The organism is Pseudomonas sp. MPB23, assembly GCF_046605395.1.
In the GTDB taxonomy this organism is placed as follows: domain Bacteria; phylum Pseudomonadota; class Gammaproteobacteria; order Pseudomonadales; family Pseudomonadaceae; genus Aquipseudomonas.
Genome location: NZ_CP176771.1, coordinates 403,052 through 629,381, shown reverse-complemented (window position 1 = coordinate 629,381; position 226,330 = coordinate 403,052). Strand labels below are relative to the sequence as shown.

Below are 226,330 nucleotides of genomic sequence, written 5' to 3'. Positions count from 1 at the left end.
GACACTGGAGGATTTTCCTGATAACCCGGTTCGGTCCCGAGGTGCGAAACAACCACTGGCACTGGCCCTGAAAGACCAGTGGTCCCGACGCGGGAAAAGGGCGAGTTGTTTCAGTGGGTTCATCGCGGATTGATAAAACGCCCTTTTGCAAACTCATATCCAGATCACGTTTTCCCCATTGCCCTTTGATATTCAGCACAACGCTTTTCAACACCCTGGAACACCCCTTCACCCTTTCCGTGAGTGGCAACTTGAGTTCAATCAGTTGTGTGCCCTTGGGTTGTTCGCTTTTGACCACTTTATGCCCCGGACACGACTCGCCCGAGGCGGCGTCATAATAGGTAGTGGCACTTATCGTGAAGTTTTCCGGCAACTCGGCCTGGAAGTTAAAACTCTCGGTTGGCAGCAGTGAGCAGCCTGAAACGGCCCAGGCCATTACGCTTATATAGACGGCCCGCCGATAGGGATGAGTAAGGTGTCGTATATGCCTCATAGCGATCCTTCTCCAGACCAGAACTTCATTTCATTGAACAGGCGTTCGTAATGAGCCTGTGGCGTTTCCCCTTCATGGGGCGCCCAGTTGTTGATGAGCGGCGGCTCGGTTTCAGTGAGTTTGCTGGTGATCAAAAAGTGCACCTGCTCAGGGGCCGTCCATCCCCATTGCTGAGCGTGTGAAAGTTGTTCTGTGAGCCAAGTGCCTGGGTCTTGGCGCTGACTGAGTCGTATCAGGTCTTCACCGTGTTTTGCCCACAGATACCGGTAGACAGTGGAATGAAGTATTTCCATCGCCCGATCAGCTGGCAACGGCACGCTCAGCCATGCCGGGTCGGCAGGCAGCGGGTATTCACCGGGCGCAGGATTGTGGGTGACGTTCCACTGGGCGCCGTGCCAATAACACACACTGATCGCCGGCCCCAGGTACTCAGGACGGGCTTCTTCAGGGATATGCGCCAAGGCACGGCCGAGTACGCGATTGTCGTGGAAACGGTACAGCGCCCGGTGGGGGCGCGTGCCGATAATCAGGCGCTCGCGCCAGTGCCGGGCCAGCGCCGGCAGGTCGCCGTTGCCAATGCTCGCCAGCCAGCCCCAACTGCGCTCAGGCTCGTCGAGAAGGGGTTTGAGGCGTGCATCGCCAGGATTGTCGATCAGGAAGATGAAGGGCCCAGCATTGGCTAATTCGCTGATCGGGGTCTGGCTGTAGACGCAGCAGTACTGCTCAGGGTCAGGGGTGTTCAACAAGGCTTGGCGGGCGACGAGTTCGCCTTCCGAGTCCAGGATCAGGCACAGGGTGTGGCCGAGTCTTAGCTGGTCGTTCATCCATTGGCGGGGGCAGGTCGTTGTCATGGCGTCATTCCTTCAGGCAGGCAAAGGCCGTTTTTGCAGGCCTCGCACACTGGGCAAAAATCCGCGGCCTTGGCTTTGATCGTCGCCATCAGCGCGTGTTGGGTCGGCGCCATCACCGGCAGTTCAGGCAGGGTCGCCAGGCTCGCGGGTACGCCCGGCAACAAGGGGTTGGCGGGCGTACCTCTTACGGGCGCACCGCCGAGTCGAATGTCGGTGCTGCTGAAAATGCCGCCGGGTCCGATCACGATGTGCTGACCCCCGACTTTCAGGGTGATGCTCGCGCCTGCGTCCAGGATCAGATTGGCCCCGGCCTTGAGGTGCACGTCCTGGCCCGCCTCGATCACCAGGGTCTGGCCGACGCGGGTGTGGCTGCTGCTGGCCACCTGCAAATGGTCATTGGCCTTGAGCTGGACTTTGCGGTCGGCGGCGACGGTGCGCTGGTCTTCGGCTTCCAGCAGCACAATGCTGTTGCCCTTGATGGTTTCCCGGCGCTCGTTACCGACTTCCAGCCGGCTGTCGTTTTTGACCTGCTGCTCCATGTCGCGCTGGGCCCGCAGGTAGATCAGCTCCTGGCCGCTGCGGTCTTCGATCGACAGCTCGTTGTAGCCGCCACTGGCGGGCGAGCTGTGGCTGCGCAACACCGTTTTGGTTTTGTTCGCTGGCAAGGGATAGGGCGCCGGCGTGAGTATGTTCGGCACGCAGCCGGTGATCAGCGGTTGGTCGGGATCGCCTTCCAGGTAGGTCACCACCACTTCCATGCCGACACGCGGGATGGTCACCGCACCGAAACGGTCCCCCGCCCAGCTGGAGGACACCCTCAGCCAGCAACTGCTCTTGTCGCTGTCCAGTTCGGTGCGGTCCCAATGGAACTCGACTTTGACCCGCCCATACTCGTCGCAGAAGATCTCTTCCCCCTCGGGGCCGGTCACGCGGGCGGTCTGGCTGACCAGCACGGTTTTTCGCGTGATCAGCGGTGGGCGGTAGAACACGTCCCAGGGAAGCGCACTGAAGGTATTGCGGTAACCCTGGTCGGGCTCCGCGTCATGGGTGAGCGACTCCTCCAGCGCCTGAGGTTGTTTGCCCGAGTGCGTGACACTGAGCAGCAACCACAGAGCGTTGTAGCGCTGGCGCGGGTGTTCGGTCAGTTTGAAGAGGTGCCCGCTGCGCAGGAACGGCTGGTCGCTTTCACCCTCTGCCAACTGGCAGTCGTGACGGTGCCGCTCCAGCGCCTGGAGGGCCTTGCGTTTGGCGAGCTCTTGGTTTTCGTACACCACCGGGTATCGGTAGTCTTCGAGCTTGGGGCTGGACTCGGCGCTAGCGTGGCTTTCCAGCAACCGGTTCGGACGGTTCAGCTCGTAGCCCCGGCGCGTGGTGGCGCTGGTACGGGTGTTGAAACGCAGGGAGAACTGGCGGACCACCGGATGATCGACTGTCAGGCCTGTGTCGTGTTGGTAAGGCGTGTCCCCCAGGATGGGGAAATAGGCCTGATCCTCGGTGAAGACCAGCCGGTGGCCATCCTGGCTGTGTTGGTGGTGCCAGGAAATCCCTTCTTCACTGCACAAGCGCTGGATGAACTCGAAGTCGCTTTCACCGTATTGGGTGCAGTATTCGCGCTCCGGGGTGGTGCGCAGATGAAAGCTATACGCATCGGCCAGGATGCCGTGTCCTTCGAGGACCTGGGCCACGATCTGCGGCACCGTCAGTTGCTGGAAAATCCGCTGGTTGTGGCTGAACTGCAGATAGTGCAGGACGGGCACCAATTTCAGTTGGTAACGGGTCAGGCGTTTGCCCACTTCACCCACGCGCGCATCTTCGATATGGCCGTGAATACCTTTGCCCTTCGGGCCGAACTGCAGGAACGCCGGCTGGTTGAGCAGGCGCTTGAGATCGACATCAGGGTATTCGCTGACGAGCTCGACCTCGATGGCGTACAAGCAACTGATGGCTTCGGTGCCATGAAACGCCAACACCTTGAAGTCGTTGCGAACGGAAGGAATCTGCAGCGTGAAGTGCTCAGCGTGGGCAGGCGCGAACATAGGCTCATCCTTAAGACGAAAGAGTAAACTAAACGCGCGGCCCAGGCAGTGTTTGGCTTAAGCGCGCTTAAACATGCGGGCACGCTAGCAAATGGGAAAAATGGATTGATGCAGGAAAGGCCTCGGAAATGCGTATGAAACTTCCGCAATCCACGGTGTTACCTGGGTGGGCGTTTGTGGGAGGGTTTCGCGGGCAGGTCAGTGCCTGCAGAGTATGCATTTTGGTTATTAATAAATAGCTTCTTATTCCTTAACGAATATATATGGCGTCCCTATACTGTCCAGCAACGCTAAACGCTGCAGGAGGGCACCCCATGCACAGCGAGTCGATTCGTTACCTGATCGTGCCGGGCTGGCAAGGATCGCCAGAAGATCATTGGCAAAGTCATTGGCAGAACAGCCTGCCCAACAGCGCGCGTGTAGAGCAGGCCGATTGGCTGACCCCACGCCGCGCAGACTGGGTGGCCGCGTTGGCCGAGGCCATCGCCGCCGACAGCACACCGGTGATCCTGATCGCCCATAGCCTGGGCTGCATCACCGTGGCCCATTGGGCGGCCACCGCACCGCTGCAGTTTCTGCGACAGGTGCGCGGCGCCCTGCTGGTGGCGCCGGCCGATGTCGAACGTCCGGCGTGCTCGCCGGCCCTGCGCAACTTCGCGCCGATTCCCACCGACCTGTTGCCGTTTCCCAGCCAGGTGGTCAGCTCCGACAACGACAGTGCCGTCAGCGCCCCTCGGGCCATGGAGCTGGCACGCAACTGGGGCGCCGAAGCCGGGATCCTGTCCGGCGCCGGCCATATCAATGTGAAGTCCGGTCACCAGCGCTGGGAGCAGGGCTTCGCTTACCTCTATCGCCTGCAAAGCCGTCTCGAGCATCACGCCCGGCGCACGGCCTGATTTTTTTCAACGCCCCGTCCCTGAGTGGATTGGGGGCGGGAGCCTGCCATGAGTCTGCATGAAACCTTCGGTCAGCCGCTGCTGACCTTCCCCGACGCCGAAAAAAGCCCGCTGAGCATCCGCGCCAAGGCCCTGGTGTTCGTCGACCCGCGTTCGCGGCAACTGCGCGAAGAACTCGAACACCTCGCGCCGCGCAGCTTGCCCGTGTTGATTCGCGGCGAGACCGGCAGCGGTAAAGAACTGCTGGCGCGGCATATCCACCGGGGCAGCGATCGCAGCGGTTTGTTTGTCTCGGTCAATTGCGGTGCGATCAGCCCGACCTACGCCGACGCCGAGCTGTTCGGCTACGCGGCCGGCGCCCACAGTGGCGCGGCCAGCAGCCGTGCCGGGTGGTTTGGCTCCGCCAATGGTGGCACCTTGTACCTGGATGAGATCGGCGACTTGCCGCTGCCGATCCAGGTCAAATTGCTGGCGGCCCTGGAAAACCATGAAGTCACCCGCGTCGGCGCCCATCAGCCCAGCCCGGTGGACGTGCGCCTGGTGGCCGCCACCAGCATCGACCTGGCCCAGGCGGTGGCGGCGGGCAAGTTTCACGAGCGCCTGCTCCATTACCTGAGCGAAGGCCAGTTGGATTTGCCGGCGTTGCGCGAGCGGGTCGGCGATATCTTGTCCCTGGCCGAATACTTCCTGGGCATCTACAGCCAACGCCTGGACCTGCCGGTGCCGCTGATCAGCGACGCGGCCCAGCGGGTGTTGGAGCACCACAGTTGGCCGGGCAATACCCGCGAGCTGGAAAACGTCATTCACTTTGCGTTGCTGGTGAGCAGCGGCGACGAGATTCTGCCCGAGCATCTGAACCTGCCCGTGGCGGGTTCGCCGTTGGAGCAGGTGCAGCGTATTTTCGCCGCGGCCAGCCCTGACGAGCAGGAAACCTTGCGCAGCTTTCTACATCAACAGCCGCTACATGAACAAAATGGAATATCAACGTGAATAAAAGATATTGTTCGGGAATAAAAAATCTAGGTATTGTCGCTTCCACGCTGCGACAGCACATCGCTGGCACTCCATAGAGCAACGGTCGTCACAGACGTCCCGCCATTCCGATAAGGACACTGCATGAAAAAGGTTCTGTTGTTTACCGCACTGGCGGCTGCCCTGACTGCAAGCTTCGCCCAGGCCGCCGAGAAACTGGTGGTGGCCGCCACCCCGATCCCGCACGCCGAGATCCTCGAACTGATCAAGCCGACCCTGGCCAAAGAAGGCGTGGACCTGCAAATCAAAGTCTTCACCGACTACGTTCAACCCAACACCCAGGTGGCCGAGAAGCGCCTCGACGCCAACTACTTCCAGACCCTGCCGTACCTGGAAAACTTCAACAAGGGCAAGGGCACCCACCTGGTCACTGTGATCGGTGTCCACGTTGAACCCATCGGCGGTTACTCGAAGAAAATCCAGAAAATCGAAGACCTGAAAGATGGCGCCATCGTCGCTATCCCGAACGAAGGCTCCAACAGCGGCCGCGCCCTGTTGTTGCTGCAAAAGAACGGTCTGATTACCCTCAAAGACCCGACCAACGCCTTGTCCACGCCCAAAGACATCAAGGACAACCCCAAGCACCTGAAATTCAAGGAGCTGGAATCGGCCTTGCTGCCACGTGTGCTCGATCAGGTCGACCTGGATGTGATCAACACCAACTACGCCCTGGAAGCGGGCCTCAACCCCGCGAAAGATGCGCTGATCATCGAAGACGCCAAGTCGCCGTACGTGAACTTCCTGGTGGCCCGTCCGGACAACAAGGACAGCGACGCGATCCAGAAGCTGGCCAAGGCCCTGACCAGCCCGGAAGTCAAAGCCTTCATCGAGAAGAAGTACAACGGCGCAGTCGTGCCAGCGTTCTGATGTAACTCAAAACCCCTTCAAGGTTTCAGCGCCGACGGCTCATACAGCGTCGGCGCTTTTTATTGTCCCCCACCCTCCTACTGTTAACGGGCATTGATCGCCCGGCGCAGCGCCGCGAGCCACTTCACCAGCTCCTGCGGGTCAATCGGTTTGGCTTTGCTCATCGTTCATTCCCTCGACACACAGACCCACCAACCATAGACGCCTTGCGGCTGACCCGCGAATTCGGGGGTTATCTTTTTGGGTTGTCGTCTTGAAAAATGGACTTCCCCCCCCCGCTTTGCCTGATCGCTCCTTCTCTGCATGCAGATAAGGAACCCTGATCTACGCTCACAGTCGCATACCTCATTGGCACATCGCGTCACGCAAGAGGAGCCTGTATGGGCGCTCGTATTTCCACCTGTCTGTTCGCGCTGGGCCTGCTGGCGCTGTTGAGCGGCTGTGGCCAGGATAAAACCGAGCCCAAGCAGCATTCCCGGGTGTTTGTGCAGACCGTGCAGCCGGCCGACTTCGCGGCGGCGGTCACGCTGACCGGCGATATCCAGGCGCGGGTGCAGACTGATTTGTCCTTTCGCGTCGGCGGCAAGATCATCCAGCGCATGGTCGATGTGGGCGACCGCGTCAACGCCAGGCAAGTGCTGGCCAGACTCGATCCCAAGGATTTGCAGACCAACGTCGATTCGGCTCAGGCCCAGGTGGTGGCCGAGCAGGCGCGGGTCAAGCAGACCGCCGCGGCTTTCGTGCGCCAGGAAAAACTCTTGCCCAAGGGCTACACCAGCCGCAGTGAATACGACACTGCCCAGGCCGCGTTGCGCAGCAGCCAAAGCGCCCTGGCCGCCGCCCAGGCCCAGTTGGCCAATGCTCGCGAGCAATTGGGCTACACCGCCCTGATCGCCGAAGCGCCCGGGGTGATTACCGCGCGCCAGGCGGAGGTCGGCCAGGTGGTACAGGCCACCGTGCCGATCTTCAGCCTGGCCCGCGATGGTGAACGCGACGCGGTGTTCGATGTGTATGAATCGTTGCTGGTGGAGCCGGCCAACGATGACGTGATGACGGTCAAGTTGCTGGATAAACCTCAGGTGCAGGCCCACGGCAAAATCCGCGAGACCACCCCGGCGGTGAACGCCGCCAGCGGTACGTTGCAGGTGAAGATCGCCTTGAACACCTTGCCCGCCGGCATGGACCTGGGCGCGGTGGTCAGCACCACCCTGCATGCTCCGGCCAAGGCCAGTTTCGAGCTGCCGTGGTCGGCGCTGACCAAAGACCTCAGCGACCCTGCCGTCTGGCTGGTGGACGGCGACGGCAAGGTGCAACTGCACAAGGTCGGTGTGGCACGTTACCTCACCGGCAAGGTGATCGTCAGCGACGGTCTCCGGGGCGGCGAAACCGTGGTGGTGGCCGGCGGGCAATTGCTGCACCCCGGCATGCAGGTCGAGATCGCCCAGCCGCCGGACGCTGCCCAGGCCCGAGGCCTGCAACCATGAAGCGCCTGACGGTTGTCCTCGGCGCCGGCCTGTTGCTCGCCGCCTGCTCCGAACAGGATCCGCCGCCCGAGCCGGTGCGCCCGGTGCTGTCCATGGAGGTCAAATCCGAAGACCAGCAAACCCTCGGCCGTTTCGCCGGGACCATCCAGGCCCGCTATGAAAGCAACCTAGGCTTTCGCGTGCCCGGCCGCATCGCCCATCGCGCCGTGGACGTCGGCGCCGAGGTGGAGAAGGGCGCCGTGCTCGCCGTCCTCGACCCCACCGACCAACAGAACCAACTGCGCGCCGCCCAGGGCGATCTGGCCCGGGTGCAAGCGCAGTTCATCAACGCCCAGGCCAACGCCCGTCGCCAGCAGGAGTTGTTCAACCGTGGCGTCGGCGCCCAGGCCCAACTCGACGTGGCCCGGACCGACCTGACAACCACCCAGGCCTCCCTCGACCAGGCCCAGGCGGCGGTCAACCAGGCCAAGGACCAGCTCCACTACGCCGAACTGCACACCGACCATGGCGGCATCGTCACCGCCTGGAACGCCGAGGCCGGCCAGGTGGTCAGTGCCGGCCAGCAGGTGGTGACCCTGGCGCGCCCGGACGTCAAGGAAGCGGTGATCGACCTGCCCGCCGGCCTGGCCGAGCGCCTGCCAGCCGATGGGGTGTTCCTGGTCGCCGGCCAACTCGACCCCAGCGTCAACACCACCGCCACCGTGCGTGAGATCGAACCCCAGGCCCAAAGCGCCACGCGCACCCGTCGCGCGCGCCTGACCCTGGCGGACACGCCGGCGGCCTTTCGCCTGGGCACGGCCATCAGCGTCACCCTGAGCTCGGCGATCACACCGCGCATCGAACTGCCCTTGAGTGCCCTGCAGCACATCGACGGCAAAACCCGCATCTGGCTGCTCGACACCCAGAGCCGGACCGTGCAGCCGCGCGAGGTGACGGTATTGAGCCGCGACGCTGACAGCGCCTTGCTCAACGGCGGCGTGCAGCCGGGCGAGCGTGTGGTCATCGCCGGGGTGAACAGCCTCAAACCTGGGCAAACAGTCAAACTCGACGAGGACAGCCCGCGATGAAGGGGAGCTTCAACTTATCCGACTGGGCCCTCAAGCATCAGTCCTTCGTCTGGTACCTGATGTTCGTCGCGCTGCTGATGGGCGTGTTCTCTTACCTGAACCTGGGCCGCGAGGAAGACCCTTCGTTCACGATCAAAACCATGGTGATCCAGACCCGCTGGCCGGGCGCGACCCAGGAAGAAACCCTCAAGCAAGTCACCGACCGCATCGAGAAAAAACTCGAAGAAATCGACTCCCTCGACTACGTGAAAAGCTACACCCGGCCGGGCGAATCCACGGTCTTCGTGTTCCTCAAGGACACCACCAGCGCCAAGGCGATCCCCGAGATCTGGTACCAGGTGCGCAAGAAGCTCGACGACATTCGCGGTAGCTTCCCCCAGGGCTTGCAGGGGCCGTCGTTCAACGATGAGTTCGGTGACGTGTTCGGCTCGGTGTACGCCTTTACCGGCGACGGCCTGTCGATGCGCCAACTGCGCGACTACGTCGAACAGGTGCGCGCCGAGATCCGTGCGGTGCCGGGCCTGGGCAAGGTCGAGATGATCGGCCAGCAGGACGAAGTGATTTACCTGAATTTCTCCACACGCAAACTCGCGGCCCTGGGGATTGACCAGCGCCAGGTGGTGCAGAGCCTGCAATCGCAGAACGCGGTGACACCGGCCGGGGTGATCGAGGCCGGGCCGGAGCGGATTTCCGTGCGCACCTCGGGGCAGTTCGCTTCGGAGAAAGACCTGGCCAACGTCAACCTGCGGCTCAACGACCGCTTCTATCGCCTGGCGGACATCGCCGACATCAGCCGTGGCTACGTTGACCCGGCGACGCCAATGTTCCGTTTCAACGGCAAGCCGGCGATTGGTTTGGCCATTGCGATGCAGAAGGGCGGCAATATCCAGTCGTTCGGCGAGGCCCTGCACACGCGCATGGACGAACTCACCGCCGACCTGCCGGTGGGCGTCGGCGTGCACAAGGTGTCGGACCAGGCCGAAGTGGTGCAGGAGGCGGTTGGCGGCTTCACCAGCGCGCTGTTTGAAGCGGTGATCATCGTGCTGGTGGTGAGTTTCATCAGCCTTGGTCTGCGCGCCGGGCTGGTGGTGGCGTGCTCGATTCCGCTGGTGCTGGCGCTGGTGTTCGTGTTCATGGAATACAGCGGCATCACCATGCAGCGTGTGTCCCTGGGCGCGCTGATCATCGCTCTCGGCCTGCTGGTGGATGACGCGATGATCACCGTGGAAATGATGATCACGCGCCTGGAAAAAGGCGAAACCAAGCAACAGGCGGCGACCTACGCCTACACCTCCACCGCGTTCCCGATGCTCACCGGCACCCTGGTGACCGTGGCCGGTTTTGTGCCGATCGGCCTCAATGCCAGTTCGGCGGGGGAATACACCTTCACCCTGTTCGCGGTGATCGCCGTGGCGATGCTGGTGTCGTGGGTGGTGGCGGTGCTGTTCGCGCCGGTGATCGGCGTGCATATCCTCAGTGCCAACGTGAAACCCCACAGCGCCGAACCGGGGCGCGTCGGTCGCGCGTTCAATGGCGGCATGCTGTGGGCCATGCGCAACCGCTGGTGGGCGATCGGCATCACCGTGGCGCTGTTCGCCGCGTCGGTGTTTTCCATGCAGTTCGTGCAGAACCAGTTCTTCCCGTCGTCGGACCGCCCGGAAATCCTCGTCGACCTCAACCTGCCGCAAAACGCCTCGATCAACGAAACCCGCAAGGCCGTCGACCGCCTCGAAGCGATCATCAAGGACGATCCGGACATCGCGCGCTGGAGCACCTACATCGGCCAGGGCGCGATCCGTTTCTACCTGCCCCTCGACCAGCAACTGGAAAACCCCTATTACGCGCAGTTGGTGATCGTCAGCAAGGACCTGGACGCGCGCGGCGAGTTGATCGCGCGTCTGCAAAAACGTCTGCGCGATGATTTCGTCGGTGTCGGCAGCTTTGTGCAGCCGCTGGAAATGGGCCCGCCGGTGGGGCGGCCGATCCAGTACCGCGTGTCCGGCAAAGACACCGACCAGGTACGCAAACACGCGATTGAACTGGCGACCTTGCTGGATAAAAACAGCCACGTGGGCGAGATCATTTACGACTGGAACGAGCCGGGCAAAGTGCTGCGCATCGACATCGCCCAGGACAAGGCGCGGCAATTGGGCTTGTCCTCCGAAGACGTGGCGCAGTTGATGAACAGCGTGGTCAGCGGCGCCTCGGTGACCCAGGTGCATGACGACATCTACCTGATCAACGTGGTCGGCCGCGCCGAAGATGCCGAACGCGGCACCCCGGAAACCTTGCAGAACCTGCAGATCGTCACGCCCGGCGGCACCTCGATTCCGCTGCTGGCCTTCGCCACCGTGGGCTATGAGTTGGAGCAGCCGCTGGTGTGGCGCCGCGACCGCAAGCCGACCATCACCCTCAAGGCGGCGGTGCGCGACGCGATGCAACCGACCGACCTGGTCAAGCAGCTCAAGCCCGAGATCGACAAGTTCAGCGCCGGCCTGCCGGTGGGCTACACGGTCGAAACCGGCGGCACCGTGGAAGAAAGCGGCAAGGCCCAAGGCCCGATTGCCAGCGTGGTGCCGTTGATGCTGTTCTTGATGGCGACCTTCCTGATGATCCAACTGCACAGCGTGCAGAAGATGTTCCTGGTGGCCAGCGTCGCGCCGCTGGGGCTGATCGGCGTGGTACTGGCGTTGATCCCCACGGGCACGCCCATGGGTTTCGTGGCGATCCTCGGCATCCTCGCGCTGATCGGCATCATCATCCGCAACTCGGTGATCCTGGTGACGCAGATCGACGAATACGAAGGCGCCGGCTACTCGCCATGGGACGCGGTGGTGCAGGCCACCGAACACCGGCGTCGGCCGATCCTGCTGACGGCGGCGGCGGCGAGCCTGGGCATGATCCCGATTGCCCGCGAAGTGTTCTGGGGGCCGATGGCCTACGCGATGATCGGCGGGATCATCATCGCCACGCTGCTGACGCTGCTGTTTTTGCCGGCGCTGTACGTGGCCTGGTACAAGATCCGCGAGCCGAAGCAGGATTAAAAATGTGGGGGGAGCAAGCCCCCTCCCACATTTGGTGTGTTGCGCCAGACGCTGGCCAGCCAGGGCTGCTGTTCGCGCGGCAAGCCGGCGGGGCGGTAGTAATGCTCCAGCTCTACAAACCCGGCGGCGGTCAGCAGGGCTTGCCAGGCCGTGAGGTCGTGATAGGAACCATACCGCGGCCCATTCCAGCCTTCCCGGTTGTCACCGCGTGGGTTGGAACTGAACAACACACCCCCCGGTTTCAGCGCGCCATGCAACTGCCTGAGCACGCGCGGCAGTTCCTGCTTGGGGATATGAAACAGCACCGCATTGGCAAAGATCCCGTCGAAGCGTTCGGCGGGTAAATCCAGCTTGAGAAAATCCTGCTGCAACACCTCGCAGCCGCTGTCTTCGCGGGCCATCTGCGCAAAGCGCTCGGAGCCGTCGAGCCCCACGGCGATATGCCCCATGCGGGTAAAGGTCTGCAAATCCCGTCCCGGCCCGCAGCCGAAATCCAGCAGGGTAAACGGCGGCGTGCCGTGGAGATGCCGCAGCAGCGCGTCGATGTTCTGGCTCACATCGTGGTCGCGGGTGCCTTCGCGAAAGTCCTCGGCCACGCTGTTGTAGTGGCCGAGGGTGGTGGCGGTGATCTGGTCGAGGTCGTCGGACTTGAGGGGCATGGTGATGAATACCGGCGCTGAGATCGCCCGACTATACCTCACCTCTTGTTCAGCACTCGTGCCAGGCGGTCACCGCCGAGTTGAATCACCGCCACCAGAATCACCAACAACACAATCACCGTCAGCATTATCTGCGTATCGAAACGCTGATAGCCGTACCGGTACGCAATGTCGCCCAAGCCACCGGCACCAATCGCCCCGGCCATGGCTGAGGAGTTGATCATGGTCACCAGGGTGATGGTGAAGCCGCCGACAATCCCCGGCAGCGCTTCCGGCAGCAGCACGTGCCAGATGATGTGCCAGCGTCGGCAGCCCATGGCCTGCGCGGCTTCGATCAGGCCGTGGTCGACTTCACGCAGGCTCACCTCGGCGATGCGCGCGAAGAACGGTGTGGCGGCGATGGTCAGCGGTACCACCGCCGCCCACACGCCGTAGGTGGTGCCGACGATCAGCCGGGTAAACGGGATCAGCGCCACCATCAGGATCAGAAACGGAATCGAGCGGAACAGATTGACGAACGCCCCCAGCACGCGGTTCAGCGCCGGTGCCTGGTAGATGCCGCCCTTGTCGCTGGTCACCAAAAACACGGCCAGCGGAATGCCCACCAGCAGCGCGATCAGCGACGACACACCGACCATCAACAAGGTGTCGATGGCGCCCTGTACTAAACGATCAAACCACATAGCCCAGCACCTCCACCTGTTGTGCCCAGTTCCCGGCGCGGCCGCGCAGGGTGTCGGCGTTGTGCGTCGAGCCCTGCACCGCCAGCAGCAATTGCCCCAGGGCGTGGCCCTGGATGCGTTCCACCCCGCCGTGCAGCAAGCGCACGCGCCCGCCCAGGGCGGCGAACAGCGCGGCCAGGTCCGGCTCGTCGGTTGCGCTGCCGGTGAACCGCAGGCGCAGCACCACGGCGGCATCGGCCGATGGTGCCTCGGATTGCAGACGGTTTTGCACGTCTTCCGGCAGGCCATGTTGCAGCGGCGCCAGCAGGGTCTTGCTCACCTCATGTTGCGGGTTGCCGAACACTTCCCACACCGGGCCCTGCTCGACGATGCGCCCGTGTTCGAGCACCACCACGCGGTCGCAGATCTCGCGGATCACCGCCATCTCGTGGGTGATCAGCACGATGGTCAGGCCCAGGCGTTGGTTGATCTCGTGCAGCAGGCCGAGGATCGACTGGGTGGTCTCCGGGTCCAGCGCCGAGGTGGCCTCGTCGCACAGCAGAATCTCGGGGTCGTGCACCAGCGCGCGGGCGATGCCCACGCGTTGTTTCTGCCCACCGGAGAGTTGCGCCGGGTAGGCCTTGTGCTTGTCCTTGAGGCCGACCAGTTCCAGCAGTTCCCGCACCTTCTGTTCGCGCTGCAACTTGGGCACGCCGGCGACCTTGAGCGGCAACTCGACGTTCTGCCACACGGTCTTGGCCGACATCAGGTTGAAGTGCTGGAAGATCATGCCGACGCGTCGGCGCAGTGCCACCAGGTGGTCTTCGTCAAAATCGCCGATGTCCACCTGGTCGATCAGCACCCGCCCGCTGCTCGGTTGCTCCAGGCGGTTGATGGTGCGGATCAGCGAGGATTTGCCGGCGCCGCTGCGGCCGATAATGCCGAACACTTCGCCGCGCTGGATCGCCAGGTCGATGCCTTGCAAGGCATGCAGCGTGCCGTCGTAGGTCTTGCCCAGGTTGATGAAGCGCACATGGGCGCGGTTGAGGTCCGGGTGCAGTTCGGTCTGCGTGGCGTGCCTGGGCGTCGGGCCCGGGTCGCGCAGTTGGGCATTGGCGGCCGTCATGTTCAGCCTTCCCAGCCGACTTGGTAGAGCTTGCCGAGGGATTTATCCAGGGCCGCGCGCACCACCGGCGAGTGCTGGTAGATGTCGACGAACTTGATCACGCGCGGGTCGGTTTTGCTCTTGGGCTGGATCACGAACTGGATCACGTATTCCGGGTGGTCGAGGCCGTCGAACAGCAGCGCCGACTCGGCATCGAAGGTCTTGGACAGGCGGATATACGCCGGGTAGCCCTGCACCAGATCGGCGTCGTCATAGGCACGCACCAGTTGCACGGCTTCGACTTGCAGGATCTTGATCTTTTTCGGGTTGGCGACGATGTCTTCTTCGGTGGCCTTGTAGCCCACGCCCGGCTTGAGGGTGATCAAGCCGGCCTTGGCCAGCAGTTGCAGGCCGCGCCCGCTGTTGATCGGGTCGTTGGCAATCGCCACGCTGGCGCCTTGGGGCAGGTCGTTGATGCTTTTGAATTTTTTCGAGTACAGCCCGACGTTGTTGATGATGCCCGGCGCGTACGGCACCAGGTCAAACCCGGCGGCGGCCTTGGCGTTTTCCAGGAACGGGATGTGCTGGAAGTAGTTCACGTCGATATCGCCGGCAGCCAGGCTGACGTTGGGCGCGATCCAGTCGGTGAACTCCACCAGCTCGACCTTCAAGCCTTGCTTGCCAGCTTCGGCCACGGCGGCTTCCAGGGGGATCGCGAAGGCGGCGGTGGTGCCGATTTTCAGCGGTGCCTCGGCGGCGAACAGCGACGAACTGAACAAACCGAAGGCCAGGGCCAGTGCTTTGACTGGGTGGGAGAGCAGGGTCTTTTTCATAATCGAATTCCAGTCATAAGTTATTGGTGCAAACAATGGAGGTCCGATGTGGGAGGGGGCTTGCTCCCGATAGCGATTGTTCAGTTGGCTGATTCGGCGACTGATTCACCGCTATCGGGAGCAAGTCCCCTCCCACATATCGCCTCAGTGGCGGTAGGTGGAGCCGGTGTGTTGTTCGGGCAGGCGGGCGCTGGCGTGGAAGACTTTTTCCCGCAGCGTTCCGCTCTCGTAAGCGGTCTTGTACGACCCGCGCTTCTGCAATTCCGGCACCACCAGGTCGATGAAATCCACGTAGCTTTCCGGGGTGACGATGCGCGTGAGGTTGAAGCCATCCAGACCGGTTTCGCTGATCCAGGATTCCAGCTCATCGGCGACCTGTTCGGGCGAACCGACCAGGGTGATATAGCGACCGCCGAGGGCGTGCTGCTCGAGCAATTTGCGTCGCGTCCAGTCGTTGTTCTGCAGGTGTTTGGTGGCCGACTGGATCGCATTGCTCTTCACGTACTGGATCGGTTCGTCGAGTTCGTACTGGGAAAAATCAATCGCCGTCGACGCCGAGAAATGCGCCACGCCGGCCTCCGCACTGGCGTAGCTCAGGTACTCGGCGTGCTTGGCCCAGGCCAGCGCCTCGGTGGCGCCCACGATCACGTTGAGGCCCATGAATACCTTGATGTCGTCCGGGTTGCGCCCGGCCTCGACCGCACTGGCGCGTACCTTGTCCACCTGGACTTTGGTGGCGGCCTTGTTCTGCCCGCTGATGAACACGCACTCGGCATGCCGCCCGGCGAACACCAGGCCGCGCTCCGAACTGCCGGCCTGGAACAGCACTGGCGTACGCTGCGGCGACGGCTCGCACAGGTGATAACCCTCGACCTGGTAGAACTCGCCGTGGTGCTCGACCTTGTGCACCTTGCCCGGCTGCGCATACACCCGCGCCTGCGGATCGTTGAGCACCGCGTCGTCTTCCCAACTGCCTTCCCAGAGTTTGTAGAGCACCTCCAGGTACTCATCGGCCTGGTCGTAGCGTCGGTCATGTTCGACCTGCTCGGTCAGGCCCATGGCCTTGGCGGCGCTGTCGAGGTAGCCAGTGACGATGTTCCAGCCCACGCGCCCACGGCTCAGGTGGTCGAGGGTGGACATGCGCCGGGCGAACAGATATGGCGCTTCGTAGGTGAGGTTGGCGGTGATGCCGAAGCCGAGGTGGCGGGTCACGGCGGCCATGGCCGATACCAGCAGCAATGGGTCGTTGACCGGTAGCTGGATCGACTCCTTGAGCGGTACGTCGATGGACGCCTGGTACACGTCATACACGCCGACGATATCGGCGATGAACAGGCCGTCGAACAACCCGCGTTCGAGGGTTTGTGCCAGGTCGGTCCAATACTCGAGGGTTTTGTACTGGGTCGACGTGTCCCGTGGATGGGTCCACAGGCCATGGTTGATATGCCCGATGCAGTTCATGTTGAAGGCATTGAGCAGGATCTTTTTCTTCGCCATCAGAGGGTCCCCCGCAGTGGCGGGTTTTCATCGTTGAGGTAGTAATTGCCCACCGCGTGGTACTTCCAGCGCACGGGGTCGTGCAGGGTGTGCACGCGGGCGTTGCGCCAGTGACGGTCGAGGCCGTGCTCGGCCAGGGTCGCCTGGCTGCCGGCCAGTTCGAACAGGGTACTGCCGGCGGCCAGGGAAATTTCGGTGCTCAGGGCACGCGCTTCGGCCACGGCGATCGACGCGGCGGCGACGCTCTCGGCGCTGCTGTCGGCCTGGGCGCGGTCGAGAAACTCACCGGCGCGCTCCAGCAGGGCTTCGGCGGCGTGCAGGCGGATGCTCAGGTGGCCGAAGCTTTTGAGGGCCAGTGGGTCTTCGGTGGCTTTGTCGTTGCCCGAGTCGATCCACGGGCGCGTCTTGGTGCGCACAAAGTGCAACGCATCTTCAAAGGCGGCGCGGGCGATGCCGGTGTCGATGGCGGCGTGAAGGATCTGCGCCAGCGGGCCGACCGGGGTCGGGCGCTCGAAAGCGCTCTGGAACGGGATCACGTCCTGCGCTGCGACCCACACGTTATCGAACACCACCGAACCGCTGCCGGTGGTGCGCTGGCCGAAGCCGCTCCAGTCGTCGATGATCGTCAGGCCCTCGCTGTCGCGGGGCACGAAGGCCAGGTGCTGGATGCCGTTTTCGTCGCCTACCGAAGTGGGAATGCGCTGGGCGTAGATCGCGCCGGTGGCGTAGAACTTGCGGCCGCTGATGCGAAAACCGTCGCCGTCGCGGGTGATTCGGGTCACGCGGTCATGGGCGGTTTTGGTCCCCAGTTCCGCCAGTGCATTGCCGAAGCGCTGGCCGGCCAGCACTTCGGCGTACAGGCGTTGTTGCTGCGCCGGGCTGCCGTTCACACGCAACACTTCCAGGGCATAGAAATGGTTTTGCGGAATCTGGCCCAGGGACGAGTCCGCCTGGGCGATCAAGGCGATGACTTTGGCCAGGGTGACGTTGGACACGCCGGCACCGCCGTAGGCCTTGGGCACGCTGATGCCCCACAGCCCGGAGCGCGAGAACGCATCCAGCTCGGGCAACGGCAGGCGGCGTTCGCGGTCGCGCTGGGCGCTGTCGCGGCGAAAGTCTTCGGCCAGGTCGCTGGCGACAATGAGGGCGTGTTCGTCGCTGGTGATCACCGCGACGTGAGTAGAGACAGTCATGTTGTTCTCCAGAGGTCTGGTCGGTTAAATCCAGGAATGCCGAGCCGGCAGGGCGCCGTTCAAGCGATAAGCGCCGACGGCGTGATACTTCCAGCGCACCGGGTCGTGCAGGGTGTGCACGCGGGCGTTGCGCCAGTGGCGGTCGAGGTTGAATTCGGCCAGGGTGGCGCGGCTGCCGGCCAGTTCGAAGAGCTTTTCGCCAACCAGCAGCGACACTTCGGTGCTCAACACTTTGGCCTCGGCCACGGCAATCGACGCGCGGGCGGCGGACTGCGCGGTGATCGGCGCGGCGGCGACCTGGTCCAGCACCTGACCGGCCTTGCGCAGCAGCGCTTGGGCGGCGTGCAGTTCGATCTTCAGCTTGCCGATATCGGCGATCACGTACAGGTCATCGCTGGCGCGTTCGACCTTGGCGTCAATCCATGGGCGCGAGCGTTCGCGCACGAAGGCGATGGTGTCCTCCAGCGCGCCACGGGCGATGCCGGCGTCGATGGCGGCCTGGAGCAGTTGCGAGACGGCGCCCTGGATGGTCGGGGTTGTGCCGAGGCGCCAGTTTTCGACCACCAGTTCGGCGTCTACCGGCACTTGGTCCAGCAGCACGGTGCCGCTGGCGGTGGTGCGTTGGCCAAAGCCGGACCAGTCGTCGACGATGCGCAGCCCTTCGGTGCCACGGCGCACGAACGCCATGACCTGCTGGCCGTCATCGTTCAGCGCTTTGACGGCCACCCAGTGCGCGAACAGCGCGCCGGTGGAGTAGAACTTCTGGCCGCTGATCACGTAGCCGTCGCCCCGGGCGGTGATGCGCGCCTTGAGCTCCAGGGTGTTCTTGGTGCCGCGTTCGGGGCCGCCATTGCCGATGCGCCAGCCGTCGAGGACGCTCTGGAATAGCTGCTTTTTCTGGCGCTCGGTGGCGGCGCCCTGCAACACGTGCAGGATGCCGAAATGGTTCTGCGGAATTTGCCCCAGGGCCGGGTCTGCCGCGCTGATGATGGCGAACACGTCGGCCAGGGTCACGAACGAAACCTGCGGGCCGCCGTACTCGCGGGGGATGGAAATACTGCCCAGCCCGCTGCGGGTGAACTGTTCGATCAATGTCCACGGCAGTTGGCGCTGCTGGTCGCGCTTGGCGGCTTGCAGGCGTGCGGCCCGGGCCAGCTCATGGGCGGCGTCCAGCGCCTCTGCGTCGTTGCGCAGCACGGCGGCCGGCAACAGCAGGGGAGCGACGTCCAGATCATTCTGGGGGGGTGTTAGAGCCAAGTTAGGCATCAGCGCTGCTCCTTGGCTGCACGTAATGCCCTGGCGTTATGCACCGGGGTAATGCTGACCATACCGACCTCGCATTCAATGAAGTGAAAACACAAAAATCAAAGATGTCCGGTGGTCCGGTTGATATACCCTAAGCGTGTTAAATATTTAAATAAACTAACTTTTTGGAATATGAATAGAAGGTCTGTCACCCAGGCTCGCAGGGTGAGCCGAGTGGGCGGGGTCGATAGATCGGCGTGGCCCCGGTCGGGCCGGCGGCAATGCGTACAATCCGCGATGGCGCCCAGCGTGAATTGTTGCCGACGCGGTCCAGAATGCAGTACGTCACCTCCAGCCGGCAGTCGTCGCCGGCTTCGACAATCAGCGCCGACGGCACCCACACCTGCACGGCCTGGCCGACGCCCTTGGCCTGGATTTTCGGCAAGTCCAGACGCCCATCGCCCCAGCGCAGCGTGATGGCATCGCCCGTGGCCATGTTCAGGTAGGGCTCGATGGTCAGGGGAATGCCGCGCCGTACCTGGCGGCTGTTGATGCCATAACGGCGGATCGTCTCGGGCAGGCTGACGGGGGCGAGGTTCTGGTTTTCATCGGTGTACAGATTCGAAGGCCGCCCGCCGGGGTAGTCGGTCTTGACGCGCACCTGTGTCGAGGCCGAACGCGCAGGGCCATGGCCGATTTGCATGACCTGGTAGTGAACCCGCGCGGGGCCGTCCTGCACAAAGCTTTCCGGCACGCGCAGGCGTGTGGGCGTGCCGATTTTGGCGGCCGTGACCCGCCGTGAGGCGGCAAAGCAGTTGTTCCAGAACAGTTCGATCAGGTCGCCTTCATCCATGCCGGGATAGGGCGCGATGTCGACCTGCAGGTGGGCGGCCGCCACGGCATTGATGCCGTGGCGAAGGGCTTGGGGCAACGTCGGGGCAGTGAGCAGGGCCGGGGTTGCGGTGCGCGTCATAAGTCATCTCCTTGATGCAGCCAGCAGCAATCGTTCCGATCCCTGGGCGCGGGTGTGCGCAAGGGGTCGAAAAGCACGATTCAGTGAGTAGCCGGGATAGGATCCAATCCTCTGGGTGCTAGATAAGAGGGTTGGCCCAGGGGCGTCAATGGCGGCAAAGGGCTAAACGGCGGGTTGGAGCATATTCAGATGGGTCTGACTGGCAGGGGGATTTTCAGAGCAGTCTGGCAGGCAGTTTTACCCGTGGGCGGGCCACGTTCCTGTAGGAGCTGGCTTGCCAGCGAAAATCGTCAACGATAACGCGGTCTCTCAGGTTGACCGCGTTGCCTGATGGTTTTCCGCTGGCAAGCCGGCTCCTACAGGGGTGGGTTTCGGGTGGGTCAGTGGGCGAGGAATTTGCTCAGGAATTGCCGGGTCCGTTCCTCCCTGGGGTTGGCGAACAACGCCTTGGCTTCGCCTTGCTCCACGATCACGCCCTTGTCGAAGAAGATCACCCGGTTGGCCACATCGCGGGCAAAGCTCATTTCGTGGGTGACGATCACCATGGTGCGGTTTTCTTCGGCGAGGCTGCGGATGGTCGCCAGCACTTCGCCCACCAGCTCCGGGTCGAGGGCCGAGGTGGGTTCGTCGAACAGAATCACCTCTGGCTCCATGGCCAGCGCTCGGGCGATCGCCACGCGCTGTTGCTGGCCACCGGACAAGCGCCGTGGGTAGGCGTCTTCCTTGCCCGCCAGGCCGACCTTGGCCAGCAGCTTGCGGCCCAGGGCCTCGGCGGCTTCGCGCGGCATTTTCTTGACCACGGTGGGGCCTTCGATGACGTTTTCCAGCGCGGTGCGATGGGGGAACAGGTTGAAGCTCTGGAACACAAAACCCACGTGCTGGCGCAAGCGCCGCACCAGGCCTTGCTGCTGGTTGAGCGGCTTGCTGCTGTCGATCTCGATATCACCGACCTTGATGCGGCCGCTGGTGGGGGTTTCGAGGAAGTTCAGGCAGCGCAGGAAGGTGGTCTTGCCGGAACCGCTGGGGCCGATGATGGCAACGACTTCGCCTTCCTTGACCTCCAGGTCGATGCCGTTGAGCACCACCTGGCCGTTGAATTGTTTGGTCAGTTGTTCAACCACGATCATGCTTCAGGACTCCAGGTCATGCCGGTTGACCCGGGCTTCCAGACGATTTTGAAAATGCGCCAGGATACTGGCCAGGATCCAGTAGATCAGGGCAGCGGAGAGATACATGGTGAAGATTTCAAAGGTGCGTGCCGACACCAGTTGTGCCTGGCGGAACAGTTCGGGCACCTGGATGGTGGCGGCCAGCGCCGTGTCCTTGACCAGCGAAATAAAGCTGTTACCCAGCGGCGGCAAGGCCGTGCGCATGGCTTGCGGCAGGATGGCCCGGCGCAGGGTCTGCGCACGGGTCATACCGATACTGGCGGCGGCTTCCCACTGGCCACGCTCGATGGAACCGATGGCGGCGCGCAGGATTTCACAGGCATAGGCGGCCATGTTCAGCGAAAAGCCGATCATGGCGGCCGGGATCGGGTCCAGCTCGATGCCCACTTGCGGCAAGCCGTAGTAGATCAGGAACAACTGGACCAGCAACGGCGTGCCGCGAAAGAACGACACGTAGACGCGGGCGAGCCAGTTCACCAGCTTGAAGCGCGACAAGCGCATCAAGGCCAGGCCGAAGCCCAGCAGCAAACCGAAAAACATCCCGCCAAGGCTGAGGATCACCGTGTAATACGCGCCCTGGAGCAGAAAGGGCGCGGAGTCCAGCGCGAGTTGGAAACCTGCTTCCATTATTGAGTGACGTCAGCGTTGAAGTACTTCTCGGACAGCTTCTTCAAGGTACCGTCGGCGCGCAGCTTGTCGAGGGCCTTGTTCACCGCGTCGAGCAGTTCAGGCTCGCCTTTGCGCAGGGCAATACCGGCTTCCTGGCGCGAGAACGCATCGCCGGCGGCGGCGGTGTCCGGGGCTTTTTTGGCATATTCGAGCGCCGCCAGACGGTCGATCAGAATGGCGTCGATGCGCCCGATGCGCAGGTCCTGGAACTTGGTGGGGTCATCGTTATAGGTCTTGATGATGGCTTTCGGCTGATTGTCCTTGAGCCATTGTTCGTAGTTGGTGCCCAGGCCTACGCCGACTTTCTTGCCGGCCAGGTCGTTGGCGGTCTTGATGGCGTTGAGGTTCTTTTTCAGCACCAGTGCCTGGATACCGGAAACGGTATACGGCGTGGAGAAGTCGTATTTCTTCTTGCGTTCTTCCGAGATGGTGACCTGGTTGACCACGGCGTCCAGTCGCTTGGACTCCAGGGCCGCGAGGATGCCGTCCCATGGCGTGGCTTGCAGCTTGACCTTGACGCCCAGCTCCTTGGCCAGCGCTTTGGACAGCTCGACCTCGAAGCCGCTGAGCTTGCCGCTTTCGTCGACAAAGCTGAACGGAGGGTAGGTGCCTTCCAGGCCGATCTTGATCTCGCCGGCCTTTTTGATCGTACTCAATTGCTCGCCAGCAACCGCCTGGCCCAACCAACCGGCTCCCAGAGCCAGCCCCAATGTGCCCACCAGCAAGGTGCGACGGAATACAGAAATAGTCATGAAGAGCCCCTGTGTTTTTATGTTGAGCGAAGCAGGTGACGCGGTAGTCGTATCCTGCCTTAAAGCGCTGAGCGCGTCTTCGCCTACGGCGCGATGATAAAGCCGGCCTTTAAGACTTGAAAATAATATAAATTAATTCTTTTATGTCTTTTTGGAATATATGATCGCCTCTGTAGGCGCCGGCAGCCGGCTCCTACAGTGCGTGGTGGGTCAGAACACGGAGTCATAGGCGAACAACGCCGGCGCCCCGCCGGTGTGCAGGAAAATGATCGGTCCGTCCTCGACACGCTGGCGCCCGATGCCGTCCAGCAAACCGGCCATGGCCTTGCCAGTGTAGACCGGGTCCAGCAGCAGGCCTTCCTGGCTGGCCAACAGTTTGATCGCGGCCAGCGTGCCCGCATTCGGCTCGCCATAACGGGGCCCGAAGTATTCATCCCACAGGATCACCTTGAAGGCCTCGGGCACCTCCATCCCCAGCAACGCGGCGGTGCGTTCGGCCAGGCCCTGCACTTTCGGGAACTGCGCGTCTTCCGTGCGCGACACGGTGACGCCGATCACTGGCAGATTCGGCAGCACTTCGCTCAAGGCCAAGGCCAGGCCGCTGTGGGTGCCCGCACTGCCGGATGCCAGCACTACGGCGGCGAATTCGAGGCCGCTGTCTTCGATCTGCGCGGCCAGCTCCAGGCCGGCGCGCACATAACCGAGGGCGCCGAGGGCGTTGGAGCCGCCGATGGGCACCAGGTATGGCTTCCTGCCGTTGCTGCGCAGGCGATCGGCGAGGGCGTTGAGCTGGTCGTCGGCGTTGTCGAGGTTTTCCACCAATTCCACCTTGGCGTCGAACAACTCCAGCAACAGGCGGTTGCCGTTGCCCAGGTAGTTGGGGTCGTCGGTGCCGGTGGGATTTTCCAGCAGGGCCACGCAGCCCAGGCCGAGCTTGGCGGCCAGCGCGGCGGTCTGGCGCACGTGGTTGGATTGGATGGCGCCGGCGGTTATCAGCGTGTCGGCGCCCTGGGCGAGAGCATCGGCGGCCAGGTATTCGAGTTTGCGTAGCTTGTTGCCGCCCATGGCCAGCGGCGTGGTGTCGTCGCGCTTGACGTAAATGTCCCGGCCCAACCAGGTCGACAACCGCTCGAGTTTTTCCAGGGCAGTGGCGCCGCCCAGCAGTTCCAGGCGGTTAAAGCGGTCGAGCTGTTGTTTGATCATGGCTGCGCACGGTTGCTAAGTGATGGGGCGACTATAGGCAGGCACTTTTCATCGGGCAACCGCCAATCGCTTATGCCGGGCAGTTCTTAGCATTGCACCATTGGTTCTTAAGGGCGCCCAGGGTGCATACCGTAAAGTGATGGCCATTTCGTCAGGAGTGAAGACCGTGAGTGAGCGTTCCAGTCATTGGCAACTACAAACCATCGTCAGCCAGTTGCGCGGCGCCCGGGACCAGTGGCGAACCCGTAACGGCCGCTTGAGCGGCGAACATGGCGGCCGCGAATTGCCGTCGCGCGAAGCGGTGGCGCAGATCCTCGAAGCGTTGTGCGGCGCGCTGTTTCCCATGCGCCTGGGGCCGGCGGATTTGCGTGAGGAAAGTGAAGATTTCTACGTCGGCCACACCCTCGACGTCGCCTTGAATGCCTTGCTCGCCCAGGCGTGCCTGGAGTTGCGCTATGCCGCGCGCCAGGGCGGCCAGGATGACCGCGAGATCGACGCGCATGCGATCCGGCTGATCCAGGACTTTGCCCTGGCGTTGCCGGCGCTGCGCATCCTGCTGGACACCGACGTGCTCGCCGCCTATCACGGCGACCCCGCCGCCCGCAGCGTGGACGAGGTGCTGCTGTGCTACCCGGGGATCCTGGCGGTGATTCACCATCGCCTGGCTCACCACCTGTATCGCGCCGGGTTACCGCTGTTGGCGCGGATCATTGCGGAAATCGCCCACTCGGCCACCGGTATTGATATCCATCCCGGTGCGCAGATCGGTTCAAGCTTCTTCATCGACCACGGCACCGGTGTGGTGATCGGCGAAACCGCGATCATCGGCGAGCGGGTACGCATCTACCAGGCCGTGACCCTGGGCGCCAAGCGCTTCCCGGCGGACGAAGACGGGCAGTTGCAGAAAGGCCATCCGCGCCATCCGATCGTCGAGGACGACGTGGTGATCTATGCCGGGGCGACGATCCTCGGGCGCATCACCATCGGCCAGGGCTCGACCATCGGCGGCAATGTGTGGCTGACCCGCAACGTGCCGGCGGGGGCGAATATCACCCAGGCGAATCTGCAGCATGACGATGGGGCGCAAAAGTAAGACGCCCCTCCCACTTTTTTGTGCGCCTTCCCAATCCAAATCGCTGAACGATTTGCCTCGCTCACCCGTCATATCAATCCTTGAGCGAGTGTAGGAATTACCTACCACTCGGCCTTGCGATTAGTCCCAGACCGCCTATCCATGTTTAACTTGAACGCTCGTTCAAGTTAAACCGGTGGTTCGCTGCCCGCTCACAACAGGAGGCTTACCTTTGCTGAGTCCGTTTTACACAGCCACATTCCACACCTTCGGGGTGCATCGCTCATGAGTGCATCGTCCACCCCCTCCAGCGGCCTGGTGCGCATGAATGCGCCCGTCTTCTACTTTGCCGCGACCTTCATCCTGCTGTTCGGCATCACTGTCATCGTGATCCCGCAACAGGCCGGTGCCTGGCTGCTGGCCGCACAAAACTGGGCGGCCAATACGGTCGGCTGGTACTACATGCTGGCGATGACCCTGTATCTGGTCTTCGTGGTGGTCACCGCGCTATCGGGCTACGGCAAGATAAAACTCGGTGCCGACCACGACGAGCCCGAATTCAGTTACCTGTCCTGGGCCGGCATGCTGTTCGCCGCCGGGATCAGCATCACGCTGTTTTTCTTCTGCGTCTCCGAGCCGCTGACCCACCTGGTGCAACCGCCCCAGGGCGCGGCGTTGAACGCCGATGCCGCGCGCCAGGCCATGCAGATACTGTTTCTGCACTGGGGCCTGCACGGTTGGGGCGTGTTCGCCTTTGTCGGCATGGCCCTGGCGTATTTCGCCTACCGGCATAACCTGCCGCTGGCGTTGCGTTCGGCGCTGTACCCGCTGATCGGCAAGCGCATCAACGGCCCCATCGGTTACGCGGTGGATGGCTTCGGCATCATCGCCACGGTGTTCGGCCTGGGCGCCGACATGGGCTTCGGCGTGCTGCACCTCAACGCCGGTCTGGATTACCTGTTCGGCATTGCCCACACCCAGTGGATTCAGGTCGGCCTGATCACCCTGATGATGGGCGCGGCGATCCTGGTGGCGGTGGCCGGGGTGGACAAGGGCGTGCGCGTGATGTCCGACATCAACATGCTGCTGGCCTGTACGCTGCTGCTGTTCGTGTTGTTCGCCGGGCCTACCCAGCACTTGCTCAACACCCTGATCCAGAACATCGGCGACTACCTCGGCGCGTTGCCGACCAAGAGCTTCGACGTCTACGCCTACGACAAACCCAGCGACTGGCTGGGCGGTTGGACGGTGTTCTATTGGGCCTGGTGGATTGCCTGGTCGCCGTTCGTGGGCCTTTTCATCGCGCGGATTTCCCGTGGCCGCACCATCCGTGAATTCGTGTTCGGCGTGCTGCTGATCCCGCTGGGGTTCACCCTGGCGTGGATGTCGATCTTCGGCAACAGCGCCATCGACCAGGTGCTCAACCATGGGATGAGCGCCCTCGGCCAGTCGGCCATTGATGACCCGTCGATGAGCCTGTACCTGTTGCTGGAAACCTACCCATGGAGCAAGACGGTGATCGCCGTCACCGTGTTTATCAGCTTCGTGTTCTTCGTCACCTCGGCCGACTCCGGCACCGTGGTGCTCTCGACCCTGTCGTCCAAGGGCGGCAACCCCGATGAAGACGGGCCGAAGTGGCTGCGGGTGTTCTGGGGCGCGATGACGGCGCTGGTCACCAGTGCGCTGCTGTTTGCCGGCAGTATCGACTCGCTCAAGTCGGCGGTGGTGCTGACCTCGTTACCGTTCTCGTTGATCCTGCTGCTGATGATGTGGGGGCTGCACAAGGCTTTCTACCTGGAGTCGCAAAAGCAGATCGCGCAGTTGCATTCGCTCGCACCGGTGTCGGGTTCACGCAAGGGCACGGGGGGCTGGCGCCAGCGCTTGAGCCAGGCTGTGCATTTCCCGTCGCGGGACGAGGTGTACCGTTTCCTCGAGACCACGGTGCGTCCGGCGATCGAAGAAGTGACGGCCGTGTTTGTCGAAAAAGGCCTCAACGTCGTCACCCAGCCCGACCCGTCCACCGACAGTGTCAGCCTGGAAATCGGTCACGGCGAAGAGCATCCGTTCGTTTACCAGGTGCAGATGCGCGGTTATTTCACGCCCTCGTTTGCACGCGCAGGCATGGGTTCCAAGCAGCTCAATAACCGTCGCTACTACCGCGCGGAAGTGCACTTGAGCGAGGGCAGCCAGGACTACGATCTGGTGGGCTACACCAAGGAGCAGATCATCAACGACATCCTCGACCAGTACGAGCGTCACCTGCAGTTCCTGCACCTGGTGCGCTGACCGTTCGTTCGCCAAAGCCCCGTCCCACGGGGCTTTCTTAAATTTAATTTCATCCGCCCGCGCGCCGTTTTGACGCGCAACTGTCATCTGGCACCTGCGTAATTGTGTGAAGCGTTTGACGCTTTCATTTCAGAACAATGACGGAGACCGGTACAGATGAAGACGTTTTTAAGCCCCGTGGTGGGAGCCGCCATGGCGAGCTTTATGCTGTCCGCCCATGCCGATTTTATCGATGACAGCCACGCCGACGTGACCCTGCTCAATCGCTATCTCAACCAGCAGGGACGTGACGTGGTGGGCAGCAACGCCAAGGCCCACAGCATTCGGGATTGGGGCCAGGGCTTCGAGTTCAACTTCAAGTCCGGCTACACCGAGGGGCCGGTTGGCTTTGGCTTGGATCTGCAGGCGTTCTACGGTTTGAAACTCGATTCGGGCGGCGACCTCAACGACAAGGATCACCAGAGCCGCTACCCCGGCAGCATGTTCCCGTTGGATAACGGCAAATCCGCCGACCAGTTCGGCGTCCTCAGTCCGACGTTCAAGATGCGCTTTGCCAAGGACGAGTTGCGCCTCGGTACGCTGTACGGCAACAACCCGGTGCTGGCCAACACGGACGGTCGCCTGTACCAGCAGACCAACACCGGTGTGCAACTGGTGTCCAAGGACGTCAGTGATTTCACCTTCACCGGCGGCGATATCTTCAAGACCAAAATCCGCAACGAAACCAGCGACCAGGGCATGATCACCGCCGGCGGCACCAAAGAGAGCGATCGTTTCCTGTTTGGCGGTGCGGACTACAGCGGCATCCAGAACACCACGGTCAGCCTGTGGTACTCCAACCTCGAGGATTACTACCAGCAATTCTTCCTCGGCGCCAAGCGCCACGACGCGTTGTCGGTCGGTGCGATCGACACCGATGTGCGCATGTTCCGCAGCCTGGGCGTGGGCGGCAACGCCGATGGCGACAAGAACTATGCGGCAACCGGCGTCTATGGCGACGGCGTGAACAAGGGGCGCATCAACCAGTCCACCATCAGCCTGCTGGAAAGCTACAGCCTGGACGGTCACACCGTCGGCCTCGGGATCCAGAAAAACAGCGGCGAGAGTGACTTTCCGTACCTCGATTCCGGCCTGAACAGCGGTGATGCCCGCCAAGGTCCGGGGTCGGGCGCCGACACCCCGGCGCTGACCAATATGCAACTGAACAAATTCCAGCATGCCGGCGAACGCACCTGGCTGGCGCAGTACAAATATGACTTCGGCAAACTCGGCCTCAATGGCCTGACGTTCTCCGCCGCCTACGCCCATGGCGATGACATCCGCACCGCCCAGGGCACCACCAGCGAATGGGAACGCAACGTGGCTGTGGCCTATCAAGTCCCTACCGGCACCCTCAAAGGCCTCGGCGTGACCTGGAAAAACGCCCACGCCAGCCCGGACATTACCGGGGCTACCGTGCAGGATGAAAACCGCCTTTATGTCAGCTACGTCGTTCCACTCTGGTAGGAAATTGCTGTAAAACGGACGGGCAGACTTAAGCGATTCAGCTGGTTAAAAGGCCTGGGAATAAGGTTATTCCCAGGCCTTATTTGCCTACGTCCAAGAGAGGATTCGATGACTTACATTGCTGCCGAAAACCGCTATGAATCTATCCCGTATCGCCGCGTAGGCCGCAGTGGGCTGGTGCTGCCGGCACTGTCCCTGGGGCTGTGGCACAACTTTGGCGACAGCACCCCGATCGACACCCAACGCGCCCTGCTGCGCACGGCGTTCGACCTGGGAATCAACCACTTCGACCTGGCCAACAACTACGGCCCGCCCTACGGCAGCGCCGAGATCAACTTCGGTCGTTTGCTGCGCGAAGACTTCAAGCACTACCGCGACGAATTGATCATCTCCAGCAAGGCCGGTTGGGACATGTGGCCCGGCCCTTACGGCCAGGGCGGCGGTTCGCGCAAATACGTGCTGGCGAGCCTGGACCAGAGCCTGCAACGCCTGGGCGTCGACTACGTGGATATTTTCTACTCGCACCGCTTCGATGCCGACACACCCCTGGAAGAAACCGCCAGCGCCCTCGCCACCGCCGTGCAACAGGGCAAGGCGCTGTACATCGGTATCTCGTCGTATTCCGGGGTGAAGACCCGCGAAATCGCGGCCTTGCTCAGCGAGTGGAAAGTGCCGCTGCTGATCCACCAACCGGCCTACAACCTGCTCAACCGTTGGGTGGAAAAAGACCTGTTGGACACCACCGAAGCCCTCGGCGCCGGGGTGATCGCCTTCACACCGCTGGCCCAGGGACTGCTCACCGACAAGTACCTCAATGGCGTGCCGGCCGATGCACGGGTCAACCGTCCAGGCGGTGGTTCGTTGCAGGCCAAGCACCTGTCCGAAGCCAACATCGCCCACGTACGTGCCTTGAATGAAATCGCCAAGCGTCGCGGCCAGAGCCTGGCACAACTGGCCCTGGCCTGGACCCTGCGCGATCCACGGGTGACCAGTGCGCTGATCGGCGCCAGCCGGCCGGAGCAGATCATCGAGAACGTCGGGGCGTTGCAGAACTTGAGCTTCACCGCCGAGGAACTGGCGGAGATCGATCGGTTCGCGCTGGAAGGCGGGATCAACCTGTGGGAAAAGCCATCCACGGCTGAATAACCCGAGCGCACTGAGTCAATGTGGGAGGGAGCAAGCCCCCTCCCACATTAGAACGGCACATCGCCCAGAATCGTCGCCCGATGCATTGCCTGTTCGATGGCGTCGCGCTGGGCGAGGTTCAGCGGTTGGGTGATATCGACGCCACTGATCTGGGCGCCCAGGGCGGTGCTTAATGGCGTAACGGTCAGGCTGCTCATGGGGTTCTCACTTAATGTGCCTGGCCATGCCAGGGCACCCATTTACGCTGCAGGGCACGCAGGCCCATTTCCATGGCGAAGGCGATCAACGCGATCACCAGAATCCCCAGCACCACCACATCGGTCACCAGGAACTGCGCCGCCGACTGCACCATGAAACCCAGGCCGCTGGTGGCGGCGATCAGCTCGGCGGCGACCAGGGTCGACCAGCCCACGCCCAGGCCGATGCGCACACCGGTGAGGATGTCGGGCAGGGCGCTGGGCAGGATTACATGGCGAATCAACTGGGCGCGACTGGCGCCCAACGACTGCGCCGCGCGCAGTTTGGCCGGGTCGACGGTGCGTACGCCGGTCGCCGTCGCGATGGCAATCGGGGCAAAGATCGCCAGGTAAATCAGCAGCACTTTGGACAGCTCACCAATGCCGCACCAGATCACGATCAACGGCAGATACGCCAGGGGCGGAATCGGCCGGTAGAACTCGATCAGCGGGTCGAGAATGCCGCGGGCGATGCGGTTGGCACCGATGGCGATGCCCACCGGCACGGCGGTCAGGACCGCAAAGCCCAGGCCCAGGCCAATCCGGCTGAGGCTTGCGCCCAAGTGCTGCCACAAGGTGGAGTCCATATAACCGCTGGTCGCCAGCAACCAGCCTTTTTGCAGCACGGCGTAGGGCGGTGGCAGGAACAGCGGTTCGATCACGCCGCTGGCGGTCACCGCCCACCAGATCGCCAGCAAGGCGACCAGGGTCAGCAGGCTGATCCAGCGCGTGCTCAGGCTGCGCCGCAGCGGTATCACCGCGTGCGCCACCGGCTTGGCGGCCGTGGCGGGGAGTTCGTAGCTGCTCATGCGCACACCTGCCGTTGCGAGAACACTTTGCCCAGCACGTGTTCGCGGGTTTCGATAAAGCGCGGGTCGGACTTGATTGCCCGCGCCGATTCGCCGGCGGCATAGCGCTGGCCGAAATCCAGGTGCAGGCGCTCGACGATCTGGCCCGGGTTGGGCGCCAGCAGGATCAGATCGGTGGCGAGGAATACCGCTTCTTCGATGTCATGGGTAATCAGGAATACCGGCTTGGCCGTGCGCCGCCAGACTTGCAGCAACAGCTCCTGCATCTGTTCGCGGGTGAAGGCATCGAGGGCGCCGAAAGGCTCGTCCATCAACAGCACGCGCGGGTCGGCGGCCAGCGCACGGGCCAGGCCGACGCGTTGTTTCTGACCGCCGGAGAGTTGCCAGATGCGCCGGCTGTCGAAACCGGCCAGGTCCACCAGCGCGAGCATTTCCCGGGCGCGTACTTCGCGTTGCGCCTTGGGCACGCCGGCCAGTTCCAGACCGAAGCCGACGTTGGCCAGCACGTCCTGCCAGGGCAGCAGGGCGTCGTCCTGGAACACCACGCCGCGTTCGGCGCTGGGACCTTTGACCGGCACACCATCCAGGGTGATGCGTCCGGCCGAAGGTTCGACAAAGCCGGCGATCAGGTTCAACAGCGAAGTCTTGCCACTGCCGGACGGGCCGAGGGCCACCAGCAATTGCTGGGGTCCAAGGTTCAGTGAAATATCAGACAGTACCGGTTCTGTGGCGCCTGGGTACTGTGCGCTGATGCGCTCCAGTTGTAGCAAGGCCATCGCGATGAACTCCTGAATCAGTGGGGGATGAACGTGGCGCTGATGTAAGGGGCGTAGTCCGGCAGCACCGCGTCGACCTTGCCTTGTTCCTTGAGGAACGCAGCGGTGTCGGTCACGGCCTTGATGGTCGGTGCGCCCAGCAGCGTTACCTGGTCAGCGGCCAGTGGGTAAACGTTGCCTTGCAGCAGCAGCGGGATGTCACTGGCTTTGGCGCCGGAGAGCTTCACCAGCTTGTCGACGTTGCCTTTATCGGCGAGCCAGGCTTGTGGGTCCTTGCGGTACGCGGCGTAGGCATCCAGGGTGACTTTGGCGAACGTGCTGACGATTTCCGGGTGCTTCTCGGCAAAATCCTTACGCACGATCCACGCATCGAAGGTCGGCGCGCCGAACTTGGCCAGTTCGCCGGACGTGATCAGCACCTTGCCGTTTTCCTTGGCCACGCCCAGGGCCGGGTCCCACACGTAGGTGGCGTCGATATCGCCGCGCTTCCAGGCGGCGATGATCGCCGGCGGGGCGAGGTTGAGGATGGTCACTTTCGACGGCTCGATGTTCCAGTGCTTCAGCGCGGCCAGCAGGCTGTAGTGGCCGGTGGACACGAACGGTACGGCGACTTTCTTGCCGATCAGATCCTGCGGGCCGTTGATCCCCGAACCGTCGCGCACCACCAGGGCTTCGGCACCGCCGATTTGGGTGGCGACGAGGAAGGTTTGCACCGGTACTTTACGGGTGATGGCGGCGGTCAGCGGGCTGGAACCGAGGTAGCCGATCTGCACGTCGCCGGAGGCGATGGCGGCGATGATATCGGCGCCATTGTCGAATTTGCGCCAGTCGATCTTGGCGTTAGTGGCTTTTTCATACGCACCGTCGGCCTGGGCGACTTTGGCCGGGTCTACGGTGGTCTGGTAGGCGATGGTCACATCCGCCGCCTGGGCAAACAGGCTGGCACCGGCCAGCGACAACGCGGCCAAGAGGCGCAGGGTCAGCAGTTTCAAGGGGAAGCTCCTCAATCAAGCGGCCGAGGGTCGGCATGTGAGGAGACTAAATGATCTAAAAATCAGAAAATAAATAACATTTTCGCATTAGCTTATGAGGAGAAAGGTTGAATTCACTCTTGAACTGGATGAAGGCAAATGTGGGAGGGAGCAAGCCCCCTCCCACATAAAGCTCATTCCCCTGAGGTGGTGAGTTCGGTCCTTAGTTGCTGATGGCGAGGATGCTGGCCTGGTACGAGCCGACAAATACGTCGAAATCGCCCACTTCGTTCTGCTCCAGCTCCGCCTGTTGCGCCAGTGATGTGCGCGCCAGCTCTTCAAAGCGTGCCTGCTCTGCGGCCGGCAACGGTTCGCGGCGGAAATGCTCGGCATGCACCTCGCTCTGATGCAGGGAGAACTGCGCAAAACTCTCTTTGCGCTCGGCCATCGCCGCCAGCACCTGGGCCGATGGCGTCAGGGACGGGTCGTTGACCTTGGCCATCTGAGCGTCCAGCGCCTGGCTGTGTTCGCTGATGCCATGGCTCTGGTCGAGCAGGGCGGCCAACGGGGCGATTTTTTCCAGCAGCTCGGTGGCCCATGCCTTCATGTCCACGGCCTGGCCCTTGCGCTGCAGTTGCAGGCCTGGGCGTCGGCCTTCCTTGACCACGCTGAGGAAGTTGGACGTGGCGTTGCGGCACTCGTTGTCGGCGAACTGCGGGCTGTCGTTCAGCGCGCAGTAGAGCAGGAAGACGTCGAGGAAGCGCGACTCCTGCAGGTCGATACCCATCGGCAGGAACGGGTTGATGTCCAGGCAACGCACTTCGATGTACTGGATGCCACGGGCCATCAGCGCCTGGATCGGCCGCTCGCCGGTGTAGGTCACGCGCTTGGGGCGGATGTTGGAGTAGTACTCGTTTTCGATCTGCAGGATGTTGGTGTTGAGCTGCACCCACTCACCATCCTTGTGGGTGCCGATTTCGACATACGGCGCGTAGGGCGTCGCCACCGCTTCGCGCAGGCTGTCGGTGTAGCTGGTCAGGTCGTTGTAGCACGGCGTGAGCCCGGCCTGGGCGTTGCTCTGGTAACCCAGGTCGCTCATGCGCAGGCTGGTGGCGTACGGCAGGTACAGGGTGTCGGCGTCGAGCACTTCCAACTGGTGCGAGCGACCGCGCAGGAAGCCCGCGTCCAGGGCCGGCGAGGCACCGAACAAGTACATCAGCAGCCAGCTGTTGCGGCGGAAATTACGGATCAGCGCGATATAGGCGTCGGACTGATAGTCGCGGTCGGTACCGACGAACCCTTCGGCCTCCTTGAGCAGCGGCCATAGCTGTTCCGGCAGGGAAAAGTTGTAGTGGATACCGGCGATGCACTGCATGGTCTTGCCGTAACGCAGGGCCAGGCCCTTGCGATACACGTACTTGAGCTGTCCGATATTGGAGGTGCCGTAGTAGGCAATCGGGATGTCTTCCTCGGCCGGCAACGGGCACGGCATCGAGGGGCTCCACAGGTATTCGCTGCCGAGCTTGGAATAGGCGAAGCGATGGATTTTGTCCAGGCTGCTCAGGGTATCGGCCGGGTTGGGCAAGGCTGGGGTGATGAACTCCAGCAGCGATTCGGAGTAGTCGGTGGTGATCTGTTCATGGGTCAGCGCAGCACCCAGGGCTTCGGGGTGCGGCGTTTGCGCCAACCGACCTTCACTGGTGACACGTAGGCATTCACGCTCGATGCCATGCAAGCAGTGCTCTAGCAGGGAGAGGTGTTCGCGCTTGCCGAGCAGGGCCAGGCGGCGGTTGAGAAGTTCGCTCAAGTTGGATTCCTTCACGCGTCAGTCGCCCCAATATGGGGGTGGTCAAGACGGTCTACAAGGGTGAAGTTAAAACTGGCGTGATCGCCTGGTTTTGAGTCGATTTGACCCGCTTTGAAAAAACCGCCTTCGCTCCATGAATTGGGCTACAGCGCAGCAGGAAAATTCCGACGCCGTTATCGCAGCGCCGAAATTAACTCAAATCGAGGGCAGGGAGCTATAGGACAGCGAAGGTGCCTTGTGCTTTTGCGACAAGTCTTTCACCTTGGTACACGTCGGCTTCGACCACCAACGTGCGCCGCCCGGGGTGAATCACCCGCGCGGTACACAGCACGTCGCCGTTTTCCACTGCGCGGATGTAGTTGATCTTGCATTCGATGGTCGCGCTTTGCCGGTCGAAGCCATGGGCGCTGGAACATGCCAGCCCCATGGTGATGTCCACCAGGCTGAAAATCGCCCCGCCGTGGAGCTTGCCTGCGCGGTTGCGCAGCTGCGGCTCAAGGGTCAGGGCTACTTCGGCCACGCCTTCTTCAAGGCGTTGCACGCGGCAACCGATCAGTTCGCTGAACGCGCTCTGGGTCAAGCCGGCCGGGATTTCCATCAGCGTTTCTTCAACTGTTTGGCGTTGGCGAACAGCGAGGCCATCGCGTTGTTGGTCGGTGCCGCGGTGGCGGTTTCCTTGCGCGGGGCGTTGTTCTGCGACTGGCGCGGCGCGGAGCCTGGGCGTGCGCCACGGGCGCCGTCGATTTTCTCGCCAGGGGTGTCGCTCATGCGCATCGACAGGCCGACGCGTTTGCGCGGGATGTCGACTTCCATGACCTTGACCTTGACCACGTCACCGGCCTTCACCGCTTCGCGCGGGTCCTTGATGAACTTCTCCGAAAGCGCGGAGATATGCACCAAACCGTCCTGATGCACGCCGATGTCCACAAAGGCACCGAAGTTGGTCACGTTGGTGACCACGCCTTCGAGGATCATGCCCAACTGCAGGTCCTTGAGGTCTTCGACGCCGTCCTGGAACTCGGCGGTCTTGAACTCGGGACGCGGGTCGCGGCCGGGTTTTTCCAGTTCTTGCAGGATGTCTGTGATGGTCGGCACGCCGAAGGTTTCATCGGTGTACTTCTTCGGGTCCAGGCGCTTGAGGAACGCAGCGTCGCCGATCAGCGAGCGGATGTCGCGGTCGGTCTCGGCCGCGATACGTTGCACCAGCGGGTAGGCTTCCGGGTGGACCGCCGAGGCGTCCAGCGGGTTGTCGCCGTTCATGACACGCAGGAAACCGGCGGCCTGTTCGAAGGTTTTTTCACCCAGGCGTGCGACTTTTTTCAGCGCGGCACGGGTTTTGAACGCGCCGTTTTCGTCGCGGTGGCTGACGATGTTCTGCGCCAGGGTCGCGTTGAGGCCGGAGATCCGCGCCAACAGCGCGACCGAGGCGGTGTTCACGTCCACGCCCACGGCGTTCACGCAGTCTTCCACCACCGCATCCAGGCCGCGTGCCAGTTTCAGTTGCGACACGTCGTGCTGGTATTGGCCGACGCCGATGGATTTCGGGTCGATCTTCACCAATTCGGCGAGTGGATCCTGCAGGCGACGGGCAATGGACACTGCGCCACGGATCGACACGTCGAGGTCCGGGAACTCCTTGGAAGCCAGCTCCGACGCGGAGTACACCGAAGCGCCGGCCTCGGAGACCATGACTTTGGTCATCTTCATGGCCGGGTATTTTTTGATCAGTTCGGCGGCCAGCTTATCGGTCTCACGGCTGGCGGTACCGTTGCCGATGGCGATCAGGTCCACGGCGTGCTTGGCGCACAGGGCGGCCAGGATCGCGAGGGTCTGGTCCCACTTGTTGTGCGGCACGTGTGGGTACACGGTGGCGTGGTCCAGCAGCTTGCCGGTCGAGTCGACCACGGCGACCTTGCAGCCGGTGCGCAGGCCCGGATCGAGGCCCAGGGTGGCGCGCGGACCGGCCGGGGCGGCCAGCAACAGGTCGTGCAGGTTGTGGGCGAAGACGTTGATCGCCTCGGTCTCGGCGCCGTCGCGCAACTCGCCGAGCAGGTCGGTTTCCAGGTGGGTGTAGAGCTTGACCTTCCAGGTCCAGCGCACCACTTCACCGAGCCACTTGTCCGCAGGACGGTTCTGATTCTGGATGCCGAATTGTTGACCGATCATGCCTTCGCACGGGTGCATGGTGCCCGGCAGTTCGTCGCCGACTTTCAGCGACGAGCTGAGAATGCCTTCGTTGCGACCGCGGAAAATCGCCAGGGCGCGGTGGGACGGCATGCTCTTGAGCGGTTCGTCGTGTTCGAAGTAGTCGCGGAACTTGGCGCCTTCTTCCTCTTTGCCGGCGATCACGCGGGCGCTGAGGATGGCTTCCTGCTTGAGGTAGGTGCGCAGTTTTTCCAGGAGGCTGGCGTTTTCGGCGAAGCGCTCCATCAGGATGTACTTGGCGCCTTCCAGGGCAGCCTTGACGTCAGCGACGCCTTTTTCGGCGTCGATGAAACGGGCGGCTTCGGTTTCGGGCGTCAACGACGGGTCGTTGAACAGGCCGTCGGCCAGATCGCCCAGGCCGGCTTCCAGGGCGATCTGGCCCTTGGTGCGGCGTTTCTGTTTGTAGGGCAGGTAAAGGTCTTCGAGGCGGGTCTTGGTGTCGGCGAGCTTGATGTCGCGTTCCAGCTGCGGGGTCAACTTGCCCTGTTCCTCGATGCTGGCGAGGATGCTGATGCGCCGTTCGTCGAGTTCTCGCAGGTAGCGCAGGCGCTCTTCCAGGTGCCGCAGTTGGGTGTCATCGAGGCTGCCGGTCACTTCTTTACGGTAACGGGCGATGAAGGGCACCGTGGAGCCTTCATCCAGTAGAGCGACGGCCGCTTCGACCTGTTGTGGGCGTACACCGAGTTCCTCGGCAATGCGGCTGTTGATGCTGTCCATAAAACCACCTGAAATTCTTAGAAGCAGTTCACAGGCCCGGAAAACAAGGCCTTGCGAGGCTGGTTGAGCGGCCCGACTGGCGCCGCTGCCTGGGTCAAGAGGCAGCCTATTGACCCTCGAAATCGAAAAAATCGCGACAAGCGGGTGAAAAAAGCCCGGCAGTAAACGGTAACGATCTGACGTTGCCCTGCACGAAGGCGCCGCATTATAACCAGCGTTCTGCCCTTGGGGGGTACTGCGCCAGTGGTTGTAGGGCGCGGGTTCGCTGGCAGTAGAGGAAAAATCTGCTAACAATGCACTCGGTGCGTATAACGGCAGCTAGGCCATAATGCGCGCCGAGATAAGAGGAGCATCCAATGAGCGGCACTGCACACACTGCTGAAGGCGAAAAAATTCTCATCGTTGATGACGATCCAGGGCTGAGCAGCCTGCTGGAGCGCTTTTTCAACTCCAAGGGCTATCGTGCCCGCGCGGTGCCGAACACCGAACAGATGGACCGTCTGTTGGGGCGCGAAGTGTTCAACCTGGTCGTGCTCGACCTGATGCTGCCCGGCGAAGACGGCCTGACCGCCTGCAAACGCCTGCGTGGCGCGAACAACCAGATTCCAATCATCATGCTCACCGCCAAGGGCGATGAGCTGAGCCGCATCAAGGGTCTTGAACTGGGCGCTGACGATTATCTGGCCAAGCCATTCAACCCGGATGAACTGATGGCGCGGGTCAAGGCCGTACTGCGTCGCCAGGCGCCCACGGTACCGGGCGCACCGGGCAGCGAAGACGAAAGCGTGACCTTTGGCGACTACGAACTGTCGCTGGCCACCCGCGAGCTCAAGCGCGGTGACGAAGTGCACATGCTCACCACGGGTGAGTTCGCGGTGCTCAAGGCCCTGGTGATGAACGCACGCCAGCCGCTGACCCGCGACAAGCTGATGAACCTGGCCCGTGGTCGGGAATGGGATGCTCTGGAGCGCTCCATCGACGTGCAGATTTCCCGTCTGCGCCGGATGATCGAGCCGGACCCGTCCAAGCCGCGATATATCCAGACGGTATGGGGCGTGGGTTATGTGTTTGTGCCGGATGGCACCGCAACCAAGTGACCGATGATTTGCAGGGCGGGCATCCTGGCGTTTGACTCCATGAGGGTCGACGGGATGTCCGGCGTCTGCAATTCTGCGAGCGCCGCTCGTTCCAGCAAGGTGTCCAGCTGTCTTCTATGAAAACCCCCCTGTGGTTCCCGCAAAGTTTCTTCTCCCGCACCCTTTGGCTGGTGCTGATCGTCGTTCTGTTCTCCAAGGCCCTGACGCTGGTTTATCTGTTGATGAACGAGGACGTGCTGGTGGATCGGCAGTACAGCCACGGCGTCGCCCTGACGTTGCGCGCCTATTGGGCCGTAGACCCTGAAAACCGCGAGAAGGTAGCCAAGGCGTCGACGTTGATTCGGGTTGATGGCGCCGGTGTGCCGGAAGGCGAGCAGCATTGGCCGTACAGCGAGATCTACCAGCGCCAGATGCAGGCCGAGCTGGGCGAGGACACCGAGGTTCGGTTGCGCATGCATGTTTCGCCTGCGCTGTGGGTCAGGGCACCGAGTCTGGGAGATGCCTGGATCAAGGTGCCGCTCTACCCCCATCCGTTGCGCGGGCAAAAAATCTGGAACGTGCTGGGCTGGTTCCTGGCCATCGGGTTGCTTTCAACAGCGTCCGCGTGGATTTTCGTACGTCAGCTCAACCAACCGCTCAAACGCCTGGTATTTGCCGCCCGCCAACTGGGGCAAGGGCGCAGTGTGCGCCTGCCGGTCAGCGACACGCCCAGCGAGATGACCGAAGTGTATGGCGCGTTCAACCAGATGGCGGAGGACGTCGAACAGGCCGGGCGCGAACGCGAGCTGATGCTGGCAGGGGTGTCCCACGACTTGCGCACACCGTTGACGCGGTTGCGCCTGTCCCTGGAGTTGATGGGCAACCACACCGACCTGACCGACGACATGGTTCGCGATATCGAGGACATGGACGCCATTCTCGACCAGTTCCTGGCGTTCATTCGCGATGGCCGTGATGAGGTGGTGGAAGAAGTCGACCTCACGGAACTGGTGCGCGAAGTGGTGGCGCCCTACAACCAGAACGGCGAGCAGGTGCGCATGCGCTTGGAACCGATCCAGCCGTTTGCGTTGCGCAGGGTGTCGATGAAGCGCCTGTTGAACAACCTGATCGGCAATGCCTTGCACCACGCCGGTTCGGATGTGGAAGTGGCGGCGTACGTGTCCGGTGACAGCGCTGCGCCGTATGTGGTGCTGAGTGTGCTGGACCGTGGCACCGGTATCGATCCGGCCGAGCTGGAAGGTATTTTCAACCCGTTCACCCGTGGCGACCGAGCCCGGGGGGGCAAGGGGACCGGTCTGGGGTTGGCGATCGTGCGGCGGATCGCTTCGATGCATGGCGGTAATGTTGAGCTGCGCAACCGTGAGGGCGGAGGCCTGGAAGCCCGGGTGCGCTTGCCACTGGGGTTGATGTTGCCCAGAGACGCGGTCTAGTCCACAACAAACCCCGATGGAGCTGGCTTGCCAGCTCCTTGTCATTTTCGGCGTGTGGTCTGCCGAGTTTCATCAGCCCTTGCCCTTGGTCCTGGTCATATTCGGGCCACTATTTTTTTCCAGATGCTGAATGATGATCCCCGCCACGTCCTTGCTGGTGGTGGTCTCGATCCCTTCCAGGCCCGGCGATGAATTCACTTCCATCACCAGCGGCCCATGGTTGGAGCGCAGGATATCCACACCCGCTACGCTCAACCCCATCACCTTGGCTGCCCGCAATGCGGTCATGCGCTCTTCCGGGGTGATCTTGATCAGGCTGGCGCTGCCGCCACGGTGCAGGTTGGAGCGGAACTCACCTGGCTTGGCCTGGCGCTTCATCGCTGCAATCACCTTGTCGCCCACCACGAAGCAGCGGATATCCGCACCACCGGCTTCTTTGATGTATTCCTGCACCATGATGTTCTGCTTGAGGCCCATGAACGCCTCAATGACAGATTCCGCAGCCGTCGCGGTTTCACACATCACCACGCCGATGCCCTGGGTACCTTCGAGTACCTTGATCACCAGTGGCGCGCCGTTGACCATCTCGATCAGGTCCGGAATGTCATCGGGTGAATGGGCAAAGCCGGTCACCGGGAGGCCGATGCCCCGGCGCGACAGCAGTTGCAGCGAACGCAGCTTGTCCCGCGAACGGGCAATGGCCACCGATTCATTGAGAGGGAACACCCCCATCATTTCAAATTGGCGCAGCACCGCACAGCCATAGAAGGTCACGGATGCGCCGATGCGCGGGATCACGGCATCGAACCCCTCCAGCGGTTTGCCCCGATAGTGGATCTGCGGCTTGTGACTGGCAATGTTCATATAGGCCCGCAACGTGTCGATCACGACCATTTCGTGACCACGTTCGGTGCCGGCCTCGACCAAGCGGCGGGTGGAATACAGACGCGGGTTTCGCGACAGCACAGCAATCTTCATGCAGCACCTGGGGCAGAAAGAGTAGAGACCGGGAACACCGGCTTGTCTTGAACGTACTTGGCGCCGGGATTGACCACCAGATGGCCGTCAATCAGCGCCTTGGAGCCCAGCAACAGGCGGTAACGCATGGCTTTGCGGCAGGCCAGGGTGAACTCCACCCACCAGACCCTATCCCCCAGCGCCAGGGTGGTGCTGATGACGTAGCGCACCTGTGCATGGCCGTTGGAGCTCTTGATGGTTTTCATCGTCACCAGCGGCGCTTCGCAGCGGCGATGACGCAGTTGCACCACGCTGCCCAAGTGTGCGGTAAAACGCACCCACTTCTCACCGTCGCGCTCAAAAGGCTCGATATCGGTGGCGTGCAAGCTGGAGGTGCTGGCGCCGGTGTCGATCTTTGCACGCAGGCCGGCCACTCCCAGGTCGGGAAGTGCCACCCACTCACGCAGACCCACAACGGTCAAATGGTCAAATGTTTTCAATATGGGTAACCGGTCAATTCGCCCAGGCCTGAGGGGGAAACCTCGGCCTGTGCGTTGAATGCGGGCCTGGCGAACCAGTTGCCCTGCATCAGAAATATTCCACAATCGGACAGGAAGTCACACTCACCGGCACTTTCAATGCCTTCAGCGATGACAGTAACGTCCAACTGCTCACAGATTGTGACAATCCCGAACAGCCCACGCCGAAATCGTCGATGGCTGTTTTGACGCCGAATTCGCGGTATTCACGCAGAATATTCGTCAAATGGCGATTGTTATCTACAGGCTCGCTTTCCAGCGTCTCGAAAATCAGCCGGTCAAGGGGAAAGTCGGAAAGTCGGTCACGGCATGTCCTCGCGAAAACGGGGGGCTACCTGGCGTATCTTAGGTGAGCCTTGGGGTTTATGCGTCGACGGGTTTCAACAGTAAAGTTGCGACATTTTTCAGAGCGAGGAATTCAAGTGGCTCAGAAGCAGGCAGAGGAAGAAAAGATCCGTCTGGACAAGTGGCTATGGGCAGCGCGTTTCTATAAGACCCGCGCGTTGGCCAAGGCCGCTATCGAGAGTGGCAAGGTGCACCATCGTGGCGAGCGCTGCAAGCCGGGTAAGGAGCCACGTGTCGGTGATGAGTTGCAGATTCGTATGGGCTTTGATGAAAAGACTGTCGTGGTCCAGGCGCTTTCCAGTGTGCGTCGTGGCGCCCCCGAAGCGCAGGCGCTGTACGCCGAAACCGAAGTCAGTATTGCCAAGCGCGAAAACGCGGCGGCCATGCGCAAAGCGGGTGCTACCGGCATGACCACCGATGGAAAACCGAGCAAGAAGCAGCGCCGCGACCTATTCAAGTTTCGCGGCAGTGGCAATGACGATTAGTCCCACAGGCTTATTGCGGTGCTCTTACGACACTGAGCCGCCCAATCAACGGCACTCGCTGGAACACCCCGAACACGGGCGCCGTCACGCGCAGCAACACATCCGTCACCTTCGCCGCAAACGGCGTGTAGTAGCCCCACGCCAGCGCAAGCAGTGCCAGCAGCACGCCGCCGATATAGTCGTCCTGCCCCCAATGCGCACCCGCGACCAGCCGCGGCATCATGAACAACAGTGCCAGGCTCCAGATCACCAGCACTTGGCCGGTGCGGCGGGCAAACACCGTCATGAACATGCCCCAGATCAGCAACACCGATGCATGATCCCCTGGGAAGCTCTGGCTCGAACGGTCCTTCAACTCCCAGGCCTTCTCCAGCCCTGGGAAATAGTCACTCATCTGGACCGCTCCGCTGAGCGTCATCGACGGGCTGCTGTGTTGCCAGCCCATCTGCGCCGCGAGTTTGGAAAACAGCGTCCGAATAATCAGCAACATCAGCAAAATACCGACAAAACCTAACGCCGCCTGACGTACCTGCACGGCCTTGAACACCCAGTCGCCACGAATCAGCAGCATCAACAGAATCACGCCGACCACGGCATCAAACGGTCGCAAACTGGCCACGGCCCATATGTTTAGCCATGTAGAGTGGCTCGCCAGCGGTTTATTGAGCAGGTGAAACAGCCACTCGTCGAAAATTACACACAGCGTTTGCCCCGTGGGCCACAGCCAAAAACACAGCAGCCCGATAGCGAGTAGATTGCACAGAGCCCATCGCCGGAGGTTCCACTTAGCTTGGAACAAACCCGGATTGTTCATAAACTGTCCCTCTTCGCTCAATTGAGCTCTCTGTTTCCAGCAGAAAGCCGCACCCAATATGGCGCTAGAGCGATAAATTCTATAAATCTTGTAACAATTTTGTCATCAACTCAGAACTTAGACCTATGACTGATTTACCGGATACCGACTTCACCCAACGCTTCATCTTTGACGAGAACGACGCCCGTGGCGAACTGGTCTCACTGGAGCGCAGCTACGCCGAAGTCCTTGCCAAGCACCCCTATCCGGAGCCGGTCGCGCAACTGCTCGGTGAGTTGATGGCAGCGGCTTCGCTGCTGGTAGGCACCATGAAGTTCGACGGTTTGCTGATTCTGCAGGCCCGCTCCGAAGGTCCGGTCCCCATGCTGATGATCGAGTGCTCCAGCGAGCGCGAAATCCGTGGTCTGGCCCGGTATGACGCTGAGCGCATCGCCCCTGACGCCACCCTGGCCGACCTGATGCCCAACGGCGTACTGGCGCTCACGGTCGACCCGACCGAAGGCCAGCGTTACCAGGGCATCGTCGACCTCGATGGTGAAAATTTGTCGGACTGCTTCACCAACTATTTCGTCATGTCCCAGCAGATTGGCACGCGCTTCTGGCTCAACGCCGACGGCAAGCGCGCCCGTGGCCTGTTGCTGCAGCAACTGCCTGCCGACCGCATCAAGGACGACGACGACCGCGCTGAAAGCTGGCGCAACCTCACCGCCCTGGCGGGTACCCTGACCGCTGAAGAATTGCTGGCCCTGGACAACGAAACCATCCTGCATCGCCTGTACCACGAAGAGGCTGTGCGCCTGTTCGACGCGCAGGGCCTGCGCTTCCATTGCAGTTGCTCACGCGAGCGTTCGGCGAACGCGTTGGTCAGCCTTGGTCTGGAAGATGCGCAAAACCTGGTGGTGGAACACGGTGGCCATATCGAGATCGACTGCCAGTTCTGCAACCAGCGCTACCTGTTTGACGCCGCCGACATCGCCCAATTGTTCGCCGGCGCCGGTATCGACACACCCTCCGATACCCGCCACTAAAACGTTTAATCACAGGTAAATCACCTGTCTTATGCCGGATTACAGCTGTTCTGACGGGAGGGCCCTACTTTTTTTGGGCTTTTCTGGCATAATCCGGCCCACTTTTTTCGCGGTAGTAGTGCGCAACTTTCTACTACAAAACGTTTGGAGCACTCGGCCATAGGCCGACGGGGAACCTCATGACGCAAGCCAATAACGCCGTATACACCGATCTGAGTGTTGACGATCTGGTCAAAGAAGCCCTGCAGCGCGGTGAAGGCGTGCTTGCCGATACTGGCGCGCTGGTCGTAGAAACCGGTCACCGTACCGGTCGTTCGCCAGTCGACCGTTTCATCGTTGAAGAGCCTTCCACCCAGGACGCCATTGCCTGGGGCCCGATCAACCGCAAGTTCCCGGCCGACAAGTTCGATGCCCTGTGGGCTCGCGTCGAGGCGTTCAACAACGCGCAAGAGCATTTCGTTTCCCATGTCCATGTAGGTGCGTCCGAAGACCACTACCTGGCCGTGAAGATGACCACCCAGACTGCCTGGCAGAACCTGTTCGGTCTTTGCCTGTTCATCAACCCGGCCCAGTACAACCCGGCCGGCCGTGAAGAGTGGCAAGTGCTCAACGTGGCCAACTTCGAGTGCGTGCCTGAACGTGACGGCACCAACTCCGACGGTTGCGTGATCCTCAATTTCGCCGAGAAAAAAGTGCTGATCGCCGGCATGCTGTACGCCGGTGAAATGAAGAAAGCCATGTTCTCGGTGCAGAACTTCCTGCTGCCGGCCGAGGACGTACTGCCGATGCACTGCGCCGCCAATATCGGCGAAGCAGGCGACGTGACCCTGTTCTTCGGTCTGTCCGGCACTGGTAAAACCACCCTGTCCGCCGACGAAAGCCGTTACCTGATCGGTGACGACGAACACGGCTGGGGCAAGGGCGTGGTGTTCAACATCGAAGGCGGTTGCTATGCCAAGTGCATCGACCTGTCCGAGAAGAACGAGCCCGTCATCTGGAAAGCCATCAAGCACGGCGCGGTCCTGGAAAACGTCGTGATCGACGAGGCCGGGCACGCTGACTATTCCGACGTCAGCCTGACCCAGAACAGCCGCGCCGCCTACCCGCTGGAGCACGTTGCCAAGCGTTCCGAGAAGAACCTGGGCGGCGAGCCAAACGCGGTGATCTTCCTGACCTGCGACCTGACCGGCGTACTGCCGCCCGTGTCGATCCTCAGCGAAGAACAAGCGGCCTACCACTTCCTGTCCGGCTACACCGCATTGGTGGGCTCGACCGAAATGGGTTCTGGCAGCGGTATCAAGTCGACCTTCTCCACCTGCTTCGGCGCGCCGTTCTTCCCGCGCCCGGCCGGTGAATACGCCGAACTGCTGATCAAGCGCATTCGCGGCTTCGGCTCCAAGGTCTACCTGGTCAACACCGGCTGGACCGGCGGCGGCTACGGCGTCGGCAAACGCTTCAACATCCCGACCACCCGTGGCGTGATCGCAGCGATCCAGAGCGGCGCGTTGATCGGTGCTGAAACTGAACACCTCGACACCATCAACCTGGACGTGCCATTGGCGGTGCCAGGCGTTGAGACCGGCCTGTTGAACCCACGTAACACCTGGGTTGACAAGGCTGCCTACGACGAAGCGGCGAAAGCGCTGGCCGGTCTGTTCATCGAGAACTTCAAGAAGTTTGAAGTGAGCGATGCGATCAAGGCTGCGGGCCCGAAGTTGTAAGATTCGCTAGCTGTTAAAGAGCCGCCCCTTATGGGCGGCTTTTTTACGGGTGCGCCAGGCATGGCGCGTTGCGCGCAAGCGCAACCAGCTTGGCTGTGGTGGCCTCGCTGGTGGCTTGGAGGTGAAAGTCCTCTACACACCCGGCAAGGGGAAGTGTTAGCCAGAGGCAAGGGTGTCGTGGGTGACTGCGAATCTGAAGGAAGCCCGAGGCAAAATGCTGGCCTGACGAACAGGAAGCGGATGAGGCGGCGCAGCGGGGTAAGGTAGCCCAAACTGCCAAAGCCCAATACTTGCACGGAATGCTGCGACGTATATCTGACAGGCATAAGCAGGAAGGTCGCGCGAATTACCCTGGGAGATCTGCACGTTTGCCATTGTGCTACCGAGCGTCGTGAGGCGACGGGATGAGCGTGCAGAAGTCAGCCGAGGCCGTAGTAAGTGACGAATAACCCCGTCACCCTGAGTCAGCGTCTGAAGCTGAAGTTGAATCGGGAAAAGAGCCGCGTGGCAAGGCCCTGGGGCTGCGATTACTTGGGTTACGGGATGAGTTGGCATCAACAGCCGAGGCTTCGAATCGCCACTTTGAGCTTGCGGCGCTTGCGCGACCGGCTCAAGGAACTGCTGCGTGGTGCGCGGGGCCGCAAGATGGCATACGTCATCGAGCGGATAAACCCGGTGCTACGTGGCTGGGCGGGCTACTTCAAGCTCACCCAAGGCAAAAGAGCCTTGGAGACGGTTGATGGGTGGGTGCGTCATAAGCTTCGCTGCACCCTGTGGAGGCAATGGAAGCGTCCCTCAACGAGGGCTCGTAACCTTATGCGTCTTGGGCTAGATGAAGAACGTGCGTGGAGATCAGCCGTCAGTGGCCGAGGCCCATGGTGGAACTCGGGAGCGCCACATATGAATCAGGCACTGCCGAAGAAGCTGTGGGATGGCCTTGGGCTGGTCTCAATACTGGATACGGTCAACCGGCTTAGCCGCATAACCTGAACCGCCGTATACGGAACCGTACGTGCGGTGGTAATGGAATGGACGCCCCCTGTCCTAACGGCATCGATGTGCCAAAGTGAAAGTGTTAATAGCACTTAACGGAAGGGAGCGTCCTCATGAAGCTTACGACTGTTGGTGTCGACTTGGCAAAGAACGTGTTTCAAGTGCACGGAGTTGACGACCGAGGTAAACCAGTACTGAAGAGGCAGCTCAAACGTGACCAGCTTGCCAGCTTCTTTGCGGTATTGGCGCCGTGCTTGATCGGCATGGAAGCTTGCGGCAGTGCTCATCACTGGGCAAGAAAGCTGCAAGAGTTTGGGCATACGGTCAAATTGATGGCTCCACAATTTGTTAAGCCCTATGTGAAAACGAACAAGAACGACGTAGCCGATGCAGAAGCCATCTGTGAAGCGGTAGCTCGACCCAATATGCGTTTCGTGCCGATCAAGACGACAGAGCAACAAGCGGTCTTGGCCATGCATCGTGCGCGACAGGGTTTTGTGAAGGCACGTACCGCGCAAGCGAACTCGATTCGAGGGCTGCTCGGTGAGTTTGGCATTGTCATCGCGCAAGGGATCGGTCATATCGCCGAGCGCTTGCCGGGCATCCTGGAAGATGGCGAGAACGGTCTGCCCGGTCCCTTTCGGCAATTGATACAGCGCCTGGGCGATCATCTGAAGGAGCTAGATCGGCAGGTAGGTCAGCTAGAACGGGAAATTCAACAATGGCATCGCGGGAACGAGGCCAGTTGCAAGCTCGCAGAAATACCGGGCATTGGACCGATCACTGCAAGTGCCCTGGTCGCTTCGGTAGGTGATGCTAAGAGCTTTGCCAACGGTCGGCAGATGGCGGCATGGCTGGGGTTGGTGCCGCGACAGCATTCGAGCGGAGGCAAGTCCATGCTGTTAGGTATCAGCAAGCGAGGCGATAGCTATTTGCGCACATTGCTGGTTCACGGTGCGCGAGCGGTGGTTCGTTACGCCGAAGGTAAAGCCGACCCCTCATCGGATTGGCTGAAGGGTTTATTGACGCGTCGTAACACGAATGTGGCAGTCATTGCACAGGCCAACAAGAATGCCCGGATTGCTTGGGCGCTGCTGGCCCACGACCGCAGATTCCGGTCTGGTTACACCCCTGCTGTCGCAGGCGCGTAACCAGACCGGTGGAGTCAAGCGATGATGCGTTAGAAAGGAGTACTTCCAAGGTTGCCCAGGCAATCATGACGTGATGGCAAGACAGGTCGGACCGGGATCGGGTAACTCTGCCCTCTCACAGGCGCTTCGAGCGCGTGGTGGTGATAAGAGCCCGATCAGCGAATTCCATCAGGGACAGAGGCAGAGCCTCATTCAAAGTCCGGATGTATGGCTGCAATCTCAACCCAGTCTGTGTTGTCACGAATTGAAAGCTCGGCAAACGGGGGGCGTCCATGTATGTGAGAGGACGGCGGATGTGAATCCGCCTCCTACTCGATGCGAAGGATGACGGGTGTCATCAATCTGGGGCTCAGCTCAGGTTTTCCAGTGTCTGCGTGTCCCAGCTGTTCGTTTTGATCGCCAGGTAGAGCATGCCGATGGTCAGTGGGAACTTCTCGCCATGCCCCTTGGCTCGACGCTTGAGGAACACATCAAAGAGCGGCGGATTGAAGTAGCGATAAGTGTCGTAGTCACCCAGGTCGAGGGCAAATTCCTGTTCCAGCATTTCCATGAATTGCTTGGCCTCGCTGCCGTCGCAGCCCAGGTCGAAATTGAGCGAGGTTTGCAGGCGAATGGTCTTGTGTTTCGGCAGGCCGATTTCTTCGTGCAGCAGTTGCAGGAGCTGCTGCATGACGGGGTCTTCGGGGAAGTTGGGGGCGAGGTTCATGGTAGGAGCACGCAGGAGTGGGTGAGGGGGACAGTTGCGTTGGAGGTGGTATTTGTTTCGGGTGATCAGCAAGCGGATGCCATAGCTGAAAGCAAGAACCGCAACGCTGTTCGATTGTAGCTCCGTTATCCAGCGCGTGGAGCCAAACACAAGTATTGGGCCTACAACGATGAGGGTGAGCCCAACCCCTGTTCTGAAGGCGGGATGCTGCATCTTTTTGTCGAGCCAGACGGCAAGCGCGACGAGGAGGATGAGCGTGATCCAAGGGGCATATTCGGTCATCGTTTCACCCTCCCGGTGCTAACCGGCATAGACCGGCCAAAGCATATCGGTTGCCAGGTCGTGCGCTGATATGAATCGCCTTGGAGGTGCCGCAGTAGCGGCTGAGGTGTTGAGTCCTTTCGATGTTCAAGGGGTTCTGCCGAAAAAGTTGAGACCGCGCTATTTTCATTCAGCTACGGGTAACTTCTGTAGAGGGTTGAGTGGGTGTTTGCAGCAGTTTGGGAAGGGGATGGCGCGATATTTGGAGGTTTCTTACAGCGGTTTCCGGCATTTGGGGCTTGGCAGTGATTTTTGGCTGTTCACGCACTCAATTGTAGGCGCGAACAAGCTCGCTCCTACCTGTTATGCCGTTGGACGGGGTGCAGAGCTTCCAGCAAATGCAGCAGGCCGGCTGATACAGCGTCCGAAAATCGCCTCCAACCCCCGATAATCACACGCCACCGCATCAATGTTCGCCGGTATCCACGCCGCGTGTTTCACCAGCCACCAGTTCACCGAAAACCCGGCATTCACGATGATCTGTTCAAACAAAATCCGCTGCGCCCGGCCATTGCCTTCGCGAAAGGGGTGAATGACGTTGAGGTCGCCGTAGGCTTCGGCAATTTTGCTCACCAGTTCGGCCTGGCTCGTACCGACAAACCAGTGCGCTTCTTCCATCTGCCGGATGATCTTTGCGGCTTCCGGTGGGATGCGTTCCGGGGTGCAGAACAGGGTGTCGCCCTTCTGGATATTCACGCTGCGCAACTCCCCAGCCCAGTCATAGATATCGCTGAACAGTGTGCGGTGGATGTGTTGCAGGCGTTCCAGGTTGTAGGGCGGAGAGAAGAGAGGGAGGTTGCCTACGGCGATTTCGGACAATTCACGCTCAGCTTGGTGCAGGCGGTCTTCATCGAGCAAATCGAGGCGGTTGCGCAGGACGCGGCTCCCGGGATAGCAGTACGGATCCTGGCCCACCCCGTATTTGTCGAGCATCAGCGTGGAGTGTTGCGGTACTTGGCAAGGACGGCTTCGCGGGTCGGCAGGGGTTTGTCGACGTCGGCCGGTTGGGTGTCGAACCCTTCCAGGCGCAAGCTGGCCAAGTAATTGGAACGGCGGATCTTATGGTAATGATCCTGTTTTTGCTCAAACGTCAGTTCGCTCATCGCCGCGTACTCCTGGGTCGCAAGGCTTGATTGTAGCTCAATGCTTCAGCAGGCAGGCGGGATAAAAACCACTTCACTGCAGTCCAAGTTGCTGCATTTGGCCCAAGGCCATGGCGGCACCCTGTGTATCATCCTGTCTTTTTTTTCCTTGCGACCTTTCTCGATTCGCTGAGATTCCCAGGCTATGTTTTTGAGCCAACTCAGCGGTCAATGGAGTGACAGCCGATGCACGACACCCTCCAGCAGGTCTTTGGTTATCCACAGTTTCGCTTGGGCCAGGAAGAAACGGTCAGCGCCGTATTGGCTGGTCGTTCGGCCGCGGCGATTTTCCCTACGGGGTCGGGCAAGTCCTTGTGTTACCAGTTGTCGGCAGTGCTGCTACCGCACCTGACGCTGGTGGTGTCGCCCCTGTTGGCGTTGATGCAGGACCAACTGGGCTTCCTGCAACGCCATGGCATTGCGGCCGGCAGTATCGATTCGGCCCAAAGCCGCGATGAGGCCAATGCGGTAATGGCCCGTGCGCGTTCGGGCGAGCTGAAGATCCTGATGATTTCCGTGGAGCGCCTCAAGAACGAGCGCTTTCGCAACTTCCTGCAAAGCGTGCAGATCTCGCTGCTGGTGGTGGACGAGGCGCACTGTATCTCCGAGTGGGGCCACAACTTCCGTCCGGACTATTTGAAGCTGCCGGACTACCAGCGTCAGTTCCATATCCCACAAGCACTGCTGCTGACCGCCACGGCCACGCCCAAGGTGATTGCCGATATGCAGGCCAAGTTCGCCATTGCGCCGGATGATGTGGTCACCACGGGCTTCTACCGGCCCAACCTCAACCTGTTGGTGGAGCCGGTAAGCGGTACGGACAAGCGGCGGCGCCTGGTGCAATGGATGAGCGAGCGCGCCGGGCAGCCGAGTATCGTCTACGTCACCTTGCAGAAAACCGCCGAGCAGATTGCCGAGCACCTGAACCGCAACGGCATCCAGGCCGAGGCGTATCACGCCGGTTTGCCCCACGATAAACGCGAGGGTATCCAGCAGCGCTTCATGGGTGGCCGCTCCAATTGCATCGTCGCCACTATCGCGTTTGGCATGGGCATCGACAAAAGTGACATCCGCAATGTGGTGCACTTCGACTTGCCCAAATCCATCGAGAACTACAGCCAGGAGATCGGTCGCGCAGGGCGTGACGGGCAGCCGTCCGACTGCCTGGTATTGGCCAATCGCGACAGCCTCAACGTGCTGGAAAATTTTGTCTACGGCGATACGCCCGAGCAGGATGGCATCCGGCGTGTGCTCGATGAGTTGCAGGCAGCGCGCAGTGAGGGGCAGTGGGAGTTCCTGCTGCGCTCGCTGTCGGATCACAGCAATATCCGCGAACTGCCACTGAAGACGCTGCTGGTTCAGCTGGAGCTCAAGGGCGTGATCGCACCGCGCTACGCGTTTTATGCCGAGTACCGTTTCAAATACCTGATCGAGCCTGAGGCCTTGCTCGCGCGGTTTTCCGGCGAGCGGCAGCAGTTCGTCGCGGCGATCATCCAGGTGTGCAAGCGTGCCAAGACCTGGGCGACGGTGGATTTCGATGGGCTTTATCAACAGCACAATGCCGCGCGCAATCGGGTGGTGAAGGCCTTGGATTACTTCCAGGAACAGGGCCTGATCGAGCTGGAAAGCAAGCAGATGACCGAGGTCTACAGCCTGCTGGATACCGAGTTTGATCCGCAGGTGTTGAGCGAAGCGTTATACACAGGCTTCAAGCAGCACGAAGTGACGGAGGTGGCGCGCATACACGCCATGCTTGACCTGTTCGCCACCGAGCATTGCCTGGGGCAGCGCCTGGCGCAGTATTTTGGTGATGAAAATGCCCCCCAGCGTTGCGGGCATTGCTCGGTCTGCCACGGCCATGTGGCGCATCTGCCGCCACCGCCGGGCTTGCCGCCGCTTGTGGATAAACACTTCATGGGGCTGTGCGGTGATTTTATCCACAGGCATCATGAGCACACCGGCCATCTGCCGGGCGCCGAACGCCTGACACGCTTTCTCGGCGGTATCAGCGTGCCGTTGTTCACCAAGCTGAAGGCGCGGGGGATTCCGGGTTTTGCTGCGCTGGAGGATTACCCCTACGCCGAGGTGCGCGAGTGGGCCCAAGCCCACTTGAATGACCTGTAAACCCACTTTCACCGAGACGTGCCCATGCCTGACTCAATGCCGCAACGCGCCGATTACCGTCACTTCCAACCCATCATCACGCGCTGGCACGACAACGATGTGTATGGCCATGTGAATAACGTGACCTACTACAGTTTCTTCGACACGGCGGTGAATACTTACCTGATCGAACAGGGCGGGTTGGATATTCATGACGGTGACGTGGTGGGGTTTGTGGTGAGCTCGGCGTGCGATTACTTTGCGTCGATCGCCTTTCCAGACCGAATAGACATTGGCCTGCGCGTGGGCAAGTTGGGTAACAGCTCAGTGCAATACGAATTGGCGGTGTTCAAGGCCGGCGAAGACGAAGCCTGTGCGGCGGGGCGCTTTGTGCATGTGTTCGTGGATCGGGGGACGAACCAACCGGTGACGATTCCGGCGATGTTGCGCGAGGCGTTGCAGCGGTTGGTGGCCTGACTTCTTACAGAAACCCATGTGGGACGGGCGGTGCGACGATTCGACTTGCTCCCACAGTGTTTCTTCAGTGCTCTCTCAATCTGATCAATGACGGTAGTGATGCCTGTTCTTGCGATGCCCATAGGCATGGCCACGGCCACGGTGATCATCCCGGTCATAACGACGGTTATCCCGCCCACGGGAACGACGGTCGTCGTTATCGCTCGAGTTGCCCATGTAGTTGCCCAGTGCGCCACCTGCGCCACCACCGGCTGCTGCGCCGATCAGGCTGCCGGTGTTGCCGCCCATGCTGCGGCCTACCACGTTGCCGCCGGCTGCGCCGAGCGCGCCGCCAATGGCTGCTTCGCCGCGACTGCGTTTGTCGGCACCGACCGCACTGCCGCCCGCGCCACCCAAGGCGGCGCCAATGGCCGAACCGGTGTTACCGCCGATCTGCTGGCCGACAACCGAACCGAGTACCCCGCCCAATGCGCCGCCCACACCGGCTTCGGTGGTGCCGCCGGCCATGGCTGCGCCACTGACCAGGCCAAGGGACAACAAGAGAATCGAGGAGAACTTCATAGAGAGACCTCAAGAGGATGACGGCGCGATCCTGAGGCTGTGTCGACATTGTGACAATAGAAATCCGACCAGTAACACGACTTGTACACAATTCGCTAAGTTATTGTTTTAGATGGGGAACTTAAGTGATTCTGATGGGTCTCTAGCTACTTCGGAAAGGCCACTTTTATGCAAAAGTGGCCTTTTTTTTGTGGCCGGGATTTATGCCGAGCGCGCCATGATCAGCCCCTTGTCACTCGCCGCTTCCAGGCGAATCGCCACGAACTTCGACGTTGGCGTATGGCTGCCATCCCCAGTGCTTTCCAACGGCACCAGCGGGTTCACTTCCGGGTAGTAAGCCGCTGCCTGCCCCGCCGGAATATCGAACGCCAGCAAGGTGAAGCCCTTCACACGACGCTCACGGCCGTCTTCCCACAGCGACACGATGTCAGCCTTCTGTCCCGGCTTGAAGCCCAGGCGGATGATGTCGGCTTCGTTGACGAACAACACGTCGCGCTGGCCTTTCACCCCGCGATAGCGATCGTCCAGGCCATAAATGGTGGTGTTGTACTGATCGTGGGAGCGCATCGACTGCATGATCAGGTCCGGTACGCGGCCTGTGGCGTGGGTGCGTTCGTGGATCAGGTCTTTGGGCAGGATATTCGGGCGGAAGTTGGCCCGGCCCGACGGCGTGTTCCAGCGCCGAGCACCGGCAGCGTTGCCCAGGTAGAAACCGCCGGGGTGTTTGAGGCGCTCGTTGAAATCCTTGAAGCCCGGGATGGTGTCGGCGATCAGGTCGCGGATGCGGCTGTAATCGCCCACCAGCCAGTTCCAGTCCACCGGCTGGCTGCCCAGCGTCGCGGCGGCGATGCCGGCAAGAATGGCGGGCTCCGACTTCATCAGCGTCGACAGCGGCTGCAACTGGCCGTTGGAGGCGTGGACCATGCTGAACGAGTCTTCCACGGTCACGGCCTGCGGGCCTTCGGCCTGGATGTCGATGTCGGTGCGCCCCAGGCACGGCAGGATCAGGGCGTCTTTGCCGTGCATCAGGTGACTGCGGTTGAGCTTGGTGCTGATCTGCACCGTCAGGTCGCAATTGCGCAGCGCTTCGAAAGTGCGCGGGCTGTCCGGCGTGGCTTGGGCGAAGTTGCCGCCCAGGCCGATAAACACTTTGGCGCGGCCTTCGAGCATGGCGTGAATCGCTTCGACCACGTTGTGCCCGTTGGTGCGCGGCACCTGGAACTGGAAACGCCGCTCCAGGGCATCGAGGAACACCACCGGTGGGCGTTCGTTGATGCCCATGGTGCGGTCGCCCTGCACGTTGCTGTGGCCCCGCACCGGGCAGAGGCCGGCGCCCGGGCGGCCAATGTTGCCGCGTAGCAGCATCAGGTTGGCGATTTCCTGGATGGTCGGCACCGAGTGGCGATGTTGGGTGATGCCCATCGCCCAGCACATGATCACGTTCTTGCCCTTGGCGTACATGCGTGCCGCTTGCTCAATCTCGACGAGGGGCAAACCGGACTGCGCGACGATTTCATCCCAGGAGGTGTCGTCGATCTGGGCCAGGTAATCGAGCACGTTGATCGTGTGTTCGTTGAGGAAGTCGTGGTCGAACACCGCGTCATTGCCTTCGGCCTGGGCCTGGCGTTCCCACAGCAGCAGGAACTTGGCCATGCCGCGCAGGATAGCCATGTCGCCACCCAACGCCGGACGGAAGTACGCGGTGTTGGTCGGCTTGTCGCCGTTGGTGAGCATTTCCAGCGGGTGCTGCGGATGCTGGAAACGTTCCAGGCCGCGTTCTTTCAAGGGGTTGATACACACCACCTGGGCGCCGCGTTTCACCGCTTCGCGCAGTGGTTCCAACATGCGCGGGTGGTTGGTGCCGGGGTTCTGGCCCCAGACGAAAATCGCGTCGGCATGCTCGAAGTCGTCAAAGGTCACGGTGCCTTTGCCGACACCGACGCTTTGCGCCAGGGCCACGCCGCTGGCTTCGTGACACATGTTCGAGCAATCCGGGAAGTTGTTGGTGCCGTAGGCGCGTACGAACAGTTGGTACAGGTACGCGGCTTCGTTGCTGGCACGGCCCGAGGTGTAGAACTCTGCCATGTCCGGGCTGGGCAGGGCGTTGAGGTGCTGGCCGATCAGGGCGAACGCCGCGTCCCAACTGATGGGCTGGTAGCGGTCAGTTGCGGCGTCATAGCGCATCGGCTCGGTCAGGCGGCCCTGGTATTCCAGCCAATAGTCGCTCTGCTCCAGCAGCGCGGTTACGCTGTGCTTGGCGAAGAAGGCGCCATCGACGCGACGCTTGGTGGCTTCCCAGTTGACCGCCTTGGCGCCGTTCTCGCAGAACTTGACCATGCCGCTTTCCGGCGAGTCGCCCCAGGCGCAGCCCGGGCAGTCGAAACCGCCGTTCTGGTTGGTCTTGAGCATCATGCGGATGTTTTTCAGCGCGTTGTCGCTGGTCAGCCACGCCTGCGCCACGCTGATCAGCGCGCCCCAGCCGCCGGCCGCGCCCTTGTAGGGCTTGTAGCGCGGGGTCGGGGTTTGGTCGGCTTGGTGATGATTGCTCATGGCTGGTACTCCATCGCAGGGCTGTAGACCCGCGGCGCACTTTTTTGCGGCAGGTGGATGAGATTGAGGTTGTGCCGACGCGCCCATTGCAGGGCCAGGCCGGTGGGCGACGACAGGCTGACCAGGGTCTGGATGCCGGCGCGCAGGACTTTCTGGATCAGTTCGAGGCTGCAGCGGCTGGTGACAATGGCCAGGCCGCCAGCGGTACTGATCTTTTGGCGGATCAAGGCACCGATCAGTTTGTCGAGTGCGTTGTGTCGGCCGATGTCCTCGCGCCCCAGCAGCAACTCGCCTTGGTTATTCATGAACACCGCCGCATGCACCGCGCCGCTGTACTGGCCCAGCGGCTGAAATGCGCTGATGCGCTGGCGCAGGCCTTCAAGCCACTCGGCAGGTGGCAAGGGCGCGCCGGGCAGCACTTGAAGGTCCGGCAAGGCTTGCTCGACTGCTTCGACCCCGCACAGGCCGCAGCCGCTGGTGCCCGCCAACTGGCGACGCTGCTGCTTGAGGTTCCAGAAGGCGCGGCTGGAAATCTGCACCTGGGCGTACTGGGTAGAGCCCGATCCGCTGAGTTTCAGGTCATAAATGTCGCTAACGTCGGTGATAATTCCACTGCCGATGCTGAAACCGACGATGAAGTCTTCGAGATCGGTCGGCGTCACCAGCATCACCGCCTGGCTGATGTCGTTATAGGCAATCGCCAGCGCCACTTCTTCCGCCAATGCAGTGCTCGCCACGGTTGTGTGTTCGAGGTTGCAGAACTGGTAGCTCTGGCTGGCGGCGGGCGCGGGCGTTTGAAGAGCGGGCGCCGCGCAGACTGGATGCTTGGCGTTCATGGGGCTGTACCACCGGCGGACTGATCAGTGTTCAGACTAGGCGCGACAAAGCGTCGCGTCTAATTGCCAGTACTGATCTACCGATAGATGACGTCGATCAAGACTCTGCCAGCGATTTCTGATAAAGCGCGAAACAGGCTTCCGCCAGCGCCGAGCGCGGTGCACTGCGGCGCATGATCAGGCCCAGGCGCGCCAGGGTGTGGGCATCTTCGATGGGTTGCAGGCGCAAATGCTCGGTGAGCGCATCCAGGCCGCCTTCCAGTGGCATCACCGCGCAACACAATCCGCCGTGCACAGCTTGTAACAACTGATGAACGGCATCGGTTTGTAACAGCGGTTGCGGGTGCAGGCCTCGGCTATGGAAGTTGTGGTCGATGGACTGGCGAAAGTGCATGCCGCTGGTGAGCATGCCCAGCGGCAATTCGATCAACGCTTCCCAGCTCAACGGCTTGTCGCCGAAACTGAAATAGCGCTGGTCGTAGAGCAACCCCATGCGGGTTTCGCCGAGTGCCAGGGAGTCGAAGCGTTCGTTATCCAGGCGATCCAGGTAGGACACGCCCAGGTCCAGGCGATTGCTGGCCAGTTGTTCGAGGATTTGCTCGGAGCTCAAGGCGGACAGCTCAAAGCGCAGGTTCGGGTGTTCTTTGTGCAGTTGCTGCATCAAGGCCAAGGGATCGAAGCTCGACAGTGGCACCACCCCCAGGCGCAACGTGCCGACGAGATTGCCGCGACAGGCGGCCGCTTCGGCCTGCAAGCCGTCATAGGCCGCCAGCACCGTGCGCGCCCACGCCAGCACGCGCTCGCCGGGGGCGGTAAAGCCTTCGAAGCGCTGGCCGCGATTGACCAGTGGCAGGTCCAGCTCTTCTTCCAGGCTGCGCAGACGCATCGACAGGGTCGGTTGGGTGATATGGCAACGCGCCGCCGCCTGGCCGAAGTGACGGGTCTCGTCGAGGGCGATGAGGAATTTCAGCTGTTTGATGTCCATCTTCGCTCCGGGGCATATTCCAATGGCGGGGGGATTCTAGCGCGTTTGGATCTTTGGTCGGGCTGGAACCCAAGTCGGCTGGGCTGGTCTAGTCTTGAGCATCTGGATATCAACCACCAAAGGAGAGCGCACGATGAGTTTTATCAGTTTTGTAAAAGAAGCCGGCGAGAAGTTGGTCAAGCTGTTGACGCCGGGTAATGCCAACGCCAGTGGTGATCTGAAAAAGCATATTGAAGACATCGGCTTGGGTAATCCGGATGTCCACGCCACTGTCGAGGGGGACAAAGTCACGCTGACTGGGACCGTCGCCACTCAAGAAGAGAAAGAAAAAATCATCCTCGCGACGGGCAATATTGCCGGGGTTGCCGGCGTAGAAGACCAGATCGTGGTTTCGGGGCCAGTTGTGGCCATTTCCCGTTTCGTCGTGGTGAAAAAAGGCGACACCCTCAGCGCGATTTCCCTGGAGGTTTACGGCAACGCCAATCAGTACAACAAGATCTTCGAGGCCAACAAGCCGATGTTGTCGCACCCGGACAAAATCTATCCAGGCCAGAAACTGCGTATTCCCGAGTAATACACGCGGTAAACATGTGGGAGGGGGCAAGCCCACTCCCACATGAGTTCAGAGTCCGACAATAAGATCCCGGTAATCCTCGACTGCCGCAAATTCCCCGGTGTCCTTCGGCCCCTTCCGGCTGTCCGGTTCTTTAACCGCCAGCAGATGCGCCACGCCAAACGCCTGGGCGCTGCGCAGGATCGGCAAGGTGTCGTCGATAAACAGGCTGCGGGCCGGGTCGAAGCCGAGGTCGGCGCGCAGGGCGTCCCAGAACTGCGGGTTTTCCTTGGCGAAACCGTAGTCGTGGGAGCTGATCAACCGCTCGAAATACGGCGCCAGTTCAATGCGTTCCATTTTCAACGACAGTGAGTCGCGATGCGCATTGGTGATCAGGATCACCCGCTTGCCGGCCTGTTTGATCGCCGCCAGGAATGTATCCGCGTCGGGACGCAGGGCGATCAGGTGGGCGGTTTCCAGCTTGAGTTCGCGCACCGGGATATTCAGCTCGGCGCTCCAGAAGTCCAGGCAATACCATTGCAACTGGCCGGCGTTACGCTCGAACAGCGGTTGCAACTCCATCTCGGCCATGGCCCGACTCACACCATGCAGCTCGGCGTAACGCTGGGGCAGGTGTTCCATCCAGAAGTGGTTGTCGTAATGCAGGTCGAGCAGGGTGCCGTCCATGTCCAACAGGACGGTGTCGATGGCGTGCCAGGGCAAAGAGGGCATGGTGCGGTCTCATGTAAGTAAAGATATCCGACACAGACAATCGGAAAAGCCACGGTATAGTAACCCGATCACGCCAAGGAGCCGTTTATGCGCCAGAAACCCACCGTCCTCGCCCGCGAAATAGTCGCCAGTAGCCGTTTGTTCCGCGTGGAGGAAGTGCAGTTGCGCTTTTCCAATGGCGTTGAGCGGACCTACGAGCGCCTGGTCGGTCGCGGGGCTGGCTATGGCGCGGTGATGATCGTGGCGATGATCGATGAGGAGCACGCGTTGCTGGTGGAGGAGTATTGCGGCGGCACCGACGCGTACGAACTGTCCTTGCCCAAAGGCTTGATCGAGCCCGGCGAGGATGTTCTGGCGGCGGCGGATCGTGAGCTCAAGGAAGAAGCCGGCTACGGTGCGCGCCAGTTGGAGCACTTGACTGAGCTTTCGCTGTCCCCCGGCTATATGAGCCAGAAAATCCAGGTGGTGCTGGCCACCGATCTCTATGAAGAACGCCTGGAAGGCGATGAGCCCGAACCGATGCGCGTGGAGAGGGTCAATCTGCGCGAGTTGGCGCAATTGGCGCAAAACGAGCAATTTAGCGAAGGCCGTGCCCTGGCTGCGTTGTATCTGGTACGGGATCTGTTGACCCAGCGTGGAGCGTTTAGCGCATGAGCGAACTGTTTTTAGGCCACCCATTCATCGCCCCGGTGATCGAGCTGGCTCGTCAGGCCGGCGAAGTGATCCTGCCCTACTGGCGCGCGGACGTGGCGGTGATGTCCAAGGCCGATGATTCACCGGTGACGGCGGCGGACCTGGCCGCTCATCACCTGATCCTCGCCGGCCTGACGGCCCTGGACCCGAGCATTCCGGTGCTGTCCGAGGAAGACGCCGATATCGACCAGAGCGTGCGCGCCGGTTGGCAGCGCTGGTGGTTGGTGGACCCGCTCGATGGCACCAAGGAATTCATCGCCGGCAGCGAGGAATTCACCGTCAACATTGCCTTGATCGAACGGGGACGCGTGGTGTTTGGCGTGGTGTCCATGCCCACCAGCGGCCGTTGTTACTTCGGCGGCGCGGGCCTGGGGGCATGGCGTTCCGATGTGAATGAAGCGCCCAAGCAGATCCAGGTGCGCGAGGCCCCGGCGGCGGGCGAGTCCTTTACCGTGGTGGCCAGCCGCCGGCATTCGAGCCCCGAGCAGGAGCGTTTGCTGGACGGTTTGAGCGAAGGCCTGGGCGCGTTGAAGCTGGCGAATATCGGCAGCTCGTTGAAGTTCTGCCTGTTGGCCGAGGGCAGCGCTGATTGCTACCCGCGGCTGGCGCCGACATCGCAGTGGGACACCGCAGCGGCCCAGGGCGTGCTGGAAGGGGCCGGCGGCGAGGTGTTGGAGTTGAGCGGCGAGCCGTTCACCTACCCGGCGCGGGAGTCGCTGTTGAACCCGTTCTTTTTAGCGTTACCGGCCAAGGCCGCGTGGCGCGAACGCCTGCTGACCCTGGCCCGCTCCTGAGGCCTCGGCGAATCAACCTGTGGGAGGGGGCTTGCTCCCGATAACGGTGCATCAGTCACAGCATTTTTGACTGAAATGCCGCTATCGGGAGCAAGCCCCCTCCCACATTGGGTTTTGCGCAGGGGCCGTCAGCGGTGCAGGACGTACTGGCCGCTGAACGCGACTGCCCGCTCCTCACTGCCGTCATTCACAATCCACGTCTCCAGCGTCAATCGCGCCCGGCCATGACGCTTGTACGTCGCCACGAAACGCTTCCAGATCTTTTCTTCCGGTGCCTGACAAATCACCGTTGCATCCCGCGTGACCGGCAGCGGATAACTGATCTGCCCTTCCTGAATCACGATATGCCCGTCCTCGACTCCTTCCTCGCGCAGTTGCAGATGCAGCCAACCCCAGCCCGCCAGCACGGCGCCGCAATAGAGACTGCCGCCGAACATGGTGCTCTTGTGGTTGATATTGGCCTGCAGGGGCAGGTGCAGCTGCAATTGGCCGTGCTGCCATTCGAGCACTTTGAGGCCCATCTCCCGGGTGAGGGGGATGTCGTGGTGGAGGATGGATTCCAGGTAACGGCTGTCGCGGCTCATGGGTGCCTCTTGGTGGGTGACGGGGTCATTCGTCGTCGGTACTGTGGCTGGCGCTGTCGGCGAAGTTCAGGCCGTGCTTGCGCAGTTTGTCGTGCAAGGTTTTGCGTGGCAGGCCGAGGGCTTCGGCGAGGCTGCGCAGGGAGCTGTGGGGGCGGGTGAGTTCGGCGGCGATCAGGCTCTTTTCGAACTGCTCGACTTGCTCGCTCAAACCGCCGGGTGTGGAGGTCAGCACACCGGCCGCCGGATTGTCCTGTGTGTTGTCCAACGCCAGCTCCAGGCCCAGGGCAAAGCGCTCGGCGGCGTTCTGCAGTTCTCGTACATTGCCCGGCCAGCTATGGCGCAGCAGCAACGCGCGTTGTCCCGGCTGCAATTCGTGCAGCGGCAGGCCATGGCGGCTGCTGGCTTCGTCGGCAAAGTGCTGGAACAGCATCAGCGCATCTTCGCCGCGTTCGCGCAGCGGTGGAATGCGCAAGGGCGCGACGTTGAGGCGGTAATACAGGTCGGCACGGAAGCGCCCCTGGTCGGCGGCCTGGCGCAGATCTTCCTTGGTGGCGGCGATGATGCGAATGTCCAGCGGGATCAGTTGATTGCCGCCCAGGCGTTCGACCACGCGCTCCTGCAACAGGCGCAGCAGCTTGACCTGCACATCCAGGCTCATGCTTTCGATTTCGTCGAGGAACAGCGTGCCGCCGTTGGCGAATTCGAACTTGCCGATGCGCCGCTTCTGCGCGCCGGTAAAGGCGCCGGGCTCATGACCGAACAGTTCGCTTTCCACCACCGACTCGGCCAGGGCGCCGGCGTTGATCGCCACGAACGGTCCGCTGCGTCGGCTCGACAGGTCGTGCAGCGCGCGGGCCACCACTTCCTTGCCGGCGCCGGTTTCGCCCAGGATCAGTACGTCGGCGCGGGTCGCCGCCAGTGCGCCGATCTGTTCGCGCAGGCGCAGCATTTGCGGGGAATGCCCGACCAGGCGCGTGCTCAACTGCTGACGATCGCTCAGGGCCAGGCGCAGGCTGCGGTTGTCCAGCACCAGCCGGCGCAGGGCCAGGGCGCGGCGCACGCTGTCGAGCAGGGCGTCGCTGGCGAAGGGTTTTTCCAGGAAGTCATAGGCGCCGGCGCGCATGGCTTGCACTGCCAAAGGCACATCGCCGTGGCCGGTGATCAGCAGCACCGGCAGCTCCGGGTCCTGGCCGTGCAGTTCTGCCAGCAGTTCCAGGCCGTCCATGCCGGGCATGCGGATATCACTGACCACCACGCCCGGCCAATCACGGGACAGGCGCGCAGTGAGGCCGGTGGCTTCGCCCAGGGTCAGGACTTTCAGCCCGGCCAGGTCCAGGGTCTGGCACAGGGCCTGACGCAAGTGCGGATCGTCGTCGATCAACACCACCTGGATCTGGTTATCGATACTCATACACTGCGGTCCTCGGACGGTTGCAGACTGACGCCCGGCGAGCCGGCACGCAATTTCAAGGTTAACAGCGCGCCGCCTTCCTTGTGGTTGGCGAACAACAGTTCGCCGCCAAAGGCACGCATCAGGGTTTCACAGATCGCCAGGCCCAGCCCCAGGCCCTGGGTGCGCGTCTTGGTGGTGTAGAACGGCTCGCTGGCGCGGCCCAGGGCTTCCATGCAAAAGCCCGGGCCGTTGTCGCGAATGTACAGGTTGACGCCCTGTTCGGTGGTTTGGGCACTCAACCACAGTTTGCGCGGCGGGCCTTTTTCGGTCAGGGCATCGAGGGCGTTGGCCAGCAGATTACCCAGCACCTGGCGCAAGCGGGTTTCGCCGGCCTGTACCCACAAGGTCGCTTCCGGCAGGTCGCGGATCAATTCCACCTCCATCGCGCGCCGTCGCTTGGCCAGCAACGCCAGCGCATCGTCCAGCGCCGGTTGCAGGGCCACGCTCTCCGGGGCATGACGGTCGCGGCGGGCGAAGGCGCGCAGGTGCGCGATGATCGAGGCCATGCGCCCGGTCAGTTCGCTGATCAGCTTGAGATTGCCCCGGGCATCGCTGGTGCGCTCGTGGTCGAGCAGGATTTCGGCGTTTTCCGCATAGCTGCGAATCGCCGCGAGGGGCTGATTGAGTTCGTGGCTGATACTCGCCGACATGGTGCCCAGCGCCGACAATTTGCCGGCTTGCACCAGGTCATCCTGGGCGCGCACCAGTTCCTGCTGGGCGTGTTCGCGCTCCAATACTTCCTGTTTCAGACGCCGGTTGAGGCCTTCCAGGTCGCTGGTGCGCTCGGCCACACGTCCCTCCAGCTCGCGGCGGGCCTTGGCTTCAAAGGCGATGCGGTCCAGATAATGGCGACGGCGTTGCATCATCAAACCGAGTAACAGCATCAGCACCAGCAGTGTGGCGCCCCCCACCGCGACCACCGTGCGCACCGGGCGGTTGATCAGCGAGCGCGGCGCGAGGATTTCCACGTTCCAGCCAGTCTCGGCGATGGCCGTGGATTGGCGCAGCCACGCCGTGGGGCTCAGGGCCAAGGGCTGCGGGTCGCGGGTCGGGTAAGGCTGGATGGCGATGATCGCCTGACGTTCTTCGTCGGTCAGCGGTCGGGTGGCGCGGAATCGCCATTGCGGGCGCGAGGTGAGGATGACGACGCCGTTGTGGTCGGTCACCAGCAGTTGTTCCGGTGTGTTGCCCCACAGGCTTTCGGTGTGGTCCAGGTCGACCTTGACCACCAGCACGCCGATGATGTTGTCGCCATCGTGAACGGCGGCGGCGAAGAAGTACCCGCGTTTGGCTGAGGTCGTGCCCAGGCCGAAGAACCGCCCCAGGCGTCCGGCCATGGCTTCGCTGAAATACGGGCGGAACGAAAAATTGCGCCCGACGAAGCTGTCCTGTTTGTTCCAATTGGACGCGGCGAGGGTCTTGCCATTGGTGTCCATCAGGTACATCACTTCCACCCCGGCCTGGGCGGCGACGTCCTGGAGCAGCAGGTTGGCGTTGGCCAGGTGGCTGCTCACCTCGGGCTCAGCCAGTGCAGTGCGCAAGGCCGGCAAGTCACCGAGGATTTGCGGCAGCACCTCATAGCGATGCAGGGTGCCCAGCAGGTTGGCCACATACAGGTCGAGGGTCTGGCGGTTCTGTCCGGCCAGTTCGCTGCGGTAATAGCGCTCGGCCAAGTGCTCCAGCGGCCACAGCAGCGGTGCCAGGCACAACGCCAGCAGGGCGAGGCTGCGCCAGCGGGGTCTTCGCGGAAGGGGTGGAGTCATGGGAGTCGTGCGCCTGTGGGTACAGGCGCATTATGCCTAGTGCTGCCCGGCAAGACACTCGCGCAATGCGTCTTGCCACTGTGGCAGGCTGACGTGCCACTGCTGTTGCAGGCGGCTGCAATCCAGGCGTGAGTTCAAGGGGCGCTTGGCGGGTGTCGGATAGGCGCTGGAAGGGATTGCCTCCAGTTCGGCGCAGGCTTTTCCTTGTGCGCGCAGGTGTTCGCCGATGGCTTGGGCAAAACCGAACCACGAGGTTTCGCCCTGGGCGGTCAGGTGATAGACGCCCCAGTCGCCCGCTTGACCCGCTTGCCAGCGCTCGATCAAGGCGCGGGTGCTGAGGGCGATGGTGCCGGCCCAGGTCGGGGCACCGATCTGGTCGGCGACGATGCGCAGGTGCGGCTTTTCCTGCAGCAAACGCTGCATGCTCAGCAGGAAATTCTTGCCGTGGTCGGAGTAGACCCAACTGGTGCGCAGGATCAGATACTCACCGCCCACCGTCGCAATCGCCTGCTCACCGGCCAGTTTGCTCTGGCCATAGACGCCCAGCGGGTTCGGCGCATCGGTTTCGGTATAGGGCGCAGGCTTGCTGCCGTCGAACACGTAGTCGGTGGAATAGTGGATCAACGGGATGCCCAGGGCCTTGGCTTCTTCGGCGAGGATGCCGGGCGCGATGGCGTTGATCGCGAAGGCGACATCCGGCTCGCTTTCGGCCTGATCGACGGCGGTGTGGGCGGCGGCGTTGATGATCAGGTTGGGGCGGTGGCTGCGGATTTGCTCGCGGATCTGGTCAGGGTTGACCAGGTCCAGTTGGTCGCGGCCCAGGACGATGAGTTCGCCGAGGTCTGGGAGCCGCTGTTGCAGGGCGTGGGAGACTTGGCCGTGTTGGCCGGTGATGAGGATCTTCATGGGAACAGGTCGGCTTCCATCAACAATTTGCCGGACTGGTCCTTGGCGGACAGTTGCGGCGGCTCAGTGAGTTCCCAGTCGATGGCCAGCGTCGGGTCATTCCACAGGATGCTGCGCTCGGCGCTCGGCTGGTAGTAATCGGTGGTCTTGTACAAGAACTCCGCATGCTCACTCAGCACCACAAACCCATGGGCGAAGCCTTCCGGCACCCACAATTGGCGATGGTTGCGGGCCGATAGGCGCACACTTACCCACTGGCCGAAATTCGGCGAACTGCGGCGAATGTCGACCGCGACGTCAAGGACTTCGCCGACGGTGACACGCACCAGCTTGCCCTGGGTGTGTTCGAGCTGATAATGCAGCCCCCGCAATACGCCTTTCTGCGAGCGCGAGTGGTTGTCCTGGACAAAATCGCGTTTGAGCCCGGTGGCCTGTTCAAAGGCCCGGGCATTGAAGCTTTCGTAGAAAAAACCACGCTCGTCACCGAACACTTTGGGTTCGAGGATCAACACGCTCGGCAGTGAGGTTTCAAGGACGTTCACTGGTTGTCTCCCGCCAGGGAGTACAGGTATTGGCCATAGCCGGTCTTGCCGAAGTATTTGGCGCGTTCGAGCAGGTGGTTGCGGTCGATCCAGCCGTTTTCATAGGCTATTTCTTCAAGGCAGGCGACTTTCAGCCCTTGGCGATGCTCGATGGTCTGCACATATTGCGAGGCTTCCAGCAAGCTGTCGTGAGTGCCTGTATCGAGCCAGGCGAAGCCACGGCCGAAACGTTCTACCTGCAGGTCGCCGCGCTTTAGGTAGGCGTTGTTGACATCGGTAATCTCCAGCTCGCCGCGCGGCGAAGGTTTGACCGCCTTGGCGATCTTGATCACGTCGTTATCATAGAAATACAGGCCGGTCACGGCATAGCTGGACTTAGGGTTCGCCGGTTTTTCTTCGATAGAGAGGGCACGGCCGTCGCTATCAAAGTCGATCACGCCAAAGCGTTCTGGGTCTTTGACCCAGTAGCCGAAAACGGTAGCGCCCGAGGGCCTTTTGGCCGCGCTAAGCAACTGCTCACCGAAATGCTGACCATGAAAAATGTTATCCCCCAGAATCAGGCAAACCGGATCATCCCCGATAAACGCTTCACCAATGATAAACGCCTGGGCCAGCCCATCCGGGGACGGCTGCTCGGCATAGCTCAAGCGCACGCCGAACTGGCTGCCATCGCCCAGCAAATTGCGGTACTGCGGCAAATCCAAGGGTGTGGAAATCACCAGAATATCTTTGATACCCGCAAGCATCAGCACCGAGATCGGATAGTAGATCATCGGTTTGTCATACACCGGCAGCAACTGCTTGGACACGCCCAGCGTAATGGGGTGCAAGCGAGTCCCGGAGCCTCCCGCCAGTACAATTCCCTTCATCATGCAATCAGATCCTTCATGTCGGTGTTGCCCAATCGTTCACCCTGATAACTGCCATCCTGGACCCTGCGGCACCATTCCAGGTTATCGAGGTACCACTGCACGGTCTTGCGCAGCCCGGATTCAAAGGTTTCCACGGGTACCCAGCCCAATTCACGTTCGATCTTGCTGGCGTCGATCGCATAGCGTTGGTCATGGCCAGGGCGATCTTTGACGAACGTGATCAGGTCGGTGTATTTCGCCATCCCTGTCGGATGTTGCGGTGCCAGCTCTTCCAGCAGGTCACAGATACTGCGGACCACGTCGATGTTTTTCTGTTCGTTGTGGCCGCCGATGTTGTAGGTCTCACCCACCACGCCTTGCGTCAGCACGGTCAGCAGTGCCCTGGCGTGATCCTCGACGAACAGCCAGTCGCGCACCTGCAAACCATCGCCGTATACCGGTAATGGCTTGCCCGCGAGGGCGTTGAGGATGACCAGGGGGATCAGCTTTTCGGGGAAGTGGAACGGCCCATAATTGTTCGAGCAGTTCGTCAGCAATACCGGCAGGCCGTAGGTGCGCTGCCAGGCTCGGACCAGGTGGTCTGACGCGGCCTTGCTTGCAGAATACGGAGAGCTGGGCGCGTAGGGTGTGGTTTCGGTGAACAGATCGTCCACGCCGTGCAGGTCGCCGTACACCTCATCAGTGGAGATGTGATGGAACCGGAAGGCGCTCCTGGCGGGTTCGGCTAACTTGAGCCAATACGCCCGGGCGGCTTCCAGCAGGCTGTAAGTGCCGACGATATTGGTTTGGATAAAGTCGGACGGACCGTCAATCGAACGGTCGACATGGGACTCTGCCGCCAGGTGCATGATCGCCTGAGGCTCGAAACGTGCCAGCACGGCGCTGACGGTGGGCTGGTCGATGATATCGGCCTGCACGAATTCATAGCGGCTGTTGGACGCGATGCTGGTCAGTGATTCCAGATTGCCGGCATAGGTGAGCTTGTCCAGGTTGAGCACTTCGTGTTCGGTGTGTTGAATCAGGTGGCGGATCAGGGCAGAGCCGATAAATCCAGCGCCGCCGGTGATGAGAATGCGCATGTCGGAGGGCCTTTTCCTTAGACGGACATTAAGCGAATGAAGCATAGCTTGAGTTGTGCGGCGAGGTGGCGCAAGCGCGGTATGCATAGGGGTTGCGCAAGCCCCCCGAACAATGGCGATATACACCCCTGAAAAAAACAGAGGCCACCCCCCATGCTGCTCGCCACGTTGATCCATCGCGCCAGTCTTCCCTGCCCGCAAGTCGGCCCCAATCAGGCGGCGCAACTGCTCGAGCAGCATTACGGCCTCCACGGCACGTTGCAATCATTGGGCAGCCAGCAAGACCTCAACTACAAAGTCGACAGCGCGCGCGGCCGATTTGTCTTGAAAATCTGTCGGGGCGACTACGCCGCCGTGGAGTTGCAGGCCCAGCATGCGGCCCTGAATGCATTGCAGGCGCGAACGGATCTGCGTGTGCCCCGGGTGATCAAGGCCCTGAGCGGTGAAGAGTTGCTGACCGTCAGCGTCGATGGTCAAACCCTGCACGTGCGGCTGCTGGATTACATCGACGGTCAGCCCCTGACCCATTTGCCCCACCTGGGGCGCAAGGTCATCGCGGGTTTTGGTGAGCTGTGCGGGCGCATGAGCCGGGCATTGGCCATGTTTACGCACCCGGGCCTTGAGCGCACCCTGCAATGGGACCCGCGCCATGCCTCGCAACTGATCACCCACCTGCTGACAACCCTGGAAAACCTGCCCCACCGCCAAGCGCTGGAGCAGGTGGCCGAGCAGGTTGAGAAACGCCTCCGCCCGCTGGCCGCTCATCTGCCGTGGCAAGCGGTACACATGGACATTACCGACGACAACGTGGTGTGGCAGCGCGACGCCCAGCGGCATTGGCAGGTTCAGGGCGTGATCGATTTCGGCGACCTGGTGCACACCTGGCGCATTGCCGACCTGTCGGTGACCTGCGCCGCGCTGTTGCATCATGCCGAGGGCAATCCCTTTGCCATCCTGCCGGCGATCCAGGCCTGTCATGCCGTCACACCGTTGCAGCACGAAGAACTGCAGGCGCTGTGGCCGCTGATCGTCGCCCGCGCCGCAGTGCTGGTCTTGAGCAGCGAACAACAGCAACGCCTCGACCCGCATAACAGCTACCTGCTGAAAAACGCCGAGCACGAGTGGGAAATTTTCCATGTGGCGACGTCGGTGCCGTTCGAATTGATGGAAGCGGCGATTTTGAGCAGCGTCGGGCAGGCCCCGGCAGCGCTTGCCAGCGAAGGTTTCGCGCCTTTGCTGCCGGGCCTGGTGGGACGTGAGTTCGCGTTGATCGACCTCGGCGTACTCAGCCCGCATTTCGAAGCGGGTAACTGGGAGCAAGCGGGTATCGACCAGCGTTTGTTGCAAGAAGGGGCAGCGGCGCATGGCCTGGCGGCCAGTCGCTACGGGCAGTACCGTTTGTCGCGCACCCGGCCCGACAGTGCCCATGAGCCGGAGACATTCCCGCTGCACGTCGAGCTGCATGTGCCCCAGGGGACATCCGTCGAAGCGCCGTTCGCCGGCATTGTGCGCCCGGGCGCCAACGGCGAGTTGCGCGTGCACAGCAGCGAGGCAACCGTGCGGTTGTGGGGGGTGAGCGCGCTGTTGCAACCGGGCGCTGCGGTGCTCAAGGGCCAGGTGATCGGTGAGGTCGACGGCCCGCTGACCGTGCAACTGTGCCGCACCGACCTGCCCGCACCGCTGTTCTGCACGCCCTCCCGGGCAGCGGCATGGCAGGTGCTGTGCCCATCGCCGGCCGCGCTGCTGGGGCTGGCCTGCGATGCGCAACCCGAGCTGGACCCACAAACCCTGCTGGCCCGCCGCGACGCCAGTTTCGCCCGGTCGCAGAAGCACTATTATGTCGACCCGCCGCGCATCGAACGCGGCTGGCGCAATCACTTGATCGACATGCAAGGCCGCTCCTACCTAGACATGCTCAACAACGTGGCCGTGCTGGGCCATGGTCACCCGCGCATGGCGGCGGTGGCGGCGCGGCAGTGGTCGTTGCTCAACACCAACTCGCGGTTTCACTACGCCGCAATTGCCGAGTTTTCCGAGCGTTTGCTTGCGCTGGCGCCGCCGGGCATGGACCGCGTGTTCCTGGTCAACAGCGGCACCGAAGCCAATGACCTGGCGATCCGACTGGCCTGGGCCTACAGCGGCGGGCGCGACATGCTCAGCGTGCTGGAGGCCTATCACGGCTGGTCGGTGGCGGCGGATGCGGTGTCCACCTCGATTGCCGACAACCCCCAGGCGCTGAGCAGCCGCCCGGACTGGGTGCACCCGGTGACCGCGCCCAATACCTATCGCGGTGAATTCCGTGGTCAGGACAGTGCACCGGATTACGTCTGCAGCGTGGAACACAACCTGGCGAAAATTGCCGCGAGCAAACGCCAGTTGGCTGGCTTTATCTGCGAGCCGGTGTACGGCAATGCCGGTGGTATCTCCCTGCCGCCGGGTTATTTGCAACAGGTGTACGCGCTGGTGCGCGCCCAGGGCGGCGTGTGCATCGCCGATGAAGTGCAGGTGGGCTACGGCCGCATGGGGCATTTTTTCTGGGGTTTCGAGGAGCAGGGTGTGGTGCCCGACATCATCACCATGGCCAAAGGCATGGGTAACGGCCAGCCTCTGGGGGCGGTGATTACCCGGCGTGAAATCGCCGAGGCGCTGGAGGCCGAAGGGTATTTCTTCTCGTCCTCGGGCGGCAGCCCGGTCAGTTGCCGGATCGGCATGGCGGTACTGGATGTAATGGAAGAGGAGAAACTGTGGGAAAACGCCCAGGTGGTGGGCGGACATTTCAAGGCGCGTCTGGAAGCGCTGATCGAACGTCATCCCTTGGTCGGTGCCGTCCACGGTTCCGGCTTCTACCTCGGGCTGGAACTGGTCCGCAACCGCCAGACCCTGGAGCCCGCCACCGAAGAAACCACACTGCTGTGCGATCGCCTGCGCGAACTGGGGATTTTCATGCAGCCAACGGGCGACTACCTGAACATCCTCAAGATCAAGCCGCCGATGGTCACGTCCAGGCGCAGTGTGGATTTCTTTGTCGACATGCTGTCGAAGGTGCTGGATGAGCAACTGTAGGTAGTCGATTGTTATCGGCTATCAACTGTCATATTTATCCGCGATGATCGTTTATCGCTACTAAAGCCGATTTTTATCCGTTATAAAGTCGGCCTTTACCCCATTCAGAGCCCTGATCGCCATGACCACCCTGCACAGCACTCCCCGCGCCGATGGCTTCCATATGCCCGCCGAATGGGCGCCACAGACCCAGACCTGGATGATCTGGCCCGAGCGCCCGGACAACTGGCGCCTGGGCGGCAAGCCGGCGCAGGCGGCGCACGTGGCGGTGGCCAAGGCCATTGCGCGCTTCGAGCCGGTGACGGTCGCGGTCTCCGCCGGCCAATACGAAAACGCCCGCGCCCGTCTGGATGTGCCCAATATTCGCCTGGTGGAAATGTCCAGCGATGACGCCTGGGTGCGCGACACCGGCCCAACCTTCGTGATCAATAATCGCGGCGAAGTGCGCGGCGTGAATTGGGATTTCAACGCCTGGGGCGGGTTTGAGGGCGGGCTTTACTCGCCGTGGAACCGCGACGCCCAGGTCGGCGGCAAGATCCTCGAGATCGAACGCGCGCCGCGCTACCGCACCGAAGGCTTTGTGCTGGAAGGCGGTTCGATCCACGTCGACGGCGAAGGCACCCTGATCACCACCGAAGAATGCCTGCTCAACCACAATCGCAACCCGCACCTCGATCGTGCGGCCATCGAAGCGGTGCTGAGCGCCAACCTGGCTGTGGATAAGATCATCTGGCTGCCGGACGGCCTGTTCAACGACGAAACCGACGGGCATGTGGATAACTTCTGCTGCTACGTGCGCCCAGGGGAAGTGTTGCTGGCCTGGACCGATGACCCGCAAGACCCCAACTATGCCCGTTGCCACGCTGCCATGGATGTCCTGCAAAGTAGCACTGACGCTCAGGGACGAGCGTTCACGGTGCACAAAATGCCGATTCCGGGGCCGTTGTACGCAACCGCAGAAGAATGTGCGGGCGTGGACCCGGTGGACGGCACCCAGGAACGCAATCCGAGCGTGCGCTTGGCCGGTTCCTACGTGAACTTCCTGATCGTCAACGGCGGCATCATCGCGCCGAGCTTCGACGACCCGCTGGACGGCCAGGCCAAGGTGATCCTGCAGAACCTGTTCCCGCAGCACGAAGTGGTAATGGTGCCGGGCCGTGAACTGTTACTGGGCGGCGGCAATATCCATTGCCTGACCCAACAACAACCGGCCCCGCACAAAAACTGAGTGCAGTTGTAACAACAGTACAGCGGCGACCGGGCGCTATCCGTGTTCAGCGTCCGAGGCAAGCCCGCGGCCCAGCAAGGCTGCGGGCTTTTTTGTGTCCGCACGCCTATAAATACGCGACATTGGCATAGCTCTTGTATCGTCGTTGCCACAGTGGAGCAAGGTGCGGATTGCGCAGATCTGTCATAAACCTTGAGTAAGTTAGCCGCTCACGCAGTAGGAGAGAGCGCGAAATGAACGCCGATATCAACCGCACGTTTCACCCCTTGCGAGTCGACAGCGACGCAATCCAGGCGCTGGCGCATTGGTTGAAGGAAAACGGCTCGCACCGCAACAGGCAACAGCCAGACTTTCGCAGCGTCATGAGTGAGCGCTACCCGGCAGGGTTGTTCAGCGAGGATGAAGTGCACGCGCTATGCGAACTGATGAACGGCTGAACGTCGTCCTGTCCGTGTGCCAGGGTTTGCAGGCGCACTGCGTCATCTCTGGTTGAATCCGCTCCCTATTGGTCGCCGACATGTAGGACATTTGAGGGCGCTTTTTGTCATTTCCAGAATGACCATAGGCCTTCGCTTAGAATTATTTCGCCTAAATACAGAAGATTCGCGAAATTGACACATAGTTCGGCGCGCGACTAGGATTGCGCCCAACGCCTGTGGCTCACCGCCATGACTCTTCCAAATAGAAATAGGCCCGCGGCATGTTAAGTCGTCGCGGGCCTTTTTTTTTCGGAAAAGCCGACACCAGAAAAGTGACAAGGAGCCTGGTGTCACAGCGCGTACTCAACCAGCAATAAGGAATACAAGAACATGTTGAAGCAACGGATGAGTCTGATCGCTTTGGGGATTTTGAGCGCATCGACAGCAATGGCGAACGACCAGGAACAATCCAAGGGTTTCGTTGAAGACAGCCACCTGAATATTGCGGCGCGTAACGCCTACTTCAACCGTGACTACAAGAACGGCAAGCAGGATAAAGCGGAATGGGGCCAGGGCTTCATCGGCAAGTTCGAGTCCGGCTTCACCCAAGGCACCGTGGGTGTGGGTGTTGACGTGATCGGCCAATACGCTATCCGTCTGGACGGTGGCAAAGGCCGCGCGGGCGCGGGCGGTATCGACTTCTTCAAGCGAGGCGACGGCACGACCAATCCTGATGGCTCGTCCAATCCGGGCTCGGCACCCCATGACCTGGCCAAGGGCGGCGCTGCCGTGAAGTTCCGCTTGTCCAACACGGTACTCAAGTACGGCGACCAGTTCCCTAACGTTCCGGTCCTGGCCTACGACAACTCCCGCCTGCTGTCGGAAACCTACACCGGTACGTCGATCGTTTCCAAAGAGATCGCCGGCCTGCAACTGGACGCGGGTCACTTCACCAAGGAAGCTCGCAAGAGCGCCGAAGGGACCGATAGCGGTCGTCTGAAGAGCATCGACTACCTCGGCGGTAGTTACAAATTCAACGAAAGCCTGTCGGCTGCGCTCTACGCCTCCGACATGAAGGACGTGCTGAAGAAGCAATACGTCAACGTCAACTACGTGCTGGCACTGCCAGAACAGCAATCGCTGACGTTCGACTTCAACGGCTACAAAACCAAGCTGGACAAGAGCTTCGCCCTGGAAAACCAAGGTGATGCCGATGCCCGCGACAACAAAATCTGGAGCCTGGGCGCCACGTGGGCCGTTGGCGCGCACAGCTTCACCATCGCTCACCAGCGCAGCACCGGCGACACCGGCTACCTGTACGGCGGCTACCGCAACGACGGCGGCATCGGCGACGGTGGCAACACCATCCTGCTGGCCAACTCCTACTGGTCCGACTTCAACGGTAAGGACGAGCGCTCCTGGCAAGCCGGCTACGGCCTGGACTTCGGCACCTTCGGCGTGCCTGGCCTGACCTACAACATCGCCTATGTGCGCGGTACCAACATTGACGACGGTTCCAACCGCGGTAATGGCACTGAGCGTGAAATCTTCAACCAACTCAAGTACGTCGTTCAGAGCGGCCCGGTCAAAGACCTGAGCCTGCGTGCTCGTGCGTCCTGGTTGCGCGTCTCCAGCAACGCCGACAAGTACAACGTAGACGGTAACGAATTCCGTCTGATCGCCGACTACCCGATCAACGTTTTCTGATTGATCTGGCGTCTCGCCTGATTCAAGGCGACAAAAAACCCCGACTGGTTCGGGGTTTTTTGTGCCTGCAAATCAGGATCAAAACGTGCCGCTGCTTTTTGTTGAAGTCCGCCCTACCCATTGCAAATAACCGTCTAGTCTGGGGAAAGTCACGCGCGATTCGGTTCATTTGTGTCGCCAATTTAATGACGTATTTTTGACTGAATTGCCGTCCGGCGGCAAATAAGACAATAGATTGACAGCTATATCCGAATCTAACATTATCTGCGGCGATTTCGCTGGCGATAAGCCATTAAAATGACATGACTGGACGAATATTTGTCCTGCTATGAATTGTCAAGAGACAGGGAATTGGCTGCTTGTACCTGGATGGTCAGGCAGCGTCGATCAAGGTAACCAATAAACGCTGTCGCCTTATTAGCAGGCTCTCTGTCGGCTCGCTCCTTAAGGTTTGCGCTTGAGTCTTTAGGAAGAAAACTACATGGCTGTTGGACGAATTCTGGTTACGGGTGGTGCAGGTTTCATTGGGTCACACTTGGTCGACGCTTTGCTGGGCAGAGGCTACAAGATTCGCGTACTGGATAACTTATCGACGGGCAAGGTGGCCAACCTGCCCATCGAGAATCCTGACCTGGAACTGGTCGTCGGCGATGTGGCGAACAGCGCCGTCGTGGAGCAGGCCATGCGTGGTTGTGGCGCGGTCGTGCATCTGGCCGCGGTGGCTTCGGTGCAGGCGTCGGTCGATGACCCTGTTGCGACCCACCAAGCCAATTTCGTCGGCACGCTCAATGTGTGCCAAAGCATGCTCAAGGCCGGCGTGGCGCGCGTGGTTTTCGCGTCCAGCGCAGCTACCTATGGCAACAATGGCGAAGGCACGGCCATTGTCGAAGAGACCCCCAAGTCGCCGCTGACGCCTTATGCCAGCGACAAGTTGGCCAGCGAGTATTACCTGGACTTCTACCGCCGAGAGCACGGCCTGGAACCGGTGATCTTCCGTTTCTTCAATATCTTCGGTCCCCGCCAGGACCCCTCTTCGCCGTACTCCGGCGTGATCAGTATCTTCACCGAGCGCGCGCTGGCCCGTAAGCCCATCACGGTATTTGGCGACGGTGAGCAAACGCGCGACTTCGTCTACGTGCAAGACCTGGTGAGCATCCTCGTCCAGGCCGTCGAGACCCGCGAGCCGACAACTGAAGCCATCAATGTCGGGCTTAACCGTTCCACCAGTCTCAACGACCTTATCGCCGAGCTGGGCAGTGCCACGGGCACCCCGCTGAGCGTGACATACCAGGCGCCACGTCAAGGTGACATTCGCCATTCGCGCGCCGACAACACCCGTTTGCTGGAACATTTTGCACTCCCGGAACCGACTTCCATCGGCCAGGGTTTGGCGCAGCTATTACGCAGCTTGTAACTCGTCGCGCCCGACGTTAACGCAGTATTGGCTCAGTTATTTTCAAGAGTGAATTATGGAAATCGTTTACCGCAGGACGCGTTTGCGCGCGATTGCTGAGCGGCTGCTGGCTGCTTTTGCATTGTTCGTCGGTGTGCCGGCTGTTCAGGCGGCGGCTTTACCCCAGCCTGCCAGCGTGGCTTTCTGGTACGCCGACCAGCCGCCGTTGCCGGAGCTGTCGCAGTTCGACTGGGCCGTGGTCGAACCGGGGCATATGACGCCGGCGGATGTGAAAACGCTGCGGGCGTTGGGCAGTCAGCCGTTTGCCTATGTGTCCATCGGTGAGTTCGATGGCAATAAGGCCGACATCGCTAAAGCGGGATTGATAAAAGCCGTCACGCCGATCCGTAACGATTCCTGGAACAGCCAGGTGATGGACCTCAATTCGCCGGCATGGCGTGAGCATCTGCTGGGCCGCGCCAAGGCATTGGAGGCCCAGGGTTATGCCGGCCTGTTCCTCGACACCCTGGACAGCTTCCAGCTGTTACCCGAGGGATCGAGGGAGGCCCAGCGCGCCGGCCTCGCCAGCCTGCTGCGTGAAATGCACAAGCGTCAGCCAACACTTAAATTGTTCTTCAACCGTGGTTTTGAGGTATTGCCGGATCTGGACGGCGTTGCCGCAGCCGTTGCCTTCGAATCCCTGTATGCCGGTTGGGACGCTGCCGCCAAGCGCTATCGCCCGGTGTCTGAGTCCGATCGCAAATGGCTGTTGAGCGAGCTTGAACCCTTGCGTGCCAAAGGCATTCCGCTGGTTGCCATCGACTACCTGCCGCCGGAGCGTATCGAAGAGGCGCGCACGTTGGCCAAGCGTCTACGTGACGAGGGTTACGTGCCTTTCATCAGCACGCCGGAACTGGACTCGATGGGCATCAGCAACGTCGAAGTCCAGCCGCGCCGCATTGCCCTGGTCTACGACCCGCGCGAAGGCGACTTGACCGAAAACGCCGGTCACACCCTGCTCGGCGGCCTGATCGAATACCTCGGCTACCGGATCGACTACCTGTCCGCCGACGCGCTGCCTGAGCACCGTTTCAGCGGCTTGTACGCCGGCATCATCACGTGGATGGGCAGCGGCCCGCCGCAAGACAGCACCGTCTTCAACCGCTGGCTCACCAAGCGTCTGGATGAGAATGTGCCGGTGGCGTTTTTCGCCAGCCTGCCGACTGAAGACCGCGTACTGCTCAAGCGCCTTGGCCTGAGCCTCGCACCGCCGCCTGGGCTTCAAACCCTGACCATCACCACTCAGGATAAAACCCTGATCGGTGCATTCGAGGCCCCTGTGCAGCCGCGCTCTCGCGAGTTGAGCTCGGTTTCGGTGCTGCCTCAAGGCCCCAAGCCCGCGTTGTCGCTCACCGGCAAAGGTGGCCAGACATTCGTCCCGGTGGCCATTGGCAAGTGGGGCGGAATGGCATTGGCGCCGTATCTGCTCGAATCCAACAACGAGCGCAGCCGCTGGATCCTTGATCCGTTCGCCTTCCTCCAGGCCAGCCTGCGCCTGCCGGAGCAACCGCGTCCGGACACCACCACCGAAAACGGTCGCCGCATTGCCACTGTGCACATTGACGGCGATGGGTTTCCGTCGCGCGCCGAAGTGCGTGGCTCGCCCTACGCCGGGAAACAGGTGCTCGACGAATTCATTCGTCCCAACCCGTTCCTGACCTCGGTGTCGATCATCGAGGGCGAGATTTCACCTCGCGGCATGTCCCCGTTCCTGGCCAAAGAGCTGGAGCCCCTCGCCCGCGCGTTGTTTGCCGACCCCAAGGTCGAAGTGGCCACCCATACGTTCAGCCACCCGTTCTTCATGCAGCCGGAAAAAGCCAAGGACGACGAAGACTTCCACCCTGAATACGGGTTGAAAATGGCCATTCCGGGTTACGACAAAATCGATTTTCGTCGGGAGATCATCGGCTCTCGCGATTACATCAACCAGAAGCTCACCACCCCGGAAAAACCGGTGAAGATGGTGTTCTGGCCAGGGGACGCCCTGCCGTCCGCGGAGACCATCAAGCTCGCCTACGATGCCGGGCTGAAAAATGTCAACGGCGCCTCGACCATGCTCACCAAGGCCAAGCCTTCGCTGACGGGCCTGAATCCACTGCTGCGCCCCACTGAAGGTGGCTTGCAGTATTACGCGCCGATCATCAATGAGAACGTCTACACCAACCTGTGGAAAGGTCCGTATTACGGCTTCCGCGACTTGATCGAAACGTTCGAGCTGACGGACAGCCCGCGTCGCCTGCGTGGCCTGCATCTGTATTACCACTTCTACTCGAGCACCAAGCAGGCATCGATCAAGGCCATGGAAGAGATCTACGCCTATATGCGTGGGCAGCATCCTATCTCGCTGTGGATGAGTGACTACCTGGACCGACTCCATGGCTTGTACCAATCCAGCCTGGCGCGTACCGCTGACGGTGGCTGGCAGATCCGCGGCATGGACGGCCTGCGCACCGTGCGCCTGGACCCGCAAATGGGCTGGCCCGATCTAATGCGCTCCCAAGGCGTCGCCGGTGTGCGCGACTTGTCCCAGGGGCGTTATGTCGCCTTGAGCAGTGACCGTGCGCTGCTGTTCCTGCGTCCGGACCGAGACAGCCATCCGGCGCTGGAGGAAGCCAACCTGCCGCTGCTGGACTGGCGTTACCTGGACGACAAGCGTGTGAGTTTTTCGTTTGCCGGGCAAATCGACCTGACGTTCTCGGTGCGTTCCGCGAGTGCCTGCCAGGTTGAAGTGGATGGAAAACGTTTTGCGGGCAAGGCATCCGCCGGCCTTTGGACTTTTCAATTACCTATGAAGCAGGTGAGTAATGGTCAGCTCGTCTGCCAGTAAAAACAGCCGTCTGCTCAATCCCTGGGCACTGGCGGTGGTGGGGGTCGCCGTGGGTGGCCTGCTGTGGGCGACCTTCCAGCGTGAAGAGGTGTTCCAGCCCGACGGCCGTGAGCCGGATGCTGTCTCGGCCAACTACGCCGAGCTGTTGTTGACGGCGCACCCTGACGATGACGCATTGCGTTTGCAACTGGTCGATCTGCTGATTCGTCTTGGGGATTATCCAAAGGCGCGCAAACACTTGGACAGTTGGCCCAAGCCAGTGGCCGACGTGCAGGCGTATTACCGTCTTGAGCTGGACGCGTTGGAGGTATTGAGCAGCGAGCATCCAGAAGTGCCGCCCGAGTTGGTAAAGCGCCTGGAAGCGATCGATCATCGAAAACTCTCGCTGGTGCAATTGCAGGCCTTGGCCAAGCTGGCGCTGAATCTCCAGGCGCCGGCCTTTGCCGCCACGGTGTTCGAGGAAATCGCCGACCGTGATCCGTCGCAGCGATCGGCGGCGCTCAAGTCCGCGGCCCAGTGGTACATGGCCAGCGGTGACCCGGGGCGCGCCGCGCAGATCTATCTGCAACTCAAGCGCGACAGTCAGCAGCCGGCCGAGCGGCATGACTACGCACGCCTGGCATTCGATAGCCTGTTGTCTTCCGACCACGGTGATCAGGCGGCGCAGGTGCTCTCCGATGAGTTGGACACACTCAAGGACCCGCAGACCGATGGGGCCTGGGTCCAACAGGGCGTCGACGTCGCGATCGGCATCAAGCGCTACGACCTGGCCGAGCGGTTCATCGAGAAATGGCACGTGCTGCAGCCGGATAACCCACAGGCATTGCGCAAGGATTTCAGCCTGCGCCTGGGCATGAACGATCTGGACGGTGCCTGGCGCGTCGGCGAACAATTAGTCGATGCCTTCCCCGAAGAGCAGCCACTGCTGGAGCAAATGGCTCACCTGGCCGAATGGCGTGGCCAAAGCGCAACGGCGCTGGATTACTGGATACGCTTGCTGCGCCTGCATGAGTCGCCGCAGGTGCGTGAACATGCCTGGCGTTTGGCGAGCATGCAATTCGACTTCGACCGTTCCATCGAGCTGCTCTCGGAAATCCGCGAGCATCGCGCGCTGACGGACGTCGAGCTCGATGCGTTGATCTACGGTCACGAATCCCGCGGTACGCCCGAACAGGCCGAGAGCTGGCTGCGCGCCTACCTGCGCACCTATCCGATGCATCGCCTGGCGTGGGTGCGTTTGTTGCAAAACCTGGAAAATACCGGCAAGTACGCGGAGCGTATTCCGGTCTACAAGGGCTTTGACAAGCGCTTCAAACTCACCACCGTCGAGCGGGTCGACTATGCCAACGCCTACCTGAAGCTGTTCGATAACCAAGGTGCCTGGGACGTGTTACAGGCCGGTCGCGAAAACAACACCGACCCGAGCTATTGGGCCACTCGCGCCGCCGTGGCCTGGGACCTGGAACTCGATGACGAGTTGCGCGTGTCCCTGGAAAAACTGCTGGAAATCAAAGGCTCGCTCAATAGCAACGACGAAGCTCAACTGGTCGCCAGTTATCGCACCACCAACCCACAGCGCGCCCTGCAATTGCTGGTCGCCAGTTGGGAGCGCACGCACAACCCCCTGCGCCTGGTGGATTCGTTGTTGCTCGCCCAGGAATTGGAAGAGTGGGACCTGATCGCGAAATTGCTCAAAGGCGTTGAGGATACCCCGGCCATTTACGACCAGGCACAGGTGTTGGCGGTACGCGGCGCGTTGGCCCAGCAGCAGGGCCAGCCCGACGAAGCCAAGCGTTTGTACCTGCAAGGCCTGGCGATGTACCCCGATGACAACCTGTTCCGTGAGCGCCTGATGTGGCTCTATGTGGACCAGGGCAACACCACGGAGCTCAAGCCGTTGCTGAGCCAGTGGAAAGGCTATGCGCGCAGTGACCAAGCGTTGTGGCTGGCCTTCGCCAGCGCCAGCCAGATGCTCGGCCGCGATAGTGAATCCCTGGCCTGGTACCGGATGTACCTCAAGAACAACCAGCAGGACTGGTTGGTGCAGGCTGCCTATGCCGACGCGTTGTACAGCGCCGGTTATGAAGATGCGGCCCAGCGTTTGCGCCTGAAACTGCTGCGCAGCCCTGAAGCGCAGAACCTTGCGCCGTCGGGCCAGCGCTACACCACTTGGCTGCGACTGATGTCCAGCAGCTACTCGCCGCGCAAGGCGCAACAGGAACTGTTGAAGTGGAAGGACGGTTCGCCGTCGATGAAGCAGCTATGGTTCGAGCGCCTGCTGGCACGTCTGGATGCAACCAATCAGGAAGCGCAGAAAGACGAATGGCTGGCTTGGGCCCGCACGCAGGGCATCAAGGTCGACCGCTATGAACAGATCCAGGAAGCCCTGCGCAGCCGCAACAAGGCCCAGGTGGAAACCTTGCTGGCCAGCAGCGACCTGAACCCGGCACAACGTGCCCAGGCCCTCAGCCGTCTGGGGCGCAGCAACGAAGCCCTGGAGACCAGCCTGTCGGCACTCGGTGACGAGCAGCCGGAGTCGGTGAATGAGCAACTGCGCCGCCAGGCCGTGGAGATTCACGAAAGCACCCCGCAAGGCGCGCTGCTGTCCTATCAGAAGCAAGACTTCGGTGGCATTTCGTTCGACTCGCCGCGCCTGGAAATCGCCCATAACCTGGGTGACAACTGGTACGCCGACCTTGAGATGGAGCACGGTAGCTACAAGGGCGACGATGTCATCTCATCGAGAATCGGTGACGAGAGCAACGCGGCCCTGACCCTGATCCGCTCGGTGGAAAACGGCAGTTGGAAACTGTTCGCCGATACCAGCCAGCGCAAGGACGACGACCGCAACGGCCTGGGCCTGTCGCGCACGTGGCAGTTGGATTCCAGGCACCAGATCGAAACCGGCCTGGACTGGCATCGCAAGACTGACGACAGCGGCCTGATGCGCGCTTTCGGCCAGCAGGATCGCGCCTGGGTCGGTGGCCGTCACGGCTTGACCGCGCGGGACCAGTTGAGCTGGGAAGTGGCGCAGCGCTCGTTCTCCACGCGTGCCGGCGACTCGCTCGGTACCGGCCAGGCATTGAAGCTGGAGCTGGACCACACCCTGGAATTCGCCGGGCCCAACTGGACGGTGCGCAGCGGTGTGGATTACCAGAAGAACAACGTGAAGGACCGCAATCTGAATTATCTGTCCAGTGATTACAACGGGCCGATTCTCGTGGACCCTGCGAATTTTGAAGCGGGTGTGAAACAGACCATTCCATCCACCGACCTGCTGCAAAGCCGCTACGGTCAACTCTACGTCGGCACCACCTGGCGTCGCGGCATACCGGGTGCGCTGGTGCGCAGCAAGCCGCAGTACACCTGGCTGGTGGACATGACGGCGGGCTGGCAGTGGACGGACCAAACCTTCAACTACGGCCTCAACACCGGCATCGGCTTTGAAGTGCTGGGTGACGACGAACTGGCCCTCACCTTCGGTTACCAATCTGCGCCACAAGGCGGAGACGGCAAGTCCGGCGGCACACTGGGTATGAGCTACGGCGTGCGTTTCGGGCGCTGATTACAGAATCTACGGGAGAAAAACCTATGCAAGCAATTCGTAACCTGAGCCTGGCTTTGGCAGTGCTGTTCGTCGCCGGCTGCTCCAGCTTCACCAGTGAAAACAGCCCGAACCTGCCGCGCAATGCGCAGTGGGGCATTGTGCCGATGGTCAACTATTCCCAGACGCCGCAAGCCGGTGAACGCAGCGAGCAGATCCTGCTCAGTGTGCTGAGCAGCCACGGTCTGCAACCACGGGTTTACCCGGTCAGCACCCAGGGCGAACAAGCGCTGATGGACGACAACGAGCGTCTGGCCGGCGCCCTCGATTGGGCGCGCGAGCAGAAACTCGATTACGTGGTCGCCGGCAGCGTGGAAGAGTGGCAGTACAAAAACGGCCTGGACGGCGAACCGGCGGTGGGCATCAGCCTGCGCGTACTGGACGCCAAGAACGGCACCGTACTCTGGAGCAAAAGCGGCGCGCGCGCCGGCTGGTCCCGCGAAAGCCTGGCGGGTAATGCTCAGACGGTCATCGACAAACTTGTTGGCGCCCTTCGGTTCGAGTGAACGCAATGAATTCTCCACACATGGATTACAGCCTGGCGCCTCGCGCCAGCGGGCCGGTGTCTTGGCTGGAAACGATACTGGTAACGGGCCTGGCGATCGGCCTTGGCTTCTGGCTCACGCCTGAAGATCCGTTACAGATGCATGCCGGTTTCCCTTGGCCAATCCTCGCGCCGCTGCTGTTGGGTGTGCGTTATGGTTTTGTGCGCGGCTTGTTCAGCGCCGGTCTGTTGGTGGCGGCGCTGTTTGCGCTGCGCAGCAGCGGGCATGAGGGTTACACCGAGCTGGAACCGTCGTTTATCGTCGGTGTGCTGGTGTGCGGAATGCTGGTGGGCGAGGTGCGCGACCTTTGGGTACGTCGCCTGGAACGTCTGCAGATGGCCAACGAATACCGTCAGTATCGTCTCGACGAATTCACCCGCGCCCATCAGATCCTGCGGGTCTCCCACGACCTGCTCGAACAACGCATGGCCGGCAGTGACCAGAGCCTGCGCAGTTCCTTGCTGGGCCTGCGTGAAAAGCTGCGCGACATTCCGGTCGAAGGCGACGTGCTGAACGCCTTGGCGGAACCGATCGTGGCGCTGCTCGGCCAGTACGGCGCCTTGCGGGTGGCCGGTCTGTATCGCGTCGACGAAAGCGAAAAAAACGTGCTGCCCCAAGCGTTGGCGATGATCGGCACCATGGGCCCGTTGGGCACTGACGATCACCTGGTCAAGCTGTGCCTGGAGCGCGGTGAACTGGTCAGCGTGCGTCAGGAACTGATTGATTCCGGCAACGCTGCGCAGTTCTCGTCGTTGCAGGCCTGCATCCCGCTGATCGACGCCGAGGGGCGCCTGCTGGCCATTCTGGCGGTTCGGCAAATGCCGTTCTTCGCCTTCCAGGACCGCACCCTGAGTCTGTTGTCGCTGTTGGCCGGGCATATCGCCGACCTGCTGCGCCGTGATCCGCAAGTGCTGCAACTGCCTGACGCCGATGCCCAGCAGTTCACCCTGCAACTCAAGCGTTCGCTGGTGGATGTGGAACAGCACGGGCTGCACGCCGGTCTGTTCGCGTTCGAGCTGACGCGCCCCAGTGACGAGCTGACGCGCCTGTTGGAGCGCAGCCAGCGTGGCCTGGACCTGCACCTGGCGGTGCGCAACAACCGCGACCGCGCGCTGCTGCTGGTGCTGTTGCCGTTGACCAGCCCACACGGTACCGAAGGTTACCTGGCGCGTATCAACCTGCTGTTGCATGAGCATTTCGGCATCGACAACAGCTTCGAGAGCCTGGGTGTACGGGTGATGCCTTTCAACCTGGAGCCTGGGCGTGACCGCAACGGGCTGCGTAACTTCCTTTTCAACGAGTGTGGCCTGAATGATCAGCAAGTGGCTGTTTAGCGGAGCCTTGTTGTTAGAGGCGGGCAGTTGGGCCAGCTTGTGGCTCGATGCGCCTCAAGTGCATCAACTGCTGGTCTTTACCTTCAGCCATGGGATCGCCTGCCTGATGTTGTGCGCGGCGGTGTGGCGCTTGCTGCCGGCGCGCTACCGTGCGCCGTTGCCATGGAGCCCGCTGTTCATCTTCAGCCTGGCGTTCTTCGTGCCGGTCATTGGCACCCTGGGTGTGGTGGCCTCGATCTTCCCGGCGCTGTACTTGCCGCGCAAGCGCGACGAGCAGGCCTGGCAGGCCGTGGGTATTCCAAGCTTGCCGTTCCGCGCGCAGTTGCAGTTGCACAAGCCGATCTTCTCCGATGGCGGCTTGCAGGATGTGCTGCGCCACGCGCCCGATCCGGATCAGCGCTTGTCGGCCTTGCTGGCCACGCGCCGCATGCCCGGCAAGGAAGCGGTGCCGATCCTCAAATTGGCCCTTGGCGACCCCAGCGACGACGTGCGGCTGCTGGCCTACTCGATGCTCGACAAGCAGGAAAGCGATATCAACCTGCATATCCAGATGGCCCTTGAGCAACTCGCCGAAAGCGGCCCGCGAACGGCGGGTCCGGTGCACAACATGCTGGCGCGCTGGTACTGGGAACTGGCCTACCTCGGCCTGGCCCAGGGCAGCGTGCTGGAGCACGTACTCAGCCAGGCCGGCGAACATGCCGAATTGGGCCTGGCGGCGGGTGAGGGCGGGGAGCTGTTCCTGCTGGCCGGCCGCATCGCGTTGGAGCGCGGCGATAACGAGCGCGCCGAAGTGTTGCTGCGTCAGGCCGAAGCCAACGGCATGGACTCGGCCCAGGTCTTGCCGTTTCGCGCAGAGCTGGCGTTCGAGGCCGGTCGTTATCATGAAATTCCCGGGTTGCTCGCCAGCCTTCCCGAGAAAACCCGTCAGCGGCCACCGTTCGCTGAGTTGGTGAGGAGCTGGAATGAATAACAAGGACGAGGCACCGATAGCAGACATCTGCCTGCTGCTGGAAGGCACCTGGCCTTACGTGCGGGGCGGCGTGTCGAGCTGGATTCACCAGATGATTCTTGGCCTGCCGGAGTTTACCTTTTCGGTGTTGTTCATTGGCGGCCAGCGTTCGGCGTATGCCTCACGGCGCTATGAAGTGCCTGCGAACGTGCTGCACATCGAAGAGGTGTATCTCGAGGATGCGACCCGCGCCGCCGACATGCGGGGTACGCCGCGCACCGCCAACCCACAGCAGTTGGCCGATCTCTATCGCTTCCTGCATCACCCGGACCGGCCCGAGCGCGCGCTGGGCGAGAAGCTGCTCGATTACATCGCCAGCGGCGACCTGAGCCTCGACGACGTACTGCGCAGCCGCGCCAGTTGGGAAACGCTCAGCGAAGGCTATCGCCAGCATTGCGTCGACCCGTCCTTCGTCAACTATTTCTGGACCCTGCGCTCGCTGCAATCGCCGCTGCTGATGCTGGCAGAGGCCTCGCGCAAAATGCCGCGGGCGCGGGTGCTGCATTCGATTTCCACCGGTTACGCCGGGCTGTTGGGCTGTATTCTCAAGCACCGCTGGAACTGCACCTACCTGCTCAGCGAGCACGGTATCTATACCAAGGAGCGCAAGATCGACCTGGCCCAGGCCTCGTGGATCGCCGAAAGCTCCGGCCAGGCGCTTAACCGCAGCCTCGACGGTGGTTCGGGTTACACCCGCACCCTGTGGGTACGTTTTTTCGAACGGATCGGCCAACTGGCCTACAACAGTGCCGACAGCATCATCGCCTTGTATGACGGCAACCGTCAGCGTCAGATCAAGGACGGCGCCGAGCCCAGCCGCACCCAGTTGATCGCCAACGGCATCGACCTGACGCAGTGGACCCCGGTCCTGGAAAACCGTGCGCCGGGCATCGCTCCGCGCGTGGGCATGATCGGCCGCGTGGTGCCGATCAAGGACGTGAAGACCTTCCTGCGGGCCATGCGTGGTGTGATCAGCGTGATGCCTGAGGTGGAGGGCTGGATCGTCGGTCCCGAAGAGGAAGACCCGGAATACGTCAGCGAGTGCCGCAGCTTGATGGCCAGCCTGGGCCTGGAAGGCAAGGTGCATTTCCTTGGCTTCCAGCGCATCCAGGACATCCTGCCGCAGCTCGGCCTGATGGTGCTGACCTCGATCAGTGAAGCGCAGCCCTTGGTGATCCTCGAAGCCTGGGCTGCCGGTACGCCGGTGGTCAGCAGCGACGTCGGTTCGTGCCGCGAACTGATCGAAGGCGGCAGCGCCGAAGACCGTGACCTGGGGATTGCCGGCAAGGTCGTCGCGATCGCCGACCCACAGGCCACGTCCGCCGCCATCCTGGAATTGCTGCGCAGCCCCGAGCGCTGGCTGGCCGCACAGGCCAGCGGCCTGGCGCGCGTCAACCGTTACTACACCGAAGCCTTGATGCTGCAGCGCTACCGCGACCTGTACCAGGCAGCCACGGAGAACCGCTAAATGGCCGGTATTGGCTTCGAACTGCGCAAGATCCTGTCGCGCGACTCTTACACCGCCACGCTGCACGCCTACGTATACGCCGGCCTGATCAGCTCCGGGCCGTGGGTGCTGTCGATCATCAGCGTGATGCTGGTGGGCATCATCAGCCTGGGCCTGTTGTTGCCCAACTCACTGGTCGGGCAGTTCCTGGTGACGGTGACGTACCTGATGGCCAGCTCGCTGATCCTCACGGGCGGACTGCAGTTGTTCTTCACTCGGTTCGTGTCCGACCAACTGTTCGAGCACCGCTACGACCACATCCTGCCCAACCTGCTGGGGGTGTTGCTGCTGGTCACCGTGGGCGCCGGCGTGCTGGGCATTATCATCCTGGCGCTGCTGTTCGATCAGCCGCTGATCTACCGCGTGCTGGTGCTGTCGAACTTCGTGGTGCTGTGCAACCTGTGGCTGGTGATCATCTTCCTGTCGGGGATGAAAAAATATAACCGCATCCTCCTGGTGATGCTGGTGGGCTACTCGCTGATGGTGGTGAGCGCCTATCTGCTGAGCTTCCTGCAGATGTCGGGCCTGCTGCTGGCGCTGTTGATCGGGCACAGCACGCTGCTGTTCCTGTACCTGTACGACATCCTGCGCGAGTACCGCGCCGAAAAGCTGATCGCCTTCGACTTTCTCGATCGTCGCAAGGTCTTCCTCAGCCTGGTGGTGACCGGGTTTTTCTACAACTTCGGCATCTGGGTGGACAAGATCATGTTCTGGTTCAACCCCGGCACCTCCAACGAAGTCATCGGCCCGCTACGAGCCTCGATCCTCTACGACATGCCGATCTTCATCGCCTACCTGGCGATCATTCCCGGCATGGCCGTATTCCTGGTGCGCATCGAAACCGACTTCGCCGAATGGTACGACCGCCTGTTCCGTGCGATCCGCGATGGCGAAACCTTGCAGCACATCGGCTCGCTGAAAACCGAAATGACCCTGTCCATCCGCCAGGGCCTGCTGGAAATCTGCAAGGTCCAGGGCCTCACCGTGGTGCTGCTGTTCCTCTTCGCACCGCGCCTGCTGGAATGGCTGGGCATCTCCAGCTACTACCTGCCGCTGTTCTACATCGACCTGATCGGCGTGAGTATCCAAGTGGTGTTCATGGCCCTGCTCAACGTGTTCTTCTACCTCGATAAACGCCGCGTGGTGCTGGAGTTGTGCGTACTGTTCGCCGTACTCAACGCTGGCCTGACGCTGCTGAGCATGCACCTGGGCCCTAGCTTCTTCGGCTATGGGTTTACGCTGTCGTTGCTGGCCTGTGTGTTGCTGGGCCTGGCGCGACTGTCCACGGCGCTGGAAGACCTGGAGTACGAGACGTTCATGTTGTCTCGCTGATCGAGGGTTGCGGCGTTTAAAAAAGGCACTTGAGGTACATCAGGTAGGCAAGTGTAGCGATGCTTTTGACGGTGAACAGGCGCGACTTCCCGTTGCACCTGCTCCTGTTTGTGCGGTGCCGACTCGAGTCTGATACGTGGCGGCATGCACGTTATCGACGGACATTTTTTGGCGCGCGCTTATTTGATTGTTACGGTGACTTTGCCTTTTGATCTGCCCTGCTCGACATAGCGCAACGCCTCTGCAGTCGAGTCAAAAGGGAAGGAACGATCAATGACCGGTTTGATGACGCCAGCTTCGATAAGCGAGGTGATTTTTTGCAGTTGTACGCCGTTGGATCGCATGAACAAAAATGCATAGCTCACCCCATGCTTGCGGGCTTTTCTACGAATACCGCGGCTCAGCAGGCGCATGACTTGGCGTAGCATCCAGGACAACCCTTGCGCTTGGGCAAAGGCTGCCGTCGGTGGCCCGGAGAGGGAAATGAGTTGTCCGCCGGGCTTGAGAACCTCGACCGATTTCATCAGTACATCGCTGCCCAGGCTGTTCAACACCACGTCGAAGTCGTGTAATTCACTCGCAAAATCGTGCTGCTTGTAGTCGATGACCACATCCGCCCCGAGCGTCTTCACCCATTCGACATTTGCCGTGCTGGTGGTGGTCGCAACGAAAGCGCCGAGGTGTTTGGCGAGTTGGATGGCCAATGTGCCGACACCGCCGGAGCCGGCATGAATCAACACCTTCTGGCCTTTTTTCAGCTGGGCGGTTTCAACCAGCGCCTGCCAGGTCGTTGCCCAATATCAATGGAAATGTATAAGGCAGGATCAGCTTGAATTCCCCGGTTCGGATCTTCGCGTCCAACGGGTTCACGCTCGTTGCATGCACCTGGATCAGAACGTCATGCTCACCGACCGCAGGGTCGGGCACTTCGCCAATCATTCCGTTGTGCTTGCCGTAGCGGTCGATAAAAAATGCCTTCATGTTGCAGCGCTCTTGTTGGTGGGACGAGAACGGGGCTCGGCCTCGGTAACATAGGCAAACGATATCCCGCCCACCCGCACCGACGGGTTCGCCGCGCTATTAAATAACGACGACGAATCGGGATGATTGCTGCTAGCCCAAAAAGTCATGTTTATTCCGTCAGATTGCGGAGCGAGGCCGACCTGCGCGACAGGGTTCAGACTTGAGTCAAATAGCGCGGCGCCACGACGGACTGTCTGATCTGCGACAAAAGACCCTGACGTGCGGTTTGCAGGGCATCCCAGCGCTCGCCGTCTTGCAGCGGCGGAATGGTCACCGGTTCGCGACGGTCGAAGCCGACCAGTGCGGCATCGACCAGGTCAGCCACTTCCATGACTTCGCTCAAGGTGTTGATGTCGATACCGGCGCGATCCCAAATCTCCGTGCGGGTGGCGGCGGGCAAGACGGCCTGCACGTAAACACCCTGGGGCGAAAGCTCCAGGCTCAGGCCTTGGGAAAGGAACAGCACGAACGCCTTGGTCGCCCCATAGACCGACATGCCGAACTCAGGCGCCAGACCCACCACCGAACCGATGTTGATGATCGCGCCTGCACCGGCTTTGGCCAGGCGTGGCGCGATGGCGCTGGCGAGTCGCACCAGCGCCGTGGTGTTGAGGGCCACCAGTTGCGCCACGCTGTCGGTGCTTTGCTCGATGAAGCTGCCGGACTGCGCGGCACCGGCATTGTTGATGAGGATGCCGATGCGAGCGTCATCCCGCAGGCGCGCTTCGACGGTGTGCAGGTCGCTGAGTTGAGTCAGGTCGGCCGGCAGCACTTCAACGGCGACATTGTGTTGGCCGCGTAACGTTGCGGCGAGCGTTTCCAGGCGCGTGTGGTCGCGGGCGACCAACACCAGATCATGCCCGCGTTGGGCAAAACGCTCGGCGTAAACCGCGCCGATGCCAGTGGAAGCGCCAGTGATAAGAACGGTAGGGTGAGTCGTCATGATGTCTGCTCTTTATTGGGAACATGGATTGATGCACGAATAAAACCGGGCTCGATCAGCCAGGGCCTAGTTCGCGCTGGGGCTGGATTCGGCCTGCGTTGGGTCGTCGATGTACCCCGCCGCGCCGCCGCCGTAGAGCGTGGAGGGGGTAAACAGCTTCAAGTCGCTCATGGGGGTTGGTTCCGTGCCCGTTGGTAAGTGGTCATCTCGCTTGCGATTAGGATGATGATCGAAATCTAAACTGTCAACGGTTTTGATTATGGTCGACATCTATGTATCATCGGCCGATGAATTTCAGCGGTAGAGAGGTATCAAACATGCGAGTGTCCAAGGCTCAGGCCCAGGCAAATCGCGAGCACATCGTCGAAACGGCTTCAGTCGTGTTTCGCGAGCGTGGTTTTGACGGCGTCGGCGTGGCCGACCTGATGGCCGCCGCCGGTTTCACCCATGGCGGTTTCTACAAACATTTCGGTTCAAAGGCGGACCTGATGGCCGAAGCCTCGGCCAACAGCCTTGCGCATTCACTGACCAGCGCCGAAGCATTGAGCGTGAAGGATTTCATCGATCTGTATGTGTCCAGGGACCATCGCGACAGACGCGCCACGGGGTGCACCATGGCTGCGTTGTGCGGCGACGCGGCGCGCCAGTCGGACGATTTGAAATCGGCCTTCGCTGAAGGCATCGAACACACGTTGCAAACGCTCGGTGAAAAATACCCGACCGGACCGGATGCGGCGGCGGGTGAGGCACGGATGAAAATGATCGACCTGCTGGCACGTGCGGTCGGCGCGATCGTGTTATCGCGCGCCTGCCCTGACGACTCGGCGCTGGCGGATGAGATTTTGGAGGTGTGTCATGGGCAGATGATGGCTTCGTTGGGGGGGGAGTCGTAGATTTGATGGTTGTGGGGGGAGCAGGACTTGCTCGCTAACTTCCTCGATTAGCGTCTGCTCATCTCAGAAAAAACAAAGCCCTTGCAGAAGTGCGAGGGCTTTGTTGCATGAGCAGCAGAAAGGAAACCGGTTTGATCGCAGAAATCAGAAATCCCAGCGCGTGGTGACCATCATGTTGCGTGGGTCGCCAGGGTAGGCCGAGTCATAGAAACCGATGTTGGTGTAGTAGTGCTTGTCGAACAGGTTGTTGACGTTGAAGGTGAACACAGCTTCCGTCCAGGCACCGTTTGCCATCTGCGAGTAGCGGATATCAATCAGGAAATCTACGGCTTGCCTGCCCAGTCGGTCTCGGTGATGTCCTGGTCGTCGAGGAGCTCGCCGTTGGTGGCTGGATCAGTCGCGCTCAGGGTGCAGCGCGTTACGGCCGGACAGCCAGTCACGATAGGCGTCTGCTCCGGTGATGGCGGGGCGCTGCCGCAGGCGGCGAGCAGTAGCAGGCAACTGAGCAGCAGCCCACTCGCGTAGTTCGGCGTTTTCACGTTTGAGCTCCTTGATTTGTTGCTTGCGGACGTCCAGCTCGCGGCGCATGTCCTGGCCAGCTTGTTGCAGCGAGTTCTGGGCCTGACGTTCATCAGTTACGTGCGGCCTCAATCCACCTTCAATCGCCGTCTTTGGTCAGAGACAGCGCGGCATTGAGTCGCTGTATCAGCCAAGAGCATGACCCCCACATCATCGTGGCGTCTTGGTACGTCGTCTCCCGATCAGTCAGGTGCACGGCGTCGTTTCGAACTTTGGACAGTTGCAAAAAGGTTGCGTAGATAAGGGCGTCTATTACTTGCTCACCGTGCAGCACTCGCATCTTCACTACGGGGCTGGCCTTCGCTGAAAACTCAATGCCCGCTTTATTAGCCAATTGGTCGACGGCCGCCTCTACTTCAAGCCATGAGTGCAGGATGGCTCCTCGTGGCGACAAGGCAGCAAGTTGAAGAGCAACAGGCGTTGGGAGGGGGGCTTTTTCATCGCCAGGAAGTTCTTGAGGCTTGCTCGGGAGGCTTTCCTGAACTGCCTTCAACTCCTCGGTGAGATCAACATGAAGCTCGCCGTATTTAAAGCTACGGATTTTGGGAATGAGCCCCAGGATGGGATTTTTTAGCAGGCATATAACGGTAACAACTGCGGCAGGCCATGCGAGTGCTGACGCCAGCGCCGAAACAAACTGCATCCAATCCATGGTCACACTCCAAAAGCAGGCTCTTGTTACGTGGCTTGTTACGTATTGCACAAAAAACAAAGGCCTGCATCGCTGCAAGCCTTTGTTTTTAAATGGTGCGGCACCAGGAGTCGAAAAGGATAATAACCATATGATTTATAATGTTTTTTAATTTTGAAATGATGGCCTCTATCTCTAAAATTATCCTCTGCCTCTGCACTGAAGTACGTAACTAATCAGTAAACTCAGCGGATAAACACAGTACCAGAAGTAAGTTTACCTCTAGCGTCCAGATAGCTAGAAGGTGCCGCGCGCTAAGCCATATATTGGGTATTGATTTTTTTGCAAAATCAAAGGCACAATGCCATCACCGATATTTAGCAGTGGAATATAAAAATGGACTTATATAATCTAAATCTTTCTAAAAGTGCTCAGTTCTATAAGATAAAGAAGAAAATTAGCAAGGCAAAAATCAATGAGATCTTTAAGAAAGTATCGGAGGATCGTGTTGGACATTCTTTGTTTAAAATAACAAAGGAAGAGTTAAGTGCAACAACTGAGCAGGTGACATGCTCGGCCATAGCCTTTAAGGAACTATCTGAGCCACCTTTTTTACTAGGAACTCTCATTGAGGAAGAAAAATACTGTTTTGTTCTGATAGTCGAATACAATGACTGTGTAGCTATTACTAAAAGAAATGTTCAATTTGTAGAAAAGGCTTTAGATGAGTATTTAGAAGAATTTGACTATGAGCGATTCACCAATTTCCAAGGAAGGAATTCGCCTGAATACGAAAAAGTCACCATGAATAATATGGCGATATCTAATGCCGTAATCAGAAGTAGATCATATGAAGCTTTCAAACTAAATGGTCTGCTAGCCTCGAACTCTTCAAGTAGGTCAATTCCTCAGAATTTCAGGATTCGTGTGCAGGGCGACACTATAACTTTAACTCCAAACTCATCTCGCGTGACATTTAGAGATAAAAAAACTGGCATAGAAGAATTTTCCAACTGGGTAATTTTTACGATTGAAGAGATTAATAATCTCGCAAATGCAAGTAAGTTTATCAGCGAATTCGCAGCGCCCATTACCCTGAGTGAAATCTTAAAAAAGAAAATTGATCCTACTGCAATATTCATCAATTTAGACGAATTAGATGAAATTATTAGAGGTGGTGATGGGGGCTCTAAGCTGCGGATCACTGACGGATCAACAGAGCGGGACTGTACGCCGGAAGAGATCTCCAGACTTTTCAATCTATTTAAATATTCTATTAGTGTAAACAAGGCCAAGCAATTACAGCTCAAAGGCACTGAATTGCCTGCAAAGTTAACCTTGAATAAGAAACAGGCAACATTTCATTCTGGTATTTGTGACAAGATCTCTATCGAGATTAAAGGGGAGCCGCCCATCTCTCTTAGCAAGTATATAAATAATACCAAGCCAATTTCGATAATGTTCAACTCTCCAGAGTACGCCTACTTTGGACGATCTTGTTTTCAAGATAAACGTCTCATTCCTAGTCTTACCTCAATACTTTCAATTTTTGATGAAAAATATGACTTTACAGGAGTCAACAGCGAGAAAGAAAAGCAGCACAAGAAAGGAGTAAAACCATTCCCAGATCACATTTCGGAATTTCCCGTCGCGTCATTATTCAGAAAGATAGAAGATAATTATTGTAAGGTCCCAGGAATTACTATTTGTGATGATATGAATGACGAATGGGCAGATCATATATACTTAGAGCCTGACTCCAACCCCCCGGCGATCACGTTTATTCATGCGAAATTCACTAGAAAGGACAGCCATGGGGCGAGTAGTTTTCATGAAGTTGTAGCGCAGGGACTGAAGAATATAGGCAGGGTATTTTCCACGCTGGAAGACTTTAAGGAGAAGCATGACAGAGACTGGAATAAAAATTACGAAAATACCAAAATCAGCCGAGTCAGGGGAGGGAAAGTTTGGAATGACCTAGAAAAAGCGCTGACAAAGATATTCGAGAATCAAAATTCCACAAGGAAAATTGTTCTCGCAACACCCTTTATCAGCAAGAGCCAGCTTGAAACAATATTCTTAAACCTGTCTCTTAAGGGTAAATGCAAGCCACATCACACTCAGCTTATCTGGCTTATCAATACTTTCATAAGCGCTTGTAAAGATTTAGGGGTTCAGCCGCATATCCTGTGCAAGCCTTAAGAAATAGTGCGGTCATGGAAAGTTAATTTGGTGAGGGAAAAACAGGGTGGAAAAACAGGGTCAGACCACGATTTTCGATATTTAATTGAAAGCGAGGTCTGCCCCCTATTCCCGCTACGCAGGTCCAAAGTTCGAGTTGGGTGAAAAACGGCGGAGCGTCTTCCACCAATGGACATACAGGCTACCTCGCTTCCTGGCTTAGACTGGGGTTATAGCGCCTAGCTAAGCGGCAGTTTTTAAGTTGTGGTTTTGTGGATTATTCTTACGCAAAAAACCACAAAGCCGCGAGTTAAAAACTGTACGGCGCACAAAGCGCGCAGTGCTTCAGCGATTTGTTAGGTCTTTTATTTTTTTAAGCAGAAGCCCGACGTCATGAGGTTTATTTTGGGTGAAAAATAACAACAACGATAGTTGTTCAAAAAGTCCTTTTGCTGTTAGTAGTACATCTGAAACTTGTTCAGTAGTGTAGGAGATTTTATTGTGCTTGTAGAATGCCTTTAATATTTCACCTCTGCCGTGGGAAAAGAATGAAAATTTTTCGTAGCTTGCCAAGCCGCTTTTGGTGAACTGCTTGAATGATTCTTTAAAATCACCAAATGAAACATGCGTATATTCTTCTAGTGCTTTGGTCATTAGAAAAAAGTTTGGGAAATCCTTTTTTCCATCTAGAAAATCCTCTACACAGGAATCCTTTTCTTTTTCAATAAACTCAAAATAAAAGCTTTTTACAAATAGCTCCAGAACTGTTCTCATTAGCAAAATGGCTGAGCTAAAGTGGTTGTTAGCTGTCAATATACAAATTGATTCGAAGTGGCAGCAAAACATTTTAAAGTATGTGTAATTTATTCGTTGGTACTGGTCGTCTAGATTCAGTTTTTGCGCATCAATAAGATCGTGGATGAAAACGAATAACTCATCAATATCTTTTAGAATGGCTTCTGTTTTTTGGCTTTCATTCATATCTATAACTCGGGATTGTGGTGACTTGACGTCTCGTTAATGAGCGGATTTTAGCCCGTCCCAACGAGCGATTTTAACCAGAGGCTAGGGGGCTGATGTTTCACAATTGTATTACACGTACCTTTCTTTTTTCTTTTTTTGAGTCGCGCCAAACCTCTACGCGAAATTGTTGGCCAATAGGTGGTTCTGGCTTAGGGCGCGGTGAGCTTGGTTGGCTCTTTTTATTGCTGACTTGTAGAAACACGTCTTGCTCAAAAGTGGTTTAGAGGTAATGTTAATTGCTTTGCTAGTAGAGGCGTGTTTTCAAATGAATTTTTCATTTTATTCATGAAATCTGGCTCGGATTTCGCTTCGTCGCCGAATATGACTTCAGCCTCAAGCATTGCTTGCTCAGCCGTAATTTTTCCTTGCTGAACTTTAAAAAATAATCGTCGTAACTCGCCTAAAGAACCACTATGTTTTTTGATTCTTGGTTTGACTTCATTGGACGAGAAAGGCGTAGTCGCATGAGTAGCCAGAAAATCGCCTATTGAGCTTATTTGGCCTTGTATTGTTTGAACTCCCGATATGAACGAGCCATATTGGCCTATACCCATATAAAGTGCGTAAAGAGCTGCTGCAATTTTAGCCCCACCTTTTATTGAGCCTTCTTCAACTTCAAGCGCAAGTGCATAATCTGGGATTTTTAATACTTTTTCTACATATGCCTCCCACTCATCGAACAACTTAGTCGAATATTTTTCGAACTCATGCCTGCCGTGGCAGGCTCGGTACGTCAATATAAAAATCTGTGGCTCCAAGATCGATCATGTTCCATCCATGTACTGTATTGACGTACCCTAACTTATATTGGGCGACTCGCTATGTCGCATTCAAATGCGACATAGGCGATTCGATCCCTTTCGAGCATTTCTAGCTGTAGGCTATCGTTTTGCCAGTATGGTGTCCACTGACGGTTCCTGGCCGATTCTGTTGAAAAAGTCGACTGAGAATTCCACGGCGGAAAAGTACGCGCCTGAGATTGAAATCTGAATTTTTGGCAGTAGGTTCAGGACTCGGATTTCACGTAGCAGCGTGCAAAAGAGGTCTTTTCACCCATGAGTATTCGAGCGTTTTGGGCAAGCCGACTTTTTCAACACAATCGGCTGTTTTCTGACCTTCGTCTAGCGGCTGAACCGCCAGGATTTTCCTAAGCGATGAGTGAGTAATTGCATGGTCAGCAAATAGTAATAGCGCGTCGATTCAGTGTGCTGGCTTAGGTGGTGATTCAAAAACCACGCAAGGTGTTTTCTCTGCCAAGTCCATGGATTGTCCCGCTGCCAGCGATCAGTGATTGCTGCTTGGATGGCCTTCGCCTGACGCAGGTGGCGTTGGCGCGTGGTGTGCGATCCGGTCAGGACGCCTGACAGGAATAGTTCCATATCGAATACCTTGCTCATACCCGACCACCAATGTAAGCGGCCACTACGACGATACGGTTGTGCCCCAGTTCATAGCTGATTTGTACTCGGGCTTCCTGATCGAGACGTCGGTCGAGCTGATAGCAATGGCCACCGTTGATGGGGGCGGGATGGTGGGTGATTTGCTCATAGCGTTCGCACGCATAGGCTACCCGCAATTCGTGGAAGCCTTTGAGGTTGTGCTGATGGAGGATGTCCCGTTCAGGACGGACGATTCCCCGTTGGAAATCGAGGTAGCTTTCGTTCGGTGCAAGTAGGTTGCGGCTACCGTCGGGTGAGACCTGTTCGGCGAATCTCAGCGCCTCGCGAATATGATCATCCGCCCTGATCCAGCGAGGTGCCGAGGCACCTGAGCGGCCCCCCTTGGTGCCATCTTGGATGTTGATCTTGCCGTATTGTTCGGCCTCACGTTTTAAGCGCGGAAGGTCGGCCAAAATGGCCTCACGTAAGCGCATGCCGGTGGCTCGCGCTAATTGAGCGATGGCCGCGGCACGCGGCTGCTGGTGTGCGCAAAGCACCTCTACGACCCTCTTCACATGTTCGCGGTCTTGGCCTTGCGGCACCGAACGACGAACACTGGTGCGCCGCATTCCCAACGCCTTGCTCGGACTCGACACCTTCACATGCTGATCACGGCGAAGCGCGGCCATCGTTCGGTTCACGCTGGACAGCCGGTTTTGCGCGGTGGCGATGACGAGTTCACCTCGTTCAACTTGCTGACGCAGATGCTTGGCGTAATCCAGCAACGACTGCCGATCGATTTGCCGCGCATCATTGAACCCCGGTCCATCGTCCGACCGACACCAGCGCACAAACGCTTGCCACCGATCGCTATGCGCTTTGACCGTGCCGTAATGCCCACCACCGAACAGGTCCTTGAGCGCTTGTGGTCCTGCATAACTCAGCTGCCGCCCATAGCCAAAATTCCGCCCATCCCGATTACCGACCAACGCCATGATCAAACTCCTCTCGAAGCCAAACCTTTAAAACCATCCCCACGTCATCCCGCCACGAATGTTGAGTGTTATCAGGGATCAAGGCCCCTGCGACCTGTGAGGGTTGTCCACTAACGCGGGATTTGCGGCTCCTTACGACCGGGAGCTTGGGCATCTCATGATCTGACCTCCTAAGCACTTCCGAAGAAGTGGGCGGGTGGAGGCTGCACTGGCTGACGAGATCAGCGCCGTGAGATCCTGAGTCGGGTGAAGGCAGTGATGAGATGACCGGGGCATGCCTGACTGTCAGTCAGGTGCAACCCATTCCTTGGGCTGCGGCAGCATCATCTGCATTGCTGTTGCTGGTGACCTCGGTGTTTGTCACGCCGATTGTCACAAGGGGGAATGCCGCAAAGCCTTGTACGAGTTGGGCTCCAGCAGCGGTAGGAGCGCCCGTCTCTTTCCGGGAGAAAGAGACGGGCGCAGGTTGGCGCAATGAAATGGCCAAGCGAATAGGTTGCTGCAGGGCAGCTATAAAAGGGTATGAGTTGCCGCAGTGGGCACACTGATAAAAGTAGGCATCCATCACATCGCTGTGACCGTGCGAGCCGCCGGACGCTCATCGCACTTTGGGGGAACCACCACGGTATGGCGTAGCCTTAAAGGTTCTGGCTACCTGGGTTGCTGTCAACGACAGCGCTTTGCCCGATCTTTTCTACGCCTGTGGATAATTCGGGTCAAGACTCCAATTTTCGGGAGTTCTGCGGCTGTGGATGAAATTATCCACCGGTGGAAAAGTGTGGTTTTCCACAGACAGTCGCGTGGGCTTTAGATTTTTTAAGTGAGGTCCATCCAAGCAGGGCGGCTTTGCAGCCCTGTTTGGATGGACCCGCGTGGACAAGCGGATCACTGAGATATGAAGACCGAGCGCTTACTCGGTTGCGCCACGTTTCGCTTTTAGGCGAGTGACGTTCGCTCCGGTCTGGTTGGCGAACTCGTGTGGAGTGACATGCTCCTGCCGGTTGGCCTCCAGGTACCGGCTCCACCAGTTCATGATCAGCCTGCGTTCCTCGATGAACTCTGCCTTGTGGATGTAAGCGGCGCGGACGTTGTTGCGTTCCTTGTGGCTCATCTGCCTTTCAATGGCGGTCTCGGACCACAGTCCTGACTCGATCAGTGCGCTGCAGGCCATCGAACGAAACCCATGCCCGCAGATATCGGTTTTGGTGTCGTATCCCATCGTCCGTAGCGCGTTGTTCACGGTATTTTCGGACATGGGTTTCCAGGGTTTGGCATCACCTGCGAAGACCAATGCGAATTTGCCTGTGAGTGCATGGATTTTTTCGAGTAGTGCCGCTGCTTGCGGCGATAAGGGTACTAAATGGATATCCCCTGCCATTTTCGTACCCCTTGTGGAAAAGGGTACTCCCTCCAACGCGGGTCGAGTGTCCGGTATCTCCCAAGTGCCGCGCTTGAGGTCGAACTCGCTCCAGCGTGCGAAACGCAGCTCGCTGGATCGTACAAACACATGCAGCGACAGCATCACCGTCAGACGGGTAAGTGCCCGGCCTTTATAGGTGTCGATCCGCTCTTGCAGTTCCGGCAGTCGCGATAAGGGTAGAGCGGGGCGATGTACCACCCGCGGGGCTTTGATCGAGCCTTCGAGATCGTAAGCAGGGTTTATGGTGATAAGCCGGAGGCGCTTTGCCTCGCGCATGATGCTCTGCAGGTAGTTTTGTACCCTTAAAGCAACGTCGATCGTTCCGCGCTTCTTGATCGCTTCCAAGGGCTGCATAAGGTCATGGGTGTCGAGATCAACAATGGCGCGTGCGCCAATCAGCGGGAATACGTGGGTTTTGAGGCGGCTCATCACAGTCTTGGAGTGGCCTGGTGCCCACTTGGCCGACATTTCCGTGTGCCAGTCCAGCGCAACGCTTTCAAAGGTTCTGCCTTTGATCACGGCTTCCGCCTTGGCTTGGTGCTTGGTCTCTATGGGATCAATGCCATCCGCCAGCATTCGCTTAACTTCCAAGCGCTTGCGGCGCGCATCGGCGAGGCCAATGACGGGGTAGTTGCCGAACGAGGTCAGTCCTTCGCGTCCGTCAGGTTTGACGTAACGGAGCCGCCAGCCTTTGCGGCCATTGGGTTGGACTAGGAGGTAGAGGCCATCGCCGTCGAAAAGCTTGTAGGCGCGGTCTGTAGGTTTTGCCAAGCGGCAAGCTGCGTCGGAGAGCGGAGCTGTGGTGCGCGACATAAGGGTACTCCCTTTTATCGAAGTGACCTGTATCCCAAACTCTACCCTTAAAACGGTTGGAATCCACCAGTTTCTGACGGAAACCGATGGAAAGCTAAAACGAAAAAACCCGCCAAAAGGCGGGTTTTTCGGGGGTTCCAGAGATTTTGAAAGCTTTCTATGGAACCTTGTATGGTGCCGGCACCAGGAGTCGAACCCGGGACCTACTGATTACAAGTCAGCTACCCAACATAGCAACGATGAAGCCCTCAGGCGCTATATTGTACGCGGGGCCATGCCTTTGGGTCATATTTTGCGCACCTCTTAGGTCTTTATGTACGCTGAAAAGCCTGGTGGAATGTCCAGCATTCTCTACCGACTGGCTGTGGATAATCCTGTGGGCACCTTTCGGTTTAATCAGTTGCTCAATCGCCCGAAGGGTTCACGGTCGGTACGCTCAAGTCATAAACGTCCATCATGGATTCGTCCTTGTGGCCAGACGCTTGTTGCTTATCTGCCCGGGTGCCCACCGTGTCGGTGATGCCCTTGCGCTTGAAGTCGTGCATTCCGAATCGCTGCTCCTCGGTGAGAATTCCTTTGTCGATCGCTTGGACGATCAGACGCTGGAAGGCTGTGTCGAGGCCTGACTTCGACAACTGCCTGCCGGTGGCCGAGATGATCAGGAAGCGCTGGTCTGCGCGGATCGGCACGGGAACACGCTTGCGCTCCCAGGTTTCCGTCCTGACGGACTTGGCTGCATCCCATGCGGCGCGCAGGCGCGTCGACCAACGGACGATGTTGTCCCGGCTTCCCTTGCGGCGGTTGGTCAGCACACCCTCGGCGAGCTCGTTCTCGTCGGTGAGGGTAATCGTCTCTATACCGCGCAGGCGGCAGAGGTACCCGATCTCCATCACATACCAGAGGTATGGCGAACACGCCCCTGGCTGGCCGCTCTTGAGCTGGCCTTGCTGCTGCGCGAACCTGATCAGGTTGACCATGGCCGTGTCGTCCGGCAGTCGGCGCTGCTTGCGCTCTTTCGGTGACTCGATGCCCTTGGCCGGGTTTTCCTTCACGAACCCCCGGTTACGGCCCCACTGCATCACGCGGCGCAGGTAGCGCAGGGCGTGTGCGGCCTTCGATGGCTTCCCTTCCTGGGCGATCTTGTCGATTACCCGCTGGATCAGCGCCGGCGTGAACTTGAGCACCGCCAGCTCGCCCAGCGGCTTGCCAAGTTTCGTGGGGAAAGCCAGAAGCACGTCGCGGGAGTAAACGTAGTCGTCGTGGGTTTTCTCGCTGAGCACCTTGTACTGGTCGCTCTTGTGGAATTCGTCACAGAGGTACTGCAGGCTGTCACGGTCTACGCCGTTGCGTTCCTCGATCAGCCGGTGAAGCTCCGAAAGCGTAACGTTGCCCGCGCACAGGTTCTGCCGCTGGCGCCGGCCGGCTTCGTTGAAATACAGGATGTACCAGCACCCCGCCCCGCGGTGGTCGAAATATACCGAGCGTGGCAGGGCCGCCTGGTCAATATGGCCAGGGATGTTCGGGTTGTGCTGGCGCTTCCTTCCTCGCTTCATATAATGTCCGCGTCATACTTTTCTTGATCGATTGGCTTGAGGCCGCCCGCCTGGTTGACCAGGTCGACGGTGGTCCAAGGCCCCTTCCTTCCGAGGAATATCCGTATTCCTTCCCCGCGCAACGCCTTCTCCACGTCAGCACGCCGCGTATAGCCGGTGATCCGCTGCAACTCCTCAAACTCTATGACTCTAGCCGCGCTCATGTCTGCCTGCCTTCGTGTCGCGACACGTTTTCGTTATCCGTGGATTGTGTCGCGACCTCTTCGGTATTCAAGGCTTCCAGTGCGATCGCCTTAATGGTCTCGCACTCGGCATAGAAGTCGTTGGGGTCGATCTTGGGCGTTCCCCAGTTGACCAGATCGCGCACCAGGCACTCGGTGTTGCCCTCGACGTGATTGAACACGTCGGTCAGGCCTTTTCGCAGGCGAGCCACCTCATCGGAACTTGAGCCTTTCGGTGCGCGCTCGTCACGCCGAGCATTGACCACTCCTATGACTGATCCTGCTGCGCTATCAAGCTGAGCGCGCTGGGATCCGGTCAACTGATCCCAAGGCGTTGATTCAAAGCTGCAGTACTTGTGTAATTCCATGGCGGCGGCTCGCCAATCGCTGGCGAACAGATGACCTTCGGCACTTTTGGCGCGCTGTTTCCAATACTCAGCACGGTCTCGCTCCGTTTCAAACTGCTTACCCATGGCTTGCACCCCGCTGAAAATGGTCAGCCAGCACCCGGCGCGCGTCGATGCCGCACGATGCCGACATGGCGTAGATCTGCCCGAATGTGGTTTCCCGGCGCTGCAGGGCGTTGAACAACTCGATCAGGCGTTGGCCTTTGGTACCGTTGCGGACACTCATAGCTGGAGCCCCTTTTCCTGCGGGAGCGGGGTGGCGGTCAATTGCTCGTTTTGGCACATGGAAGTTGCCAGAGAAGCCCGTGCCGCCTGGCTTTCGTCGGTGGTGGTGCTGGCGGGCGTCTGTGGGAGCGAACTGTCCGGCAAGCAGCTGATACCGGTGTTATTCAAGATCCAGCAAGTGACGCCGCGGGCGCTGTCGTGCTGGACGTCGATCAGTTGCTCGCCGGCCGATGCCTGACCAACGATCAGCAGCAGGATCAAGGTGATGATGGTTTTCATGGCCGTTCTTCCCAGTCCCAGTTCAGTTTCGGATTGACCGGTGGGTAGCATTGCAGGGCTCCCAGGTCGATCAGCGTGAAGTGGCCACCCATCCAGGCGCCTGTGTCGATGTGGTAGACGTTGCCGAGGATTGCCGGCTGGCGCACGGGGGTGTGCCCGACGATGACCGCGCGCACGCCGCTGACTCCCTCATGGTTTTCGTCCGTGATACGGCTGCGCGACCACTGGCAAACAGCATCCACGTTCAGCAGGCCGGGCATCTTGCCGTTGAGTGCATCGCGCAGCATCGACCAAACAGGGAAGGGGCAATCGGCGTGCACGATTCCTACAAGCCCCTCACCCGTCACAACTTCAATCGCGACCGGGAGGTCGGCCAGCAGGGAGGCATAGCAGCCACGCTCTACAGAGGGCAGGCCCAGCATCCAGGCGCCACCGTTCGCGACGTGCAGGTTGCCCGCGCGGCCATCAGGGTCGAAGTGATAGGCGTCGTACACCATCGCTTCATGGTTGCCCTGGACGGCGAAGAACCATGGCTTGGCCAGCCAGGTATCCACATCGGCAGATTCAGGCCCACGGTCAACCAGATCGCCCACACTGAACAGGCGGTCAACGGAAGGGTTGAACCCGATGGCATCCAGCGCGGCCTGCAGTTTGGTGAAGTGCCCGTGCACGTCGCCAACGGCGAAGTCTCGGCCGGCGGTGTTGAGTTCGAATCGCTGGAACTTGTTCATGGGCGAGCCTCCCCGGCGATCATTGCCAGTTGGGCCAGCAGGTCATCGGTACGCCCGTAGAAGCGGCCGGTGTCTTCGTTGATGAAATGGCCGAGCACCTCGGCCACCGCCGGGCTGGCGGTCAGTCCGCCCAAGTCACACACTACTACGTTCGTAGCAATATCGGTCGATGGCTCATGCACGAAAGCGTCGGCCTTGATCTGCAGGACCTTCACTGGGCGTATCCCGTTGCAGCCGCTGACCCAGTTGGTATCCGGTACCGCCCAGGGATACATGCCCATAAGCCAGGCCGTAGCCGCGTTCTCTTTCTGGCTGCTGGACCAATACTGATGAGAGCCACGGAACGCCTGCGGCGCGGCCTCACACATGCGGTGATTCCAATCTGGCAGCTGGAGCAGATTACCCCGCATCAGGTTCAGCTCTTCAATGCTCGGGATATGCCAGCCCCAGGTGCCCCGGATGTTCATGCCCAGCACCTTGGTTGCGATGGTGCTGCCCTCGGCGCTCATGGCCAGGGTATTCGCCATCCCGTCAAAGCGGTGCGTGGCGCCACGGATGCGTGGGCGCGGGCCTTCGTGGTCCCACCAGTGCGCGGCCGTCTCGAATTCCTGGCCGGCGTCGATCAGCGCGAACTCGGCGCCGTCGAAGTAGATCCGGCCCGCGTAGAAGCCTCCAGAGAACGGCTGGCCGATGGCGGGAAGGGCGGCGGGTGATATTTGGCGGCGTTTCATCGCGCGTTCTCCAGTGCGGCCGAAGCCGCAGAAGCAATAAATGAATTATTGAATTAGCAAAGGATTCTGCGGACAGGGCGCGCGAGCCGCTCGTTGACCTTGACGAGGAAGTCGAGCCAGCCATCTCCAAAGGCCATGTAGTAGGCGAGGTAGGCGGAGCGCTGCGTGCTGCTGATGTACCAGTCATTCTCGAACGACTCAGGCAGGTACAGGTAGCCGTGATGCAGTTCGCCAGATGAGGGCAGATAGAAGTCGTTGTGCCCGTCGCAGGTGTAGGCAGATGCTGCGTCGGCGGCTGGGTGAGAACCTTCGCGATTGACCAGGATTACGGTGTTCTCACGCCCATCGATGCCACTGGTAGCCTCGACGTTGGTGCCGTACTCGCCATAGCTATGCCGGCCCACGTCCGTGACGGCGAATATGATGTAGCAGAGGCCTTCCGGGTACTCGCGGCGGCCACCGTAGAGGCCGCCCTGTCCAGCCCAGTATTCGCCGATCGCTGGCGGCACAAGACCTCCCGGTAGATCGCTTGAATTACTCGGATTTGAGTTCACCCCGATCGGGGTGGTGACAGTGTTGGCCAACGTATCCAGCAGGATCTGTTGACGGTTCTGGCCATCCAAATACTGACGTGTGGCCTTAACGAAGACGCTGTTCATACTGCGATCGTCAGCTTGGGCTGCGGCTTCAATTGCAGATCGAAGGCCGTCCGGAAGGCGGACCACAAACTTGTCGGCGGTGCGGGAATCGTATTGTGTTGAGGTCATTTCACTTTCTCCAGGCCGAACGAATCCCGGCCGCGTTGTTGGCTTTCGCGAAAATCAGGTTTGGGTTAGGCGATAAAGACGCCTTGGAACTCGTCGCCGTCTTGTTGATGTTGTGGTTCGGGATTAGGGGCGATTACGCCCGCTACCTTGATCAATCCAAGCGAGAACGCTTTCGCTACGAGAGCTGCCCGGCGAGTGACACCAAGCTTCGTAGTCAGCGATAGGAGGCGCTTGTCCACGGTGTCTGGCGATACGCCCAGGTCGCGGGCCGCTTCTTTCGAGGTCTGTCCAGACGCCACCGCCATCAAGCACTGAAGCTCGCGCGGAGCTGCCCCTCGGCCCAAAAAGCCGGTGAAGCCTGCGAAGTTGATGGTGGTGGTCATTCTGGTAGCTCCATGCGGGTTGCGATGGAGCGAACTATGCGGGAATGAATTTATTCAGTCAATACGAAAGTGAATAGATTTTATGCGGTCTGCTATTTTGCGTACATTGCCCACCAGAAAACATGTCCAAGGATGGCTATCTGCTGATCCTGTATTTCCTGAAAAGTATAATCCTCATCTGGATACTCATCGCGATTGAAGCTTCGCAATCTGAGCCCGGTAGGGAGCCGAAATACCTGCTTAACGCGCAGTTGTCCGTTGTGATTTATGGCGTAGAGATCGCCGCCAACAATGTCACCAAGACTTGTCTTGCCTAGATCTACGCCCACTGTGGCACCGTCACGCAACACTGGAATCATGCTGTTGCCGCGGACGGTTACGCACTTAGCTTGATTGAACTGTACGCCATTCTCGCGGAGATTCCTTTTCCGAAAACGGAGAGTTTCGGCTTGGTCTTCCTCAATTGCGAATCTCCCGGATCCGGCCGCCAGTTCAACCTCGCGTAGAAAAGGAACCTCAATCTCATCATCCATTAGAGGTGTGTTTTCATCCCAAAGGCTGATGTCTGAAATATCGGCAGAAGTAGTTTTGGAGGGTATCCCCTCCCTCCCGGTCCACAGCCACTCCGCGCTGACGCCAAGCGCCCTGGCAATTTTCTCAATGCTCTCTCGTCGAGGGTTCGCGGATACCCCTGCGCCAATTCTGTGGATGGTAGGTTGTGGGACTCCAGTTCGGCGCGATAGCTCAGATAACGACCACCCTTTCTTGTGGAGAGCGGCAAGCATCCGATCGCCAATCGACATGTTTTCTTTTGTGGTCATGCGGCAAACCTACTTGGAAATGAATTTCGTAATTGTATTGCGGGTATCTATTCGCTTGGGTATTCTAAAAATTCAAATGCGAATAGGTTTGCGATATGAATCCTCAACAGGCAATCCGCGCCCTCTCTGCGCTAGGCATTTCACAATCCGCGATTGCACGCGACATAGGCGTCAGTCAGCCGACGATTAACCGTGCGGCGAAAGGCGGTGATATCCGGTTCTCAACGGGTCAAGCAATTCTGGATATGCATTCAAGGTCGATAGCTTCAAGCGATGCTGAAGCCTCGCCTACCTTGGACACAAATCTACGCCAGATCTCACTTACAGGTCAGTCCACTGTCGGTGCTGTGAATCCATCCAGTAGTACGGAGTTGGCGTAATGAACAACGTCATCCGCCTCGATTTCGAAGGGCAGCTGGTGCGCTTTAACACTGACGGCTGGATCAATGCCACCGAAGTAGCAAAACGCTTCGGCAAGAAACCCATCAAATGGCTGGAGCTCCCAAGCACCAAGAGCTACATGGCAGCCATGACCAGGCACCTTGCTAATGAGGTCCGATTTTCGGACCTCAAACTTGTCGAGACTGTCCGGGGGCGCGGCAAGGCAGGAACGTGGCTGCATCCGAAATTGGGCGTGCGTTTCGCGCAATGGCTCGATGACGACTTTGCTGTCTGGTGCGACACGCAGATTGATGCGCTGCTCCGTGGTTTTCCGTCGGCAATGGGGCGGTTCAACCACGCCTGCAAACGACTTGATGATCGTCAGTCGCGGGCAAGTGCAAGTGGCCGCGATCTCGCTGAATGGAAACGTGAGAAGCCCGGCTTGATCGCCGAGGTTGAACGCGGTCGTAACCAGCTGCAGATGATCCTCGCCCTGGACAACCCAGAAAACCACGGCTTGCAGGCCTCGTCATGAAGGTTTGCCCATCCCTGTATTTGCTGTCCGGTTAAATCCCAGACAGCAAAAAGCCAGCTGTCGAGGCTGGCTTCTTAATCAGTCCCCTGCAAGGGACTTCTTTGAATCTTTCGTTCTGGAGAGCGAATTAATGCACCCAAAAAATAGCACCACCCAATCAGTAGTGCAAGAGGCGCTGCTTACCACTCATTCGGATTTTTATCATCAGGACGTTAGTGCTGAAGGTAATCACTCGCGCCCTATGCTTGCTGTTCAGCCTGGGCAGGACTGCGAGGATGCTTTGAATTCCGCCTCAATGTTGCTTGGCTCTGTCGAGGAGATTATGACCGCTCTCATTGACGAAGGGCTCGAGACGAACGCTATCTATGGACTTCGCTTTCTGATTGAGAGCTCAAGGGCGTTGATGGATTCGACTATCGGTTCCGTGATTGCGGCTAAACGCCAAGGCGGTGCCCAGTGATTACCAAAGAGCAACTGCAAGCCGTAGCGCTCAAAAGCATCGACTTCGGCGGCATCGATAACGACCTGTTCCAGCTCCATGCGGGCGGAGATATTGAGCAGTCACTCGCTCTTGCCAGTGACTTCAACCTCGCTTTGACCACCCTCTGCGATCGCCTGGACTTCAGCACCAATAACAACGGTGATCCGGTGACTTGCGCAGAACTTCGGGCGCTGGCTCACATTTCCAGCACCGCGAACGCGCTGATTCAGCAGGTTCGTTACGGCCTGCGCGCAGAAATTGCAGTGGGGGACCAGGCATGAATACCAATGCAGAGCAAATCAAAGACCTGATCGAAGAGGCTGAATTCCAGATCCTTGCGCACATTGACATCTGCAATTGGGTTGCGGCCATCGCTCGCGCCATCGCTCGCGACGTTGATACTGGTGGCGGCGCTGATGTGCCCGTACTTACCGACCTCGTGAAGTATTTCGACGACTCCGGCGGTGCCACTCTCGACACAGCGTTTGAGCAGATCAAAAAGATCGCGGCCCTTGCTCCTGCGCCACGTTCTGCGCTACTCGAAAACGTGGCGCGGAATTCGGAGGTGCGTCCATGAATAAGCTCCCTGCCGTATTGGTTGTCCATGGCGAGTTGCTGGATAACGCCGTTGTCACTGCCGAGCAAATGGCGCGGATGAACGACGCCCGCGCCACCTTCAACGAATTGCGCACGATTCTTTTGGCTCAGATCGTCCCAACGCTCGACGGTGGCTGGAGCAACCCTCTTGCCACCCAAATCGAAGCCCGTCTTGAGTCGATCACTTTCGCAACCGGCAACTTTTTCTGGAAGAGCCGTCACGCTGGCGCTGCTCACGACGCGGTTCACGTCAGGAGTTGCCAATGACCATCGTCACGATCAAAGACGGCGACGCCGTCACCACCACCCTGGCAATTGCTGAGGGCACACTCAACGATCACGCGAGCGTCATCGTGCTGGCAAGGCGGTACCAGTCGGACCTGGAGGACTTCGGCTTGGTCCGATTTGAAATCCGACCAAGAGAGGTCGGCCAGCACGGCGGTGGTGACACCGAGTACGCGATTCTCAACGAGCCTCAATCCACGCTGTTGCTGACCTTCATGCGTAACACGGACATTGTCCGGGCCTTCAAGAAGAAGCTGGTGCGCGAGTTTTGGGAGATGGTCCAGCAGCGCAACCAGCGTGCCCCGGCATTGCCCGCTGACTACATCGGCGCCCTGGAACACCTGCTGGAATCTAAACGCTCCGAAAAGCTGGCAATCGAGCAGCGCGACTACGCCATCGAAACCAAAGCCGAGATCGGTTCGCGCCGTGAGGCAACGGCGATGGCCACGGCAAGTGCCGCCGTCCGTGAGGCTCGCCAACTCAGGGAGCTGCTTGGCATGGGTGTCACCCAGGCAACCATCGTCGCCGTAGAGAAGGCCCTCGGCCGCGAGTTCGGCAGGAGCGGTTGGCGCCCACTCAAGAAGTGGTGCCAGGCACGTGGCATCAACGCCCCTCACGTAATTCATCCCACCTTCGGCTCGGTCATCGCCTGGCCCGCCGCTGCCTGGATGGACGTTTACCAAATTGACCTGGCTGACCTGTTTGGCGCCGACGGAGAACAAGCATGAAGATTTCCCAAGAGCAGCTCATGATCAAGATCGCCGAGTCGGCGGTTGAGTATCAACTGGCCGAGACCAAGCGCAACTCGCTGCGCCGCGAATTGAACACCATGTACCGCGTGTACTTCGATGCCTACGGGCGGCCCTTCGCCGATACCAATAAGCGCGTGAACCCTTACGACAAGGAGTTCGAAGGAGTGATCGCTTTCACCGATGTGGCTTACACCCGGTGGAAAACCCAGCGCGACCTCACGACCAAGCTGAAGCGCAAGATGCGCATGCTCGTCGAGCGCCTGGAGCGATCGCTATGAAAAAGCCAATCCAGAAAGGCGCATCCAACGACATGGCTACCCATGAGGTATTCGTGCTGGGTGACCTGCTGCCGCTGGTGGTTGGTCACGCTAAGGCTGAAGGGCATCCAACCGAGATGGTGGCGCTCGCCTGCTTCCTCTCCTTGAGCACTGTCCTGCAAGCAAAGGGAATTCCGCGCGAGACGCTGGTCCAGGGTATTACCGCCTCCAAATTCCCCTTGGAGTTCCCTGGTGATGTCCCGCCTGTCGCCGTTGAGCGGCTCGCGATCCTCAATGAGCCGCACTTTGAGCAGTTCGATGACTTGACGCTGGCCTGCATGGCGAGCAACGGAACGAACTTCGCTCATGAGTCGCTGGCCTGCACTGATCCTGATGACGACACAGTCTGGAACGCGCACGCCTCGATGATCAATTCGTGCAACGCCCTCACCGTGCTGATAATGCGATTGTCCGGCGGCAAGATGCCAGGCGAGCCTGACGAGGAACTGTTCGTCCGTCCGGCTGGGGAGACTTTGCAATGACCATTACAAACCCTCATGCCCCCCCCCAGGAGGCTCGTACAGCGCCGATAATTGCAGGACCTTGGCCAACCTACGACCACTTCAAGGATCTGCCCGAGCGCGAGCGCTGGGTGCTGTACGGATCGGCAAAGGCTTACCGCGAAGCTCTGGAAGCGCAGGGGTTCGTCATGTCTGAGGCTTATGACGACTTCGTGCGCCGTGTAACGCGGGAGCTCAACGTATGACCAAGCCTGTGAACGTGGAAAAGGCCACGCCAACCATCCTGTACGCCAAGCAGGCACCGTATGCCTCAGTTAGCAATGACGTGGTGGCTATGATCGTCAACCCTGACGCGCTGGCCATCTGGATTTTTCTTCAAACCCGGTCCAGCGACTGGAAGGTGATTGGCTCGTTCCTGCAAGAGCGTTTCTCCATCGGTCGTGACCGCTACTCGAAGGCGATGGGCTATCTCAAGGATCTCGGGCTGGTTACGCATGAAATCATGCGCGAGGAGGGCACCGGTAAAGTGCTCGGTCGCCGAGTGATCGTGCACTACGAACCGAACCTACAGGTTTCCCACACTTCGGTTGACCGTAGTGTGGGTTTTCCGAACTGTGGGAAAACCGACAACTACTTAATAAAGGATTCTTCTACTGGATCAAGGAGTAAACCAACGGTCGCTAAAGCTCCCTCGGCGGCTAAGAAGTCACAAAAATTCGATCCTCTGACAGCGAAGCCAGCCAACGTGTCCGAGAAGGTCTGGACCGACTGGTGCCAGCACCGCAAGGAGATTCGTAAGTCACTCACCGCCACCACCTGCGCCCGGCAGGCAAAAACCCTTGAGGGGCATCACAGCCCAGATGTGGTGATCAACCAATCAATCAGCAACGGCTGGACAGGTTTGTTCCCTGAAAAGGTTTTGCCAGGCGCTGGCGCCAACAGCGGCAATCTTCAAAGCGCCGTCCTCAGCGTGCCAACCCACCGCCAGGAGGACTACCCAAGTGACCGTTTCTAAATTCATCATGACGCCGGAACTGGCTGAGACCCGTGAAAAGCTGTGCGGCATCCCTGGGCACTTAGCGTTCAAGCAGTCGCTGGTCGAGCAGTTCGACGGATCCTGGAAGCTCGACACCTGCCCGGCCTGCCGCTGGCAAGCGCTGTACAACACACCCAAGGATCGCGAGGAACATTTGCAGGCATTGGCTCAGGTCGAAGCTGAGCGCCTCAACAGCGACCTCATAGCCACCGGCATCACGCCGCGCTTTCGCAAGTGCAGCCTGGATAGCTACGTAACGGGCGACGACAAGGCCAAGCAGCGCGCGCTGAGCATCTGCCGCAAATACGCCGAGGGCTTCGGGGAACACTTGACCGCCGGCCGCGCCCTGATGCTGATGGGCGAGATTGGTACCGGCAAGACGCACCTGGCCTGCGCGATCCTGCAGCACGTCGTCGGCATCCACGGATGTACCGGCCTGATCGTCACCGCCGAGTCGATCACCCAGGCAGTGACCGACAGCTTCCGCAGCAACTCGGGGCCTTCCAAGACGGACCTGATCAACGAGTTGTCTTCTGTCGACCTACTGGTGATCGATGAGGTTGGCGTACATAGCGTGCGCCCCGGCAAGGACTTCACACCCAGCCTGCTGCACGAAACCATTGACCGCCGCTACCAACTGGTCAAACCGACCATCCTGGTGAGCAATCAGAAGCCGGAGGATCTGCACAGTTTCATCGGCCCGCGCGCCGCTGACCGTCTGCGTGAAAACGGTGGGTTGCTGGCGCCATTCACCTGGAAGTCGGCACGATCGGGAGGCTCTGCATGATTGATTACCCAGATACCACTGATGCCCCACCGTCCTACCAAGAGGTTCCTGACTCGGCGCTCTACAGCCATGAGGCGGAATACGCGCTCATTGGCAGCATGATTCAGCACCCCGATCTGATCGATGATGCTGGTGGAAAACTTTCGGTGGGGGACTTCCACCACCCAGCGTGCGCGGAGTTGTTTGAGGTTATCTCGGGGCTTCGCTCAAAGGGTCGGGCAGTCGACGTTGTGACGATTTGCGAGGCACGCCCGTACCTTGCTGACAGGCAGAGCTCACTGGCGGTGGCTGGGCTTCTCGTGCAGAACACGCCCAGTGCGGCCAACTTTGATGAGTACGGCCGGATCGTCAAGCAGCGCTCCGTTGCCCGCCGAGTGATCGCTGCCGCGAGAATCATGAGTCAGCGCCTAATTGATGGCGAGCCGCTGGACGAGGTTCTTAGCCAAGGCCAGCAGGCTTGGGTATCTCTTGAGGCGGAAGGGCTTGATTCACGCCGCCGGTATCGCTTCATCAAGGACGTTCTGCCCGAGGCAATCGATGGCGTAGATCGTCGATTCAACCGTACGGAAAGTCTCGGGTTCGACACGGGGCTGCCGTCGCTGGACGAATTCATCCCAGGCATTTGCCCTGGTCATGTGGTCGTAGTGGCTGGGACGCCTGGTAGCGGCAAGACCACTCTGGGGCTTGGTATTGCTGAGCGTGTCGCGCTGGTCAAAAAGGAGCCGGCCCTGGTGTTCTCGCTGGAAATGACGGATGTGGAGTTGACGAACAGGTCTCTAGCCTCGGTCGGCAGCGTCCAGCTGAAGCATATCAGCGAAGGGCACTCGATGGTCGACGCTGATTGGCCTGGGCTGACCTCTGCGGTGAACAAGTTGATGGATGCCCCGCTGATCCTCTGTGACGACTCATCGCTCACTCTGCGGGATATTCGCCAGATCTGCCGAACGGTAAAGCGGGAGCATGGGCTTGCATTCGTCGCCCTGGATTACATCGGACTGGTCAACGGCGAAAACAAGTCGTCGAGTCGATACGAAACGGTCACCGAGATCAGCAAAGGATTGAAGCGACTGGCAAAAGAGCTGGCGGTGCCCATCGTGGTGCTTGCCCAGCTCAATCGAGGCCCGAGCAATCGCCCCAACAAGCGCCCGACCAAAAGCGACCTGCGCGACTCCGGGCAGATCGAGGCCGACGCTGACGTGGTGATCCTGGTGCATCGCGATGGTGAATCCGACGCCGGAAAGGCTGGCGTCACAGAGCTGATCGTCGACAAGAACAGGCACGGGCCAACGGGCTCATGCCGCGTGCAGCACCAGGGCGCCTATCACCGGTTTGTTGAGCTTATCGGCAACCCGTATCCATCAGAGGAAGAGGTCGAGATGGGCCGCCCACTCGCCAGCAAGTACAAGGGGAGGAGGAACGATGAGAAATTTTAATCTGATTGATCGTTTACTGGGGCGGAAGCCAGAGATCGAGAAGGCCCATGCAGCAGCGCTGCGTGGTGAGGCTTTCACGCTAGAGCCCGGCATGAAGATTATTGAAGTTCCTCGGCACCCCGAAGCCGAACGCATCGCCGAGTCGGTTCGCCTTTTTCCGCTGGACTGGGCATGGGCGCACAAGGGTTACAAGCTGATCCACACCCCCAGCGGGTTCATGCTGTGGGTGGCCAACCAGGACTACGGCCTGGCCGAGGTCTACAGCAATGGCGGCAAAGGCGACTTTTCCAAGGCCGAGCAGGCGATCATCTGGCCCGCTGTTGAGGGATGGCTGGCACGGCATAAGATCGGCTTTACCGGTCGACTTCCAAAGGCGACGATCACCGGGCGAAGCGGAACCTTCTGGTGCTTTCACCAGGAACATCCATGGGCTGGCGTTGGCAGTTCACCAGCCGAGGCTTATCGAGCTTGGCGGTTCGCGGTTTCGGTGCAGGCGCGCAATGACATGGTCCCGCAGGAATATCTGGAAGTTAGGAGCGTCAGCCTATGAGCGCTTCGAAAACCGTGCACGTTCAGCTGACTGACGCCGAGATCCGCCGCCACCAAGCCGGCGACGTTCGCCAGTTGCGCGACCCACGGCACCCAGCTCTCCGGTTCCGGTATTCCACTGTGGATCGCGCCAAAGGCTCGTGGCACGTCGTGGTGGGCAAGTCCTGGGGCAAGGCTGGCAACTATCCGGACATCAACGCCAAGGCGATGCTGGCAACGTTGCCGACCATCCTGGCCCGCCGGTCGGCTGATCCTTTGGCGAAGTCCACGGCCACCAACTGGTCTACGGTCGGTGAGCTGCTGACCTGGTACCTGGATCGCATGACGCGCGACCGGGCGCTGTCCGAGAAACGTAAGGCCAGTGCCAAGTCGGCTTTGAAGCGGCACCTGCAGCCACGCCTGGGTCAACTGCCGCTGGCTGGGCTGAACAGGCCGGTCATTGACCGACTGCTGCTGATGCCGATGCAGGAGCGTTACGCCCTGTCGTTCGTGCGCTCGGTCTGGGGCGTCCTGGGGGTGGCTGTGCGGCAGGCCTACCGCCTTGACCTGCTGGCCGTTAACCCGCTGGCCGGCCTGGAGTTCACCGACTTCGTACGGACCAAGATCAAGGCCAAGGCGGCGCGGCTGCACTCTGATGACGTGCCTGTCCTGCTGGATCTGCTGGCCGACCAGTTCGACGAATCGCCGGCGGCGTGTGTGCTGGCGGGGCTGATGCTCTGTCACGGCACGCGTCTCGGTGAAACCCGGCTGGCCCGCTGGAAGAACGTCAACACCAGCACCGGCAAGTGGTTCATCCCGGCGGCGGACACCAAAACCAAGGCGGCACACACGCTTCCGCTGACGGCCCAGGCCCTGGCGCTGATCGAGCGGTACCGCCTTGTGCAGCAGGGTAAGGGCTACACCGGGCAGTTCCTGTTCCCGGGCAGCTCTGGGCAAGCCCTCAGCGCGACCAAGGCCAGCACCCTGTTCACGCACCTGGCCCACGGCGAATGGTCGAGTCACGACTTGCGCAAGGTGGCCCGTACGGCCTGGACTGACCTGGGCGTCGACTACATGGTCGGGGAGCTGCTGCTGAACCATGCCATGAAGGATCTCGACCAGGCCTACATCCATACGGCGGCCGAGCAGCTCAAGAGGCAGGCCTTGGAGACCTGGCACGCCTACCTCGATCAACGAGGCTTCGAGGCGCTGCACGGTGGGACATTTGCGAGACAGGAAGGCGAGGCATTACCCGCTGAAACCATGAATAGCGAGGCTTCCAGCGTGAATCAGTATCCACTTCCGAGGAGGAGGTTTTTAGTACAAGGCAACACCCAGGCCACGCCAAACCACCAGCTAGGAGACGGCAATGAGTAACGTCACAGCGGCATTGCCGCGCAAATGTATGAGCGACTTAGAGCGGCGATTTCTGAAGATCGCCGGCGAGGAGTTGGCCAAAGTCAAAGTCGGCGGGCCGAATGCGCTGGCTTACCTGCTAGACATGGTCGCTAGTTGGCACGGCAGTCGTGTGCAGATCGGCTTTCATGATTTCGGCCAACGTTGGCTGATCGAGGGGAACGCCAAAAACAAACCCGCTGACCGGTTGCTTCGCGACCTGTTTGGCCTGAGTGATCCAGATCCGAGGAAAGCCGCATGAAGAAGCGCACGTATGTCGACAAGCCCTTGGGCGATACTGAATACCTGCTGGAGCAATGGGGCTGGTGGCGGATGGACGGGATGGGCGTGCCTCGGTACGTGTCGCCGCTGTACGCTCTGATCCGCGACAACAACGTCACGGAGGGCGGCATCAAGAACTATTGCGTCACGGACGACGTAGCTCTGGTAGTGGATCGTGCGGTGGCTAAGCTCGCCACCCGGGACGCACAGATGGGCAACTTCATCTGGCTGTACTTCGGAGCGAAGTGGCCGGCACTTCGGATTGCTCGAGAAAATGAGATGGGAGAAGCCAAGGCGCGAGAGTTGATCAAGGCCGGCGTGGCTTGGGTCGACTGCGCCATTGAGGTGTTTCGTGAGGCCGCGTAGAAATCGCTTTCCACGCGGATAAACACCTGTTTTCATGGCGCCGTGTTTAGCTTTTCAAGCGCGACACCCCCATAGAAAGCCCGGCCTTCGAGTCGGGCTTTTTCGTGCGTGCTACTCTCGTCACGTGATCAGGGGTTGTCCCTGCTCTGTATCGAGGAAAAGCAATGGAGCGCGACAAGAGACTAGTCTTGGGGTTATTGACTGACATTCAGGACTTAGAAGGCCTGCGTGGAGTCGACGAGAGAAACCTTGAGGCGAATCGGGAAAAGGATAGATTCGACGAGGCAGATTTTTACCATCTGAATCTACTTTTGAGCGGAGGTTTTATTGCCGCAGAAATTGAAGAGGCAACCGGCATGCGTACCTACAGATTGAGCTGGTCGGGGCATGACTTGATCGAGCAGCTCCAGGTAGAAATATTCAAGATTTAAGCTATACGGATTTCTCAATGTCCGGCCCGGCCTGCTGGGTTTTTTGTGGATTGCCCAGCTCCACCCTCTTATATAAGACGCTCTTCTGACGCGACTTGATCGATCTGTATGGCAATTTGATATTCGCGGCCCCAGAATGTCAGCCTTAACTGATCGCCACGGAGAGCGATATGAGCGATGTGAATGTGCCCGCTAAACGGAATGTTGGCTTCCTTCTTGGAATCGGTATTCTGTTTTTCCCGATTATTTTTGCCTGGTTTCTGCTCCGAAAAGGGCATTCTGTCCTTTCTCGTGTGGTAGGTTTTGGCTGGCTAATCTTGTGTATCTTGGTGATTGTTGCAGCTCCTCCTGCTCCGCCGAGTGCGGGTAGTCGTTCTGTTGCTACTGCCACTCCTGCTGCTGCCTCTGCTCCTGCTGAGCCACTCAAGACATACACGTCCACTCAAGTGGCGAAGAGTTACGACGACAATACTGTGGCCGCTGATGCGCTTTTTAAGGGTAAGCGCGTGAAAGTCACGGGCCGCATTACTGACATCAACACCGACTTTCGTGGGAACCCTTACCTTGTTCTGGCCGGTTCGAACCAGTTTCTGGGGCCTCAGTTCAAATTTGATAAGTCGAGTATTTCGGTGATGGCCACGCTCAAGAAGGGTGTCACAGTCAGTGTTATTTGCACTGGCGCAGGCGACGTTATCAAAACACCGATGTTTGAAGACTGTGAAATGTCGAAATAGATATAGATAGGCATCACCACGCATTACCCACAACGCAATACTTCCTGAAGCCCCGCCATCGTGCGGGGCTTTTTCGTTTTCGGCTCCACCAAACCCGTTGCTATGGCCGGGAGTGCTGCTGGGGCCGGATCTATTCACTCCCCGAAAGGGAGGAACCTGAGATGTCGAACATGCCAGACAAGCCAGACACCTGGGCGATTGCGCTTGCGTGGTTAAGCCAGCATTCGCCAATCCTCTATGCGGCTGCGCTGTCCTGTGCGATGGCTGTACTGCGCATCACCTACGGAGGCGGTACGCGCCGCCAGATGCTTGTGGAGGGCGCGATCTGCGGCGGTCTGACGCTGACTATCATCAGTGGCCTGGACTTCTTCGGTCTGCCACAGAGCATGGCCACCTTCGCCGGTGGCTGGGTTGGCTTCCTGGGTGTGGAGAAGATCAGGTCGATAGCTGATCGGGTGACTGACTTCAAGCTACCAAACAGGAATCCTTGAATATGCCGCCCAGGCCAAAGAAGCCTTGCAATGCCCAGGGCTGCAATGTTCTGACCCGCAACCCCCGCTACTGCGATAAGCATGCAGAGATCGCTAAGGCCGAGGCGTCCAAGCTGGCTGACAAGAAGCGTGAGAGCAGCAACCAGCGAGGCTATGGCTACAAGTGGCAGCAGGCGAGCAAGGGGTTCTTGGCCCGCCATCCGTTGTGCGCTGAGCATGATCGACGCGGCGAGGTGGTAGCGGCCACTGAGGTTGACCACATCATCCCTCACAAAGGCGACATGGTGCTTTTCTGGGATCGAACCAACTGGCAGTCGCTGTGCCGCAGCTGCCACAGCACGAAAACAGCGTCAGAAGACGGTGGTTGGGGCAACCCAAGCAGAAAATCGTGCAAAATGCAGTGAAAATGGCTCAAATGAGACTAATTCTCACCTTTGGGGTGGGGGAGGGTCAAAAGTCCAGAGCTTTTGCCTTCTAGACCGTCCGCCCAATCATTTTCTTACACCCGCGAAATTAAAAATTCAGGAGTTGCGCGATGGGAGGCACCGCCACGGTCGCCGGCCGTGGTCGCAAACCCAAGCCAACGGCCAAAAAAGCACTCGCCGGAAACCCTGGCAAGCGCGCGCTGAATACAGCCGAGCCGCAGTTTTCCAAGATCACCCAGATCGACCCGCCGGAGTGGTTCACCCCTCGGGCCGCCACCATGTGGAACATGATTGTCCCGGAGCTGCTGCGCGAGAACGTGGTGGCGATCACTGATCTGCACAACGTCGAGGCGTTCTGTAGCGCCTACGACAACTGGCGACTTGCCCAGGAATCGATCCAGCTGCATGGCATCGTCGTTACCGGCGCCACCGGCGGGCCGATGAAGAACCCCGCACTTACCGCCGCGAACGAAACGATGCGCCAGATGGTGACATTCGGTTCGATGCTGGGCCTGGACCCCGCCAGCCGGACACGACTGATCGGCGGTAACAAGGAGAAAGAAACCAACGAATTTGCCAGCCTGCTGAGAACCTGATGACCAAATCTGCCCACCCCAATGTCGACAAGGCAACGGCGTGGGGTAGGTCATTGCTCCGCGGCAAGGTTCCAGCGTGCCGCTACATACACCAGGCGGTGCAGCGCCACTTCGACGATCTGGCGGCCAGCCGCAAGCGCGGCTTCCGTTTCAAGTTCGACGCGGCAAAGGCCGAGAAAAAACTCAAACTGATGCAGCTGCTCCCGCACACCAAGGGCGAATGGGCATTCAAGCGTCAACTGATCACGCTGGAGCCCTGGCAGTTATTCGGCCTGGCTGTGACATTTGGCTGGGTCAAGAAGAAGGGCGGCCACCGCCGCTTCCGTGAAAGCTACTGGGAAGTGCCCAGGAAGAATGGCAAGTCTGTTGTCGCCGGCGGCGTGGGTATCAGCATGTTCGTTGCTGATGGCGAATTCGGTGCCGAGGTCTATGCCGGTGCCACCACGGAGAAGCAAGCGTGGGAAGTTTTCCGTCCTGCCAAGTTGATGGTCAGCAAGTCGCCGATGCTGATTCAGGCCGCTGGGATCGAGGTGAACGCCTCGAACATGAATATCCCATCCGACTTCAGCCGGTTCGAACCCTTGATCGGAAACCCGGGCGACGGCGCTTCGCCAAGCTGCGCCATCGTCGACGAATACCACGAGCACCCAACGTCGGCCCAGTACGACACCATGCTCACCGGCATGGGCGCGCGACGTCAGCCATTGATGTTCATCATCACCACTGCCGGTGCTGACATTGAAGGCCCGTGCTACGACAAGCGCCGCCAGGTCGTGGAGATGCTGGCCGGCACTGTTCCGGATGAAGAGTTGTTCGGCTGGATCTGGACCCTCGACGAGGGCGACGATTGGACCGATCCGAAGATGCTGGCCAAAGCCAATCCGAACCACGGCGTGTCGGTGTTTCAGGAGTACTTGGAAAGTCAGCAGGCTCGGGCTATCCGGTCGGCGCGCTTCGCCAACACATTCAAAACGAAACACCTCAACCTCTGGGTAAGCGCCAAGGCCGGCTTCTACAACATGGAAAGCTGGAAGGCGTGCGAAGACACATCGCTGACTCTGGAGCAGTTCGAGGGGCAGGAGTGGATCGCCGGTTTCGACTTGGCTCGAAAGCTCGACATGAACTCTAGGGCCAGGTTGTTCTGGCGCGTCATTGATGGGAAGAACCACTACTACAGCATTGCGCCGAAGTTTTGGGTTCCTTACGACACCGCCTTCAACACCGACAACAAGCGGATGGCGGAACGCTTCCAGGCGTGGATTCACTCCAAGCATTTGGAAGTGACCGACGGAGCCGAGGTTGACTACCGCGAGATCCTTGAGGATACCAAGGAGGCAAATCATCACGCCCCGGTGCGTGAGTGCCCGATTGACCCGCACGGTGCTACGGGGTTAAGCCACGATCTGGATGACCAAGGATTCAATCCGGTCACTATCACGCAGAACTACACCAACATGTCGGACCCGATGAAAGAGCTGGAGGCCGCGATCGAGGCTGGGCGCTTCCATCACGACGGGAACCCGATCATGACGTGGTGTATCGGTAACGTTATTGGCAAGCACTTGCCAGGTAATGATGACGTCGTGCGCCCCATTAAACAGGGTGATGACAACAAGATCGACGGCGCCGTCGCGCTGATCATGACGATAGGCCGCATCCTGGCGAATGCTGAGGTGCAAGGTTCTGTCGACGACTTCCTCTCCAGACCGATGAGCATGTAATGGCAGATACCGACTACAGCATCGACCTGCGTACCCGCAGTCCATTTTGGGCGCGTATGGCGAGCTTCTTTGTCGGCGGCCGCCTGGTCACCCCTGAAAAGGGTTCGCAGACAGGCCCGGTATCAGCCCAGGGTGTCGTGGGTGACTCGGTCGTCAATGATGAGCGATCGCTACAAATATCCACTGTGTTTGCATGTGTGCGGCTGATCTGCAGCGTAACGGCGTGTATGCCGCTGGATGTGTTCGAAACAAACGGCGACGACCGCAAGAAGGTCGGCCTGGAAAATCCTCTGGCCCGACTTCTGCGCTACAGCCCTAACTCGTTCATGACAGCCTTCGATTTTCGGGTGTCAATGACTATGCAGCTTTGCTATTACGGAAACGCCTATGCGCTGATCGAGCGCAACAGCGTCGGTGACGTAATCAGCCTGATCCCGCTGCTGTCGGCAAATATGGACGTGAGGCTTGAGGGTCGGAAAGTTATTTACCGTTACCGCCGGGACAGCGAGTACGCGGATTTCAAGCAGTCTGAAATATTCCACCTAAAAGGCTTCGGCTTCAATGGACTCGTAGGTCTCTCGCCGATTGCCTTTGCTGCCAAAAGCGCGGGCGTAGCTGTCGCAATGGAGGATCAGCAGCGCGATTTCTACGCGAATGGGGCCAAGTCGCCACAGCTGCTCATGACAGGCGAAGGCAAGGTTCTCAACAAAGAGCAGCGCGCCCAGGTTGAAGAGAACTTCAAGGAGATATCCGGTGGCCCTGTGAAAAAGCGGCTCTGGATTCTCGAAGGCGGGTTCACGACCCAGGCGATTGGCGTGAGCCCGCAGGACGCCGAGACGATGGCCGCGCGGAAGTTTCAAGTAAGCGAGCTTGCGAGGTTCTTTGGTGTGCCGCCGCATCTGGTGGGGGACGTAGAAAAATCGACCAGTTGGGGCTCGGGCATTGAGCAGCAAAACCTCGGATTCCTGCAGTACAGCCTGGATCCCTACCTCGAGATTTGGGAAGGGTGCATTTTGCGCTGGCTGGTCAAACCCTCTGACTTGGGGCGAATTCACGCCGAGCACAACCGCGACGGCCTGTTGAGCGGTGATTCCACTGCCCGTGCGAATTACATGAAGTCCCTGGTGGACGCCGGTCTTCTCACCGTCAATGAGGGAAGGCGGGTGAACAACCGGCCCCCGGTACCGGGCGGTGATGTTGCAACGCGCCAATCGCAGAACGTACCGCTTACCCAACTTGGCAAACTAAACCCCGCACCCAGCGGGGTTTAGTTTTTCTGGAGCTGCCAAATGTCAAATATTCAAAAGACCCTGGCCTTCGCTGAGGCCGAGATCAAATTCGATTCCGGCGGAAAGGTTGGGGTTTTCGAGGGATATGCCAGCGTTTTCGATGTGATCGATTCGGACGGCGACATCATTCTTCCAGGCGCGTTTAAAAAAGCCTTGAGCACTCAGAGCCGACAGGTTGGCATGTTTTTCAACCACCAGACCTATGGTTTGCCGGTGGGTAAATGGCAGTCCCTCGAAGAGGACAGTAAAGGCTTGATCGTTCGCGGCGAACTGACCCCAGGTCTTTCTATTTCTAATGACCTTCGCGCCGCGATGGAGCACAAGACTGTGGAGGGTATGTCTGTCGGCTTCACGGTGATGAAAGACGATTTCGACATGATCGCCACCGGTCGCGCGTTTAAGAGTGTTGCGGCTCTTCGCGAGATCAGCATTTGCACATTCCCCGCCAATGAACTGGCAACTATCGAATCCATGAAGTCCATGGAGTCGATCACCACAATTCGCGATGTGGAGCACTGGCTGAGGGATTCGGTCGGCCTGTCCAAGTCGCAAGCTCTGGGCCTCGTGGCCCGGATTAAGTCCGCAGTTCGGAGTGATTCCGAAGGTGGCGAAATCACCGCGATCCTTGATCGCCTTAAGTCCTTCCCATCTGTAGGAAAATAAACCATGTCCGAATTGGCCCAAATCCAAAAGGCTATTGAAGAATCGCAAAAGAACATGACTGAACTGTTCGATGCGCAGAAAAAAGAAATCACCGAGACCGGCGCCGTCAGCAAAAAGCTGCAGACTGATCTCCAAGCCGTCCAGGAAGAGTTGACCAAATCCGGCACTCGCCTGTTCGACCTTGAGCAAAAGCTCGCCGCCGGCAACTTGGACAATCCAGAAACGAAGAAGTCCTTCGCAGAGCAAACTGCAATCGATCTTCAAAAATCCTGGGACGGGAAGTCTTCGGGCAAGGTCGACGTCAAGAGCTTCAACAAACAACTCGGCAGTACGGCTGGTTCCGCAGGCGCATTGATCGAGCCACAGCGCAATGCCGGTATTTTGATGCCGGGCCTTCGCCGCCTTACCATCCGCGACCTGCTGGCCCAGGGCCGAATCAGTTCGAACTCGTTGGAGTATGTTCGCGAGAACATCTTCACCAACAGTGCGGCACCAGTCGCTGAGGGCACGTTGAAGCCCGAATCCAACCTGACCTTCACCAAGGAAACGGCGAACGTCAAAACCATCGCTCACTGGATCCAGGCATCGCGCCAAGTCATGGACGATGCGCCGATGCTCGAGTCGTACGTGAACAACCGCCTGCTGTTCGGCTTGGCTTTGGTGGAAGAAGGGCAGTTGCTGAACGGTGACGGCACCGGTGACAACCTGACTGGCCTGAATAAGGTGGCCACCGCATACGACGCAACGTTGAACGTGACGGGTGACACCCGCGCCGACAAGATTGCCCACGCGATCTTCCAGACCAGTGAGTCTGAGTTTGAAGCCTCCGGCATCATCCTCAACCCGCGCGACTGGCACGCAATCGCGCTGCTGAAAGACGCTGATGGTCGCTACATCTTCGGTGGACCAGCTGCGTTCGCTGCCAAGGTCATGTGGGGCCTGCCGGTGGTTGCCACTAAAGCTCAAGCCCTGGGCACGTTCACCGTCGGCGGCTTTGATCTGGCATCCCAGGTCTGGGACCGCATGGACGCAACCGTCGAAGTCAGCCGCGAAGATCGCGACAACTTCGTCAAGAACATGCTGACCATCCTCTGTGAAGAGCGCCTGGCCCTGGCCCACTACCGGCCAACCGCGATCATCACCGGTCCTTTCGCAACCGCACCATAACCGAGGCCGGGGCAGGTAACTGCCCCGATTACGTCATGATCAAGATTCGCGCGTTGCGCCAGTTTTCGCACTACCACGCCGGTAACTTCAGCCAGTTCGAGGTTCGTGAAGTAAAGGACGAATATGCGGAGGCTTTGATCGGATTGGACTTGGCAGAAGAGGTTGAGGCCGATCCAATCCTGGAGCCAGAGCCAGAGCCAGAGCCAGAGCCAGAGCCAGAGCCAGAGCCAGAGCCAGAGCCAGAGCCTGAAGCCACCACCGAAACCACCAAGAAGGCAGGCGGTAAAAAATGAGCATCCCCGTCACCGATCTGCTGCCGATCGCCTTGATGCGAAAGCATCTACGGGTTGATTTTGAGGATGAGGACGACCTCATCTCGCTTTACGCAGAGTCAGCTCTCGCCTGGGCTTTGTGGTACTGCGATAACCCCAAGCTTTTGCAGGTCAGTGACTTCCCGGCCAGTTTCAAAGCAGCGCTTTTGCTCTTGGTCGGGCACTCCTACTCAAATCGGGAGGCTGTGGTGCTTGGTTCCTCCGGAACGGATATCACAACCCTGCCGCTTGCCGTTGAGTCGCTTCTATGGTCTTCAAGGAACTTCAGGGGGCCACCTGATTCGGCTGCAGATGACTTGATTTCATAGGGGCATCCGATGGCATACAGAGACCTAGGCGCCGGGGAGCTGGATCGCCGCGTAGTCATACAGCTCAGATCCGACCGTCCCGCCGACGATATGGGGCTCGAATCTCAGCTGCTGGATCCAACACCTAGGTGGGCAAAGATTGAGCCTGTTGGGACCGCTGTTTACACGGACGGAGTCCAAACTGAAAACAAAATCACCCACCGCATTTTCATTAGGCATTTGCTGGGTATAACAACAGACCATGAGATTGTTAATTCGGGTGTTGTTTATCGGGTGAAGCGATGCGCCGAGATGAACGGCCGCAAGCGGTTCACAATCATTGAAGTCGAAGAGCTGGGTAGCTTGAAGGCATCCGGAGGCATTTATGTCTAACTCAGCATCGGTCGACGGTTACCTGCACGTCGAAGGGTTCGACAACTGGGAGCGAGACGCCTTCGACAAACGGAAGATTCGTGCGGGGATGCGCAAGGTCGGTTTGCTGATCACGCAGCGCGCCCAGATGAACCTGGTGCTTGGCAAGGGCCAGGACGGGTACCCCGTGAACCGCACGGGCGCGACCGTGGAGTCGGTGACCTTCAAGGTTTCCCGCGCTGGATTTTTGGTCCGTATATCCCCAACCAAAACTTCGGCGATGGAAGATTTCTACCCGGCCTATCTGCACTACGGTGTGAAGAGGGGCCGCAAGCTCGGGAAGCTTGCACCCGGCGCCGGTAAAGGGAAGTCGAACCGCCGAGCCGCCGGCGTGCGGGCAGCTGCCGTTGCCGAACGTGCGGCGGGTGAATGGCGTATCAAGCCGCGTGACAACTACATGGCCGACGCCCTGCAGGACTCGGCATCGCAAGTCCAATCCATCCTTTCCGCTGCCTTCGCCGCCGCCCTGGGCTGATCGCAACAACACCGGACAAACACATGAAGCTGAACCCGCTTGTCGCGCACTTGCGGCTGACTTGCCCGTCCTTTGCTGGTCGGGTGGCTGGCGGCATCGACTGGGACGCGGTCGTCGAGAGCGCGCAGTTGGCTTTGCCGGCTGCGTACGTGATTGCAACCGCCGACGCTGCGACCCCGACCAAAGCGCAAAACATGATCATTCAGGACATCACTGATCAGTTCAACGTGGTGATCGTGCTGGATACGACGGACGAGCGTGGCCAGGCCGCCAACGACCTGCTGCACGACATACGCGCCGAGCTATGGCGCGCCTTGCTGGGGTACATCCCATCGCCGGAATACACGCCCATCGAGTATGGCAAGGGCGCGTTGCTGCACATCAGTCGGGCACGGGTGGTTTACCAGTTCACCTTCTTCTCCGAATTCCAGGTTGGGCGTAATCGTCCTGACCAGCCGGCCGAGACCTGGCAAGAGCTTGAGCTCGACGGGCTCACTGGGTTTACCGGTGCCGACTTCAAAATGGACTGCATCGACCCTGCAGATCCAAACCTGCAATCACCCGGCCCGGATGGGCGTATCGAAGCGCATTTCTCAGGAGACGTAACACCATGACCAAGCGCATCACTGTGGTGCCGGCCAAAGGCCGCTCTGTGCCCGATCCGGAGGCTGGCGACCTGTTGCCTGTTGAAGGCCGGGACGTACCCGACAACGTCTGGTGGCGCCGCCGCCAAGCTGACGGCGACGTCAAGTCGAAAGACGTTGAACCCACTACCACCAAAGCTGCAGTCGCGGCGAAAACCGAGGTGGCCAAATAATGCCTATCGGATTCAGCAACATTCCGGCCGATATCCGTGTGCCGCTGTTCTATGCGGAGATGGATAACTCGGCAGCAAACAGCACCTCGTCGGCCATGCGCCGGCTGATCGTTGGCCAGGTAAACGACAGCGCCGCCGGCGAAAGCATCGGTAAGCTGGTGTTGGTAACCAGTCTCGCCCTGGCCAAGGAAATTGGCGGGCAGGGCTCCATGCTCGCCGCAATGTACGAAGCCTGGCGCAAGACTGACCCGATCGGCGAGATCTGGTGCCTGCCGCTGCAAAACGAAACCGGCGAGGTCGCTTCTGCGACTATCACCATTACTGGCACGTCCACCGAGGCCGGCCTGCTGAACCTGTATGTCGGCGGTGTGCGAGTGCAATCCGTGGTGCCGTCTGCCGCAGCGCCGACGGCTGCGGCCGCCGCCCTGGCGGTCAAGATCAACGCCTCACCAGATCTGCCGGTGACGGCAGTCGCAGTGGCGGGCGTGGTCACCCTGACCTGCAAGTGGACCGGCGAAAGCGGCAACGACATCAGCATCACGCTTAATCGCCTGGGCAAGTCCAATGGCGAAATGACCCCGGCCGGCATGACGGTTGCGGTCACTCAGATGACCGGAGGCGTCGGCACGCCAGATCAGGTTGACGCAATCGCCGCCCTGGGTGATGAACCTTTCGAGTTCCTGTGCCAGCCCTGGACCGACACGACGTCGCTGAATGCCTGGAAGGATGCGATGGACGACAACGTCGGTCGCTGGAGCTGGGCCAAGCAGCTGTTCGGGCACGTCTACAGCGCGAAGCGCGGAACGATCGGCACTTTGGTCGCTGCCGGCCAGGCTCGTAACGATCAGCACATGACCATCCAGGCAGTGGAAGTTGGTGTACCTCAGCCAGTGTGGGTGCAGGCCGCAGCTTTGGCCGCGCGTACCGCCGTCTTCATCTCCGCCGATGCCAGCCGTCCAACCCAAAGTGGCAGCATGCCAGGCCTTGATCCGGCCCCTGCGAGCGACCGCTTCACACTGACCGAGCGGCAGTCGTTGCTGAACTACGGCCTGGCCACGGCGTATTACGAGGGCGGTTACGTGCGCATTCAGCGCTCGATCACCACCTATCAGAAGAACGCCTACGGCCAGGCGGATAACTCCTACCTGGACAGCGAGACCATGCACCAGTCGGCGTACATCATCCGTCGCATGCAAAGCGTCATTACCAGCAAGTACGGCCGCCACAAGCTGGCGAATGACGGTACGCGCTTTGGTGCCGGTCAGCCGATTGTCACGCCGAGCACCATTCGCGGGGAGCTGATTGCCCAGTACGCGAAGCTCGAGCTGGAAGGTCACGTCGAGAACGCTGATCTGTTCGCTGAGCACCTGGTCGTGGAGCGTGATACGCAGGACCCGAGCCGGGTCAACGTGTTGTTCCCGCCGGACTACATCAACGGTCTGCGCATCTTCGCGATGCTCAACCAATTCCGTCTTCAGTACGACGCCGCGGCGTAACGCTGACCCTGATCACCCGGCCCGCCTTGAGCGGGCCTTTTCATTCCAGAGGAAAAGACCATGGGTCAAAAAGTAGCGGGTACCGCCTACGTAAAAGTGGACGGCACGCAGCTCACTATCACCGGCGGCGCGGAAGCGCCGTTGATGGAAGTGAAGCGGGAGACGGTTTATCCAGGCTTCTACAAGGAAGAAGAACTGGCGCCGTACTTGAAGATGACGGCCATCGTTGAGGCGGGCTTTCCGATCAAGACGCTGGCGAATGGCCGCGACATGACGGTCACCTGCGAATTCAACAACGGCCGCGTCTACGTTCTTTCCGGCGCCTACCTGGTCGATGAGCCATCGTTCAAGGCTGACGACGGCACGGTAGAGCTGCAATTCGACGGCATCAAAGGGAGCTGGCAATGAGTGATTCCGTAAAGCTGCAGGCGCCTATTGAAGCGCACGGCGAGCCTCTGACCGAACTGAACCTGCGCCGCCCGACCGTGCAGGAAGTTCGGGTCATCAAGGCCTTGCCGTACAAGATCGATAAAAACGAAGAGGTCAGCCTCGACATGGACGTCGCCGCGAAATACATCGCGGTGTGCGCAGGCATCCCTCCGTCGTCGGTCAACCAGCTCGATCTGGCGGACCTCAACACACTGAGCTGGCAGGTGGCCGGTTTTTTCATGAGTGCGGCGTCGACTCCATCCACGACCTGATCGCCGTTGCTTATGACCTGGCGTGGTTCTGGAAAACGGATCCTGAACTGATGTTGGCTCGCCCGCTCGACGTGCTCCGCGAATCCATGGAGCACGCGCAACGAATCAATAGAATCCAGCAGGTGCAGTGATGGCGGATAAATTCCAGCTCAAGGCGTTGATCACCGGCGTCGACAAGCTGTCGCCGATGCTGGGCGGCATCCGGAAAAACGTCGCGGGCTTTCGCAAGCAATTGGAAAGTTCGGGACTTGGTAAGATCAGTTTTCAGGATGTTGTGCAAGGTGGAGCTTTTGCTGCTCCGTTCATTGCTGGTGCCAAGGCGGCGATAGACTTCGAATCATCAATGGCTGATGTGAAGAAGGTGGTCAACTTCGACACGCCCGAACAGTTCCAGCAGATGAGCAAGGATGTGCTCGACCTGTCTGAGAAAATGCCAATGGCAGCGACCGGTATTGCCGCCATCGTGGCGGCCGGGGGGCAGGCTGGGTTTGCGCGCGGTGAGTTGAAGCAGTTCGCTGAAGACGCGGTGAAGATGGGGATCGCTTTCGACCAAACGGCCGAGCAGTCCGGCGACATGATGGCGAAGTGGAGAACCTCGTTCAAGCTGACGCAACCTGAGGTTGTGGCGTTGGCCGACAAGATTAACTACCTGAGCAACACCGGGCCATCCTCTGCCGCACAGATTGCTGACATCGTTACGCGCATTGGTCCTCTAGGAAAAATCGCTGGCTTGGCGTCCGGGCAAATTGCGGCGATGGGAGCAACCCTTGCGGGTGTCGGTGTGCCAAGCGAAGTTGCCGCCACCGGCTTGAAGAACTTCATGCTTGCGCTCACCAAAGGAAAGGCAGCTACCAAAGAGCAAACCCAAGCGTTCAAGTCGCTCAGGCTTGATGTCAAGAAGGTATCTTTGGGCATGCAGAAAGATGCGCAGGGAACCATGCTCGATGTGCTGGAACGTGTGTCAAAAGTCGCACCTGAGAAACAGGCAGGCCTGCTGACGCAGTTATTCGGGTCTGAATCGATTGCTGCAATCGCTCCGCTTCTCACCAACCTCGATCTACTGAGAAAGAGCTTCGGGGATGTTGGCGTAAGCGGAGATTTCGCAGGGTCCATGACCAAGGAATACACTGAGCGTTCGAAGACGACGGCAAATGCGATGCAGTTACTGCGAAGCCGGGTTACCCGATTGGGCATTGAAATCGGCAATGTGCTTTTGCCGCCACTCAACGAAATCATGACGCTGATGGGGCCGATCGTGAGTCAGATATCTGAGTTCGCTGCGGCTAATCCAGGGTTGGTGAAAGGGATCCTGGGTGCAGGCTTGGCCTTTGGTGTTTTGAAATTAGGTGTGATGGGCGCCATCGTTGCGATGAAGCTGTTCGATACGGCGACGAAAATGTCTCCTGTCGGCTTGATCATCCGCGGCCTCGCGCTGGCGGCTGGTCTGCTCATCGCGAACTGGCAGAAGGTGGCGCCGTTCTTCTCGGCGCTCTGGAACCTGATCAAGGCAGTAGCTCTGCGCGCGCAGTTGGCGTGGGACAAGTTCACCCAGACCAGCCCGGTTCTGGCGAAAAGCCTGATGGGCGCGGCCGCTGGTTTTCTTGCGATGCGTGTTGCCATGCTGGCAGCAACTGTTGCCGGGAAAATCTTCAGCGCTACGCTGGTTGTGGTGAGGGGGGCGGTGCTGGCTGCAACAGTGGCGACCCGGATATTCAACCTGGTGGCGAAAGCCAACCCCTTCATCCTAATTGCCAGCCTGATCGCCATGGCCGCCGGCGCGCTGATTGCAAACTGGGAGCCGGCGCTGAAGTGGTTCAAAGATGCCTGGGACAAGATCAGCGGGTGGGTTAAATCGATCATGGGTGCGTTCGGCATGGTGGGCGATGCCGGCATAGACGGTGCAGTGAATAACGCAACCGATGCCGTCAACAACCTGACCATGCAGGTGGCGCCTGCGCGGGCTGGCAGCGGCGACGGCACATTGCTACGGCCACGGCCGGAGGGTGAGCGCTGGTCACCACGGGGCGACTCGTTGGTTCAGAACGCCATGGCCGCCAGTCAGCCAAAGCTGCAGGGTGAGCTGGTGATGCGCTTCGAGAATTCGCCGCCCGGCCTTCAGGTCGACAAGCCACAAACCAATCAGCCGGGGCTGAACATCAAGCCCAATGTAGGCACCCGCACCGTGGGTGTGATGAGGCCGTAAATGGATCAGACATGGCGTGACGAACTGCTGCCGGCCTCGTTCCGGGGGATCAGTTTCTTGATCCCCCAGGCCACGGTGCCGGTGGGCATGAAAGGCCAGTTGCACGAGTTCCCTCAGCGGGATGAGCCTTACTTCGAGCAACTGGGCAAGCAGTCCCAAGTGCATCGGCTTACGGTGTGGATCATCGGCGACGATTGCTTCGAACGGCGCGACAAGTTCCTCGAGGCAATTCAAACGCCCGGTGCGGGCGAGCTGGTTCACCCTTGGCTGGGGAGAATGCAGGTCAAGGCCGGCGAAGCGGAGTTGACCCACGACTACCAGCAGGGCGGCATGGTCAGCATGCTGGTCACGTTCTATCCGGATACGCCACTCAAGTTTCCCGTGGCCAGGGTCAATACCCAGCAGCAGGTGGTTAAGGCTTCGAAGAGCATGTGGGATTCGGCGCTGGCGCGCTACAAGGCAGCGATGGCCAAGGTTGATCAGGCAAGGCTTGGCTTGGCTCGGCTGCGCAACAACTTGTCGGCGGTGTACACCGTAATCCAGCGTCAGTTCTCGCCGTTCGTGTCTGTCTTCACGAACCTGACCGGGCTGGCCCAGTCGATCATGAATGCTCCCAGTTCGCTTTCGGCGCTGTTCTCCAGCTATTTCAGCGACTTCTCAGTTCAGGACTACCTGGGTAACGACTCCAGCTATCGCAACACCGTAGCCACCGCTAGCCAGCAGGCCGAAGCTGTGAGCAGCATTAATACCGTCAGCACGATCGGGGGTGTCGACTCGGCCGCGGCATCGAAGGCCACGGCCGATCTGGTGCAGGACGCACTGCTCGTTCAGATTGCTCTGATCGTCAGCGAAATGCCGATCGCCTCGCAGCCTGTGTCCACAGACACAACGCCATCTGCAGATCAACAGGCCGTGCAGCCCTTCGAAAGGCCCGAGGTGCCGGTGGCAGATGATGTTCTCGAGCTGCGCGACGGATTGAACGAGGCGATGCTTGAGGCATCACTGAAAGCCGACTCGGCTCATTACCTGGTGCTCAATGCCCTGCGGCAGACAATCGTCAAGCACCTGACTGCGGTTGCTGCTTCCGGCGTTCGCCTCGTAGAAATTACCCCGCCGGAAACCCTTTCTGCCTTGGTCCTGGCGTATCGCCGCTTCGGCGACGCTACGCGTGAGTCCGAGGTCGTGGAGCGAAACCGCATTCACCACCCAGGTTTTGTGCCCGCACGGCCGATCAAAATAGCCCAGAGGTAACCCGTGGACGAAGATGAAAACACCGTGACGCTCAGCGTCAACGGTTCGGATTACTCTGGCTGGAAATCGGTTGAGATCGCCGCCGGCCTTGAGGATCAGGCCAGGTCGTTCAATTTAAGCGTTACCTGGAAGTGGCCAGGGCAGACCATAGGGCGGCCGATCAAAGAGGGGGACAAGTGCCAAATTCGAATCGGGGATGACCTGGTGCTTACTGGCTGGGTGTTCGCCTCGCCGATCGATTACGACGACAAACAGATCACCATGTCCATCAGCGGCCGGTCGCTGACCGCCGACCTGGTCGATTGCGCGGCAGTCAATGAGCCGGGTCAGTGGAACAATCAGAGCGTCTTGTCGATCGTTTCAGCGCTTGCGGCGCCCTATGGGTTGAAGGTGCGCAGCGAGATCCCCGAAGGCGCAAAGCTCTCGGATCACACCATCGAGCCTGGCGAAACAGTTTTCGAATCCATCGATCGGCTGCTCACTCTGTTCAGGGTTTTCTCGACTGACGACGCCACCGGCATGGTGGTGCTGGCCAGACCGGGAAGTGAGGGGCGGGCTTTCGACGCGCTTGAGGTGGGCAAGAACATCAAGACCGGCAGTACCGGGCTCGACTTCTCTGCGGTGTTTTCCGAGTACCGAGTGCTCGGTCAGAAGAGCGGCACCGATGACGAGTTCGGCGCTGCGGCCGCTGAAGTTTCCGCAACCGTTACTGACACTCGCGTGGCTCGCCGGCGCGTAATGGTGATCCAGCAGTCCGGCCAGCTTACGACTGAGCTGGCCCAGGCAAGGGCGCACTGGGAAAGCGTCACGCGCATGGGCAAGGCGCTGACCACCACGTATGAGGTTCAGGGGTGGAGGCAGACAAACGGCCAACTCTGGAAACACAACATGCTGGTCCGGGTCATCGATCCAATTATCGGATACGACCGGTGGATGCTCATAGCCCGGGTGACCTACATCCTGGGAGAGGGCGGCACGGTCACAAAAATGGAAGTGGGCCCGCCCGACAGTTACGAGCCGGAACCGAACGACTCGCTGAAAAGCCGCAAGCTGAAAAAGGGCGGCAAGGGCGACAACTTCGAATACCTCATCCCAGCAGACTACGAGCCAAAACAATGAGCCTGAAAAGCATGTTGGCCCGCGGCACCGTCGTGCTCGCAAACGCCGGGAAGAAGATGCAGTCGCTGCAAATTCGCCTGACGGCGGGTGAGCTGAAAGACGGTGTTGAGCATTTCGAACCCTACGGCTTCACCAGCAATCCGAAGCCAGGGGCCGAAGTGCTGACAGCGTTCCTGGGTGGCGATCGCTCCCATGCGGTTGTTGTGGTTGCTTCTGACCGCCGCTACCGCATCAGCGAGGTCGCACCGGGCGAGGTGGTCATCTTCACGGACGAGGGGGACAAGATCCACTTCAAGCGTGGGCGGGTCATTGATATCGAAACACAGACGCTGAACATCAAGGCCGGCACCTCAGTGAATTTTGACACCCCTTTGATCACCCAGACCGGACGGTTCGTTTCTGAGGGCGACCAGGTGGCAGGCGGTGTCAGCCAAATCAACCACCCGCATGACGGGGTGATGCCCGGCAACGGACAAAGTGGCCCGCCAGTGCCGGAGGCTGAATGATTATTTCAAACACAGTGGAGGCCGGTCTCACGCGCGCGGTGATGATCAGCCTTTTCACCTGGCGCCGCGCTGCGACGGATGACCCGATAGATGACGAGGAGCGATATGGGTGGTGGGGTGACAGCTACCCAGCAACCGCTGACGACAAGATCGGCTCCCGGCTGTGGTTGTTGCGGCGGGTAAAGCTCACCGAGGCCACTCAGCGCGACGCCGAGTTTTACGCAGACGAGGCGTTGCGCTGGCTGCTCACCGACGAGCACGTGGTGGGTATCGATATCGGCAGTGAGAAGGCCGGAATTAACCGCCTGAACCTGGTTGTGACCCTGACGATTCTTGGCGGCGCTCGGCTCGAAATCAAACCCTCTTCTTCGTGGCAGGTGATCTATGCCGTTTGAAACGCCGTCTCTGCCGGTACTCATCAGCCGCACCCAAAGCGACCTTGCCAGTGACGTGCTACGCCGGTCTGATGCCCAGGTGCTGGCCAGGACCATCAGCGGCACCGCGTACGGGCTGTACGGATACCTCGACTGGATCGTTGACCAGATCCTGCCCGACCGCGCTGACGAGGAAACCCTTGAGCGCATAGCGATCCTTCGATTGAGCCAGCCACGCAATCCGGCACAGCCCGCTGAAGGATCGGTCGGCTTCACTGCTGCCGCCCTGGCGGTGCTCGATGTCGACGTAGTACTCCAGGCCGATGATGGCCGAACCTACAAGGTCACTGCCGGGTTAACGACTACGGCAGGGGTAAACGCCGCCACGATTGCTGCCGTTGATGCGGGTGTTCTTGGGAATGCCGACGCAGGCCTGACGTTGAGGTTGATCCAGCCAGTGGAGGGCGTGGTAAATACCTTCACCGTGCTCGCTCCAGGGCTCACCGGGGGGATTGCTCAAGAGAGCGTTGAATCCCTGCGCGCTCGCGTGGTTCGGTCCTACCGAGTGATTCCGCATGGCGGCTCAAAAGATGACTACGAAACCTGGGCGCTTGAGGTGCCTGGTGTCACGCGAGCATGGTGCCGTGGCAATTACCTTGGGCCCGGCACTGTTGGTCTGTTCGTGATGCGCGATGGCGACGCCGAGCCAGTGCCAAATCCCACGCAACTGGCTGAGGTGAAGGCCTATATCGATTCGTTACGGCCAGTTACTGCTGAGCTTTATGTGCTACCCCCGGTTGAGGTGGCAGTGGTCTACCAGATCCACGCGGTACCAGACACGTCGGTAGTACGCGCCGCTATTCAGGCCCAGCTTGTTGATCTTCACGAGCGGGAAGCGGGGCTCGGAGAAACGCTTTTGCTCACCCATATAGCCGAGGCTATCAGTGGGGCTGCTGGCGAAACTGATCACCAGCTCATCGCGCCGTCGGCAAACGTTGTGTCCGCGGCAAACCAGCTTCTGATCTTCGGGGGTATCACATGGCTGTGATTAGAACGGCGGAAGAGTATCGCGTGCAGCTTCAGGGGCTGCTCCCGTCGGGTCCTGCCTGGGATCCTGAGCTGGTGCCAGAAGTGGCGCTGGTTTTATCCGGCGTGGCTCTGGAGTTCTCCCGCGTGGATGCGCGGGCCGTGGCGCTGCTGAACGAAATGGACTCGGCAGGAGTTAGCGAACTGGTCCCAGATTGGGAGTCGATCATGGGACTGCCGGATACGTGCCTCGGCCCGAACCCAGCATTTGAAGATCGACGCATGGCTGTTCGCAGAAGATTGGTGGAGGTGGGCGGGCAGAGCTGCGGCTACTTCATAGAGATAGCGGTAAGCCAGGGATATCCAAACGCAACCATCACCGAGTACAGAGCGCCCCGTATGGGGCGTTCTCGTTTTGGCTCCGCTCACTTCGGTACCTGGAACGCCCAATTCATGTGGACGCTTAACACCGGCGGGCGGCAGCGGCAGGGACGGCGTTTCGGCGTCAGTTATTGGGGTGAGCGTTTCGGTACCAACCCGGGTAACGCGTTGGAATGCCTGATCAGACGACCGGCGCCGGCGCACACCGTTGTGCACATCAATTACGACTGAGGGGTAATAACGTGGATTTTCCGAAAAGTGTGCCCAGCGTTGGGTTGGTAGATGGCAAATTTATTGATGAGGATGCGGTAGCTGGTACGCCTGGTTCGCTGATTCCATCCGAATGGGGGAACGCGGTTACGCTTGAGATGCTCAAGGTGATCGAGGATGCGGGGTTAACGCCGGACGAGGATGACAATACCCAGCTGTCGGCCGCCATTAAAGTACTGGTTGAAGATGGGGCCGTGGAGTTCGCCAGTCAGACAGATGCCGAAGGCGGTACCAATACAACTAAGGCAATGAGCGCCCTGCGGGTGTTTCAGGCGATCGCAAAAGTCGTTACGCAAGCGACCGAGAGTGCGTTCGGCTGGCTGAAAATCGCAACTCTGTCACAAGCCAATACGGGCACTGACGACAGTACGGCCATCACCCCCAAAAAATTGGCTGCCGTTCTGCAAGCCCAAACATTGAATGCCGGGGCGACCACCGGCACGGCAACGGCATACGTACTTTCTAACATTCCTGGGCTGTCCTCTTACGTATCAAAGCTGCGTCTAAACGTAACTTTCCATGTCGGCAGTGGTGCCAATCCAACAATCAATGTCAATACTCTTGGTGAAAAGAACTTAAAGCAGTACGACAGCACTGGCGCGAAAGTCAATGCCGTTATATCAGCTTGGCTTATATCTGATTTACTCTATGATGGGACAGATTTTATTCTGGTTGACCCATTGCCGAATGCTGTGGCTCAGCGTCGTCAAAGTCTTCGCGGCCAAGCGGTGAACTGGAAATCGTCGGCTGATGGGTTGTCCAGCAGCTACATTTGTTCCGCCGATAGCGTAATTCTTGCCAATACTGCTGGTGACACAACAGTAGTCGACAACATAGCGCTTACACTGAATACCGCTGCGACGGCTTCGGCGACAGTTGACGGGATGGCTACAGGCGCAGTTGCGGCTAGCACTTGGTACAACGTATATGTGTGGCAGAACTCCGCCACAGGAGTTAAGCGCGTAACAGGAGATAACAACCACACAACCGGACTTGCGCCAACCCCTCCGGCCGCCGGTTTTGATTTGTGGGCAAAGCGCGGATCTTTCAGGACCGACGGCACGGCAAACAAATACCCTTTGCGCTGTATTCAGACCGGGGATAGGTTGATATGGGGCGTTGCCGCTGGTTCTAACGGCACATCTATCCGACAGATGTCAGCTGGCGTAGCAACAAATGCTGCCGTTCCTATTGCCGCGTTTGTACCGAATTCCGCGCGTACGATTCAGGTATTGCTTGTGCAGGTAACTGCCAGCGCAGCGTGTGTCGCACCAAACAGCAGTTATGGCGCAGCTAACGACAACGTGAATCCACCACCCGTAAGCTCATACTTCATTGGTGGTAGCGGAGGCGCAACTTCAAAACTGCCAGGAGACTTCGTTATAGAGGGGCCCAATATTTATTGGACTAGTGTCAATGAAAAATTGTTCTGCGTCGGTTACGAAGACAGTCTTTAACTTTTGAGGATTCATGCCATGCCCGCTGGACACTCTGTTGAATACTGGCCTAGCGGCCAGCCTAAGTACCTAAGCCCCGTGGAGTCTGAAGCGGATGTTCCGGAAGGGTGGGGGTTTGTGAAGGACGGCGACCCACTTCCTGAAACAGTTGAGGCACCGCCGACCGCTGAGCAGTTGCTGGCAGCGGCGCGCACTGAGCGTGATCGCCTGCTGGCTTACGCTACTTTGCGCATCAACCCGCTGCAATACGCAGCAGACCTTGATGAGGCGAGCGACGAAGACCTCGCCCTGTTGAAACTGTGGAAGAAATATAGTTCGGCAGTGAACAAAACTGAAACAAAGCCAGGTTGGCCTGAGTCTCCGCAATGGCCAGATCCGCCTGTGCCACTTGAATAGATCGATGCATCGACACCCGCCATGTGCGGGTTTATTTTTGCCTGGAGAAAGCCATGTCGATCACAGAGCAGCAGTTGCTGCAGATCCTTCCCGGCGCCGGCCGCCAAGCCGGCGTTTTTGCATCTGCGCTGAACCTGGCCATGAACCGTTACGGCATCGTCGGCACACCGCGCGCCGCCGCATTCATCGCCCAGGTCGGGCACGAGTCGGGCCAGTTCCGCTGGCTGAAGGAGTTGTGGGGGCCCACGGCGCAGCAGGTCGGATATGAGGGGCGTGCCGACCTGGGCAATACCGTGAAGGGTGACGGCTCCAAGTATCGTGGTCGGGGCCTGATCCAGATCACCGGCCGCGCCAATTACGCCGCGTGCGGTGAAGCCCTGGGCCTGGACCTGCTCAGCAAGCCGGAACTACTCGAGCAGCCACAGCACGCCGCGATGTCTGCGGCATGGTTCTGGTCTACCCGTGGGTTGAACACGCTGGCGGAGCAGGGGGATTTTACGAAGATCACCCGCCGCATTAATGGTGGGCTCAACGGCCTGGCAGACCGCCAGGCGCTGTACGACAAGGCGCTGAAGGTGCTGGCATGAGCGGCACAGGATTCACCCGGCTGTCGCGGGTGCTGGCCAAGGCCAAGGAGGGCGATCTCTTCTTCAGGTGCCCAGGCTGCGACATGGTGCACGGCATCTCCACTGGAAAGGGCCCCGGCCCGCGCTGGGGCTACAACGGCAATGCCGAGGCACCTACATTCACGCCGTCGGTGCTTGCTCGAACCACTGGCGCACCTGATGGACGCAGTGTAATGACGCCTGAGGATGAGGCTGAATACGACGCTATCTATGCCAAGGGTGGAAGAGAGGCGGTTTTTTCCAGCCGCTTCGGCAAGGTCTGCCACTCATTCGTCACCAATGGTCGAATCCAGTACCTGGACGACTGCACGCATGATCTGGCGGGCCAAACTGTTGACCTACCTGACTGGGAGGATGAGCAATGATGACGCCCGCGCAGATCCTGGGCGCGATCCTGCTGGCGATGGTCATCAGCGCCGCCAGCACCTGGCAGGTGCAGGACTGGCGCTACGACGGAAAGCTGGCGGATCAGGCCGACCAATTCAAGACGGATCTCGGCCTGGTCAGTGCTGCAGCAGCCAAACAGGCTCGCGACGAGACCGACAAGCGCCTGGCCCTAGAGCAGCAGCTCGCCGGCCAGGACCAACAACACACCAAGGAATTATCCGATGCCCAGCGCAACCAGGCTCGCCTGCGTGACCAGCTTGCTACTGCTGATGTGCGGCTGTCAGTCCTCCTCGAGGATTCAGCCAGTGGCTGCGACGTGCCTGCCACCCCCGGCGCCGTCGGCGTGGTTCATGCGGCCCGCCGAGCCCAACTTGACCCAGCGCATGCTCAAAGAATTATCGCCATCACCGACGCCGGCGACCAAGGACTGATCGCGCTGCGCGCGTGCCAGGAGTACGTCAAAACAGTTTCTGGAGGAGGGGCCGTGGAGTAACTTTCTGATGGGCGGCTCTGTGGATAATTCGCGAGCCTCTGAAAACAATGTACGTCTATTTGTACGTATTGCAGAAAAACAAAGGGCCTGCATCGCTGCAAGCCCTTGTTTTAAATGGTGCCGGCACCAGGAGTCGAACCCGGGACCTACTGATTACAAGTCAGTTGCTCTACCAACTGAGCTATACCGGCGTGTTAGGGCGACGATTATAGCGATTGGCAAGGTTCTGTAAACCCCTGAATTCTGACTATTTTTACAGAAGCCATGACCATCCCTTTTTCTTCCCTATAAATGTAGGATTCATCCCCCGCTGCCCGCAGCAATCTGCACACTGATCCAAACCCAAAGGAAGCCCCACGTGAAACGGATTCTCTCCCTGTCCCTCATTCTCCTCAGCGCGGTCCTCGGTGCGTGCGCCACGAGTAAACCCGTCAATGACCCGGCTCTGGTCGGCACGTGGAAGGGCTTGCGTACGCAGAGCGGCCAATGTCAGTTCCTGTCGTGGACGAACAATTTCAGGCCCGATGGTTGTTTCACGATTACCTTCTTCCGCGATGCGCAGCAGACGCAGGTGATTCAGACGGAGCAGGGGTCGTGGTCGGCGGTGAATGGCAAGAATGAGTTGCGCACGGATGGGGTGCGTACGCCGGATGTGTACACCTATAAGTGGGTGGATCCGGACACGGTTCATTATGTGAGTGTGGTGGCGGACCCTGGCAGCGATTGCCAGGACGATTATGAGTTCACCGAGCACCGTATTCGCCACTAGGCCGGTTGCGCGCTACAACCGGGCGTTCAGGTGCTCGGTTGGTGCAATGTTCGGTTCCCAACGCTGCCGCCCAGATGCTCATCCTCTAGGGTGGACAGCCCCTACGTTATTTTCGGTCTGGATTCATGTCGGGCGGCGCGAGTTTTGCTTCTGTGTCGAGACGTCGTGCAAGCCTGCGCCGGGATACATCGACCGCTGCTTGAGGGCAGCGTTGGCCTTGAATCTGGCGCCGGTTTGGGTATTTTGTTCCGCGCTATGAGCTGTCGGCTTAATTGCTAAATCGTGTAGGCACATTTTCGAGACAGTGTGGGGCAACAACAGAGGTGTTCGTGAGGTTGCCAGTTTTGTGTCGTTGTTGACCAGTTGGACAACAAAATTCGATGTAAATCGGTGCAAGTCCATGTTCTTACAGAGAATGTATTTTCTCTCACAAATCAGTCATAAAATTGGCGCCAAGCCGTTCGTCGGATAAGCTTGACTAAAAAGCATCAAAATACTGACACCATCAATGTGATATCACAAAATGCGACTCACACCACATAACTAGAAAAATACAAGGTCAGCTCTTCGCTGGCCTTTTTATCGCCTTTTGAAGCGCAAACCAGGTGGGGAGGTCAGTGAGTGAGTCGAGCAGATGACATTTCAAAACTATTCCACAAGCTGGGTGCCAACCCGAATGGCTACCGCGAAATCGACTTTGTTCACGAGTTCATCGAGGACGATGTAGAGGTCCTGGAAAGCCCCAAGGTTGTCGCGCCTGCGCCTGTGGTTGCGGCTGTCGTGGATGAAGCCCCGTCAGCACCTTTGTTACGTCTGCTCGAAGAGCTGAACCACGGCGAAGCCGATCACGTGCAATCGTCCGAAGCGGTGCAGGCCCCAGTGCACTCGGCGTTGTCCAAGCCGAAAGTCGTGGTGGTGGTGTCGGTCAAGGGCGGCGTCGGTCGCAGTACCTTGGCCGCCGCGATTGCCAGCGGCTTGCAGCGCCAAGGGCGTGCGGCGCTCGCCCTGGACCTGGACCCGCAAAACGCCCTGCGCCATCACCTGTGCCTGGGCCTCGATATGCCGGGCGTCGGCGCCGCCAGCCTGCACGACGAAAGCTGGAAAACCCTGCCGGAACAAGGGTTTGCCGGTTGCCGCCTGGTCGCGTTCGGTGGCACCGACAACGAACAGCAACAGAGCCTGAATCGTTGGCTGGGCGAAGACGCCGAGTGGCTGAGCAAACGATTGGACAGCCTTGAACTGAGCGCCAAAGACACGGTGATCATCGACGTCCCGGCCGGCAACACGGTGTACCTCAGCCAAGCCATGTCGGTCGCCGATGTGGTGTTGGTGGTGGTGCAACCGGATGTGGCGTCGTTCGGCACCCTGGACCAAATGGACAGCGTGCTCGCTCCCTACCTGCAGCGCGCAAAACCGCCACAACGCTTCTACGTGATCAACCAACTGGATGCCGCCCACCGTTTCAGCGTGGACATGGCCGAGGTGTTCAAGACACGCCTCGGTGGTGCCCTGCTGGGGACGGTCCACCGCGATCCGTCGTTCAGCGAAGCCCAGGCCTACGGGCGTGATCCCCTCGACCCTACCATCAACAGTATCGGCTGCCAGGACGTCCATGCCCTGTGCCGCGCTTTGCTCGAACGAATCGACTCGGACCTTCCATGACCGACACTACGTCCTCCACGCCCTTCGTCGAAGGGCGCGCTGAACAGCGCCTAAATGGCGCTATCGCGCGTTTCAACCGTTGGCCGTCGGCGCTGCGTACGGTGCTGGTGGTTGCCAGTTGCGTGCTCGGTGCCTTGCTGCTGTTGGGCATTATCAGCGCTCCGCTGGACCTCTACAGCCAATGCCTGTTTGCCGCCGTGTGCTTCATGGCGGTAATGGTGCTGCGCAAAATCCCGGGGCGCCTGGCGATCCTCGCCCTGGTGGTGCTGTCGCTGGTGGCGTCGCTGCGCTACATGTTCTGGCGACTCACCTCGACCCTGGGTTTTGAAACCTGGCTTGATATGTTCTTCGGCTACGGCCTGGTCGCCGCCGAGTTCTATGCCCTGATCGTATTGATTTTCGGCTACGTGCAAACCGCCTGGCCGCTGCGCCGTACTCCGGTGTGGCTCACGACCGAGCCGGAAGAATGGCCGACGGTCGATGTGTTCATCCCCACCTATAACGAAGCCCTGAGCATCGTAAAGCTGACCATCTTCGCCGCCCAGGCGATGGACTGGCCCAAGGACAAGCTGCGCGTCCACGTGCTCGATGACGGCCGCCGTGACGAGTTCCGCGATTTCTGCCGCAAGGTCGGCGTGAACTACATCCGCCGCGACAACAACTTGCACGCCAAGGCCGGTAACCTCAACGAAGCGTTGAAGGTCACCGATGGCGAATACGTCGCCCTGTTCGATGCCGACCACGTGCCGACGCGCTCCTTCCTGCAAGTGAGCCTGGGCTGGTTCCTGAAGGATCCGAAGTTGGCGATGCTGCAAACGCCGCACTTCTTCTTCTCGCCGGACCCGTTTGAAAAGAACCTCGACACCTTTCGCGCGGTGCCCAACGAGGGCGAGCTGTTCTACGGCCTGGTGCAGGACGGCAACGACCTGTGGAACGCCACGTTCTTCTGCGGCTCGTGTGCCGTGATTCGCCGTAAGCCGCTGCTGGAAATCGGCGGCGTGGCCGTCGAGACCGTCACCGAGGACGCCCACACCGCGCTCAAGCTCAACCGCCTGGGCTACAACACCGCGTATCTGGCCATCCCGCAAGCTGCGGGCCTGGCCACCGAAAGCCTGTCGCGCCACATCAACCAGCGTATTCGCTGGGCGCGGGGCATGGCGCAGATCTTCCGTACCGACAACCCGCTGCTGGGCAAAGGCCTGAAGTGGGGCCAGCGCATCTGCTACGCCAACGCCATGCTGCACTTCTTCTATGGTCTGCCACGCCTGGTGTTCCTCACCGCGCCGCTGGCCTACCTGATTTTCGGCGCGCAGATTTTCCACGCTTCGGCGCTGATGATCGTCGCCTACGTGCTGCCGCACTTGGTGCATTCCAGCCTGACCAACTCACGCATCCAGGGGCGTTTCCGTCACTCGTTCTGGAACGAGGTGTACGAGACCGTCCTGGCCTGGTACATCCTGCCGCCGGTGCTGGTGGCGCTGGTCAATCCCAAGGCCGGTGGCTTCAACGTCACCGACAAGGGCGGCATCATCGACAAGCAGTTCTTCGACTGGAAGCTCGCCCGCCCGTATCTGGTATTGCTGGCGGTGAACCTGATTGGCCTGGGCTTCGGTGTCCATCAGTTGATCTGGGGCGATCAGTCCACCGCCGTGACGGTGGCGATCAACCTGACCTGGACCCTCTACAACCTGATCATCACCAGCGCCGCCGTGGCCGTGGCCTCCGAGGCGCGCCAAGTGCGTTCCGAGCCGCGGGTGAGCGCCAAGCTGCCGGTGAGCATCATCTGTGCCGACGGCCGCGTGCTCGACGGCGTCACCCAGGATTTTCGCAAAACGGATTCGGCTTGATGCTCAGCGATGGCCACTCGATCACCCAGGGTGAGCGCGTGCAACTGGTGCTGTCGCGCAACGGCCAGGACAGCCTGTTCGAAGCGCGCGTGGTGTTCAGCAAGGGCGCGCAGATCGGCGCCCAGTTCGAAGCCCTCAGCCTGCGTCAGCAAAGCGAACTGGTGCGCCTGACCTTCTCCCGTGCCGACACCTGGGCCGCGAGTTGGGGCGCCGGCCAGCCGGATACGCCGCTGGCAGCCCTGCGTGAAGTCGGCTCCATCGGCATCGGCGGCCTGTTCACCCTGGGCCGCGCCACCCTGAATGAATTGCGTCTGGCCTTGCGCCGCACCCCTACACAACCGCTCGATACGCTGATGGACAAGCCATGACCTCGAATATGTTCGCCCGCCCGCATCCGCGCCGTGCACTCGCGCTGATGATCGCCTCGCTGATGGGTCTCAACTCACTGGCGCAAGCTGCCGAGCAAGCGGCGGTGACCACCGTGCCGGTACAAAGCACCGACACCGGCTACAGCCTGACCCTCAAGCAATTGGGCCGTCGCGACACCATGAACCTGCAAGGTGTGGAGTCGTCCGACAGCGTCAACTTCGACATCCGTGCCGATGAAGTGGTCAAGGGCGCGCAACTGTTGCTCAAGTACAGCTACTCGCCGGCGCTGCTGGCGGATCTGTCGCAGATCAACGTGCTGGTCAACGGCGAAGTCGCCGCCAGCCTGCCGCTGCCTAAAGACGGCGCCGGGGTCCAGCAAGAGCAACTGGTGCAGATCCCGCCGAAGTTGATCACCGAATTCAACCGCTTGAGCCTGCAGTTCATCGGTCACTACACCATGTCCTGCGAAGACCCGTTGCACAGCAGCCTGTGGGCCAAGATCAGCAACAGCAGTGAGCTCAAAGTGCAGGTCGAGCCGATTGTGCTCAAGGACGACCTGGCCGTGCTGCCACTGCCGTTCTTCGACAAGCGTGACGCGCGCCAGGTGAGCCTGCCGTTCGTATTCGCCACCGCGCCCGACAGCGCCACCCTGGAAGCCGCCGGTGCCCTGTCCTCATGGATTGGCGGCCTGGCCAGCTACCGTGGCGCGACGTTCCCGACCACTCTTGGCGAGCTGCCGGCCAAGGGCAATGCCATCGTGCTGGTGCAAACCGCCGACGCGCTGGACGTGCACGGTGTGGCAGTCGCCAAGCCGACCGGCCCGACCCTGACCCTTGTCGCCAACCCCAACGATGTCAACGGCAAGCTGCTGATCGTCACCGGTCGCGACGGCGAAGAGCTCAAGCGCGCCGCCAATGCGGTGGTGCTGGGCAACCCGGTATTGGCCGGCAACAGCGTGGTCATCACCAAGCTCGACACCCTTGCACCGCGCCGTCCGTACGATGCGCCCAACTGGCTGCCAAGCAACCGCCCGGTGCGCCTGGGCGAGTTGATCGAACAGCAGAAACTCAGCGTGTCGGGCTACAACCCTGGCGCCATCAGCGTCGACATGCGCCTGCCGCCCGACCTGTTCAACTGGCGTGAAGAGGGCGTGCCGCTCAAGCTCAAATACCGCTACACGCCGCAGCAAGTGTCGACCAACTCGGCGCTGTTGATCGGCCTGAACGATCAGTTCATGAAGTCCGTGGCATTGCCCTCGGTGACCAACCTGGGCGGCGGCCAGACCCTGCTCGACCAGTTGAAGAAAGATGAAAGCCTGCCGCGTGAAGTGACAACCCTGCTGCCTATCAGCTCGGCGTCGCCCAAGTCCAAGCTGCAACTGCGCTTCATGTACGACTACATCAAAGAAGGCGAATGCCGCGACATCATCGTCGACAACATGCGCGGTACCGTCGACCCGGACTCCACCCTTGACGTGACCGGCTACCAGCACTACATCGCCATGCCTAACCTGGGTGTGTTCAACGACTCCGGCTTCCCGTTCACCCGTCTGGCCGACCTGTCGGAATCCGCCGTGGTCATGCCCGACAACTACGGCACCGACGAGATGACCGCCTACCTGACCGTGCTCGGTCGCTTCGGCGAGGCCACCGGCTACCCGGCCACCGCCGTCAAAGTGGTGCAGGCCAAGGACGTGCAAAGCGTTGCCGACAAAGACCTGCTGGTGCTCGCCACCGCCGCTAACCAACCGTTGCTCAAGCAGTGGCAGCAATACCTGCCGGCCACCAGCGACGGCGAACAGCACCACTTCCTGCTGTCCGACCTGCCGCGTTATGTGCGCAGTTGGGTCAGCCCGGACCCGGCGGCCAACCAGCACCCGGCCAACACCGGCATTACCTTCAAAGGCTTGAGCAACAGCACCTGGCTGGCCGGTTTCCAATCGCCGCTCAAGACCGGTCGCAGCGTTGTGCTGATCGCCAGCAACCAGCCTCAGGGCCTGCTGGAAGCCACCTCGGCGCTGATCGGCGGCGACAACTACAAAGACTCGATCCAGGGCAGCCTGGCGGTGGTGCAAGGCACGCAAATCAGCTCGCTGGTGGGTGACGAGCAGTACTACGTCGGCAAGCTCAACTACTTCAAATTCATGCAGTGGCAACTGTCGCAGAACCTGGGCTGGATGCTGTTGATCACCTTCCTCGGCCTGGCCGTGGTCACCAGCCTGATCTACCTGTCGCTGCGTGCCCGTGCTAAACGGCGGTTGGCATGAGCCCGCTGCGCAGCATGGCCCTGATTGCGTTGGGCTCGGTGATGTTCGCAGGCGCGGCGCAAGCGCAAACCTGTGACTGGCCGCTGTGGCAGAACTACGCCAAGCGTTTCGTGCAGGACGATGGACGGGTGTTGAACTCGTCGATGAAACCTACCGAAAGCAGCTCGGAAGGGCAGTCCTACGCGATGTTCTTCGCCCTGGTCGGCAACGACCGCGCGAGCTTCGACAAGCTGTGGACCTGGACCAAGTCGAACATGTCGGGCGCCGATATCGGCCAGAACCTGCCCGGTTGGTTGTGGGGCAAAAAAGCCGATAACACCTGGGGCGTGATCGACCCGAACTCCGCCAGCGACGCGGATTTGTGGATGGCCTACGCCTTGCTCGAAGCGGCCCGCGTGTGGAATGCACCGCAGTACCGCGCCGATGCGCAGTTGTTGCTGGCCAACGTCGAACGCAACCTGATCGTGCGCGTACCGGGCCTTGGCAAGATGCTCTTGCCAGGGCCGGTGGGCTATGTGCATCCGGGCGGCTTGTGGCGCTTCAACCCGAGTTACCAGGTGCTGGCGCAACTGCGTCGCTTCCATAAAGAGCACCCGAACGCCGGCTGGAACGAAGTGGCCGAGAGCAACGCGAAGATGCTCGCCGACAACGCCAGCAACCCCTACGGCCTGGCGGCCAACTGGGTCGGCTACCGCGCTACCAGCGCCAACACCGGGCTGTTCGTGGTCGATCCGTTCTCCGATGACGTCGGTAGCTACGACGCGATCCGCACCTACATGTGGGCCGGCATGACCGCCAAGAGCGATCCGCTGGCGGCGTCGATGCTCAAATCCCTGGGCGGCATGTCACGGGCCACTGCCGCGTCGGCCACCGGGTTTCCACCGGAAAAAGTCCATGTGCTGACCGGCGAAGCCGAGAAAAACAACGGCTATACGCCGATGGGCTTCTCGGCCTCGACCCTGGCGTTCTTCCAGGCTCGTGGCGAAACCGCCCTGATGCAGTTGCAAAAGGCCAAGGTCGACGACGCGCTGAACAAAGCCCTGGCCCCCTCGGCCCCGGACAGCGCGCAGCCGATCTACTACGACTACATGCTCAGCCTGTTCGGCCAGGGCTTTGCCGATCAGAAGTACCGTTTTGAACAAGACGGTACGGTCAAACTTTCCTGGGAGGCAGCATGCGCCGTCACACGCTAGCCCTTGCGATTCTCGCCGCCCTGGCCTCTAACGCCAGCCAGGCTGAAACCACTGACCCGCAGTCCTTGCTGATCGAGCAGGGCTACTACTGGCAGGCGAAAAAGAACCCGGATCGCGCGCTCGAGACCTGGCAGAAACTGCTGAGCCTGAGCCCGGAGCAGCCAGATGCGTTGTACGGCATCGGCCTGATCCAGGTTCAGCAAAACCGGCCGGCCGAGGCGCAGAAATACCTGGCCCGCCTGAAGGCGCTGAGCCCGGTACCGCGCCAGGCCTTGCAACTGGAGCAGGACATGACCGTCGCGGTTCCAGACAACGCCAAGTTGCTGGAGCAAGCGCGTGAACTCGGCGAGCCTGAAGACGAGCGCGAAAAGGCCGTGGCCTTGTACCGCCAGATTTTCCAGGGCCGCCAGCCTCAGGGCCTGATCGCCCGCGAGTACTACAACACCCTGGGCTTTACCGCCAAGGGCACCTCGGAAGCGATCGCCGGCCTGCAGCGGTTGTCCCGCGAGCGGCCAGATGATCCGATCGTCGCGTTGTTCCTCGCCAAACACCTGGCGCGCAACCCGGCGACCCGGCCTGAAGGCATCCGCGCGCTGGCCAAGCTGGCGCCGAACAATGACGTGGGCGGCAACGCCGATGAAACCTGGCGCTTTGCGCTGATCTGGCTCGGCCCACCGAAGCCGGACCAGGTCTCTTTGTTCCAGCAATTTCTCACCGCGCACCCGGATGACACCGAGATCCGCGCGATCATGGAAAAAGGCATCGCCCAGGGCAAAGGCGGTGGTGCCTGGCAGCGCGATCCGCAGATGACCAAGGCCTTCAAGGCACTGGACGACGGCGACCTGAAAACCGCCGAGCCGTTGCTGAGTGCGCGCCTTGCGCAAAAATCCAATGACGTCGATGCCCTCGGCGGCATGGGCGTGTTGCGTCAACAGCAAGAGCGCTACAGCGAAGCGGAAAACTACTTGGTGCAGGCTACCCGCCTGCCCGGTGGCGCCGCGTGGCAGTCGGCCTTGAATGACGTGCGTTACTGGAACCTGATCAGCCAGAGCCGAGACGCCCAGCGCGCCGGCCGCAGCGCCCAGGCCCGTGACCTGGTGGCCCAGGCCGAGCGCCTGAACCCCGGCCAACCCGGCGCGGCAATCGCCCTGGCCGGTTTCCAGGCCCAGGACAATCAGTTCGACGCCGCCGAAGCCGGCTACCGCAAGGTGCTGGCCCGTCATCCGAGCGACCCGGATGCATTGAGTGGCTTGATCAACGTGCTGTCCCAATCGGGCCAGCCGGATGAAGCCTTGAAGCTGATCGACTCGGTGTCGCCGGCCCAACGCGCCAAGTTCGCCCCCAGCGTGAAAATCAACGCGCTGCGCGCGACCCAGGTCGGCAAGCTGGCCGAGCAACGCGGCGATCTGAAAGGCGCCCAAGCCGCCTACCGCCAGGCCCTCGACGCCGATCCGGAAAACCCCTGGACGCGTTTTGCCCTGGCGCGCATGTACCTGCGCGACGGCCAGATCCGCAACGCCCGCGCCTTGATCGACGGCCTGCTCAAGACCCAGCCCAACCAGCCGGACGCGCTGTACACCAGCACCCTGCTGTCGGCCGAGTTGAGCGAGTGGAAACAAGCCGAGACCACCCTGGGGCGTATCCCCACGGCTCAGCGCACCGCCGACATGAACGAGTTGGCGATCGATATCGCGCTGCACCAGCAGACCGACATCGCCATCGAGACCGCTCGCCGTGGCCAACGCCCGGAAGCCTTGGCGCTGCTCGGTCGCTCCGAACCGCTGACCCGCCAGAAGCCTGAGCGCGTGGCCGTGCTGGCCGCAGCCTACGTGGAAGTCGGCGCCGCGCAGTTCGGCCTGGACATGATGCAGAAGGTGGTGGAGAACAACCCCAACCCGACCGTCGACCAGAAACTGCTGTACGCCAACGTGCTGCTCAAGGCCAACAAATACAGCGAGGCGGGCGAGATCCTGCGCGAAGTACAAGGCCAGCCGCTCACTGAGATCGGCCGCCAGCGCTACGACGATTTGATCTACCTGTATCGGGTCAAGCAGGCCGACGCGCTGCGCGAGAAGAATGACCTGGTGGCCGCCTACGACATGCTCTCGCCGGCCCTGGCCCAGCGTCCGAATGACGCAATGGGCGTCGGTGCCCTGGCGCGGATGTACGCCGCCAGCGGTAACGGCAAGAAGGCCATGGAGCTGTACGCGCCGTTGATCCAGCAGAATCCGAACAACGCCCGCCTGCAATTGGGCCTGGCGGATATTGCGCTCAAAGGTAATGACCGTGGCCTGGCGCAATCGGCCAGTGACAAGGCCCTGGCCCTGGAGCCGGGCAACCCCGAGATCCTCACCTCGGCTGCGCGCATCTACCAGGGGCTGGGCAAGAACAGCGAAGCCGCTGAACTGCTGCGCAAGGCCCTGGCAATCGAAAACGCCATGAAGGCCAAGACCCAAGTGGCTCAGGCCGGCGCCCAAGGGGCTTCGTATAACCCGTTCGTGGGCCTGCCGGGCCAGCGTCGCCAGGTCACCGACCTGACCGTCGCCGGCGCCGTACCGCCGCCGATCGACGCGCCGACCAAGAGCGTGACGTCCAATGCGTTCGCCAGTGCCACGTCCAACGACTTGAGCGATCCGTTTGTGCCGCCGTCGAACATTGCGTCCGTCGACAGCCCCGAGCTGAGCCCGGCGCGGCGTGCGCTGGATACCATCCTGCGTGACCGCACCGGTTATGTGGTGCAGGGCCTGAGCGTGCGCAGCAACAACGGTGAAAAAAGGCTTGAGCAAGATCACCGATGTGGAAGCGCCGTTCGAAGCGCGGATGCCGGTGGGGGATAACACCGTGGCGTTGCGGGTGACGCCGGTGCATTTGAGTGCCGGCAGTGTCAGCAGCGACGCGTTGTCGCGCTTCGGCAAAGGCACTACCGCGCCGGCCGGCTCGCAGAGCGATACCGGTGTCGGCCTGGCCGTGGCGTTCGAGAACCCGGACGAAGGCCTCAAAGCCGACGTGGGCGTCAGCCCGCTGGGCTTCCTCTATAACACCATCGTCGGCGGTGTCAGCGTCTCGCGTCCGTTTGAAGCCGATTCGGATTTCCGCTACGGCGCCACTGTGTCGCGGCGTCCGGTCACTGACAGCGTCACGTCCTTCGCCGGTTCCGAAGACGGCGCGGGCAATAAATGGGGTGGCGTCACCGCCAACGGCGGGCGCGGCGAGTTGAGCTACGACAACCAGAAGCTGGGTGTCTACGGCTACGCCTCGTTGCACCAACTGATGGGCAACCACGTTGACGACAACACTCGTATGGAGTTGGGCAGTGGCATCTACTGGTACCTGCGCAATAACCCGCGCGACACGTTGACCCTGGGGATCAGCGGTTCGGCGATGACCTTCAAGGAAAACCAGGACTTCTACACCTACGGCAACGGCGGTTACTTCAGCCCGCAGCGTTTCTTCTCCCTGGGCGTGCCGATTCGTTGGGCGCAAAGCTTTGATCGCTTCAGCTATCAGGTAAAAAGTTCGGTGGGCGTGCAGCATATCGCGCAAGATGGCGCGGATTATTTCCCTGGCGACAGCACGCTTCAAGCCGCCAACAATAATCCCAAGTACGACAGTTCCAGCAAAACCGGCGTCGGCTACAGCTTCAACGCGGCCGCCGAATACCGTCTGAGCTCGCGGTTCTACCTGGGTGGCGAAATCGGCCTCGACAACGCCCAGGACTATCGCCAGTACGCTGGTAATGCTTATCTGCGCTACTTGTTCGACGACCTGAGCGGGCCTATGCCATTGCCGGTCAGTCCGTACCGTTCCCCTTATTCCAACTGATTAATCGGAGTCATTCATGCCTGTTTCTGCGATTGCCGGCTTAACCATGCTGGTACTGGGCGAAAGTCATATGAGCTTTCCCGACTCGTTGCTCAACCCGCTGCAAGACAACCTCACCAAGCAAGGCGCGGTGGTTCACTCCATCGGTGCCTGCGGCGCGGGTGCGGCGGATTGGGTCGTACCGAAAAAAGTCGAGTGCGGCGGCGAACGCACGCCCACCGGCAAAGCCGTGATCTACGGCAAGAACGCGATGAGCACCACACCGATCCAGGAACTGATCGCCAAAGACAAGCCCGACGTGGTCGTGCTGATCATCGGCGACACCATGGGCTCCTACACCAACCCGGTGTTCCCCAAAGCCTGGGCCTGGAAAAGCGTGACCTCGCTGACCAAGGCCATCACCGACACCGGCACCAAGTGTGTGTGGGTCGGCCCGCCGTGGGGCAAAGTCGGTTCCCAGTACAAGAAGGACGACACCCGCACCAAGCTGATGTCGTCGTTCCTCGCCAGTAACGTGGCGCCGTGCACCTATATCGACTCGCTGACCTTCTCCAAACCCGGCGAATGGATCACCACCGACGGTCAGCACTTCACCATCGACGGCTACCAGAAGTGGGCCAAGGCCATCGGCGCGGCCCTGGGTGAACTGCCACCATCGGCCTACGGCAAAGGAAGCAAATAATGAAACGGATGACCCTGGGCCTGGCGACCTTGCTCGCCAGCGTCAGCGCCTACAGCGCCGACATCCCGTTGTACCCCACCGGCCCGGAGCAAGACGCAGCGTTCCTGCGGTTTGCCAACGGCACCAACAGCGAATTGAAGCTGGTGGCGGACGGCTCCAAGGCCAGCCTGGTGCTGGGCGCCGACAAGCACGTTTCGGCGTTCCTGCCGGTGGTCGGTGGCGACAAGCCGATCAAGGGCGTGTTGAGCCGCGACGGCAAAGATGCGGACTTCTCGGTGAAGGTGGCCCCGGGCGAATTCGCCACGGTGATCGCCGTCGCCGATGCCAAGGGCGCCACGCGTCAATTGGTGGTGCGTGAGCAACCGGACGACTTCAACGCGCTGAAAGCCTCCCTGGCCTTCATCAACGCCGACGCCGCCTGCGCCGACGCAAGCCTGGAAGCCGTGGCGCAAAAGGCCGAGCTGTTCAAGCAGGTCGCTGAAGGTGCGTTGCAGCGGCGCATGATCAACCCGGTGGAATTGTCGGTGCAGCTCAAATGCGCCGGCGCGCCGGTTGGCCAGCCGCTGTCGTTCACCCTCAAGGCCGGCGAGCGCTATAGCGTATTGGCCGTCCCTTCAGACACAGGCTCGAAGTTGCTGTTCGCCTCTGACGCACTCGCTAACTGATCGGGCCCGACACCACCATGGTCTTTGCCTCACTCGAATTCCTCACGCTGTTCCTGCCGGCCTTCCTGTTGATCTATGCACTGGCTCGTCCGAGCTGGCGCAACGTCATCCTGTTGATCGGCAGTTGGCTGTTCTACGGCTGGTTGAGCCCGTTGTTCCTGTTCCTGCACATGGTGTTGACCGTGGTGGCATGGGTCGGCGGCCTGCTGGTGGACCGCTCCCGTGAGGACGGCAAAGGCCGGGTGCGCCTGTTGATCGCGTTGATCGTGTTCAACACGGCGGTCTTGTGTTGGTACAAGTACGCCAACATCGTCGCCGGCACCGTAAGCGAGGTGATCACCTGGTACGGTGCGATGCCACTGGACTGGCAACGCGTGGCCTTGCCGGCCGGCCTGTCGTTCATTGTGCTGCAGGCGATTTCGTACCTGGTGGACGTGCACCGGCATACCGTGCCGGTGGAGCGCAGCTTCATCAATTACGCCACGTATATCTCGATGTTCGGCCACTCGATTGCCGGCCCGATCATTCGTTACGACTGGGTCCGCCGTGAGCTGAACCAGCGCTATTTCAACTGGCCGAATTTCTCCCTCGGCGCGCGGCGCTTCATGATCGGCATGGGCATGAAAGTGCTGGTGGCCGACACCTTGTCGCCGTTGGTGGACATCGCCTTCCACCTGGAAAACCCGAGCCTGGTGGATGCCTGGATCGGTTGCCTGGCGTATTCGCTGCAACTGTTCTTCGACTTCGCCGGCTACAGCGCCATGGCCATCGGCCTGGGCCTGATGCTGGGCTTCCACTTCCCGGAAAACTTCAACCGGCCGTACCTGGCCAGCAGCATCCAGGACTTCTGGCGCCGTTGGCACTTGTCGCTGTCCAGTTGGTTGCGTGACTACCTGTACATCGCCCTGGGCGGTAACCGCGACGGGGTATGGCGCACCTACCGCAACCTGTTCCTGACTATGGCGATTGCCGGCTTGTGGCATGGCGGCGATAGCTGGAACTACCTGCTGTGGGGTTCGGCCCACGGTGTGGCGTTGTGCGTTGACCGGGCCTGGTCGCGGTCGAGCCTGCCGCGCATTCCGCCGGTGTTGTCGCACATCCTGACGTTGCTGTTTGTGTGCCTGGCCTGGACCTTGTTCCGTGCGCCGGACTTCCATTCGGCGCTGGCCATGTACGCCGGTCAGTTCGGTCTGCACGGCATGGCCCTGGGTGACGCAATGGCCGTGGCCATGCGCCCGGCCCATGGCATGGCAGCCTTGCTGGGCCTGGTGTGCATCATTGCGCCGATCTGGCAGGTGCGTTGCGAGCAGCGTTTCGGCACCCAGCCGTGGTTTGTGGTGGCGGCCTCGCTGTGGCCGGTGGCCGGGTTTGTGTTGTCGTTCGCGCTGATTGCCAGTCGCGACGCCGTGCCCTTTTTGTACTTTCAGTTCTAAGGACGTCCGACCATGCCCGCTCCTACCATGCCGACTCCTCCGAGCGACCTGGCCGTTCGCACCAGCCCCCTGGCGGCCTGGGTGCTGGTGCCTTTCCTGGCGGCGGGGTTGCTTTCCTGCGCCTGGCTGATGGTGAAAGGGCCGATCAGCTTCGTGCCGGCCAAGGTCGACAACGACATGCTGCTGCACGGCGACGTGACCCACCGTTTCGCCAAGGAACTGGCCAAGGCGCCGATGGCGATCCAGGCCGCCAACCTGGAGCGGGGCACCAGTTGGCTGGCGTTCGGCGACACCGGGCCGCGCGTGCGCCAGGGTTGCCCGGGCTGGCTGTTTATCAGCGATGAGCTGCGCATCAACCGCCATGCCCAGGCCAATGCACAGACCAAGGCCCAGGCCGTGATCGACCTGCAGCAGCAACTGGGTAAAAAAGGCATCGACCTGCAAGTGGTGGTGGTGCCGGACAAGAGCCGCATCGCCGCCGCCCAACGCTGTGGCCTGTATCGCCCGGCGGTGCTCGACAGCCGCGTCCAGGACTGGACCGCCGCGCTGCAGGCCGCCGGCGTCTCCGCGCTGGACCTGACCGACACTCTCAAGCCCCTGGGCGCCGAGGCGTACCTGCGCACCGACACCCACTGGAGCGAAATCGGCGCCAACGCCGGCGCCCGCGCCCTGGCGCAGCGCATCCAGCAGCGCGGCATCAAGGCCACGCCCGAGCAAGCCTTCGACATCACCCAGGCGCCGCTCGCCGTGCGCCCAGGCGACTTGGTGCGCCTGGCCGGTCTCGACTGGCTGCCGCCCAAGTTGCAGCCGCCAGGGGAGTCGGTGGCGGCCAGCTCTGCCCATGAAGCGGGTGGCGCGACCAGCAATGCCGATGACCTGTTCGGCGACGCCGGCCTGCCCAATGTGGCGCTGATCGGCACGTCGTTCTCGCGTAACTCGAACTTCATCGGCTTCCTGCAAAAAGCCCTGAATGCGCCGGTCGGCAATTTCAGCAAGGACGGTGGTGAGTTTTCCGGCGCGGCCAAAGCCTATTTCGACAGCCCGGCCTTCAAGCAAACCCCACCCAAGTTGTTGATTTGGGAAATTCCGGAACGGGACCTGCAAACGCCTTACGACGCCATCGTGATCGGCCAGTGATGTGAGGTTTTGTCGCGTGTCAAAGGCGTCGGAAACGTCCACCTGAAGGGCGCTTTATAGCCCCGACGCCAGATGCTTATGCACAATCGGTTGGAAACGGACGTGGTTAAAAGCCATTTGATGGAGTCATTCTCATCACGCCGCAACTGCCTGTTTTACGGGTGTTTTATGGTGTGAACAAAAAATGACCAAGCTGGCTTTTCGCCTGTATGGCAGGCGGATACAGGCGCTGTAAAGAATTCATCAACAGAGTTATCCACAGGTTGGGGTGCGACAATTTCGCCCCTTAATCGCGCTCGGCAAGCACCATCAAGTTGCGCGGCGTCAGTGTCGGCTCGCAGAAATGACCAACCTCCACACGGTAGCCATGCTCGGCAAGAAACAATGCCCGATCCAGCACCAGCCACACCTCCAGCGGGCGCCGAAACAGACCACGCAGCAGTTCCAGGTTTCTGACCTCGGCCAGACGCTGCCACCCGTGGGCCTCCAGCGCCGTCCAATCCTGCTCGCCTGTGGATACCCCTTTGCGACTCGCCAACTCCCGGCAATAGTCGGCGAACGGTTGGTCCAGCCAACCGGCAGGCAGGGACGGCGTAGGCAGGTACTCGTCGCAACCGCGCAATTGACGTTGCAGCGCATCGAACCCCAGGCGCCGGGCCATGGACGTGTCCCGTTGCCGGCGCACGCGATGGCCGGCGGTGACGGTTTCGCTCAGCGGCAGGCCGAGGTCGTCGATCGACAGTTGCAAGCCAGAGGCGCGGCCTACGCGGGACAGCGCCTGGTAATGCGTGGTGTTGATCCGGTTGTAGCAGCAGGGCGCCAGGGCCAGTTGCTTACAGCCGGCGGCGCTGGCCAGTTGCAGCAGGCGTACGTGCAGGTCGCCACAGGCGTGCAGGGCGACGGGCGTGTGTTCGGGGCTGATTGCCACATCAGCCATCACGTCTTGCCGGCGGTGGGTCACGGCCAGGCCGTGGTGGTCGCTCAAGGCCTGGCCGGCGGCGATCAGTGCCGGGTCGTATTCCAGGCAGGTCAGTTGTTGACCTGCGTGTAACAGCCGGCGCCCCAGGTGGCCTTTGCCCGCGCACCAGTCCAGCCAGTGGCTGGGCGTTTGCACAAACTGCAGCGCGGCGCCGAAGGCTTCTATCTGCTGCCATTTACGCCCAGGCACATCGACGTTCAGGCGATGGCGCGCCGGTTCCAGCGGATGGGTGGGCAACTTATCCACAGCACTGAGGCGCGAAGCCTGCTCCGCCAGTTGTGGAAAAGGCGCTGGCGCCGGTAATTCATGGGGGTGGTTGTGAGCGTTTTCGGCTTCGGCCAACGAGCGTTGGCGCAGCCACGTCGCGAGTGCGGGGTGGGCGCTTTCCCAGGGCAACTGTCGATGGGTAAAGGGCCGTGGACGCCACAGCCCTTGGTACTCGATCAGAAACGCATCCAGCGCTTGGAAGCGTGCTTCAACGTCCCTGGCAGGCATCGACGCGCAGCCAGCGTTCCAGCAGCTTGAAGCCGCGAACCAGGAGGTAGGAGATCAGCAGGTAGAACACGCCGGCGGTGAAGAACATCTCTACGGTCAGGTAGTTGCGCGCAATGATGGTCCGGGCCATGCCGGTCAGCTCAAGCAGCGTCACGGTGCTCGCCAGGGAGCTGGCCTTGAGCATCAGGATGACTTCGTTGCTATAGGCCGGCAGCCCGATGCGCGCGGCGCGGGGCAGGATGATGTAAACCAGCGTCTTGGCTTTGGACATGCCCAGCGCGCGGGCCGCTTCGATTTCCCCGGGCGGAATCGCCTGGATCGCGCCGCGCAGGATCTCGGCGATGTAGGCCGCCGTGTGCAGCGTCATGGTCGCCGTGGCACACCAGAACGGGTCGCGCAGGTAGGTCCACATGAAGCTTGAACGGATGGTTTCGAATTGGGCCAGGCCGTAATAGACCAGGAACAACTGCACCAACAACGGTGTGCCGCGGAAGAAAAAGATATAGGCGTAGGGCAGCGAGCGTATGTACCAGCGCTTGGATGACCGCGCGATGCCCAGTGGGATGGCGAGGATCAGCCCGAGAACCACGGCGATGCCGACCAGCTCCAGGGTCAGGATGGCGCCCTGCACAAACTTCGGCAGCCACTTGATGATGACTTCCCATTCCATTACGTCGTCCTCACGAAGCCGCGGGCGGCGCGTTTTTCCAGGAAGTGCATCGCGACCATCGACAGTGACGTCAGGCCCAGATAAATCAACGCAGCGACCATATAGAAGGTGAAAGGCTGTTTGGTGACGGTGACGGCAATTTGCGCATGGCGCATGATTTCTTCAAGGCCGATGACCGTGACCAGCGCGGTGTCCTTCATCAGGATCAGGAACAGATTGCCCAGCCCTGGCAGGGCGACGCGCCACATCTGCGGCATGATCAACCGGGTGAAGATACGAAACTTTGACAGACCCAGTGCCACACCGGCTTCGCGGTGGCCCTTGGGAATGGAGATGATCGCGCCGCGCAGCACTTCGGTGGCGTAGGCGCCAAAACACAGGCCCAGTGCAATCACGCCGGCGGCAAAGGCGCTGAGGGACAGGTCGGGAATGTCGAACAGTTCGCCCAGCTTGCGCATGGCGTTGATGGTGCCGAAGTAGATCAACAGCACCCACAACAGCTCCGGCACGCCGCGAACGATGGTCGAATAAGTGCCGCCAAGCCATTGCAACGGCTTGTACGGGGACGTCTTGGCCAAGGCGCCGGCCAGGCCGAGCACCAGCCCCAGGCACAGGGCGCTGAGCGCCAGCTTGACGGTCATCAGCGCGCCGGCGGCGAGCGCCGGGCCGAATCCGTAGAGATCGAAAGTCATGGTGTTTTCATATCGCGGCAGGCATTGCGAAAGGCCGGCGCGCTCTGCTGAGCGCGTCGGTCAGGTCGTTCAGGTCATTCGATGCTGAACGGGAAGTACTTGTCGTTGATCTTCTTGTAGGTGCCGTCTGCCTTGATCTCTGCCAGGGCTTTGTTCAGGCGCTCGCGCAGCGGGTCGCCCTTGCGTACGGCGATACCGATCTTGTCGCTTTCGACCACCGGGTCGCCTTTGAATTCGTAGGCGGAACCGTCTTTGCTCTTGAGCCATTCGTACTGCACGTACTTGTCGGCGAGGATGCCGTCGAGTCGGCCGGAGGTCAGGTCGAGGTAGGCGTTTTCCTGGGTGTCATAGAGCTTGGCGGTGGTTTCCGGCAGCTTGTCTTCCAGGTAGGTACCGGCCAGGGTCGCGCGTTGTGCGCCGATGATCTTGCCCTTGAGGTAGCCGGCGTCGGTCTTGAAGTCGGTGGTGGTTTTGGGGGCGATGAACTGCAGCTTGTTGGAGTAGTACGGGTCGGTGAAGTCGACGGCCTGCTTGCGTTCGTCGGTGATCGACAGCGAGGACACCAGGAAGTCGAACTTCTTGGCATTCAGGGCCGGGATGATGCCGTCCCAGTCCGACACATACACTTCGCATTTTTCGACTTTCATCTTGGCGCACAGGGCGTCGCCGATGTCTTTGTCGAAGCCGACGACGTTGCCGCTCGCGTCTTTATTGTTGAAGGGCGGGTAGGCCGCTTCGATCCCCATCTTCAGGGTTTCTGCCATGGCCGTGGCGCTGAACGCCATCGAGACGGCCGCAGCCAGAAGGAATTTTTTATAGTTCTGCATGCATGTTGCTCCGTTAGCGGTTGCTGGACATGAATTGTTTGCAGCGCGCCGAAAGCGGGTTGTCGAACACCTGCTGTGGCGATCCTTGCTCTTCGACCAGGCCTTGGTGCAGGAACACCACTTCACTGGACACCTGGCGGGCAAAGCCCATCTCGTGGGTGACCAGCAGCATGGTGCGGCCTTCTTCGGCCAGCGCGCGGATGACATTAAGTACTTCCTGAACCATTTCCGGGTCAAGGGCGGAAGTGGGCTCGTCGAACAGGATGACTTTGGGCTGCATCGCCAGGGTGCGCGCGATGGCCGCCCGTTGCTGCTGGCCGCCGGACAATTGCGCGGGGTAGGCGTGGCGCTTGTCGCCGATGCCGACCTTGGCCAGCAGGGCTTCGGCCACTTCGATGGCTTCGGCCTTGCTCTGGCCGAGCACACGGCGTGGGGCCTCGATGATGTTGTCGAGGATGCTCATGTGTGGCCACAGGTTAAAGTTTTGAAACACAAAACCGATTTCGCTGCGCAGGCGGTTGATCTGCTTGCTGTCGGCGGCCATCAACTCGCCGTTTTTGGCGGCCTTGAGCTTGAGCTCTTCGCCGGCCACCAGGATCTGGCCCTGGTGCGGGTTTTCCAGCAGGTTGATGCAGCGCAGGAACGTGGACTTGCCGGAACCGGAGGAACCCAGGATCGAGATCACATCGCCGTCGCGAGCGGTCAGCGAGATACCTTTGAGTACCTCCAGCTCACCATAGCGTTTATGCAAGTTGCGGATTTCAAGCGCGGGCGTGGCCTCGGCCATGTGGGGTCCTCGTTGTGTTCGTTGCGTTCCTGCTGTTGGGCCGCCTTCCTGGCGAGGCGTCAAGCTAGCATAGCGTCCTGACGGCAGCCAACAGCGTGGCCGGCAGTAAACAGGCGGTGTGCGGCAGGGTGTCGCATCGGCACAGCAGGGTGTCGCGCCATCAACAACCGAACAACCGTTTTAACCTGTGAACGCCGAAGCTTCGCGTAAAAAAGGGCGCGATGGTGCCAGCTTTGGCCGGGGGTTGGAAGGGTTAACCGGGCAAACGGTGCGTATCGGCACTTTTATGGAGCGTTACCTGTTTCGCGTGTGTGTTTATGGTGCGTTTTTTCACACAAAAAGTAGGTCGCACGGTAACGCATAGCTAAATGCCATTGTTCTCAATGAGTTGCGGCGCTTGTTGAATCGTCCTACAGCCCGCGTCAATCGCGGATTTGTAACATTTTGGCGCAAATCTTGCGTAAAAAATAAAGAACGCCCTGTTTGTTTCTTTTCACGATCAAGAACGCAGGCGGGGCGAACCGTTTTCGCAATTCCTCGCAAAGGTGTGTCAATGAGTAGTACGCATAGCTCCAATGACCTCGAACAGGGGCTCAAACCGCGTCACGTCACCATGCTGTCGATCGCCGGCGTCATTGGTGCCGGTTTGTTTGTCGGCTCCGGCCACGCGATCGCCGCCGCCGGCCCTGCCGTACTGCTGGCGTATGCCGCGGCCGGCGCGCTGGTTGTCCTGGTGATGCGCATGTTGGCCGAAATGGCCGTAGCGTCGCCGGACACCGGTTCGTTCTCTACCTATGCCGACCGGGCGATCGGCCCCTGGGCCGGCTTTACCATCGGCTGGTTGTACTGGTGGTTCTGGGTGCTGGTGATTCCTTTGGAAGCCAACGCCGCCGCGACCATTCTGCATGCCTGGTTCCCCAACGTGGCCATCTGGGCGTTTACCCTGATCATCACCTTGCTGCTGACGGTGACCAACCTATTCAGTGTGAAGAACTACGGTGAGTTCGAGTTCTGGTTCGCCTTGATCAAGGTCGTGGCGATCATTGGCTTTGTGATTCTCGGCCTGGCCGCGATCTTCGGCTTCTTGCCGACCAGCCAGGTCAGCGGCGTGTCACACCTGTTCGACACCGAAGGCTTCATGCCCAACGGCATGGGCGCGGTATTGGCAGCGATCCTGACCACTATGTTCTCGTTCATGGGCACCGAGATCGTGACCATCGCGGCGGCTGAGTCGACGAACCCAAGCCAGCAAATCACCAAGGCCACCAACTCGGTGATCTGGCGGATCGGTTTGTTCTACCTGCTGTCGATCTTCATCGTTGTGTCCCTGGTGCCATGGAACGATCCGACCCTGGCGGCCGTAGGTTCCTACCAGACCGTGCTGGAACGCATGGGCATCCCGAACGCCAAGCTGATCGTCGACCTGGTGGTATTGGTTGCCGTGACCAGTTGCCTGAACTCGGCGCTGTATACCGCCTCGCGCATGCTGTTCTCCCTGGCGCGTCGCGGTGATGCACCGGCGGTGGCCAAGCGCACCAACAATAGCGGCACCCCTTACTGGGCAGTGATGTTGTCCACTGGCGCCGCGTTCCTGGCGGTATTCGCCAACTACGTGGCACCGGCAGCGGTGTTCGAATTCCTGCTGGCCAGCTCCGGCGCCATCGCGTTGCTGGTGTACCTGGTGATTGCGGTGTCGCAACTGCGCATGCGCCAGAAGAGCATTGCCGCGGGCGAGACGCTGGCCTTCAAGATGTGGCTGTTCCCGGGCCTGACCTACGCGGTGATGATTTTCATCGTCGGTACGTTGACCATCATGCTGTTCCAGGAAGCGCATCGCGTCGAAATCATCGCGACCGGGGTGCTAAGCCTGCTGGTGGTGGCGGCAGGGCTGATTGTGGCCAGCCGTAACCGTCGCAAGGCCCAACGCGTGGGCGCCGCAGTGCATGGCTGATCGAGCACCGTAGGTAAAAGTGTGGGAGCGGGCTTGCTCCCACATTGGGTTGGGCGTCAGTCCTGGGCGTTGGCCAGCGCTTCGGACGCGGCGACGTAGTCCGCCTGGAACGCCGGCGACTCAATCCACGCCAGCGCCGCCGCGTCATCCTCGGTGTCCGTGGCCCACTGCCGATACTCGATCAGTGCCGCCAGGATAAAGTCCGTGGCTTCTTCTTCGCCTTCCTGCTCCAGCACCAGCGCCAGCAGCGGGTGCGCCAGGAACGTTGCGCACAAAGCCTGCTGGCTGATCTCGCCTGCGCTGCGCATCTCTACGAACAACTCGGTCAAATCCACCGATTCAAGGTCGATGCGGCTGTCATCGCCGGCAAACGCATCCGGCTTGGCGGCGACGGCACGCTGGGTACGGTTCTGCTTGGCCTTGGTCTTCGCCCGCTGGGCACGTTTTTGCTGCTTGTTCGGCGAAGCCATGGGCTCACGTCCTTGGGTCAGGATCTGGGTGGGGTATTGAAGCGCAGGTTGGGGGAAATCCCAAGGGTATCCTCCGTTAATTGGCCGTTTTGAAGCCACGTCAGTGCAATCGGCCACAACCGATCCTGATACTCACTGCGAAAGAACGCGAAATGTCCGACCTGTTTTTCGCCGATATCTTCAGGCGCGATGCGCAGGTGAGTGCGTTCACTGCGGTAGAAGTAGCCGAGCAATCGTTCGATCGCCGCCACCGTGCCGAAGGGATCGTCGGTGATGCTGATCGCCAGCATCTGCGCGGTCACCCGACTGAATGGCAAGCGCCCCAAGGCCCGCCCGCTGGGGCGGGTTTCATAGCGGGGTGTCGGTGTGCTCCAGTCGCGCACCACGCCTGCCGGCGTATCCTCCAGCCAACCCAGCCGCTTGCCGGGGAAGTACCCGCACAGCGCGGTGACCAGCGGCATCACCACATGCCATTTGGCCAACATCCGCCAGCGCCCGTTCGCCTGGTAATCGCGCCAGTAGGCAAACTGCGCGCCTACCGTGACGATCCGCCGGATCACCGCGCCCGATGCGCCCAGCCCCGCTGCACAACCGCCGAAACTATGGCCGACCACGTCGATCGGTTGCCCTGCAAACTCCCGCTGTGCCCGCACCAGAATCGCCTCGAAATCCAGCACGCCCCAATCCGACCACGAGGCCTGGAAGCCCCGCAACGAACCGCTGCGGGATTCGCCGATGCCGCGATAGTCGTAGGTGATGACATCGAAGCCATTGGCGAACAGATAGTCGGCAAAGCGTGAGTAATGGCGGCAGCGCACGGAGGTGGCGGCGTTGATGATCACGACCGGGCGTTCGAGGTCGGTGCGCGGGTGGCGCCAGGTGAAGCCGCCCAGGGGATAGTTGTCGGCGGCGGGTTCGCGGAATGCTTCGGGGGCGGGGCGGCTGGGCAGGTTCATCGGTCGGTTCGGTCCTTGCGCTTTTGGGGGGAGCCTGGAGGCTCGCGCGCTTTTATAAGAAATCGAAACTAACAAATTTAGCGCGCCGTGGGCACGAAGAGTGTCGCGGTGCTCGACCTTGTCCGCCTGGGTGCTTAGGCTGACGATCTTTCGATTGACCCGAGCCGGCCCATGACCCGCGACACCCTCGAACAGCAGCAGATCCCGATCTACTTCGTCGCCGTCCTCCTGGCCGCGGTTTTCGGCTTGCTCGCGCCTCAGTTGGGCCATGGTCTCGGGGGGCTGGTCACGCCGGCGATTGCGGTGCTGATGTACGCGATGTTTCTGCAAATTCCGTTTCTGGACCTGCGCCAGGGCTTGAGTAACAGGCGTTTCCTCTCAGCGTTGTTACTGGCCAATTTCATCCTGGTGCCGTTGCTGGTGTGGGCCTTGACCCGTGGCCTGGTCGAACGCCCGGCGTTGCTGGTGGGGGCTTTGCTGGTGCTGCTGACGCCGTGTATCGACTACGTGGTGGTGTTTACCCATATCGGCAAGGGCGATTCGCGGTTGATGCTGGCGGCGACGCCGGTGCTGTTGTTGCTGCAGTTGCTGCTGTTGCCGATGTACCTGGGGTTGATGCTGGGGCCGCAATCCGAGGGGGTGGTGGCGGCCGCGCCGTTTATCGAGGCGTTCCTGTGGCTGATTGTGCTGCCGATGGTGCTGGCGGTGGTTACCACGTCGCTGGCGCGGCGGTCGGCGGTCGTCAATGCCTGGAACCACGCCTGGGCCTGGTTGCCGGTGCCGGCGATGGCGCTGGTGCTGTTCGTGGTGATCGGTTCACAAATCACCTCGGTGGTGCGTGACATCAACCTGCTGCTGCCGGTGATCCCGGTGTATATCGGCTTCCTGGTGCTGGCGCCGCTGATGGGGGCCCTGGCCTCGCGGCTGTTTGCGCTGCCGGCGGCCACGGCGCGGGCGGTGACGTTCAGTGCGTCGACGCGAAATTCGTTGGTGGTGCTGCCCCTGGCGCTGGCCTTGCCTGAAGACGTGCGCGGGTTGGCAGCGACGGCGGTGATCCTGCAAACCCTGGTCGAACTGCTCGGCGAGTTGATTTACATCCGGCTGATTCCACGGTGGGTGTGGCGCGCAGGTCGCTGAAAACGGGAATGTTCAGGTCTGTTCAGGCGTTATTCAGGGGGGCAGTTGGCACCATACGCTGGCGCTCCCCACCTGACAGGTTTACCGATGGATTTTCGCAACCGTTTTCGCCTGGAATCCCTGGGCATTTTTCTGATTGCCTTATTGCTGTTCACCCTCGGCATCTGGGATCAGCAGCCGCAAGGTTTTGACGGCCGCTGGGCGCTGTTCTTGCAGGAAATGTTTCGCCATGGTGCGAGTCTTTTCCCCACCACCTATGGGCAGCCTTACGCGGACTATCCCGGCACCGCGACGTTTTTCAGTTTTGTCTTTGCCCGATTGTTCGGTGCGCCTAACCACCTGGCGAATATCCTGCCCACTGCGCTGGCCTCTGCCGGCGTGGTTGCGCTGATCTATCGCTTGCTGGTGCCGTCCAGTCGCGCCTGGGCGCTGTTGACGGTGCTGCTGACCTTGCTCACCACGCAGTTGCTCGAGAAATCGCGTTCGGTGTGCCTGGATCAGATGGTGGCGTTGCTCTGCGTCGGCAGTTTCTACCTGCTGCACAGCGGTGAACGCCTTGGCTCGCGGCTGCGCCAGCTTGCGGTGTTCCCGCTGTTCATCCTGGGCTTTGCGATTCGCGGGCCGTTGGGGCTGATCGAGGTGTGCGGTGTGGTGTGCGTGTACTGGGCGCTGGGCAAGCCTGGGGAGCGGGTCAAGCAGGTGTTGATTCATGGCGTCGTCGGCCTGGTGTTGCTGGCGGGCTGTTGGTGGCTGCTGGTGAAACTGGCGCGCATCAGCAGTGGCGATGCGTTTGCCGATGACGTGTTCAGGATGCAAGTGGGCGGGCGCCTCGATGAGACCGGCGAGCCGTTTTATTTCTATTTCCAGCTGAGTCTGTACCGCTACTTCCCGGTGGTGCCATTGGCGTTGGCCACGTTGGTTGCGCTGCGTCAGCGCCTGTTGCATGGGGGCAATACCGAGAGCCAATTGGTCGTGCGGCTCGGTGCGTGTGGCTTGATGATCCTGCTGGGCTTGTCGGTGCCGCATTTCAAGCGTGCTTACTACATTCTGCCCATGGTGCCGATGTTTGCCGCTGTCGCCGCCTATGGGCTGCTTCAGGCGCAAGGCTGGCTCGTGGGTGTGCGCCGAGGCTATGAAGGGTTGGCGGCGGCGCTGCCGGCGTTGTGCGTGGTGGCCATCTTCGTCTGTCGGCATGGGTGGCAGAAGCATGGTTACTGGCCGCAGGTGTCGTTGCCGGTAGTGATTGGCGTGCTGCTGGTGCTGCAAGTCGCGGCGCTGCTGGCCTGGCGTCGGGCGGGGCGGCTGGTGTTGCTCAGCCTGTTCGCGCTGGCGGCGCAGTGGCTGCTGTTGGTGACCGTCGTGGAGCCAGCCAAGGACTTGCAGTTCGACACCCGCAAATTTGTCAGTCAGGTGGAGGCACTGCGCGTGTCGCAGCCAGGGCCATTGGTGTTCCTGAACCTCGGCAGGGACACCTGGGCGGTGCGCTACATGATGAACCTGGATCATGACGAGCAGCCGTTGTTTATCAGCGCTGCGCAGGTTGGGCAGTTGAATGCGCTACCCCGGCCGTCGTGGGTCATCGTGGCGCGCAAGGAAACCGAGTTGTTGCAGGGGACACCTCTGGAGCATCTGACGCCAAGCTTCCAGGGGCGGTTGAACGACAACCCGTTGATGGTGTTTCTGCTGCGGTAAGTGGCGTGCGCGAAGCTGGCATCTCTCGAATGCGGGATGCCAGCTTTTGGGCAGGGCTATAAATCCCAGGCAACAAAAAACCCGCACTAGGCGGGTTTCTTGTGTGTTTCAGATGACGTTTGCACCACCTGAAACTAATGAGTGGTGCCCAGAGACGGAATCGAACCGCCGACACGGGGATTTTCAATCCCCTGCTCTACCGACTGAGCTATCTGGGCAACGGGGCGCATTAAACGGGTTTTCAGTGGGGCGTCAAGCAAGTTTTCAAAAAAAATTTAGTTATTACCGTCGCTTACGTGCCGACCCCGGTTTTTGATCAATTATTGAGCAGGCGGTACGTAGCCTTCGGCTTTGGCGTAATCCTCGCCGGAAAAGAACTTGTCCATCTCGCCTTGCAGGTATTTGCGGTCTTCGGCGTTCATCATGTTCAGGCGTTTTTCGTTGATCAGCAGGGTCTGGTGTTTCTGCCAGTCGCCCCAGGCTTTGGCGGAGACGTTGTCGTAGATATCCTGGCCCTTGGCGCCCGGAAACGGCGCGCGTTCCAGGGCAGGCAGTTCTTCGTGGTACTTGCGGCAGATGATGGTGCGGGTCATGACGGAACTCCTGCGTTCAATGCTTCGGCCGCGCGCTTGAGCAGTTTCTTGACCGGGGCGGCAAGGCCCAGGCGCGGCGGGGTGGCGAGGTTATACCAGAGCCAGTCGGCCTCGGCCACGTGGTGGGCCGATTCCTCGACTTGCACCAGCCAGGGTTCGATGGCCAGTTGGAAGTGGCTGAAGGTGTGGACCAGCCCTGGCAATGCCTGTTGCTTGCCCAGTGCCAGGGCGTGCTGGTGGGCGAGGTGTTCGAGATCTTCCAGGTCGTCCAGCTCCGGCAGGCTCCACAAACCGCCCCACAGGCCGGTGGATGGGCGGCGGTAAAGCAGAATCGCACCTTCGGCATTGGCCAGCAGCGGCATCAGCGTGCGCTTTTGGGGGATGGTCTTGCGCGGCTTGGGGATCGGGTAGCGCGTCTCCAGGCCGAGCATGTGGGCTTCGCAGCCCGTTTCCAGCGGACACAGCAGGCAACTGGGCTTGCTGCGGGTGCAGAGGGTCGCGCCCATGTCCATCATCGCCTGGGTATAGGCGTTGACGCGATCGTGAGGCGTGAAGCGCTCTGCGGTGGCCCATAGCTGCTTGGCCACCTTGGGTTCGCCGGGGTAGCCCTCTTGCGCGGTAAAGCGTGCCAGCACGCGCTTGACGTTGCCGTCGAGGATCGGTGCGCGCAGGCCCATGCTCAGGCTGGCGATCGCACCGGCGGTGGACAGGCCGATGCCGGGCAGTCCGGTGAGTTTCTCGACATCCCTGGGGAACTCGCCACCGTACTCGGCCACGACAATCTTCGCGGTCTTTTGCAGGTTGCGCGCCCGGGTGTAATACCCCAGGCCGGTCCACAGGTGCAGCACTTCGTCTTCGGGGGCGGCCGCCAGGGCTTCGACGGTCGGCAAGGAGGCCATGAACCGGTCGAAGTAATTGAGCACGGTGCTCACCTGGGTTTGTTGCAGCATGATTTCCGAGACCCACACCCGGTAAGGCGTGATGCCCTGTTGCCAGGGCAGGTCATGGCGACCGTGGCGGTCGTACCAGTTCAGCACCGCCTCTGAAAACTGCTCGTTTCTCATCGTTTGAACAGGCCTTTCAACGCGTCTTTCAATTGTGGATTGACCTTGTCGAGCTTCTCTTCCAGCTTCTCGTTGAGGCGGTTACCGGCGGCCTTGATCGCGACCTGGCCAAGACCGTCCTTGTCCAGGCGGCAGGCCTTGGCTCCCAGCTCCAGCGGGCCACGGCAGCGCAGCGGTATTTCGATGCCCTGGAAGTTGGAACCCACCTGGCAGGCCGGGTCCGGCACTTCGCGCTGGTCGCCTTCGACGATGATGCCGACGCGGTAATCCATGCCCAGCACGCGCAGGTCGATGTCGCCGTTGCCGTTGACCGTCAGGCCTGGAATACGCACTTTCAGGTCGGGGTTATTGGCCACGCCGTTGCGGAACGTCAGGTTGCCTTTCAATTCCTGGAACGGTGTGTCTTTGCCCCGCGGCTCGCTGCTCAGGGTCTTGCGGTTGAGCAGGGCGATACCGGTGCACAGTTGCTGTTCAAGGTTGGCGTTGAGCAGCACACCGTTATTGATCACGAAGCTGGCGGTGCCGTTGAGGCTGTCGATCAGGGCTTTCTGGCTGTTGCCGCGTCCGCTGAGGTTGCTGTCGAGGGTGATCTGGCCTTTCACCGGCGGGGTTTGCCCCTGGGCTTGCAGGATGCGTTCGACCGGCACTTGCTTGATACGGCTTTGCAGCGCCAGCACCGGGATGTCCTGGCGCACATCGAGTGTACCGTTGGCCTGGAACGTACCGTTGTAGAGACCGCCGCTGAGGGTGTCGAGTTTGAGCTGGCCATCGAGGCCGGACGCTTTGAGCGCGGCGTTCTGGATCGGCAGCTTGCTCAGGGTCAATTGGCCGAAGGCGAGGTCGGCGTTGATGTCCAGCGTGCGCAGGTGGGCCAGTGGCAGCAGCTTGTCGGTGCTCCAGGCGCCTTTGGTCGGCGCGTCCGGCAGCGGTGTGGTACCGCCGGCGGCCATGGCACCCGCTTCGCTGTTCTGCACTTCGGCCTGGCGTGCGGCGGTCGCGCCCTTGGCGGATTCGGACTTGGCCGGCAGGTAGTTGTCGGCGTTGAAGGTGTCGCCCTGGAGCTGCACCCGCAGCGACTGCTTGGCGAAGTCGTCCACGGCGACGCGACCGGTAAAGGTGCTGCCGTCGAGTTTCAGAGTGAGGTCTTCCAGCGCCAGGCTGGTAGGTGTGCCTTGGAGACGGCTGACCAGCTCGACTTTGCTCAGGCTGCCCTCGGCCATCGGTGGCAGCGGGTTGCCGACGCTGTCGAGGAACTTGGCCAGGTCGAACTGCGCGATGGACAGCGCGCCGCTCAGTTGCGGGGTCTTGTCCAGATTGTTGACCTTCAGCTCGCCCAGGGCGCGCAATTGGTTGGCCGAGAGTTTCAGGTTGGTCCATTCGGCGATATTGGCCGCCTGGTCCACCAGCAACTGGCCCTGGGTGGAGAAGGTCACGGTCTTGCCTTGCAGCGGCTCGCCCGTGGCTTCGCCGGTGATCTTCATGTCTTCGAACTGGTAGCGCTTGAGGGCGCGCTGGATGCGCAGGTTGCCGTTGAGCTCGGTCTTGACGCGCATTACCGGTTGGTTGCTGCCGAAGAATGCGGTGAGTTTCACCGGAATACTGGCGCCTTCGTGCACGGCGCCGGCACTCAACTGGATGCTTTCGGCGCTGAATTGCTTGCCGGTCTGCTCATCGTTGTATTCGATGCGGGCGTTGTTGATGGTCAGGCTGTCGATATCCAGGCGGATCGGTTTTGGCGGTTTTTCCGCTTCTGGCTCTGCAGGTTGCTCGGCAGGGGTTGGCGTATCGGCGGCGGCCACCGGCGCGTTCTTGCCGATGTCTTCCCAGTTGCCGTGGCCTTGCTTGTCACGGTTGAGGCGCAGGTTGAGGCCTTCGACACGCACATCGCTCATCTGCACTTCGCGGCGCAGCAGCGGCAGTACGCGCACCGACAGGCCGAGCATCTGCAGGTCGGCGAAGGGTTGGGTCGGGTTGGTCAGGGTGGCGACGCTGGCTTCGTGCAGCTCAAGACCGAGCCAGGGGAACAGGCTCCAACCGATATCGCCATTGAGCGTCAGCTCGATGTGGGCCTTGTCGCGGGCAATCTGGCGAATCTCGTCTTTATAGTCGTTGGGATCGAAGAGATGGGTCAGGGCAAAGCCCAGAGCCACAATGATCAGCAACAGCCCGAGAAGTACCAGACCCAGGATTTTGCCGAACGCTTTCATGGGCGAGTCCTTGTATGTCGATTTCAAAATTTAGCCGCAGAGTATAGCGTCCGATGGCCGGCGTCAGTTCACGGATCGTTACATTGTATCCAGCGCGAGCCAAACGGGATTTTGGCGTCAATTAATAAAAAAGTGATGGCGTTTTGGTTTTTCTGTCACTTGCAGATGCTAATCTTCGCCGGTTCGTCCGCCTTCTGCGACTTAACGTCGCGCCTCAAATGGAGCTTTACTCAACAAAACGGCCACGCTCTGCGTGCAAGGCCGAGGGAGAGAGCGCCTGACGGACACACATACTAATAACTGGGGGAAACACCAATGAACACTAGCACTGCGGCGGGCCATCCTGCCGTACAGCCTGCGTTCCTGTCCAAGGAACGCATCATCGCCAAGCCCGGCTTCAACCGCTGGCTGGTTCCGCCGGCCGCCCTGGCCATTCACCTGTGCATCGGCATGGCCTACGGTTTTTCCGTGTTCTGGTTGCCACTGTCCAAAGCGCTGGGGATCACCAAACCGCTGGCCTGTGCGCCGGACATGAGCTTTATCGCCCAGGTCTTCTCGTCGCAATGCGACTGGCCCATCTCGATGCTGGGCTGGATCTATACCCTGTTCTTCATCTTCCTGGGCTGCTCGGCCGCGATCTGGGGCGGCTGGCTGGAACATGCCGGGCCACCGGTGTCGTATCGGCGTTGTGCTGGTGCGGCGGCCTGTTGATCTCGGCGTTGGGTATCTATACGCACCAGATCTGGCTGATGTGGATCGGCTCCGGGGTCATCGGCGGTATCGGCCTGGGCCTGGGCTATATCTCGCCCGTCTCGACCCTGATCAAGTGGTTCCCGGACAAGCGTGGCATGGCCACCGGCATGGCGATCATGGGCTTCGGCGGCGGCGCGATGGTGGGTGCACCCCTGGCCGCAGCGTTGATGGGCCACTTTGCCACGCCGACCAGCGTGGGCGTATGGCAGAGCTTCCTGGTGATGGCGGCGATTTACTTCGTGTTCATGATCGGCGGCGCACTCTCGTACCGCGTGCCGCCGACCGGCTGGAAGCCTGAGGGTTGGACCGCGCCGGCGAAAAAAGCCAGCAATGCGATGATCACCCACCGCCATGTGCACGTGAACGTGGCGTGGAAGACCCCGCAATTCCGCCTGGTGTGGCTGGTGCTGTGCCTGAACGTGTCCGCCGGTATCGGCATCCTGGGCATGGCGTCGCCGCTGTTGCAGGAAGTGTTCGGCGGCAGGCTGTTGGGGGTGGATGTGCCGTTCGGCCAGTTGGACGCCGGTCAGTTGGCGTCCATTGCTGCTATCGCCGCCGGCTTCACCGGTCTGTTGAGCCTGTTCAACATTGGTGGCCGATTCTTCTGGGCGTCGTTCTCCGACTACCTGGGCCGCAAAAACACCTACTTCGTGTTCTTCGCCCTGGGTTTTGCCCTGTACGCGCTGATCCCGAACCTGGGACACCTGGGCAACGTGGCGCTGTTCGTGGCGGCGTTCTGCATCATCCTGTCGATGTACGGCGGCGGTTTTGCGACCGTTCCGGCCTACCTGGCCGACCTGTTCGGCACCCAGATGGTGGGCGCGATCCACGGTCGCTTGCTGACTGCCTGGGCGGCGGCGGGCGTACTGGGCCCGGTGCTGGTGAATTACCTGCGTGAGTACCAACTGAGCATCGGTGTCGAACGTGCCGCGGCCTATGACATCACCTTGTACATCCTCGCCGGCCTGCTGGTGCTGGGTTTCCTCTGCAACCTGCTGGTTCGCCCGGTGGCCGAGAAGTACTTCATGACCGATGCTGAGCTTGCCGCCGAGCAGGCGCTGGGCCATGACAAAGGGGCTGATGCCACCACGTCCCTGGAGTGGAAAGCGGCGTCTGGCACAGTGCCATTGGCCATCGCCGCCTGGCTGGTGGTGGGTATTCCGTTGGCGTGGGGTGTGTGGGTGACCCTGCAGAAGACGGCGGTACTGTTCCACTGAGTTGAATGCAGGCGGGCGCACCATTCTGGGGCGCCCGCTTCAACTCGTCAGTCTTATCCCCTCCGATGTTTCTGTTTAGCGCCCACGCCCCTATAATGGCTGCCTTTTTCGCCCAATGATTTTGCGGAGCTGGTGATGGCCGAACGTAAGGCGTCCGTCGAGCGCGACACTCTGGAAACCCAGATCAAAGCCTCGATCAACCTGGATGGCACCGGAAAGGCCCGATTTGATATCGGTGTACCTTTTCTTGAGCACATGCTGGACCAGATCGCCCGTCACGGGCTGATCGACCTGGATATTGTCTGCAAGGGCGACCTGCACATCGACGACCACCACACGGTGGAAGACGTGGGCATCACCCTGGGCCAGGCCTTTGCCAAGGCCATCGGCGACAAGAAAGGCATCCGTCGCTACGGCCACGCCTACGTCCCGCTGGACGAAGCGCTGTCGCGTGTGGTCATCGACTTCTCCGGCCGTCCCGGCCTGCAGATGCACGTGCCCTACACCCGCGCCACCGTGGGCGGCTTCGATGTCGACCTGTTCCAGGAATTCTTCCAGGGTTTCGTCAACCACGCCCTGGTCAGCCTGCACATCGACAACCTGCGCGGCACCAACACCCACCACCAGATCGAAACCGTGTTCAAGGCGTTCGGCCGTGCCCTGCGCATGGCCGTGGAGCTCGATGAGCGCATGGCCGGGCAAATGCCGTCGACCAAGGGCGTGTTGTAATGCAGACGGTCGCGGTTATCGATTACGGCATGGGTAACCTGCACTCGGTGGCCAAGGCCCTCGAGCACGTAGGGGCCGGCAAGGTGCTGATCACCAGCGATGCGAAGGTGATTCGCGAAGCCGACCGCGTGGTGTTCCCCGGTGTGGGCGCGATTCGCGATTGCATGGCCGAAATTCGCCGCCTGGGCTTTGACAGCCTGGTGCGCGAGGTCAGCCAGGACCGCCCGTTCCTCGGCATCTGCGTGGGCATGCAAGCCTTGCTCGATCGCAGTGAAGAGAACGACGGCGTCGACTGCATCGGCCTGTTCCCCGGCGAAGTGAAGTTCTTCGGCAAAGACCTGCATGAAGACGGCGAACACCTGAAAGTCCCGCACATGGGCTGGAACGAGGTCAGCCAGGCAGTGGATCACCCGCTGTGGCACGACATCCCGGACATGGCGCGTTTCTACTTCGTGCACAGCTACTACATCGCCGCCGGTAACCCGCGCCAGGTGGTGGGTGGCGGGCACTACGGCGTCGATTTCGCCGCCGCGCTGGCCGACGGTTCGCGCTTTGCCGTGCAGTTCCACCCGGAGAAAAGCCATACCCATGGCCTGCAATTGCTGCAGAATTTCGCCGCGTGGGATGGTCGCTGGTAAATGGCCAGGAAGCCGAAGCCGCCGATCCTGAACCTCGCGCCCGAACAGGAGCGTGAGGCCACCGACAAGATCAAGCGCTTCATGGAGGACCGTTTCGAACTCAAGCTGGGTTCGTTCGAGGTGGCCGAGATTCTTGAGTTGTTCACCACCGAAGTGGCTCCGCACTATTACAACAGGGCGATTTTCGATACGCAGACGCTCCTTAAAGAAAGGTTCGAAAGCATCGAAAGCGACCTGTGGTCGCTTGAGAAACCCTGATTTCCCAAGCATTGCTGAATATCGAATAAGGTTTGCCAGATGCTGATTATCCCCGCTATCGATCTCAAGGACGGCGCCTGCGTACGCCTGCGCCAGGGCCGCATGGAAGATTCCACGGTGTTCTCCGATGACCCGGTGAGCATGGCCGCCAAATGGGTGGAAGGTGGTTGCCGTCGTCTGCATCTGGTGGACTTGAACGGCGCCTTCGAAGGCCAGCCGGTCAATGGCGAAGTGGTCACCGCGATCGCCAAGCGCTACCCCAACCTGCCGATCCAGATCGGCGGCGGTATCCGCTCCCTCGAAACCATCGAACACTACGTCAAGGCCGGTGTGAGCTACGTGATCATCGGCACCAAGGCCGTGAAAGACCCGGCCTTCGTTGCTGAAGCCTGCCGCGCGTTCCCCGGTAAAGTGATCGTCGGCCTGGATGCCAAGGACGGTTTCGTCGCCACCGACGGCTGGGCTGAAATCAGCACCGTGCAGGTGATCGACCTGGCCAAGCAGTTCGAGGCCGACGGCGTGTCCGCCATCGTTTATACCGACATCGCCAAAGACGGCATGATGCAGGGCTGCAACGTACCGTTCACCGCTGCGCTGGCAGCGGCGACCAGGATCCCGGTGATTGCCTCCGGCGGCATCCACAACCTGGGCGATATCAAGTCGCTGCTGGACGCCCGGGCCCCTGGGATCATCGGCGCCATTACCGGCCGCGCGATCTACGAAGGTACCCTGGACGTCGCCGAAGCCCAGGCTTACTGCGATGCCTACAACGGCTGAGGACTGACCATGGCGCTGGCCAAACGCATCATCCCTTGCCTGGACGTCGACAACGGTCGCGTGGTCAAGGGCGTCAAGTTCGAGAATATCCGCGACGCTGGCGACCCGGTGGAAATCGCCCGTCGCTACGATGAGCAAGGTGCCGACGAGATTACCTTTCTCGACATCACCGCCAGCGTCGACGGCCGCGACACCACGCTGCATACCGTCGAGCGCATGGCCAGCCAGGTGTTCATCCCGCTGACCGTGGGCGGTGGCGTACGCACCGTGCAAGACATCCGCAACCTGCTCAATGCCGGCGCGGACAAGGTTTCGATCAACACCGCTGCAGTGTTCAACCCGGAGTTCGTCGGCGAAGCCGCGCAGCACTTCGGTTCGCAATGCATCGTGGTCGCCATCGACGCCAAGAAAGTCTCCGGCCCCGGCGAAACCCCGCGCTGGGAGATCTTCACCCACGGCGGGCGCAAGCCGACCGGCCTGGACGCGGTGGAGTGGGCGATGAAGATGGAAGGCCTGGGCGCCGGTGAAATCCTGCTGACCAGCATGGACCAGGACGGCATGAAAAACGGCTTCGACCTCGGCATGACCCGCGCCATCAGCGATGCGCTGGGCATTCCGGTGATCGCGTCCGGCGGTGTCGGCAACCTGCAGCACCTGGCCGACGGCGTGATCGAAGGCCACGCCAGCGCGGTGCTGGCGGCGAGTATTTTCCACTTTGGCGAATACACCGTTCCCGAGGCCAAGGCCTACATGGCGGCGCGCGGCATCGTCGTTCGCTAAACGCTGCTGGACACCATGGCAGGCGCGCGGCACTCTCTGCGCTTGCCATGGATTCCGGTAACTTTCATGTTCAAACACCTGCTGCTCGCCCTGACCAGTACTTCTCTCCTGTTGGCAGGTTCGGCCCATGCCGAAGAACCGTCCGACGCCTCCCTGGTGTTGCTGACGGAAAATTTCCCGCCCTACAACATGGCCAAAAACGGCAAGAACTTCGCCAAGGAAGAAAACATCGAAGGCATCGCCGTGGACATCGTGCGCGAGACCTTCAAGCGTGCCGGCATTTCCTACAACCTCACCCTGCGTTTCCCCTGGGAGCGAATCTACAAACTCGCCCTGGAAAACCCCGGTTACGGCGTATTCGTGATGGCACGCCTGCCGGATCGCGAAGCGCTGTTCAAATGGGTCGGCCCCATCGGCCCGGACGACTGGGTGATGCTGGCCAAGGCCGACAGCAAGATCCAGCTCGCCGACCTCGACCACGCTCGCGGTTACAGGATCGGCGCCTATAAAGGCGATGCCATCGCCGAAACCCTGGAGAAACAGGGGCTCAAGCCGCTGGTGGTGTTGCGTGACCAGGACAACGCGCAAAAGCTCATGGATGGCCAGATCGACCTGTGGGCCACGGGCGACCCCGCCGGACGGTACCTGGCGCGCCAGGTCGGTGTGAGCGGGCTCAAGACAGTGCTGCGCTTCAACAGCGCCCAGCTCTATCTCGCGTTGAACAGGGACGTCTCCGACGACATCGTCGCCAAGCTGCAGGCAGCGCTGGATCAACTGCGCAAAGAGGGCGTGGTGGACGAGATCATGGGGCGCTATCTATAGCGTTCATGCGCCCGGCATAGGCGCTGCTGCCGATGGCTGCCCTCAGCGTGGCTTGAGCAGATCAACCCGCAACGTCGACGGCTGGTCGGCCTGATCGAATGCGTAGGTGCAGATCTTCACCGGCTTGTTCCTGACGAAAATTACTTGGGCGAAGTTCTCCGATCCGGCGCTGCTGGCGTCGTTGAGCGGGTGGACCAGAGCAATGGGGTCATCGTCATCTTCGTCCAAGGGGCCGGTGGCTGGGATCGGCTGATAATCGACCGGGCGCTGGCAGTCCACCTTGTCGGCCGGGCCGTATTTGTAGGTGTAACGGCTCATGAACGGTGGAGCCAACTTCCAGACCACGCCATAGGCGCCCAGCACGTGAGGGTCGAGGGTGATGTGCATATCCGGGGTGCGGGCCGGACCGGGCGCGGCGAGCTCGACAGCCAGGGTCAGGGCATTTTTCATCATGCCGTGGGTCACGGCTTGTTCCGCCGATTCGACGCCGAGGATGCAGAGCATATGCATGCCGGTTTGGGGGCCGATGGGGTCGTTGATCGGGGCGTTGAGTGCGTCGAGAGGCACGCTGTAATGCACTGGGTTTTCGCAATCAATGGCGCGCCGCGTGGTTTTGTAGCGATAAAAAGGCGTGTTCACGGTGAAGGCCAGGTTCCAGCGCGGGATGATGTCCTTGCCTTTGTTTCCCGGTTTCTTGATGAAGTATTGCTGGATGGGCTCCGGGCTTTTGAAGGTGATCGAGGTGGTTGGGTAAAGGTCGCAGTGCTCGCTGTCAGTCTTGAGCACGCCTTCGACAAAACACAGGTTGAGGAAGGTGATCGGGCTGCCGTAGTTGGTATCGGCTTGCCACACGGGTATTCCCTGGTTGACCTCGCAGGGGGCATCCCGCTGGCATTTGTGCTCTTCGGATTGGTGGGTGGTGGAGGTGCCGAGAATGCCGAACAAGGTATTGCTGGCCCGGTCCAGCAGCGGCCCACCAAAGCCGCCGCGGACAACACCCTTGCACTGGTTCTTGAGGGTAAATCGCCAGACAAATGGCTGTTCGACCAACTCCTGGGAAGACTGCTGGGTGCAGGCGGCGAGGTGCAAGGTGTCCCATTCCGGGGCGGTCAGCGCGAGAATGTCGGAGCCGTCGGAGGGCACGGCTTCGGCCAGTTTCAAGGGGGTGATACCGTCGCCGAGCAGGTCCGACAGCGAGGCCTGCAGCTCGATAATGGCCAGGTCGACCCCTTGGCTGCTGCCCCATTTGAGCGTTTTGAGTGGATAGGCCTTGATGGTTTCGAGGGTGTCGTCGAAATAGTTGAAGTTGACGCTGCCTTTGATGGGCAAGTCCTTTTGTATTGAGCCACTCAGGCGATGCAGGCAGTGGCTGCTGGTGACCACATAGGCCGGGCCGGATTTTCCAGATACGTCGCGGGTGTCCAGCAGGCTGGCTGTGCACAAGGCTTGGGTTTCGTTTCTGATCCGGCCAACGCCGCTCCAGTGAGCATGCTGTTGCTGGCCATTGCGCAGGAGCTTGGCCGGGCTTTGATTGAGCAGGCCTTCACCATAATCCCGGGGGGCGGCGACAAGGCAGGCGGACAGGACGCTCAGCAGCAATCCTGGAAGAATGTAGCGGGTGGTGTTCATGGTCATCCTGAATAGTTGAACGGTACGAGATCACTATTCAGGAGTTCACGAGGCGAGAGTGGTAGCTATCTAGCGGTAGAGACCATTTTTGCCATGGCCGTTCATGGCCTGGTTGCTGCGCACGCTGATCATCAGCTTGATATTGATCCACTCGATGCCCTGGGCCTTGAGCTTGGGCAGCTCGCGCTCCAGCACCGCCAGGGTCTGTGGGTAGGGATGGCCGATCATCACCGCCGAGCCTTGCTTGTGGGCCAGCTTGATCGCGGTTTGCAACTGCGTGGTGATCGCGGCTTCGGTGCGCTCGTCATCGAGGAACACGTCCCGCGACAGGCTGGCCAGGCCGATCTTCTGCGCCTCGGCGGCGGCCACGGTTTGCGCGCTGGTACGGCTGTCGACAAAGAATTTGTTGCGCCGTTGCAGCTCAGCCATCAACCAGGCCATGGCTTGCGGTTGCGCGGTCATGCGGCTGCCCATGTGGTTGTTGATGCCGGCGGTGTAGGGCACGGCCTTGAACGCAGCGTCCAGGCGCTTCTCGAGTTCTTCGATGGGCAGCTCGGGGTGCCAGGCGAACGGGCCGGTGGCTGGGTCCATGGGCATGTGCAGGATCACGATCTTGCCGGCCTTGTGCGCTTCGCGGGCGAATTCGGCGGCGTGGGGCGTGTCTGGCATGATCGCCGTGGTCACCGGGCCGGGCAGGGCCAGCACGCGACGATCCCGGGGCAGGTTTTGCCCGAGGTCGTCGATGATCAGGGTCAGGTAGGCTTTGTGGGAGTCGCCGACAGGGGTCGCGTGGGCGACCCCTGCCAGGCTGCACAGCACAGCGATGAGCAGGGCAAAACGCATATCAGCGACTGCGCGTGATGCTCAGGCCTTTGAGCAGGCTCAGCGCCTGGGCCAACTGGTAGTCGTCGTCCTGCGGCATCGGCTTGGCTTTGGTGCTACTGCCGGTCGGTTGGTCGGCGCCGCCATTGCCATTGCCCAGGTGACCTTGCAGGTCGGCCTCTTTGTAGTACTCGCTGTCGACCTCGTTGGTGATCTTGGCCTTGCGCACTTCGATGTCCGGGACAATGCCCTGGGCCTGGATTGAGCGACCGTTGGGCGTGTAGTACAGCGCGGTGGTGATCTTCAGCGCGCGATCGTTGTTCAGCGGCAACACGGTTTGCACCGAGCCTTTGCCGAAACTGGTGGTGCCCATCAGCACGCCGCGTTTCTGGTCCTGCAGGGCACCGGCGACGATTTCCGACGCTGAGGCGCTGCCACCGTTTATCAGCACGGCGAGCGGTACGTTTTCGCTGAGGTCGTTGCCGGTGGCCGAGAAGCGCAGCTCGGAGTTGGCGATACGGCCCTTGGTGTAGACGATCAGGCCTTTGGTGATGAAGTGGTCGACCACTTCCACCGCCGACTGCAGTACGCCGCCTGGGTTGTTACGCAGGTCGAGTACGATACCGCTGAGTTTCTTGCCGTTGTCCTTGCGCAGCTTGGCCAGGGCCTTGGCCACTTCGTCGCCGGTCTTGACCTGGAACTGGGTGATACGGATGTAGCCGTAGCCCGACTCCAGCAACTGGCTCTTCACGCTCTTGACCGTGATGGTCGCGCGGGTCAGCGTCACGTCAAACGGGCTGCCGCCGTCGCGCACCAGGGTCAGGGTGATTTTCTGGCCGATCTTGCCGCGCATCTTGTCCACGGCTTCGGTCATGGACTGGCCGCGGGTCGGCTGGCCGTTGATCTTGACGATAAAGTCACCGGCCTGAATCCCGGCCTTGGACGCCGGGGTGTCGTCGATCGGCGAGACGACCTTGATATTGCCGTCGTCGGAGCCGACTTCAATGCCCAGCCCGCCGAACTCGCCGCTGGTGCTTTCCTGCAGCTCGGCAAAATCTTCCGGCCCCAGGTAGGCGGAGTGCGGGTCGAGGTTGCTGAGCATGCCCTTGATGGCATTTTCCAGCAGGGTTTTGTCGTCTACGGGTTCGACATAGGCTGCCTTGATCCGGTCCATCACCTCGGCAAAAGTGCGCAGCTCGTCGAGCGGCAACGGTGCCTTGGTGGTCGCGGCCGTGGCGGCGGGTGCTGCCGGAGCGGCCTGGTCGGCGAAAGCCAGAGGCGCGCCGATCACCAGAGCGATCGTCAGGGCCAGCGAAGTGAGGCGGGACAAATGCAGCATGTCGAACGAACTCCTAATGTAGATGCGGCCCTATCCTTGGGAACGGCACCATTGTGCGGGATCGCTCGGGCGACCCTGCTGACGAATAGCGAAGTACAGCGCCGGGGTGTCCTGGCCGCCACTGTTACCCACAGTGGAGATGGATTCACCGGCTTTTACAACATCACCTGCCGACTTGAGCAAAGTCTGATTGTGGCCGTAAAGGCTCAAATAGCCATTACCGTGATCGAGAATCACCAACAAACCGGCGCCCCGCAGCCAATCGGCAAACACCACACGCCCCCCATGGACGGCGTGGACCTGGCTGCCGGCGGAGGCGCTGATCATCACTCCATCCCACTTGGCGCGGGTGTCATCGCCACGGGTTTCACCGAAGCGTGCCAGTAATCGACCATCAACCGGCCATGGAAGTTTGCCGCGGGCTGCAGCAAAAGGGCCGCCGAACGACTCGCCGGCGCTGGAAACCAGCGGGCCAGGGGCCGCATGCACCGGTTTGTGCGGTGCCGGCGCGTCGCTGGTGGCGGCCAGTTCGGCCTCACGCTGACGCTTTTTTTCCGCTTCCTGCTGGGCGATCAGCGCTTTCTGCCGCGCTTCTTCCGCCTCGCGTGCCTGGCGGGCCAGGGTTTCTTCGATGGTCTTGAGGACTTTGGCCAGGTCGGCCTGGTCTTGCTCGCGGGCCTGCAGCTTGGCGTCGCGGGCCTTTACGTCGTCATTGAGCTTGGCCAGGGCCGACTGGCGTTCCTTGCGGACTTTGTCCAGCTCGTCGCGCTGGGCATCGAGGCTGCTTTTCTGGTCTTGCAGTTGCGACTGCTGGTTGGCGATTTCCTGCTCGACATTGGCCAACTGGCGCAAGGTCTCGTTGAAGCCTTTCAATTGCTCCAGGCGGGCCTTGCTCAGATAGTCGTAGTAGGTCAGGGTGCGCGCGAATTTTTCCGGGTTCTGCTGGTTGAGCAGCAGCTTGAGGTACTCCTGGCGGCCACTCTGGTAGGCGGCGCGGGCCTGGATCGCGATCAGGCGTTGCTGTTCAACGCGTGCGCTCTGGAGTTTTTTTTTCTCAGCGTCGAGTCGCTCCAGTTCCGACTCGCTCTTCTTTAGTTCTTTCTGTAGCTCCTGGACCTGCTTCTCCAGCTTGCCCATTTCGGTTTCCGTACCGCGCAGGTCTTTCTGTACCCCGGATTTTTCTTCCTGGAGCTTGCCCAGCAGCTTTTTCAGCTCGGCAATGTCCTGACGCGTAGCGTCCAACTGTTGTTGGGTTTGTGCGCGCTCATCGGCGAATGCCGGTTGGAGCAGGCAGACAAGAGCAAGGGTAATCAAGGCGCGAAGCATAGAGGCGGGCGACACCAGGGAAATGGACGGCCTAGTATGCCCGCCAAGCGTCGCAAAAAAAACGCCCAATTCGGGCGGGAACGCAAGATAGGTGCCGAGCGGCGATGGTATGGCAAAAAGACATCTGCCAAACAACACAAAACCCAGGTGGAAGGGAGCAGGCCCCCTCCCACACTGTTTTGTGGTGTGCTTTAGATCAGACCAGAATTGAAGTGCCGGTCATCTCTTTCGGCTTCTCCAACCCCATCAACATCAGCATGGTCGGCGCCACATCGGCCAGCACGCCGCCACTGCGTACTTTGAAATCGCGCTTGCCGACGTAGATGAACGGCACCGGTTCGGTGGTGTGGGCGGTGTGGGCCTGGCCTGTGGATTCGTCGGACATTTGCTCGCAGTTGCCGTGGTCGGCGGTGATCAGCGCTTCGCCGCCGACTTTTTCCAGGGCCTCGACGATGCGACCGACGCACAGGTCCAGGCATTCCACGGCCTTGATCGCGGCGGCCAGGTTGCCGCTGTGGCCGACCATGTCGCCGTTGGCGTAGTTGACCACAATCACGTCATAGCGCTGGTGGTCGATGGCATCGACGATCTTGTCGGTGACTTGCGGCGCGCTCATTTCCGGCTGCAGGTCGTAGGTGGCGACTTTCGGCGATGGGATCAGGATGCGTTCTTCGCCCGGGAACGGTTCTTCGCGGCCGCCGGAGAAGAAGAAGGTCACGTGGGCATACTTTTCGGTTTCGGCGATGCGCAGTTGGGTCTTGCCGTTTTTCGCCAGGTAATCGCCCAGCACGTTGTCCAGGCTGCCCGGGGCGAACGCCGAGGGGGCCGGGATGTTGGCGGCGTATTGGGTGAGCATGACGAACTCGACTTTCGGCTGGCGCGCGCGTTCGAAGTCCTTGAAGCCGGCGTCCACAAACACGTGGCTCAGTTCGCGGGCACGGTCGGCGCGGAAGTTCATGAACACCACGGCGTCGCCGTCTTCGACTTTCACCGGTTCGCCGATGGTGGTGGCTTTGACGAACTCATCGCTCTCGCCACGGGCGTAGGCCGCTTCCAGGCCTTTCTGGGCGGTGGCGGCGTTGAATTCAGCCTGGCCGTCGACGATCAGGTTGTAGGCCTGGGCGACGCGGTCCCAGCGGTTGTCACGGTCCATGGCGAAGTAGCGGCCCACCAGGCTGGCGATGCGCCCCTTGCCCAGGGCGGCGAAGGTGGCGTCCAGCAACTCGATGGACGATTGCGCGCTTTTCGGCGGGGTGTCGCGGCCATCGAGGAAGGCGTGCAGGTAGATCTTGTCGGCGCCGCGCTTGAAGGCCAGTTCGGCCATGGCGACCAGGTGGTCCTGGTGGCTGTGGACGCCACCGTCCGACAGCAGGCCCATGATGTGCACCGCCTTGCCGGCGGCGACAGCTTTATCTACCGCTGCGCAGAGGGTCGGGTTCTCGAAGAACTCGCCATCGCGGATCGATTTGGTGACACGGGTGAAGTCTTGATAGACCACTCGTCCGGCGCCGAGATTCATGTGGCCGACTTCCGAGTTGCCCATCTGGCCGTCCGGCAGGCCCACGTCCATGCCCGAACCGGAGATCAGACCGTTGGGTTGGCTGGCTGTCAGACGGTCCAGTACGGGCTTGTTGGCCGAGTACACGGCGTTGTCGTGGTGGCTTTCACTGTGTCCGAAGCCATCGAGAATTATCAGGACCAGGGGTTTAGGCGTAGTAGTCATAGATCCTCTCGCGGCGGTAATAAGGAAGGCAATTGAAAAGGGAGTGGCAGTTTAAAGCGAAGTTCCGACGACGTCACCGCTTTACGGGGGTTGGCCCCCCCTGGCGGCTGTGTATACTTACCGCCATTTTAACGCCCTGGAACCTCCTTGATGGTTGATCACCTGATTGCATTTGCCACTGCCCACTACCTGCTTGTGGGTGCCTTCGTCATCCTGCTGGCGCTGCTGATCGCTCATGAGTTGAGCCGTGGTGGCCGCAGCCTGAGCACGTCGGAGCTGACCGCGCTGGTCAACAAGGATGAGGCCGTTGTCGTTGATATCCGTCCGAGCAAGGAATTTGCCGCCGGCCATATCGTCGGTGCCATCAACATTCCGCAGGACAAGCTGATCGCGCGTCTGGCCGAGCTGGAAAAACACAAGGCCAAGACCATCATCCTGGTCGACGCCCAAGGCCAGCATTCCGGCACCCACGCCCGCGAAATGCTCAAGACCGGCTTCACCGCCGCCAAGCTGTCGGGTGGTATCAGCAGCTGGCGCGCCGATAACCTGCCGCTGGTGAAGTGATATGAGCCAGGTTGTCGTATATTCCAGCGATTATTGCCCTTACTGCATGCGGGCCAAGGCCTTGCTGGAGAAGAAGGGGGTTGCTTTCGAAGAGATCAAGGTCGATGGCAAACCCCAGGTGCGTGCCGAAATGGCCCAGAAGGCGGGGCGCACCTCTGTGCCGCAGATCTGGATCGGCACCAAGCATGTTGGTGGATGCGATGACCTGTTCGCCCTGGAGCGCGCCGGTACACTCGATGCGCTGCTGCTCGTCTGACTCCCAACCCCTAAAAGACCCCAAGATCAAGGATCTGAGATGACTGACCAACAGAACACCGAAGCAGCAGAAGCTCAAGGCCCACAATTCTCGTTGCAGCGCATCTACGTGCGTGACCTGTCGTTCGAAGCGCCGAAAAGCCCGGCCATCTTCCGCCAGGAATGGACCCCAAGCGTCGCGCTGGACCTGAACACCCGTCAAAAGGCGCTGGAAGGCGACTTCCACGAAGTCGTGCTGACCCTGTCGGTTACCGTCAAGAACGGCGAAGAAGTGGCCTTCATCGCGGAAGTTCAGCAGGCTGGTATCTTCCTGATCCAGGGCCTGGACGAAGCGTCCATGAGCCACACCCTGGGCGCGTTCTGCCCGAACATCCTGTTCCCGTATGCCCGTGAAGCCCTGGACAACCTGGTTACCCGTGGCTCGTTCCCGGCGTTGATGCTGGCTCCGGTGAACTTCGATGCCCTGTACGCTCAAGAGCTGCAGCGCATGCAACAGGAAGGTTCGTCGACGGTTCAGTAATCTCGAGCCCGACGCAGGACCCCATGTGGGAGGGGGCTTGCTCCCGATGGCGGTGGTTCAGTCAAGTAGAGGTCGACTGACACACCGCCATCGGGAGCACGCCCCCTCCCACATTCGTTATGCGTGTTACTTGAAGCCGAGTTGGCGCCAGCCTTCGTAGACGGCGACCGCCACGGTGTTGGACAGGTTCAGGCTGCGGCAACCCTCGCGCATCGGTAGGCGCAGGCGATGGCCGTCGGGCAGGGCGTCGAGCACTTCGGCCGGCAGGCCGCGGCTTTCCGGGCCGAACAGGAAGGCGTCGCCTTCGGCGAAGCTGGCATCGTGGAACGGCCGCGAACCCTTGGTGGTGAACGCGAACAGCCGCGGGTGGCCCAGGCTTTCCAGGCAACTGGCCAGGTCGGCGTGGCACTGCAGGGTGGCATACTCGTGGTAGTCCAGCCCCGCGCGGCGCAGGCGCTTGTCGTCCATCTCGAAGCCCAGGGGCTCGATCAAATGCAGGTGGCAGCCACTGTTGGCGCACAGCCTGATAACGTTGCCGGTGTTCGGCGGAATTTCTGGTTGAAAAAGGATGACGTGAAACATGCACGGCTCCGAAGGCAAAGATGCGCTGCATTCTACCCCCGAAGAGGACCCGAGGCCGAAGCTAATGCCGAGGGTCATGGGCTCGTTGGCGATTGTCGGCCTGATGGTGGGCTTGATGATCGGCCGCCTGACCACGCCGGAGCCGGTCGAATTGCAGCAGGTAGAGACGATGCAGGATGGCGTGCGTGTCTGGTTCTCCCGCGAACCCAAGCTGCACGGCGAACACATCGACGGCACCGTGGCGCTGTTGTTCGACGCGCAAGGCAAGGCCGCCGGTGGGCAACTCAAGGTCAATGAGAAGGACGTGAACTGGCGCGTGCGCAAGACCGATGCGGGCTTGCTGTTGAACCTGGTAGCGGCTCGGCCGTTGCGTGGTGAGTGGAAGGGCGAGGAGGCCGATGGCCGCTGGCGGCTGGAGGTCCATCTCCAGGAGGAATAAAAGAGGGAATCCCCGGCCTGCCTGTACCAAGGTCCCCAAAACGGGCGGGGCTATGGGTGCTGTGCCCCATTAGCCCCGGTGTAAAGAAGGGAGTTCCCGGCCTGCCTGTACCAGGGCTCCCAAAACGGGGTGAAGCCAGTGGCTTCGGTGTTAAAGAGGGAATCCCCAGCCTGCCTGTACCAAGGTTCCCCAAAACGGTGTGGAGCGCGACGCGGTTCGCATCAAGCACCCCGGGTGTAAAGAGGGGATTCTCGGCCTGCCTGTACCAAGGTCCCCGAAACTGGGTTGTATCAGGGTTATTGCAGGGCGCGTGCCAGACTCGCCAATTTGTCTCGAAAAAATTCTCCAGAAAGCGCAAAGCCCCGGAATACGGGGCTTTGGTGTTTTCGGTTATCTGATTTCAGGCGGCGGGGCTGAGGTTCCAGGGGTTGGCGCCGTGCCCGATGCCGGTTCATGGTGCCTTGAAGCGGTGCATGGTTGCCAAACCTTGTGCAGATCCAAATGTGGGCCTGAGATTCAGGCGTCGTCGCCGTCGTCGTCATCCCCGCCGTCAACCTTCATCCCCAGCTCCTTGATCTTGCGAGTCAGGGTGTTGCGGCCCCAGCCCAGCAGCACGGCGGCATCGCGACGGCGACCGGCGGTGTGCTTGAGGGCGGTCTCGATCATGATCCGCTCGAAGGCCGGCACAGCGCTGTCCAACAGGTTCGACTGACCGCGTGCCAGGGCCTGGTCGGCCCATTGGCGCAGCGCCTGTTCCCAGTTGGTCACGGGGGCCGAGTCTTGCGGCAGGCTCAGCAACTCCGGCGGCAGGTCGCCGATATGCACTTCGCGCCCGGACGCCATCACCGTGATCCAGCGGCAGGTGTTCTCCAGTTGGCGCACGTTGCCGGGCCACGGCAGGTTCTTGAGGTATTCCTCGGTCTCGCTTTTCAGCAGCTTGGGTTCAACCGCCAGTTCCTGGGCGGCGCGGCTGAGGAAGTGACGGGCGAGGGTGGGGATGTCTTCGCGGCGGTCCGACATCCGTGGGATGTGGATGCGGATCACGTTGAGGCGGTGAAACAAGTCCTCACGGAATTTGCCTGCGTGCACCAGGGTTTCCAGGTTCTGGTGAGTCGCCGCGATGATACGCACGTCGACCTTGACCGGCGTATGCCCGCCCACACGGTAGAACTCGCCATCCGCCAGCACGCGCAGCAGGCGGGTCTGGGTGTCGGCCGGCATGTCGCCGATTTCGTCGAGGAACAGCGTGCCGCCGTCCGCCTGTTCAAAGCGCCCGCGCCGCAGGTTGGCCGCGCCGGTGAAGGCGCCTTTCTCGTGGCCGAACAGCTCCGACTCCATCAAATCCTTGGGGATCGCCGCCATGTTCAGCGCGATGAACGGCGAGGCCGCCCGCGGGCTGTGACGGTGCAGGGCATGGGCCACCAGTTCTTTACCGGTACCCGACTCGCCGTTGATCAGCACGGTGATGTTGGAGTGGCTCAAGCGCCCGATGGCGCGAAACACTTCCTGCATCGCCGGCGCTTCGCCGATGATTTCCGGGGTGCGGGTCAGGGCCGGCGGGGCTTCCTGGTTCTGTTGCTCCTGAGCGTGTTGGTTGGCGCGCTTGACCAGCGCCACCGCCTCGTCCACGTCGAACGGCTTGGGCAGGTATTCAAAGGCACCGCCCTGATAGGACGCCACCGCGCTGTCCAGGTCCGAGTGCGCGGTCATGATGATCACGGGCAGGCGCGGGTGCTGCTCGCGGATGCGGGCGAGCAAGTCCAGGCCGCTGGCGCCGGGCATGCGGATGTCGGAAATGATCACGTCGGGCTGCTGGCGCGCGAGGCGGCTCATCACCCCGTCAGCGCTGTCGAAGCTCTGGGTGGTCATGCCTTCCTGTTGCAAGGCTTTTTCAAGGACCCAGCGGATAGAACGGTCGTCATCGACGATCCACACAGTTTCACTACGGCTCATGTCGATGGGGCTCCTTGTTCCAGAGGCAGAAAGATCGAGAACGTGGTGTGGCCAGGATGGCTCTCACATTCGATCAGACCCTGGTGCTGGCTGATGATGTTCTGGGTAATGGCCAGGCCCAGCCCGGTACCGTCCGGGCGGCCGCTGACCATGGGAAAGAAAATGGTTTCCTGAAGTTCCGCAGGAATGCCCGGGCCGTTGTCGATGATCTCGACCTTGGTCACCAGGCGATGGCGCACATGGCCGATGGTGAACTGGCGCAGGGCGCGGGAGCGCAGGGTGATGCGGCCCAGGCGCAGCTCATTCTGGCTGCTGATGGCCTGCATGGCGTTGCGCACGATGTTGAGCACCGCCTGGATCATCTGTTCGCGGTCGATCAACACATCCGGGATGCTCGGGTCGTAGTCGCGCACCAAGGTGATGCAGCCCTGGCTTTCGGCCTCGACCAGTTGGCAAACACGCTCGAGTACCTCATGCACGTTGGTCATCGCCAGCGACGGCAGCTTGTTGGAGCCGAGCATGCGGTCCACCAGGTTACGCAGGCGGTCGGCCTCTTCGATGATGACGTTGGTGTAGTCCTTGAGGTGCTCGTCCGGCAGCTCGCGCGCCAGCAACTGCGCCGCACCGCGAATCCCGCCGAGGGGGTTCTTGATCTCGTGGGCCAGGCCGCGCACCAGCATCTTGCTGGTCTCCTGCTTGGACAACTGTGCTTCTTCCTTGGTGATGCGCAGCAGGCGGTCACGGGGGTGTACTTCGAGCAGCAGCAGCGTGGCGCCATTGCTCAGGATCGGGGTCACGGCGTAGTCGACCGTCAGGGTCTGGCCCGTCAGGGCCGTCAGCATCGCTTCGCGCTTGGTGAAGGGGTGTGCCTGCTCCACCGCCTGGCGCAACGAGCTCAAAGCTTCGGCCGACTCGGTGAACAGCTCGCTGATGAACTGCCCATGGCTGCGCTGGCCGCTGATGGCCAGGAGCATCTCCGCCGCCGGGTTCATGTACTCAAGGCGCAGGTCGGCATTGAGCAGGATGGTCGCGGTGGTCAGGTTGTCGAGTAACAAACGGTGCAGTGCATCGCTGATGGTCATCAGGACCTCTTTTGGAGCAAGGCGCGCGCTTGAGGCACACGCTGATACAAGGAAAATGCAAAAACCAAACCAAGGCTCCGAAAAGAAGCGTCGAAGCCCTGAAATAAGGGTTTTAGGCACAAAACTGTGGCGTTCTGCCAGCTTGCTCGGGAAGTTCCGAACCAAAATGGGCTGGGTAGATGAGTAAGGTGCAACACGTCGCACCAATATAGTGCCGATTTGAACAGTCTGTTCAGGAACGGTTGGACGCACGTTTTGCGCGGGCAAAAAAAAGACCTCCCGAGGGAGGTCTTTTCGTCACGCCACGTTACGCAGCGCTACCGGATCAGCAGCTGAAGTACAGCTCGTATTCCAGTGGGTGTACGAAGGTGCGAACCTTGATTTCTTCTTCGCTTTTCAGGCCGATGTAAGCGTCGATGAAGTCGTCGCTGAACACGCCGCCTTTGGTCAGGAACGCACGGCCCTTGTCCAGCTCTTCCAGGGCTTCTTTCAGGCTGCCGCACACTTGTGGGATCTCTTTGGCCTCTTCAGGCGGCAGGTCGTACAAGTTTTTGTCGGCGGCGTCGCCAGGGTGGATCTTGTTCTGGATACCGTCCAGGCCAGCCATGACCAGGGCAGCGAAGGCCAGGTATGGGTTGGCTGCCGGGTCCGGGAAGCGAGCTTCGATACGGCGAGCGCGAGGGCTGGACACGTAAGGAATACGGATCGAGGCGGAACGGTTACGGGCCGAGTAGGCCAGCATCACCGGTGCTTCGAAACCTGGTACCAGACGCTTGTAGGAGTTGGTCGACGGGTTGGTGAAGCCGTTCAGGGCCTTACCGTGCTTGATGATGCCGCCGATGAAGTACAGGGCGGTGTCGGACAGGCCGGCATAACCTTCGCCAGCGAAGGTGTTCTTGCCATCTTTGGCGATGGACAGGTGAACGTGCATACCCGAACCGTTATCGCCGTACAGAGGCTTAGGCATGAAGGTCGCGGTACGGCCGTAGGCAACGGCAGTGTTGTGTACGCAGTATTTCAGGGTCTGAACTTCGTCAGCCTTGGCAACCAGGGTGTTGAACTTCACACCGATTTCGTTCTGGCCGGCAGTGGCCACTTCGTGGTGGTGCACTTCGATGACCAGGCCCATGTCTTCCATGGCGTTGCACATGGAGGTACGGATTTCGTGGTCGTGGTCGAACGGTGGAACTGGGAAGTAACCGCCTTTGATGCCTGGACGGTGGCCATGGTTGCCGCCTTCCACGTCCTGGTCGGACATCCACGAACCTTGTTCGGAGTAGATCTTGAACATGGAGCCGGAGATATCGGATTTGAACTTCACTTCGTCGAAGATGAAGAATTCTGGCTCTGGACCGACGAATACGGTGTCGCCGATACCGGTGGACTTCAGGTATTCCTCGGCACGCTTGGCGATCGCACGTGGGTCGCGGTCGTAGCCTTGCATGGTCGAAGGCTCGATCACGTCGCACACCAGGATCAGGGTGGCTTCTTCGGTGAACGGGTCCAGCACGGCGGTGCTGTCGTCCGGCATCAGGATCATGTCGGAGGCTTCGATGCCTTTCCAGCCAGCAATGGAGGAGCCGTCGAACATTTTGCCTTCTTCGAAGAAAGCTTCATCCAGCGCGTCGCGAGCCGGCATGGTCACGTGGTGCTGAGTGCCTTTGGTGTCCGTGAAGCGCAGATCAATCCATTTGACGTCATGATCTTTGATGAGTTGAACCGACTTCGACATAGTGTCCTCCGGGTGGCTTCGGGCTGGGGTAGTGGAGTTAGCCCTTAGAATGTGGGTGATGCCGGCGCGGATAGTCCGCCATGGCAACCTGCCTCACAAGAGAGCAAATTGCATGCCAGTGCGCCAACATGGGTTTTTTGCTCCAAAACCGCCTCTATATAGGTGCGTGACGACAAAAGCGGAAAAATAGCGCACCGCAATGTGGCGCGCTGCTCTGTCTGCGCACTCATATGGTGCGCATGCAGCGCGATGCATATTAACTGGTTAAACCTTGAGCGATTTCCGCTATAATCCGCGCCCCCCTTTTTCGGCAGGCCCTGCGCGCGCTGTTTCCATGAAATTAATCGTTAAAGTGTTCCCCGAAATCACCATCAAAAGCCGACCGGTACGGATGCGTTTCATCCGTCAGTTGGCCAAGAACATCCGTGCCGTGCTCCGCGATCTGGACCCGGCTGTGGTGGTGAACGGCGTGTGGGACAACCTCGAGCTGGAAACCCGTGTCACCGACCCTAAAGCCTTGAAGGACATGACCGAACGCCTGAGCTGCATGCCGGGTATCGCGCATTTCCTGCAGGTGGACGAGTACCCGCTGGGCGACTTCGACGACATCACCGAAAAGTGCAAGCAGCACTTCGGCAGCGAGCTGGAAGGCAAGATTTTTTCGGTGCGTTGCAAACGTGCCGGCAAGCATCCCTTCAGCTCCATGGATGTCGAGAAATACGTCGGCAGCAAGCTGCGTCGCGAGTGCGGCGCCGCCGGAATTTCCCTGAAAGCGCCGCAAATTGAAGTGCGCATGGAAATTCGCGACCAACGGTTGTTTGTGATTCACAGCCAGCACAACAGCATCGGCGGCTACCCGCTGGGCGCCCTGGAACAGACCCTGGTGCTGATGTCCGGCGGTTTCGATTCCACGGTGGCGGCCTACCAGATCATGCGCCGCGGCCTGATGAGCCATTTCTGCTTCTTTAACCTGGGCGGGCGTGCACACGAATTGGGCGTGATGGAAGTCGCGCACTACATCTGGAAAAAATACGGCAGCTCCCAGCGTGTGCTATTTGTGAGCGTGCCGTTCGAGGAAGTCCTCGGCGAAATTCTCGGTAAAGTCGATAACAGTCATATGGGCGTAGTATTGAAGCGTATGATGTTGCGCGCTGCGTCCCGAATCGCCGATCAATTGCAGATCGACGCGTTGGTGACCGGTGAAGCGATCTCCCAGGTTTCCAGCCAGACGCTGCCGAACCTGTCGCTCATTGATTGCGTGACCGAGAAGCTGGTGCTGCGCCCGCTGATCGCCAGCCACAAGCAGGACATCATCGACCTGGCAGAACAGATCGGCACCGCCGACTTTGCCAAGCACATGCCTGAATATTGCGGGGTCATTTCGGTGAACCCCAAGACCCACGCCAAGCGCAACCGCGTGGAGTACGAAGAACAACAGTTTGATATGGCGATTCTGGAGCGTGCGCTCGAGAACGCCAAACTGGTCCCGATCGATCGTGTCATCGACGAACTGGATCAGGATCTGCAGATCGAAGAAGTCAGTGAAGCCCTGGCCGGTCAGATCATCATCGACATCCGTCACCCGGATGCCGCTGAGGACGAGCCGCTGGACATCGCTGGCATCGACGTACAAACGCTGCCGTTCTATGCATTGAACGCGCGTTTCAAGGAACTGGATAACAGCCGTCAGTACCTGCTGTATTGCGACAAAGGCGTGATGAGTCGCCTGCATGCCCACCATTTGCTCAGTGAGGGGCATGCCAATGTGCGCGTTTATCGACCGAGCTAAGAGCCCGGGGCTGTTTGCCTGTGGCCTGCGTCACCGGCCCCCCGACTCTGCCGTCAAGCTGTAACGGCAAGGCCTGACTCTACTGTTAATCGCTGCCACGACCTGTCAGCACACCGAATCCTCTGATCGAGATACACAAGTGATCGAAAATCTACGTAACATCGCCATCATTGCTCACGTTGACCATGGTAAAACCACCCTGGTAGACAAACTCTTGCGTCAATCCGGCACCCTGGAGCGCAACGAGCTCAACGACGAGCGCGTGATGGACTCCAACGACCAGGAAAAAGAGCGCGGTATTACCATCCTGGCTAAAAACACCGCTATCAACTGGAACGGCTACCACATCAACATCGTGGACACCCCGGGCCACGCCGACTTCGGCGGCGAAGTAGAACGCGTAATGTCGATGGTCGACTCCGTGCTGCTGCTGGTTGACGCTCAAGACGGCCCTATGCCGCAAACCCGTTTCGTGACCAAGAAGGCCTTCGAAGCCGGCCTGCGTCCGATCGTGTGCATCAACAAGGTTGACCGTCCTGGCGCGCGTCCGGACTGGGTTCTGGACCAGATCTTCGACCTGTTCGACAACCTGGGTGCTACCGAAGAGCAACTGGACTTCCAGGTCATCTACGCCTCGGCCCTGAACGGTATTGCCGGTCTGGATCACACCGCCATGGCGGAAGACATGACCCCGCTGTACCAGGCCATCGTTGACCACGTTCCACCACCGAAGGTTGACCGTGAAGGTCCGTTCCAGATGCAAATCTCGGCACTGGACTACAACAGCTTCCTGGGTGTTATCGGCGTTGGCCGTATCGCGCGTGGTAGCGTCAAGCCGAACACCCCGGTTGTCGCTATCGGCGCCGACGGCAAGAAGCGCAACGGTCGTATCCTGAAGCTGATGGGTCACCACGGCCTGCACCGTATCGACGTTGAAGAAGCTTTCGCCGGCGACATCGTGTGCGTCAGCGGTATGGACTCGCTGTTCATCTCCGACACCCTGTGCCAGCCGGACACTGTCGAGGCGATGAAGCCTCTGACCGTCGACGAGCCAACCGTTTCCATGACCTTCCAGGTAAACGACTCGCCTTTCTGTGGTAAAGAAGGCAAGTTCGTGACCTCCCGTAACATCAAGGAACGTCTGGACAAAGAGCTGCTCTACAACGTGGCACTGCGCGTTGAAGAAGGCGACTCGGCTGACAAGTTCAAGGTTTCCGGCCGTGGTGAGCTGCACCTCTCGGTACTGATCGAAACCATGCGTCGCGAAGGCTTCGAAATGGGCGTTGGTCGTCCAGAAGTGATCATCCGTACGGTTGACGGCGTGAAGCAGGAACCGTTCGAAAACGTGACCATCGACACCCCGGAAGAATCCCAGGGCAAGGTCATGGAAGAGATGGGCCTGCGTAAAGGCGACCTGACCAACATGGTGCCGGATGGCAAAGGCCGTGTGCGTCTGGAATACAACATCCCTGCTCGTGGTCTGATCGGTTTCCGTAACCAGTTCCTGACCCTGACCAACGGTGCTGGCATCCTGACCTCGATCTTCGATCGCTACGACACCATGAAGTCCGGCGACATGTCCGGCCGTCAGAACGGTGTTCTGGTTTCGGTTGAAACCGGCAAGGCACTGACCTACTCCCTGGAAACCCTGCAGGCGCGTGGCAAGCTGTTCGTTGAGCACGGTCAAGAGATCTACAACGGTCAGATCGTTGGTCTGAACAGCCGTGACAACGACATGGGCGTCAACCCAACCAAAGGCAAGAAGCTCGACAACATGCGTGCTTCGGGTAAAGACGAAACCATCGCTCTGGTTCCACCTGTTCGCTTCACCCTGGAACAGGCCCTGGAATTCATCCAGGACGACGAGCTGTGCGAAGTCACGCCTAAGTCGATCCGCCTGCGTAAGAAGATCCTGGACGAAGGCGAGCGTACCCGCGCTGCCAAGAAAGCCAAGAACTGAGTTAACTCAGGCTGAATGAAAAACGCCCCCGGTCGAAAGGCCGGGGGCGTTTTTTTATGCCTGCAGGTTCTGTGCTGAATATGCCGGCCCTATCGGGTGCAGGCCCCCTCCCACATGTTGAAGGCGTTCACAAATCAAAACTGTGGGAGGGGGCTTGCCCCCGATAGGGCCCTTGAGAGCCCTGCAAAACGTGGATCAGAACTTATCGAGAGTCTTGAAATTGGTCTCGCGCACCACTTCCTTGGGCTTGTACGCGCAATACCCCGGTCGCGGGCCGATTTTCGGGTGATTGCGGCAGGTGTCCGGGCGCTTGTCATAAATAGTGCAGAAGCGCGTCTTACGATCGAGATACAGGCAGTCGTTGTTGCTCATGCGCTGCAGGGTGAAGATCTCGGATTTGCTGTTGTAGCGCTCGACGATGCCTTCCTTCTGCAAACGCTTGGCGATGTTCTTCGGCGGGTCGCCGCGCTCGAACTCATCGACGATGCCAATGCGGATCAGGTCCTTGATCTTCACCTCGACCGGCAGCGTGCAGCAGCTGGACACGCAGCCGCCGCACATGTGGGCAGAATATTTCTGCCAGGTTTCGAGACGGTCGAGTTCCGCGGCGGCGATCAGTTGAGGCTTCATCAGGGTTCCAAGGTGGGGCAGTATCCGGGCGCGGGATCATACCGGGATTGGTGGTTTTTTGAACAATGTTTTCTGATTTTCAGCTCGAAGGCGGCTCGAACGGTGATCGGGCACGACCCCTGCATCAAATTTCCACAAACGTGAATGAGTTAAAAAACTGCCGAACCAGAGTGTTTGCCGTGTGTCAGACCGACTAGGCTCTAGCAACTCCTTCAATCTCGCTCGAGGTCGCATCGATGTCTCAGGAACCGCTTGCACGAGAAGCAGAGGTAGCCGCATTTCGCGATGCTGTCTTGACCAAACTCACCTACGCGGTGGGTAAAGACCCGGATCACGCTTTCGACCATGACTGGTTCGAAGCCATTGCCCTGGCCGCCCGCGACCAGATGGTCGACCACTGGATGGACCATACGCGGCGTATCTACCGCAAAGGCCAGAAGCGGGTTTATTACCTCTCCCTGGAATTCCTCATCGGTCGGCTGCTTTACGACAGCCTGAGCAACCTCGGCGTGCTGGAGATCGCTCGCGAAGCGCTGGCCGAGCTCGGTGTAGACCTCGAGCGCATCCGCCTGCTGGAGCCCGACGCGGCGCTCGGCAACGGTGGCCTGGGCCGTCTGGCCGCCTGCTTCATGGAAAGCATGTCGACCTTGGGTATTGCCGGCCACGGCTACGGCATCCGCTATGAACACGGGTTGTTCCGCCAGGCGATCGTCGATGGCTGGCAGCAGGAGCAAACCGAACGCTGGCTGGATTTCGGCAACCCATGGGAGTTCGAGCGAGCCGAGGTGATTTACCCGATTGGCTTCGGCGGCAGCGTCCAGACCGTGCCGGACGCTTGCGGCAAGATGATCCAGGTGTGGACGCCCAACGAAACCGTACGCGCCGTCGCCTACGACACCCCGGTGGTCGGCTGGCGCGGCGCCAGCGTCAACACCCTGCGGCTGTGGCGTGCGCGCGCCGTGGAAGACCTGCACCTGGAGCGCTTCAACGCCGGTGACCACTTGGGCGCCGTTGCCGAAGTGGCCCGTGCCGAGAGCATTTCCCGCGTGCTTTACCCGGCCGACAGCACCGAAGCGGGGCAAGAACTGCGGCTGCGCCAGGAATACTTCTTCGTCGCCGCCTCCTTGCAGGACCTGCTGCGCCGCCACAAGAACATGCACGGCTCGGTCCTCAGCCTGGGCGAGCACGCGGCGATCCAGCTCAACGATACCCATCCGTCGATCGCCGTCGCCGAGCTGATGCGCCAACTGGTCGACCTGCACGACGTTCCGTGGGACGCGGCGTGGGATGTCACAGTGGAAACCCTGTCGTACACCAACCACACCCTGTTGCCCGAAGCCCTGGAAACCTGGCCGGTCGGCCTGATGGAACGCATGTTGCCGCGACACATGCAGATCATCTACCTGATCAACGCCCAGCACATTGATTCACTGCGCGCCAAGGGCATCCACGATTTCGACGTGCTGCGCGCGGTGTCGCTGATCGAAGAAGACAACGGCCGCCGCGTGCGCATGGGCAACCTGGCGTTCCTTGGCTCCCACAGCGTCAACGGCGTGTCCGGCCTGCACACGCAACTGATGCGCAACACGGTGTTCTGCGAACTGCACAAGCTCTACCCGGAGCGCATCAACAACAAAACCAACGGCATCACCTTCCGCCGCTGGCTGTACCAGGCCAACCCCAAGCTCACCGACATGCTGGTGGACGCGCTGGGCCCGGATATCCTCGACACCATGGAAACCCGCCTGGTGGAGTTGGAAACCTTCGCCGAGAAACAGGCCTTCCGCAAAGCGTTCGCCGAGCAGCGTCTGCACAGCAAACGTGCACTGGCCGAGATCATCCACGAGCGCCTGGGCATTGCGGTCAACCCGGCGGCGATGTTCGATGTGCAGGTCAAGCGTATTCACGAATACAAGCGCCAACTGCTCAATCTGTTGCACACCGTCGCGCTGTACCAGGCGATCCGCGCCGAGCCGGGCACCGATTGGGTGCCACGGGTGAAGATCTTCGCGGGCAAGGCCGCCGCCAGTTATCACCAGGCCAAGCTGATCATCAAGCTGACCAACGACATCGCGCGCACCGTCAACAACGACCCGACCGTGCGCGGCTTGCTCAAGGTGGTGTTCCTGCCCAACTACAACGTCAGCCTGGCCGAAAGCATCATCCCGGCGGCGGACTTGTCGGAGCAGATCTCCACGGCCGGCTTCGAGGCGTCGGGCACCAGCAACATGAAGTTCGGCCTCAACGGCGCGCTGACCATCGGCACCATGGACGGCGCCAACGTGGAGATGCACGAGCGCGTGGGCGCCGAGCACATGTTTATCTTCGGCCTCAGCGCGCAGCAGGTGGAGGCGCGCAAACATGCCGGCGAGTTCAATGCCGGGCCGGACATCGCGGCGTCCCATCGTCTGAACGATGTGCTGCAGGCGATTCGCGGCGGGGTGTTCTCGCCGGATGATCCGGGCCGTTATGTGGGCTTGATCGACGGGTTGATCGACTACGATCGCTTCCTGGTGTGCGCCGATTTCGACGCCTACTGGGAAGCGCAGGCGCGGGTCGAAGCGCACTGGCATGACTCCAAGGAGTGGTGGCGTTCGGCGGTGCTCAATACCGCGCGGATGGGGTGGTTCTCCTCGGACCGCACGATCCGCGAGTACGCCACCGAGATCTGGAAAGCGTTGGACTAAGTACCGCAAACCCAAATGTGGGAGGGGGCTTGCTCCCGATGGCGGGGTGTCAGTTTGCAGAGATGTCGACTGGTATACCGCTATCGGGCGCAAGCCCCCTCCCACATTGGGCCCGCGTCGATATACTGGGCGCCGGTTTGCTCAGGGATATCGACCATGCAATGGATTTTCATGCTGATTGGCCTCGTGCTCGGCTGGACGCTCGATGAGTCGTTCAGCGATGCGGGCATCGGTGCGCTGCTGGGCTTGGGCATCGGACAGGCGATTCGCCTGACCAGGCTTGCCGCTCAGGCGCAACAGCAGGCCCATCAGTTGGAGGCCACGCAAAAGGCGCTGATAGCCCTGGGTGAGCGCCTGCGGCAACTCGAGGTGCCCGCGCCGACGAGCCAGGTCATTGTCGAACCACCTATTCCCGAGCCAACGCCGGCCGCCCCGACCCCCGAACTGGTTTGGGAGCTGCCGCCCGAACTGACGCCCGTGGCCAGGGTCGCCGAACCGAGTCAGCCGCTGCCGGCGGATGTCTGGGCACCGACACCTACGCCTGCCCCGGCCAAAGAACCTGCCGCCCCTCGCGGCCCGACCCTGATCGAACGTGCCATCCGCGGCGCCCGCAATTGGCTGTTCGGCGGCAATACCGTGCTGCGTGTGGGTGTGGTGCTGCTGTTTCTCGGCCTGGCGTTCCTGCTGCGCTATGCCACCGAAGGCATGGTGGTGCCGATCGAACTGCGTTACGCCGGGGTCGCCGTAGCCGCCTTGGGCCTGCTGGGCCTGGGCTGGTGGCTGCGGCTGCGCAACAGCAATTACGGCTTGATGCTGCAAGGCACCGGTATTGCGGTGCTGTACCTGACGGTGTTTGCCGCGATGCGCCTGCACCCGTTGATCGACCCGAGCGCGGCGTTGGGCCTGCTGGTGGCGGTCACGGTGTTCTCGGCGATTCTGGCGATCACCCAGGATGCGTTGGGGCTGGCCTGCGCGGCGGCGCTTGGCGGCTTTGCCGCGCCGATTCTCACCTCGACCGGCGCCGGCAACCATGTGGCGCTGTTCAGTTACTTCACCTTGCTCAACGCCGGCATCCTTGCCATCGCCTGGTTCAAGGCGTGGCGCTTGCTCAACCTGATCGGCTTTGTCGGCACCTTCGGCATCGGCTTCGCCTGGGCCTGCGTTCGTATGGCCCGGATCTGCTGTGGAGCACCGAGCCGTTCCTGATCGTGTTTTTCCTGATGTACCTGGTGATCGGTCTGCTGTTCACCCGGCGCAAATTGCTGGAGATGAGCGACGCACCCGAGGATGACAGTCGCGAGGCGCTGCTGCGCTGGTCGGCGGCCAAGGGCGATTATGTCGATGGCAGCCTGCTGTTCGGCCCGCCGCTGGTGGGCTTTGGCTTGCAGTTCGCGTTGGTGCAGCACCTGGAGTTCGCCGCCGCGTTCAGCGCGCTCGGCCTGGGCATTATCTACATGGGCCTGGCCCGCTTGCTCAGTGGTGGGCGCGCCTTGCTGCTGGCGCAAACCTGCCTGGCATTGGGGGTGATCTTTGCCAGTCTGGCCATCCCTCTGGGCCTGGATGCGCGCTGGACCGCCGCCGCCTGGGCGGTGGAAGGTGCCGGGATTTTCTGGCTCGGCTTGCGTCAGCAGCGCCCGTTGGCGCGGGCGTTTGGCGTGTTGCTGCAAGTGGGCTCGGCGCTGGCGTTCCTCAGCGAACTGCGCATCGGCGAACACGCCTTGCTCAGTGGCGCGCCGTTGGGCGCGCTGCTGCTCGGTGCCGCGTTGTTGTTCAGCTTCGAGCAGTTGCGCAACGCATCGCCACAGCACACCGCCGAGTGGGAGCGCCGAGGTCTGCCGGTGCTGGCCAGCCTTGGCCTGAGCTTTCTATACCTGCTCGCGCCGCTGCTGTTGCAGACCCAAGGCACCGCCATCAGTTGGGCAATTGCCGGTCTGCTGACGCTGTTGATCGGCCTGCGCATCGGCTCGCGCACCTTTTTGTTCACCGCGTTCGGCGTGCAGTTGCTGGGTGGTGCGTTGTTCCTGCTGGCGGTGCCGGAACTGCTCGGGCCGTTGACCGAGGAAGGTTTGCGTCCGCTGGGTCACAGCGGTTTCTGGACGCCGATGGTGTTGGGCCTGGCCGCTCTGGTCGGCGCCTGGCGCTTGCAGCGTGAACCCCATGCGCCGGTGTTTGCCGTGCTGAAACTGCAACGCCTGTCCGACCTGTTGCTGGTGTGGGGCGCGGCGTGGTGGGCCGTGGCGTTGATCGGCGAAGTGCTGCGCTTTGTTCCCGGCACGCTGCAAGGCTCGTTCCTGCTGGGTATCGCGGCGGTGAGCGTGGCGATCTGGACCCTGCTGGCACAGCGTCTGCGCTGGGCCTCGCTGGGGATGCTTTGCACGCTGCTGATGCCGGCGGCGGGCACGGTGTTGCTGGTGTCTGTCGATCATTACTATCACCCGGCGGCGCAGTTCGGCTGGTTGGCCTGGCTGGCGGTGTTCGGCGTGCATTTCATCTCGCTGCGCCGCTTGGCGAGCGTGGCCGGGGCCAAGGTCTTGAGCGTTGCCCATGTGTTGGGTTGCTGGATGTTGATCGGCGTGCTGGCGCTGGAGTTGCGCTACGGCCTGCTGTTGCTGTCGAGCCAATACAACGCCTGGCGCTGGCTGGGCTGGGCGATTCTGCCGAGTCTGTACCTGGTGCTGGCGGCGGCGCCACGCGCTTGGCCGTGGCCGGTGTCGGCTTATCCGCGTGAATACCGCGTGCTGGCGGCGCTGCCGCTGGCGGTGTTGATGCTCGGCTGGTTCTGGCTGGCGAACAGTTTCAGCGACGGCACGGCCACGCCGTTGCCCTATGTGCCGCTGCTCAGTCCCTTGGACATGGGCCTGTTGTTCGCGCTGCTGGGTGTGTACCTGTGGTCGCGCAGCGTGGCGCCGCAACGCGGGCCGCGGGCTGAACTGATCGCCCAGGCGGTCGCGGGCATTTCGCTGTTTGCCTTCTTCACCGCCTTGGTGATGCGCACGGCCCACCATTGGGGCGGCGTGCCCTTCCACCTGGATGCGTTGCTGGCGTCGATGCTGGTGCAGGCCGGTCTGTCGATTGTCTGGACCCTGATCGCCCTCGGCCTGATGATCGGCGGCCACCTGCGCCATCGTCGCGACGTGTGGCTGATCGGTGCGGCGTTGATTGCCGTGGTGGTGGCCAAGCTGTTCTTTGTCGAGCTGAGCAACCGTGGCGGCCTGGCGCGGATCGTATCGTTCATCGGTGTAGGCGGGCTGTTGCTGGTGGTGGGGTACTTTGCGCCGCTGCCGCCCAAGCGCGCCGAACCTGTGTTGGAAACTGAAGGAGCATCCTCTTGATCGGTAAGTTGAGCCTGGCCGTGCTGGGCATGTGTACGGCTTTGTCGGCGTGGGCCCAGGAAACGCCCGCCGACTTCAGCGTGCAGGTGCCGCTGGCGGTGAGTGGCGATGGTCCGTGGTATCGCCTGGAGTTGCCGCTGTCGGTGCAATTGGGTGCGCGTCAGGCGGACCTGAGTGATGTGCGCGTGTTCAACGCCGCCGGTGAGCCGCAAGCCTATGCGTTGTCGCGTCAGCCGGCCGAGCGCCCCGAAAACCGCCACGTCACCGATGTGAAGTGGTTCCCGCTGTACGCCGCCGACACGCATGAATCGCTGCCCGGCGTGACGCTGAAAGCCAGCGCGCAAGGCACCTTGGTCGAGATCAAACCGTCTTCGGCACCGAAGCCCGGCCAGCAGGTGCTGCGCGGCTGGGTACTGGATGCCAGCGCGATCAAGGCCCCGCTGCAGCAACTGACCCTGGACTGGAGCCGCGAGCAGGACGGTTTCCAGCGCTTCAGCATCGAGGCCAGCGATGACTTGCAGCATTGGGATGCCTGGGGCGATGGGCAAGTGGCGCGCTTGTCGTTTGCCGATGAGCGGGTCGAGCAGCATGACGTCAGCCTGCCGGGGCGCTCGGCGCGTTACCTGCGCCTGGTCTGGCAAGGCCAGGCGGCGCCGCTGCTGACCTCGGTTAAGTTGGTAAGCGCGTCCAGCAGCAGCCAGCCGCTGCCGTTGCTGTGGTCGCAGCCATTGGCGGGCACGCGGCTCGATGCCGGCGAGTACAGCTGGCAATTGCCGGCGGGGCTGAATGTCGAGCGGTTGCGTATCGAGCTCAAGCAGCCCAACAGCCTGGCGCCGGTGACCTTGGCGGGGCGTCGCGACAGCCATCAGGCCTGGCAGCCGTTGAGCAATGGCTTGCTCTACCGCCTGACCCAGAACGGCCAGGACGTGGTGCAGGATGAGTTGCGTTTGCCGGGCCAGGTGGTCAACCAGCTCAAACTGCAGGTGGACGAGCGCGGCGGTGGCCTGGGTGTCGACGCGCCGGCCCTGCGGTTTGCGGTGCGCGCCACGCAGTTGGTGTTCCTGGCGCGGGGTGAGCCGCCGTTCACCCTGGCGCTGGGCAATGGCGCGGTGAAGGCGGCGAATTTGCCGCTGTCGACGTTGATGCCCGATAACAGCAACGAGCGCCTCAAGACGTTGGGCCAGGCCACGTTGGCGGGGGAGGTGGCCGTCGCATCGCCGGTCGTTGCCGTAGCGCCGGCAGCCGGTACCGACTGGAAGAAGCTCGGTCTATGGGCCGTGCTCCTGCTGGGTGTGGCGGCGCTGGGGGCGATGGCCTTCAGTTTGCTGCGCAAGCCGCCGGCGGTACGTTAAATAAAGTCCATGAACTCTATTGGGTTTAAATCCTCTGATTAGAGGAAATCAGCCCCGACTCGCGCTAAACTGCGCGGGTTTTCAGCCCCCCATTCTCCGGAGCCTTCCATGTCCCGCGTTACCTTGAGTCGCTATTTGATTGAGCAGACCCGCAGCAACAACACGCCTGCCGATCTGCGCTTCCTGATCGAAGTGGTCGCGCGTGCTTGCAAGGAAATCAGCCACGCTGTGTCCAAAGGCGCACTGGGTGGTGTCCTGGGTAGCATGGGCACTGAAAACGTGCAGGGCGAAGTGCAGAAGAAACTCGACGTCATCTCCAACGAGATCCTGCTCGAAGCCAACGAATGGGGCGGTCACCTGGCCGGCATGGCGTCCGAAGAAATGGACAACGCCTACCAGATCCCGGGCAAATACCCGAAAGGCGCCTACCTGCTGGTGTTCGACCCACTGGACGGCTCGTCCAACATCGACATCAACGCACCGGTCGGCACGATCTTCTCGGTACTGCGTTGCCCGAACGAACACCTGAGCCAGAACGAAGCCCTGAACGAAAAGGCCTTCCTGCAGCCAGGCACCCAGCAAGTCGCCGCCGGCTATGCGATCTACGGCCCACAGACCATGCTGGTGCTGACCTTGGGCGATGGCGTCAAAGGCTTCACCCTGGACCGCGAAATGGGCAGTTTCGTCCTGACCCACGAAGACATCACCATTCCTGTAGCCACCCAGGAATTTGCGATCAACATGTCCAACCAGCGCCACTGGGAAGAACCGGTCAAGCGCTACGTCAACGAGTTGATGGAAGGCGAAGAAGGCCCGTTGAAGAAAAACTTCAACATGCGCTGGGTCGCGGCGATGGTTGCCGACGTACACCGCATCCTGACCCGCGGTGGCGTGTTCATGTACCCGCGCGACAGCCGCGAGCCGTCCAAGCCGGGCAAACTGCGCCTGATGTACGAAGCCAATCCGATGTCGTTCCTGGTTGAACAGGCGGGCGGTGTGTCCACCGACGGCCACCAGCGCATCCTCGACATCCAGCCAGAAGGCCTGCACCAGCGTGTGGCGGTGTTCCTGGGGTCGAAGGAAGAAGTTGAGCGTGTGACCGGTTATCACAAAAAGTGATTTGCGGCGATAAGTGATCGGCGTTGTTGTGAGCTGTATCACCCTTGAAAAGGCCCCGAAACGTTTCAGCGTTTTCGGGGTTTTTTTGTTTTCGTCCGTCGGGAACCAGACACCTGTTTTCCCTTCTAAGCTTCTGGCAGATACCCACGCTGCTTCGTCCCTCCAGGAGTGTTTCCATGTCGTTACGCCGTCTCGCTTTGCTGGCTTTTTGCGTGCTGTTGGCCGCTTGCAGCAAGATCAACCAAGAAAACTACGCGAAGTTGTCGGCTGGCATGGCCAAGGCCGAGGTGGAGTCGCTGTTGGGCAAGCCAACCGATTGTTCTGGCGCGCTGGGCATGTCCAGTTGCACCTGGGGCGATAAAAACAGCTTTATCAGCGTTCAATATGCCGGTGACAAGGTTCTGATGTTTTCCGGGCAAGGCCTGAAGTAAACCGGGGCGAAAGCCTGCGGGAGAAGAAGAATGATGCGTTTTGTTGTGTTCCTTTGCGCCAGCCTGTTTTTGGCGGGCTGCGCCAGCCATTCTGGCGATGATTTGCAACCCAAGACTGCTGGCAGCGTCAACCTCAAACGCTACCAGGGCACGTGGTATGAATTGGCGCGATTGCCGATGTACTTCCAGCGCAATTGCGCACAGTCCGAAGCCCGCTACACGTTGCTGCCCGATGGCGACATGTCGGTGTTCAACCGCTGCCTGACCGCCGATTGGAAGTGGGAAGAAGCCAAGGGCACGGCCACGCCGCAAGTGCCGGGCAAGACCGACAAGCTCTGGGTCGAGTTCAATAACTGGTTCACGGCGCTGCTGCCGGGCGTCGCCAAGGGCGATTACTGGGTGCTGTACGTCAGCGATGACTACAAGACCGCCATCGTCGGCAGCCCGAGCCGGCGTTATATGTGGATCCTGTCGCGCACGCCGACGGTCAGCGCCGACACCCGCGAAGACCTGCTGAGCCGCGCACGGCAGCAGGGGTATGACACCACGCGATTGATCTGGCGTACGTCGGACAAGCAGATGGCAAAGACCTCGCAATAACCCAAAACCTGTAGGAGCCGGCAAGCCGGCTCCTACAGGTTTTGGGTTATCCCAATAGCTCTCGCAACACCTGGGTAAACGCGCGGCTGCTGTCTTCTTCGCCGGCGTGCCGTCCATCCCGCACCACCCACTGGCCGTTGACCAGCACATCGCGTACCTGCCGATCGCCACCGGCGAACAGCCAGCGATTGAGAATTCCGTCTGCGCTCGCCGTGGCCAGGTACGGATCGTTGCCGTCGAGCACGATCCAATCCGCGCGTTTGCCCACTTCCAGCCGACCGATCGGCTGCCCCAACGCTTGGGCGCCGCCGTCCAGCGCGGCATCGAACAGCGTGCGGCCCACCATCGGCTGATCGCTGCAATACAAGCGGTTGCGCCGTTGATCGCGCAGGCGCTGGCCGTATTCCAACCAGCGCAGTTCCTCCACCACGCTCAGCGACACATGGCTGTCGGAGCCGATCCCCATGCGCCCGCCCTGGGCGAGAAAATCCACCGCCGGGAAAATGCCGTCGCCCAGGTTGGCTTCGGTGGTCAGGCATAGGCCGGCAATCGCGCGGCTCTTGGCCATGCGTGTGACTTCGTCGGGATCGGCATGGGTGGCGTGCACCAGGCACCAGCGTTGATTGACCTCGACGTTGTCGTACAGCCATTGCAGCGGGCGTTTGCCGCTCCAGGCCAGGCAGTCGTCGACTTCTTTCTGCTGCTCGGCAATGTGGATATGCACCGGGCAAGCCGGGTCGCTGGCGGCGAGGACGTCGCTGATTTGCTGCGGAGTCACCGCGCGCAGCGAGTGAAAGCACAGCCCCAGTTGCTGGGCCGGTTGGGCCGCGAGGATCGGCTTCAGGCGCGCTTGCAGGTCCAGGTACTGTTCGGTGTTGTTGATAAATCGCCGCTGCCCCTCATTGGGCGCCTGGCCGCCGAATCCGGAGTGGGTGTAGAGCACCGGCAGCAACGTCAGGCCGATGCCGCTGCTGGCGGCGGCTTGGCTGATCTGGCGCGACAGTTCCGTACGGTCGGCGTACGGCTGGCCATCGGCGTCATGGTGCACGTAGTGAAATTCGGCCACCGAGGTGTAGCCGGCCTTGAGCATCTCGATATACAGCTGGCGGGCGATGACGTGCAGCTGCGCCGGGTTGATCTTGCCGACCATGCGGTACATCAAGTCCCGCCAGGTCCAGAAACTGTCATTCGGGTTGCCGGCCACTTCGGCCAAGCCCGCCATGGCGCGCTGAAAGGCATGGGAATGCAGGTTCGGCATGCCCGCCACTACCGGGCCCTGAGCCGTTCGGCGGCGGCTGCGCTGGCATTGGCCGTCACCTGGGTCAGCCGCCCATCGGCGCCGACTTCAAAGCGTACATCGTCGGCCCATCCACTAGGCAGCAGCGCGCGTTCGGCAAAGAAAGCGGACATGTTCAGAGCACTCCGGTCGTGTGTTTATTTGTATATACATATACAGACGTTTGCCTGCTCGGTAAACTCCGGCAATCTATGCATCTTTTCCCCCTGCAAGGATTCCCTGTGCCGACTCCGCCCGCCAAGTCTTCACTGGCTGCCCACATGGACGAAAGTCCGGCGCCCTTGTACGCCCGCGTCAAACAGATGATCAGCCAGCAGATTCTCAACGGCAACTGGCCGCCCCATTACCGCGTGCCGTCCGAGAGCGAACTGGTCAGCCAGTTGGGTTTCAGCCGCATGACCATCAACCGTGCCCTGCGCGAACTCACCGCCGAAGGGTTGCTGGTGCGCATGCAAGGCGTGGGCACCTTCGTCGCCGAGCCCAAGAGCCAGTCGGCGCTGTTTGAAGTGCACAACATTGCCGATGAGATCGCCTCTCGCGGACATCGGCACACCTGCAAGGTCATCACCCTGGGCGAAGAGGCTGCCGGTTCCGAACGTGCCGTCGCCCTGGAAATGCGCGAAGGCGGGCGGGTGTTCCACTCGCTGATCGTGCATTACGAAAACGACATTCCTGTGCAAATCGAAGACCGTTTCGTCAACGCCCTGGTCGCGCCGGATTACCTGCAACAGGACTTCACCCAGCAAACCCCCTACGCCTATTTGAACCAGGTCGCGCCGCTGACCGAAGGCGAGCACGTGGTTGAAGCGATCCTCGCCGATGCCGCCGAGTGCAAGTTGTTGCAGATCGAGCCGAGCGAACCGTGCCTGTTGATTCGCCGACGCACCTGGTCCGGTCGCCAGCCAGTGACCGCCGCGCGTTTGATCCACCCCGGTTCCCGCCATAGCCTGGAAGGACGTTTCAGTAAATGAGTGCCGTGAAGGTCTGGCGCGCCGCCGATTACGTGCGCATGCCGTGGAAAAACGGCGGCGGCAGTACCGAAGAAATCAGCCGCGACGCCGGCACCGGCCTGGACGGCTTCGGCTGGCGCCTGTCGATTGCCGATATCGCCGAGTCGGGCGGGTTCTCCACCTTCGCCGGTTACCAGCGCGTGATCACCGTGATCAACGGCGCGGGCATGGTGCTGACCGTCGATGGCGAGGAACAGCGTGGGTTGCTGCCGCTGCAGCCGTTCGCCTTCAAGGGCGACAGCCACGTGTCGTGCCGCCTGATCACCGGGCCGATCCGCGATTTCAACCTGATCTACTCGCCCCAGCGTTATCACGCGCGGTTGCAGTGGATCGACGGCGCGCAACGCTTTTTCAGCACCGCGCAGACGGTGTTGGTGTTCAGCGTGTCGGATGAAGTGACGGTGCTGGACCAGGTGCTGGGCCATCACGATTGCCTGCAAGTGGACGGTAACGCTGGCTTGCTGGATATCTGCGTCACCGGCCGTTGCTGCATCATCGAACTGACCCCGCGCGGTTAAAAACTGTGGGAGGGGGCTTGCTCCCGATAGCGGTGGTTCAGTCACCAGATGCAGTGACAGACACTCAGCAATCGGGAGCAAGCCCCCTCCCACATTTGTTTCCCATTGTTCTTGCGATCTGTTTCCAGCCTTCCGCACCACTTTGTTACCGAATGCCCCAGCGTGACGCAAAACCACGCTGTCGGAACAAACCTTCTTCGCTCTAAACCCGTCCCGTAAGAAATTTCATCAAGTCCCGAAGCCTTAATTTCCAAGGCTTACCCACGCCTGCACAAACAATTGCTCCGGCTCTCTCGGAAAGTTGGCCGCTCGATTGCATATGCTTGTATGTACAAGTAAAGATGTGTGCGTAGGAGTCTGCTTCGCGCCCATCACGTTCGCGCATCATGCCGAGGAGTCTGCCGTGACCGATTTTTCTAAAGCCAGGCCTACCAAATACCGTGACGTCGAAATCCGCGCCGCCCGCGGTAACACGCTCACCGCTAAAAGCTGGCTGACCGAAGCGCCGCTGCGCATGCTGATGAACAACCTCGACCCGCAAGTGGCCGAAAACCCCAAGGAACTGGTGGTGTACGGCGGTATCGGTCGCGCGGCGCGCAACTGGGAGTGCTACGACCAGATCGTCGAGAGCCTCACGCATCTGAACGACGACGAAACCCTGCTGGTGCAGTCGGGCAAACCGGTCGGTGTGTTCAAGACTCACAGCAATGCCCCGCGCGTGCTGATCGCGAACTCCAACCTGGTGCCGCACTGGGCCAGTTGGGAGCACTTCAACGAACTGGATGCCAAGGGCCTGGCCATGTACGGCCAGATGACCGCCGGCAGCTGGATCTACATCGGCAGCCAGGGCATCGTTCAGGGCACTTATGAAACCTTCGTCGAAGCCGGTCGCCAGCATTACGACAGCAACCTCAAAGGCCGCTGGGTGCTGACCGCCGGCCTCGGCGGCATGGGCGGCGCGCAACCGCTGGCCGCGACCCTGGCCGGTGCATGCTCGCTGAACATCGAATGCCAGCAGGTCAGCATCGATTTCCGCCTGAACAGCCGCTATGTCGACGAACAGGCCAGCGACCTCGACGACGCCCTGGCGCGCATCGCCAAGTACACCCGGGAAGGCAAAGCCATCTCCATCGCCCTGCTGGGCAACGCCGCCGACATCCTGCCGGAACTGGTCAAGCGCGGTGTGCGCCCGGACATGGTCACCGACCAGACCAGCGCCCACGATCCGCTCAACGGTTACCTGCCGGCCGGCTGGACCTGGGACGAATACCGCGCCCGCGCCAAGACCGAACCGGCTGTCGTGATCAAGGCCGCCAAGCAGTCGATGGCCGTGCACGTCAAAGCGATGCTGGACTTCCAGAAGCAAGGCATTCCGACCTTCGACTACGGCAACAACATCCGTCAGATGGCGCAGGAAGAGGGCGTGGAAAACGCCTTCGACTTCCCCGGCTTCGTGCCGGCGTACATCCGCCCATTGTTCTGCCGTGGCATCGGCCCGTTCCGCTGGGCAGCCCTCTCCGGCGACCCGCAGGACATCTACAAGACCGACGCCAAAGTCAAAGAACTGATCCCCGACGACGCGCACCTGCACAACTGGCTGGACATGGCCCGCGAGCGCATCAGCTTCCAGGGCCTGCCGGCGCGTATCTGCTGGGTCGGCCTGGGCCAGCGCGCCAAGCTCGGCCTGGCGTTCAACGAAATGGTGCGCAGCGGCGAGCTGTCGGCGCCGGTGGTGATCGGCCGCGACCACCTCGACTCCGGCTCGGTGGCCAGCCCCAACCGCGAAACCGAATCCATGCAGGACGGCTCCGACGCTGTGTCCGATTGGCCGCTGCTCAACGCCTTGCTCAACACCGCCAGCGGCGCGACCTGGGTGTCGCTGCACCACGGCGGCGGCGTGGGCATGGGCTTCTCCCAGCACTCGGGGATGGTGATCGTCTGCGACGGCACCGACGAAGCCGCCGAGCGGATTGCCCGCGTGCTGCACAACGACCCGGCCACCGGGGTGATGCGTCACGCCGATGCGGGTTACCAGATCGCGATCGACTGCGCCAAAGAGCAGGGCCTCAATCTCCCGATGATCAAGTAACCGATGTGGGAGGGGGCAATCCCCCTCCCACAGTTGAGCGGCGGCGACCCCAAAACAATCCATCAGAGGTTGAACACACATGGCTGCAAATGACGCGCGTGCAAGCACCACCCCGTTGATCGAAAGGCGTTCGATCGACTACATCCCGGAAGCGGAAAGACACGGTCGTCTATTGAGTCAGTTCACCCTGTGGATGGGTGCCAACCTGCAGATCACCGCGATTGTCACCGGGGCCCTGGCCGTGGTGCTGGGCGGTGATGTGTTCTGGTCGTTGATCGGTATGTTGATCGGCCAACTGCTCGGCGGTGGCGTCATGGCGTTGCATGCGGCGCAAGGGCCCAGGCTGGGCCTGCCGCAGATGATTTCCAGCCGGGTACAGTTCGGGGTGTATGGCGCGGCCATTCCGATCGTGCTGGTGTGTTTGATGTACCTGGGGTTCACCGCCACGGGCACGGTGCTTTCCGGTCAGGCGCTGGGTCAGCTGTTTGGCGTCAGCGACAGCGTCGGGATCCTGGTGTTCGCCAGTGTCATCGTGCTGGTCACGGTGCTCGGTTACCGGGTGATCCATTTCATCGGGCGTGTCGCCAGCGTCATTGGTGTGATTGCCTTTGTCTACCTGTTCAGTCGCCTGATGAGCCAGACCGACATTGGCGCGCTCCTGCAAATCCGCCATTTCAGTTGGAGCAGCTTCCTGCTCGCGGTGTCGCTCGCGGCCTCCTGGCAAATCGCCTTCGGCCCTTACGTGGCGGACTATTCGCGCTACCTGCCGAGCCGGACGTCGTCGCTGAAAACCTTCCTGGCCGCCGGCGCTGGCCGACCCGAACGGGCGCTACGGCCGTTGGAACCTGCTCGGTATCAGCGTCTATGTGTTCGGTGTGCTGGTGCAATTGCCGTTCATCTCCACCAAGTTCTACACCGGCCCTCTGGTGGCCGCGTTGGGTGATGTGGATATCTCCTGGATCATCGGTCTGGTGCTGCCCGCCGCCGTGTATTACGGGTGTGCGAAAAAATGGCACGGCGCCGTGCCCGATCAACTGATTCTGCCGGTCGAGCAGAACAGCGCGGTACCACAGCAAGCGAGCGGGGCCAGTCGCATTGCGGCGCAGGCCTGATTGGATGTGGACTGGGCAGGATGCCTTTTGACTGCCGTAAGCCAATTCATGATTAGGAGCGTCACACAATGAAATCGAACAAGACCCTGCTGACCACATTGTTTTCCATGGGCTTGCTGGCCAGCGTCGGCGCCCAGGCGGCCGGCTGGTGCGAGTCGGGTAAACCGGTGAAGTTCGCCGGCCTGAACTGGGAAAGCGGCATGTTGCTCACCGACATCCTGCAAACCGTGCTGGAAAAAGGCTACGACTGCAAAACCGACAGCCTGCCGGGTAATTCCATCACCATGGAAAACGCCCTGGGCAGCAACGACATCCAAGTGTTTGCCGAAGAGTGGGTCGGCCGCAGCGATGTGTGGAACAAGGCCGAGAAGGCCGGCAAAGTCGTCGGCGTCGGTGCGCCGATCGTGGGGGCGATCGAAGGCTGGTACGTGCCGCGCTACGTGATCGAAGGCGACGCCAAGCGCAAGCTGGAAGCCAAGGCGCCGGAGCTGAAAAACATCGCTGACCTGGCCAAGTACGCCGCCGTGTTCAAGGACCCGGAAGAGCCGTCCAAGGGCCGCTTCTATAACTGCCCGGCCGGCTGGACCTGCGAGCTGGACAACAGCGAAATGCTCAAAAGCTACGGCCTGGAAAGCAGCTACACCAACTTCCGTCCCGGCACCGGCCCGGCGCTGGATGCGGCGGTGCTGTCGAGCTACAAGCGCGGCGAGCCGATCCTGTTCTACTACTGGTCGCCGACGCCGCTGATGGGCCAGGTCGACCTGGTCAAGCTGGAAGAAAAACCCGGCGTGGATAAAACCGTGAGCATCAAGGTCGGCCTGTCCAAGACCTTCCACGAACAGGCCCCGGAACTGGTGGCCGTGCTGGAAAAGGTCAACCTGCCCATCGACCTGCTGAACCAGAACCTGGGGCGCATGGCCAAGGAGCGCATTGAGTCACCGAAACTCGCGAAGCTTTTCCTCAAGGAACATCCTGAGGTCTGGCATGCCTGGGTCAGCGACGACGCCGCCAAGAAAATCGACGCGGCCTTGTAGGTCAACCGTGCCCGGCTACCCTGAGGGGTGGCCGGGTACCTGGCCACAACCCACTGGATCGAGAGCACGTTATGTTTCCTGAGCGTTTTACGTTTTCCATCGCCGACTGGGTCAACGGTTGGGTGGATGCACTGGTCACCCACTATGGCGATGTGTTCCGGCACATCTCTGACACGCTGCTGTGGGCCATCGTCAACCTCGAAGGCCTGCTGCGCGCAGCGCCCTGGTGGCTGATGCTGGCGATCGTCGGCGCGGTGGCCTGGCACGCCACGCGCAAGTGGGTGACCACCGCGGTGATCGTCGGTTTGCTGTTCCTGGTGGGCGCGGTCGGCCTGTGGGACAAACTGATGCAGACCCTGGCGCTGATGCTGGTCGCCACCGTGATCTCGGTGCTGATCGGCATTCCCCTGGGCATCCTGTCGGCGCGCAGCAATCGCCTGCGTTCGGTGCTGATGCCGCTGCTCGACATCATGCAAACCATGCCCAGCTTCGTGTACCTGATCCCGGTGCTGATGCTGTTTGGCCTGGGCAAAGTCCCGGCGATTTTCGCCACGGTGATCTACGCCGCGCCGCCGCTGATCCGCCTCACCGACCTGGGCATTCGCCAGGTCGACGGCGAAGTCATGGAAGCCATCAACGCCTTCGGCGCCAACCGCTGGCAGCAACTGTTCGGCGTGCAACTGCCGCTGGCGTTGCCGAGCATCATGGCCGGTATCAACCAGACCACCATGATGGCCCTGTCGATGGTGGTGATCGCCTCGATGATCGGCGCCCGTGGCCTGGGCGAAGACGTCCTCGTCGGCATCCAGACCCTCAACGTCGGTCGCGGCCTTGAAGCCGGGCTGGCCATCGTGATTCTCGCCGTGGTCATCGACCGCATCACCCAGGCCTACGGCCGTCCACGGCATGAGGCGAGCAAATGACGACTGTCAGCAAAATCGAAGTGAAAAACGTCTACAAGATTTTCGGCAACCGTTCCAAGGACGCGCTGGCGCTGATCGGCCAGGGCAAGACCAAGGACCAGGTACTGGCCGAGACTGGTTGCGTGGTCGGCGTGAACGATTTGTCCCTGAGCATCGCCACCGGCGAGATCTTCGTGATCATGGGCCTGTCCGGCTCGGGCAAATCGACCCTGGTGCGCCACTTCAATCGCCTGATCGACCCCACCAGCGGCGCGATCCTGGTGGACGGCGAAGACATCCTGCAACTGGACATGCACGCCCTGCGCGAATTCCGCCGCCACAAGATCAGCATGGTGTTCCAGAGCTTCGGCCTGCTGCCCCACAAGAGCGTGCTCGACAACGTCGCCTACGGCCTCAAAGTGCGCGGCGAAACCCAACAGGTGTGCGCCGAGCGCGCGCGGCACTGGATCGAAACCGTGGGCCTCAAAGGCTACGAAAACAAGTACCCGCACCAGCTCTCCGGCGGCATGCGCCAGCGTGTGGGCCTGGCGCGCGCGTTGGCGGCCGACACCGACATCATCCTGATGGACGAAGCCTTCAGCGCCCTCGACCCGCTGATCCGCGCCGAGATGCAGGACCAACTGCTCGAACTGCAAAAGACCTTGCACAAGACCATCGTGTTCATCACCCACGACCTCGACGAAGCCGTGCGCATCGGTAACCGCATCGCGATCCTCAAGGACGGCAAACTGATCCAGGTCGGCACGCCGCGGGAGATCCTGCATGCGCCGGCGGACGAGTATGTGGATCGGTTCGTTCAGCGGCGGGCGGCGGTGGTTTGATCCGGATTATGGGGTGGGGCTACTGGCCTCATCGGGAGCAAGCCCCCTCCCACCTTTGAAATGCATTCCCCAGTGGGAGGGGGCTTGCTCCCGATAGGGCCAGTAAAGCTGCACAAGAACTCAAGAAGGTATGAAGATGTCCCAGGCAGCAAAAATCATCATCGCCGACACCCCCCTGCGCTGGCAGGACGTGGTTGCCGTGGCCCGCTTCGGCGCGGTGCTCGAACTCTCGGGCCAGGCCTGGGCGCGTATCGACAATGCCCAGTCCATCGTGCAGCGCATCGTCGCCAGCGGCGAGCGCGCCTATGGCGTGAATACCGGTTTGGGCGCGCTGTGCAACGTGTCGCTCGAAGGCGAGCAACTCAGCCGGTTATCGCGCAATACCCTGCTCAGCCACGCCTGTGGCGTCGGCCCGGTACTGAGCGACGAACAGACCCGCGCGATCATCTGCGCGGCGATCATCAACTACAGCCACGGCAAATCCGGCCTGCACCCGCAGGTGGTGCATGCGTTGCTGGCGCTGCTCAACCATGGCATCACGCCGCAAGTGCCGTCCCAGGGTTCGGTGGGTTACCTGACGCACATGGCCCATGTCGGCGTGGCGTTGCTGGGGATTGGCGATGTGAGCCACCGCGGCCGGATCGTCCCGGCGCAACAGGCCCTGAGCGAAGCAGGTTTGCAGCCGGTGGTGCTCGGCGCCAAGGACGGCCTGTGCCTGGTCAACGGCACGCCGTGCATGACCGGCCTCGGTTGCCTGGCCCTGGCCGATGCCCATCACCTGTTGCAATGGGCCGATGTGATCGGCGCCATGAGTTTCGAGGCCCAGCGCGGCCAGATCGACGCCTTCGACGCCGAAATCATCGCGCTCAAACCGCACCCCGGCATGCAGCAGGTCGGTATCAATCTGCGTGCGTTGCTCGACGGCAGCGAAGTGATCGCCAGCAGCAAAGGCCTGCGCACCCAGGACGCGCTGAGCATCCGCTCGATCCCGCAGATCCACGGTGCGGCGCGCGACCAGGTGGAGCACGCTACCCGCCAGATCGAGACCGAACTCAACAGCGCCACCGACAACCCGCTGCTGCTCGGCACCCCCGATCACTACCGCGTGGTGTCCCAGGCCAATCCCCATGGGCAGTCCGTTGCGTTGGCCGCCGATATGCTCGCGATTGCCATGGCCGAGATCGGCTCGGTTTCCGAACGTCGCCTGGACCGCCTGATCAACCCCCACGTCAGCGGCTTGCCGGCGTTTTTGGTCAGCAACCCCGGGGTCAATTCCGGGATGATGATCGTGCAATACGTCGCTGCTTCCCTGTGTGGGCAAAACCGCCAACTGGCGCAACCGGCGGTGCTCGACAACTTCGTCACCTCGGGCCTGCAGGAAGACCACCTGAGCATGGGTACCAATGCCGCGCTCAAGCTCCACCAACTGTTGGCCAACGTCGCCCAGATCCTCGCCATCGAGTACCTGCTGGCGGCCCAGGCCTTCGAGTTTCTCAAGGACCAACGCTTCGGCGCGGGCACCGTCCGCGCCTGGCGCCTGTTGCGTGAACACGTCCCGCCTTACGCACAAGACCGCTGGCTGGCACCGGACATCGCGACCGCCGCCGCGCTGCTCAAGCACACCGCTTGGCTGCAGCACACTTTTCCCGAATTGCACTGAACAATAATTCACAAGGAGCACGAATGTGACTGCGCTAAATCTGATTCCAGGCCAATTGAGCCTTGCCCAACTGCGGGCCATCTACCAGCAGCCGGTGACCCTCAGCCTGGATGCCAGCGCATCGAGCCAGATCGAAGCCAGTGTGGCCTGCGTGGAGCAGATTCTCGCCGAGAACCGCACCGCCTATGGCATCAACACCGGTTTCGGCCTGCTGGCCTCGACCCGCATCGCCAGCGAGGACCTGGAAAACCTCCAGCGCTCCCTGGTGCTGTCCCATGCCGCCGGCGTCGGTGAGCCGATCAGCGATGCGCTGGTGCGGCTGGTCATGGTGCTCAAGGTCAACAGCCTGAGCCGTGGCTTCTCGGGGATTCGTCGGCAGGTGATCGACGCGTTGATCGCGCTGATCAACGCCGAGGTCTACCCGCATATTCCGCTCAAGGGCTCAGTCGGCGCCTCCGGTGACCTGGCGCCGTTGGCCCATATGTCCCTGGTGCTGCTCGGCGAAGGCAAGGCGCGCTACAAGGGTGAATGGTTGGATGCCACCGACGCGCTGAACGTCGCCGGCCTCGCGCCGCTGACCCTCGCCGCCAAGGAAGGCCTGGCGCTGCTCAACGGTACCCAGGTGTCCACCGCCTATGCCTTGCGCGGGCTGTTCGAGGGCGAAGACCTGTTCGCCGGCGCGCTGGCGTGCGGTGCGCTGACCGTCGAAGCGGTGCTGGGGTCGCGCTCGCCGTTCGACGCGCGCATTCATGCGGCGCGCGGCCAGCGTGGGCAGATCGACTCGGCGGCGGCCTATCGCGACCTGCTCGGCGACAGCAGCCAGGTCTCCCGATCGCACGAGAGCTGCGACAAGGTCCAGGACCCGTATTCCCTGCGTTGCCAGCCGCAAGTCATGGGCGCCTGCCTGACCCAGTTGCGCCAGGCCGCCGAGGTGCTGGTGATCGAAGCCAATGCCGTGTCGGACAACCCGCTGGTGTTTGCCGCCGAGGGCGATGTGATTTCCGGCGGTAACTTCCACGCCGAACCGGTGGCCATGGCTGCCGACAACATGGCGCTGGCCATCGCCGAAATCGGCTCCCTGAGCGAGCGTCGCATCTCGCTGATGATGGACAAGCACATGTCGCAATTGCCGCCGTTTCTGGTGGGCAATGGCGGGGTCAACTCCGGGTTCATGATCGCCCAGGTCACCGCCGCCGCGCTCGCCAGCGAAAACAAGGCGCTGGCCCATCCCCACAGCGTCGACAGCCTGCCGACGTCCGCCAACCAGGAAGACCACGTGTCCATGGCCCCGGCCGCCGGCAAGCGCCTGTGGGAAATGGCCGAGAACACCCGTGGCGTGCTGGCGGTGGAATGGCTGGCCGCGTGCCAGGGCCTGGACCTGCGCGAAGGCCTGAAGACCTCGCCAAAACTGGAAAAAGCCCGTGGCATCCTGCGCAGCAAAGTGGCGTTCTACGACAAGGACCGCTTCTTCGCCCCGGACATCCTTGCCGCGACCGAGCTGCTCGCCAGCCGCTGCCTGAATGAACTGGTGCCGGCCAAGTTGCTGCCGAGCCTGTAACCCGAGGAGTCTGGGATGAAAGTCCTTTGGCAACACTGCCACATCGCAACCATGGCCCACGGCAAGTACGCGATCATCGAGGATGCCGCGCTGGTGACCGCCGGTCAGTTGATCGAGTGGATCGGCCCGCGCAACCAGGTGCCCACCGCGGATTACGCCCAGGTCCACGACCTGCAAGGCGCGTGGGTCACCCCCGGGCTGATCGACTGCCACACCCACACGGTGTTCGGAGGCAATCGCAGCGGCGAATTCGAGCAGCGTCTCGAAGGCGTGAGCTATGCCGAGATCGCGGCCCAGGGCGGCGGCATTGCCAGCACCGTGCGCGCCACCCGCGCCGCCAGCGAAGATGAACTGTTCGCCAGCGCCCACAAGCGCCTGCGCAGTTTGCTGCGGGACGGCGTGACCACGGTGGAGATCAAGTCCGGCTACGGCCTGGACCTGGCCAGCGAACGCAAGTTGCTGCGGGTGATTCGTCGCCTCGGTGATGCGCTGCCGGTCAGCGTGCGCGCCACCTGCCTGGCGGCCCATGCGTTGCCGCCGGAGTACAAGGACCGCGCCGACGACTACATCGAACACATCTGCACCGACATGCTGCCGGCCCTGGAAGCGGAAGGGCTGGTGGACGCGGTGGATGCGTTCTGCGAATACCTGGCGTTCTCGCCCGAACAGGTCGAGCGCGTGTTCAAGGTTGCCCGGCAACTCGGCCTGCCGGTGAAGCTGCACGCCGAACAACTGTCGTCGCTGCACGGCTCCAGCCTGGCGGCGCGTTACCAGGCGTTGTCGGCGGATCACCTGGAGTTCATGACCGAAGACGACGCCATCGCCATGGCCGCCGCCGGCACCGTCGCGGTGCTGCTGCCGGGGGCGTTCTACTTCCTGCGCGAAACCCAGTTGCCGCCGATGGACGCCCTGCGCAAGCACGGCGTGAAGATCGCCATCGCCAGCGACCTCAACCCTGGCACCTCGCCGGCGTTGTCGCTGCGCCTGATGCTGAACATGGCCTGCACCCTGGTCCGCATGACCCCGGAAGAAGCCCTGGCCGGCGCCACGCAACACGCGGCCACGGCCCTGGGCATGGGCGCCACCCATGGCTCGCTGGAAGTCGGCAAGGTCGCGGATTTCGTCGCCTGGCAGATCGACCGCCCGGCTGACCTGGCCTATTGGCTGGGCGGCGAACTGGATAAACGCGTCGTGCGCCACGGCGTCGACGTCACTCTTTAAGGAGAACTGCTGTGGAAAAGGTCCTGAACTTCAAACAAGGCCGCGTGCCGCTGCTGATCAGCATGCCCCACGCCGGCCTGCGCCTGACGCCGGCGGTGCAAGCCGGCTTGATCCCCCAGGCCCAAAGCCTGCCGGACACCGACTGGCACATCCCCACGTTGTATGACTTCGCCGACGAACTGGGCGCCAGCACCCTGGCGGCGGAGTATTCGCGGTTCGTCATCGACCTGAACCGGCCTTCTGACGATAAACCCTTGTACGCCGGCGCCACCACCGGCTTGTACCCGGCGACGCTGTTCGATGGCGTGCCGTTGTTCCATGCGGGGCTGGAGCCGAGCGAGACCGAACGCGCCAGCTATCTGCAAAAGATCTGGGGCCCGTATCACCGCACGCTGCAAGAGGAACTGGCGCGACTCAAGGCCGAGTTCGGCTATGCGCTGCTGTTCGATGCGCACTCGATCCGCTCGGTGATCCCGCACCTGTTCGACGGCAAGCTGCCGGACTTCAACCTCGGCACCTTCAACGGTGCCGCCTGCGATCCCGAATTGGCGAGCCGGCTGGAAGCCCTCTGCGCGACTCATCCGCAGTACACCCATGTGCTGAACGGACGATTCAAGGGCGGGCATATCACCCGGCATTACGGTAATCCCGCGCAAGATATCCACGCCGTGCAGTTGGAGTTGTGCCAGAGCACTTATATGGAAGAAGTTGAACCGTTCCGCTACCGCGCGGATCTGGCCGCGCCGACGCGGGAGGTGCTCAAGCAGTTGCTGGAAGGGTTCCTGGCCTGGGGGCAGCAGCGCTACGGCTGACGAACGGTGTCGACGGCGGTCTCGCGGGCTGACGTGCCTGGCGAACTACTGACACGGGGTCCAAGCGCTCAAGGACATGCTCATTGCACAATTCGGGTTTATAGTGCCAGACGGCAGAAGAACAGACGTCCCCCCAGGGATGGACCCGACACCCTACGGAGCGCGCAATGCAGACTTGGTACCCGCAGATCAAACCCTACGCCCGGCACGATCTGGCCGTCGATGACACCCATACGCTGTATGTCGATGAAAGTGGCTCCCCCGAAGGCTTGCCCGTTGTCTTCATCCACGGCGGCCCCGGCGCCGGTTGCGACGCCCAGAGCCGCTGCTATTTCGACCCGAACCTCTACCGCATCGTCACTTTCGACCAGCGTGGCTGCGGCCGCTCCACGCCCCGCGCCAGCCTGGAAAACAACACCACCTGGGATCTGGTCGCCGACCTCGAACGCATCCGCGAACACCTGGGCATCGACAAATGGGTGCTGTTCGGCGGCTCCTGGGGCTCGACCCTGGCCCTGGCCTACGCGCAAACCCATCCCGAGCGCGTGCATGGTTTGATCGTGCGCGGGATTTTCCTGGCGCGTCCGCAGGACATCCATTGGTTCTACCAGGAAGGCGCGAGCCGCCTGTTCCCGGATTACTGGCAGGACTACATCGCGCCGATTCCCGTCGACGAGCGCCACGACATGATCGCGGCCTACCACAAGCGCCTGACCGGCAACGACCAGATCGCCCAGATGCACGCGGCCAAGGCCTGGTCCGGCTGGGAAGGGCGCATGCTCGGCCTGTGCCCGAGCCCGCAGCATGTGGAGCGTTTTGCCGAACCGCAACGGGCGCTGTCGATTGCGCGCATCGAGTGCCACTACTTCACCAACAACTCCTTCCTCGAGCCTGACCAACTGATCCGCGACATGCACAAGATCGCCCATCTGCCGGGCGTCATCATTCATGGTCGCTACGACATGATCTGCCCGCTGGATAACGCCTGGGCGCTGCATCAAGCCTGGCCCAACAGCGAATTGCAGGTGATCCGCGAAGCGGGCCATGCGGCCTCCGAGCCTGGCATTACCGATGCGCTGGTTCGCGCGACCGGCGAAATGGCCCGGCGCCTGCTCGACCTGCCACCCGAAGAAGCATGAAGGGCCTGTTGCAGCGGGTGCGCGGCGCCCGCGTCGAAGTCGCAGGCGAAATCGTCGGGGCGATCGATCAGGGTTTGCTGGTGCTGGTGGCCGTCGAACCGTCGGATACACCCGAGAGCGCCGACAAATTGCTGCATAAGCTGCTTAACTACCGGGTGTTCAGTGACGGCGAGGGCAAGATGAACCTGTCGTTGAAGGATATCGACGGGGGGTTGTTGCTGGTGTCTCAGTTCACCCTGGCGGCGGATACCAAGAGTGGGCTGCGGCCAAGCTTCTCCACTGCGGCCCCGCCGGCCCTGGGAGCGGCGCTTTTCGACCACTTGTTGTTACAAGCGCAACAATTGCATGGCAAAGTGGCATCAGGCCGTTTTGGTGCCGATATGCAGGTGCATTTGGTCAATGATGGCCCTGTGACCTTCCTCTTACAGACATGAATGTATAAAAAACGACTTTGAATGCCTAAAAACGCAGGGTTTCGCTACAAATACTTCGTTGTCCCTGATGCGTTGTCTCGCGGGCTACTAGATAATCGCGCGCTACGGGGATCAGCGTTGATTGGTCCATTTTTGACTTAGGTAGAGACTTGTCCGAAAGCCTCAGGGGAATCATTTTGCCCCAGGGGAGTCGGAACAATGCTCGCCAACCTGGCATATAGATAGCTGGCCGTTGGTTTTTTGATCTGTTTTCGGCGAGGGTTGCTCGTGATTGTTAGTCCCTGTAATGCACCAAAATTGTCTGCCAAACGGTTACGAAACGCACTGGTGACGGGCTCCGCCCTGTTTTGCCTGTTCGGCGCGGGTCAACTGTGGGCATTCAGTCTGGATGATGTGTCGGCCAAGGCAAAAGAGCTGGCCGGGCAGAAATACGAAGCTCCGCGCAGCAATCTGCCGAACGAATTCCGCGAAATGAAATTCGCCGACTACCAAAAGATTCGTTTCCGCAATGAAAAAGCCGAGTGGGCCGATCAGAACACGCCGTTCAAGCTGTCCTTCTATCACCAGGGTATGCATTTCGATACACCGGTGAAAATCAACGAAGTCACCGCCGACAACGTCCAGGAAATCAAATACGACCCGACACGCTTCGATTTCGGCGACGTCAAATTTGATCCCAAGGCCACCGAACAACTGGGTTATGCCGGTTTCCGCGTGCTGTTCCCGATCAACAAGAGCGACAAGCAAGACGAAATCATGACCATGCTCGGCGCCAGCTATTTCCGCGTCGTGGGCAAGGACCAGGTGTACGGCCTGTCCGCCCGTGGCATGGCGATCGACACCGCGCTGCCGTCCGGCGAAGAGTTCCCGCGTTTCACCGAGTTCTGGATCGAGCGCCCGAAACCGGGTGACAAGCACCTGGTGATCTTCGCCCTGCTGGATTCGCCGCGCGCCACCGGTGCCTATCGCCTGATCCTGCGTCCGGGCACCGACACCGTGGTCGACGTCAAATCCCAGATGTTCCTGCGCGACAAGGTCAGCAAGCTGGGCGTTGCCCCGTTGACCTCGATGTTCCTGTTCGGCGCCAACCAGCCGTCCAAGGTCCTCAACTACCGTCGCGAGCTGCACGATTCCAGCGGCCTGTCGATCCATGCCGGCAACGGCGAGTGGATCTGGCGTCCGCTGAACAACCCTAAACACCTGTCGGTGAGCAACTTCTTTGTCGAGAACCCGCGCGGGTTCGGCCTGCTGCAACGCGGTCGCAACTTCAGCCACTACGAAGACCTCGACGACAACTACGACAAGCGCCCAAGCGCCTGGATCGAACCTGAAGGCGACTGGGGCAAGGGTTCCGTCGACCTGGTAGAGATCCCGACCGCCGATGAAACCAACGACAACATCGTTGCTTTCTGGAGCCCGGAAAAACTGCCGGAAGTCGGCCAGCCGCTCGAAGTGGCCTACCGCCTGCACTGGACTCTGGACGACGCCGCCTTCCATTCGCCGGACAGCGCCTGGGTCAAGCAGACCCTGCGTTCGACCGGCGATGTGAAGCAATCCAACCTGATCCGTCAGCCGGATGGCAGCGTGGCCTATCTGGTCGACTTCGAGGGTCCGTCCCTGAAGAAACTGCTGCCGGACGCTCCGGTTCGCAGCCAGGTGAGCGTGGGTGACAACGCCGAGCTGGTGGAAAACAGCGTGCGTTACAACGAACACACCAAAGGCTGGCGCCTGACCCTGCGCATGAAGATCAAGGACGCGGGCAAACCGACCGAAATGCGTGCGGCCCTGGTCCAGGACATCGTGCAGCCTGAGCCTGAGAAGGTCTCGACCCAAGTGCTCAAGGCCGACAAGGTTTTGGCCAAGCAGCATGAGAAACAGGCCAAGAAAGACGCGAAAGACAAGGACGCCAAGCAGCCAGAAGCTGCCCCAGCCACGCCGGAGCCGATCAAGACCGAGCAAGTCCTGACCGAAACCTGGAGCTATCAGTTGCCTGCCGATGAGTAATTCTCAAGTCCAGCCAGAGACTCTGTCCGAGTACCTGGCGCATCTTCCGATGACCGCTGAGCAGCGCGCCGAACTGGCGGGCTGCAGCTCTTTCAGTGAGTTGCACGAACGTTTGTCGTCCAAGGCGTTCGACGCGCCGGTCGACGCCGCCCAGGCGTCGGTCGGGCGCCGGTTGACCCTCAGCACCGCCGAGGCGCTGAAGGACGCCGAAATGCTCGGGCTCGACGCCAGCGGCCGCGTGTGCCTCAAGGCCACGCCGCCGATTCGTCGCACCAAGGTCGTGCCGGAGCCGTGGCGCACCAATATCCTGGTGCGTGGCTGGCGCCGCCTGACCGGTCGCAGCAACCCGCCGACGCCGCCGAAAGACGAGCGCGTGCTGCCCGCGGCGCGCTGGCGCACCGTGGGTTCGATCCGCCGTTACATCCTGCTGGTGCTGATGCTTGGGCAGACCATCATTGCCGGCTGGTACATGAAAGGCATCATGCCGTACCAGGGCTGGTCGCTGGTCGACTTCGACGAAATCCGCAACCAGACCCTGCTGCAAACCGCGACCCAGGTCCTGCCGTACGCCTTGCAAACCAGCATCCTGATCATGTTCGGGATCTTGTTCTGCTGGGTCTCGGCGGGTTTCTGGACTGCGTTGATGGGCTTCCTGGAACTGCTGACCGGCCACGATAAATACCGGATCTCCGGTAAAAGTGCCGGTAACGAGCCGATTCCGAAGGATGCACGCACCGCGTTGGTGATGCCGATCTGCAACGAAGACGTGCCCCGGGTATTCGCCGGCCTGCGCGCGACGTTCGAGTCGGTGGCCGCCACCGGTGACCTGGACCGCTTCGATTTCTTCGTGCTCAGCGACAGTAACGACGCCGACATCTGCATCGCCGAGCAGCAAGCCTGGCTCGACGTGTGCCGCGAAGCCGGTGGTTTCGGCAAGATCTTCTATCGTCGCCGTCGCCGTCGCGTCAAACGCAAGAGCGGCAACCTTGACGACTTCTGCCGTCGCTGGGGCGGTGAATACAAATACATGGTGGTCCTTGACGCCGACAGCGTGATGAGCGGCGAGTGCCTGACCGGCCTGGTGCGCCTGATGGAAGCCACGCCGGATGCCGGGATTATCCAGACCGCGCCACGGGCGTCGGGCATGGACACCCTGTATGCGCGCATGCAGCAGTTCGCCACCCGCGTGTACGGCCCGCTGTTCACCGCCGGCCTGCACTTCTGGCAACTGGGTGAATCCCACTATTGGGGTCACAACGCAATCATCCGCATGAAACCGTTCATCGAGCACTGCGCCCTGGCGCCGCTGCCGGGTAAAGGCGCGTTCGCCGGTGCGATCCTGTCCCACGACTTCGTTGAAGCGGCGCTGATGCGTCGTGCCGGCTGGGGCGTGTGGATTGCCTACGACCTGCCGGGCAGCTACGAAGAACTGCCGCCGAACCTGCTCGACGAACTCAAGCGTGACCGTCGTTGGTGCCACGGCAACCTGATGAATTTCCGCCTGTTCCTGGTCAAGGGCATGCACCCGGTGCACCGCGCGGTGTTCCTTACCGGCGTGATGTCGTATCTGTCGGCGCCGTTGTGGTTCTTCTTCCTAGTGCTGTCCACCGCGTTGCTGGCGGTGAACACCTTGATGGAGCCGCAGTACTTCATGGCGCCGCGCCAGTTGTACCCGCTGTGGCCGCAATGGCACCCGGACAAGGCGGTGGCGCTGTTCTCCACCACCATCGTGCTGCTGTTCCTGCCCAAGTTGTTGAGCATCATCCTGATCTGGGCCAAGGGCGCGAAAGAGTTCGGCGGCAAGCTCAAGGTGACCCTGTCGATGCTGCTGGAGATGCTGTTCTCCATGCTGCTGGCGCCGGTGCGGATGATTTTCCACACCCGTTTCGTACTGGCCGCATTCCTCGGCTGGGCTGCGACCTGGAACTCGCCGCAGCGTGACGACGACTCCACGCCCTGGAGTGAAGCGATCAAGCGTCACGGCACCCAGACCTTGCTCGGCTTCCTGTGGGCACTGCTGGTGGTGTGGTTGAACCCGAGCTTCCTGTGGTGGCTGGTGCCGATCGTCGGTTCGCTGATGCTGTCGATCCCGGTTTCGGTGATTTCCAGTCGCGTGAACCTGGGCCTCAAATCCCGCGACGAGAGCCTGTTCCTGATTCCTGAGGAATACAATCCGCCGCAAGCGCTGCTGTCCACCGACAAGTACACCCACGAAAACCGCTGGCACGCGCTGAATGACGGCTTCGTGCGTGCGGTGGTCGACCCGCAGCAGAACGCCCTGGCCTGTGCCTTGGCGACCTCGCGTCACGGTCAGGCCGAGCCGATCGAGTACCTGCGCGGCGAACGTGTGCGCTATGCGTTGAAGGTCGGTCCTGCCGGCCTCAACAACAGCGAGCGCCTGGCGTTGCTCAGCGATCCGGTGGCGCTCTCGCGCCTGCATGAGCAGGTCTGGAGCGAAGGCCATGCCGAGTGGCTTGCCGCCTGGCGTGCTTCGCTCAAGGCCGATCCGCACGCACCTTTGCTGCCGCTGCAACCGCTGTCGTCCCAGGCCCAACCGGCCTGATTCAGACACCCCCGGGAGCTCATCCCGGGGGCGTCCGAAGCGCTGGTCCTACAGCGTTTCAATCCTCTTCCCTATCGCCGTAACTCCTTGTTATTTCGAAACAAAAGACCCTCTCCCGAGGCGTATTGGCGTGCCCGCGAGTGGGGTAGGATCGCCCCCCACATTTGACTCGGTCACAGGGGGATTCATGATCAAAAAGTATGGTTCGGCAGTGCTGATCGGCGCTGTCGCATTGATTCACAGTGCCCTGGTGCAGGCCGGTGCCATCGACGACGCCGTCCGGCGCGGTGTGCTGAAAGTCGGTACCACGCCCACCTATGTGCCGTTCGAAATGACCGATAAACGGGGCCACATCGTCGGCTTTGAAATCGACCTGCTCGGCGTGATGAGCCAGGCCCTGGGGGTTGAGCTCGAATTGGTCACGGTGCCCTATACCGAACTGTTGCCGGGGTTGCTGGCGAACAAGTTCGACCTGATCGGCAGCGGCATGACCGTCACCCAGGAGCGCAACCTGAAGCTGAATTTCAGCGACTCCTTCATCGTGGTCGGCCAGACCGTGCTGCTGCACCCCAGCCTGGCCGGTAAGGTCTCGAGCGTCGAAGACCTGGACGATGCCAGCTATCGGATCGCCACCACCGAAGGCACCACGGGCGAGGCGGCGGCCCGGCGGTTTCTGGGGGCGGCCCGGTTGAGCCGTTTTGCCACGCCGGAGGAAGGCGTACACCAAGTGGTGATCGGCGCGGCCGATGCGTTTATCCACGACGCCCCCTACAACCTGATCGCCAGCAGTCGCGCGGAAAACAGCACGTTGCTGGTGCTGGAGCAGCCCTTCACCTTCGAACCATTGGCGTTCGGCGTGAAAAAAGGCGATTTCGACAGCCTTAACTGGATCAACCATTTCCTCAACCAGGTCGCCCAGGACGGCACCTACGATCGCCTCCACGACAAATGGTTTAAAGACACCGCCTGGTTGGAAGATATCGACTGAAAGTCATAACTTCTTACACATCAATCCATTACCGCCATCGCCTGCGTAAGTGTCTAGCGCTGTGCTTGGCTGCACCGTTGTGGGGCTTTTCCGACATACGCAGATAACAAATACCGGTGAAACCTTTGTGACGGGCAACGAGTGGGTTAGGATCGCACCCCGAAATGGTGCAGCCCTTTTGCGCGCCGACCTCATAAGAATCGTTCAGGGGACTTGATGATGAAAAAGTATCTTTCGATGCTGCTGCTCGGCGTCGCCGCGCTGGTGGCTGCCAATGCGGCCCAGGCCGGCGCCATCGATGATGCCGTCAAGCGCGGTACGCTGAAAGTCGGCATGGACCCGACCTACATGCCGTTCGAAATGACCGACAAACGCGGTGAAATCATCGGTTTCGAAGTCGATATCCTCAAAGCCATGGCCAAATCCATGGGCGTCAAGCTGGAGCTGGTGTCCACCGGTTACGACGGCATCATCCCGGCCTTCCTGACCGGCAAGTTCGACATGATCGGCAGCGGCATGACCCTGACCCAGGAACGCAACCTGCGCCTGAACTTCAGCGAACCGTTCATCGTGGTTGGCCAGACCCTGCTGATTCGCAAGGAGCTGGAAGGCACCATCAAGTCCTACAAAGACCTGAACGACGAGAAATACCGCCTGACCTCCAAGCTCGGCACCACCGGTGAAATGGTCGCCAAGAAGCTGATTTCCAAAGCCAAGTACCACGGTTACGACAACGAGCAGGAAGGTGTGCTGGACGTGGTCAACGGCAAGGCCGACGCCTTTGTGTATGACGCGCCGTACAACGTGGTCGCCGAGAAAAAAGTCGGTAACGGCAAGCTGGTGTTCCTCGAAGAACCGTTCACCTTCGAACCGCTGGCGTTCGGTCTGAAGAAGGGTGACTACGACAGCATCAACTTCATCAACAACTTCCTGCACCAGATCAAGAACGACGGCACCTACGATCGCATTCATGACAAGTGGTTCAAGAGCTCCGAGTGGCTCAAGGACATGGAATAACGCTCCTACAAAATGCCTTGACTGAATGGCATTAGGGCAAGCCCGCTCGCCACAAAGGCGGGTGCTTACCCGACCCTTTTGGATGTTGAGTAATGAAACAGAAAAAAGCCCAATGGCCCTGGCACCTGCTGACCGTGGCCGTGCTGGTCGGCCTGGCCGGCGCGCTCTACTACGCCACCTCGCTGATGTCCTACGAATGGCGCTGGAACCGCGTGCCGCAGTACTTCGCCTATCAGGCCGAGGAGGCGCAGCGTGCCGCGGATATTTCCACCGTCATTGAGCTGGTCCGCAAGGGCGATATGGCCGAAGTCACCCTGCGCAACGACGCCGGCAGCGTGCAGACCCTCACCGTGGCCGACGACAGCCTGAAAGTGGCGCGCGGCGATGACGTGGCCGAGGGCGATGTGATCGGGGTGAACCGGCATTGGGCGTTGGGGCCGTTGATGTGGGGCTTGTGGACCACGTTATGGCTGTCGGTGGTGTCCGGCATCCTGGGCCTGGCGATCGGTTTGGCCACCGGGTTGTGCCGGTTGTCCAATAACCCGACGTTGCGCGATCTGTCGACGATCTACGTCGAACTGGTGCGCGGTACGCCGCTGTTGGTGCAGATCTTCATTTTCTATTTCTTTATCGGCACGGTGCTCAATCTGTCCCGCGAGTTTGCCGGGATCGCCGCGCTGTCGCTGTTCACCGGCGCCTATGTGGCGGAAATCGTCCGCGCCGGCGTGCAGTCCATCACCCGTGGCCAGAACGAAGCTGCCCGCTCCCTGGGCCTGAGTGCCAGCCAGTCGATGCGCCATGTGGTGCTGCCGCAGGCGTTCAAGCGCGTGTTGCCGCCGCTGGCCGGGCAATTTATCAGCCTGGTGAAAGACACTTCGCTGGTGTCGGTGATCGCCATTACCGAACTGCTCAAGAGCGGCCGCGAAGTGATCACCACCTCGTTTTCGCCATTTGAAATCCTGTTCTGCGTCGCAGGTTTGTACCTGTTGATCAACCTGCCGCTGTCGAAAATGGCCAGCCGGCTTGAGCGGAGGCTCGCGCAAAGTGATTGAAGTCCGCGATCTGGTAAAAGTCTTCGACACCCGCGGCCATGTGGTGCGCGCCGTGGATCACGTCACCACCCAGGTGGCCAAGGGCGAAGTGCTGGTGGTCATCGGCCCGTCCGGTTCGGGCAAGTCGACCTTCCTGCGTTGCCTCAATGGCCTGGAAGAATTCGACTCGGGCTCGGTCAGCATCGACGGCCTGCAACTGGCCGATGCGAAAACCGATGTGAACGCCTATCGCCGTGAAGTCGGCATGGTGTTCCAGCACTTCAACCTGTTCCCCCACATGACCGTGCTGGAAAACCTGTGCCTGGCGCAAAAAGTCGTGCGCAAGCGCAGCAAGAAAGAGCGCGAAGCCAAGGCCATGGCGTTGCTGGAAAAGGTCGGCATTGCGCAGAAAGCCAACGAGTTCCCCTCACGGTTGTCCGGCGGCCAGCAACAGCGCGTGGCGATTGCCCGGGCGCTGGCGATGGACCCCAAGGTGATGCTGTTCGATGAGCCCACTTCGGCACTCGATCCGGAAATGGTCGGCGAAGTGCTGGACGTCATGAAAACCCTGGCCCTGGAAGGCATGACCATGGTCTGCGTGACCCACGAAATGGGCTTCGCCCGCGAAGTGGCGCATCGCGTGCTGTTCTTCGATCACGGCAAGTTGCTCGAAGATGCGACCCCCGCCGAGTTCTTCGATGCGCCGAAAGACCCACGGGCCCAGGCGTTCCTGCGTCAAGTGCTGTAAGGGGCTGGGAGGTCACACCTTGAACTTCCCCACGCATCGCTGCAAATCCGTTCCCAGCCGCGCCAACTCGATACTCGCCGTCGCCGTCTGCTCACTGGCCGCGGCGGTTTGCTCCGAGGCGTCACGGACTTTCAATACGCTGCGATTGATCTCTTCGGCCACTGCGCTTTGCTCTTCGGCCGCGGCGGCGATCTGCGGGTTCATTTCCTGGATCACCGCCACGGTGCGCGCGATTTCCGTCAGGGCGTCGCCGGCGTTGCGTGCCAGGCCGACGCTGTTATCGGTCAGCGTGCGGCTGTAGTCCATGATGTCGGCGACTTCCTGGGTGCCGCTGTGCAAGCCGCCGATCAGCCCTTCGATTTCTTCGGCGGACTGCTGGGTGCGTTGGGCCAGGCTGCGCACTTCATCGGCGACCACCGCGAAGCCTTGGCCCGCCTCGCCGGCCCGCGCGGCTTCGATCGCGGC

Annotated in this window: 205 protein-coding genes, 2 tRNA genes and 13 pseudogenes (2 of these 220 cut by a window edge); 134 read left to right on the top strand and 86 right to left on the bottom strand. The window is 60.7% G+C overall.

Annotated features, from left to right (window positions below; genetic code table 11):
- The 3 genes in view from ACLH0J_RS02815 to ACLH0J_RS02805 are tightly spaced (at most 53 nt apart) and all read right to left on the bottom strand, a layout consistent with a single transcriptional unit that may run on beyond the window.
- Positions 1-436: the 5' portion of a hypothetical protein gene (locus tag ACLH0J_RS02815; protein ID WP_411390801.1), read on the bottom strand. 272 nt of this gene lie to the left of the window's left edge; 436 of the gene's 708 nt are visible here — the first part of the coding sequence; the start codon lies at positions 434-436; the stop codon falls past the left edge of the window.
- A gap of 53 nt (positions 437-489) precedes the next feature.
- Entirely contained in the window at positions 490-1,344 is an 855-nt protein-coding gene (locus tag ACLH0J_RS02810) for a DUF4123 domain-containing protein (protein ID WP_411390800.1), read from the bottom strand.
- A complete protein-coding gene (locus ACLH0J_RS02805) occupies positions 1,341-3,380 on the bottom strand; it encodes a type VI secretion system tip protein VgrG (RefSeq protein WP_411390799.1) in 2,040 nt (679 codons plus the stop codon). Before ACLH0J_RS02805 ends, ACLH0J_RS02810 begins: the two co-directional genes overlap by 4 nt.
- Before the next feature lie 314 nt (positions 3,381-3,694).
- Here ACLH0J_RS02805 and ACLH0J_RS02800 point away from each other — a divergent pair, with 314 nt between their 5' ends.
- From ACLH0J_RS02800 to ACLH0J_RS02775, 6 genes are all read left to right on the top strand, one after another.
- Positions 3,695-4,276, top strand: coding sequence for an alpha/beta hydrolase (locus tag ACLH0J_RS02800; RefSeq protein WP_411390798.1), 582 nt, complete (start codon positions 3,695-3,697; stop codon positions 4,274-4,276).
- Positions 4,277-4,324: 48 nt separating this feature from the next.
- Complete coding sequence (locus tag ACLH0J_RS02795; RefSeq protein WP_411390797.1) at positions 4,325-5,266, top strand: sigma 54-interacting transcriptional regulator; 942 nt, start codon at positions 4,325-4,327, stop codon at positions 5,264-5,266.
- Between the two features lie 126 nt (positions 5,267-5,392).
- The gene (locus tag ACLH0J_RS02790; RefSeq protein WP_411390796.1) at positions 5,393-6,175 is read left to right on the top strand and encodes a MetQ/NlpA family ABC transporter substrate-binding protein; all 783 of its coding nucleotides are present in this window, start codon (positions 5,393-5,395) and stop codon (positions 6,173-6,175) included.
- A 380-nt stretch (positions 6,176-6,555) separates the two neighbouring features.
- Positions 6,556-7,659 carry an efflux RND transporter periplasmic adaptor subunit gene (locus ACLH0J_RS02785; protein ID WP_411390795.1) on the top strand — a complete coding sequence of 368 codons (1,104 nt, stop codon included), beginning with the start codon at positions 6,556-6,558 and terminating at the stop codon, positions 7,657-7,659.
- Entirely contained in the window at positions 7,656-8,726 is a 1,071-nt protein-coding gene (locus tag ACLH0J_RS02780) for an efflux RND transporter periplasmic adaptor subunit (RefSeq protein WP_411390794.1), read from the top strand. The genes ACLH0J_RS02785 and ACLH0J_RS02780 overlap by 4 nt, the downstream gene beginning before the upstream one ends.
- Entirely contained in the window at positions 8,723-11,770 is a 3,048-nt protein-coding gene (locus ACLH0J_RS02775) for an efflux RND transporter permease subunit (RefSeq protein WP_411390793.1), read from the top strand. The genes ACLH0J_RS02780 and ACLH0J_RS02775 overlap by 4 nt, the downstream gene beginning before the upstream one ends.
- On the opposite strand, the gene ACLH0J_RS02770 is transcribed toward ACLH0J_RS02775, so the two are convergent.
- From ACLH0J_RS02770 to ACLH0J_RS02715, 12 genes are all read right to left on the bottom strand, one after another.
- Complete coding sequence (locus tag ACLH0J_RS02770; RefSeq protein ID WP_411390792.1) at positions 11,767-12,429, bottom strand: class I SAM-dependent methyltransferase; 663 nt, start codon at positions 12,427-12,429, stop codon at positions 11,767-11,769. The two genes, ACLH0J_RS02775 and ACLH0J_RS02770, sit on opposite strands and share 4 nt — an antisense overlap.
- Before the next feature lie 38 nt (positions 12,430-12,467).
- Complete coding sequence (locus ACLH0J_RS02765) at positions 12,468-13,112, bottom strand: methionine ABC transporter permease (RefSeq protein WP_016974994.1); 645 nt, start codon at positions 13,110-13,112, stop codon at positions 12,468-12,470.
- The gene (locus ACLH0J_RS02760; RefSeq protein WP_411390791.1) at positions 13,102-14,217 is read right to left on the bottom strand and encodes a methionine ABC transporter ATP-binding protein; all 1,116 of its coding nucleotides are present in this window, start codon (positions 14,215-14,217) and stop codon (positions 13,102-13,104) included. Before ACLH0J_RS02760 ends, ACLH0J_RS02765 begins: the two co-directional genes overlap by 11 nt.
- Positions 14,218-14,219: 2 nt before the next feature.
- The gene (locus tag ACLH0J_RS02755; protein WP_411390790.1) at positions 14,220-15,029 is read right to left on the bottom strand and encodes a MetQ/NlpA family ABC transporter substrate-binding protein; all 810 of its coding nucleotides are present in this window, start codon (positions 15,027-15,029) and stop codon (positions 14,220-14,222) included.
- Positions 15,030-15,173: 144 nt separating this feature from the next.
- On the bottom strand, positions 15,174-16,526 hold the full coding sequence (locus ACLH0J_RS02750) for an LLM class flavin-dependent oxidoreductase (RefSeq protein WP_411390789.1): 1,353 nt from the start codon (positions 16,524-16,526) through the stop codon (positions 15,174-15,176).
- Positions 16,526-17,719 carry an SfnB family sulfur acquisition oxidoreductase gene (locus tag ACLH0J_RS02745; RefSeq protein ID WP_411390788.1) on the bottom strand — a complete coding sequence of 398 codons (1,194 nt, stop codon included), beginning with the start codon at positions 17,717-17,719 and terminating at the stop codon, positions 16,526-16,528. The genes ACLH0J_RS02750 and ACLH0J_RS02745 overlap by 1 nt, the downstream gene beginning before the upstream one ends.
- A gap of 24 nt (positions 17,720-17,743) precedes the next feature.
- Positions 17,744-18,985, bottom strand: a complete 1,242-nt coding sequence (locus tag ACLH0J_RS02740) for an SfnB family sulfur acquisition oxidoreductase (RefSeq protein ID WP_411390787.1) — start codon at positions 18,983-18,985, stop codon at positions 17,744-17,746.
- 187 nt (positions 18,986-19,172) lie between these two features.
- Positions 19,173-19,937 (bottom strand): hypothetical protein, encoded by a 765-nt coding sequence (locus ACLH0J_RS02735; protein WP_411390786.1) that lies wholly within the window; start codon positions 19,935-19,937, stop codon positions 19,173-19,175.
- 380 nt (positions 19,938-20,317) lie between these two features.
- On the bottom strand, positions 20,318-21,064 hold the full coding sequence (gene tcyN, locus ACLH0J_RS02730) for an L-cystine ABC transporter ATP-binding protein TcyN (RefSeq protein ID WP_411390785.1): 747 nt from the start codon (positions 21,062-21,064) through the stop codon (positions 20,318-20,320).
- A gap of 3 nt (positions 21,065-21,067) precedes the next feature.
- A complete protein-coding gene (tcyL, locus tag ACLH0J_RS02725; protein WP_411390784.1) occupies positions 21,068-21,733 on the bottom strand; it encodes a cystine ABC transporter permease in 666 nt (221 codons plus the stop codon).
- Positions 21,733-22,527 carry a cystine ABC transporter substrate-binding protein gene (tcyJ, locus tag ACLH0J_RS02720; RefSeq protein WP_411390783.1) on the bottom strand — a complete coding sequence of 265 codons (795 nt, stop codon included), beginning with the start codon at positions 22,525-22,527 and terminating at the stop codon, positions 21,733-21,735. The genes tcyL and tcyJ overlap by 1 nt, the downstream gene beginning before the upstream one ends.
- A gap of 210 nt (positions 22,528-22,737) precedes the next feature.
- Positions 22,738-23,730: a D-cysteine desulfhydrase gene (locus tag ACLH0J_RS02715; RefSeq protein ID WP_411390782.1), complete on the bottom strand. Its 993-nt coding sequence runs from the start codon at positions 23,728-23,730 to the stop codon at positions 22,738-22,740.
- A gap of 166 nt (positions 23,731-23,896) precedes the next feature.
- Between ACLH0J_RS02715 and epsC the strand changes: the two genes are divergently transcribed.
- The 4 genes from epsC to mgrA all read left to right on the top strand — a co-directional run bounded on the left by epsC (position 23,897) and on the right by mgrA (position 29,740).
- Positions 23,897-24,823, top strand: coding sequence for a serine O-acetyltransferase EpsC (epsC, locus tag ACLH0J_RS02710; RefSeq protein WP_411390781.1), 927 nt, complete (start codon positions 23,897-23,899; stop codon positions 24,821-24,823).
- A gap of 303 nt (positions 24,824-25,126) precedes the next feature.
- Positions 25,127-27,088 carry a choline transporter BetT gene (betT, locus tag ACLH0J_RS02705; RefSeq protein ID WP_411392770.1) on the top strand — a complete coding sequence of 654 codons (1,962 nt, stop codon included), beginning with the start codon at positions 25,127-25,129 and terminating at the stop codon, positions 27,086-27,088.
- Positions 27,089-27,244: 156 nt separating this feature from the next.
- Positions 27,245-28,594, top strand: a complete 1,350-nt coding sequence (locus ACLH0J_RS02700; RefSeq protein ID WP_411390780.1) for an OprD family outer membrane porin — start codon at positions 27,245-27,247, stop codon at positions 28,592-28,594.
- Between the two features lie 108 nt (positions 28,595-28,702).
- On the top strand, positions 28,703-29,740 hold the full coding sequence (gene mgrA, locus ACLH0J_RS02695; protein WP_411390779.1) for an L-glyceraldehyde 3-phosphate reductase: 1,038 nt from the start codon (positions 28,703-28,705) through the stop codon (positions 29,738-29,740).
- A gap of 65 nt (positions 29,741-29,805) precedes the next feature.
- Here mgrA and ACLH0J_RS02690 read toward each other — a convergent pair.
- From ACLH0J_RS02690 to ACLH0J_RS02660, 7 genes and pseudogenes are all read right to left on the bottom strand, one after another.
- Positions 29,806-29,937: pseudogene (locus ACLH0J_RS02690) on the bottom strand (taurine dioxygenase); the annotation flags it as partial.
- 11 nt (positions 29,938-29,948) lie between these two features.
- A complete protein-coding gene (tauC, locus tag ACLH0J_RS02685) occupies positions 29,949-30,785 on the bottom strand; it encodes a taurine ABC transporter permease TauC (RefSeq protein WP_411390778.1) in 837 nt (278 codons plus the stop codon).
- Positions 30,782-31,561, bottom strand: a complete 780-nt coding sequence (tauB, locus tag ACLH0J_RS02680) for a taurine ABC transporter ATP-binding subunit (RefSeq protein WP_042947489.1) — start codon at positions 31,559-31,561, stop codon at positions 30,782-30,784. The genes tauC and tauB overlap by 4 nt, the downstream gene beginning before the upstream one ends.
- A gap of 17 nt (positions 31,562-31,578) precedes the next feature.
- Entirely contained in the window at positions 31,579-32,553 is a 975-nt protein-coding gene (tauA, locus tag ACLH0J_RS02675) for a taurine ABC transporter substrate-binding protein (RefSeq protein ID WP_411390777.1), read from the bottom strand.
- A gap of 202 nt (positions 32,554-32,755) precedes the next feature.
- Complete coding sequence (gshA, locus tag ACLH0J_RS02670; RefSeq protein WP_411390776.1) at positions 32,756-34,339, bottom strand: glutamate--cysteine ligase; 1,584 nt, start codon at positions 34,337-34,339, stop codon at positions 32,756-32,758.
- A 214-nt stretch (positions 34,340-34,553) separates the two neighbouring features.
- The gene (locus ACLH0J_RS02665) at positions 34,554-34,937 is read right to left on the bottom strand and encodes a PaaI family thioesterase (protein WP_411390775.1); all 384 of its coding nucleotides are present in this window, start codon (positions 34,935-34,937) and stop codon (positions 34,554-34,556) included.
- Positions 34,937-37,261, bottom strand: coding sequence for a Tex family protein (locus ACLH0J_RS02660; RefSeq protein WP_411390774.1), 2,325 nt, complete (start codon positions 37,259-37,261; stop codon positions 34,937-34,939). The genes ACLH0J_RS02665 and ACLH0J_RS02660 overlap by 1 nt, the downstream gene beginning before the upstream one ends.
- A gap of 356 nt (positions 37,262-37,617) precedes the next feature.
- On the opposite strand from ACLH0J_RS02660, the gene ompR reads away from it, so the two are divergent.
- Both ompR and ACLH0J_RS02650 read left to right on the top strand, forming a co-directional pair.
- Complete coding sequence (gene ompR / locus ACLH0J_RS02655) at positions 37,618-38,358, top strand: two-component system response regulator OmpR (RefSeq protein ID WP_308583543.1); 741 nt, start codon at positions 37,618-37,620, stop codon at positions 38,356-38,358.
- Positions 38,359-38,474: 116 nt separating this feature from the next.
- On the top strand, positions 38,475-39,788 hold the full coding sequence (locus ACLH0J_RS02650) for an ATP-binding protein (protein WP_411390773.1): 1,314 nt from the start codon (positions 38,475-38,477) through the stop codon (positions 39,786-39,788).
- A 72-nt stretch (positions 39,789-39,860) separates the two neighbouring features.
- On the opposite strand, the gene rimK is transcribed toward ACLH0J_RS02650, so the two are convergent.
- From rimK to ACLH0J_RS02635, 3 genes and pseudogenes are all read right to left on the bottom strand, one after another.
- Entirely contained in the window at positions 39,861-40,766 is a 906-nt protein-coding gene (gene rimK / locus ACLH0J_RS02645) for a 30S ribosomal protein S6--L-glutamate ligase (RefSeq protein WP_411390772.1), read from the bottom strand.
- Complete coding sequence (locus ACLH0J_RS02640) at positions 40,763-41,212, bottom strand: ATP-dependent zinc protease (protein ID WP_411392769.1); 450 nt, start codon at positions 41,210-41,212, stop codon at positions 40,763-40,765. The genes rimK and ACLH0J_RS02640 overlap by 4 nt, the downstream gene beginning before the upstream one ends.
- A gap of 29 nt (positions 41,213-41,241) precedes the next feature.
- Positions 41,242-41,576, bottom strand: a pseudogene (locus ACLH0J_RS02635) (EAL domain-containing protein); the annotation flags it as partial.
- A 130-nt stretch (positions 41,577-41,706) separates the two neighbouring features.
- Here ACLH0J_RS02635 and ACLH0J_RS02630 point away from each other — a divergent pair.
- The gene (locus ACLH0J_RS02630) at positions 41,707-42,114 is read left to right on the top strand and encodes an RNA-binding S4 domain-containing protein (RefSeq protein ID WP_411390771.1); all 408 of its coding nucleotides are present in this window, start codon (positions 41,707-41,709) and stop codon (positions 42,112-42,114) included.
- Positions 42,115-42,124: 10 nt separating this feature from the next.
- Here ACLH0J_RS02630 and ACLH0J_RS02625 read toward each other — a convergent pair whose 3' ends face one another.
- Positions 42,125-42,928 (bottom strand): phosphatase PAP2 family protein, encoded by an 804-nt coding sequence (locus ACLH0J_RS02625; protein ID WP_411390770.1) that lies wholly within the window; start codon positions 42,926-42,928, stop codon positions 42,125-42,127.
- 125 nt (positions 42,929-43,053) lie between these two features.
- Between ACLH0J_RS02625 and hslO the strand changes: the two genes are divergently transcribed.
- The 4 genes and pseudogenes from hslO to ACLH0J_RS02605 all read left to right on the top strand — a co-directional run bounded on the left by hslO (position 43,054) and on the right by ACLH0J_RS02605 (position 47,821).
- Positions 43,054-43,956, top strand: coding sequence for an Hsp33 family molecular chaperone HslO (hslO, locus tag ACLH0J_RS02620; protein ID WP_411390769.1), 903 nt, complete (start codon positions 43,054-43,056; stop codon positions 43,954-43,956).
- 179 nt (positions 43,957-44,135) lie between these two features.
- Positions 44,136-45,677, top strand: coding sequence for a phosphoenolpyruvate carboxykinase (locus ACLH0J_RS02615; RefSeq protein ID WP_411390768.1), 1,542 nt, complete (start codon positions 44,136-44,138; stop codon positions 45,675-45,677).
- Between the two features lie 459 nt (positions 45,678-46,136).
- Positions 46,137-46,667: pseudogene (locus ACLH0J_RS02610) on the top strand (group II intron maturase-specific domain-containing protein); the annotation flags it as partial.
- A gap of 116 nt (positions 46,668-46,783) precedes the next feature.
- Positions 46,784-47,821 carry an IS110 family transposase gene (locus tag ACLH0J_RS02605; RefSeq protein WP_411390767.1) on the top strand — a complete coding sequence of 346 codons (1,038 nt, stop codon included), beginning with the start codon at positions 46,784-46,786 and terminating at the stop codon, positions 47,819-47,821.
- Between the two features lie 349 nt (positions 47,822-48,170).
- On the opposite strand, the gene ACLH0J_RS02600 is transcribed toward ACLH0J_RS02605, so the two are convergent.
- The 3 genes from ACLH0J_RS02600 to ACLH0J_RS02590 all read right to left on the bottom strand — a co-directional run bounded on the left by ACLH0J_RS02600 (position 48,171) and on the right by ACLH0J_RS02590 (position 49,951).
- On the bottom strand, positions 48,171-48,809 hold the full coding sequence (locus ACLH0J_RS02600) for a DUF1493 family protein (RefSeq protein ID WP_411390766.1): 639 nt from the start codon (positions 48,807-48,809) through the stop codon (positions 48,171-48,173).
- Positions 48,810-49,151: 342 nt separating this feature from the next.
- Positions 49,152-49,781, bottom strand: a complete 630-nt coding sequence (locus ACLH0J_RS02595; RefSeq protein ID WP_411390765.1) for a putative adenosine monophosphate-protein transferase Fic — start codon at positions 49,779-49,781, stop codon at positions 49,152-49,154.
- A complete protein-coding gene (locus ACLH0J_RS02590; RefSeq protein WP_003236014.1) occupies positions 49,781-49,951 on the bottom strand; it encodes a YhfG family protein in 171 nt (56 codons plus the stop codon). The genes ACLH0J_RS02595 and ACLH0J_RS02590 overlap by 1 nt, the downstream gene beginning before the upstream one ends.
- A gap of 225 nt (positions 49,952-50,176) precedes the next feature.
- Here ACLH0J_RS02590 and ACLH0J_RS02585 point away from each other — a divergent pair, with 225 nt between their 5' ends.
- Positions 50,177-52,114 carry an ATP-dependent DNA helicase RecQ gene (locus tag ACLH0J_RS02585; RefSeq protein WP_411390764.1) on the top strand — a complete coding sequence of 646 codons (1,938 nt, stop codon included), beginning with the start codon at positions 50,177-50,179 and terminating at the stop codon, positions 52,112-52,114.
- Positions 52,115-52,138: 24 nt separating this feature from the next.
- Positions 52,139-52,570: an acyl-CoA thioesterase gene (locus ACLH0J_RS02580; RefSeq protein WP_411390763.1), complete on the top strand. Its 432-nt coding sequence runs from the start codon at positions 52,139-52,141 to the stop codon at positions 52,568-52,570.
- An 84-nt stretch (positions 52,571-52,654) separates the two neighbouring features.
- On the opposite strand, the gene ACLH0J_RS02575 is transcribed toward ACLH0J_RS02580, so the two are convergent.
- The 4 genes from ACLH0J_RS02575 to ACLH0J_RS02560 form a co-directional block, all read right to left on the bottom strand.
- Positions 52,655-53,131: a YMGG-like glycine zipper-containing protein gene (locus ACLH0J_RS02575; RefSeq protein ID WP_411390762.1), complete on the bottom strand. Its 477-nt coding sequence runs from the start codon at positions 53,129-53,131 to the stop codon at positions 52,655-52,657.
- 201 nt (positions 53,132-53,332) lie between these two features.
- A complete protein-coding gene (locus ACLH0J_RS02570; RefSeq protein WP_411390761.1) occupies positions 53,333-55,681 on the bottom strand; it encodes an FdhF/YdeP family oxidoreductase in 2,349 nt (782 codons plus the stop codon).
- A complete protein-coding gene (fdhD, locus tag ACLH0J_RS02565) occupies positions 55,678-56,517 on the bottom strand; it encodes a formate dehydrogenase accessory sulfurtransferase FdhD (RefSeq protein WP_411390760.1) in 840 nt (279 codons plus the stop codon). Before fdhD ends, ACLH0J_RS02570 begins: the two co-directional genes overlap by 4 nt.
- A 97-nt stretch (positions 56,518-56,614) precedes the next feature.
- Complete coding sequence (locus ACLH0J_RS02560) at positions 56,615-57,502, bottom strand: LysR family transcriptional regulator (protein ID WP_411390759.1); 888 nt, start codon at positions 57,500-57,502, stop codon at positions 56,615-56,617.
- A 133-nt stretch (positions 57,503-57,635) separates the two neighbouring features.
- On the opposite strand from ACLH0J_RS02560, the gene lysM reads away from it, so the two are divergent.
- Positions 57,636-58,076, top strand: coding sequence for a peptidoglycan-binding protein LysM (lysM, locus tag ACLH0J_RS02555; RefSeq protein ID WP_411392768.1), 441 nt, complete (start codon positions 57,636-57,638; stop codon positions 58,074-58,076).
- Positions 58,077-58,124: 48 nt separating this feature from the next.
- Here lysM and yrfG read toward each other — a convergent pair whose 3' ends face one another.
- A complete protein-coding gene (gene yrfG, locus ACLH0J_RS02550; protein ID WP_411390758.1) occupies positions 58,125-58,787 on the bottom strand; it encodes a GMP/IMP nucleotidase in 663 nt (220 codons plus the stop codon).
- Between the two features lie 87 nt (positions 58,788-58,874).
- On the opposite strand from yrfG, the gene nudE reads away from it, so the two are divergent.
- Together nudE and cysQ are read left to right on the top strand one after the other, a co-directional pair.
- Positions 58,875-59,441 carry an ADP compounds hydrolase NudE gene (nudE, locus tag ACLH0J_RS02545; RefSeq protein WP_411390757.1) on the top strand — a complete coding sequence of 189 codons (567 nt, stop codon included), beginning with the start codon at positions 58,875-58,877 and terminating at the stop codon, positions 59,439-59,441.
- Positions 59,438-60,274 (top strand): 3'(2'),5'-bisphosphate nucleotidase CysQ, encoded by an 837-nt coding sequence (gene cysQ, locus ACLH0J_RS02540; RefSeq protein WP_411390756.1) that lies wholly within the window; start codon positions 59,438-59,440, stop codon positions 60,272-60,274. The genes nudE and cysQ overlap by 4 nt, the downstream gene beginning before the upstream one ends.
- 128 nt (positions 60,275-60,402) lie before the next feature.
- Here the strand turns inward: cysQ and ACLH0J_RS02535 are convergent, their stop codons facing one another.
- Genes ACLH0J_RS02535 through rfbB form a run of 7 tightly spaced genes read right to left on the bottom strand, consistent with a single transcriptional unit; the run spans position 60,403 to position 67,473 of the window.
- Positions 60,403-60,858 carry a YiiD C-terminal domain-containing protein gene (locus ACLH0J_RS02535; RefSeq protein WP_411390755.1) on the bottom strand — a complete coding sequence of 152 codons (456 nt, stop codon included), beginning with the start codon at positions 60,856-60,858 and terminating at the stop codon, positions 60,403-60,405.
- Between the two features lie 25 nt (positions 60,859-60,883).
- Positions 60,884-62,269 carry a sigma-54-dependent transcriptional regulator gene (locus ACLH0J_RS02530; RefSeq protein ID WP_411390754.1) on the bottom strand — a complete coding sequence of 462 codons (1,386 nt, stop codon included), beginning with the start codon at positions 62,267-62,269 and terminating at the stop codon, positions 60,884-60,886.
- Entirely contained in the window at positions 62,266-64,074 is a 1,809-nt protein-coding gene (locus tag ACLH0J_RS02525; protein ID WP_411390753.1) for an ATP-binding protein, read from the bottom strand. The genes ACLH0J_RS02530 and ACLH0J_RS02525 overlap by 4 nt, the downstream gene beginning before the upstream one ends.
- A gap of 36 nt (positions 64,075-64,110) precedes the next feature.
- Positions 64,111-64,980 carry a dTDP-4-dehydrorhamnose reductase gene (gene rfbD, locus ACLH0J_RS02520; RefSeq protein ID WP_411390752.1) on the bottom strand — a complete coding sequence of 290 codons (870 nt, stop codon included), beginning with the start codon at positions 64,978-64,980 and terminating at the stop codon, positions 64,111-64,113.
- Positions 64,977-65,522 carry a dTDP-4-dehydrorhamnose 3,5-epimerase gene (gene rfbC, locus ACLH0J_RS02515; protein ID WP_411390751.1) on the bottom strand — a complete coding sequence of 182 codons (546 nt, stop codon included), beginning with the start codon at positions 65,520-65,522 and terminating at the stop codon, positions 64,977-64,979. Before rfbC ends, rfbD begins: the two co-directional genes overlap by 4 nt.
- On the bottom strand, positions 65,519-66,394 hold the full coding sequence (gene rfbA / locus ACLH0J_RS02510) for a glucose-1-phosphate thymidylyltransferase RfbA (RefSeq protein ID WP_411390750.1): 876 nt from the start codon (positions 66,392-66,394) through the stop codon (positions 65,519-65,521). Before rfbA ends, rfbC begins: the two co-directional genes overlap by 4 nt.
- Positions 66,391-67,473, bottom strand: a complete 1,083-nt coding sequence (gene rfbB, locus ACLH0J_RS02505) for a dTDP-glucose 4,6-dehydratase (RefSeq protein WP_411390749.1) — start codon at positions 67,471-67,473, stop codon at positions 66,391-66,393. The genes rfbA and rfbB overlap by 4 nt, the downstream gene beginning before the upstream one ends.
- 153 nt (positions 67,474-67,626) lie before the next feature.
- Between rfbB and ACLH0J_RS02500 the strand changes: the two genes are divergently transcribed.
- The 12 genes from ACLH0J_RS02500 to pelG all read left to right on the top strand — a co-directional run bounded on the left by ACLH0J_RS02500 (position 67,627) and on the right by pelG (position 87,501).
- Positions 67,627-70,536 (top strand): aminotransferase, encoded by a 2,910-nt coding sequence (locus ACLH0J_RS02500; RefSeq protein ID WP_411390748.1) that lies wholly within the window; start codon positions 67,627-67,629, stop codon positions 70,534-70,536.
- Between the two features lie 121 nt (positions 70,537-70,657).
- On the top strand, positions 70,658-71,764 hold the full coding sequence (gene aguA / locus ACLH0J_RS02495) for an agmatine deiminase (protein ID WP_411390747.1): 1,107 nt from the start codon (positions 70,658-70,660) through the stop codon (positions 71,762-71,764).
- A gap of 233 nt (positions 71,765-71,997) precedes the next feature.
- On the top strand, positions 71,998-72,201 hold the full coding sequence (locus tag ACLH0J_RS02490; protein WP_411390746.1) for a hypothetical protein: 204 nt from the start codon (positions 71,998-72,000) through the stop codon (positions 72,199-72,201).
- 372 nt (positions 72,202-72,573) lie between these two features.
- Complete coding sequence (locus ACLH0J_RS02485) at positions 72,574-73,890, top strand: OprD family porin (RefSeq protein ID WP_411390745.1); 1,317 nt, start codon at positions 72,574-72,576, stop codon at positions 73,888-73,890.
- A 481-nt stretch (positions 73,891-74,371) separates the two neighbouring features.
- Positions 74,372-75,304, top strand: a complete 933-nt coding sequence (locus ACLH0J_RS02480; RefSeq protein ID WP_411390744.1) for an SDR family NAD(P)-dependent oxidoreductase — start codon at positions 74,372-74,374, stop codon at positions 75,302-75,304.
- Positions 75,305-75,359: 55 nt separating this feature from the next.
- On the top strand, positions 75,360-78,170 hold the full coding sequence (locus ACLH0J_RS02475) for a bifunctional glycoside hydrolase 114/ polysaccharide deacetylase family protein (RefSeq protein WP_411390743.1): 2,811 nt from the start codon (positions 75,360-75,362) through the stop codon (positions 78,168-78,170).
- On the top strand, positions 78,148-81,735 hold the full coding sequence (locus ACLH0J_RS02470; RefSeq protein WP_411390742.1) for a tetratricopeptide repeat protein: 3,588 nt from the start codon (positions 78,148-78,150) through the stop codon (positions 81,733-81,735). The genes ACLH0J_RS02475 and ACLH0J_RS02470 overlap by 23 nt, the downstream gene beginning before the upstream one ends.
- Positions 81,736-81,761: 26 nt before the next feature.
- Complete coding sequence (locus ACLH0J_RS02465; protein WP_411390741.1) at positions 81,762-82,280, top strand: penicillin-binding protein activator LpoB; 519 nt, start codon at positions 81,762-81,764, stop codon at positions 82,278-82,280.
- A gap of 5 nt (positions 82,281-82,285) precedes the next feature.
- A complete protein-coding gene (locus tag ACLH0J_RS02460; protein ID WP_411390740.1) occupies positions 82,286-83,653 on the top strand; it encodes a PelD GGDEF domain-containing protein in 1,368 nt (455 codons plus the stop codon).
- The gene (locus ACLH0J_RS02455) at positions 83,631-84,623 is read left to right on the top strand and encodes a HEAT repeat domain-containing protein (RefSeq protein ID WP_411390739.1); all 993 of its coding nucleotides are present in this window, start codon (positions 83,631-83,633) and stop codon (positions 84,621-84,623) included. The genes ACLH0J_RS02460 and ACLH0J_RS02455 overlap by 23 nt, the downstream gene beginning before the upstream one ends.
- On the top strand, positions 84,616-86,130 hold the full coding sequence (gene pelF, locus ACLH0J_RS02450; protein WP_411390738.1) for a GT4 family glycosyltransferase PelF: 1,515 nt from the start codon (positions 84,616-84,618) through the stop codon (positions 86,128-86,130). The genes ACLH0J_RS02455 and pelF overlap by 8 nt, the downstream gene beginning before the upstream one ends.
- Entirely contained in the window at positions 86,131-87,501 is a 1,371-nt protein-coding gene (pelG, locus tag ACLH0J_RS02445) for an exopolysaccharide Pel transporter PelG (protein ID WP_411390737.1), read from the top strand. It begins immediately after the preceding gene.
- Between the two features lie 179 nt (positions 87,502-87,680).
- Here pelG and ACLH0J_RS02440 read toward each other — a convergent pair.
- Positions 87,681-88,482, bottom strand: a pseudogene (locus ACLH0J_RS02440) (NADP-dependent oxidoreductase).
- 196 nt (positions 88,483-88,678) lie between these two features.
- Positions 88,679-89,467 carry an SDR family NAD(P)-dependent oxidoreductase gene (locus tag ACLH0J_RS02435; RefSeq protein WP_411390736.1) on the bottom strand — a complete coding sequence of 263 codons (789 nt, stop codon included), beginning with the start codon at positions 89,465-89,467 and terminating at the stop codon, positions 88,679-88,681.
- A gap of 317 nt (positions 89,468-89,784) precedes the next feature.
- Here ACLH0J_RS02435 and ACLH0J_RS02430 point away from each other — a divergent pair, with 317 nt between their 5' ends.
- Positions 89,785-90,360, top strand: a complete 576-nt coding sequence (locus tag ACLH0J_RS02430; protein ID WP_411390735.1) for a TetR/AcrR family transcriptional regulator — start codon at positions 89,785-89,787, stop codon at positions 90,358-90,360.
- 144 nt (positions 90,361-90,504) lie between these two features.
- On the opposite strand, the pseudogene ACLH0J_RS02425 reads toward ACLH0J_RS02430, so the two are convergent.
- The 4 genes and pseudogenes from ACLH0J_RS02425 to ACLH0J_RS02410 all read right to left on the bottom strand — a co-directional run.
- A pseudogene (locus tag ACLH0J_RS02425) lies at positions 90,505-90,615 on the bottom strand (hypothetical protein); the annotation flags it as partial.
- 68 nt (positions 90,616-90,683) lie between these two features.
- On the bottom strand, positions 90,684-90,851 hold the full coding sequence (lysC, locus tag ACLH0J_RS02420) for an Rz1-like lysis system protein LysC (RefSeq protein ID WP_411392767.1): 168 nt from the start codon (positions 90,849-90,851) through the stop codon (positions 90,684-90,686).
- Positions 90,826-90,948 (bottom strand): annotated as a pseudogene (locus ACLH0J_RS02415) (LysB family phage lysis regulatory protein); the annotation flags it as partial. The pseudogene ACLH0J_RS02415 and the gene lysC, both read right to left, overlap by 26 nt.
- 70 nt (positions 90,949-91,018) lie before the next feature.
- The gene (locus ACLH0J_RS02410; RefSeq protein WP_411390734.1) at positions 91,019-91,591 is read right to left on the bottom strand and encodes a hypothetical protein; all 573 of its coding nucleotides are present in this window, start codon (positions 91,589-91,591) and stop codon (positions 91,019-91,021) included.
- Between the two features lie 375 nt (positions 91,592-91,966).
- Between ACLH0J_RS02410 and ACLH0J_RS02405 the strand changes: the two genes are divergently transcribed.
- Positions 91,967-93,772 carry a hypothetical protein gene (locus tag ACLH0J_RS02405; RefSeq protein WP_411390733.1) on the top strand — a complete coding sequence of 602 codons (1,806 nt, stop codon included), beginning with the start codon at positions 91,967-91,969 and terminating at the stop codon, positions 93,770-93,772.
- A gap of 324 nt (positions 93,773-94,096) precedes the next feature.
- Here the strand turns inward: ACLH0J_RS02405 and ACLH0J_RS02400 are convergent, their stop codons facing one another.
- From ACLH0J_RS02400 to ACLH0J_RS02330, 15 genes are all read right to left on the bottom strand, one after another.
- A complete protein-coding gene (locus ACLH0J_RS02400; protein WP_095667796.1) occupies positions 94,097-94,732 on the bottom strand; it encodes a hypothetical protein in 636 nt (211 codons plus the stop codon).
- 251 nt (positions 94,733-94,983) lie between these two features.
- A complete protein-coding gene (locus ACLH0J_RS02395) occupies positions 94,984-95,532 on the bottom strand; it encodes a hypothetical protein (protein ID WP_411390732.1) in 549 nt (182 codons plus the stop codon).
- A 363-nt stretch (positions 95,533-95,895) separates the two neighbouring features.
- On the bottom strand, positions 95,896-96,171 hold the full coding sequence (locus ACLH0J_RS02390) for a hypothetical protein (protein WP_095667795.1): 276 nt from the start codon (positions 96,169-96,171) through the stop codon (positions 95,896-95,898).
- Entirely contained in the window at positions 96,168-97,148 is a 981-nt protein-coding gene (locus ACLH0J_RS02385; RefSeq protein WP_095667794.1) for an integrase domain-containing protein, read from the bottom strand. Before ACLH0J_RS02385 ends, ACLH0J_RS02390 begins: the two co-directional genes overlap by 4 nt.
- A 910-nt stretch (positions 97,149-98,058) precedes the next feature.
- Entirely contained in the window at positions 98,059-99,381 is a 1,323-nt protein-coding gene (locus tag ACLH0J_RS02380; RefSeq protein WP_411390731.1) for a tyrosine-type recombinase/integrase, read from the bottom strand.
- A gap of 404 nt (positions 99,382-99,785) precedes the next feature.
- The gene (gene xerC, locus ACLH0J_RS02375) at positions 99,786-100,934 is read right to left on the bottom strand and encodes a tyrosine recombinase XerC (protein WP_411390730.1); all 1,149 of its coding nucleotides are present in this window, start codon (positions 100,932-100,934) and stop codon (positions 99,786-99,788) included.
- Complete coding sequence (locus tag ACLH0J_RS02370) at positions 100,931-101,137, bottom strand: hypothetical protein (RefSeq protein WP_411390729.1); 207 nt, start codon at positions 101,135-101,137, stop codon at positions 100,931-100,933. The genes xerC and ACLH0J_RS02370 overlap by 4 nt, the downstream gene beginning before the upstream one ends.
- Complete coding sequence (locus ACLH0J_RS02365; protein ID WP_411390728.1) at positions 101,134-101,628, bottom strand: hypothetical protein; 495 nt, start codon at positions 101,626-101,628, stop codon at positions 101,134-101,136. Before ACLH0J_RS02365 ends, ACLH0J_RS02370 begins: the two co-directional genes overlap by 4 nt.
- Complete coding sequence (locus ACLH0J_RS02360; RefSeq protein ID WP_411390727.1) at positions 101,621-101,788, bottom strand: hypothetical protein; 168 nt, start codon at positions 101,786-101,788, stop codon at positions 101,621-101,623. Before ACLH0J_RS02360 ends, ACLH0J_RS02365 begins: the two co-directional genes overlap by 8 nt.
- Entirely contained in the window at positions 101,785-102,066 is a 282-nt protein-coding gene (locus tag ACLH0J_RS02355) for a hypothetical protein (protein WP_411390726.1), read from the bottom strand. Before ACLH0J_RS02355 ends, ACLH0J_RS02360 begins: the two co-directional genes overlap by 4 nt.
- Positions 102,063-102,797 (bottom strand): metallophosphoesterase, encoded by a 735-nt coding sequence (locus ACLH0J_RS02350; protein ID WP_411390725.1) that lies wholly within the window; start codon positions 102,795-102,797, stop codon positions 102,063-102,065. Before ACLH0J_RS02350 ends, ACLH0J_RS02355 begins: the two co-directional genes overlap by 4 nt.
- Positions 102,794-103,528 (bottom strand): hypothetical protein, encoded by a 735-nt coding sequence (locus tag ACLH0J_RS02345; RefSeq protein ID WP_411390724.1) that lies wholly within the window; start codon positions 103,526-103,528, stop codon positions 102,794-102,796. The genes ACLH0J_RS02350 and ACLH0J_RS02345 overlap by 4 nt, the downstream gene beginning before the upstream one ends.
- A gap of 53 nt (positions 103,529-103,581) precedes the next feature.
- On the bottom strand, positions 103,582-104,295 hold the full coding sequence (locus ACLH0J_RS02340) for an Arc family DNA-binding protein (RefSeq protein WP_411390723.1): 714 nt from the start codon (positions 104,293-104,295) through the stop codon (positions 103,582-103,584).
- A gap of 65 nt (positions 104,296-104,360) precedes the next feature.
- The gene (locus ACLH0J_RS02335) at positions 104,361-104,678 is read right to left on the bottom strand and encodes a LuxR C-terminal-related transcriptional regulator (protein ID WP_411390722.1); all 318 of its coding nucleotides are present in this window, start codon (positions 104,676-104,678) and stop codon (positions 104,361-104,363) included.
- A gap of 92 nt (positions 104,679-104,770) precedes the next feature.
- The gene (locus ACLH0J_RS02330; protein ID WP_411390721.1) at positions 104,771-105,499 is read right to left on the bottom strand and encodes an XRE family transcriptional regulator; all 729 of its coding nucleotides are present in this window, start codon (positions 105,497-105,499) and stop codon (positions 104,771-104,773) included.
- 95 nt (positions 105,500-105,594) lie between these two features.
- Here ACLH0J_RS02330 and ACLH0J_RS02325 point away from each other — a divergent pair, with 95 nt between their 5' ends.
- The 47 genes from ACLH0J_RS02325 (at position 105,595) to ACLH0J_RS02095 (ending at position 137,681) form a co-directional block, all read left to right on the top strand.
- Positions 105,595-105,879: a helix-turn-helix domain-containing protein gene (locus tag ACLH0J_RS02325; protein WP_411390720.1), complete on the top strand. Its 285-nt coding sequence runs from the start codon at positions 105,595-105,597 to the stop codon at positions 105,877-105,879.
- Positions 105,879-106,415 carry a KilA-N domain-containing protein gene (locus ACLH0J_RS02320; RefSeq protein ID WP_411390719.1) on the top strand — a complete coding sequence of 179 codons (537 nt, stop codon included), beginning with the start codon at positions 105,879-105,881 and terminating at the stop codon, positions 106,413-106,415. Before ACLH0J_RS02325 ends, ACLH0J_RS02320 begins: the two co-directional genes overlap by 1 nt.
- A gap of 130 nt (positions 106,416-106,545) precedes the next feature.
- The gene (locus tag ACLH0J_RS02315; RefSeq protein WP_411390718.1) at positions 106,546-106,875 is read left to right on the top strand and encodes a DUF3077 domain-containing protein; all 330 of its coding nucleotides are present in this window, start codon (positions 106,546-106,548) and stop codon (positions 106,873-106,875) included.
- Positions 106,872-107,177, top strand: coding sequence for a hypothetical protein (locus ACLH0J_RS02310; protein WP_411390717.1), 306 nt, complete (start codon positions 106,872-106,874; stop codon positions 107,175-107,177). The genes ACLH0J_RS02315 and ACLH0J_RS02310 overlap by 4 nt, the downstream gene beginning before the upstream one ends.
- Complete coding sequence (locus ACLH0J_RS02305) at positions 107,174-107,473, top strand: hypothetical protein (protein WP_411390716.1); 300 nt, start codon at positions 107,174-107,176, stop codon at positions 107,471-107,473. Before ACLH0J_RS02310 ends, ACLH0J_RS02305 begins: the two co-directional genes overlap by 4 nt.
- Entirely contained in the window at positions 107,470-107,760 is a 291-nt protein-coding gene (locus tag ACLH0J_RS02300) for a hypothetical protein (RefSeq protein ID WP_411390715.1), read from the top strand. Before ACLH0J_RS02305 ends, ACLH0J_RS02300 begins: the two co-directional genes overlap by 4 nt.
- Positions 107,757-108,506 (top strand): Rha family transcriptional regulator, encoded by a 750-nt coding sequence (locus ACLH0J_RS02295; RefSeq protein ID WP_411390714.1) that lies wholly within the window; start codon positions 107,757-107,759, stop codon positions 108,504-108,506. The genes ACLH0J_RS02300 and ACLH0J_RS02295 overlap by 4 nt, the downstream gene beginning before the upstream one ends.
- Positions 108,503-108,808, top strand: a complete 306-nt coding sequence (locus ACLH0J_RS02290) for a hypothetical protein (RefSeq protein WP_411390713.1) — start codon at positions 108,503-108,505, stop codon at positions 108,806-108,808. The genes ACLH0J_RS02295 and ACLH0J_RS02290 overlap by 4 nt, the downstream gene beginning before the upstream one ends.
- Positions 108,805-109,329 carry a hypothetical protein gene (locus ACLH0J_RS02285; protein WP_373344975.1) on the top strand — a complete coding sequence of 175 codons (525 nt, stop codon included), beginning with the start codon at positions 108,805-108,807 and terminating at the stop codon, positions 109,327-109,329. The genes ACLH0J_RS02290 and ACLH0J_RS02285 overlap by 4 nt, the downstream gene beginning before the upstream one ends.
- Entirely contained in the window at positions 109,326-109,553 is a 228-nt protein-coding gene (locus ACLH0J_RS02280) for a hypothetical protein (protein WP_411390712.1), read from the top strand. Before ACLH0J_RS02285 ends, ACLH0J_RS02280 begins: the two co-directional genes overlap by 4 nt.
- A complete protein-coding gene (locus ACLH0J_RS02275) occupies positions 109,550-110,323 on the top strand; it encodes a hypothetical protein (protein ID WP_411390711.1) in 774 nt (257 codons plus the stop codon). The genes ACLH0J_RS02280 and ACLH0J_RS02275 overlap by 4 nt, the downstream gene beginning before the upstream one ends.
- Complete coding sequence (locus ACLH0J_RS02270; RefSeq protein WP_411390710.1) at positions 110,310-111,131, top strand: ATP-binding protein; 822 nt, start codon at positions 110,310-110,312, stop codon at positions 111,129-111,131. The genes ACLH0J_RS02275 and ACLH0J_RS02270 overlap by 14 nt, the downstream gene beginning before the upstream one ends.
- Complete coding sequence (locus ACLH0J_RS02265; RefSeq protein WP_411390709.1) at positions 111,128-112,564, top strand: replicative DNA helicase; 1,437 nt, start codon at positions 111,128-111,130, stop codon at positions 112,562-112,564. The genes ACLH0J_RS02270 and ACLH0J_RS02265 overlap by 4 nt, the downstream gene beginning before the upstream one ends.
- Complete coding sequence (locus ACLH0J_RS02260; RefSeq protein WP_411390708.1) at positions 112,551-113,114, top strand: hypothetical protein; 564 nt, start codon at positions 112,551-112,553, stop codon at positions 113,112-113,114. Before ACLH0J_RS02265 ends, ACLH0J_RS02260 begins: the two co-directional genes overlap by 14 nt.
- Positions 113,111-114,469, top strand: coding sequence for a tyrosine-type recombinase/integrase (locus tag ACLH0J_RS02255; RefSeq protein ID WP_411390707.1), 1,359 nt, complete (start codon positions 113,111-113,113; stop codon positions 114,467-114,469). The genes ACLH0J_RS02260 and ACLH0J_RS02255 overlap by 4 nt, the downstream gene beginning before the upstream one ends.
- Complete coding sequence (locus ACLH0J_RS02250) at positions 114,462-114,749, top strand: hypothetical protein (RefSeq protein ID WP_411390706.1); 288 nt, start codon at positions 114,462-114,464, stop codon at positions 114,747-114,749. Before ACLH0J_RS02255 ends, ACLH0J_RS02250 begins: the two co-directional genes overlap by 8 nt.
- A complete protein-coding gene (locus ACLH0J_RS02245) occupies positions 114,746-115,135 on the top strand; it encodes an antiterminator Q family protein (RefSeq protein WP_411390705.1) in 390 nt (129 codons plus the stop codon). Before ACLH0J_RS02250 ends, ACLH0J_RS02245 begins: the two co-directional genes overlap by 4 nt.
- Positions 115,136-115,299: 164 nt before the next feature.
- Complete coding sequence (locus ACLH0J_RS02240; protein WP_411390704.1) at positions 115,300-115,566, top strand: hypothetical protein; 267 nt, start codon at positions 115,300-115,302, stop codon at positions 115,564-115,566.
- A 170-nt stretch (positions 115,567-115,736) separates the two neighbouring features.
- The gene (locus ACLH0J_RS02235; RefSeq protein ID WP_411390703.1) at positions 115,737-116,300 is read left to right on the top strand and encodes an OB-fold protein; all 564 of its coding nucleotides are present in this window, start codon (positions 115,737-115,739) and stop codon (positions 116,298-116,300) included.
- 161 nt (positions 116,301-116,461) lie between these two features.
- The gene (locus ACLH0J_RS02230) at positions 116,462-116,791 is read left to right on the top strand and encodes a phage holin, lambda family (RefSeq protein WP_411390702.1); all 330 of its coding nucleotides are present in this window, start codon (positions 116,462-116,464) and stop codon (positions 116,789-116,791) included.
- A 2-nt stretch (positions 116,792-116,793) separates the two neighbouring features.
- The gene (locus tag ACLH0J_RS02225) at positions 116,794-117,195 is read left to right on the top strand and encodes an HNH endonuclease signature motif containing protein (protein ID WP_411392766.1); all 402 of its coding nucleotides are present in this window, start codon (positions 116,794-116,796) and stop codon (positions 117,193-117,195) included.
- A 131-nt stretch (positions 117,196-117,326) separates the two neighbouring features.
- Entirely contained in the window at positions 117,327-117,812 is a 486-nt protein-coding gene (locus ACLH0J_RS02220; RefSeq protein WP_265085412.1) for a phage terminase small subunit P27 family, read from the top strand.
- Complete coding sequence (locus ACLH0J_RS02215; RefSeq protein WP_265085413.1) at positions 117,812-119,533, top strand: terminase large subunit; 1,722 nt, start codon at positions 117,812-117,814, stop codon at positions 119,531-119,533. The genes ACLH0J_RS02220 and ACLH0J_RS02215 overlap by 1 nt, the downstream gene beginning before the upstream one ends.
- Positions 119,533-120,804 (top strand): phage portal protein, encoded by a 1,272-nt coding sequence (locus ACLH0J_RS02210; RefSeq protein WP_146476567.1) that lies wholly within the window; start codon positions 119,533-119,535, stop codon positions 120,802-120,804. The genes ACLH0J_RS02215 and ACLH0J_RS02210 overlap by 1 nt, the downstream gene beginning before the upstream one ends.
- Before the next feature lie 18 nt (positions 120,805-120,822).
- On the top strand, positions 120,823-121,485 hold the full coding sequence (locus ACLH0J_RS02205) for an HK97 family phage prohead protease (RefSeq protein WP_411390701.1): 663 nt from the start codon (positions 120,823-120,825) through the stop codon (positions 121,483-121,485).
- Positions 121,486-121,488: 3 nt separating this feature from the next.
- Positions 121,489-122,652: a phage major capsid protein gene (locus tag ACLH0J_RS02200; RefSeq protein WP_265085414.1), complete on the top strand. Its 1,164-nt coding sequence runs from the start codon at positions 121,489-121,491 to the stop codon at positions 122,650-122,652.
- A gap of 35 nt (positions 122,653-122,687) precedes the next feature.
- Positions 122,688-122,945: a hypothetical protein gene (locus ACLH0J_RS02195; protein ID WP_207254707.1), complete on the top strand. Its 258-nt coding sequence runs from the start codon at positions 122,688-122,690 to the stop codon at positions 122,943-122,945.
- Positions 122,942-123,292 carry a head-tail connector protein gene (locus ACLH0J_RS02190; RefSeq protein WP_265085415.1) on the top strand — a complete coding sequence of 117 codons (351 nt, stop codon included), beginning with the start codon at positions 122,942-122,944 and terminating at the stop codon, positions 123,290-123,292. Before ACLH0J_RS02195 ends, ACLH0J_RS02190 begins: the two co-directional genes overlap by 4 nt.
- A 9-nt stretch (positions 123,293-123,301) precedes the next feature.
- Positions 123,302-123,664 (top strand): phage head closure protein, encoded by a 363-nt coding sequence (locus ACLH0J_RS02185; protein ID WP_146476563.1) that lies wholly within the window; start codon positions 123,302-123,304, stop codon positions 123,662-123,664.
- Positions 123,657-124,178: a hypothetical protein gene (locus ACLH0J_RS02180; RefSeq protein WP_411390700.1), complete on the top strand. Its 522-nt coding sequence runs from the start codon at positions 123,657-123,659 to the stop codon at positions 124,176-124,178. Before ACLH0J_RS02185 ends, ACLH0J_RS02180 begins: the two co-directional genes overlap by 8 nt.
- A gap of 23 nt (positions 124,179-124,201) precedes the next feature.
- Positions 124,202-124,792: a hypothetical protein gene (locus ACLH0J_RS02175; protein ID WP_411390699.1), complete on the top strand. Its 591-nt coding sequence runs from the start codon at positions 124,202-124,204 to the stop codon at positions 124,790-124,792.
- On the top strand, positions 124,789-124,995 hold the full coding sequence (locus tag ACLH0J_RS02170) for a DUF2635 domain-containing protein (RefSeq protein ID WP_411390698.1): 207 nt from the start codon (positions 124,789-124,791) through the stop codon (positions 124,993-124,995). Before ACLH0J_RS02175 ends, ACLH0J_RS02170 begins: the two co-directional genes overlap by 4 nt.
- Positions 124,995-126,491, top strand: coding sequence for a phage tail sheath subtilisin-like domain-containing protein (locus tag ACLH0J_RS02165; protein WP_411390697.1), 1,497 nt, complete (start codon positions 124,995-124,997; stop codon positions 126,489-126,491). The genes ACLH0J_RS02170 and ACLH0J_RS02165 overlap by 1 nt, the downstream gene beginning before the upstream one ends.
- 60 nt (positions 126,492-126,551) lie before the next feature.
- Positions 126,552-126,899: a phage tail tube protein gene (locus ACLH0J_RS02160; protein ID WP_122554907.1), complete on the top strand. Its 348-nt coding sequence runs from the start codon at positions 126,552-126,554 to the stop codon at positions 126,897-126,899.
- Entirely contained in the window at positions 126,896-127,192 is a 297-nt protein-coding gene (locus ACLH0J_RS02155; protein ID WP_411390696.1) for a phage tail assembly protein, read from the top strand. The genes ACLH0J_RS02160 and ACLH0J_RS02155 overlap by 4 nt, the downstream gene beginning before the upstream one ends.
- A gap of 130 nt (positions 127,193-127,322) precedes the next feature.
- Entirely contained in the window at positions 127,323-129,395 is a 2,073-nt protein-coding gene (locus ACLH0J_RS02150; RefSeq protein WP_411390695.1) for a phage tail tape measure protein, read from the top strand.
- Positions 129,396-130,646 carry a DNA circularization protein gene (locus ACLH0J_RS02145; protein ID WP_411390694.1) on the top strand — a complete coding sequence of 417 codons (1,251 nt, stop codon included), beginning with the start codon at positions 129,396-129,398 and terminating at the stop codon, positions 130,644-130,646.
- A 3-nt stretch (positions 130,647-130,649) separates the two neighbouring features.
- The gene (locus ACLH0J_RS02140) at positions 130,650-131,765 is read left to right on the top strand and encodes a phage baseplate assembly protein (protein WP_411390693.1); all 1,116 of its coding nucleotides are present in this window, start codon (positions 130,650-130,652) and stop codon (positions 131,763-131,765) included.
- Positions 131,762-132,271 (top strand): phage baseplate assembly protein V, encoded by a 510-nt coding sequence (locus tag ACLH0J_RS02135; protein ID WP_411390692.1) that lies wholly within the window; start codon positions 131,762-131,764, stop codon positions 132,269-132,271. Before ACLH0J_RS02140 ends, ACLH0J_RS02135 begins: the two co-directional genes overlap by 4 nt.
- Positions 132,268-132,666 (top strand): phage GP46 family protein, encoded by a 399-nt coding sequence (locus ACLH0J_RS02130; RefSeq protein WP_411390691.1) that lies wholly within the window; start codon positions 132,268-132,270, stop codon positions 132,664-132,666. Before ACLH0J_RS02135 ends, ACLH0J_RS02130 begins: the two co-directional genes overlap by 4 nt.
- The gene (locus ACLH0J_RS02125) at positions 132,656-133,693 is read left to right on the top strand and encodes a baseplate J/gp47 family protein (RefSeq protein ID WP_411390690.1); all 1,038 of its coding nucleotides are present in this window, start codon (positions 132,656-132,658) and stop codon (positions 133,691-133,693) included. Before ACLH0J_RS02130 ends, ACLH0J_RS02125 begins: the two co-directional genes overlap by 11 nt.
- Positions 133,684-134,283 (top strand): YmfQ family protein, encoded by a 600-nt coding sequence (locus ACLH0J_RS02120; RefSeq protein ID WP_411390689.1) that lies wholly within the window; start codon positions 133,684-133,686, stop codon positions 134,281-134,283. Before ACLH0J_RS02125 ends, ACLH0J_RS02120 begins: the two co-directional genes overlap by 10 nt.
- Positions 134,284-134,294: 11 nt before the next feature.
- Positions 134,295-135,779 (top strand): hypothetical protein, encoded by a 1,485-nt coding sequence (locus tag ACLH0J_RS02115; RefSeq protein WP_411390688.1) that lies wholly within the window; start codon positions 134,295-134,297, stop codon positions 135,777-135,779.
- Between the two features lie 18 nt (positions 135,780-135,797).
- Positions 135,798-136,175 (top strand): tail fiber assembly protein, encoded by a 378-nt coding sequence (locus tag ACLH0J_RS02110; protein ID WP_411390687.1) that lies wholly within the window; start codon positions 135,798-135,800, stop codon positions 136,173-136,175.
- A gap of 53 nt (positions 136,176-136,228) precedes the next feature.
- Positions 136,229-136,762, top strand: a complete 534-nt coding sequence (locus ACLH0J_RS02105; RefSeq protein ID WP_411390686.1) for a glycoside hydrolase family 19 protein — start codon at positions 136,229-136,231, stop codon at positions 136,760-136,762.
- The gene (locus tag ACLH0J_RS02100; RefSeq protein WP_411390685.1) at positions 136,759-137,166 is read left to right on the top strand and encodes a DUF6527 family protein; all 408 of its coding nucleotides are present in this window, start codon (positions 136,759-136,761) and stop codon (positions 137,164-137,166) included. The genes ACLH0J_RS02105 and ACLH0J_RS02100 overlap by 4 nt, the downstream gene beginning before the upstream one ends.
- A complete protein-coding gene (locus ACLH0J_RS02095) occupies positions 137,166-137,681 on the top strand; it encodes a lysis system i-spanin subunit Rz (RefSeq protein WP_411392765.1) in 516 nt (171 codons plus the stop codon). Before ACLH0J_RS02100 ends, ACLH0J_RS02095 begins: the two co-directional genes overlap by 1 nt.
- Before the next feature lie 115 nt (positions 137,682-137,796).
- On the opposite strand, the gene ACLH0J_RS02090 is transcribed toward ACLH0J_RS02095, so the two are convergent.
- Positions 137,797-137,872, bottom strand: a tRNA-Thr gene (locus tag ACLH0J_RS02090).
- A gap of 167 nt (positions 137,873-138,039) precedes the next feature.
- On the opposite strand from ACLH0J_RS02090, the gene ACLH0J_RS02085 reads away from it, so the two are divergent.
- The 10 genes and pseudogenes from ACLH0J_RS02085 (at position 138,040) to ACLH0J_RS02040 (ending at position 153,526) form a co-directional block, all read left to right on the top strand.
- Complete coding sequence (locus ACLH0J_RS02085) at positions 138,040-138,450, top strand: hypothetical protein (protein ID WP_411390684.1); 411 nt, start codon at positions 138,040-138,042, stop codon at positions 138,448-138,450.
- 621 nt (positions 138,451-139,071) lie between these two features.
- Positions 139,072-140,112 carry a cellulose biosynthesis protein BcsQ gene (bcsQ, locus tag ACLH0J_RS02080; protein WP_411390683.1) on the top strand — a complete coding sequence of 347 codons (1,041 nt, stop codon included), beginning with the start codon at positions 139,072-139,074 and terminating at the stop codon, positions 140,110-140,112.
- Positions 140,109-142,327, top strand: a pseudogene (gene bcsA, locus ACLH0J_RS02075) (UDP-forming cellulose synthase catalytic subunit). The gene bcsQ and the pseudogene bcsA overlap by 4 nt, the downstream one beginning before the upstream one ends.
- Positions 142,324-144,594, top strand: coding sequence for a cellulose biosynthesis cyclic di-GMP-binding regulatory protein BcsB (gene bcsB, locus ACLH0J_RS02070; protein WP_411390682.1), 2,271 nt, complete (start codon positions 142,324-142,326; stop codon positions 144,592-144,594). Before bcsA ends, bcsB begins: the two are co-directional and overlap by 4 nt.
- Entirely contained in the window at positions 144,591-145,787 is a 1,197-nt protein-coding gene (bcsZ, locus tag ACLH0J_RS02065; protein ID WP_411390681.1) for a cellulose synthase complex periplasmic endoglucanase BcsZ, read from the top strand. Before bcsB ends, bcsZ begins: the two co-directional genes overlap by 4 nt.
- Positions 145,769-149,609, top strand: a pseudogene (locus ACLH0J_RS02060) (cellulose synthase subunit BcsC-related outer membrane protein). The gene bcsZ and the pseudogene ACLH0J_RS02060 overlap by 19 nt, the downstream one beginning before the upstream one ends.
- A 16-nt stretch (positions 149,610-149,625) precedes the next feature.
- Positions 149,626-150,291, top strand: a complete 666-nt coding sequence (locus tag ACLH0J_RS02055; protein WP_411390680.1) for an SGNH/GDSL hydrolase family protein — start codon at positions 149,626-149,628, stop codon at positions 150,289-150,291.
- Positions 150,291-150,956 (top strand): cell division protein FtsQ, encoded by a 666-nt coding sequence (locus ACLH0J_RS02050; protein WP_411390679.1) that lies wholly within the window; start codon positions 150,291-150,293, stop codon positions 150,954-150,956. The genes ACLH0J_RS02055 and ACLH0J_RS02050 overlap by 1 nt, the downstream gene beginning before the upstream one ends.
- 17 nt (positions 150,957-150,973) lie before the next feature.
- Positions 150,974-152,389 (top strand): MBOAT family O-acyltransferase, encoded by a 1,416-nt coding sequence (locus ACLH0J_RS02045; RefSeq protein WP_411390678.1) that lies wholly within the window; start codon positions 150,974-150,976, stop codon positions 152,387-152,389.
- A 12-nt stretch (positions 152,390-152,401) separates the two neighbouring features.
- A complete protein-coding gene (locus ACLH0J_RS02040; protein ID WP_411390677.1) occupies positions 152,402-153,526 on the top strand; it encodes an alginate O-acetyltransferase AlgX-related protein in 1,125 nt (374 codons plus the stop codon).
- 286 nt (positions 153,527-153,812) lie between these two features.
- Here the strand turns inward: ACLH0J_RS02040 and ACLH0J_RS02035 are convergent, their stop codons facing one another.
- The 5 genes from ACLH0J_RS02035 to ACLH0J_RS02015 form a co-directional block, all read right to left on the bottom strand.
- Complete coding sequence (locus ACLH0J_RS02035) at positions 153,813-155,000, bottom strand: methyltransferase (RefSeq protein ID WP_411390676.1); 1,188 nt, start codon at positions 154,998-155,000, stop codon at positions 153,813-153,815.
- Positions 154,981-155,670 (bottom strand): ABC transporter permease, encoded by a 690-nt coding sequence (locus ACLH0J_RS02030; protein WP_411390675.1) that lies wholly within the window; start codon positions 155,668-155,670, stop codon positions 154,981-154,983. The genes ACLH0J_RS02035 and ACLH0J_RS02030 overlap by 20 nt, the downstream gene beginning before the upstream one ends.
- Positions 155,670-156,362: an ABC transporter permease gene (locus ACLH0J_RS02025; RefSeq protein WP_411390674.1), complete on the bottom strand. Its 693-nt coding sequence runs from the start codon at positions 156,360-156,362 to the stop codon at positions 155,670-155,672. The genes ACLH0J_RS02030 and ACLH0J_RS02025 overlap by 1 nt, the downstream gene beginning before the upstream one ends.
- Positions 156,363-156,436: 74 nt before the next feature.
- Positions 156,437-157,189, bottom strand: coding sequence for an ABC transporter substrate-binding protein (locus ACLH0J_RS02020; protein WP_411390673.1), 753 nt, complete (start codon positions 157,187-157,189; stop codon positions 156,437-156,439).
- Between the two features lie 13 nt (positions 157,190-157,202).
- Positions 157,203-157,976, bottom strand: coding sequence for an ABC transporter ATP-binding protein (locus ACLH0J_RS02015; protein WP_411390672.1), 774 nt, complete (start codon positions 157,974-157,976; stop codon positions 157,203-157,205).
- A 553-nt stretch (positions 157,977-158,529) separates the two neighbouring features.
- Between ACLH0J_RS02015 and gabP the strand changes: the two genes are divergently transcribed.
- Complete coding sequence (gene gabP, locus ACLH0J_RS02010; protein ID WP_411390671.1) at positions 158,530-159,927, top strand: GABA permease; 1,398 nt, start codon at positions 158,530-158,532, stop codon at positions 159,925-159,927.
- A gap of 56 nt (positions 159,928-159,983) precedes the next feature.
- Here gabP and ACLH0J_RS02005 read toward each other — a convergent pair whose 3' ends face one another.
- Complete coding sequence (locus tag ACLH0J_RS02005) at positions 159,984-160,397, bottom strand: hypothetical protein (RefSeq protein ID WP_411390670.1); 414 nt, start codon at positions 160,395-160,397, stop codon at positions 159,984-159,986.
- A 17-nt stretch (positions 160,398-160,414) separates the two neighbouring features.
- A complete protein-coding gene (locus ACLH0J_RS02000; RefSeq protein WP_411390669.1) occupies positions 160,415-161,353 on the bottom strand; it encodes an alpha/beta fold hydrolase in 939 nt (312 codons plus the stop codon).
- A gap of 171 nt (positions 161,354-161,524) precedes the next feature.
- Between ACLH0J_RS02000 and ACLH0J_RS01995 the strand changes: the two genes are divergently transcribed.
- Together ACLH0J_RS01995 and ACLH0J_RS01990 are read left to right on the top strand one after the other, a co-directional pair.
- Complete coding sequence (locus ACLH0J_RS01995; RefSeq protein ID WP_411390668.1) at positions 161,525-162,490, top strand: arsenic resistance protein; 966 nt, start codon at positions 161,525-161,527, stop codon at positions 162,488-162,490.
- 87 nt (positions 162,491-162,577) lie between these two features.
- Positions 162,578-164,182, top strand: a complete 1,605-nt coding sequence (locus ACLH0J_RS01990; protein WP_411390667.1) for an ArnT family glycosyltransferase — start codon at positions 162,578-162,580, stop codon at positions 164,180-164,182.
- Between the two features lie 142 nt (positions 164,183-164,324).
- On the opposite strand, the gene ACLH0J_RS01985 is transcribed toward ACLH0J_RS01990, so the two are convergent.
- From ACLH0J_RS01985 to ACLH0J_RS01970, 4 genes are all read right to left on the bottom strand, one after another.
- A tRNA-Phe gene (locus ACLH0J_RS01985) sits at positions 164,325-164,400 on the bottom strand.
- A 102-nt stretch (positions 164,401-164,502) separates the two neighbouring features.
- Positions 164,503-164,775 (bottom strand): oxidative damage protection protein, encoded by a 273-nt coding sequence (locus ACLH0J_RS01980; RefSeq protein ID WP_010563123.1) that lies wholly within the window; start codon positions 164,773-164,775, stop codon positions 164,503-164,505.
- Positions 164,772-165,839, bottom strand: coding sequence for an A/G-specific adenine glycosylase (gene mutY, locus ACLH0J_RS01975; protein WP_411390666.1), 1,068 nt, complete (start codon positions 165,837-165,839; stop codon positions 164,772-164,774). The genes ACLH0J_RS01980 and mutY overlap by 4 nt, the downstream gene beginning before the upstream one ends.
- Entirely contained in the window at positions 165,836-168,046 is a 2,211-nt protein-coding gene (locus ACLH0J_RS01970) for an AsmA family protein (RefSeq protein ID WP_411390665.1), read from the bottom strand. The genes mutY and ACLH0J_RS01970 overlap by 4 nt, the downstream gene beginning before the upstream one ends.
- A 315-nt stretch (positions 168,047-168,361) precedes the next feature.
- Here ACLH0J_RS01970 and ACLH0J_RS01965 point away from each other — a divergent pair.
- From ACLH0J_RS01965 to ACLH0J_RS01935, 7 genes and pseudogenes are all read left to right on the top strand, one after another.
- Positions 168,362-170,016: pseudogene (locus ACLH0J_RS01965) on the top strand (OFA family MFS transporter).
- Positions 170,017-170,151: 135 nt separating this feature from the next.
- Complete coding sequence (gene hisB, locus ACLH0J_RS01960; protein WP_010563127.1) at positions 170,152-170,745, top strand: imidazoleglycerol-phosphate dehydratase HisB; 594 nt, start codon at positions 170,152-170,154, stop codon at positions 170,743-170,745.
- A complete protein-coding gene (gene hisH, locus ACLH0J_RS01955; RefSeq protein WP_010563128.1) occupies positions 170,745-171,383 on the top strand; it encodes an imidazole glycerol phosphate synthase subunit HisH in 639 nt (212 codons plus the stop codon). Before hisB ends, hisH begins: the two co-directional genes overlap by 1 nt.
- Positions 171,384-171,641 carry a DUF2164 domain-containing protein gene (locus ACLH0J_RS01950; protein ID WP_032894032.1) on the top strand — a complete coding sequence of 86 codons (258 nt, stop codon included), beginning with the start codon at positions 171,384-171,386 and terminating at the stop codon, positions 171,639-171,641.
- A gap of 39 nt (positions 171,642-171,680) precedes the next feature.
- Positions 171,681-172,418, top strand: coding sequence for a 1-(5-phosphoribosyl)-5-[(5-phosphoribosylamino)methylideneamino]imidazole-4-carboxamide isomerase (gene hisA, locus ACLH0J_RS01945; RefSeq protein ID WP_010563130.1), 738 nt, complete (start codon positions 171,681-171,683; stop codon positions 172,416-172,418).
- Between the two features lie 9 nt (positions 172,419-172,427).
- Positions 172,428-173,198 (top strand): imidazole glycerol phosphate synthase subunit HisF, encoded by a 771-nt coding sequence (gene hisF / locus ACLH0J_RS01940; protein WP_411390664.1) that lies wholly within the window; start codon positions 172,428-172,430, stop codon positions 173,196-173,198.
- 66 nt (positions 173,199-173,264) lie between these two features.
- Positions 173,265-174,020 carry a substrate-binding periplasmic protein gene (locus ACLH0J_RS01935; RefSeq protein WP_411390663.1) on the top strand — a complete coding sequence of 252 codons (756 nt, stop codon included), beginning with the start codon at positions 173,265-173,267 and terminating at the stop codon, positions 174,018-174,020.
- Between the two features lie 42 nt (positions 174,021-174,062).
- Here ACLH0J_RS01935 and ACLH0J_RS01930 read toward each other — a convergent pair whose 3' ends face one another.
- The 5 genes from ACLH0J_RS01930 to gpmI form a co-directional block, all read right to left on the bottom strand.
- On the bottom strand, positions 174,063-175,649 hold the full coding sequence (locus tag ACLH0J_RS01930; protein ID WP_411390662.1) for a serine protease: 1,587 nt from the start codon (positions 175,647-175,649) through the stop codon (positions 174,063-174,065).
- Positions 175,650-175,718: 69 nt separating this feature from the next.
- Positions 175,719-176,492 (bottom strand): divergent polysaccharide deacetylase family protein, encoded by a 774-nt coding sequence (locus ACLH0J_RS01925; protein ID WP_411390661.1) that lies wholly within the window; start codon positions 176,490-176,492, stop codon positions 175,719-175,721.
- A gap of 1 nt (position 176,493) precedes the next feature.
- Positions 176,494-177,810: a S41 family peptidase gene (locus ACLH0J_RS01920; RefSeq protein WP_411390660.1), complete on the bottom strand. Its 1,317-nt coding sequence runs from the start codon at positions 177,808-177,810 to the stop codon at positions 176,494-176,496.
- A gap of 30 nt (positions 177,811-177,840) precedes the next feature.
- Positions 177,841-179,136, bottom strand: a complete 1,296-nt coding sequence (locus ACLH0J_RS01915) for a murein hydrolase activator EnvC family protein (protein WP_411390659.1) — start codon at positions 179,134-179,136, stop codon at positions 177,841-177,843.
- 196 nt (positions 179,137-179,332) lie between these two features.
- Positions 179,333-180,859 (bottom strand): 2,3-bisphosphoglycerate-independent phosphoglycerate mutase, encoded by a 1,527-nt coding sequence (gene gpmI, locus ACLH0J_RS01910; RefSeq protein ID WP_411390658.1) that lies wholly within the window; start codon positions 180,857-180,859, stop codon positions 179,333-179,335.
- A 150-nt stretch (positions 180,860-181,009) separates the two neighbouring features.
- Here gpmI and ACLH0J_RS01905 point away from each other — a divergent pair, with 150 nt between their 5' ends.
- Genes ACLH0J_RS01905 through secB form a run of 3 tightly spaced genes read left to right on the top strand, consistent with a single transcriptional unit; the run spans position 181,010 to position 182,198 of the window.
- Positions 181,010-181,423, top strand: a complete 414-nt coding sequence (locus ACLH0J_RS01905; protein WP_010563138.1) for a rhodanese-like domain-containing protein — start codon at positions 181,010-181,012, stop codon at positions 181,421-181,423.
- Between the two features lies 1 nt (position 181,424).
- Entirely contained in the window at positions 181,425-181,679 is a 255-nt protein-coding gene (gene grxC / locus ACLH0J_RS01900; protein ID WP_411390657.1) for a glutaredoxin 3, read from the top strand.
- 39 nt (positions 181,680-181,718) lie between these two features.
- Positions 181,719-182,198, top strand: coding sequence for a protein-export chaperone SecB (gene secB, locus ACLH0J_RS01895; protein WP_411390656.1), 480 nt, complete (start codon positions 181,719-181,721; stop codon positions 182,196-182,198).
- A gap of 126 nt (positions 182,199-182,324) precedes the next feature.
- Here secB and ACLH0J_RS01890 read toward each other — a convergent pair whose 3' ends face one another.
- Entirely contained in the window at positions 182,325-182,780 is a 456-nt protein-coding gene (locus tag ACLH0J_RS01890) for a tRNA (cytidine(34)-2'-O)-methyltransferase (protein ID WP_411390655.1), read from the bottom strand.
- Here ACLH0J_RS01890 and ACLH0J_RS01885 point away from each other — a divergent pair.
- Complete coding sequence (locus tag ACLH0J_RS01885; protein WP_411390654.1) at positions 182,779-183,219, top strand: hypothetical protein; 441 nt, start codon at positions 182,779-182,781, stop codon at positions 183,217-183,219. The two genes, ACLH0J_RS01890 and ACLH0J_RS01885, sit on opposite strands and share 2 nt — an antisense overlap.
- Before the next feature lie 516 nt (positions 183,220-183,735).
- Here ACLH0J_RS01885 and ntrC read toward each other — a convergent pair.
- The 3 genes from ntrC to glnA all read right to left on the bottom strand — a co-directional run bounded on the left by ntrC (position 183,736) and on the right by glnA (position 187,986).
- Positions 183,736-185,172, bottom strand: coding sequence for a nitrogen regulation protein NR(I) (gene ntrC / locus ACLH0J_RS01880; protein ID WP_262051714.1), 1,437 nt, complete (start codon positions 185,170-185,172; stop codon positions 183,736-183,738).
- Positions 185,169-186,254 (bottom strand): nitrogen regulation protein NR(II), encoded by a 1,086-nt coding sequence (glnL, locus tag ACLH0J_RS01875; RefSeq protein ID WP_411390653.1) that lies wholly within the window; start codon positions 186,252-186,254, stop codon positions 185,169-185,171. The genes ntrC and glnL overlap by 4 nt, the downstream gene beginning before the upstream one ends.
- Before the next feature lie 325 nt (positions 186,255-186,579).
- A complete protein-coding gene (glnA, locus tag ACLH0J_RS01870) occupies positions 186,580-187,986 on the bottom strand; it encodes a type I glutamate--ammonia ligase (protein WP_411390652.1) in 1,407 nt (468 codons plus the stop codon).
- Between the two features lie 334 nt (positions 187,987-188,320).
- Here glnA and thiI point away from each other — a divergent pair, with 334 nt between their 5' ends.
- On the top strand, positions 188,321-189,775 hold the full coding sequence (thiI, locus tag ACLH0J_RS01865) for a tRNA uracil 4-sulfurtransferase ThiI (protein WP_411390651.1): 1,455 nt from the start codon (positions 188,321-188,323) through the stop codon (positions 189,773-189,775).
- Positions 189,776-189,914: 139 nt separating this feature from the next.
- Positions 189,915-191,735, top strand: a complete 1,821-nt coding sequence (typA, locus tag ACLH0J_RS01860) for a translational GTPase TypA (RefSeq protein WP_411390650.1) — start codon at positions 189,915-189,917, stop codon at positions 191,733-191,735.
- Between the two features lie 195 nt (positions 191,736-191,930).
- On the opposite strand, the gene ACLH0J_RS01855 is transcribed toward typA, so the two are convergent.
- On the bottom strand, positions 191,931-192,365 hold the full coding sequence (locus ACLH0J_RS01855) for a YkgJ family cysteine cluster protein (protein ID WP_017849920.1): 435 nt from the start codon (positions 192,363-192,365) through the stop codon (positions 191,931-191,933).
- Between the two features lie 236 nt (positions 192,366-192,601).
- On the opposite strand from ACLH0J_RS01855, the gene ACLH0J_RS01850 reads away from it, so the two are divergent.
- The 6 genes and pseudogenes from ACLH0J_RS01850 to ACLH0J_RS01825 all read left to right on the top strand — a co-directional run bounded on the left by ACLH0J_RS01850 (position 192,602) and on the right by ACLH0J_RS01825 (position 201,886).
- Positions 192,602-195,052 carry a glycogen/starch/alpha-glucan phosphorylase gene (locus tag ACLH0J_RS01850; RefSeq protein WP_411390649.1) on the top strand — a complete coding sequence of 817 codons (2,451 nt, stop codon included), beginning with the start codon at positions 192,602-192,604 and terminating at the stop codon, positions 195,050-195,052.
- A 156-nt stretch (positions 195,053-195,208) separates the two neighbouring features.
- A pseudogene (locus tag ACLH0J_RS01845) lies at positions 195,209-198,384 on the top strand (DUF2339 domain-containing protein).
- Positions 198,384-199,736 carry a DUF3999 domain-containing protein gene (locus tag ACLH0J_RS01840; RefSeq protein ID WP_411392764.1) on the top strand — a complete coding sequence of 451 codons (1,353 nt, stop codon included), beginning with the start codon at positions 198,384-198,386 and terminating at the stop codon, positions 199,734-199,736. The pseudogene ACLH0J_RS01845 and the gene ACLH0J_RS01840 overlap by 1 nt, the downstream one beginning before the upstream one ends.
- Positions 199,737-199,844: 108 nt before the next feature.
- A complete protein-coding gene (locus tag ACLH0J_RS01835) occupies positions 199,845-200,855 on the top strand; it encodes a class 1 fructose-bisphosphatase (protein ID WP_411390648.1) in 1,011 nt (336 codons plus the stop codon).
- A 176-nt stretch (positions 200,856-201,031) separates the two neighbouring features.
- A complete protein-coding gene (locus tag ACLH0J_RS01830; protein ID WP_010563154.1) occupies positions 201,032-201,286 on the top strand; it encodes a hypothetical protein in 255 nt (84 codons plus the stop codon).
- Positions 201,287-201,316: 30 nt separating this feature from the next.
- A complete protein-coding gene (locus ACLH0J_RS01825; protein ID WP_411390647.1) occupies positions 201,317-201,886 on the top strand; it encodes a lipocalin family protein in 570 nt (189 codons plus the stop codon).
- A 46-nt stretch (positions 201,887-201,932) separates the two neighbouring features.
- On the opposite strand, the pseudogene ACLH0J_RS01820 reads toward ACLH0J_RS01825, so the two are convergent.
- Positions 201,933-203,296: pseudogene (locus ACLH0J_RS01820) on the bottom strand (formimidoylglutamate deiminase).
- Between the two features lie 147 nt (positions 203,297-203,443).
- Between ACLH0J_RS01820 and hutC the strand changes: the two are divergent.
- The 19 genes and pseudogenes from hutC (at position 203,444) to ACLH0J_RS01725 (ending at position 225,865) form a co-directional block, all read left to right on the top strand.
- Entirely contained in the window at positions 203,444-204,154 is a 711-nt protein-coding gene (gene hutC, locus ACLH0J_RS01815) for a histidine utilization repressor (protein ID WP_411392763.1), read from the top strand.
- Positions 204,151-204,711 carry a HutD family protein gene (locus tag ACLH0J_RS01810; protein ID WP_411390646.1) on the top strand — a complete coding sequence of 187 codons (561 nt, stop codon included), beginning with the start codon at positions 204,151-204,153 and terminating at the stop codon, positions 204,709-204,711. The genes hutC and ACLH0J_RS01810 overlap by 4 nt, the downstream gene beginning before the upstream one ends.
- Before the next feature lie 403 nt (positions 204,712-205,114).
- Complete coding sequence (gene hutU / locus ACLH0J_RS01805; protein WP_411390645.1) at positions 205,115-206,800, top strand: urocanate hydratase; 1,686 nt, start codon at positions 205,115-205,117, stop codon at positions 206,798-206,800.
- 79 nt (positions 206,801-206,879) lie between these two features.
- A pseudogene (locus ACLH0J_RS01800) lies at positions 206,880-207,912 on the top strand (purine-cytosine permease family protein).
- A gap of 68 nt (positions 207,913-207,980) precedes the next feature.
- Entirely contained in the window at positions 207,981-208,946 is a 966-nt protein-coding gene (locus ACLH0J_RS01795) for an ABC transporter substrate-binding protein (RefSeq protein WP_411390644.1), read from the top strand.
- A 71-nt stretch (positions 208,947-209,017) separates the two neighbouring features.
- Entirely contained in the window at positions 209,018-209,869 is an 852-nt protein-coding gene (locus tag ACLH0J_RS01790; protein ID WP_411390643.1) for an ABC transporter permease, read from the top strand.
- Complete coding sequence (locus tag ACLH0J_RS01785; RefSeq protein ID WP_411390642.1) at positions 209,866-210,690, top strand: quaternary amine ABC transporter ATP-binding protein; 825 nt, start codon at positions 209,866-209,868, stop codon at positions 210,688-210,690. Before ACLH0J_RS01790 ends, ACLH0J_RS01785 begins: the two co-directional genes overlap by 4 nt.
- 136 nt (positions 210,691-210,826) lie before the next feature.
- Positions 210,827-212,350, top strand: coding sequence for an HAL/PAL/TAL family ammonia-lyase (gene hutH, locus ACLH0J_RS01780; protein ID WP_411390641.1), 1,524 nt, complete (start codon positions 210,827-210,829; stop codon positions 212,348-212,350).
- A 25-nt stretch (positions 212,351-212,375) separates the two neighbouring features.
- On the top strand, positions 212,376-213,908 hold the full coding sequence (hutH, locus tag ACLH0J_RS01775; RefSeq protein WP_411390640.1) for a histidine ammonia-lyase: 1,533 nt from the start codon (positions 212,376-212,378) through the stop codon (positions 213,906-213,908).
- Between the two features lie 15 nt (positions 213,909-213,923).
- Positions 213,924-215,129: an imidazolonepropionase gene (gene hutI, locus ACLH0J_RS01770; protein ID WP_411390639.1), complete on the top strand. Its 1,206-nt coding sequence runs from the start codon at positions 213,924-213,926 to the stop codon at positions 215,127-215,129.
- A gap of 11 nt (positions 215,130-215,140) precedes the next feature.
- Positions 215,141-215,941: an N-formylglutamate deformylase gene (hutG, locus tag ACLH0J_RS01765; protein WP_411390638.1), complete on the top strand. Its 801-nt coding sequence runs from the start codon at positions 215,141-215,143 to the stop codon at positions 215,939-215,941.
- Between the two features lie 167 nt (positions 215,942-216,108).
- Positions 216,109-217,080 carry a prolyl aminopeptidase gene (gene pip, locus ACLH0J_RS01760; RefSeq protein ID WP_411390637.1) on the top strand — a complete coding sequence of 324 codons (972 nt, stop codon included), beginning with the start codon at positions 216,109-216,111 and terminating at the stop codon, positions 217,078-217,080.
- On the top strand, positions 217,077-217,514 hold the full coding sequence (gene dtd / locus ACLH0J_RS01755; RefSeq protein WP_411390636.1) for a D-aminoacyl-tRNA deacylase: 438 nt from the start codon (positions 217,077-217,079) through the stop codon (positions 217,512-217,514). The genes pip and dtd overlap by 4 nt, the downstream gene beginning before the upstream one ends.
- A gap of 267 nt (positions 217,515-217,781) precedes the next feature.
- Positions 217,782-219,518, top strand: a complete 1,737-nt coding sequence (locus ACLH0J_RS01750) for a glucan biosynthesis protein G (protein WP_411390635.1) — start codon at positions 217,782-217,784, stop codon at positions 219,516-219,518.
- Positions 219,511-222,098: pseudogene (mdoH, locus tag ACLH0J_RS01745) on the top strand (glucans biosynthesis glucosyltransferase MdoH); the annotation flags it as partial. The gene ACLH0J_RS01750 and the pseudogene mdoH, both read left to right, overlap by 8 nt.
- A gap of 170 nt (positions 222,099-222,268) precedes the next feature.
- Positions 222,269-223,069: a transporter substrate-binding domain-containing protein gene (locus ACLH0J_RS01740; protein WP_411390634.1), complete on the top strand. Its 801-nt coding sequence runs from the start codon at positions 222,269-222,271 to the stop codon at positions 223,067-223,069.
- 219 nt (positions 223,070-223,288) lie between these two features.
- Positions 223,289-224,086 (top strand): transporter substrate-binding domain-containing protein, encoded by a 798-nt coding sequence (locus ACLH0J_RS01735; RefSeq protein WP_065925731.1) that lies wholly within the window; start codon positions 223,289-223,291, stop codon positions 224,084-224,086.
- A 92-nt stretch (positions 224,087-224,178) separates the two neighbouring features.
- Positions 224,179-225,138 (top strand): amino acid ABC transporter permease, encoded by a 960-nt coding sequence (locus ACLH0J_RS01730; RefSeq protein ID WP_411390633.1) that lies wholly within the window; start codon positions 224,179-224,181, stop codon positions 225,136-225,138.
- Positions 225,131-225,865 carry an amino acid ABC transporter ATP-binding protein gene (locus ACLH0J_RS01725; RefSeq protein ID WP_411390632.1) on the top strand — a complete coding sequence of 245 codons (735 nt, stop codon included), beginning with the start codon at positions 225,131-225,133 and terminating at the stop codon, positions 225,863-225,865. The genes ACLH0J_RS01730 and ACLH0J_RS01725 overlap by 8 nt, the downstream gene beginning before the upstream one ends.
- Positions 225,866-225,877: 12 nt before the next feature.
- Here ACLH0J_RS01725 and ACLH0J_RS01720 read toward each other — a convergent pair whose 3' ends face one another.
- A protein-coding gene (locus ACLH0J_RS01720; RefSeq protein WP_411390631.1) for a methyl-accepting chemotaxis protein crosses the window boundary here: on the bottom strand, positions 225,878-226,330 show its 3' portion. 1,455 nt of this gene lie beyond the right edge of the window; the window shows 453 of its 1,908 coding nt (coding positions 1,456-1,908); its start codon lies off the right edge, out of view — the gene reads right to left on this strand; it ends in the stop codon at positions 225,878-225,880.

What these genes read in the sequence shown, in the direction of transcription:
- ACLH0J_RS02045 (WP_411390678.1), top strand. Translation starts at nt 150,974, where the DNA reads ATGGTCTTTGCCTCACTCGAATTCCTCACGCTGTTCCTGCCGGCCTTC.
- ACLH0J_RS02265 (WP_411390709.1), top strand. Translation starts at nt 111,128, where the DNA reads ATGATTGATTACCCAGATACCACTGATGCCCCACCGTCCTACCAAGAG.
- ACLH0J_RS02325 (WP_411390720.1), top strand. Translation starts at nt 105,595, where the DNA reads ATGAATCCTCAACAGGCAATCCGCGCCCTCTCTGCGCTAGGCATTTCA.
- cysQ (WP_411390756.1), top strand. Translation starts at nt 59,438, where the DNA reads ATGAGCGAACTGTTTTTAGGCCACCCATTCATCGCCCCGGTGATCGAG.
- hisF (WP_411390664.1), top strand. Translation starts at nt 172,428, where the DNA reads ATGGCGCTGGCCAAACGCATCATCCCTTGCCTGGACGTCGACAACGGT.
- xerC (WP_411390730.1), bottom strand. Translation starts at nt 100,934, where the DNA reads ATGAAGCGAGGAAGGAAGCGCCAGCACAACCCGAACATCCCTGGCCAT.
- ACLH0J_RS01835 (WP_411390648.1), top strand. Translation starts at nt 199,845, where the DNA reads ATGTCCCGCGTTACCTTGAGTCGCTATTTGATTGAGCAGACCCGCAGC.
- ACLH0J_RS02775 (WP_411390793.1), top strand. Translation starts at nt 8,723, where the DNA reads ATGAAGGGGAGCTTCAACTTATCCGACTGGGCCCTCAAGCATCAGTCC.
- ACLH0J_RS02205 (WP_411390701.1), top strand. Translation starts at nt 120,823, where the DNA reads ATGTCAAATATTCAAAAGACCCTGGCCTTCGCTGAGGCCGAGATCAAA.
- ACLH0J_RS02215 (WP_265085413.1), top strand. Translation starts at nt 117,812, where the DNA reads ATGACCAAATCTGCCCACCCCAATGTCGACAAGGCAACGGCGTGGGGT.
- ACLH0J_RS02130 (WP_411390691.1), top strand. Translation starts at nt 132,268, where the DNA reads ATGATTATTTCAAACACAGTGGAGGCCGGTCTCACGCGCGCGGTGATG.
- ACLH0J_RS02435 (WP_411390736.1), bottom strand. Translation starts at nt 89,467, where the DNA reads ATGACGACTCACCCTACCGTTCTTATCACTGGCGCTTCCACTGGCATC.
- ACLH0J_RS02035 (WP_411390676.1), bottom strand. Translation starts at nt 155,000, where the DNA reads ATGCCTGCCAGGGACGTTGAAGCACGCTTCCAAGCGCTGGATGCGTTT.
- ACLH0J_RS02240 (WP_411390704.1), top strand. Translation starts at nt 115,300, where the DNA reads ATGGAGCGCGACAAGAGACTAGTCTTGGGGTTATTGACTGACATTCAG.
- tcyL (WP_411390784.1), bottom strand. Translation starts at nt 21,733, where the DNA reads ATGGAAGCAGGTTTCCAACTCGCGCTGGACTCCGCGCCCTTTCTGCTC.
- ACLH0J_RS02790 (WP_411390796.1), top strand. Translation starts at nt 5,393, where the DNA reads ATGAAAAAGGTTCTGTTGTTTACCGCACTGGCGGCTGCCCTGACTGCA.
- ACLH0J_RS02500 (WP_411390748.1), top strand. Translation starts at nt 67,627, where the DNA reads ATGCTGCTCGCCACGTTGATCCATCGCGCCAGTCTTCCCTGCCCGCAA.
- ACLH0J_RS02625 (WP_411390770.1), bottom strand. Translation starts at nt 42,928, where the DNA reads ATGAACAATCCGGGTTTGTTCCAAGCTAAGTGGAACCTCCGGCGATGG.
- ACLH0J_RS02300 (WP_411390715.1), top strand. Translation starts at nt 107,470, where the DNA reads ATGAATAAGCTCCCTGCCGTATTGGTTGTCCATGGCGAGTTGCTGGAT.
- pelG (WP_411390737.1), top strand. Translation starts at nt 86,131, where the DNA reads ATGGCCGGTATTGGCTTCGAACTGCGCAAGATCCTGTCGCGCGACTCT.
- ACLH0J_RS02000 (WP_411390669.1), bottom strand. Translation starts at nt 161,353, where the DNA reads ATGAACCTGCCCAGCCGCCCCGCCCCCGAAGCATTCCGCGAACCCGCC.
- ACLH0J_RS02145 (WP_411390694.1), top strand. Translation starts at nt 129,396, where the DNA reads ATGGATCAGACATGGCGTGACGAACTGCTGCCGGCCTCGTTCCGGGGG.
- aguA (WP_411390747.1), top strand. Translation starts at nt 70,658, where the DNA reads ATGACCACCCTGCACAGCACTCCCCGCGCCGATGGCTTCCATATGCCC.
- ACLH0J_RS01915 (WP_411390659.1), bottom strand. Translation starts at nt 179,136, where the DNA reads ATGCTTCGCGCCTTGATTACCCTTGCTCTTGTCTGCCTGCTCCAACCG.
- bcsB (WP_411390682.1), top strand. Translation starts at nt 142,324, where the DNA reads ATGACCTCGAATATGTTCGCCCGCCCGCATCCGCGCCGTGCACTCGCG.
- ACLH0J_RS01825 (WP_411390647.1), top strand. Translation starts at nt 201,317, where the DNA reads ATGATGCGTTTTGTTGTGTTCCTTTGCGCCAGCCTGTTTTTGGCGGGC.
- ACLH0J_RS02530 (WP_411390754.1), bottom strand. Translation starts at nt 62,269, where the DNA reads ATGAGTATCGATAACCAGATCCAGGTGGTGTTGATCGACGACGATCCG.
- yrfG (WP_411390758.1), bottom strand. Translation starts at nt 58,787, where the DNA reads ATGCCCTCTTTGCCCTGGCACGCCATCGACACCGTCCTGTTGGACATG.
- ACLH0J_RS02585 (WP_411390764.1), top strand. Translation starts at nt 50,177, where the DNA reads ATGCACGACACCCTCCAGCAGGTCTTTGGTTATCCACAGTTTCGCTTG.
- ACLH0J_RS02480 (WP_411390744.1), top strand. Translation starts at nt 74,372, where the DNA reads ATGGCTGTTGGACGAATTCTGGTTACGGGTGGTGCAGGTTTCATTGGG.
- ACLH0J_RS02255 (WP_411390707.1), top strand. Translation starts at nt 113,111, where the DNA reads ATGAGCGCTTCGAAAACCGTGCACGTTCAGCTGACTGACGCCGAGATC.
- ACLH0J_RS02170 (WP_411390698.1), top strand. Translation starts at nt 124,789, where the DNA reads ATGACCAAGCGCATCACTGTGGTGCCGGCCAAAGGCCGCTCTGTGCCC.
- rimK (WP_411390772.1), bottom strand. Translation starts at nt 40,766, where the DNA reads ATGAAGATTGCTGTGCTGTCGCGAAACCCGCGTCTGTATTCCACCCGC.
- ACLH0J_RS02750 (WP_411390789.1), bottom strand. Translation starts at nt 16,526, where the DNA reads ATGGCGAAGAAAAAGATCCTGCTCAATGCCTTCAACATGAACTGCATC.
- ACLH0J_RS02740 (WP_411390787.1), bottom strand. Translation starts at nt 18,985, where the DNA reads ATGCCTAACTTGGCTCTAACACCCCCCCAGAATGATCTGGACGTCGCT.
- ACLH0J_RS02345 (WP_411390724.1), bottom strand. Translation starts at nt 103,528, where the DNA reads ATGAAACGCCGCCAAATATCACCCGCCGCCCTTCCCGCCATCGGCCAG.
- ACLH0J_RS02125 (WP_411390690.1), top strand. Translation starts at nt 132,656, where the DNA reads ATGCCGTTTGAAACGCCGTCTCTGCCGGTACTCATCAGCCGCACCCAA.
- ACLH0J_RS02405 (WP_411390733.1), top strand. Translation starts at nt 91,967, where the DNA reads ATGGACTTATATAATCTAAATCTTTCTAAAAGTGCTCAGTTCTATAAG.
- ACLH0J_RS02465 (WP_411390741.1), top strand. Translation starts at nt 81,762, where the DNA reads ATGCAAGCAATTCGTAACCTGAGCCTGGCTTTGGCAGTGCTGTTCGTC.
- ACLH0J_RS01950 (WP_032894032.1), top strand. Translation starts at nt 171,384, where the DNA reads ATGGCCAGGAAGCCGAAGCCGCCGATCCTGAACCTCGCGCCCGAACAG.
- ACLH0J_RS01850 (WP_411390649.1), top strand. Translation starts at nt 192,602, where the DNA reads ATGTCTCAGGAACCGCTTGCACGAGAAGCAGAGGTAGCCGCATTTCGC.
- ACLH0J_RS02745 (WP_411390788.1), bottom strand. Translation starts at nt 17,719, where the DNA reads ATGACTGTCTCTACTCACGTCGCGGTGATCACCAGCGACGAACACGCC.
- ACLH0J_RS02105 (WP_411390686.1), top strand. Translation starts at nt 136,229, where the DNA reads ATGTCGATCACAGAGCAGCAGTTGCTGCAGATCCTTCCCGGCGCCGGC.
- ACLH0J_RS02220 (WP_265085412.1), top strand. Translation starts at nt 117,327, where the DNA reads ATGGGAGGCACCGCCACGGTCGCCGGCCGTGGTCGCAAACCCAAGCCA.
- ACLH0J_RS02050 (WP_411390679.1), top strand. Translation starts at nt 150,291, where the DNA reads ATGAAACGGATGACCCTGGGCCTGGCGACCTTGCTCGCCAGCGTCAGC.
- mgrA (WP_411390779.1), top strand. Translation starts at nt 28,703, where the DNA reads ATGACTTACATTGCTGCCGAAAACCGCTATGAATCTATCCCGTATCGC.
- ACLH0J_RS02250 (WP_411390706.1), top strand. Translation starts at nt 114,462, where the DNA reads ATGAGTAACGTCACAGCGGCATTGCCGCGCAAATGTATGAGCGACTTA.
- ACLH0J_RS02650 (WP_411390773.1), top strand. Translation starts at nt 38,475, where the DNA reads ATGAAAACCCCCCTGTGGTTCCCGCAAAGTTTCTTCTCCCGCACCCTT.
- ACLH0J_RS01810 (WP_411390646.1), top strand. Translation starts at nt 204,151, where the DNA reads ATGAGTGCCGTGAAGGTCTGGCGCGCCGCCGATTACGTGCGCATGCCG.
- ACLH0J_RS02260 (WP_411390708.1), top strand. Translation starts at nt 112,551, where the DNA reads ATGAGAAATTTTAATCTGATTGATCGTTTACTGGGGCGGAAGCCAGAG.
- ACLH0J_RS01730 (WP_411390633.1), top strand. Translation starts at nt 224,179, where the DNA reads ATGAAACAGAAAAAAGCCCAATGGCCCTGGCACCTGCTGACCGTGGCC.
- ACLH0J_RS01790 (WP_411390643.1), top strand. Translation starts at nt 209,018, where the DNA reads ATGTTTCCTGAGCGTTTTACGTTTTCCATCGCCGACTGGGTCAACGGT.
- ACLH0J_RS01795 (WP_411390644.1), top strand. Translation starts at nt 207,981, where the DNA reads ATGAAATCGAACAAGACCCTGCTGACCACATTGTTTTCCATGGGCTTG.
- gpmI (WP_411390658.1), bottom strand. Translation starts at nt 180,859, where the DNA reads ATGACTACTACGCCTAAACCCCTGGTCCTGATAATTCTCGATGGCTTC.
- ACLH0J_RS02225 (WP_411392766.1), top strand. Translation starts at nt 116,794, where the DNA reads ATGCCGCCCAGGCCAAAGAAGCCTTGCAATGCCCAGGGCTGCAATGTT.
- rfbB (WP_411390749.1), bottom strand. Translation starts at nt 67,473, where the DNA reads ATGCGCATTCTCATCACCGGCGGCGCTGGATTTATCGGCTCTGCCCTG.
- ACLH0J_RS02335 (WP_411390722.1), bottom strand. Translation starts at nt 104,678, where the DNA reads ATGACCACCACCATCAACTTCGCAGGCTTCACCGGCTTTTTGGGCCGA.
- hisH (WP_010563128.1), top strand. Translation starts at nt 170,745, where the DNA reads ATGCAGACGGTCGCGGTTATCGATTACGGCATGGGTAACCTGCACTCG.
- ompR (WP_308583543.1), top strand. Translation starts at nt 37,618, where the DNA reads ATGAGCGGCACTGCACACACTGCTGAAGGCGAAAAAATTCTCATCGTT.
- ACLH0J_RS02575 (WP_411390762.1), bottom strand. Translation starts at nt 53,131, where the DNA reads ATGAAGTTCTCCTCGATTCTCTTGTTGTCCCTTGGCCTGGTCAGTGGC.
- ACLH0J_RS02150 (WP_411390695.1), top strand. Translation starts at nt 127,323, where the DNA reads ATGGCGGATAAATTCCAGCTCAAGGCGTTGATCACCGGCGTCGACAAG.
- ACLH0J_RS02755 (WP_411390790.1), bottom strand. Translation starts at nt 15,029, where the DNA reads ATGAAAAAGACCCTGCTCTCCCACCCAGTCAAAGCACTGGCCCTGGCC.
- ACLH0J_RS02605 (WP_411390767.1), top strand. Translation starts at nt 46,784, where the DNA reads ATGAAGCTTACGACTGTTGGTGTCGACTTGGCAAAGAACGTGTTTCAA.
- hisA (WP_010563130.1), top strand. Translation starts at nt 171,681, where the DNA reads ATGCTGATTATCCCCGCTATCGATCTCAAGGACGGCGCCTGCGTACGC.
- ACLH0J_RS02360 (WP_411390727.1), bottom strand. Translation starts at nt 101,788, where the DNA reads ATGAGTGTCCGCAACGGTACCAAAGGCCAACGCCTGATCGAGTTGTTC.
- ACLH0J_RS02175 (WP_411390699.1), top strand. Translation starts at nt 124,202, where the DNA reads ATGAAGCTGAACCCGCTTGTCGCGCACTTGCGGCTGACTTGCCCGTCC.
- ACLH0J_RS02245 (WP_411390705.1), top strand. Translation starts at nt 114,746, where the DNA reads ATGAAGAAGCGCACGTATGTCGACAAGCCCTTGGGCGATACTGAATAC.
- ACLH0J_RS02595 (WP_411390765.1), bottom strand. Translation starts at nt 49,781, where the DNA reads ATGCTCGACAAATACGGGGTGGGCCAGGATCCGTACTGCTATCCCGGG.
- ACLH0J_RS02430 (WP_411390735.1), top strand. Translation starts at nt 89,785, where the DNA reads ATGCGAGTGTCCAAGGCTCAGGCCCAGGCAAATCGCGAGCACATCGTC.
- ACLH0J_RS02100 (WP_411390685.1), top strand. Translation starts at nt 136,759, where the DNA reads ATGAGCGGCACAGGATTCACCCGGCTGTCGCGGGTGCTGGCCAAGGCC.
- ACLH0J_RS01740 (WP_411390634.1), top strand. Translation starts at nt 222,269, where the DNA reads ATGATCAAAAAGTATGGTTCGGCAGTGCTGATCGGCGCTGTCGCATTG.
- bcsZ (WP_411390681.1), top strand. Translation starts at nt 144,591, where the DNA reads ATGAGCCCGCTGCGCAGCATGGCCCTGATTGCGTTGGGCTCGGTGATG.
- ACLH0J_RS02365 (WP_411390728.1), bottom strand. Translation starts at nt 101,628, where the DNA reads ATGGGTAAGCAGTTTGAAACGGAGCGAGACCGTGCTGAGTATTGGAAA.
- ACLH0J_RS02025 (WP_411390674.1), bottom strand. Translation starts at nt 156,362, where the DNA reads ATGACTTTCGATCTCTACGGATTCGGCCCGGCGCTCGCCGCCGGCGCG.
- ACLH0J_RS02475 (WP_411390743.1), top strand. Translation starts at nt 75,360, where the DNA reads ATGGAAATCGTTTACCGCAGGACGCGTTTGCGCGCGATTGCTGAGCGG.
- ACLH0J_RS02460 (WP_411390740.1), top strand. Translation starts at nt 82,286, where the DNA reads ATGAATTCTCCACACATGGATTACAGCCTGGCGCCTCGCGCCAGCGGG.
- ACLH0J_RS01930 (WP_411390662.1), bottom strand. Translation starts at nt 175,649, where the DNA reads ATGAACACCACCCGCTACATTCTTCCAGGATTGCTGCTGAGCGTCCTG.
- ACLH0J_RS01925 (WP_411390661.1), bottom strand. Translation starts at nt 176,492, where the DNA reads ATGCGTTTTGCCCTGCTCATCGCTGTGCTGTGCAGCCTGGCAGGGGTC.
- ACLH0J_RS02570 (WP_411390761.1), bottom strand. Translation starts at nt 55,681, where the DNA reads ATGAGCAATCATCACCAAGCCGACCAAACCCCGACCCCGCGCTACAAG.
- nudE (WP_411390757.1), top strand. Translation starts at nt 58,875, where the DNA reads ATGCGCCAGAAACCCACCGTCCTCGCCCGCGAAATAGTCGCCAGTAGC.
- hisB (WP_010563127.1), top strand. Translation starts at nt 170,152, where the DNA reads ATGGCCGAACGTAAGGCGTCCGTCGAGCGCGACACTCTGGAAACCCAG.
- ACLH0J_RS02760 (WP_411390791.1), bottom strand. Translation starts at nt 14,217, where the DNA reads ATGACGGCCGCCAATGCCCAACTGCGCGACCCGGGCCCGACGCCCAGG.
- ACLH0J_RS02040 (WP_411390677.1), top strand. Translation starts at nt 152,402, where the DNA reads ATGCCCGCTCCTACCATGCCGACTCCTCCGAGCGACCTGGCCGTTCGC.
- ACLH0J_RS02165 (WP_411390697.1), top strand. Translation starts at nt 124,995, where the DNA reads ATGCCTATCGGATTCAGCAACATTCCGGCCGATATCCGTGTGCCGCTG.
- ACLH0J_RS02320 (WP_411390719.1), top strand. Translation starts at nt 105,879, where the DNA reads ATGAACAACGTCATCCGCCTCGATTTCGAAGGGCAGCTGGTGCGCTTT.
- ACLH0J_RS01970 (WP_411390665.1), bottom strand. Translation starts at nt 168,046, where the DNA reads ATGAAAGCGTTCGGCAAAATCCTGGGTCTGGTACTTCTCGGGCTGTTG.
- secB (WP_411390656.1), top strand. Translation starts at nt 181,719, where the DNA reads ATGACTGACCAACAGAACACCGAAGCAGCAGAAGCTCAAGGCCCACAA.
- tauB (WP_042947489.1), bottom strand. Translation starts at nt 31,561, where the DNA reads ATGGCCTTGCTACAACTGGAGCGCATCAGCGCACAGTACCCAGGCGCC.
- ACLH0J_RS02470 (WP_411390742.1), top strand. Translation starts at nt 78,148, where the DNA reads ATGGTCAGCTCGTCTGCCAGTAAAAACAGCCGTCTGCTCAATCCCTGG.
- ACLH0J_RS02390 (WP_095667795.1), bottom strand. Translation starts at nt 96,171, where the DNA reads ATGAGCAAGGTATTCGATATGGAACTATTCCTGTCAGGCGTCCTGACC.
- ACLH0J_RS01995 (WP_411390668.1), top strand. Translation starts at nt 161,525, where the DNA reads ATGACCCGCGACACCCTCGAACAGCAGCAGATCCCGATCTACTTCGTC.
- lysM (WP_411392768.1), top strand. Translation starts at nt 57,636, where the DNA reads ATGAGTTTTATCAGTTTTGTAAAAGAAGCCGGCGAGAAGTTGGTCAAG.
- ACLH0J_RS02185 (WP_146476563.1), top strand. Translation starts at nt 123,302, where the DNA reads ATGGCATACAGAGACCTAGGCGCCGGGGAGCTGGATCGCCGCGTAGTC.
- ACLH0J_RS02285 (WP_373344975.1), top strand. Translation starts at nt 108,805, where the DNA reads ATGAAAAAGCCAATCCAGAAAGGCGCATCCAACGACATGGCTACCCAT.
- ACLH0J_RS02385 (WP_095667794.1), bottom strand. Translation starts at nt 97,148, where the DNA reads ATGGCGTTGGTCGGTAATCGGGATGGGCGGAATTTTGGCTATGGGCGG.
- ACLH0J_RS02805 (WP_411390799.1), bottom strand. Translation starts at nt 3,380, where the DNA reads ATGTTCGCGCCTGCCCACGCTGAGCACTTCACGCTGCAGATTCCTTCC.
- rfbD (WP_411390752.1), bottom strand. Translation starts at nt 64,980, where the DNA reads ATGAAGATCCTCATCACCGGCCAACACGGCCAAGTCTCCCACGCCCTG.
- ACLH0J_RS01990 (WP_411390667.1), top strand. Translation starts at nt 162,578, where the DNA reads ATGGATTTTCGCAACCGTTTTCGCCTGGAATCCCTGGGCATTTTTCTG.
- thiI (WP_411390651.1), top strand. Translation starts at nt 188,321, where the DNA reads ATGAAATTAATCGTTAAAGTGTTCCCCGAAATCACCATCAAAAGCCGA.
- ACLH0J_RS02355 (WP_411390726.1), bottom strand. Translation starts at nt 102,066, where the DNA reads ATGAAAACCATCATCACCTTGATCCTGCTGCTGATCGTTGGTCAGGCA.
- ACLH0J_RS02380 (WP_411390731.1), bottom strand. Translation starts at nt 99,381, where the DNA reads ATGTCGCGCACCACAGCTCCGCTCTCCGACGCAGCTTGCCGCTTGGCA.
- grxC (WP_411390657.1), top strand. Translation starts at nt 181,425, where the DNA reads ATGAGCCAGGTTGTCGTATATTCCAGCGATTATTGCCCTTACTGCATG.
- ACLH0J_RS02180 (WP_411390700.1), top strand. Translation starts at nt 123,657, where the DNA reads ATGTCTAACTCAGCATCGGTCGACGGTTACCTGCACGTCGAAGGGTTC.
- ACLH0J_RS01905 (WP_010563138.1), top strand. Translation starts at nt 181,010, where the DNA reads ATGGTTGATCACCTGATTGCATTTGCCACTGCCCACTACCTGCTTGTG.
- rfbA (WP_411390750.1), bottom strand. Translation starts at nt 66,394, where the DNA reads ATGATGAAGGGAATTGTACTGGCGGGAGGCTCCGGGACTCGCTTGCAC.
- ACLH0J_RS02055 (WP_411390680.1), top strand. Translation starts at nt 149,626, where the DNA reads ATGCCTGTTTCTGCGATTGCCGGCTTAACCATGCTGGTACTGGGCGAA.
- ACLH0J_RS02235 (WP_411390703.1), top strand. Translation starts at nt 115,737, where the DNA reads ATGAGCGATGTGAATGTGCCCGCTAAACGGAATGTTGGCTTCCTTCTT.
- ACLH0J_RS02490 (WP_411390746.1), top strand. Translation starts at nt 71,998, where the DNA reads ATGAACGCCGATATCAACCGCACGTTTCACCCCTTGCGAGTCGACAGC.
- dtd (WP_411390636.1), top strand. Translation starts at nt 217,077, where the DNA reads ATGAAGGGCCTGTTGCAGCGGGTGCGCGGCGCCCGCGTCGAAGTCGCA.
- ACLH0J_RS01980 (WP_010563123.1), bottom strand. Translation starts at nt 164,775, where the DNA reads ATGACCCGCACCATCATCTGCCGCAAGTACCACGAAGAACTGCCTGCC.
- ACLH0J_RS02330 (WP_411390721.1), bottom strand. Translation starts at nt 105,499, where the DNA reads ATGACCACAAAAGAAAACATGTCGATTGGCGATCGGATGCTTGCCGCT.
- ntrC (WP_262051714.1), bottom strand. Translation starts at nt 185,172, where the DNA reads ATGAGCCGTAGTGAAACTGTGTGGATCGTCGATGACGACCGTTCTATC.
- ACLH0J_RS02485 (WP_411390745.1), top strand. Translation starts at nt 72,574, where the DNA reads ATGTTGAAGCAACGGATGAGTCTGATCGCTTTGGGGATTTTGAGCGCA.
- glnA (WP_411390652.1), bottom strand. Translation starts at nt 187,986, where the DNA reads ATGTCGAAGTCGGTTCAACTCATCAAAGATCATGACGTCAAATGGATT.
- fdhD (WP_411390760.1), bottom strand. Translation starts at nt 56,517, where the DNA reads ATGAACGCCAAGCATCCAGTCTGCGCGGCGCCCGCTCTTCAAACGCCC.
- ACLH0J_RS02795 (WP_411390797.1), top strand. Translation starts at nt 4,325, where the DNA reads ATGAGTCTGCATGAAACCTTCGGTCAGCCGCTGCTGACCTTCCCCGAC.
- ACLH0J_RS01890 (WP_411390655.1), bottom strand. Translation starts at nt 182,780, where the DNA reads ATGTTTCACGTCATCCTTTTTCAACCAGAAATTCCGCCGAACACCGGC.
- ACLH0J_RS02590 (WP_003236014.1), bottom strand. Translation starts at nt 49,951, where the DNA reads ATGAGCGAACTGACGTTTGAGCAAAAACAGGATCATTACCATAAGATC.
- ACLH0J_RS02700 (WP_411390780.1), top strand. Translation starts at nt 27,245, where the DNA reads ATGAAGACGTTTTTAAGCCCCGTGGTGGGAGCCGCCATGGCGAGCTTT.
- ACLH0J_RS02095 (WP_411392765.1), top strand. Translation starts at nt 137,166, where the DNA reads ATGACGCCCGCGCAGATCCTGGGCGCGATCCTGCTGGCGATGGTCATC.
- ACLH0J_RS02780 (WP_411390794.1), top strand. Translation starts at nt 7,656, where the DNA reads ATGAAGCGCCTGACGGTTGTCCTCGGCGCCGGCCTGTTGCTCGCCGCC.
- ACLH0J_RS02135 (WP_411390692.1), top strand. Translation starts at nt 131,762, where the DNA reads ATGAGCCTGAAAAGCATGTTGGCCCGCGGCACCGTCGTGCTCGCAAAC.
- ACLH0J_RS02665 (WP_411390775.1), bottom strand. Translation starts at nt 34,937, where the DNA reads ATGGAAATCCCGGCCGGCTTGACCCAGAGCGCGTTCAGCGAACTGATC.
- ACLH0J_RS02155 (WP_411390696.1), top strand. Translation starts at nt 126,896, where the DNA reads ATGAGTGATTCCGTAAAGCTGCAGGCGCCTATTGAAGCGCACGGCGAG.
- ACLH0J_RS02350 (WP_411390725.1), bottom strand. Translation starts at nt 102,797, where the DNA reads ATGAACAAGTTCCAGCGATTCGAACTCAACACCGCCGGCCGAGACTTC.
- ACLH0J_RS02400 (WP_095667796.1), bottom strand. Translation starts at nt 94,732, where the DNA reads ATGAATGAAAGCCAAAAAACAGAAGCCATTCTAAAAGATATTGATGAG.
- ACLH0J_RS02580 (WP_411390763.1), top strand. Translation starts at nt 52,139, where the DNA reads ATGCCTGACTCAATGCCGCAACGCGCCGATTACCGTCACTTCCAACCC.
- ACLH0J_RS02295 (WP_411390714.1), top strand. Translation starts at nt 107,757, where the DNA reads ATGACCATCGTCACGATCAAAGACGGCGACGCCGTCACCACCACCCTG.
- ACLH0J_RS01735 (WP_065925731.1), top strand. Translation starts at nt 223,289, where the DNA reads ATGAAAAAGTATCTTTCGATGCTGCTGCTCGGCGTCGCCGCGCTGGTG.
- hutH (WP_411390641.1), top strand. Translation starts at nt 210,827, where the DNA reads ATGTCCCAGGCAGCAAAAATCATCATCGCCGACACCCCCCTGCGCTGG.
- ACLH0J_RS02800 (WP_411390798.1), top strand. Translation starts at nt 3,695, where the DNA reads ATGCACAGCGAGTCGATTCGTTACCTGATCGTGCCGGGCTGGCAAGGA.
- ACLH0J_RS02120 (WP_411390689.1), top strand. Translation starts at nt 133,684, where the DNA reads ATGGCTGTGATTAGAACGGCGGAAGAGTATCGCGTGCAGCTTCAGGGG.
- ACLH0J_RS02315 (WP_411390718.1), top strand. Translation starts at nt 106,546, where the DNA reads ATGCACCCAAAAAATAGCACCACCCAATCAGTAGTGCAAGAGGCGCTG.
- hutC (WP_411392763.1), top strand. Translation starts at nt 203,444, where the DNA reads ATGGACGAAAGTCCGGCGCCCTTGTACGCCCGCGTCAAACAGATGATC.
- ACLH0J_RS02410 (WP_411390734.1), bottom strand. Translation starts at nt 91,591, where the DNA reads ATGGATTGGATGCAGTTTGTTTCGGCGCTGGCGTCAGCACTCGCATGG.
- ACLH0J_RS02525 (WP_411390753.1), bottom strand. Translation starts at nt 64,074, where the DNA reads ATGACTCCACCCCTTCCGCGAAGACCCCGCTGGCGCAGCCTCGCCCTG.
- glnL (WP_411390653.1), bottom strand. Translation starts at nt 186,254, where the DNA reads ATGACCATCAGCGATGCACTGCACCGTTTGTTACTCGACAACCTGACC.
- tcyN (WP_411390785.1), bottom strand. Translation starts at nt 21,064, where the DNA reads ATGATCGTGGTTGAACAACTGACCAAACAATTCAACGGCCAGGTGGTG.
- hslO (WP_411390769.1), top strand. Translation starts at nt 43,054, where the DNA reads ATGACTGATTTACCGGATACCGACTTCACCCAACGCTTCATCTTTGAC.
- ACLH0J_RS02735 (WP_411390786.1), bottom strand. Translation starts at nt 19,937, where the DNA reads ATGACGCGCACCGCAACCCCGGCCCTGCTCACTGCCCCGACGTTGCCC.
- ACLH0J_RS02110 (WP_411390687.1), top strand. Translation starts at nt 135,798, where the DNA reads ATGCCCGCTGGACACTCTGTTGAATACTGGCCTAGCGGCCAGCCTAAG.
- ACLH0J_RS02210 (WP_146476567.1), top strand. Translation starts at nt 119,533, where the DNA reads ATGGCAGATACCGACTACAGCATCGACCTGCGTACCCGCAGTCCATTT.
- ACLH0J_RS02305 (WP_411390716.1), top strand. Translation starts at nt 107,174, where the DNA reads ATGAATACCAATGCAGAGCAAATCAAAGACCTGATCGAAGAGGCTGAA.
- ACLH0J_RS01920 (WP_411390660.1), bottom strand. Translation starts at nt 177,810, where the DNA reads ATGCTGCATTTGTCCCGCCTCACTTCGCTGGCCCTGACGATCGCTCTG.
- ACLH0J_RS02340 (WP_411390723.1), bottom strand. Translation starts at nt 104,295, where the DNA reads ATGACCTCAACACAATACGATTCCCGCACCGCCGACAAGTTTGTGGTC.
- betT (WP_411392770.1), top strand. Translation starts at nt 25,127, where the DNA reads ATGAATGCGCCCGTCTTCTACTTTGCCGCGACCTTCATCCTGCTGTTC.
- ACLH0J_RS02195 (WP_207254707.1), top strand. Translation starts at nt 122,688, where the DNA reads ATGATCAAGATTCGCGCGTTGCGCCAGTTTTCGCACTACCACGCCGGT.
- ACLH0J_RS02030 (WP_411390675.1), bottom strand. Translation starts at nt 155,670, where the DNA reads ATGGAATGGGAAGTCATCATCAAGTGGCTGCCGAAGTTTGTGCAGGGC.
- ACLH0J_RS02785 (WP_411390795.1), top strand. Translation starts at nt 6,556, where the DNA reads ATGGGCGCTCGTATTTCCACCTGTCTGTTCGCGCTGGGCCTGCTGGCG.
- ACLH0J_RS02160 (WP_122554907.1), top strand. Translation starts at nt 126,552, where the DNA reads ATGGGTCAAAAAGTAGCGGGTACCGCCTACGTAAAAGTGGACGGCACG.
- ACLH0J_RS01785 (WP_411390642.1), top strand. Translation starts at nt 209,866, where the DNA reads ATGACGACTGTCAGCAAAATCGAAGTGAAAAACGTCTACAAGATTTTC.
- ACLH0J_RS02535 (WP_411390755.1), bottom strand. Translation starts at nt 60,858, where the DNA reads ATGAGCCGCGACAGCCGTTACCTGGAATCCATCCTCCACCACGACATC.
- ACLH0J_RS02455 (WP_411390739.1), top strand. Translation starts at nt 83,631, where the DNA reads ATGATCAGCAAGTGGCTGTTTAGCGGAGCCTTGTTGTTAGAGGCGGGC.
- ACLH0J_RS01855 (WP_017849920.1), bottom strand. Translation starts at nt 192,365, where the DNA reads ATGAAGCCTCAACTGATCGCCGCCGCGGAACTCGACCGTCTCGAAACC.
- ACLH0J_RS02765 (WP_016974994.1), bottom strand. Translation starts at nt 13,112, where the DNA reads ATGTGGTTTGATCGTTTAGTACAGGGCGCCATCGACACCTTGTTGATG.
- ACLH0J_RS01885 (WP_411390654.1), top strand. Translation starts at nt 182,779, where the DNA reads ATGCACGGCTCCGAAGGCAAAGATGCGCTGCATTCTACCCCCGAAGAG.
- tcyJ (WP_411390783.1), bottom strand. Translation starts at nt 22,527, where the DNA reads ATGACTATTTCTGTATTCCGTCGCACCTTGCTGGTGGGCACATTGGGG.
- ACLH0J_RS02715 (WP_411390782.1), bottom strand. Translation starts at nt 23,730, where the DNA reads ATGATCAAACAACAGCTCGACCGCTTTAACCGCCTGGAACTGCTGGGC.
- ACLH0J_RS02230 (WP_411390702.1), top strand. Translation starts at nt 116,462, where the DNA reads ATGTCGAACATGCCAGACAAGCCAGACACCTGGGCGATTGCGCTTGCG.
- ACLH0J_RS02275 (WP_411390711.1), top strand. Translation starts at nt 109,550, where the DNA reads ATGACCAAGCCTGTGAACGTGGAAAAGGCCACGCCAACCATCCTGTAC.
- mutY (WP_411390666.1), bottom strand. Translation starts at nt 165,839, where the DNA reads ATGAGAAACGAGCAGTTTTCAGAGGCGGTGCTGAACTGGTACGACCGC.
- pelF (WP_411390738.1), top strand. Translation starts at nt 84,616, where the DNA reads ATGAATAACAAGGACGAGGCACCGATAGCAGACATCTGCCTGCTGCTG.
- ACLH0J_RS02560 (WP_411390759.1), bottom strand. Translation starts at nt 57,502, where the DNA reads ATGGACATCAAACAGCTGAAATTCCTCATCGCCCTCGACGAGACCCGT.
- pip (WP_411390637.1), top strand. Translation starts at nt 216,109, where the DNA reads ATGCAGACTTGGTACCCGCAGATCAAACCCTACGCCCGGCACGATCTG.
- gabP (WP_411390671.1), top strand. Translation starts at nt 158,530, where the DNA reads ATGAGTAGTACGCATAGCTCCAATGACCTCGAACAGGGGCTCAAACCG.
- ACLH0J_RS02290 (WP_411390713.1), top strand. Translation starts at nt 108,503, where the DNA reads ATGAAGATTTCCCAAGAGCAGCTCATGATCAAGATCGCCGAGTCGGCG.
- ACLH0J_RS02280 (WP_411390712.1), top strand. Translation starts at nt 109,326, where the DNA reads ATGACCATTACAAACCCTCATGCCCCCCCCCAGGAGGCTCGTACAGCG.
- ACLH0J_RS01830 (WP_010563154.1), top strand. Translation starts at nt 201,032, where the DNA reads ATGTCGTTACGCCGTCTCGCTTTGCTGGCTTTTTGCGTGCTGTTGGCC.
- ACLH0J_RS02600 (WP_411390766.1), bottom strand. Translation starts at nt 48,809, where the DNA reads ATGACCGAATATGCCCCTTGGATCACGCTCATCCTCCTCGTCGCGCTT.
- ACLH0J_RS02770 (WP_411390792.1), bottom strand. Translation starts at nt 12,429, where the DNA reads ATGCCCCTCAAGTCCGACGACCTCGACCAGATCACCGCCACCACCCTC.
- ACLH0J_RS02200 (WP_265085414.1), top strand. Translation starts at nt 121,489, where the DNA reads ATGTCCGAATTGGCCCAAATCCAAAAGGCTATTGAAGAATCGCAAAAG.
- hutI (WP_411390639.1), top strand. Translation starts at nt 213,924, where the DNA reads ATGAAAGTCCTTTGGCAACACTGCCACATCGCAACCATGGCCCACGGC.
- ACLH0J_RS02005 (WP_411390670.1), bottom strand. Translation starts at nt 160,397, where the DNA reads ATGGCTTCGCCGAACAAGCAGCAAAAACGTGCCCAGCGGGCGAAGACC.
- tauC (WP_411390778.1), bottom strand. Translation starts at nt 30,785, where the DNA reads ATGAGCAGCTACGAACTCCCCGCCACGGCCGCCAAGCCGGTGGCGCAC.
- ACLH0J_RS02015 (WP_411390672.1), bottom strand. Translation starts at nt 157,976, where the DNA reads ATGGCCGAGGCCACGCCCGCGCTTGAAATCCGCAACTTGCATAAACGC.
- ACLH0J_RS01935 (WP_411390663.1), top strand. Translation starts at nt 173,265, where the DNA reads ATGTTCAAACACCTGCTGCTCGCCCTGACCAGTACTTCTCTCCTGTTG.
- ACLH0J_RS02370 (WP_411390729.1), bottom strand. Translation starts at nt 101,137, where the DNA reads ATGAGCGCGGCTAGAGTCATAGAGTTTGAGGAGTTGCAGCGGATCACC.
- ACLH0J_RS02190 (WP_265085415.1), top strand. Translation starts at nt 122,942, where the DNA reads ATGAGCATCCCCGTCACCGATCTGCTGCCGATCGCCTTGATGCGAAAG.
- ACLH0J_RS02810 (WP_411390800.1), bottom strand. Translation starts at nt 1,344, where the DNA reads ATGACAACGACCTGCCCCCGCCAATGGATGAACGACCAGCTAAGACTC.
- ACLH0J_RS02615 (WP_411390768.1), top strand. Translation starts at nt 44,136, where the DNA reads ATGACGCAAGCCAATAACGCCGTATACACCGATCTGAGTGTTGACGAT.
- ACLH0J_RS02020 (WP_411390673.1), bottom strand. Translation starts at nt 157,189, where the DNA reads ATGCAGAACTATAAAAAATTCCTTCTGGCTGCGGCCGTCTCGATGGCG.
- ACLH0J_RS02660 (WP_411390774.1), bottom strand. Translation starts at nt 37,261, where the DNA reads ATGGACAGCATCAACAGCCGCATTGCCGAGGAACTCGGTGTACGCCCA.